The sequence below is a fragment of the Corynebacterium sp. 13CS0277 genome (assembly GCF_002994655.1).
In the GTDB taxonomy this organism is placed as follows: Bacteria; Actinomycetota; Actinomycetes; order Mycobacteriales; family Mycobacteriaceae; genus Corynebacterium.
The window spans coordinates 1-198,463 of the sequence record NZ_PPDL01000001.1 but is presented as its reverse complement, the minus strand read 5'-3'; the positions used below and the strand labels follow the sequence as shown (position 1 = coordinate 198,463).

Genomic DNA, 198,463 nt, shown 5'->3' with positions numbered 1-198,463 from the left:
CTACTCACATTCTATGGGCATCCGCAAGGGCCCTATGAAGTAGGTAACACTTCGGGTCATTCGAACGCGACACGCCGTCCAGACACACATTTTGTCGTTTAACCCGGGATTGCCGCTGTCCCATGGGCCGCCCCACGCCCCACAGCCCTCTCCCCCACTCGCGCCGGTGGACGTCGCACCCGCCGAGTGTGCGCGCACGGGGCGCATGAAAACACCCCGCGCCCGGCCCAGCGAGTTTTGACTCGCCCAGGCAGGGACGCGGGGTGGCACAACCGTGGTGCAGCCTCTGGGCTTAGAGGCTCTGGCGGGAGTTGTTGATGTCGTCGTCGGTGACGGTCACTTCCGCAGCAATCGGCACGATGGTCGGCACGACCATCGGCTTGCGACGCCACTTCTGCTCGACGTAGCGGCCCACCACGCGGCGCAGCTTCTGTGCCATACGGTAGACCTCGTTTTCGCCTTCGGCAGCCAGGTCCATCATGGTGTTGTACACCAGCTCGCGCACCTCCGGCATCATGGCCTTCGCGTCTTCGGAGAAGCCGCGGGCCTGCACGGCCGGGACCTCGAGGACGCGGCCGGTGCGGTTGTCGATGACAGCGGTAACGGAAATGAGGCCGCCCTCGCCCATGGAGGTACGGTCCGCCAGGACCTCGGAGTCGATATCACCCATGGTGACGCCGTCGACGTAGAGGTTACCGACGCTGATCTGGCCGACGACCTGTGCGCGGCCGCCGTCGAGGTCGACGACCACACCGTTCTGCGCGAGCACGACGCGATCACGCTCGACTCCGGTGGAGATCGCCAGTTCCTTGTTGGCGCGCAGGTGGCGCCACTCGCCGTGCACCGGCATGGCGTTGCGCGGGCGGACCGCGTTGTACAGGAACAGCAGCTCGCCGGCGTAGCCGTGGCCGGAGGTGTGCACCTTCGCGTCGCGGCCGGTGACCACGGTGGCGCCGATCTGGGCCAGCATGTTGATAACGCCGAAGACGGCTTCCTCGTTGCCGGGCACCAGGGAGGACGACAGGATGATGAGGTCACCATCGCGGACGGTGATCTGGCGGTGCTCCCGGCGGGCCATACGAGACAGTGCCGCCATCGGCTCGCCCTGGGTACCCGTGGTCACGAGCAGCACCTTGTGCGGGGCCAGCTTCGCAGCCTCGTCCATGGTGATGATAGTGCCGCGGGGTGCCTTGAGGTAGCCGAGACGCTCCGCGATTTCCATGTTGCGGATCATCGAGCGGCCGTTGAAGGCCACCTTGCGCCCGGAGGCCACGGCAGCATCCACGGCGGCCTGCACGCGGTAGACGTTGGAGGCGAAAGACGCGAGGATCACGCGCTGCTTCGCGTCACCAACGAGACGCTTGAGGGTGGGGCCGATCTCCGCCTCGGAACCGGACACGCCCGGGGTGGTGGCGTTCGTCGAGTCGCACAGGAACAGGTCCACGCCCTCGTCGCCGAAGCGGGACAGCGCCGGCAGGTCGGTCGGGCGACCGTCGGTCGGGGTCTGGTCGAGCTTGATATCGCCGGTGTGCACCACGAGACCCGCGCCGGTCTTGATGGCAATGCCGAGGCAGTCGGGGATGGAGTGATTGACGGCGAAGAAGCGGATGTCGAAGGGGCCGCGCTTCTCGTGCGAGTCCTCGTTGACCTCGATGAGCTTCGGGCGCTGGCGGTGCTCCTGGCACTTGGCCGCGATGAGCGCGCACGTGAAACGGGAGGCGATGATCGGGATGTCCGGGCGCAGCTTCAGCAGCCACGGAATCGCACCGATGTGGTCCTCGTGGCCGTGGGTGACGACCAGGGCCTCAATCTTGTCGAGGCGGTCCTCAATGTAGGAGAAATCGGGCAGGATGAGGTCGACGCCCGGTTCGCCGGAGGACGGGAACAGCACACCGCAGTCCACGAGCAGCAGTTTGTTGTGGTACTCGAAGACCGTCATGTTGCGGCCGATTTCGGAAATACCGCCCAGGGCGACAATGCGCAGGCCGTCGCGGGGGGCCTTCGGCGGCTCCGGGAGGCGCTGCGTCAGATCGGCGCCCTGCATGGACTTAATGCGACGACCGTGGCCGCGGCGGTTGTTGCCACCGCCCTGGCCGTTGCCGCCCTTGCCGGAGTTGCGGTTGGTGTTATCGCCGGCCGAGTTCTGGGAGTTGGAGTTGTTCTTGGCGCCGCCGGTGCGGCGGCTGCGACGCTTCGCGCTGGTGTTCTTCTGCTCGTCGCCGGTGCGGCTGTCGCCGCGGCCGCGACGCTGGTCGCGGGAGTCGTTCCCACCGCCGGTGGTCTCGGCCACCGGCTCAGGAGCCTGGAATTCTACGGGCTGCGGTGCCCCCGCGGCGCGGGAGCTTTTGCGGGAACGGGTACGGGGTTCTGTCATCTGTGAAGGACTCCAGCCTTTTCTAAGTCTTGGGTGAGTGCAATATTTTGGGTGTCGTCTGCGGCGATCTGCGGCAGACGGGGCGCACCGACAGGCATTCCCTGCAGCGCGAGTGCGGCTTTCGCCATCGACACGCCACCGAGGCGGGCTTGGGCCTGCCACAGCGGGGCGAGCTGCGCATGAATCGTGCGCGCGTCGGCCAGGTTGCCGGCAGTCACTGCATCGTGCAGTGCGCGCAGCTGCGCGGGCGCGGCATGGCCGATGACGGAGATGAAACCCTTGGCGCCAATCGCCATCCAGGGCAAGTTCAAAGGATCATCACCCGAATACCAATCCAGGCCGGTCTCCTCGATCAGAGGGGCAGCGGCCGCCAAGTCGCCTTTCGCATCCTTGACTGCGGTGATGTTCTCATGGGTGGCCAGACGTCGAATGGTATCAGATTCCAAGGCCACGCCACTACGCCCCGGAATGTCGTAGAGACAAATCTCCAGGTCCGTGGCGTCGGCGACGGCCATAAAGTGACGATAGATACCCTCTTGCGGGGGCTTCGAGTAGTAGGGCACCACGACGAGCAAACCGTCGGCACCGGCGGCCTGGGAGGCGCGGGCCAACTCAAGGGAGGCCGCCGTGTCGTAGGAGCCTGCGCCGGCAATGAGCGTGGCGTCCGTGCCGATTTCTTCCCGCACAGCCTCGAGCAGAGCGATCTTTTCCGCGGTGGTCGTCGTCGGCGACTCGCCCGTCGTTCCCGCAAGCACGAGGGAGTCAACCCCCTGGTCGACCAGATGCCGGGCGAGCCGGCGGCCGGCGGCAAGATCCAGAGCACCACTGGAATCGAACGGGGTGACCATCGCGACCGACACGGTGCCGAAAGTCAGCCCGGTGGACGCGTGCGTGCGGGAAGGGGTCTCACTCATGGTTGTCTACGTTACCGTCTTCACCCGCCGCCGCGCCGCACCCACCTCGTGGTCGTGGCGTAGCAATCTCCCCCACGCGACACCCCGACACACCCCCACCCATCCCACACAGTGAGAGTCGTATGCCACATGCTGGGCGGATGGTGGGGTGTGCGGGCCGGGGCAGCGGGGAGGACACCCCCACACCGCACCACGTGACGCCACACACCCTCCCGGCGCCCACACCACTCACCGGCAGCGCCCACCGAGAGCACAGCGGTGACCTTAGAAGTCCAACACGTACGGCGACGTCGCCATCTCACTGCCATCGGCAAGAGTGGAGATCACAAAGTCCCCAAACACCGCCGGGGCGACCTCCTGCAGCAGCTTCAGGCACTCCACCGCCACGGTGCGGATCTCCACATCGGCGTGCTCCGTGGCACGCATCCCGATGAAGTGCCGCCACGCCCGGTAGTTCCCGGTGACGACGATGCGGGACTCGGTGGCGTTCGGCAGGATCGCCCGGGCCGCCTGACGGGCCTGCTTCCGCCGCAACAGCGCGTTCGGCTCGTCCTCGTACTTGGCCTCGAGCGCGTCCAACAACTCCTGGTACGCAAATCGGGTGTCGTCCACCGCCTGCTCGAACAGTCGCAGCAGCGCCTCATCCTGACGAATCGCCGGCGGGATGACGACGTTCGTGTCCTCCGAATGCACGAAACGCTGCGAGAGCTGACTGAAGCTGAAATGCCGGTGGCGCACCAACTCCTGGGTGGCGGCCCGCGAAATACCCGTGAGGTACATCGTCGCCGAGGCGTGCTCCAGCAGCGCAAGATGACCGACCTCCATGATGTGGTGGATGTAGGCCTCATTGCTCGCGGTGCGGGGGTTCGGCTTGTGGAACGTCTCGTAGCACGCCCGGCCGGCGAACTCGATCAACGCTTGCCCACCGGTGGCATCCGTGCTGAAGTCCACCGTCGGCGGGGTGTGAAACTCCGTGGCCGCCACCAGCTGGACTTGAAGATCAACGTGCTGCGACACGGCTAGATGTCCAGGTAGTGCTCGAGGCCCACCGTGAGTCCCGGGTGGGCGGCCACCTCACGCACGCCGACGAGAACGCCCGGCACGAAGCTGGTGCGGTCGTAGGAGTCCTGCACGATCGTCAGGCTCTGCCCCTGGGCGCCGAAAATGACCTTCTCGTGGGCGACCATGCCGGTCATACGGACCGCGTGCACCGGGATGCCATCGACCGACGCGCCGCGGGCACCGGGCAGGGACTGCTCGGTGGCGTCCGGCTGCTCCCCCAGCCCCGCCGCAGCACGTGCGGCCGCAATCCCCTGCGCGGTGTGGATCGCGGTACCCGAGGGTGCATCCAACTTGTTCGGGTGGTGCAGCTCGATGACCTCGGCGGAGTCAAAGAAGCGGGCGGCTTGGCTGGCGAACACCATCGTCAGCACCGCAGAAATCGCAAAGTTCGGGGCGATGAGCACACCGACCTCGTGGCCCTCCTCACGGGCGGCCTCCACCCACTGCTCGACCTGCGCCAGGCGCTGCTCGTCAAAGCCGGTGGTGCCGACAACGCAGTGGATGCCGTGGGCAATGCAGAACTGCAGGTTGTCCATGACGACGCCGGGCTGCGTGAAATCGACGATGACCTGCGCACCGGTGTCGACGAGCGTCTGCAGGCTGTCGTCGCGATCGATCTGGGCCACCAGCTCCATGCCTTCGGCGGCGCGCACGCCCTCGCACACGGCGGTGCCGACGCGGCCGCCGGCACCGATAACGCCGACCTTGATCTGTTGTGCCATGGTGTGTGAAGTCTCTTTTCTGCCAGACAGCGTAGAAGGGGTGTGAAGAGGGGAAGGATGCGGGCATCGCACCCGCCCCACCTACCCTAGCGAACCGCACCCCACACGACGTGCGCCCCGCAACCCACACTCCACGCACAGGCGGTGGGGTGGGCTGCGGGGCGCACGCACGAAGCAATAGCGGGTGCCTTCGGCTGCGCCTCATTGAGGCGTAGCCAAAGGCCCGATGCGACTTAGTCCTCTTCGGGAACCAGGGAGATCTTGCCGCGGTTGTCGATCTCGGCGATGGTGACGCGGATCTTGTCGCCGACGTTGACGACGTCTTCGACCTTGTTGACCCGCTGGCCGCCACCCAGCTTGGAGATGTGCACCAGGCCGTCACGGCCCGGCAGCAGGGACACGAACGCACCGAAGGCAGTCGTCTTGACGACGGTGCCGAGGAAACGCTCGCCCACCTTCGGCAGCTGCGGGTTCGCAATGGCGTTGATGCGCTCGATCGCGTCCTTGACGGCCACGCCGTTGGTAGAGGCCACGGAGACCACGCCGTCGTCGGCGATGGAGATCTTCGCGCCGGTCTCGTCCTGAATGGCGTTGATGTTCTTGCCCTTCGGGCCGATGACCTCACCGATCTTCGACACCGGGATGGTGACGGTGGTGATCTTCGGCGCGTAGGGGGACTGCTCCTGCGGCACGCAGTTTTCATCCATGTAGTCCAGGATGTGGTGGCGTGCGGCCCGGGCCTGCTTGAGTGCGGCGGCGAGCACGTCGGAGGGGATGCCGTCGAGCTTGGTATCGAGCTGCAGGGCGGTGACGATCTCACGGGTGCCGGCAACCTTGAAGTCCATGTCGCCGAAGGCGTCCTCCGCACCGAGGATGTCGGTGAGGGTGACGTAGCGGGTCTCCCCGTCAACCTCCTGGGACACCAGGCCCATGGCGATACCCGCCACGGGGGCCTTGAGCGGCACACCCGCGTCGTAGAGGCTCAGGGTCGAGGCACACACGGAGCCCATGGAGGTCGAGCCGTTGGAGCCCAGCGCCTCAGACACCTGGCGGATGGTGTACGGGAAGTCTTCCTTGCTCGGCAGCACCGGCACCACGGCACGCTCCGCGAGGGCACCGTGGCCGATCTCGCGGCGCTTCGGGGAGCCCACACGACCGGTCTCGCCGGTGGAGTACGGCGGGAAGTTGTAGTGGTGGATATAGCGCTTGTGGTCGACCGGGGACAGGGAATCGATCTGCTGCTCCATGTCGGGCATGTCCAGGGTGGTCACGCCCAGGATCTGGGTCTCGCCACGCTCGAACAGGGCCGAACCGTGCGCGCGGGGCAGCAGGTGCACCGCCACGTCGAGGCGACGGATCTCATCGACCTTGCGGCCGTCGATGCGGAACCCGTCGGTGACGATGCGGTGGCGCACCACAGCCTTCGCGACCGCGTTGTAGGCGGCGGCGATCTGGCCGGCAGCGGACTCGTCCTCAGCGAACTCGGCCCCCTCCTCGGTGAGAGCTGCCTGCACCTCGGCCTGGTGCGCGGCGATCGCCTCGTCGCGCTCCTGCTTATCGGCGATGGTCATGAGCTTCTCAATGGTGGCCTTCGCCTCATCCTCGACGGCGGCGTAGATCTCATCGCTGTACGCCGGGAAGGTCGGGAACTCCTGAGTCTGCTTGCCGGCCTCCTGCTTGAGCAGGTTCTGGGCCTTGCACAGGGCGGCGATGATCGGCTTCGCGGCCTCCAGACCCTCCGCCACGATCTCCTCGCTCGGCGCCGGGGCGCCATCGGCAACACGGTCGACGACGGACTCCGTCGCGCCGGCCTCCACCATCATGATGGCGACATCTTCGGTCTTCTTGCGGCCCTTCTTCGTCTCCACGAGACGACCGGCGACCACGATCTCGAACAGGGCATCCTTGTGCTGGGTGTGGGTCGGGAACGCCACCCACTGGCCCTTCGGGTGTGCCTCATCGACGACGAGCGCCATGCGCACGCCACCGACAGCACCAGACACCGGCAGGCCGGACAGCTGGGTCGCTGCAGAGGCCGCGTTGATGGCGACCACGTCGTAGTAGTCTTCCGGGTTCATCGACATCACAGTGATGACGACCTGCACCTCGTTGCGCAGACCCTTGACGAAGGTCGGGCGCAGCGGGCGGTCAATGAGGCGGCAGGCGAGAATCGCCTCGGTGGAGGGGCGGCCCTCGCGGCGGAAGAAGGAACCGGGGATCCGGCCGGCGGCGTACATCCGCTCTTCCACGTCCACGGTCAGCGGGAAGAAATCAAAACCTTCACGCGGCTTGGACGATGCGGTCGTCGTTGCCAGCATCATCGTCTCTTCGTCCAGCGCGGCGGTCACAGAACCGTCAGCCTGCTTGGCCAGCAAACCCGTCTCGAAGGTGATGGTCCGCTTGCCGAAGTCACCGTTGTCGATGACCGCAGTGGCCAGGGTGGTCTCGAAGTCCTCGTCGTACTCCACGGCCACGGTGTGTTTCACGTCGCTCATTCGCGCGTTTCTCCTTATGTATTTTTGCTGCGCGTGACGATCATCGGTGTCGTCGGGCGTCTCCTGCCAGCGCAGCACTGCGCCTCACAGTATCACCGCACGCCACCTGGCGCACCCCGCCATCGACCAAGGTCACCGCCAACACACCCTGCGCGGGCACGCACACCACCACCCCAGCACCCACCCGCAGCGCTGCGCCGGGCACCCGCAGCCGCAGCCTCCCCGCCGTGCGGCACACCCTGCCGCCCCGACAGGCGCCGGGCCCTGTGACCTGGGCGCGACGCCGCCTGCCACCACCAGCATCGGATAGCATGACTGCCCATGACTACACCGCACCACGACCAGGCTCTCGCCGCCACACCGGCCCGCGGCCGGGCCGCCCACATCACCAAGCTTGCCGTGCCGATGCTGCTCATAGCGGTCGGATGCACAGTCGCCGGTGGATTCTTCGGCTCCTGGAACCGCTCCCCTGCCTTCGGTTGGGGTGCGGCCGCCCTCTACTTCGACATCGTCATCTGGTGGGCGATTTCCCACATGGATGCCGCAGCGACCCGACGCCACGCCCTCGAAGAACAGCCGCCCCAGTGGCTGCGCGTCGCCTTCATCAACATCGCCACCCTGGCGTCCCTCGTCACCGTTGCGATCCTCATGATCGACGGCAACAAGGCCCACGGCACCGAGCGCGCCCTCATGGCGGTCGCCGCCATGGTCGTCGTGTTCGCCTCGTGGATGCTCATCCACACCGTGTTCACCCTGCGGGTGGCGGCGCTGTACTACTCCCGCACCCCCGCCTCCGGCATCGACTTCAACGAGGACGACGATCCCCGCTACCTCGATTTTGCGTACATGACGTTCTCGGTGGGCATGACCTACCAGGTGGCCGACACGTCGATCACAGCGAAGGATATCCGCGCGACCACCTTCATTCAGTCCTGGTACGCGTTCCTCTTCGGCACGTTCATCACCGCCAGCACCATCAACCTGGCCATGGCACTGCTCTAACGCTCCTCCCCGCCACCACGGGGTGCAGCTCCCAAGGGAGAGCCCCCGGGGAGAGACCCGGCGTTCACCGCGACGCAGCACCCCGCCCCACAGACGACAAACACCGCCTCGCACGTGTGCGAGGCGGTGTTCGTGTCATCACCCCAGCCGTTCCCTCACGGGGAGCAGAACTGGATGGGTGATGGTGCGCTGTGGACGATTGTCCTTAGCGGCGCAGGCCCAGGCGGGCGATGAGGTTACGGTAACGCTCAACGTCGTTCTCGGCGAGGTACTTCAGCAGGCCCTTGCGGCGACCGACGAGCAGCAGCAGACCACGACGGGAGTGGTGGTCGTGCTTGTGGAACTTCAGGTGCTCGGTGAGCTCGCGGATGCGGGTGGTCAGCAGAGCGACCTGAGCCTCCGGGGAGCCGGTGTCACCCTCGTGCAGGCCGTACTCGGCCAGAATCTGCTTCTTCTGCTCAGTAGACAGAGCCATGTGAGTTCTCCTTGAAAGAACGTATTTCAGTCCACATGATGATTCGCCCCGCGGGAAACCCGCGGGTGTGGCGCACTGCTGTGGACCGCAGTGACAACCGCTCAAGAATGCCAAAGGCCCGCGCCGTGTGTCAACCCGTCACGGCGGGGCCGGTGTGGCCTGTGTGATTACTCGCCGGGGGCGTTGTCCGCGTGCGCTACGGGGTGCGGTGCCGGAGTGCCGAGGATCTCCCGGCTGCGGGCAACGTCACGAGCCATGGCCTGCAGCAGGTCATCGACGCCGGTGAACTTCTCCATCCCCCGGAGGCGGGCGACGAATTCGACGGTGACTTCCCTGTCGTAGAGGTCCGCCTCACGGTCCAGGACGAAGGCCTCCACGGAGCGGCGCTCATCGCCGAAGGTGGGGTTCGTGCCCACGGAAACCGCCGTGGGGTACCGCACGCCGGGAATCATGTCGCCGGTCGGTTCCCCGCCCTCCACGGTGAACCAGCCGCAATACACCCCATCGGCGGGGATGGCGACAGCCTCGGGGAAGTACAGGTTGGCCGTCGGGTAGCCCAGCTCCCGGCCACCGCGCCCCGCGCCGCGGCACACGCAGCCGCGCACCGAAAAAGGACGGCCCAAGATGTGGGCCGCGTGGCCCACATCGCCAGCACGCAGGTGGCCGCGCGTCACCGACGAGGACAAGACGGTGCCGTCCTCGGCGAGGAGTTCCACCACATCAACCTCGAAACCGTAAACCTCCCCCAGCTCCCGGAGGGTGGCGGTCGTACCAGCCGCCTTGTGGCCGAAGGTGAAGTTCTCCCCCACCGCCACGGCGCGGGCGTGCAGCACATCCACGAGGATCGCTTGGGCGAACTCTTCCGGGCTCATCGCAGCGAGCTCCGCATCAAAACGCATCGCTACCACCGCATCGATGCCGAGGGCTGCGGCGCGCTCCGCGCGCTCAGCAAACGTCGACAGCATCGGCGGCACCGCCTCGGGGCGCACCACCGACAGCGGGTGCGGCTCGAAGGTCACCATGACGGCCGGCAGGCCGAGCTCACGGGCCCGGGCGATCGCCGTGCGGATCAGTTTTTGGTGCCCACGGTGAATGCCGTCGAACATGCCGATGGTGACCACACTGCCGCCCACGAGGGGGCCGCCGGCGGGGTCACGACGCTGACTGTCTTCGAGGTCTTGCAGGCTGTGCCAAATCTCCACCGCGCTTACTTTACCGCCTAGTGTGAGAGGCATGACTTTTGGCCCGGAGACGCAGCACCAAGCCACCGACACCCCACCCGCCACTGCGGCAGCAGACCCGTGGGCCACCTCCGGGGTGGTGGTCGTCGACAAACCAGCGGGGATGACCAGCCACGACGTCGTCGCCCGCCTGCGGCGCATCTTCCACACCCGCAAGGTCGGTCACGCCGGCACCCTCGACCCCATGGCTACCGGGGTGCTGGTCGCCGGCGTGGAACGGGGCACGAAGTTCCTGGCCCACATGGTTGCCTCCGACAAGACCTACGACACCGTCATCCGCCTCGGCGCGGCAACCACCACCGATGACGCCGAAGGCGTCCCCACCGCGATCCCCGGAGCCACCGGCATCAGCGATGAGGCGATCGCCGCTGAAGTGGCGGCATTGACCGGTGAGATCCTGCAGCGCCCTTCCTCGGTGAGCGCGATCAAGATTGATGGCCGCCGCGCCCACGAACTCGTCCGCGCAGGCGTCGACGTCGACATTCCCGCCCGCCCGGTCACCATCTTCACCTTCGAGGTCTCCGACATCACCCGCCACCGGGTTCCCCGTGACACACTCGGCACCTCCCCGGCGGCGAAGGCCGCCGCCCAGCCGCCGCGGATCAGCAAGAAGGCCCGCAAACAAGCGGCCGCCGACGGGGTCGACCCGCTGACCGCCCACCACGCCCGCATCGCCGCAGAACAGCAGGCCTACGAGGACCTCCTCGGGGCGGACCCGTCCGCACTCGTCGACGTCATCGACATCACCGCCCGGGTGCGGTGCTCCTCCGGCACCTACATCCGCTCCCTGGGGCGCGACATGGGTGACGCACTCGGCACCGGCGGCCACCTCATCGCGCTCCGCCGCGTCACCGTCGGCCCCTACACCATGGACCACGCCCGCACCCTCGAGGACCTGGAGAACAACCCGACATTGAGCCTCAGCCTGGATGAGGCACTGACCACCGGCTTCCCCACGCTCACGGTGACGGCAGCGGAGGCCGCCAGCCTCGCCCAAGGCCAGTGGTTGCCCGCCCGGGGTGTGCGCGGCGTGCACGCCGCCATCGGCCCCGACGGGCGTGCCGTGGCCCTGGTGAAAGAATCCGGCCGCCGGCTGGCCACCACCTTCGTCGCCCGCCCCTCCACCCTGTAGGCCCCACCGCCCGGACCCGGCAGCTGCTACATCTGGCTGTACTCCCCCTCAAGCCATCACCGGCACCCGGCTGCCACCCGGCGCGCCTGGCCAGGCTCTCACGGCGACCACGGGGGTGTCTTAGTCGTGCAGGAGGACCAGGCCGAAGCGTGTGACCGGGACGTCCACGGTGGAGGAGAACGTCACGGCCGCGTCCTCTGGCATGCCGGCGTGGGCGATGCCGACCGCGTCGGCTACGTCGTTGTCGGACTGGTAGACCCACACCGGCCCGCCGGAGTCCCCGTTGTCGCGGATGGCGTGGTGGCGGAAAGCGTAGTCGGCGTGCAGTGAGTCGTAGTCCCCGCAGGACAGTCCACTGCGCCAGCCGAGTCCGCAGACGTAACCGCCGGTGCGGTCGAGTGCGGCCAGTGTTTGGAAGTCGCGCATGGTGATGTGGACTGGCGGATCGTAGGTATCGGGGGCGACGAACATTTCGATCAGTGCCCAGTCTTCGCCGGTGTCATTGTTGTACACGGACTCGACGAATTCGCCGACGACCATTTTCTTTCCTTGGCTGTCGACGATGGTGACTTCCATGCCGGGGGTGCCGCAGTGCCCGGCGGTGAGGTTGAAGATCCGACCGCTGTTGTCTTTGAGCCCGGCGAACCAGCCGAAGGAGCACAGGCTTTTCTCGGTGGCGTATTTCGCTCCGGGGACGATGCGGCCGGTGTCGGTGAGGAAGCGGTAGTCGGAGCTGTTGCGGTAGACGCGTTTGCGTTGCTCAGGCGCGGGGTGTGTGCCGCGGCGGTCGGCGGGGCGTTGCCGGTCGTCGTCGGGCGTGTGCCTGCGGGTGGGTTGCGCGGGCGCTGTGGGGGTGTGCCGCGCGCGGGTGGGGGCGGTCGTCGTGTGGGCGGCTTCTCGCCCGCGGCGTCCGGTGGAGGTGTCCGCGTCGGAGGGCGGTTGGATGGGCCGTTGCGTGGGTGCGGTGCGCGTGGCTGCGGGCGCGCTTGCGTGCTGGTCTTCCAAATCGATGACGCAGCCACTCGCCCCTGCCAGCAGCATGCAGCCCAGTGCGGCCATCAGGCCGCGGGTGGCGCGCCGTGTGCGTCGTGTGTGGATCATCTCCCCGCCTTTTGTCCTCAGTCGTGGGCTGAGTCCGCCGCCCGGGGACCGCGTGTGCCTGGTGGCGACGCCTGCGACCGTCACGTTCATGGCCCCCGAGTGCGGCGACTGGGGTCTATGGCGGCGGTCGCGGGGTCACGCGCTGGGTACGCCCGGTGTGTGGGCACTGCTCCCCCGAGGACGACTCCCCTGTGTACACAGTGTGCGCGCCGCTGTGTGACGGATGCCTTCCGCTGTTGCTCGGCGCGCACGGTGGAAATCTCATCAGCTATCGTAGGCGAACCGAGTCGATGGTGGGGCGTAGTTGGGAGAATTTTTTTCTCCGATTCTCTCCCCTCCACGCCCCGCCCATGAGCCCCTGCGTCAAGCACCGGTACGCGCCGCAGGGCACCCTGCTTCGGGTACCCGGGGCACGGAGTCGCTCGTTGCCGACTGTCGTGTAAAACTCCCCTGGGGTGCTCTCCACAGCGTCTGGCACGCGGCGACGCGGCGGCTGGGGAACCAGCAGCTTTTACGTCACCGCGGTGGTGGCGATGATGTAGCGGTCGTGGATCGTCCACCGGCCCGTGATGAACGGCACCGGGGTCGGCCGGACCAGCAGGTAGCTGATGAAGGTGCCGTCGAGGCGGAGATCCACTTCTGCCTGCTCAAATCCCAGCCAGCGGTGCGTGAGCGGGAACCACGCCTTGTAGGTGGCTTCTTTCGCGCAGAACAGCAATTTGTCGGCGTGCTGGATTCCGGCGTCGGCGAACTCGTCCAACTGCGGCAGTTCACTGTCGCGGGCGATGGAGGAAATCACCCCGGGTGGCAGCGCGTCATCGGGTTCGGCGTCAAGCCCCATGCTGCGCACCAGCAGCCGGGGTGCGGCGACGGCGGCGCGGAACCCTTCCGTGTGGGTGAGTGACCCGGACACGCTGGACGGCCACAGGGGCATGCCGCGCTCCCCGCGCAGGATTGGGGCCCCGCTATCGCGGCCGAGTTCTTTCAGCGCCTGGTGGGCGCACCACCGGGCATCACCAAATTCGGCTTTCCGCACATCGACGGCGTGCGCGACGAGTGCCTGCTCCAGGGGGTGCAGGCCATGGAAGTGGGTGAGATCCACCGGGGCGCCCGGCGGGCGGGTCACACAGTGAAAGCGCGCCGACGGGGGAAACAGGGAGGCATCCAACATCAGCGGCTACTTCCCTTCCTCGGTGAGAACCTTCACCGGCCACGGCTCATCGGTGTAGCGTTCCCACTCCCGCGGGTAGCCCAGTGAGACCTCCGTGTGGGGCACCCCATCGATGATCATCTCCCCACGCATGTGAAGGTGCCCGTAGATCACCCGCTGGGCGTGGTAGCGCTGCGGCCAGGTCCGGGTGTGGCGGGAACCGCACCACAAGGCCAGTTCCTGCAACCGCATCTTCGACACGGGTTCGAAGGCGAGCGGCCAGTGGTTGACCAGAATCGTCGGCCCCTGCACCTTCGACAGGCGCTTGACGCTGTAGGCCAGGCGGTCCCAGCACCAGGCGCGCACATCAACGAAGGGGGCGATGGCGAACTGGTCAGTCATGACGACCTGCCGGTCGTGGGCGACCTGCACGGCCTGTTCCACCGTGAGACCAGCGGGGCGGAAACTGTAGTCGTACAAGGTGAACAGCGGCACAATGGTCACCCCGCCGAACACCGGATAGGGGTCCTCCGGGGTGAGCACCCCAATGTTGCGGCAGCCGCGCACCAGCTCGTCGTACTTCGCGCGCCCGACGTAGCGGTCCCCGCTGCGGCAGAACAGTTCGTGGTTCCCCGGTACCCAGATCACTCGCGCGTAGCGCTCCGCCAGGGTCCGCAGGACGGTGAGCACAGTCTCGGTGCGCTCGGCAACGTCCCCGGCGACAATCAACCAGTCGGCGGGGTGCTGCGGAACGAGACGGGCGATCGGATCGGCGTTTTTCGCCACAGCGGCGTGCAGATCGGACACCGCCCAGAGCGTGCGTGTCATGGGGACATTATGGCCGACGGGACGGCTACGGCGGATATCGGGCACGCGCCCCCACACCGAGCTATCAGCCTGTTGGCAGGAAACGCTGCCTTCGGGTGCGCCCGGCGCGGATCGCGGATGGGGTGCCGCGCACAGCGCCGAGTAGGCTAACGTTTCCCCCTCTCTTGACTTACCCCCACACGGATTGTTGAAGGTGCCCTCGTGTCATCCACACCCCGCAAGTCCTCCGCACGCACCACCGCTGGCCTCTACGTGGCATCGACCGCGTTGTCGACGATGGGTAACGCGATCGCCAACGTGGTGTGGGTGTGGCTGGTGCTGGAGCGCACCGGTGACCCCGCGGCCGCCGGCACCGTGGCGGCGGTCATCTCCATCCCGGCGATCCTGTTCAGTGTGCTTGGCGGCGCGCTCATCGACCGGGTGGGGCGCAAACCCATGTCCGTGATCTCCGATGTCGTGTCCTCGGCGTCGGTGGTGCTGCTGATCCTCATGGATATGAACATGCAGCTGACCCTGACGTGGTTCATCCTCGTCGGAATTCTGGGCGCGGTGGGCGACGTGCCGGGCATGGCGGCCCGACAGGCTCTCGTGGGTGATGTGGCGGCGACGAGCGGCTACGCCCTCGACAAGCTGTCCGGGGTGGTGCAGACAGCCGCGGCGGTGAGTTTCCTCGCGGGTCCTGCTGTCGGCGGCCTGCTGCTGGGGTTGCTGCCCGTGTCCAGCGTGCTGTGGATTACTGCGGCGTGTTCGCTCGCGGCCGCCGTCCTGACGGCCCTGTTGCGGCTCTCGCCTGCGGCTGCGGACGAGGCCACCGCTGGCGGGGATGAGACGGCTGCCGGCCGCCGGCGGGTGCGGCAGTCCCTGAGCCAAGAGTGGGGCGTGTGGCGCAGCATCCTCACCCACCCGCAGGTGCGCCTGCTGGCGATCACCGCGCTCATGGCGTCAATGCTCGTCATGCCGTACCTCATCGTCCTCACGCCGGCGCACTTCCACCGCATCGGCGAGCCCGGCATGTACGGCATCACCATGAGCTCCTACGCGCTCGGCATGATTATCGGCGGGATCATGGTGGCCCGCTGGGGCACCCAGCGGCGGCGCCGCATCTGGCTGGTGGCGTTGTCCCTGGAGGCGGTGTGCTACGCGACGATGGCGTGGCTCGCGGGCGGCTGGGTCCTGATCGCCGGTTTTACCCTCGCGGGGATTGGCGGCGGGTTCTTGAGCCCCCTGACGACCACCATCATCACGGAGAAAACCCCCAGCCAGGTGCGGGGCCGGGCGTTTTCCATGCTGCAGATGCTCAACCTCATCGGGCAGCCGATCGGCCTGTCGATTGTGTCGATGGCGGTCCACCGGGTCGACATCTACGCGGTTGCGGTCGGTATCGCCCTGTGCGCGGTGCCGCTGCTGGTGTATTCCTTCACCAGCGGCTACCGCAACTTCGAAGCACTGGCAGCCCCCACCACCCACGCCGCCGCGACCGACTGAGGCCACTGGCTGCGCCCCGCGCGCCAGCACACCGCTGTTAGTTCTGTGCCCAACGGCCCCGGTGGAACCGCACCGTCACCGCCACCAGGCGCAGCACCATCATCGCCACGAGGCCACACCACACGCCCACAAGGCCACTGTCAGTCACCCACGCCAGCCACACGCCCGGCAGGAAACCCAACAGCACAGACGCCACCGTCGCCGTCCGCAGGAATGCCGCGTCGCTCGCGCCCAACAACACCCCGTCGAGGGCGAACACCACCCCGCCGAGCAGCACCATGACCACGAGCAGCGGCCACACCGCCCGCATGTCCGCCAGGACCGTGTCATCGGTGGTGAAAATCCGGGGAATGAGCTGATACCCCAGTGCCAGCAGTGCCGCGAGACACACTCCCAACCCCGCGGAGAACTTCGTGATCGTCCACCCCGTGCGCTGTGCGGCGCTTGCCGACGCCGCGCCTAATGCAGCGCCCGTCAACGCCTGCGCCGCAATCGCCAGCGAGTCCAGCGACAAGGCCAGGAAGTTCCACAGCTGCAACAGCACCTGGTGGGCGCCCAACGCCGCCGCCCCGAAGCGGCCAGCCACAGCGGCCGCCGACAGCAGTGCCACCTGGAACGACAGGGAACGAATAATCAGGTCCCGGCCCAACACCAACTGGCGGCCCATGATCCGGGTATCGGGCCGCCACGTGCCCTGGTGTTCCCGCGCGAGGCACACAAGGAAACACACGGCGGTGATCGTTTCCCCAACAAGGTTTGCCCACGCGGAGCCCACAATCCCGACGTGGCTAACCAACACCGGCACCAACACGGCCGAGGGCACCACGCCCGCCAGGGTGAAGTACAACGGCAGGCGGGTGTTCTGCACCCCGCGCAGCCACCCGTTGCCGGCCATGGTGCACAAGATCAGGGGGATACCGATGCCCGCGACCCGCAGCCAGGAGCCAGCCAACTGGGCGACGTCGGGGTCGTGCGCCAGCCACAGGGTGAAGCGCCCCGCCCCCAATTCAATGATCGTCATGAGGACGAGGCCGACCCCACAGGCAACGAAGGTGGCCTGCACGCCCTCGGCGACGGCGCCTGGCCGATCGCCGGCACCGTACAGTCGGGAGGCGCGGGCGGTGGTGCCGTAGGACAAAAACGTCAGCTGGGTGGTCACCACACCTTGAATGGTGGTGCCCGCAGCCAAGGCAGCCAAAGCCGCGGCACCCAACCGCCCCACCACCGCAGTGTCGAGCAGCAGATACAGCGGCGCGGCCGCCAGCACCCCCAATGCCGGCAGTGCGAGCGCCAGGATGCTTCGCACGCACACTTCCGGCATCCGCGCCTGGGTGGGCGCGTCAGCGGCAGGATCCGGGGTCGGGGTATCGGGCGACGGTGTGGGGTGCTGGCTCATAACCCCCAGGAGTCTAATGGCCGCCCGCAAGCGCCCAAAAGTAGCGACCCCTGGCTCCCCGGCGCCGCCTACTCGGCCTCGTGCACCGCCGCCAGAAGGCGGCGCTCCGCCGTGGCGAGATCCGCGCGCAGTGTAAAACCTGCGGCCCGCACGTGGCCCCCGCCGCCCAAGGCCACGGCAATGCGGGCCACGTCACGGCCCCGGGAACGCAACGAACCGCTGACCACCCCGGGCTGAGACTCCTTGAGCACGGCGACGATCTCCACCCCGGGGTCGTTGATCCCCCGGGCGAAGTCGATAATGCGCTCCCCCGCCCCGGTCGATGCCTGCGCCAACAGCGTGTACGGCGCCCGCAGCACCGCCACCGGACCGTGGATCTCCACGGTGGCCAACACCTGCCCGATGACGGCCAGGTCGCCGCTGGGGATCGCATCCATGAGGTGGAACACCAAGGCTTCCGCGTCGGCACCGCACTCCACCAGGTCCGCCGCAATATCGCGGGCCTGCGGACGCCCCCAGCGGAAGTTCCCCGTATCGGTGACCACGCCGGCGTACAGCAGTGTCGCCGTCACATCATCCACGGTGACACCCGCGGCGCGGAACCACTCCCACACCAGTGAGCAGGTGGATTCCACCTCAGGGGCGATGATGTTCACCGTGCCGTAGCCCGGGTTGGAGGCGTGGTGGTCGACGACCACAACCGGCCCCTCAAAGGCGCGCACCTGTGCCTCCAGCAGGCCTGTGCGGGCGGCGGAACCGCAGTCGCACACGACGAGCGCATCCACATCCCCTAGGTCGAACTCCTCCCCGGTGTGAACCTCTGCGGGAAGCTGCGCCAGCGCCTCCGGCAGCGGCTCGCTCTGGCCTACCAGGATGCGGGCGCGAGTCCCGCAGGCCTCAGCCAGGCGGGCGACCGCGCCCGCGGAGCCGATGGCATCCCCATCGGGCCGCAGGTGGGTGATCACCGCAATCGAACTCGCGTGGCGCACCACCGCCGTGGCCTCATCCCATGTTCTCACCCTGTGCCTGCCCTTCTGCGTGGACTGTCCTACCGGGGCGCGGAAGGCACCGCGCCTTTAGGGGGAAGTCTACGCAGGCCTTGGCGTGCGGGCCGGTGGGAGGCGCAGCGACGGCGGCGCCCCGCACCCGATCCGGGGACCTCATCTCAAGGTCGCCGAGGGGATGCGAGGCGCCGCCGCTCGTGGTCCACTGTGGGTGGACAGAAGGAGGTTAATCCTCCTCTGCTTCCGTCTTGTAGGGGTTCGCCTCCCCCGCAGGCTTCGCCTGGGCCGCCAGCCGCGCCAGCTCCTCATCGCGGGCACGAGCCTTCGCCAGCAGTTCCTCCATGTGGGTGGCGGACTCCGGCATGCTGTCGTAGGTGAATGCCAGGGTGGGGGTAAAGCGCACGCCGAGCTGGTCGCCGACGATCTTGCGCAGCTGCCCACGGGCACGCTTGAGCGCTTCCGCCCCGGCGGCCACATCGGGCTCGTCATTGATGGTGCGGCCGCGCACCGTGTAGAAAATCGTCGCGTCGTGCAGGTCGCCGGTGACTTTGCAGTCGGTGATGGTGACGTATTCGAGGCGGGCGTCTTTGACCTCGCGCTCAATAGCGGTCGCGACGATAGTTTGGATGCGTTTCGCGAGCCGGGCGGCGCGTGCGTGATCAACCATGAGTGGTGTGTCTCCTGTGTAGTGACGTCAATAGATTCGTTGTGGGGTGCGCGCGGGTCATCATCCGTGCGCATTCTCCTGCGGTAGCCATTGTGCCGCCCCAGGCCCGTGTGCGCCACACGGGCGGCCACGGCCACACGTCACGTCCTGGCACAGGGGCGCACGCGGCGCGGAAACGCCCCCGCCCCCTGCTCCCCACGGGGCACGTGGGAGGCAGGGGGCGGAAGCGTGGGACCGTGTGGCACGGCGGTGGGGTGCGTCGCTTAGTCGCGGGGCACTTCCACCATTTCGTAGGCCTCGATGATGTCGCCGACGGCGATGTCCGGGTAGGACAGCACCATGCCGCACTCGTAACCGGCGGACACTTCGGTGACGTCGTCCTTCTCGCGACGCAGGGAGTCGATGTTGGCCTTCTCGACCACCACGTTGCCGTCGCGCACGAGGCGGACGGAGGCGTTGCGGCGAACCTTGCCGGACTCGACCATGCAGCCGGCGATGAGGCCGACAGCGGAAGCCTTGAACAGGGCGCGGATCTCGGCGCGGCCGATTTCCTTTTCCTCGTAGATGGGCTTCAGCATGCCCTTGAGGGCGGCTTCCATGTCCTCGATCGCGCGGTAGATGACGCTGTAGTAGCGGATCTCCACACCCTCGGCGTTGGCTTCCTCGGTGGCCTTGCCTTCGGCGCGGACGTTGAAGCCAATGATGACGGCGTTGGAGGCCGCAGCCAGGGACACGTTGGTCTGGGTGACGGCACCGACACCACGGTCGATGATGTTGAGCTGCACCTCGTCGTCGACCTCGATCTTGAGCAGGGCTTCTTCCAGCGCCTCGACGGAGCCGGCGTTGTCGCCCTTGAGGATCAGGTTGAGGGTAGAGGTTTCCTTCAGCACCGCATCCAGGTCCTCCAGGGACACGCGCTTGCGGGTCTTGGCCTGGAGGGCGTTGCGCTTGCGGGCGTTGCGACGGTCCGCGATCTGGCGGGCCACGCGATCGTCCTCGACGACGAGGAGGTTGTCGCCGGCGCCGGGCACAGAGTTCAGGCCCTGCACCTGGACGGGGCGGGACGGGCCCGCCTCGTCGACGTCGTGACCGTACTCGTCGACCATGCGGCGCACACGACCGTAGGCGTCGCCGGCGACGATGGAGTCACCGACGCGGAGGGTACCGCGCTGCACGATGACGGTTGCCACCGGGCCGCGGCCGCGGTCAAGGTGCGCCTCAATGGCCACACCCTGGGCGTCCATGTCCGGGTTGGCGCGCAGATCCAGCGACGCATCAGCGGTCAGCAGGACGGCCTCGAGGAGGCCATCGATGTTGGTGCCCTGCTTCGCAGAGATGTCGACGAACATCGTCTCGCCGCCGTACTCCTCGGGGATGAGACCGTACTCGGTGAGCTGACCGCGGATCTTGTCCGGGGACGCGCCCTCCTTATCGATCTTGTTCACCGCCACCACGATCGGCACATCAGCGGCCGTGGCGTGGTTGATAGCCTCCACCGTCTGCGGCATGACGCCGTCGTCGGCGGCGACAACGAGGATCGCGATATCGGTGGACTTGGCACCACGGGCACGCATCGCCGTGAAGGCTTCGTGACCCGGGGTATCCAGGAAGGTCACCAGGCGCTCGCCGCCCTCGAAGTCGACCGGCACCTGGTAGGCGCCGATGCCCTGGGTGATGCCGCCGGCCTCGCCGGAGCCCACGTTGGACTTACGGATGGTGTCCAGCAGGCGGGTCTTACCGTGGTCGACGTGACCCATGACGGTGACCACCGGGGGACGCTTCGCCAGGTCGGACTCGTCGCCTTCGTCCTCACCGAACTGCAGGTCGAAGCTCTCCAGGAGCTCACGGTCCTCGTCCTCAGGGGAGACGACCTGCACCTTGAAGTTCATTTCCTCGCCGAGCAGGGTCAGCGTCTCATCGGAGACCGAGGCGGTCGCGGTGACCATCTCGCCGAGGTTGAACAGTGCCTGCACGAGCGCCGAGGCGTCCGCGCCGATCTTGTCGGCGAAGTCGGACAAGGAGGCACCGCGCGCCAGGCGCAGCGTCTGGCCGCCGCCGTCGGGCAGACGGACGCCGCCGATGACGTTGGGGGCCTGCATTGCCTCGTACTCGTTGCGCTTCTGCCGCTTCGACTTGCGCCCGCGGCGCGGAGCGCCACCGGGACGACCGAAGGCACCAGCGGTACCGCCGCGGCGTCCACCGCCGCCGCCACCGCGAGGGCCGCCACCGGGACGGCCGAAGCCGCCACCGCCGCCGCCGGGGCCGGAGTTCCCGCCGCGGCCGCCGGGGCGACCGCCCGCAGCAGACTTCGACGGCATCGCCGAGGGGTTCGGGTGGCTCGGCATCATCGCCGGGGTGGGACGACGGCCGCCGCCCTGGGCTGCACCGCCCTGGGGACGGGGACCGCCCTGACCCCCCTTGGCACCGCCCTGGGGGCGCGGGCCACCCGGGCGCGGGGAGTTACCGGGACGACCACCGGCAGCGCCGGGCTTCGCGTTGCCCTCGCCCTGGGGGCGGGGACGCGGCGCGGGGCGCGGTGCCGGACGGGTGCCGGTGCTGAACGGGTTGTTGGCTACGCGCTGCTGGGGGCGCGGCTTCGGGCCGGGCTTCGCCATGGGGCGCGGCGCCGGCTTGGCGTCAGCGTCCGCGGGGGTAGCCTTCGCGGCCGGCTGCGCGGGCTTGGCCGCAGCCGGGGTCGCGGCCTGCGCGGGGGCAGGCTTCTCCGCCGCCGGCTTCGGGGCGGGCTTCGCCCCCGGCTTCGGGCCGGGGGTTGCAGCAGCGCCGGGCTTCGCAGCCGGGGTGTCTGCCTTCTTCGCGGCGGGCTTCGCAGCCGGCTTCGCAGCCGGCTTCGCGGCCGGCGCCTCGCCTGCCTGCTCGGCCGGGTTTGCGGCCTTGAGCTTGGCGTAGTGGGCTTCCATCTTTTTCACCACGGGGGATTCCACCGTGGAGGATGCCGTTTTCACGAACTCGCCTTGAGCCTTCAGCTCGGCGAGAAGTTCCTTGCTAGTGATCCCAAGCTTCTTTGCGAGCTCATGGACACGGAGCTTTCCGGGCACTTTTCTCCTAGTTCCTAGAAGTCACAAGGCCCGGAAAAGGCCTTGCGGCTTCTATTGTCGTGTGATGACGTTCATCGCTGATGTTTCATCGTGTGCTCATCAGTGTTTTCAAGTCTTTCTTGTCAACTGGGTGGGCCGCCCGCGACATCGGAGTCGCCGGTGAGCGTGGCGAGGTACTCGCGCACGCGGCCCGTATCCGCCGGGGCGGATACTCTCAGTGCGCGCTCAAACGCGCGGCGCTTGAGCGCCACCTCAAAGGCCTCCATCGTGGGCGTGATCCACGCCCCGCGGCCGGGGAGAACCCGGCGGGGATCCGGCACCACAGCGCCGGAGTCACGATCGATGGTCACGCGCAGCAGGTCGCTGGCCGCCGCCTGATGGCGGGTGGCGATGCATGTCCGCAGCGGAACGTGTGCTGCGCGCGCAACCCCGTCGGGGGTGTGCGGCATCGCCCTGCGCTGTGACATCCAGCTCCACATCGGTCGGTGTTTTCGACTCCGCCGGCACATCCATGTGCGCGGCGGGTTGCGTTACGTGACGCCTCCCGCGGCAGTCGACATCGACCACGCGGGTGAGGTGTGTAAAAGAGTCTCGAAGGGTGCGCGCACGCGACTCCGCCGCGCATTGGCGGTGTGTTGCGTGTGAGCAGCGCCCACAAGACCACCCCCAAACTCTACGCGGGTGGCGGGGAAAAAGATAGTTCACCCGCACGCCCCACACGCGAACCACCCCACGCGCCACACCAGTCTCAGCTGGGGCCTGCGACCCCACACCCCCAGGGGCTCCCCGGGTGTCGCGGCGCCAGCTCCCCCACTGCGGCTCCCCGGAAAACGAGGCGTGCCCCCACCGGGTACAAAGACACGGCGGGGGCACAGAGATGAGCGCTGTGGCTGGCGACGCCTATTCGGCGTCGGAGTGGATGTCGATGCGCCAGCCCGTCAGACGCGCCGCCAGGCGGGCGTTCTGCCCCTCACGGCCAATAGCCAGGGACAGCTGGTAGTCGGGAACCACGACGCGGGCCTGCTGCTTCTCCAGGTCTTCGACCTCGACGGAGACCACCTTGGAGGGGGCCAGGGCGTTGCCGACGAACTTCGCGGGATCCTCATCCCAGTCGATGATGTCGATCTTCTCCCCGCCCAGCTCGTTCATGATGTTGGTGACGCGCTGGCCGCGGGGGCCGATGCAGGCGCCCTTCGCGTTGAGCCCCTTAACGGTGGCGCGGACCGCCACCTTGGAGCGGTGGCCGGCTTCGCGGGCGATGGAGACAATCTCCACCGCACCCTGGGCGACCTCAGGAATCTCCAATTCGAAGAGGTGGCGCACCAGCTCGGGGTGGGTGCGGGAGAGGTTGATCTGGATGTTGCGGGGCGCGCGGTTGACGCCGACGACGTAGCACTTGATGCGCTGGCCGTGGACGAGTTTCTCGCCCGGGATCTGTTCGGCCGGCAGCAGCACCCCGTCGCGGCCATCGGCCTCGGTGCCGAGGTGCACGACCGCGATGCCCTTGTCGTTGGCGTAGACGTCACGCTGCACGACGCCGGACATGACGGTGCCCTCGTACTCGGCGTACTCGTCGAAGGCCTTCTCGGCTTCCTTCTCCCGCAGGCGGCCGACGATGGCGTCGCGCACCGCCTTCGAGCTGAAGCGGGTGAAGTTGATGGGGGTGTCGTCGTATTCGGAGACGATTTCGCCGTCCGCGTCACGCTCGATGGCGATGACGGTGGCGGTGCCCAAGTCAGTGTCGATGTCGATGCGGGCTTCCGCGGCGGCCTTGTCTTCCTTCGCTTCCCGGTACGCACCGAGCAGTGCCTGGGCGATCGTTTCCAAAAGATCCCGGTCGCTCATTCCCGTCTCGGAGGAAATGCGGCGCAAGGCCTCAACATCGATGTTCACTTATTAGTCCTTCCGCTGCGCGATGCAGTCGTCAAACGTGGCGCCCGCGAGGTCGGTTTCTTCGGCGGGCGGTTGGCTGAACTCAATTTCTACCACTGCCTGCCCTACCGTGGAAAACTCGACCGGCACCACGGACAGCTTCTTGCCGTCCCGCACGATGAGGGCGACGGTGTCTTCCGCCTCATTCATCGGGCCGATGCGGCCCTGCAGCTCAGGCGCGCCCTCCCGGGTCACCGTGACGAGGCGGCCGCGATTGCGACGCCAGTGGCGCGGCAACGACAAGGGGTGCGCCACGCCCGGGGTGGTGACCTCCAGGGTGTAGCCGGCACCGAAGTTCAGCTCGCCGCGCTCCTCGGCCGCGTCGAAGACCTCCCCCAGCTCCTGGGAGATGACCTCCAGCTGGTCGAGGTCCGGGTGGGTGTCGGAATCGACGGCGACGACGACGGCCGACTTCGCACCGGCGCGGTGGGCGGTGATTTTTTCCACGTCGACGTGGTACTTCTCGGCGACGGGGGCGATGTATTCAGCAAGGATGTCAACGGTAGGAAAAGCCATAATGCTGCCGTAGTCTACCCCTGCCTGACACCACGGGCGCCCCCAGAGCGGTCGCAACCCCCGCGGGGACGATCCGTCATGGTCGCGGTGCCGTAGACTGTGCCTTTGTGAACACCGTCTCTTCCGCAGTGAACTCCCCGCAGGCGCCTCCTGCAGCCCCCACGACCCGTCCCCGCCGACCCCTGCGGGCATGGGCGGTGGCCGCAGTGGGCGTGGTGGCCGCCACCACGGTGGCGTGTGACATTGCCCCGGAGCGTGCACCGGATACGACGTTGGTCTCGTTGGGTGCCGCAGCACTCGCCGACAGCTCCGCACTGGAGGGCACCCGCCCCGATTTGGCGGCGATCGCCCGCCGCCAGGCGGACGTGTTCTACGGGGAAGCTGCCCGCCTGTGCGGCACGGACGAGCAGGGCACCATCATCGCCTCCTGCGCCCCGACTCGCCCGGACGCGGAGCAGGTGGCACAGCTCGCCGCCGGGGTCAGCGGCAGCCCGGAGGAGATTCTCGGGCAGGCGGCCCGCCGCATCGAGGAATCCTCGGCCGCCCTGGAGAAAGATTCCGTACCGCTTGTCGCGCGCCTCTACGCGGAAAATGTGGTGCTGTCCGGCAGCAGCCCGGAACTCCCAGCTGATGTCACGGTGCAGGATGCCGGCGACGTTGCCGCAGCGAAGCAGGCTTTGGAGTTCACCTACGGCGTCGACTACGGGCTGACTGTTGCGGAGGCGTACTCCGAACTGGGACTTAAGCAGCAGATCGCCGCCGCCGTGGAGCAGCAGCACACCACGGAGGCCTCCCTCGTGCAGCTCCTGGAGACCGCCCCGGGCATGACAACCCTGGATATTCCCTCCCCGGCGGCCGGCTACACCTTCAGCGAGTACCCCACTCCGACCGATACGGGGAGCGCCCTGGCGGCGGCGGAGGCGGCCCACACTAACGCGGTGCTCATGTGGTACGCCGCGGCAGCGAACGCGGATGCCCCCGGCTGGCGGCGCTACGCGCTGGTCTCCGCAGGGCGCGCCGCCCGCGATGCCGGCCCCTTCGTGGATGCCACCGGCACCCGCGTGTGGGAGGCCTCATACCTGCAGTACCCCACCCCGGACGATCCCGTGGACACCAGCACCGCCGACTAAACCACGACCGCCGAGTAAAAACACCGCGCGACGCCACTGCCCGGCAGGGCGTGAGCCCCGCGTGTGCTCACTTAGACCACGCAGCGCCCTGCACAGGATCGACACGAATCCGGTGCAGGGCGCTGATGTGATGATCGCCTTGACGGCTAGATGTTCTGCCAGTCGGGCTTGTGCTCGAAGGCGTAGCGGTAGTACTGCCCGAGCTTCAGTTTGCTTGCGGCCGCCTCATCAACAATGACGGTGGCATGGGGATGCAGCTGCAGGATACTGGCGGGACACACCGCCGCCACGGGGCCTTCCACGGTGTCGGCGATGGCTTGAGCCTTGCCCTCCCCCGTCGCGAGCAGCAACAGGTGGCGGGCGGCACTGATGGTGCCCAGGCCCTGGGTGATGACGTGGATCGGCACGTCAGCCTCCGAATCGAAGAAGCGCGCATTGTCCGCAATCGTTTGCGGGTGCAGCGTCTTCAGACGGGTGCGGGATGCCAGTGAGCTCCCCGGCTCGTTGAAACCGATGTGCCCGTCGGTGCCGATGCCCAACAATTGGAGGTCAATGCCCCCGGCGGCGGCGATGGCCGCATCGTAGGCGGCACCCGCCTCGTCGGGATTGTCGGCCAGCCCGTCGGGAGAAAACACGCGGGCGTCGTCGATGTCGACGTGCTCGGTCAACTCGCGGCGGATGGTGCGGTAGTAGGACTGCTCGTGTTCCCGCGGCAGGCCCACGTACTCGTCAAGGAGGAAGGCCGTGACGTGGCTGAAACTGACCTCGCCTGCCTGGTAACGGCGGATGAGTTCCTGGTAGGTCTGCAGCGGGGTGGAGCCGGTGGCCAGGCCCAGCGTGCAGTCGGGGCGGGTGAGGTAGGTGGTGAACACGTCGGCCGCGGTGCGGGCGACTGCGGCGGCGTCGGCGCAGATGATGACTTCCACGGTGACGCTCCTTTCAGGGAGTGCGGAAAAGCTGTGTGCGTGTGGGGGTTAGGCTGCGCCGTGGACGGCGGTGGCGAACTGCCGGGTCACGAACGACACATCGGTGATGGCGGTGCCGATGATGACGGCGTCCGCGCCGAGGCGCATCGCTTCCGCCGCGAGTTCCGGGGTGTGGTAGCGGCCCTCCGCGGTAAGCAGCGGCTCGCGACCAATAGCTGCGCGGATGTCGGTGACGAGTTCCAGGTCCGGCCCCGGGGTCTTCGCCCGGTGCTCCGTGTATCCCGCCAAGGTGGTGGAGATGATATCCGCGCCAGCCTCATGGGCGGCGACTGCCTCCTCCAGGGTGGCGATGTCGGCCATGATGAGCTTGCCTTCCTCATGGACAGCAGCCACCATGTCGGCGAAGCTGGAACCGTCCGGACGGGGGCGCAGCGTCGCATCTACGGCGACCACGTCTGCACCGGCGCGGGCGACCGCGCGCGCCGAAGCCACCGTCGGGGTGATGTACACGCCCGTATCGCCCTCCTTGGTCAGGCCGATGACGGGCACATCGACTGCACGGGCGACGGCCTCAATGTCGGCGAGCCCGCCGTAGCCGCCGCAGCGGATCGCGGTGGCACCGCCGGCGGCGGCCGCCGCCGCGAGGTGGGCGATGGTGTGGGTGTCCCGCAGGGGGTGCCCGTCGGGGGCCTGCGCGGACACGATCAGCGTGCCCTCGACCTGTGCACGGAAGTCGGTCAGTGTCAGGTTGCCCATGGTGTGTCCTTTCTCCTCCCGCGCCGGCGCGCCGGTGGCGACCACGGCGAAGAAGTACGAAGAAAAATCAAATGAATGAGAACTTATAACGCCGGTGCCACAGCTCCCCTCCCCCAGGCCACAGCGTGAAGGTGGGGGTGTAGCACGACGCAGAAGAAGAAAAACGAGGGGGGTAAGTCCCGTCGCCGGTGACAGCGCTCACGATGCCTCCGCCTCGCGGGATGCTGCGCCGCGAGTCTTTTTGACTTTAGGCGTCAGCGTGGGGTGCGGTGCGGGCCTGCCGCGCGAGGACTGCGGCGCCCACAAGGGGCGCGTTGGTGCCGAGCGTAGCGACCGACAGGGGCAGCTCCGCGTGGTACGGCATGAGGTGGGCGCGCAGCCCTTCCTCCAGGGGGTCCATGATGGCCGCGCCGAGGGTGCCGACCCCGCCGCCGACGACGATGGCGGACACGTCGACTGCGGCGACGAGCCCGGCGAGCCCGCGCCCCACGCAGCGCATCCGTTCGGTGATGATCGTGCGGGCCAGATCCTCGCCGGCGTGGTATCGCTCCATCACCGCCGGCAGGGCCAATGCGTCCTCGGCGAGGCCTGCAGCCCGGCAGTACGCAGCGGACAGCTTCGGCCCGGCACCAACCTCTTCGAGGAAAGAGTAGCTGCCGTCGGGGGCCGGGCAGGGCGCATAGGCGATCTCGCCGCGGCAGTGGTGCGGGGAGTCGGGCACACGACCATCGCTGATAAATGCGCCGCCAATGCCGGTGCCGATGCTGACGAACAGCACGTCCTGCATACCGCGCCCGCCACCATAGGTCGCCTCCCCGAGCCCCATGACGCGCACGTCGTTGTGGATCGCCACGGGTAGGCCGGTGGCCTCCTGGAGGCGCGCGGCCACGGGAGTGCCGCCCCAGCCGGGCATGGTGGGCCCGGCAAAAGCGATGACCCCCTCGGAGGGGTTGACGACGCCGGGGGCACCGACACCCACGGCAGTGACCTCCACCCCGGCGTCTCGTGCGGCCTGCAGGGCCGCCATCACAGCCGCCACCACTTCCGCCATGACGGCCTCCGCCCCCTCCTGCGCGCGCGTCGGCCGCACCGCGCGGGCATGCACGGTCGCAGGCTCCGCATCGGTGACAAGCCCGGTGGCGATCTTCGTGCCACCGATATCGACGGCGACAACGGCGCTGGGGCGTGGCTCAGCTGCGGACGGGGGAAGCGTCATGGCGGTCTCCTGAAAAAAATCTCGGTGGCGACAGAGGCGAGATGGTCACACCCCGGTCGGGGGCCACGGCCGTCGCCGCCCCGCCCGGGGCAACCTGGCTCCCGGTGGGGATGCCAGGTCACTGTGGTGCACGCTACGAGGAAGGGTCGTTGCGTTTACACCATGGTGGCGTCAACGATGGCCTGGATGCGGGCCAGTTCGTCAGCGTTGAGTGGGGTGTGCGGCGGGGCCATGCGACCATCCGGGAACACCCCCAGGTGCACCAGGGCCGCCTTGAAGGCGCCGAGGCCGGCACTGGAGCCGCCCATGCGGGCGCCGTCACCGACGAAGACGATGCGGAACAGCTTGTTCAGCCGCTCCTGCTCCGCGCGGGCGGCGAGGAAGTCGCCGGCCACCGCGTGGCGGGCGAGACGCACGTAGCCGGCGGGATCCACATTGCCGAGGCCCGGCACCACACCATCAGCGCCGAAGAAGTAGTTGACGTCCACGGTGGTCTCCGAGCCGGTGAGCACCTTGAAGTCGTGCAGGCCGCGGGCGTTGCGCGATTCGATGAGGGAACGGGCGGCGGCATCGATGCCGGAGGAATCCTTCACGCCGGACAACACGCCCTCCTCCGCGAGGTCGAGCAGCAGGTGCTCCGGAATGGTGACGTGCACAGACACCGGAATCTGGTAGGCGTACAGCGGCAGCTCGGGGGCCATCGCGTGAATCGCCCGGAAGTGGGTGGCGATCTCGTTGGTGTGGGTGCGCACGTAGAACGGCGCGGTCGCCACGAGGCCGGAGGCCCCGAGCTCCACAGCGTCGGCGACGTGCTCCGCGACGCGGGGGGTGGTGGTGTCGATAACACCCGCGATGACCGGCACGCGGCCGGCCGCGGCGGTCACGACAGTCTCGATGACCTGGCGGCGCTGCTCGCGGGTGAGGAAGACGACCTCAGCGGAGGAGCCGAGGACGAACAAGCCGTCCACGCCGGCGGCGATCATGCGCTCCGCCTGGGCGGCGAGGGTGGCGGTGTCGACGGTGTAGTCAGCGGTAAAGGGAGTGAGAACCGGGGGGATAACGCCGGTGTATGCGGGAGCAGCCATGGTGCTGTGGGTCCTTTCGGTCACAGGGCGTGCAGCGTGTGTGAGTGCTGCGGCACGCGAAGCAACAAGTGGTGGAAATGAGGATTGTGGTTGTCGTGGTGCGCACACGGGTGCTGTGCGCGCACCACGAGTGGACGTGTGTGGTGGGCGGCAGTGCGGGTGTGGGCTCGTGCCGGGGTGGTGCTCGTGATTGTTCACGGCATCCGCCGAGGCTCTGATGTGCGGGGGCATGAACGCGGTGGCCGAGATGCCGCCGGTGTGCACGCACCCGGTGCACCGTCGCGGAGCAGCGGCCCTCGCACCCGGTTGGGGGTTCACCCCACCGGGACACAAGGACAGAGGCCACGGCCCTTTCACCGCCAGCCGCCCATGCGAGCGGGTGCCGGGAGCACCCGCGGGAGACTAGACGGCGGCGTCGGCGTCGTGGGGGCTGTGTGCCGCCAGCGCTCGTACATCCGCGTCGCTGAGGTTCGGCTGGAGCGGGTGGTGGCATGCCACGAGGTGATCCGCGGCGCCGTCCACCCCGAGCAGATCGGGCATGCGCTCCGCGCAGTCGGCGGCAGCCGACCAGCACCGGGTTCTAAACGGGCAGCCGCTCGGCGGATTCACGGCAGAGGGCACGCGGCCCTGCAGCGGAATCGGATCCGCGTCGCGGATGAGCGACGGCGCTGCAGAAAACAGCGCCCGGGTGTACGGGTTGCGCCCGCCCTCCGGGAGCGCGGAGGCAGGAGTACGTTCCAGCACCCGACCCAGGTACATGGTGGCGATGGTGTCGGAGATGCGCTTGACGGTGGAGATGTCGTGGGAGATAAACACCATCGTGAGATCCATCTCCTCCTTCAAATCGAGCAGGAGGTTGAGGATCTGCGCGCGCACCGACACGTCCAGGGCACTGGTCGGTTCGTCGGCGATGAGGATGTCGGGCCGCACGGCGAGCGCGCGGGCGATCGCCACACGCTGCCGCTGGCCGCCGGAGAGCTGTGCCGGCAGCGCACCGGCCGTGCTCCGCGGCAGGCCGACCTTTTCCAGCAGGTCGAGGGCACGCTGTTGGCGCTCCTTCTGGCTGCCCACCTTGTGCACGTCGAGCGGGTCACGGACGATGTCCAGCACCGGCATGCGCCGGTTGAGCGCGGTGGAGGGGTCCTGGAAAATCATCGACACCCGGGAGCCGAGGAAGGTGCGCTTCGCGCGGCCTTTCAGCGCCGTGACATCGGTGCCGTCGATGATGACTTTGCCGTGGGTGGCGTCCTGTAGGCCGACGAGAACCTTGCCGAGCGTGGACTTGCCACAGCCGGACTCCCCCACCACGCCCAGGGTTTCACCCTTGTTGATGCTGAGATTGATGTCCCGGTTGGCGAACAGTTGGCTGGCGGCAAAGCCCTTGCCCTGCACCTTGTGGATGACGTCCATGTGTTCCACGCGGACGAGTTCTTCGCCGCGGGCAACCCGCGCCCCATCCTGGGTGACGTCCCGGGGGGACAATTGAGATGCAGTCATGATGCGTGCGTCCTACCTTTCGCCCGCGGGGGCGTTGCTGGAGGCCAGGGAGTCGTGGCGGGCCGCCACCGGGACGTGTGCCTCCGGGTAGTGGCAGGCCACCTGGTGCTCCTCGGGGCCGGTGGTGGCGGGGAACTGAGCTTGGCAGGTCAGCGTGGCCAGGGGGCAGCGGCCGGCGAAGCGGCAGCCGGCGGGGAATTCGCTCGGCGGGGGCACGGTACCCGGAATCTGGCTGAGGACTTCGGCGTGGTGCTCCACCGACAGCACGGAGGCCAGCAGGCCGCGGCTGTAGTGGTGGCGGGGGTTGCCGATGACTTCGGCGGTCTGGCCGGTCTCGCAGATGCGGCCGCCGTAGAGGACCGCCACCCGGTCGGCGGTGTCCGCCACCAGGGCCAGGTCGTGGGAGACCAGGATGAGCGCGAAGCCGAGCTTCTTCTGCAGGTCGACGAGCAGCTCGATGACCTGAGCCTGCACCGTCACGTCGAGGGCGGTGGTGGGCTCGTCGGCGATGATGAGGGAGGGGTCTCGGGACAGCGCCATCGCGATGACGACGCGCTGCCGCTGGCCGCCGGACAGCTCGTGCGGGTAGGAGTTGAGGATGCGCTCCGGGGGCAGGCCCACCAGGTGCATCAGTTCTTCCTTGCTGCGGGTGCCGTCCCGCTTGATGAGCTGATCCAGCTGGGCGGAGATCTTCATCGAGGGGTTCAGTGCACCGAGGGCGTCCTGGTAGATCATGGCGATCTCCCGGCCGAGGATGCCCTGACGCTGCTTGAGCGTGAGGTCCGTGATGTCACGGCCGTTGAAGATGACCCTTCCTGAGACCTTCGCGGTCGGTGCCTGCAGGCCCATGATCGTCAGCGTCGTCAGCGACTTGCCGGAGCCGGACTCGCCGACCAGGCCGAAGATCTCGCCCCGGCGGACGGAGAAGCTCACGTCGTGGACGACGTTTGTGTCGCCGTAGCGCGCGGGGAACCCGATGGACAGGTGCTGCACATCGATGACGGTGTCGCTGTCTTCGACCACTCGCTGGTTGGCGGCGATGCGGGCGCCTGCGGCCTCCACGCCGGGCACGTCGAAGGTCACGCCCTGCGGGGTGTCGGTGAGCTCGCGGACCTTCGTGTCCGCGACCGAGGCGCTACCGGCCTTGGAGGCACCGGCGGAGGCCCACGCGTCCGAGATTCCCTCGGCGACGATGTTGAGCGCCAGCACCGTCGCGAGGATGAGCATGCCGGGCCAGAAGGTGGCCCACCAGGCGCCAGCAGCGACGAGTTCTTTACCGTCGTTGATGACGGAACCCCAGGAGGGGTTCGGGGGCTGGATGCCCGCCCCCAGGAAGGACAGGGAGGCCTCGAAGACGATCGCGTCGGCGACCATGACGGTGGCGAACACCAGCACCGGGGCGGCAATGTTGCGGGCCACGTGCTTGAGCAGAATGTGCGGCTTCGGTGCGCCGAGCACCCGCTCCGCGGCGACGTAGTCCTCGGAGTACTGGCTCATCACGTTCGCGCGCACGACGCGCGCCACCGACGGGGTGTAGAGGAATGCGATCGTGACGACGATGACGCCGATGGAGTTACCGAAGACGGTGACGAGCACGGCGGCCAGCGCGATGCCGGGGAACGCCATAATGACGTCCAGCACACGCATGATCGTCTCGTCGACGTACTTGTGGCTGGTGCCCGCAATGGAGCCCAGGATGCTGCCGGCAATCAGTGCGAGCGCGGTGGCGCCGAAGCCGATGACCAGCGACCAGCGGGTGCCGACCATGAGCCGGGAGAACACGTCACGGCCCAGGGTGTCACCACCCATGAGCATCTCCCCGTTCGGCGGATTGCCCGGGGCGCCAATGAAGTCCAAAGGATTGTGGGGGGCGAGCAGCGAGCCGAAGAAACCGATGAAGATGATGATCGACACGAAGGTGAAGGCAATCATCGTCGGAATGTTGGGGCGCTTGAAGCTGACCTTCTTCTCGCTCAGTCGAGTAGCAAGATTCTTTCGCATCAGTGACCACTCCTCATGCGGGGGTTCACGACCGCGTACAAAATGTCGACGATCAGGTTGACGACCATAAAGACCAGGGCAATGGTCAACACGGCACCTTGGACCAGGTTGGTGTCACCGGTGGTCACCGCACGCAGGATCACCGAGCCCATGCCCGGGATGGTGAAGATGGCCTCGACGACGACGGTGCCGCCGATCAGCATGCCGATGCGCAGGCCCAACACGGTCAAAGGATTAATCAATGCGTTACGCATCACGTTCTTGGCGACCACCACCGGGTAGGGCACGCCCGACCCGACGGCAGTGCGCACGTAGTCACGGTCCAGTTCCTCCACCACGGAGGTACGGACGATACGCGTCAGGGAGGCCGCCACCACCACGGCGACCGACACGGCCGGCATGATGATGGACTTCGCCCAGGCCTCCGGGTTGACGCTCAGCGGCACGAAGCCGCCGGAGGGGAGCCAGCCGAGGCCCACGGCGAACTCCTGAATCATCAGGATGGCGAGCCAGAAGGTCGGCAGGCTGACGCCGAGAAGGCTCACCAGGCGGATCAGCTGATCCACCCAGCGGTCACGGTACAAGGCAGCAAGGGTGCCGAGGACGACGGACGCGATGACTGCGATGAGCAGGCCCACGCCGGCAATCTGCGCGGTGATGGGCAGGGCGTCCTTGATGACCTCGGCCACGTCCTTCTGCGGCGGCAGGGTGCGGCCAAAGTTCAGCTGGGTGAGGTTTTTCAGCATGGTCACGTAACGCACCACGATAGGGTCGTTGAGACCATTTGCCTCACGGAACGCGTCGAGTTGTTCTTCCGACGCGGCGTCGCCCAGCGCGGAGCGCGCGGGGTCGACGGGAGAAAACTCCATCACGACGAATACGAGAAGCGTGACGCCCAGGAACATGGGCACCATGAGGGCGATTCGCCGCAGGATGAGTTTGATCATCGCTGCCATGGTGACGTTAAACCTTCTTGACGTTGAGGAAGACGAGAGCGTTGGACGGGGAGGGCTTGAAGCCTTCGATCTGCTTCTCGTTCCAGCCGGTGACGTTCTTCACGTGGAAGATCGGGTACAGCGGCACCTGGGTGGCGATGGCGTCGAAGACCTCCTTGTAGAGGGCCTCACGCTTGGAGTCGTCCTGCTCCTGGGATGCCTTGTCGAGGGTGCCCTTGATGAGCAGGAACTCGGGGTCGTCCGAGAAGCGGGCACGGTCGCCCATCCAGGTGTCGGAGGCGTAGTACCAGCGCAGCAGCAGGTCGGCGGAGGAGCCGTAGATGGACGGGTCACCCGAGGCCAGCAGTGCGCGGAACTTCTCGGAGGGAACCTCGGTCTGGTAGACCGCCGAGGAGGCCAGCGGGTTGAGGGTGACGTTGACGCCGATTTCCTTCCAGTTGGACTGGATGATCGGGCCGGCGGCCTTGACGAAGGCCACGTCGGTGGTCACCAGCTCGAAGTCGAGGCTGTCGACGCCGGCTTCCTTGAGCAGTTCGCGTGCCTTGTCCGGGTCGTGGGAGTAGACCGTGGAGGCCTTCTGGTAGCCCGGGTTCTTGTCGTCGAGGTAGCAGGTGGCGGGGGTGGCGTAGCCGTTGGCGGCCACCTTGACGATCTGCTCCATGTCGAGGGCGTAGAACAATGCCTGGCGGACGCGGACGTCGTCGAAGGGCTTCGCCTTGCAGTTGAACATGAGGAACAGCAGGTTGAAGCCCTGCTCGTCGGCGACGGTGGCGGTGGACTTGACGGTGTCCACGTTGAGGAAGGGCACGTTCTGGATGGCGGCGGCGGAGCCGGACTGCAGAGCGGACACGCGGGCGGAGCCCTCGGTGGAGCAGTGCCAGGTGAGCTTGTCGGCGTAGGCCTTCTGGCTGCCGTTGTAGCCGTCAAACTTCTCCATGACGACCAGTGCGGACTCGGCGGAGACGAGCTTGTAGGGGCCGGAGCCGATCGGCTTGGCCTTGAACTCTTCCAGCTTGGCCTCGGTGTCGGTCAGTGCCTTCGGCACGATCTTGACGACGGTGATGAGCTCGAGGAAGTCCGCGTAGGGGTAGTTGAGGTTGAAGCGGATCTTCTTGTCGTCGACGGCCTCGACGTCCTTGAGGAACGCGAGGAACGGGGCGAGCAGGCTCTTGGTGGCCGGGTCGGTGACGCGCTGGAAGGACCAGACGACGTCTTCAGTGGTGACCGGGGAGCCGTCCTGGAAGACGGCACCGTCGCGGAGTTCGGCTTCCCAGGTGACGTCGTCAACCTTGGTCGGCATCTCCTTCGCGAGCGCCGGGTAGGGCTTGCGGTCGGCGGCGGACAGGTCGGTGATGCCCTCCATGATGTGCCACAGGGCGGGCACGCCGACGGCAGAGGATGCCTGGGCGGGGTCGAAGGCGCCGGAGAGGGAGAAGGCGTAGAAGGCGTTGATCTCGCCGCCGCCGGCGGCACCGCCGTCACCGTTGGACGCGGAGGAGGAGTCGGAGGAACCGCCGCCACAGGCGGCGAGCAGGCTGGAGCCTGCACCGACGACGCCAACCGCACCGAGGGCCTTGAGGAAGCTACGGCGCGCCAGCGGGTTGGAGGGGATGATGTTCTCGGTGTTCGACATAGTGTCGACCTCCTTGTGTGTGGACGTTTACTCACAGGCTTTTCTGTCAGACCTCCCGGGAGAGAACACCGGGAGGCGAAAAGCACCCCTGCTGCGGGGGCGGTGGCTTCCACCACATCCACCCCCGTCTGGGGGTGCGAGGCGAGGCCACTTCAGGCCCGTGCCGTGGGAGTGCGTGCTGCAGGAGCACTGTCACCCACTGTGGGGAGGGCGAGCCACCCGCGGGGACTATTCAAAAGCCATGGTCAGGGCGTAGACCCTTCCCAACTGCCAAACGTCTGATGTCTGACCCTTCAAGTGTCCCACACTTCGCGGCACAATTCACATAAAACGGCATATGTGATGCGGTAGACACCACCCGGTTGAGCGCTAATCTCTCACAACAACCCACGCATGCAACTATGGTGAAGGAAAGAGAACGCGACGGGGACCCTGCGTCCATTCCACCCCGCCCCGCCACCGACCCGTTTGACACCCCTTTGTTCCGAAGCGACCGCCATGACTACGAAACACCCCCGCCACCAGCCGCCCAAAACCCGCACCGAGCAGGTGCGCGACGACATCATGGCGTACATCATTTCCCACGGCCTGTCCGCTGGCGACGCCATCCCCACCGAAGCCCAACTGGTCACCATCACCGGGGCCTCGCGCTCCAGCGTGCGTGAGGCCCTGAAAGTCATGGAGACCATGGGCATTGTCTCCATCCGCCGCGGCCACGGCACCTTCGTCGCGGAGACCAGCATGGACGCACTCACCGCCCAGCTGAGCTTCGGCGTCAAACGCGACCTCCCCAACGGCCCCACCGTGCTGTTGGAGACAGTCGAGCTGAGGGAAATCCTCGAACAGGGCCTGGCCCGCCAGCTCTGCCTCACCCCACACCTGGACGTCACCGCCGCGAAGGAAGCGCTGGCGCTCATGAGCGAGGATGCGGAAACCACGGGCGATATCGATGCGGCCCACGATCGACTGTTCCACACGAGCCTCTACGCCCCGCTCGGCAACAGTCTCGTCACTCCCCTGCTGGGCAGTTTCTTCGACGTCTACCAGCAGGTCGAGCTGGGCCCGGCAGGATCAGCACCCGCCACAGAATCGGTGCGCCGACACCAGGACATTCTCGCCGCGATCGAGGCCCGCGATGCTGAAGCTGCAGCGTTCGCTGTCACCCGCCACTTCGACATCATCCGCCGCCGCCTCGCCCACTTCGTGCCCCAGAACCACGCCCTGTAACCATGCACCCCGGGGCATGGTGCCCCTGTATCGGGCACACGCCCGCTTCTCCCCTGCACCACACCGCCGAATTCGGCTGCGCTGCAGGGGTGTTGTCGTCTCCCCACCCACGATGGACAGGGAGGATCATGCGGGGTGGCATGCGGGGGTAGCTCCCCGCCACCATCGCCGGGTGCGCATGTGTACATTGTTCAGCGCGTCGCCCACCGAAGAAACCTCTGATGTTTGCGCGTCACGTGGGGCCTCACGTCCTCGTGGCACTCCGCGCAGCACCCCGGTGGGCGCCTGTTGTCCACACACGTCCACGTCTTTTGTCGAAAGAGCACCACCGTGACCTCCGCACGCCCCACCGTGCCTACCATCAACGCACCCCTCGCGGGGCTGCTGGCCTGCACGATTGCCGCCCCCGCCCTGCTGGTAGCGCCCGCCGCGACAGCCCAGAACTCCGCACCAGAGTCGACTCTGAGCGCACGTCTGCAGGCCGCTGAGACGTCCGTGGCCGAGGTGCTGGCGCACCCCACCACTGACCGCCTCGGGCTGGAGCTGCGCCCCGAACTCCGTGGCGAGGCGGCCCGCGCCGCCGTGCGCGAGGAGGCATATCAGGCAGGTCTCGCAGCACAGGACATCGACCGTGTGCTTGCGGACGCCGAGTACCTCGAGCAACACTCCGCGCAGTTGGCGTCCACGGTGCTGGACCTGTCGGCGCTGGGTGGGCCGAACGCGGACCAGCAGCGCACGCACCAGGACTTCAACTTCGACAACCGGGATCTCACGGGCCTTCTCATCGACCCCGCCAACCCCCAACTGCACACCACCACCGAGGACGGAAAGACGTGGGCGCACCTGCGGGTCTACGTGGATGCCGCCGCCCGGAAGTCTCCTGTGGTGCTCAGCTACCGGCAGACTGGCCGCGTCGACGGCAACTCCTACCGTGACGTGTTCCCCAAGCGCGTGAGCCTGGAGCAGGGTGCCAACGACGTCGCCGTCGATATCACGGGGCTGACGCATCCCGTCGCGCTGTATGTGTCGAACAATTCTCGCCAACCCGCCCGAGTGCGCATCACCGGCACGCAGCTCGCGGGCGCCGTCGACACGTCCGTGGCGGCCTCAGGCCAGCAGCCCTCCGCGGCACCCGTGGCCCTCGGCGGGGAGTTGGGCACCTACCCCACCTACATCTTCGACCCGGCGCGCCCGGAGGCGTTCGCCGACTACCTCGCGTTGCTGCGCACCCAGGAGGCGGGCCGCCCGACGGATCTGCGGTTCGGACAGCAGGACATCTCGGCCCCGGGGGATGCGGTGGCCGCCGCATTCGCTGATGTCAGCGCTGTGGATCCTGCGGCCGCCGCTGCCGCCGCGGAGGTGGCGTTTGCTACGACCGAGGAGCGTCTGGCGACGCTGCGCGCCCTTGATGGTTTCGCCCCGGAGGCTTCCCTGCCCGACCCGCAGGCGGTCAGCCCGCTGCGGGTGGTCATGGTGCTGGATAACGACGTGTGGGCGCCGTCGCCGATGTTTGCGTGGTACGCCTTTTACCACTTCAACGCCCGGGATCTGAGTTTCCTGCGCGGTAATTGGGACTCCATGTACGGCTGGGGCCACACCCACGAGTTGGGTCACATGCTGGACAACCGGCAGGTTGTCGTCAGGGAGGTGACGAACAACCTGTATTCGCTGGCGGGCGCGGTCAAGCGTTACGAGCACCGCCTGGCTGATGGTCGTGAGGGTGGCCAGCTGCAGGATGTGGCGCATCCGGCGGTGCCGCGCGCGCAGCGTGATATTGATGCGTGGCTGCAGGAACGCATCGACAACCCGGGGCGCCGCGGCGCGGATTCGGTGACGAAGGGGGCGTTCAGCGCGAGTAGCAACGTGTTCCACACGACGACGAACCTGTACCCGGCGGTGGCGTTCTTCAACGACTACGACTATTCCGACTACGACTTCTCCTCCTCCCCCTTCACCGAGGACACGGCGGCGGATGTGGCGACCTACGGTGTGTACGGGGCGGCGTTGCGTACCGCTCGTGCTGACAGTGGGTGGCCGTCGCGAATCCACCCCGGTGGTAGCGCGACGGACCGCTATAACCGCTTCATTGTCTTGGCGTCTCGGGGCAGTGGGTTCAACATGTGCGATTACTTCGCGGCCCGCGGCTTCGACGATATTGCGCAGGATACGCGCACCTATTGCGCCCAGTTCCCTGAGATGCCGGTGAAGCTGCAGTACGCCCGGGTGGAGGACGAGTTGGCGCGGGTGCGCGCCCAGTACGATCCGGCGTTTGGCCCGTTTGCTGACTCCACTCGGGTGGAGATCACCTCCGCCCGCTATGACTCTGCGTCCGGTGGGGTGCGGTTGGCGTTTGGGGTCAGTGACCACGCGGACGCGGTGAGCGGCTTTGAGGTGTACCGCGATGGGGTGCTCATTGGCTTCACGCGGAGCGGGGAGTTTGTGGACCGTCACCCGAATCGGGCGATGGATGGCTACGAGGTGGTGGCCTACGATTATCGGCTCACCAGCGTGACGAGTGCGGATGTTGCCCCCGCGCCGCAGCCTGCGCCCAGTGTCACCCCGAAACCGGCGCCGCAGCCCGCCCCGGCACCCACGCCGACCCCCGTGCCGCAGCCCACCCCGTCGAAGGCGCCTGCGCAGCCGACGCCGGCACCCCGGCCGACGGTGACGGCACCGATGACGACGCCCGTCGCCCCGCCGACCACCCCGTCGGTGTCCGCCCGCCCGACGGCCGCACGCCCAAGCGTCTCTGCGGCCCCCACCACCGCGCGCCCGGCGACCTCCACGCCGTCGAGTACCACGGCGCAACCGAAGCCGCCGGCAGCCCAGCCGGAGCCAAGGTTGACGTGGTGGCAGAAGATCCGGCGCGGCTTTGAGCGCCTGTTCACCTCCCCGACGCGCTGGTCCTGGCACTGGTAAATACCAGCTCGGCCAGCCCCGCGGATGATCCCGGCAGGCCGTGGGCTGGCTGGCCTACCCCCGCTCCCCTCGGGTGGGGTTCGTGGCGGCTGCTTCGCTCGTGCCCAGCCCCAGCATGAGACGGTTGGCCCACTGGAAGAACGCGGCGGCACTGACGATGTCCATGACGCCGGCATCGTCGAGGCCCACGGCATGCAGTGCGGCGACGTCACTGCCGTCGAACTGCCGAGTGCTCAACCGTGTGGCGGCACGCACGACCGCCGCCGCAGCCGGGTCACGCACCTCAGCATCCGGCCCAGAGGCCAGCACCGCAGCGACATCGTCGCTGAGGTCAGGGCGGTGGGCGCGGGCGCGCGCTTCGTGCACCGAGGCGCAGTAGGCGCAGCCGTTGACAGTACTCACCGTCACTGCGGCGAGCTCCCGCAATCCCTGGTCGGCACCGCCCTCTGGGGCGCCGAAAATACCGAAGTCCACGAGGGTGCGGGCCCGGAGTGCCTGCGGGTCGCGGGCCAGCATGCGGAAGTAGGGCATCCGCACCCGGGAGGGTTCCACCACGGCGTCGACGTCCACCTCCTCCGGCGGCAGCGGCGGCACCCACGGTTCCCAGGGCAGCTGGCCGCTGCGGAACACGGTGCTGTAGCTGGGCCGGTGGGTGTGCGCCTCACCGGGCTCTGCCGCATGCACCAGGGTGAGGAAGAAGGTGAGGAACGCAACCAATTGGGCGAGGACCACGATCTCCGTGTCCTCCCACCCTGCGGCACGCAACCCCGCCACCTCGTTGTCCGTCAGTCTCGCCGGTTCACGCACCATCACCGTCGCGAAGCGTTCCGCAGCACCCAGCCGGGGGCTCACGAAAGGGTCCTCCTGGGCCAGTTCGGCGAAGAAATCCTCCGCCACGCCGAGAAGACGGGCCACATGGAGGGCCACATGCAGGCGCTCCCCGGAGCTCACCCCGCAGGCGCTGTCCTCCCCGAACACCAGCACCTCCCACGCACGCTGGGTGTACTCCGCCACCTGCGGGCGCAGCCTGCCAGACAGCCCGGGGCTGAGCAGGTCAATCACATCATTCATCACAACATCCTTCATCTCGTGTCGATTGTTTTTCTCTCTGGCACCCGTGTACCCCACGGCTGTGGCCTGCGTCCCTGCCCCCGACCGGGGGCGTGGGCCCGGCTGGGCCCGGGAGGCACCGCCCCACCTGTGGCGGCTACAGGCCGATGTTCAACGAGCCACTGCGGTAATTCGCGCCCGGAATCGCCTCCAGCAACTGACGAGTGAACTCACTGCGCGGGCGCTCAAAGATCTCCTCGGTCGGCCCATAATCGACCTGCACCCCGCGCCGCAGCACCGACACCGTGTCCGAAATCTGCCGCACCACCGCCAGGTCATGGCTGATGAACACATAGGTCACCCCCAACTCCTCCTGCAGGTCACGCAACAGCCGCAGAATCTGCGCCTGCACCGTCACATCCAACGCACTGGTCGCCTCGTCAAGCACCACCAACTGCGGCTGCACAATCAACGCCCGCGCAATCGCCACCCGCTGCCGCTGCCCACCAGACAACTGGCTCGGTCGGCGCGACATCAGCGCCGGATCGAGACTCACCAGTTCAAAAAAGCGCTCCACCTCAGCACGAATCGCCGCCGCACTCCCCCTGCGCAGGTTCTGCAACGGCTCCGCCACCGACTGCCCCACCGTGCGCCGCGGATTCAACGACGCCAAAGGATTCTGGTACACCAACTGCACCCGGGCCGGATCCCGACGGCGCAACTCCTCCCCCGCCACCACGATCCGCCCCGACGTCGGCGCCTGCACTTGGGCAATCGCCCGACCCGTCGTCGTCTTCCCGGAACCCGACTCGCCCACCACGGCATGCGTCGTACCGCGCGCCACCTGGAACGACACCCCATCAACAGCGCGGAAATCACCAAAGACCTGCACCAGGCGATCGACCTCCAGCACAGGATCCGCCGCCACCGGGGCCGACACCACCTGCGGCGTCTGCGCCAAGCCCGGCACATCCGCCAACAACTGCCGCGTATACGGGTGCTCAGGCTGGGCCACAATCGCGGCCGCCACCCCGTGCTCCACCACACGACCCTGCTTCATCACCACCAGATGATCCGCACGATCACCTGCCACCGCCAGATCATGGGTAATGATCACCATCGCGATCCCCCGCTCCCGACGCAGCTGGTCCAGCAGATCCAGCACCTTCTTCTGCACCGTCACATCCAGCGCACTCGTCGGCTCATCAGCGATGATGAGCTCCGGCTCCACCGCAATCGCCGCAGCAATCAACACCCGCTGCTTCATCCCGCCGGATAACTCGTGCGGGTACTGCCGGGCGCGCCGGGCGGGATCGTCGATACCAACCCGTTCCAGCAGCTCGATGATGCGTGCGCGGCGCTCAGTGGCGTTGAGGTCCGTGTGGAGGGTGAGGACTTCGTCGATGGCGGAGCCGACGGTCTTGACCGGGTTGAGAGAGTTGTTGGGGTCTTGGGGAATGAGAGCAATGTGGCGGCCGCGGAGGGCACGCCAGGCTTCCACGCTGAGTCCGGTGAGTTCTTTGGAGGGGCCTTCGCCACCGCGGAACAGTACGGATCCGCCGATGATGGTGGCGCTGTCGGGCAGGAGCCCGAGGGCGGCGTGGGCGGTCGTGGTTTTCCCGGAGCCGGACTCGCCGACAATGGCGGTGACCTGTCCGGGCAGGACCTGAAAGGAGACGTCGTGGGTGGCTGGGGTGCCGTGGTAGGCGACGGTGAGGTCGCGGACGTCGAGGACTGGGGTGGGTGGCATCGGCTTTAGGTTTCCTTCCCGACGGCGGTGGACAGGGAGTGTGCGGAGAGCACGACGGCGACAATGACGGCGCCGGGGAGCACGGTGAGCCACCAGGCGGTGGCGATGTAGTTGCGGGAGTCCGCGATGAGCAGACCCCACTCCGGTGTGGGTGGTGGGGTGCCGTAGCCCAAGAACCCCAGCACGCTGATCTGGAGGATGGCGGTGCCGAACTGGAGGGCAGCCATCGCGGCCACAGGGGTCAGCGAGTTGGGCAGGATGTGCCGCAGCAGCACCTGGGTGCTGCTGCCACCGCTGCCGTAGGCGGCTTCGACGAAGTCGGCTCGGGCGACGCGCCGGACCTCCGTGCGGACCAGCCGGGCGAAGAAGGCGACGCTGGCCAGCCCGACGGCGATCGCGGCGTGGAAGGTGCCGAACCCGAGGACGATGATGATCGACAGGCTGAGCAGCAGGGAGGGGATGGCGAGGAGCACGTCGACGCCACGCATGATGAGGGAATCGATGACGCCGCCGCGGGCGCCGGCGAGAATGCCGAGCAGCGTGCCGACGCTCACCCCGACGCTGACGGCCAGGAGTGCCGCCAGGACCGAGGCGCGGGTGCCGTAGACGACACGGGCGAACAGATCCCGGCCCACGGCATCGGTGCCGAAAATGTGCTCCCGGGAGGGCGGCAGCAGCCCCTCGGCGTGGCCCTCGATCGGTAAGGACGATGTGAACATCTGCGGGACTGCCGCCCACAGCACGACGATGCCGAGGACGAGCAGTGCCGGGAGAAGCGTTCGACGGTGGTTTAGGCGCGCCATGAGGAAGCCTTTCGCAGGCGGGGATCGATGAGCGGCTGGAGTGCATCCACGGCCGCGTTGATGAGGACGTAGACGGTGGCGGCGAGCACCACGATCGCGAGCAACACGGGGGTGTCCCGGGTGGAGACGGCGTCGACGGTCATCTGCCCCAGCCCCGCCCGGCCGAACACGGCCTCCGTGACGACGGCACCACCCACGAGTTCACCGAACGCGAGACCGGCGACAGTGAGTGCGGGCAGAATCGCGGCGGGCAGGATCTGGTGCACTGTCAGCCGCCACGTGGAGGCCCCACGGGCGCGGGACACATCCACGAAGGACTGGGACGAAATCTCGTCGATGCTGCGCAGCAGCACCTGCGCCATGGGCGCGGCAATCGGGATCGCAAGCGTGATCGTCGGCAGGATGAGTTCCTGGGCGGGGCTGGCACCAATGATGGGGACCAGGCCCAGGCGGAACGACACCCACTGGATGAGGATGATGCCGACGAGGAAAGTCGGCACCGAGGACATCAGCGGTGGCAGGGCCCGCGCCCACCGCCCCAGACGCGGGGAGAAACTCACGGCGGCGGCAATCATCGCGGTGAACACCAGCGCGGTGACAAAGGCACTAGCCGCCAGCAGGACCGTGCCGGGCAGGGCGGCAGCGATCATTTCGCGCACCGGGGTGCCCGTCGTCACCGACACCCCAAAGTCGCCGGTGAGGAACCCACCCAGGCTGAGCAGATACTGCGCCAGCAGGGGCTTGTCGGCGCCGAGCTGGGCGCGGATCTCGGCGACCTGCTGCGGGCTCAGCCCTAAGTCGGGATTCGCGTAGCGGGCCTGCACGGCGTCACCGGGCAGGGCGCTCAAAAGGACGAACGCGAGGGTGAAGGCGGCGAGAATCACGCCCAGGATGCGGGCAAGTCGGGCGATCATGGCAGGTCCTCCGCACGGACGAGTTCGTAGAAACTGGGGCGGCCCACAGCTTCTGTCTGGAAGCCTTCGATCCCGTCGGCGACGGCGAAGACTTGGGGTTCTTCGAACAGGGGGATGGTGTAGTGCTTGCGCAGTAGCAGGCGTTGGGCGGCAGCACTCGCCGCCGCCCGCTGCTCAGGACGCGGGGAGCTCGCCACCTGCTGGAGCAACTCCTCCAGCTCCGGATCACCCAGGGAGTCGTCCTGCGGATCGAAGTTGCGCAGGCTGTTGCGGTTGGTGGAGAAGTATTGACTTTTGATGACGTCGAAGTCGGCGCGGCCCACCATGCTGTGGTGCACCTGGATGAGCTCGGGGTCTTTGATGGCGGCGTTCTGCGCGGCCTTGTCCCCGGGGTAGAGGGTGAGGTCCACCCCGATGCGGCGGAATTGCTCCTGCAGCTTGGTGATGAGTTCTTTGCTGCGGGGCTGCACGAGGGCGTGATTGACGGTGAGGTGCAGGCGTTCGCCGTTGTTGACCCGGATGCCATCGGCGCCGGGGTGCCACCCGGCCTCGTCGAGGAGCGCCCGCGCCCGGTCCACGTCGTAGACGAGCCGGTCAGACTGGTCGAGGAAGCCTTGGGCACTGCGGGCGAGTACTCCCGCGGCCACGGGGTAGCTGTCCGAGTAGAGGGTGCGGTTGATGTCCTCCCTGTCGACGGCGAGGCTGAGCGCTTCGCGTACCCGCTCGTCGCCCAGGATCGGGGTGCGGGGGCGCAGGTCGAGGCCGTTGTTCACGCCGTTGGTGCCGTGGGAGACGATGCGAATGCCTGCGTCGCGGAGGTGTTTTTCGCTCGGCGCTGCGATGGTGCGGGCGATATCAGCTTGCCCGGAGACCATCGCCCCCTCGCGGACAGCGTCCTCGCCGGCCAGGGTGATGGTGATCCCGGGGATGCGGGCGGGCCCTTGGTGGGCGCGCGCCGGGGGCGCCCAGGCGTAATCCTCGCGGCGCACCAGGCGCAGCTCGTGGCCGAGGTCCTCGCCGGCGATGACGAAGGGTCCCGAGCCGATGACCTCGGTGGCGTGTCCTGGGGAGAAGGTTTCCGCCGGGGCGTCGAGGGTGGCGTTCGCGAGCAGGCCGGAGTTCATGGTCGACGTGGCCTGGGCGAATCCTGGGCTGGGGGCGGAGAAGAAAAAGCGGATGGTGTGCGCGTCCAGCACTTCGGAGCGGGAGTAGTTATTGATCTGCTCGGAGACCGTCCAGGTGCGGTCCTTGTCGCCCAGCCCGTAGAGGTCGAAGTTTTTCTTCACGTTCCAGGCGTCGAGGGGGCTGCCGTCGGAATAGGTCACTCCTGGGCGCAGGCGGAAGGTGTAGATGGTGCTGTCGGCGTTGACGTCGGGCAGGGATTCGGCGATCCAGGGGGACAACTCCAGGGTGTCGGGGTCCTGGTAGAGCAACCGGTCGGTGATGTTGTTGACCACCCCTCCGTTGGGGTAATAGCCGGCGGTCGGCGGGTAGAGGTTCGTGTAGAACGCCTGCTCCAGGTAGACGAGGTTGCCGCCGGTGTCGTCGGCGGCTGGGCTGGTGCAGCTCGTGGCCGCCGCAGCTGCGGTGAGGATGGCACCGAGTGCCAGTCGAAGCCTTCGCGGTGGGGTGCGCCAGGCGGCCATGATGGGTCCTTTCGTCGGGACGGTGGAACAATGTCAGCCAAAATTAGACTGGCTTGTCTAGGTTGTCAAGACCGACCTGTTCATATTAGGGTTGTCGCAGTTCACACGCAGACAAAGGATCTCCCCATGACCCCCACACCACCCCCGCTCGAGACGCAGCCCGCCACCATCGCCCTGATCGGCATGGGACCCCGCGGCGTGAGCACCCTCGAACGCCTTATTGCCTCCTCCGACGAGTCCACGCCGCTGCACATCCACGTCATCGACCCCTGGCAGATCGGCGCGGGCGAACTGTGGCGCACCGATCAGACGGACCTGATGTGCATGAACACCCTCGCCCACGCGGTCACCCTCTACACCGAGCCCGGGGCCACCATCGCCGGCCCCATCCGCCCCGGCCCCACGATGTACGAATGGGCGGTGGGCGTTCGCACCGGCGTTCTCAGCGCTGACCTGCCGCCCCACCTGGAGGAAGAAACCCACCGCACCCGCCCCGAATCGCACCCCTCCCGGGCGCTCTACGGCGCGTACATCCGCTGGGTATACGAGCACATCCCCCGCCCCACACACGTCACCCTCGTCGAGCACCACGCCACAGCCACTCGCATCACTGCCGACGGCGACGCGGACTTCATCGAGCTCAGCGACGGCACCACGGTGCGCGCCCACGCCACCGTCTACGCCCCCGGGTGGGTGCAGCCACAGCACACCCCTCCCGCGGGGATGACGGGCCGGTGGATCGCGCCCGGCAATCCCATTGACCAGCCCGTCGACACCATCGCCGCCGGCGAGGACGTGCTGCTGCGGGGCCTGGGCATGGGATTCTTTGACGCAGTCACGCTTCTCACCCAGGGACGCGGCGGCAGGCACGACGCCGAGCGCTACCACCCCAGCGGTGCCGAGCCACGCATCCGGGCGACCTCCCGGCGCGGCTACCCCTTCTACCCCAAGAGCGAATACGAATCCTTGCCCCCGCGGCCGCAACTGACCCGCCTGCAGCGGGCGCTCGCGGCACACGCCGACGAGACGACGGTAGATTTCCGCGTCGCCATCGCCCCGGCGGTGCTGCGCGACGCCTACGAGGCCTACTACCGCACTCTGGGGCGCGTGCACCCTGAGCGGTTGGCGCTGCCCCTGGAAGAGATCCTCACGCGGATCGACGCCACCGCCCCAGAGGAGCTCCCCACCCGGCTCGCCGACGCCACAGTGGATGCGACGGACGTGTGGGATCACCGCGCGGAATTCAATCCGCTGGCCGGCGCACCCGACACGCCGGATGAATTCCACCGCTTCCTCCTGCACCGCCTGCGAAGGGATGCGGCCGACTCCGCGCAGGGCGCACTGAGCCCCCGGAAAGCTGCGCTGTGGACCCTGAGCGCGAGCCGCAAGCTGGTCTCCGTCTTCGGCGAGCAGGGCCGCTACACCGCCGACTCCCTGCCTGCCTTCGCCGACTTCATGGCCTTCGGCCAGATGGTCGGCTCCGGACCCCCAGCATTTCGCACGCGGGAACTCATCCGGCTCGTGGAGGCCGGCATCGTCACCTTCATTCATCCTGAGCAGGCGGCACACGCCGCCGCAACGGCCGACGTTGTCCTCGACGCCTTCCTACCGAACCCGGATCTGCGCACCACCGGCGACCCGCTGATGCGCCAGCTGCGCGACACCGGCCGTCTGCAGCCGTTCGCACCCCACGGGGTGGCCACCGCCTCGCCGGCGGTCGACCCCACCACCCGTCTGGTGGCGGGCGATGCGCGCCTGCATCTTCTGGGAATTCCCACCCACGCCCAGTTCGCCGACATGTCGATCTCCCCGATGCCGGGCACCGACCCCACCATGCTGCGGGAGACTGATGCTGCGGCCCGCAGCGCCCTTGCCATCGCGCTCCAGGCAGCCCACGGCGGCTAAGAGGCTGCTGCACCAACTGCGGCACACACGCCTCCGCCCGCGCCACTGCTCACCTGCAGCCGTGAACACACGGCGCGGTGGGCGGGGGCGCGGGCGGAGACAATACCCTGGCATCCCAGGGGCCACGCAGGCGGCTAGTTCATGCGGGCGAGGATCTCGTCGACGGCCGCATCGGCCGGGATCTCGACGGTCTCGCCGCCACGGATCCGCAGCTCCATGGTGCCGTCGGCGAAGCCGCGACCCAGCACGGCGACCAGCGGCATGCCGAGCAGCTCCGCGTCCTTGAACTTCACACCCGGAGACACCTTCGGGCGGTCATCGAGGAGCACCTCCACCCCACGGGCATCGAGCTCTGCGGCCAGCGCCTCCGCCGCAGCGATCGCGGCCTCGTCCTTGTTGGCGCACACCACGTGCACCTGGAACGGGGCGACAGCCAGCGGCCAGTTCAAGCCCTTGTCGTCGCAGCGCTGCTCCGCGATGACGGCCACGAGGCGGGACACACCGATGCCGTAGGAGCCCATCGTCGGCACAGAGCGCTTACCGGACTCGTCGAGGAACTGCACGTCGAAAGCCTCGGTGTACTTCCGGCCCAGCTGGAAGATGTGACCGATTTCGATGCCACGTTCCAGGGTCAGCGTGCCCTGGCCCGCGGGCGCCGGGTCGCCTTCCCGAATCTCGGCGGCCTCGATGAACCCATCCGGGGTGAAGTCGCGGCCCGCGACCAGGCCGACCACGTGCCGCTGCGGGGCATCCGCGCCCGTAATCCAGGAGGAACCCGTGGACACCCGCGGATCGGCAAGCACCTTCACACCATGGGCGGCCAGCGCGCGGGGGCCGACGTAGCCCTTGACGAGGAAGGGATTGTCAACGAAGTCCTTCTCCACCGCCATCTCCACGGTGGCGGGCTCCAGGGATGCCTCGAGGCGCTTGAAGTCGACCTCACGGTCCCCGGGCACCAGCACACCGGCGAGCTCCGGCTCGCCGCCGGGGGCGGTGATCTTCACGATGACGCACTTGAGGGTATCGGCGGCGGTGACCGCACGGCCCTCGACCGTCACGCCTTCCGCGTTCGCCCACTGCACGAGCGCCTCAATGGTCTCGCTCGCAGGGGTGTCGTACTCCTGTGCCTCGGGCAGGCCCTCGATGGGGCGCTCCTCGCCGGGCTGGGTGACGACGGCCTCCACGTTGGCGGCGTAGTCGCCGTCAGTGGCGCGGACGAACGTATCCTCACCGTTGGGGCTGATCGCCAGGAACTCCTCCGAGGCGGAGCCGCCCATCGCACCCGAGGTCGCCGCACAGATGGCGTATTCCACACCCAGACGGTCGAACACGTTCTGGTACGCCTGGCGGTGCAGGGCGTAGGACTCGTCCAGGCCGGCATCATCCATGTTGAAGGAGTAAGAATCCTTCATCACGAACTCGCGGCCGCGCAGGATACCGGCGCGGGGCCGCTCCTCATCGCGGTACTTCGTCTGGATCTGGTACAGGATCGTCGGCAGATCCTTGTAGGAGGAATACATGTCCTTGACCAGGGCGGTGAACATTTCCTCGTGGGTGGGGCCCAGCAGGTAGTCCGCGCCCTTGCGGTCCTTCAGGCGGAACAGGGCGTCGCCGTATTCGGTCCAGCGGCCGGTGACCTCGTAGGGCTCGCGCGGCAGCAGCGCCGGCAGGGAGATCTCCTGGCCACCGATGGCGTTCATTTCCTCACGGACGACGTCCTCCACCTTGCGCAGCACCCGCAGGCCCAGCGGCAGCCACGTGTAGACACCGGGGGCGGCGCGGCGGATGTAGCCGGCGCGAACGAGCAGCTTGTGGCTGGGAACTTCTGCGTCTGCGGGGTCTTCGCGCAGCGTGCGCAAAAACAGGGTCGACATGCGAGTAATCATGGGGCCTGATTCTACCTCCCCCTTCCTGCACACCATGCACCCCGCCCCGCCGCGCGGGCGGCACGGTGATGATGCGCTCCCCCACACCACAGCCGCGCCCGCGTCACCGATAGAGTGGCTGCATGCTCATCGTGCTTGCCCCCTCTGAGACCAAAACCGTCGGCGGCGACGGTCCCGCCCGCGACATCACCAGTGCCGACGGCCTCGCAGGGATGTCCTTCCCCGCGCTCAACCCGGTGCGCGCCGCCATCGCCACCGACCTCGTGCAGCTGTGTGCACAGGACGTGGACGCGGCCTGCGCCGCGTTGAAGGTGGGCCCCGCCAAGCGGGGTGATGTGGAACTCACAGCGCAGCTGCGCACCTCCCCCACCATGCCGGCGATTCTGCGCTACACGGGCGTGCAATATGACGCCCTCGACGCGGGCACGCTCACGCACGCTCAGCAGCAGTGCCTGGCCATCGGCTCCGCCCTGTTCGGTGTGGTCGCCGCAGCCGACCCCATCCCCTTTTACCGGCTGTCTGGTGGTTCGAAGCTCCCCCAGGCTGACGGAGCAACCCCCACCATGAAGGCCCGCTGGGGCAGCGCGATCACGCACGCTTTGACGTCCGTGCAGGACGAGCAGCTTGTCATCGACTTGCGTTCCGGGACCTACCAGCAGCTTGGGGCGGTCAAAGACGCGGTCACCGTCCGGGTGGAATCGGAGTACCCCGACGGCAGCCGCAAGGTGGTCAGCCACTTCAACAAGCATTACAAGGGCTTGCTTGCGCGCGCCCTCGCCGAGGCGAGCACCACCACCGAGTGCCGCGACATCGATGACGTGGCGCAGGTGGCGACCGCCGCAGGGTACCGGATGGAGCGCACCTCCCCCACCCAGCTGACCATGGTCGTCAGCGCGTAGACGCGCCCGTCATCCCCACACCTGCGCTGACGCCCCCGGACCTCAGAGGCTCCGGGGGCGTCCGTCAGCGCCGCCACGGTGGCCGCCACATGGTGCGGGGTTAGCTCGTGATGGGCCTGCGCGTGGCCACCAGCCACGCAAGCACAGCCCCGGTGACCAACCACGCGGCCAAAATGAGGGGTGCGGCCCACTCGGGGAATTGGTAGGTTTCCAGCACGTGGCCCGCTGCCACACCAATATTGTTGACCGGCAGCAGGGACCCGATGAAGGCAAGTGCGGGGGTGTGGGTGTTCACCACGAGAGCCTCAACCAGGTAGAAGTCGGCGATCATCACCATGGAGCCCACCAGGGAGCTCTTCGTCAGCCACGCCAGGAACGCCGAGAGGGTCGGAACGATCAACAAGCGCAGCGCGGGGACAATCAATTCCTGGGGCGAGCTGAGATCCAGGTCGATGCCGCGCGCCGTGAACACGCCGATGCTTCCTGCCATGCCCACGACGACTGAGATGAGGCAGAGGAAGAGCCCCGCTGCGAAGCGAGCGAACATGTCCAGGCTCCGCCTCGGCGTGGCTTGGTAGGTCCACGGCAGCGTCGGCGGGAGCATGAAAAATGCGACAGCGTAGATGATCACCAGCAAAACGACATCGCTCATCATGGCGGCGTCACCCCATGAGGCTTGCTCGAGATTCATCAACAGTGATGCCGGGAGCATCCCCACCACGATGGCGGCCATGAACAGCCACGTCGAACGGGTGGAAGTGAGTGCGTAGAGTTCCGCGCGCAGGGCACGCAGCGGCGTGAGCGGGTGAGCCAACACGCGAGTAGTGCGGGGGCTGGTTGAGGTACCTGTGGTGGTCGTCATGGTGATTGTTCTCCTTCGGGCGGGCTAACTGTGGGCCTGGTAGTCAACGGCGTGGCTGGTGGCGTCAAGGAAGGCGTCCTCCAGGTTGGCCGTCTCTGCGACAAGCATCGTCAGCGCGATGCTGTGCTGCGCCGCGATCTCGCCGACGTCGTGCGGGCTGAGCGCTGTGGTACTCACCCGGTCGCCGGCAACCGTCAGCTCGTGCGCGCCGACCCCGGCCGCCAGCAATGCGTTGGCGAGGTCCTCGATGCGGGCGCTGCGGGCCACGGTGGTGGGCTTCACCCGGGTGGTGAAGTCCTCCACGGAACCTTCGTGCAACAGCCGTCCCTGGCCGATGACCACCAATCGTTCGGCGGTGGCGGCAATCTCGTGCAACAGGTGGGATGAAACGAGGACGCTGCGCCCTTCGCTGGCGAAGGAGGCAAGCATCTCGCGCATCCACCGCACACCTGCCGGGTCTAGGCCGTTGACGGGCTCATCAAGCAGCAGGTGCTGCGGGTCACCCAGAAGTGCGCAGGACAGGCCGAGGCGCTGCTTCATACCGAGGGAGAATGTCCCCACACGGGTGCCGGCGACGTCCGCGAGCCCCACCATGCCCAGCACCTCCTCTGCGCGACGGGCGGAGATTCCCGCAAGCGCCGCCACATACTTCACATGGCTGATGGCGCTTCGCTTCGGGTGGAACCAGTTGCTGTCCAGCATGGCCCCCACCGTGGTCAGCGGCGCGGTCAGGGAGGAAAAGGTACGCCCGTCAAAGGTGGCGGTCCCGCTGGTGGGGTGCTCCATCGCCAGGCACAGCCGCATGGTGGTGGATTTCCCCGCTCCGTTGGGGCCGAGGAAGCCGGTGATAGCCCCATCGGGCACACAAAAGGTCAGGTCGTGGATGCGTTGGTCTTTACACAGGGCGGTGATGTTGAGCATGCCCCCATCATGTTCTGGGGACCGCGGGCTACGCGTCCCCCTGGGGACTGATCTTGGCGATCTCATCCCTAGGGATGAGAGCGCCGCACGCCAGATGCGGCTTAGTCCCCTGTGCCGCGACCGATGCCGTTGCGCAGGGCGAAGAGGACCGCGTGGACGCGGTCGCGTGCCTCAAGCTTGCGCAGGATATGCCGCACGTGGGTTTTCACCGTCGCCATGGAGACGTATTCACAGGCGGCGATTTCTTCGTTGGAGAGCCCCTGCGCCATCAATGCGAGGATGTCGTATTCGCGTGGAGTCAGTGCGTCGCCACTCGGGGTGGCGATGCCTGCTGCGCCGGCGTGGACGCCCGATGGAGCGCCGCCGCTGGGGGCCGGCCGGTGGGAGGCCACAACGGGTTCCGACACCGGCGTGTGCGGGTGGTGCCGTGCGTCGGTGTCAGGGGCACCGTTGAGCAATTGCATGGCTACCGATGCGGACATACTGCTCTGCCCGGCGGCAACTGCCCTGATCGCGGCGGTCAGTTCTGCCGGCTGACTGTCTTTGAGGATGAAGCCGACAGCCCCCGCACGCAGGGCACCGTCGATGAAGTCGTAGGCATCAAAAGTGGTGAGCATGATGATCTTCACCCCCGCCCACCGACTCAGGATCTTCTCTGTCGCTTCGATGCCGTCCATGTGGGGCATTTGCACATCCATGAGGACCACGTCGACTGCGGCACCGGCAGTGGTGAGTTTCTCCATCGTCGCTAACGCCTGGTGGCCATCCCCGGCTTCGAAGGCCACCTCCATGTCCTCCTGGGCGCCCACCAGCAGGGCGAACCCCGCCCGGACCAGGGGTTGGTCGTCAACGATGCCGACGGAAATCATGCGATTCATCCTAATCCCCGACTGTGGTCGACGAGGACGAAAGAGGAATCAGCGCCGTGATCTGAAAACTCATCCCATCGTCATCGATGGTGAGCGTGCCGTTGTGCGCGCGGACTCGCTCCCTCATCCCCACCACCCCCAGGTGCGATCCTTCGCCCGTGGGGCGGGGTTCGCGTTGCTTGTCATTGACAGCAGTCAGGCGCAGCACCGTCCCCCACCCCAGGGGGCCTGGTTCGATCGCTGCTTCGATCACGCCCCGTGCGCCTTCCGAGTATCGCAACATGTTCGTCAACATCTCCTGGATGATCCGGTAGCTGGTCATCAGCACGAGATCATCCGTCATCCGCCCGCCCGAGCCCGTGGCGTCGTCTGGAGTGTCAAAGATGTCGAACCCTGTGGCCACCACGTCGAGGTGGGCTGCGCGGGCGTCAGCCAGCAGCCGATGAACGTCGGGGCGCTGCCGCGGCCGGGCTTCATCATCGCGCAAGGTGGTGACGATGCTGCGCATCTGCTCAATGGAATCACGACCCGCGGCAGAAATCCTCGACAGCGCCGACAACGCCACCGCCCCCTCCCCCGTAGCGAGAGCCCCATCGGCCAAAGAGATGATCCCCTGCAGATTATGCGCTACCACGTCGTGCATGTCGCGGGCGATGCGGGCGCGTTCCGCTGCTGCGGCAAGCTCAGCCTCCAACTGCAGCGCCTGGCGATCACGATCACGACGCGCCGCCAGAAGACCGAGTGCCCACCCAAAGGCAATGACGAGGCACTGCACCAGGAACACGACCGCCGCGTTCATCGGTTCGAGGTAGCCATCCTGGTACACATACCGCCACCACACCCAGATCGAGCCCAGCAGGATCCAGGCCAGCCACAGCGGCTGCCACCTCCTGCTGGTGAGCTGGGAGGTGCGGGCCGCAGCCCAACCCACAAGCACCGCTGCTGGCACGATGACGCTGTCCGCCTCGACGGTGAGAAGACTCAGGCACACGGCGGTGACGAGCAACGCGACGTTGGGGCTGCGCTTGGCCACCAGCAGCGCCACGCTGGCACAGATCAGCAAACCGCTGACAACCCAGGTGGGCACGGCAACACCTCGTCTTTCTTGTCCGGGGAAGCTGACAGCACACAGGGCACAGATGCGGCCCGAGGCCATGCCGTTTTCACCTTAGAGCACAGTGGTTCTGCGCGCGGCGGTTCCCGCAGCCACCACCGGGTGGTTAGAGTGTGTCGCCATGGCAATCGCAACTCTTGAGGAGTACATGGACACCGTGGCGGACGGCATCGCCACCGAGCGTATGACGGAGGTGCTGGACTGGGTCCGCAGCCACTACCCCGACCTAGAGCTGCGCATCGCGTGGAATCAGCCGATGTTCACCCACCACGGCACGTTCATTGTGGGTTTTTCCTCTGCCAGCAAGCACCTATCGATCGCCCCGGAACGGGCCACCATGGTGCATTTTCAGCAGCTTCTTGACGAGCGCGGCGTGGACCGAGGGAAGATGTTCATCCGCCAGCCCTACACCACGGACGTGGATTATGAGCTCCTCGGCCAGCTCATCGACTTCCAGATCGAAGACAAGCGGGACTGCACGACTTTCTGGCGCCCGAAAGAGGACTAAGAATTCATGCCCCTTTTTTCCCAGACACCCAGCCGGGGCCATTGATGGGCAGCGTCCCGTCGATGATGCGTCGCGGGGCGTGCAGGTGGATTATGCGCCTCGCTGCGCGGCAGCTTCCGCGCGTTTGCCCTCAGCAATATCGATCGGGGTAAAACGGATACGCCAGATGGCGATGCCGACGATCGTCAGTGCCAGCGCGCCGCACAGCAGCAGGCTGGTGGTGTAGCCCTGGCCGAGGGCCTGCTGTTCCATCAGGGTGAGGTTGGCTCGGTCAATCAAGGCGGGGTCGCTGCCGAGCGCAGCCCTGGTGGTCGCTTCCGCCACGGCGGTCACCGCGGCCAAGCCAAGGGGCCCACCCAGGGTCTGGCACACAAGCGAGGTCGCGGTGAGCGGTCCAACGTCAGCGGGGCGCACCCCGGCGACGACGGACAAAGTGAGGGGAATGAGGACGATGCCGACGCCCGCGCCGATGATGAGGATCGGCAGCAGCAGGTCGGGCCAGTAGTGGGCGTGCTCGTCGAGGGTGGAGCCGTAGGCGAAGCCTGCGGCGAGAATGAGACCGCCTACGGCGACGATCCACCGGGGGCTGGCGATTTCTGCGGCCCGCGACGCGGCGGCACTACCCGCCCCCAGGGCGAAGGCGAAGGGGATGAACGCCAGGCCTGCCTTGAGAGGGCCGTAGCCGAGGACCTCTTGGACGAAGAGGGCGACCTGGACGGTCATCGCCATGAGGAGCGCGCCGGCGAGCAGCAAGCAGACGAACACGGCGGCACGCGAGCTGTCGCTAAACATCCGCAGCGGCAGCACCGGGTTGGTGGCGCGTCGCTGGGAGGCGAAGAACATCACCAGCAGAGCCACACCGGCGATGAGTGCGCCAACAACTGCCGCGTTCAGCCCGGCACCGCCCTCCGCGAGGCCGAACACCAGGAGGGTGGACGCGCCCGTCGCGAGGACTGCCCCGCGCACGTCGAGGGCCATACGGGTGGTTTCCTCGCGGGCGGTCAACACAGTCCAGCCCACCGCGACGATGACCACACCGATCGGCACGTTGATGAGAAAAATCCACCGCCACGATGCTTCCGTCAACGCTCCACCGATGACCAGTCCGAGCACACTGCCCAACCCCGTCATCATCGCGAAGACACTGAACGCCTGATTACGGGGCTTACCCGGCGCGAACGTCACGACGATGAGCGCCATCGCTGTCGGGCTGGCGACCGCCGCCCCGATGCCTTGGACAACGCGCGCCACGAGCAGCACCGCTGGTGTGGTCGCCAGGCCGCATGCCAGGGAAGCCAGGGTGAACAGGGCCACGCCCGTGAGGAAGACTTTCTTCCGGCCGAAGACGTCACCAATGCGACCGCCCAAAAGCAGCAGTCCACCGTAGGCCAGGGCGTAGGCGGTGACGATGTAGCTGCGGAGTGCGTCGCTCAAGTCCAATTCGACTTGAATGCGCGCCAACGCCAGGTTCACGACCGTGCCGTCGAGGACGACCATCAACTGCAGGGCGGACAATACCGCCAGCGGCCATCCCAGCGCACTGCGGGGCGCGGCCGCATCAACGCGGGAACTCATAGGCTCGCAACCTCACCGATGACGATGACCGCCGGCGGGGCGATCTCTTCCGCCGCGAGGGTGGCGCCGAGGTTGCCCAAGGTGCAGCGCACACTGCGCTGCACCGCGGTGGTGCCTTCTTGAATGATGGCCACCGGGGTGTCGGCCGGTTTGCCGGCGTCAAGGAGTGCTGCGGCGATCTTCGGCCCGTTTTTCACCCCCATGATGATGGAGATCGTGCCACCAACCTTGGCGAGCGCATCGAAGTCCGTCAGCGACTTCGGGTGCCCGGGGGGCACATGCCCGCTGACAACGGTAAAGCTATGCACCACGCCCCGCTGGGTGACAGGCACCCCCGCCGCCGCCGGCACACTGATCGCACTGGTCACCCCGGGGATGACCTCGCAATCGATGCCGGCCTCGGCGAGTGCCTGCAGTTCCTCAAAACCACGGCCGAAGACGTAAGGGTCACCGCCTTTGAGGCGCGCCACCTTCTTGCCCTGGCGAGCGAAGTCCACGAGGTACTGGTTGATCCGCTCTTGGGCGACCTGGCGGCCGTAGGGAAGTTTGGAGGCGTCGATGATCTCCACCGCAGTGGTGTCGACGAGTTTCTCCAGCTCCGCCGTCGGCCCCAGGTGATCCGCCACGATGACGTCGGCCGCCTGCAGTCGCAGCATGCCGCGCACGGTGATGAGGTCCCAGGCACCGGGGCCGCCGCCGATGAGGCTGACTGGGGGAACCCCCACCGGCCAGGAGGGGCGCTCGGAGGGGCGGAGAAGTTGCTCACTCATAACGGCAAAGTCTAGCCGGTGGCCCGAGCCGAAAAACATCAGCGCAGTCCGCCCCGGCGCCTCCCCTGCCGCGTACCGGCGACAGACGTGGCCCGGCAGGTGTGGCGCGTGCGCGGCCCACCCCGCGCACGCCACCATGCGCCACCAGGCTGCTGCTGTAGCGCCTCCACCAGGGGGTGTCGCCGTTGTGTGTTCTCCCGCATCCCCCGCACTGTGGCGGCCGGTGGTCGATACCTATGCCGCCCAAAAGGCGGAGCCACCGTCACCTGCTTCCTGGTGGGTTTTTCTCTCCGAACCACTGATGCCGCCCGGCCCCACGGCGCGGCATAGTGGTAAGCGACAACCCCCACCCTGCGTGCCGTAGGGGTGGTGCGTGTGTGTTGTCGCCTCGAAGTTTTTTCGACGTGTCCCCGTTTGTCTTCCAAGGAGTTCGGCAGCCGCCATGTTTCTTGCGTTGCGCGACCTGAAAGCCGCTAAAGGCAGGTTCGCTCTCATTACCGTCACCGTCGCCATGATGGCGTTGCTCGTCAGCTTCCTTTCCGGCCTGACGGGCGGCCTGGTGCACCAAAACATTTCCTCCCTCGATGTCGTCCGCGGTTCGGGCGCACAGGTCGCGTACGTGGCCGACGAGAATTTGGACCGCTCGACGTTCACGGTGCCGAGCAGTCTGCTCGATGCGCAGCCGGCGACCGCTGTGGGCATCTCCCGCGGGCAGGTCCAGGGCCAAAACTTCGCGGTGCTGGGGGTGCGTGCCGGCGCGCATGGCCCCGCCAGCGATGCCACTCCCCTGCCGGCGGCGGGGCACGTGGTGCTCAGCCAGCCTGTGGCGACCGCCCTGGACGCCCACCAGGGCGACACGCTGACGCTGAACAACAGCTCCGTGGTCGTCGACGCTATTGCTGGCGATGACTGGTACGCCCACCAGGAGGTCATCTGGACACACCTCGCAGACGAGCAACCCGCCACCTTCGTCGTCGCTGACGGCCCGGAGCAGACCATTCCGGGGCTGACCGCGCTCAAGGCGAAGAAGTTGCAGGACACGATCGCCTCCTATAAGGCGGAGTCCACGTCGCTGACAATGATCAACGTCATGCTGCTCATCATCACCGCCCTGGTCACCGGCGCGTTTTTCACCGTGTGGACCATCCAGCGCAAGCCCGACATCGCCACCCTCAAGGCGTTGGGCGCGACAACCTCTGCGCTGGTCGTCGACGCGTTGGGGCAGGCCACTATCATCCTGGCGCTGGGTATTGGTGCGGGGCTGGCCATCACCTTGGGTGCTTCGGCGCTCATCGGTGGGGCGATGCCGTTCGTGGTGTCCCCCGGCACCACGGTCGTCCCGGCTGCCGGGATGTTCGCCCTGGGCCTGCTGGGCGCGGGGCTGTCACTGACGTTCTTGCGGACCGCGTCCGCTCTGTCCGCTCTGGGAGGTAACCGATGACCACCGACACTCACCCCGCATCCCGTCCCATTGCCTTGAGCGTGCGCGATGTCGTGCTGAGTTTCCCCGACGGCGACGACACGGTCACCGCTGTCGACCATGTGTCCTTCGATCTGCACCAGGGCGAGCTGGTGGCGATCACTGGCCCCTCCGGGTCGGGCAAGTCCTCCCTGTTGGCGGTCGCCTCGACGCTCATTGCGCCGAATTCCGGCTCGGTGCTCTTGGGCGACACGGAACTGGCGACACTCACGCCCAAGGAGTCGGCGGCGGTGCGGCGCACCCGCATCGGGATCGTGTTCCAGCAGTCGAACCTGCTGGGTTCCCTCACAGCACTGGACCAGCTGCTGATGACCGATCACCTCGTTGCCCCGTGGTCGCGTTCCCGGGTGAAGGGCGCGGCCGCGAAGCAGGCCTCCCGGGCCCGCGCGGAGGAGCTGCTGGAGCGCCTCGACCTCGGTGCGGCGATGCACCGCTCCACCAGCGCGCTCTCCGGCGGCCAACGTCAGCGGGTCAACATTGCCCGCGCGCTCATGCACTCGCCGGAGCTTCTCGTCGTGGATGAGCCGACCTCAGCATTGGATTCGCAGCGCTCCCAGGCCGTCATGGACTTGCTGCTGGAACTGGTCCGGGAGGAAGGTGTCGGCACCCTGCTGGTCACCCACGACAAGGAGGCCGCCGCCCGCGCCGACCGGGAACTGGTCATGGTCGACGGTGTGCTGCACCCAGCAGACCAGGCGCCCACGCGCTAACCCCTGCTGGGCGAGCACCACACACAGCAGCGCCACCGCATGAACGCGGTGGCGCTGCTTGCTTTTAGGGTGTGCGGTGCCCCCTACTCCCCTCGCTCCTAGGTGCGGGCGGCACGGGTGCGCTGCGCGTAGGCGCGGGCGGCCTGCACGAAGCGCCCCACTGCCTGCGGCACCGACGCCGGGTGCACGTGCAGGTAGGAGGCGTGCACCGTCGGGCTGAGGAAGCCTTCGGCGGCGCGAGTGCCGTTCCAGGTGCGCCAGCCCCACGCCGGGGCGAAGCCGTCGGCCTGCTGGTTCGTCAGCGCCGTGTGGTGAAACTCGTGGCCGGTGACGCGTTCGCCCGCGCGGTAGAGCACCGAGTCGCCCAGGGCGACGGCCTCCCGGTAGCCCAAGGTGAGCCGACGCCCCATCGCCGCGTGAGTATCAATGACCCCGAGCATGGGGTGGGCGTCCAGCGACTGCGTCAACCACAGCAAGCCCGCACACTCCCCGTGCACGGGCGCGCCATCAGCCACCAGGGTCTGGAACGCCGCCGTCAGGTCGCTGCGCGCCGACAAGGCCTCGACATGCTCCTCGGGGAAACCGCCGGGAATGATGAGCCCATCGCACACCGGCAGCGCGTCCAACAGCGGGTCGAAACGCACCACCCGGGCGCCCGCCGCATGCAACAGTTCCTCGTGCTCGGTGTAGGCGAACGTGAAGGCGGGGCCACCCGCCAACGCGATCCGCGGCTGCGGGCCACTCTCCTCACCACCCGGGAGGTACGGGGCCACTTCGGCGGCCGGGTCCCACGCGGGACCTGTGTAACTACACGCCGCCGCCGCGATGACCGCGTCCAGGTCAACGTGTTCCTCCACGAGGTCCGCCATGCGCCCCACCGCCTCCACGGCCTCCCGGCCGTGCTCCGCGGCGGTCACCAGCCCGAGGTGCCGGGAGGGAACCTCCACCCCCGTCATGCGGGGCACGCTGCCCAACACAGGCACGCCGACAGCCTCAACGGCGGCGCGAGCGACCGCAGCGTGGCGTTCCGTGCCGGCCTTGTTGAGGATGACGCCAGCGACCCGCACCCCCTGGTTGCTGGTGGCAAAACCACGCACCAGCGCGCCGGCCGATTGGCTCATGCCGCGCACGTCAACAACGAGGATGACCGGCACCCCCAGCAGGGCTGCGATCTCCGCCGTGGAACCCGGCGCGCACGTGGGGTCCGCGTGCTCGGCGATGCGGCCATCAAACAGCCCCATCACGCCTTCAATGACGCTGATGTCGCAGCCGGCGGAGCCGTGGGCGTACAACGGGCCGATGCGGCCGGATCCGCACATGACGGAGTCGAGGTTGCGGCCCGGCCGGCCGGCAGCAAGGGTGTGGTAGCCGGGGTCGATGTAGTCCGGCCCCACCTTGAAGGGGGCGACCGTCATGCGCCGCGCCAGGGCCGCGATGAGCCCTGTGGCGATCGTTGTTTTTCCCGTCCCGGAGGATGGCGCGGCGATACAGATCGCCGGCGTGGGGGCGGTGGCGTGGGCTACCACTCGATGCCTTTCTGGCCTTTGCGGCCCACATCCATGGGGTGCTTAATTTTGGTCATTTCGGTCACCAGGTCGGCGACCTCCACCAGCTTCTCGGGGGCGTTGCGTCCGGTCATGACGACGTGCTGGGTGCCGGGGCGGGTGGCGAGCGTTTCCACGACGTCGTCGAGGTCAATCCACCCCCACGTCAGCGGGTAGGTGAATTCGTCCAGCACGTAGAAGTCGTGGGTTTCCGCCGCCAGGCGTCGTTTGACTTCCTCCCAGCCGTCGGCGGCATCGCGGGCGTGGTCCTCCTCGGAGCCGGATTTCTTCGCCCAGGACCAGCCCTCGCCCATCTTGTGCCACTCGACAGGTCCGCCGATGCCGCGCTCGTCGTGGAGTTCGCCGAGGGTGCGGAAGACGCTTTCCTCCCCGACTTTCCACTTCGGCGACTTCACGAACTGGAACACGCCGATGCGCATCCCCTGGTTCCAGGCGCGCATCGCCATGCCGAAGGCGGCGGTCGATTTTCCTTTCCCGGGGCCGGTGTGCACGGCGGTAATCGGCAGCAGTCGGCGCTGGCGGGTCGTCAGCCCGTCGTCGGGGATGGACTTCGGGTCGAGTTTTCCTTGGGGCATGGGTTTTAAGATATACGACCGCGCGCCGCGGGGACGCTGTGCTGCACCTGAGTGACGCACACGGCCCCGGCACTGCGACAGCCATCAAGGGTGCGCGGTGCCGGGGCCGGGTGGGGACCCGCCGGGTGGGCTAGTGAGAGGCCGGGGTTTTGCGGCTGCGGAACATCACGCCCGCCACCATGACGACGACGAGGGCGAGGACAACGTAGTTGGAGATTTTCGCGTATGCGCTCAGCAGGTCGACGGCGGGTTCGCCGACGACGTAGCCGAAGACCATGTAGGCCGCCAGCCACACGGTGGCGGCAATGTAGTCGATGAGGAGGAATTTCTTCAGCGGCATGCCGTGGGCGCCCATGAGGACGAACACCACGAGGCGTAGGGGCAGCGGGATGGGAATGTAGGCGGCGAAAATGCCCACCCAACCCATCTTTTTCGCCCAGCGTTCCGCCCGCTCATAGTTGCGGGCGGCGCGGGCCGACTGGTTGGCGGACATTTCGATCATGCCGCGGCCCCACAGGTTGCCGGCCCACCAGTACACCCAGTCGAATTTAATGCGGGTAAGCCCGCCGAGCAGCAGCGGCCACAACAGCGGGACGGCGGTGCCGACGGCGGCCAAGGATCCCAGTGCCGCGCCGCCGACCGAGGAACCTAAGAGGGCGACCAGCCACGGCAGGCGCGATTCGGCGGCCAATAGCCAGGCGCGCAGCGGCAGCAGCATGAGGCTGACGACGCCGACGGCGACGATTGAGCCGAAGCACCACAGGTCGGCTTTGCCGGGCTTGGAGTTCCACGGCATGCCCGGCTGATCCCACCAGGCAGGCTCGGCCGCGGCGTCAGTTGCGGTCGCGGCCGAGTCGGCGGCGTGCGGGGTACTCGGGGAGGCGTCACCGTGGCGTGCTTCCTCCGGGTGCTCGGGGTGCGCCTGCGGCGAGGTGTTGTCGGTCATGAAGGACAGGCTACAGCAGGCCGCCGCAGCAGCCCGGGCGGGGTTAACCCCACGCCACGTCCTGAAGGTCCACGCCTTCGCTAGCAGCCTGGGCTTCCACGAGGTCGCGGAGGTACCCAGCCGCGCCCTGGTAGAACCGTGCGAAGCGCTCATCGTCAACGTACATGCGGGCCAGCAGCACCTGGCGGGCGGCCGTGCACTCGAAGGATGCGCCCACCGCATCCCGGTGTGCGTGCACCAGGCGGGCGGCCTCCGGGGAGCCTGGGGCCACACCTGCGGCGCGGGCGGCCAGGAGTTCGTCGACGAAAGCGCGGTGAGTGGCCAGCAGGTCCGCCCCCGCGGGGCCGGACTGTGCCTGCTGCCATGCGTCAGTGTCGCCCCAGCGGGCGGCGGCTTCCTCCCGATAGGCGTCCCAGGTGTCCTCCCACAGGGCGTCCCCCGGAGTTGAGCACTCCCCGGGGTCCTGGTTGTCGTCGTGCGGTGTCGTGGTCATGGTGTATCCCTTCAGCAGTGTGTCCACTGCGCGCAGTCGCGCGCGCAGGCGCACAGCGTCCTCCTCCAGGCGGCGCCGGTGGCGGCGCAGAATTTCGGCCTGGCGGCGAGGGTGATCCAGCACGTCACCGATATCGCGCAAGGGGACCCCTGCGGCCCGGAAGACGAGGATCTGGCGGGCGCGGGTCATCTCCTCAGGCGTGTAGACCCGGTGATTGTCGCTACTGCGCCACGTCGGCTGCAGCAGGCCAATGTCATCCCAGTGCCGCAGCGTCCGGGCGGTCACCGACAAAGCCTGGGCAGCCTGCCCGATCGTGAGATCGGACCCGGACGAATCGCAAGTGGTCATCAACGGCCATCCCTTCCCTGCCGCTCACTGTGGCAGTGGTGCTCGTGGTGCTGTGTGCATCCTCCACTGTGCGGGGTTGACGCGACGGTAACGCCAAATCCAGGCCCCTGGCGCCGACACGTGGACACGCCCAGCACGTGGTCCTCCTGGGTGTGCGGGGTTAGACCGCGTCGATGATCCCGGACAGGGATTCCGCGTCGAGCTCGTCCAATTTCGCGTAGGCGCCGACGAGCCCCCGGGCGAGTTCCTTCGCCAAGCCCAGGGTGACACGACCGCCGCGCTCACAGTCGACGACGAGGCTGCCGGCGAGGCCCCGGCGGGAGATCTGGGTGGCGGCGCGCCGCACGCCCGCCACCCCCGCAGCAGACGTGTCGCGCCCGTCGGAGAGCACCACCAGCATCGCGCGGCGGCCGGGCTCTTTCCGGTGTTCCCGCTCGATGAGTTCCTCAGCCAGCAGCAGTCCCTGCGCCAGGGGTGTGCGGCCACCAGTGGCGGCGTGCGCCATCCGGCGCACCGCCACCTCGATGCTGCCGGTCGGCGGCAGCAGAATCTCCGGTGCACGACCGCGCACGCTGATGACGGCGACCTTGTCGCGCCGCTGGTAGGCGTCGCGCAGGAGCGACACCACGGCACCGGTGACTGCCGAGAGACGATCCCGGGCAGCCATGGAGCCGGAGGCGTCGACAAGGAACACGATGAGGTTGGATTCCTGCCCGCGGCGGAGGCTGCCGCGCAAGTCGGTGGGCCGGAAGTCGATCATCTCTCCGCGGATCTGGGCCCCACGGTCCGCCGCGGCGAGCACGCTACCGACGACGTTGAGCCCGTGCCCGCCAGCGACCGCGCGCACCGTCGCCCCCTGAGCCGAGTAGGCCTTCGAGCGTCGGCCCGGCACGCCTTCCTCGCCGATGCCGGCGCGGCGCAGCAACCTAGGGGCGAAAGGGGGCGCCGGATGCGGCGCTACCTGCCTTCCCGTCGGTGGTGGGAGTCTCGTCCTGCTGTGGCGGGGTGGCCGGGTCCTCCGAGGCCTGCTCCTGGGGCTCGGTCTCGGGGGCGGGAGCGTCCCCGGACTCAGGGGTGTCCTCCTCGGGGAAGTTTTCTGCAGCGTCCTCGAGTGCCTGCTCCAGCTGCTGCTCGTCCAGGCCAGTGTCGTCGAAAGGATCCCGGCGCTTGCGGTGCGGCAATGCCAGCTTCGCCGCCACCGCAATATCCTCCTCGGCGACCTCCACCGCGCCCCGCAGCGCGGCATGCGCCCGGGCGGTGCGGGCGATGACCAAGTCGGCGCGCATGCCATCGACATCAAACGATGCACACACGTGCGCGATGCGCGCCAGCATGACGTCGCCGAGCTGCACCTGCGGCAACAGCGTGCGGGCGACCTCCAACTGGGCGGCCAGTTCTGATTCCACCGGCGCATACCCGGAGACGAACTCCGCCGGGTCTTCTTCAAAAGCCAAACGCCGGCGCATGATCTCCGCGCGCACCTCCACGTCGCGGGAGGCACGCACCTCGACCGCCAGGCCGAAACGGTCCAGCAGCTGCGGGCGCAGCTCCCCCTCCTCGGGGTTCATGGAACCCACCAGCACGAACCGCGCCGGGGAGGTGTGGGAAATACCGTCGCGCTCGATGGTGACCTGCCCCGTGGCCGCCGCGTCCAGCAAACTGTCGACGAGGTGATCCGGCAGGAGGTTGACCTCGTCGACGTACAGGATGCCGCCGTCCGCCTGCGCGAGCAGGCCCGGCTTGTATTCCGCGCGACCCGTCGTCAGGACGGTCTCCACGTCGAGGGAACCCACAACGCGATCCTCGGTGGCACCAATGGGCAGGTTGACCAGGGGCCCCTGAATGAGGCGGGCAAAGCCGCGGATGGTGGTGGTCTTAGCAGTGCCCTTCTCGCCGCGCACCACCACGCCACCAATGCTGGGGGCAATGGCCGTCAGCATGAGGGCGAGCCGGAGCTCGTCGTGGCCGACGACGGCGGAGAAAGGGAAACCAACCGGTTGCATCTGTTGCGAAGTCACAAAGCACAAGCATAGCGACCAGCAACCCCACTACGGCCACCCGCACCCGCGGGGCACCCCCGTTGCCACCCCATGCGCCGCACGCAGCCCGTCTCGTGTACGCCCCTTGTCGCGGCGGCCGGGTGCGCGGGGCTCGCCGGCGCCAGACACACGTGTGCCCCCGGAGCACCACCAAAGGTGGGCTGCGGGGGCACACGTGGGTGCGCTGCGACTTAGTTGTCGAGCTTGAGCACCTTCTGAGTGTGGCTCCACACTTCGTCGAACATCTTCTGGTCGGTGGCAAGCTTCACGCCGTAGGAGGGGACCATTTCCTTGATCTTCGGGCCCCACTCGACCATCTTCTGGCCGAAGCAGCGCTCGAGGACCTCCAGCAGGGCTGCCGGGGCGATGGACGCGCCCGGGGAGGCACCGAGGAGACCAGCGATGGTGCCCTCAGAGTTGTTGATCAGGGCGGTGCCGAACTCCAGGGAACCGAAGCGGGGGCCGACGATCGGCTTGATGACCTGGACGCGCTGGCCGGCGGTGACCAACTCCCAGTCCTCGGCCTTCGCGGACGGCATGTACTCGCGCAGCGCTTCGACGCGGGCCTCTTCGTCCTTGAGCAGCTCGGTGATGAGGTACTTCGTCAGGCCCATCTCCTGCACACCCACGGCAAGCATGGACATCAGGTTGGTGGGGCGCAGGGACTTCGGCAGGTCGAACCAGGAGCCCTTCTTCAGGAACTTCGGGGTCCAGCCAGCATACGGGCCGAACAGCAGGCCCTTCTTGCCGTCGATGACGCGGGTGTCGAGGTGCGGCACCGACATCGGCGGCGCGCCCACGGAGGCCTTGCCGTACACCTTCGCGCGGTGCTGCTCCACGAGCTCTTCGTTGGTGCAGCGCAGCCACTCGCCGGACACGGGGAAGCCACCGAAGCCACGGATCTCGGGGATGCCGGCCTTCTGCAGCAGCGGCAGCGCCATGCCACCGGCGCCGACGAAGACGAAGTTGGCGCGGACGACAGACTCGTCGCCGGTGTGGACGTTGCGGACCACAACCTTCCACTTCGCACCGTCGCGCTTGATGTCCTTGACCTCGTGGCCGTAGCGGACGGTCGTGCCGCGCTCCTGGCAGCCCTTGATGAACTGCTTCGTCAGCGCACCGTAGTTGATGTCGGTGCCGGCATCGGTCCAGGAGATGGCGACCGGGTTCTCGTCGAAGTTACGCCCCTTGGCCATCAGCGGCAGGAACTCTGCGAAGGTGGCCGGGTCGTCGCTGAACTGCATGTTGGGGAACAGCGGGTGCGGGGCCAGTGCATCGTAGCGGCGCTTGAGGTAGTCAATCTGATCGGCGCCCTGCGCGAAGGACACGTGCGGGACCTGGTTGATGAAGTCGCGGGCGTCGGTGAGGACACCGGCCTCCAGCTGGTGTGCCCAGAACTGGCGGGACACCTGGAACTTTTCGTTGACGCCGATGGCCTTCGCGGTCTGGATCTTGCCGTTGACATCGGGGGTGTAGTTCAGCTCGCAGAGAGCGGAGTGGCCGGTACCTGCGTTGTTCCACGGGGAGGAGGACTCCTCGGCGGGGCCATCCAGACGCTCGAAGATGACCTGGGACCACTCGGGCTCCAGTTCGCTGAGCATGGCACCGAGGGTGGCGGACATGATGCCCGCACCGATCAGGACGACATCAGCTTCATCGGTCACAGGGTTTTTCGTCGTGGATCCGGGAGTGGAATCAGACACTTTGTTTAACTTCCTTACGGATTGCTTCTTCGCTTTGCCCTGGGCGTACGCGCCGCATCATCAGCTGCCGCGCGTAGGACTTGCCCGCGGTGCGGGGTGTGTTCTCCGCGCGCCCACCCAGACGTGGGCGCGAAGAGCCAACCCACATCCGGGCAGCGCCTCCATTGCTCTACCACCCTACTCCCCTGAGCGCGGGGGTAGGGGAATTTTGGTTGAGTTTCCCCCAAAATTCCCCCCTCCCCAACGAACGCCACAGCAACTGACGGGCCAAAACCCCAGTAACGGGGGCACTACTATCGTCACCGGGGGCAGTGCGGCACCCCTATGAACGCGGTACAAAAATTACCCCCGTTCACCGCCCCGAGTACACCCGTGCCCCGCGGCACGGCGTTCCCTCCACCCCGGGGCGTAGCAGATGTGCTTGACCGCGCGTGCGCGAATTGCCAGACAAATCACAGCCCGCCGCACTAGGTTGGGTCCCATGACTTCCAACGCATCAACGCCTGCCCCCTACTCCTCCACTGGCAACTCCTCCTCCCCCGACCTGCCGCCGGCGGCGACGTCGTCGGTAGCCTGGCCGCCCCAGTTCCGTGTGGACACGCTCCAGTGGGAGCCCGACGAGCTGGGCGAGGGTTTCTTCCACGCCACGGTCGACCTGGGCCGCGACCCGGAAGGCGAAACCGACATTGTCGGCACCCTGGTGGAGTACCGCCCGTCGACCCCGCTGCCGGAGCACGCGCCGACGGTGCTGTGGGTGCACGGCATGACGGATTACTTCTTCCAGGCGCACGTCGCCCACCACCTCGCCCAGCGGGGCATCCGCACGATGGGTGTGGATTTGCGCAAGTGCGGCCGCTCGTGGCGGCCAGGTCAGCGCTGGCACCACACCCTTGATCTGGCGTACTACGACATGGAACTCAACGCGGCACTGGCGGCCGCCGGCGCCCACGGGCCGGTGGTGGTGCTGGCGCACTCGACGGGCGGGTTGATTACCCCGCTATGGCTGGACCGGCTGCGGTTGCAGGCCCAGGAGGATCCGGCGGCGGCCGCCCTGTTGGCTCCCCTGGCGGGCGTGGTGCTCAACTCTCCCTGGTTGGGGATGATGATCCCGAACTGGGCGGAGAAAATGTTGCGCCCCGCGGTGCGCACCCTGGGGAAGGCGCGGCCGAACATGCCGATGCGCAGCGGCGGCGACTTGAGCGCCTACGGGCAGTCGATTCACTCTTCCGCGCACGGCGAGTGGGATTTCAACCTCGACTACAAGCCCTTGGAGGGGCAGCCGAAGACGGTGGGCTGGTTGCGGGCCATCATCGTCGGCCAGGACACCATCCACTCCGGGGTGGTGGAATGCCCGGCCCCCACCATGGTGTTGTGTTCTACGAGTTCGTGGCTCAATAAGCCGTATTCTGCGGCGACGGATTGTGCCGACGCGGTCCTCGACGTCAACGACATTGTGTCCTGGTCGCCGAGCCTGGCCGCCACGGGTGATGAGGTGACCATCCACCAGATCCCCGGCGCACGCCACGACGTGTTCCTCTCCCAGCACATCGCCCGGGCCACGGCTTTTGCCCGCCTGGACGATTTCCTCGATTCCCTCGGCCTCTAACACACCTCCTTGGGCGGCGCTTCGCGCAGCCGCCAGTCGCACATCACCCCTTTTTTCGAAAGGTTCCCCTGGTCTCTTATGAGCACGTCCCCCGAGCGCCCCGCGGGCGCCCAGCACTTCGACCTCGTCATCATCGGCACCGGCTCCGGAAACTCGATCCCCGGCCCGGAGTTCGATGACAAGTCCATCGCGATCATCGAAAAAGGTGTGTTCGGCGGCACCTGCCTCAACGTGGGCTGCATTCCGACGAAGATGTACGTCTACGCCGCCGACGTGGCCCGGGAAATCCAGGATGCCGCCCGCTACAACCTGCACGCCACCTATGAGGGTGCCGACTGGCCGGCAATCGTCGAGCGGGTGTTCTCCCGCCGCATCGACCCCATCGCCGCCGGCGGTGAGGCGTACCGTCGCGGCCCGGAGACCCCGAACATCACCGTCTTCGACGGCCACGCCTCCTTCGTCGGCCCCCGCACCATCGCCACCTCCACCGGCGGGGAGGACGTCGTCATCACGGGCGACCAGGTGGTCATCGCCACGGGTGCCCGCCCCGCGGTGCTGCCGGTGTTCGAGTCCTCGGATGTGTCGTACTACACGAACGAAAACATCATGCGGCTGCCGCAGCTGCCGCAGTCGATGATCATCGTCGGTGGTGGGTTCATTGCCGCCGAGTTCGCCCACGTCTTCTCCTCCCTCGGGGTCGACGTCACGCTCGTCAACCGTTCCGAGCGGCTGCTGCGCGCCCTCGACCGGGAAGTATCCGACGCGTTCACCGAGATCGCGGCGACGCAGTGGAACCTCAAGCTGGGCCGCACCGTGTCCGCCGCCCGCGATACGGATACGGGGGTGGAGCTCGTCCTCGACAACGGCGAGACCCTGCAGGCCGAGGTCCTGCTGCTGGCCACGGGCCGCATCCCCAACGGCGACCAGATGAACCTTCAGGCCGCCGGCATCGCCATGGATGGCGACCGTATCAAAGTCGACGAGTTCGGCCGCACCACTGCCGAGGGCGTGTGGGCGCTCGGCGACGTGTCCTCCCCCTACCAGCTCAAGCACGTGGCCAACGCGGAGATGCGGGCAGTGCGCCACAACCTGCTGCACCCGGAGGATCTGCGGCCCATGCCGCACGACCTGGTGCCGTCGGCGATTTTCTCCCACCCGCAGATCGCCACCGTCGGCCTCACCGAGGAGCAGGCCCGGGAGCAGGGTTTCGACATCACCGTGAAGGTGCAGAAGTACGGGGATGTGGCCTACGGCTGGGCGATGGAGGACACCACCAGCTTCGCCAAGCTCATCGCCGACAAGGCCACCGGCCGCCTGCTGGGTGTGCACATCATGGGCCCGCAGGCCTCGACCCTCATCCAGCAGCTGATCACTGTCATGGCGTTCGACCTGGATGCCCGCAAGGTCGCGACCGACCAGTACTGGATTCACCCCGCCTTGCCGGAGCTCATCGAAAACGCCCTGCTGGGTTTGGAGTTCTAAGCACGTATCCCGTGTGATTTCGTGCCACTGCCCCGGGTGCCCAAGTGCGGGCCCCGGGGCAGTGCTGTGTCTCACGCGCGGTGCGATGCCGGGGCCGGTGTGTGGGGGTGGGCGGTGGGTCTACACTCATCATCCATGTCAGCCACGAGCATTTACCGGGCTCCCCTGTGGCCCACCACCGCCGGAATCCTCGTCGCGGTGATCGCCACCGCCTTCGACCAGACGGCGGTCACAGCGGTCATGCCGACGATTACGAGCGCCCTCGGCGGGACGAGCGCCTATTCGCTGACCTTCGTGCTGCCGTTCGCCGCGAGCGTGTTCGGCATGGTCGGCGCGGGTGTGGTGACGGACCGCTACGGGGCCCGCCTGTCGATGCTCGCCGGCTGCCTGGTGCTCCTGGCCGGCCTGGGGTTGGCGATCATCGCCCCCACCATGGCGGTGTTTGTTGCCTCCCGTGTAATTCAGGGCCTCGGCGGCGGGGCACTCATCGTCGCCATCTACTCCGTCATCGGGGTGGCGTATCCCGCGGCGCTGCGCCCCAAGGTCTTCGCCGCGTTTGCGGGCGCGTGGGTGGTGCCCAGCCTCATCGGGCCCGGCGTGGCGGGACTCATCGCCCAGGCCACGAGTTGGCATGGGGTGTTTGTGTTGGTGGCGGCCACGCTGCTGCTGGCGCTGGTGCTGCTGGCACGGGTGCTGCGCACCCTGCCCCGCCCCAAACGCGCCGCGTCGGGCGCCGCTGGGCGTAGCACCCGGGGCGCGCTGCTGGCCGCGACGCTGGTGTCGTTGAGCGTGGCGGTGATGAACTTCTCCTCCCAGGTGGACTTACGCTGGGCGGCGCCGCTGTTTCTCGGCGGGGCGGCGGCAACGGTGTGGGCTTCGCGCCCACTGGTGCCCCGGGGCAATGCGTTGATGTGGACCCGCGCGTTCGCCGACATGTTTTTCGCCGCCGAGATCTACCTGCCGCTGTTGCTCAGCCAGAGCTACCGGTTGGGACCGACGCTCACAGGTCTAGGGCTGACGGTGTCCGGGGTGACGTGGTTCGCCGGGTCCACGGCGCAAGCACGCATCGGTGCCCGGGTGCCGCTGCGCACGGTGGTGCTGGCGAGCTACGGCATGATGACGGCGGGCATGGCGCTGCTCATGGTGGCCGCCGCAATGGAAGTCCACTGGGCGGTCGCTGTCGCCGGATGGGGAATCTCCGCTGCGGGCATGGGGTTCCTCTACCCCCGCCTGTCGAGCGACGCCCTGGAGCGCGCCGGCGCGGACGCCACCGGCTTCCACGGCTCCGCACTCCAGGTCATGGGCATCATCGGCACCACGACGATGGTGTCCCTCGCGGCGATCATCCAAACCTCCGGCGCACGGTTCTTCCCCGACTACAAGTTCACCGTCCTGTTCGCCGTCATCGCGGCCTCCGCGCTGCCGATGTTCGCCTACTGGGGACGCCCGGCCGCACGTAACTACTAGGACTCCGCGCCCACAGAGGCCAGCAGGCCCTCGATGTACTCGGCGACACTCCCCGCGACGACCTCGGTGGCCTGCCGCACCGGCGCCGGCGAATGCGGGAAAGACACCGAATGAGTGGCCCACTCGTGCATCGGCAGGTCGTTGAAATTATCACCCAGGGTATGCGTGGCTGAGGGGGTGCGCCCCCACTCGGCAACCGCGCGCGCAAGACCCGTCGCCTTCGTGCAACCAGAGGGCGCGATATCGAGGAACTCAGCGTTGCGGTGAATATCAACCTCGTCGCCGAGATGCTCCTCAAGAAGCCGCTGGGCGGTCGCAATGTCATAGCCCGCCGGGCGCGGCCGCAGGTCCGATTCCGGCAACCAAATCGGCACCACCGTCACCACATGGTCCGCAACCTTGCCGGCGGAGCCAACAGGCCCAAACAGTTCGAACAATTCGGTGCGGTGGTCGAGCTCCACCTGCCGCAGCAGCACCGCGTCGCGGGTGTCGAGGAAGGTGGCACACACCGCGATATCCGGCCAGCCGGAAACGAAGTCCACAATGTCGTCGACCACCGCGGTGGGAATCTCCTTGACGTAGAAGGGCTCAAACGCCCCGTCGGAAACCACGGCACCGCTACACATGACGGCGTAGTCGATCTCCATCCCGTACTCGACCACCACGTCGCGGGTGAGGTTCAACGAACGGCCCGTCGACAGCGCAAAGGTGCCGCCGGCGCGCCGATAGGCGGCGATCGCCGCCAAGTCACGTTCGGAGACCTTGCCGTCGAAGATAAGAGTCCCATCCATGTCGCTGGCGAGGAAGTGCCCAGCCAGGGGCAGTGGAGCAGAAGAAGTCATGACGCTCCCAAATAAAAGAAAACGGCCGAAAAAACTACACAACAAACACGTCTGCCCGCGGCAGCTGCCGCGCGGCACACATGCCGTCCAGCGTAGTCCTCTCCCCTCCCGGCGCGCCGACCGCGGCTGCTGCGCTACGCGCGGAAAGTACGCACCTCCGCCAGGAAACGATCGAGGTCGACGTGTTCCTCCCAGGCGCGCGCAATCGCATCAAGCTGTGCTTCTCGCGCGGCCGCGAACGAGGTGTTGGGGCTGACGACGAACGTGTCCTGTTTGCCGACGGCCTGGGCGATGGTGCGGAGGAAGTCGCGGCGGAACTCATCGTTTTCCAGCTGGCCGTGGCGGTGGGTACCGAAGGCCACTCCCCGGCGGTTGCCTTCCTCACCGATCCAGGGGGACTCGGTGGTGCGGGCGACCCGCCCGTGGTGCACCTCGTAGGCGCCGTCGGGGTGGCGCACGAGTGTCTTCGTGGGGTGGAACACGATGTCCGTGTCGAACACCCCCAGGCCCGGTACCGTGGCCTCCTCGTCCGCGCCCGCGGCTTCCACGGTGTCGGTAATGCTGGCGCAGAGCATCTGGTAGCCGCCGCAGATCCCCACCACGGGCAGGCCCCGGGAGACTCGGTCCTGGATGACGTCGGCCACACCTGTATCCCGCAACCATTTCAGGTCGCTCACCGTCGCCTTGGAGCCCGGCAGCACCACCAGGTCTGCGGTCGCTACCTGATCGGGGTCGACCGCCCAGCTGACGGTCACGCCCGGTTCGCAGGCGAGCGCCTCAATGTCGGTGGCATTGGATACTCGTGGCAGGCGCACGGCCGCCACGGTCAACCGTGCGGACCCGAGGGCGCTCGTCGGCGGCCCCAACGGCGCACCGACGACCGACTGCAGGGAATCCTCCGCATCGATCCACAGCCCCGGAATGAAGGGGAACACACCGATCGTTGGCACCCCGGTGCGCTGCTCAAGGTCGACAAGCCCCGGGGTGAGGATGCTTTCGTCACCCCGGAACTTGTTGATGATGAAGCCCTTGATGCGCGCTTGATCAGCCGCATCCACGATGTGGTACGTGCCGTAGAGGTGCGCCAACACGCCACCGCGGTCGATATCGCCGATGACGTAGACGGGCAGGTCGGCGGCCTCCGCGAGACCAAAGTTCGCCACATCCGTCGCCCGCAGGTTGATCTCCGCGGGCGAGCCGGCGCCCTCGACGACGACGATGTCGAATTCCTCCTCCAGCGCGTGCAGCGCCCGCGCGGAGACCTGGCGCAGGTGGGCGCGGTGCTCGACGTAGCTGCGGGCACTCACCGACCCCTCGGCGCGGCCCAGCACCACCAGCTGACTGGTGCGATCGGAGCCGGGCTTGAGCAGAATCGGGTTGAACTCCACGCGCGGCTCCAGCCCACAGGCTGCGGCCTGGAGCGCCTGGGCGCGACCAATCTCCCCGCCCGAGGGGCACACGGCCGAGTTGTTCGACATGTTCTGCGCCTTAAACGGCGCCACCTTCCACCCCCGCAGGGCAAGCGCCCGGCACAGGCCTGCGGCGAGGATTGATTTTCCGGCGTCCGAGGTCGTCCCGGCGAGAAGAACAGCTGTCACGGCAATACACCCACGTGCAAACAAGGAGAGATCCGGGGCCGTCTGTTGGCCCCTGGAAGAGGAGGTCGAGAGGGGCCGGCGCCGCGGTCGCGGCACGCCGCCAGGAAGGCCGTGGTGTGGCCTTTCAAGCCCCCGCAGGTTTTAGTCGATGGTCGGCAGCGTGAGGATCTCGTTGCCGTCCTCGGTGATGACGATCGTGTGCTCAAACTGGGCGGTGAACTGCTTGTCGCGGTTCGCCACAGTCCAGCCATCCTCCCAGATGTCGTAGTCCAGGCCACCGAGGTTGATCATCGGCTCAATGGTGAGCGTCATCCCGGGCTGCAGCACGTCGGTGTACATGTCGCTGTCGTAGTGCAGCACCACCAGCCCGTTGTGGAAGGTGGGGCCGACGCCGTGGCCGGTGAAGTCGCGTACCACGTTGTAGCCGAAGCGCTTTGCGTAGACCTCGATGACGCGGCCGATGACGTTGACCTCCCGGCCGGGCTTCGCCGCGCGGATACCCCGCAGGGTAGCTTCCTTCGTGCGCTCCACGAGCAGGCGGTGCTCCTCGGAAACGTTGCCCGCCAGGAAGGTGGCGTTGGTGTCGCCGTGGACGCCGCCGATGTAGGCGGTGACATCAATGTTGACGATGTCTCCGTCCTCGATGACGGTGCTGTCCGGGATGCCGTGGCACACAATCTCGTTGAGGGAGGTGCAGCAGGACTTCGGGAAACCCCGGTAGCCCAGCGTCGAAGGGTAGGCACCGTGATCGCACAGGTAGGTGTGGACCACCTCGTCGAGGTGATCGGTGGTCACCCCGGGGGTGACCTCCTTGCCGGCCAACACCAGCGCGTTGGCAGCCAGCTCGCTGGCGACGCGCATCTTCTCGATGGTTTCGGGGGTTTGGACGAAGGGCTCGCCTTCCGCCTCGTGGACGGTGTCTTTCCACGCGTACTCGGGGCGCTCAATTCCGGCGGGGACGGTACGGATGGGGGTCTGCGTGCCAGGACGCAGGGGTGCACGAGAAGTCATGGTCCCCCATCTTAGTGCCCGCCCCGGCAGACCCAAGCGGCGAGTCATGCTGCGACGGTGGCCGAGCTACGGGGCGGGGGCGTCGAGGGCGCGGAGGAAGTGGTCGGTGATCGCCACGGCGGTCTCCGAACCCCCGCCGAGAACGACGAGGGTGGCGAAAGCGAGGTCGCCGCGGTAGCCGGCGAACCAGGCGTGGGAGCCGCCATTGATTTCGGCCTCACCGGTCTTGCCATAGACCTCGCCCTGGGCTTGCATGCCGCGGGCGGTGCCTGAGGTCACGACCGCGCGCATCATCTGGCGGAGCTGCTCAATGACTTCCGGGGCCGGGGGTTCGACGGCTTCGCTGACCTCGGTGGGATGCCCGCTAATCAGCGTCGGCACCGGGGTGCTGCCGTGCGCGGCGGTCGCCGCGACCAGTGCCATGCCGAAAGGGCTCGCGAGGTCGGTGCCCTGACCGTAGCCTGCATCCGTGCGGTCGATAGCGTCCTGCCCATCCGGAACGGAGCCGGTGAGACTGTTGAGCCCCGGGATGGTGTAGTCGATCCCGAGCCCGAACTGCTTCGCGGTGTGCTGCAACTCCCCCGGCGCCAACTTGGCGGAAATATCGGCGAAGGTGGTGTTGCAGGAGGCAGCGAACGCGGACTGCAGCGGCACGTTGCCCTTGGAAAAACCGTTGTAGTTGGTGACGATGCGGTAGCCGATCTCCATGGACCCGGGGCAGGGGACGATACTGTTCGGCGTGAGCTGCTGGTGCTGCATGCCGGCGGTGGCGGTGATCATCTTGAAGGTGGAGCCCGGCGGGTACTGGCCCATGAGGGCGACATCGCCGTCGGCATCGGCGGCGGGGGTTTGTGCCACCGCCAGGATTTCCCCTGTGGAGGGCTTGATGGCCACCATCATGGCTTTCATCTCCCGGCGCAGGTTCACCGCATCCTGGGCGGCGTTTTGCACCCCGTGGTCGAGGGAGATCCGAATCGCGGGCGCGGGCTGCGGGTCGTGTCGGGTGAGCACCTCGAGCTGCGCGCCGAAGGCATTCGCGGCAACGACTTGCCAGCCTTTCGCCCCGTCCACGTCATCCTGGATGATGTTTTCCACCCGGCTCATGATTTCCGGGGCGAAGGCAGGATCATTGTTGATCATGCCCGCTTCCGGATTGACGACGATGCCGGGAAAGTTCTCGAGTTCCGCTTGGACCGGGGCGTATTGGGATTCGGTGAGGTTCGCCACCGAAATCGCGTGATCGGCGCCTGTGGTCATGGCGAGTAGTTCTTGGGCGTCGACGGCCGGGACGTGTTCGTCGCGGGCGTGGACCTCACCCAAGACTTTCGCGACCTGGGCGCTGGCGGCCCGGGTAGCGGCCGCGCTGCCGGCGGCCTGCGGGTCGACGAGGATGCGGTAGTAGGTGCCCGGGGAGAGGATCGCCGCACCGTCGGAGCTAATCACCCCGGCTTTCGGCGGGGTGATCGCCCGGAGTTCCATGTGCTGGTTTGCCCCCAGCCCGGGGTACAGCACGGAGGGCTGCCAGCGGATCACCCACCCTTTGGGGCTCTTCGACAACGTCATGTCGTTGTCGTAGTCCCAGCTGCGGTCCCGGGGAAACTCCCAGCGCAGGGAGAAGTGGGCGGTGGCGTTGTCACCACTCAAGGAGACGTCGTCGACACTGCCGTCGACGGAGTCAGCCTGCAGCCCGTCGAAGGATGCTGCGATGTCCGCGACTGCGGCATCCTGGGCGTCGGTGAGCGCTGCTGCGGCGGCGAAGTCTTTGTCTTTGAGCGCGGCGAGGAATTCCTCGACGACAGGCTGGGGAAGGTCTGGTTTCGGGGTGCAGGCCACCAGGCTCGTTGCCGCCATGGAGGCAGTAAGCAGGACACTGACCAGACGTTTCATGCGGCTCACTGTAACAGCGCAGCCCACGGCGCTGCGCAAGGCGCACCGGGTGACACCCCACGCCTGGCACGCGGCCGACGACAACACCCCGGCCAGAACCCGCACGCGGGGGCGGTGTTCTGGCCGGGGTGGCGTGTCGGGGCCAGGCGCCAGTGGCTAGCCGGTGACGGTGACCTCCGGGGAACCGGTGGCATCATCGTCCATGGTCTCGGCGATCTTCATCGCCTCCTCAATGAGGGTCTCGACGATCTGGGCCTCGGGCACGGTCTTGATGACCTCACCCTTGACGAAAATCTGCCCCTTGCCGTTACCGGAGGCAACACCAAGGTCAGCGTCGCGGGCCTCGCCGGGGCCGTTGACCACACAGCCCATGACGGCGACGCGCAGCGGCACCTCCATGCCCTCCAGGCCGGCAGTGACCTCCTCGGCGAGGGTGTAGACGTCCACCTGGGCGCGGCCACAGGACGGGCAGGACACGATCTCCAGCTTGCGGGGACGCAGGTTCAACGACTGCAGGATCTGGTCGCCAACCTTGATCTCCTCCACCGGGTCGGCGGACAGCGACACGCGGATGGTGTCGCCGATGCCCTCAGCAAGCAGCGCGCCGAAAGCCACCGAGGACTTGATGGTGCCCTGGAACTTCGGGCCCGCCTCCGTCACACCGAGGTGCAGCGGGTAGTCACACTGCGCAGCCAGCTGACGGTAGGCCTCCACCATGACCACCGGGTCGTTGTGCTTCACGGAGATCGCGATATCACCGAAGCCGTGATCCTCGAACAGGCCGGCCTCCCACAGGGCGGACTCCACGAGAGCCTCCGGGGTGGCCTTGCCGTACTTCTCCATGAGGCGCTTGTCGAGGGAACCCGCGTTGACGCCGATACGAATCGGGATACCCGCATCGCCGGCCGCCTTCGCGACCTCCTTCACGCGCCCGTCGAACTCCTTGATGTTGCCCGGGTTCACACGCACGGCCGCGCAACCCGCGTCGATGGCGGCGAAGATGTACTTCGGCTGGAAGTGAATATCGGCGATCACGGGGATCGGCGACTTCTTCGCAATGATCGGCAGCGCTTCCGCATCCACCGTCTTCGGGCAGGCCACGCGCACAATGTCGCAGCCCGTCGCGGTGAGCTGGGCGATCTGCTGCAGGGTGGCGTTGATATCGTGCGTTTTCGTGGTCGTCATCGACTGCACCGAGATCGGGTGGTCCGAGCCGACGCCAACCTTGCCCACCATCAGCTGGCGGGTCTTGCGCCGCGGAGCCAGGGTCGGCAGCGGGGCTTCAGGCATTCCAAGACCAATAGAGGTGGGGTGAGACACGGTGCGACAACGCTCCTTATAACAGCGGATGTTAAAAAATATCGGGTGCCACCGCCGGCGCACATCAGCCGCGGCCGGCATCACACGGGACGAGGTGACAAAAAAGGGGCTGGGCCTCATCCGTGGCACGCCCCGCAGGAACACAGTGTGGTGCTCGTGACGCGCCTGGGCCGGCACCGTCCACGCTGTGACACAGGTGGCGGTCGGCACCGGGGGCTGCCCGGGGGTGATGGGGGCCGATTCTAGCACCGCCTGGCAGAAAAATAACGCCGAGGCCAGCGTCACCGACCTGCCTCACAGGGCGCTTGTGACGCGCAGTTAGAACAGGCGGATGGGGTTGATGATGTCGGCGGCGATGGTGACAACGCCGAGGACGAGGAGCAGCGCGGTCACCGTGTAGGTCAGCGGCATGAGCTTCATGTAATCTGCCGGCCCCGCAGGGGCGAGCCCCTTGCGGCGGCGCAGTGCGTCACGCAGCTTTTCGTACAGCACCACCGCGATGTGGCCACCATCGAGCGGCGGCAACGGCAGGAGGTTGAACAGCGCCAGGAAGAAATTCAGCGACGCGAGCAACATGACGAAGGTCGGCCACTGGGACTGCTCGGCGAGTTCGCCGCCGATGCGAGTCGCACCAACGACGGACATCGGGCTTTCCTCATCCCGCGGGGCGCCGATGATGGACGCCGCCACCCCGGGGATCTTCCCGGGGAAGGCCGCAAGCCCCTTGACGGTGCCCTCACACATCAGCCCGTAGTACTCGGCTGCGCCACCGAAGGCAGTCAGCGCGTTGTAGTGGGTGAGCTCCAGGGTGGGCGCGCGCCCCACGACACCAGCGGCGCCCACGGTGATTTCCTCACCGTTGCGCAGGCGACGCGTCGCAGACTCCAGGGTCACATGCGCGGTCAATGTGTCGTCACCGCGCGCGACCTCCAGGGCGACCGTCTGCCCGGGCTTGTCCTGCAGCGCTGCGCGGAGCTCTGCGAAGGATTCCACGGGGGTGCCGTCCACGGCGCGGATCAGGTCGCCGGCCTTAATGCCCGCCGCAGCGGCCGGCCCTTCGCCCGTGCACTCGCTCAGGCTGCCGTCCTCCTGCTGGCTGGGTGGCACACAGCCGGTGGATTCAATGACCGGAGGCACCACCGCGTCCCGATTCGGCAGCCCCACGGTGACCGCGACCGAGTAGATCAACACGAATGCCAGCAGCAGGTTCATGAGGATGCCGCCAAGCAGCACAAAAATCCGCTGCCAGGCCGGCTTGTTGTACATCGCCTTGGCCGCGGGCACATCACCCAGGTCGTCATGGATCGTCATCCCAGCGATATCGCAGAAACCGCCCAGGGGGATGGCTTTCAGACCGTATTCAATGCCGCCCCGGTGGAACTTCACCAGGGTGGGGCCGAATCCGATGTAGAAGCGGCGGACCACCATGCCGCAGGCCAGTGCCGCGCGCATGTGGCCGAGCTCATGCAGGCCGATCGTGGCGGCAATGCCGACAGCGAAGATCAGCATGCCGATGAAAAAACCCACGGAAAACACACCTCACAAGTGCCTCGGAAGGCCCCAGCCTTCGACGACGGCGACGAACAACAAACTCACAACACACCGCACTTGGGCGGTCTGCCGTGGTGCAGCCTACTGCACTGCGGTGGGAAAAACCCCGTGGGTCTGCTGTGGATCCTCTGGCAACCGGTGCACGGTGTCCAGCACGAGCCCACTGCTTGCCACTCCCCCGCCGCGTGGTTGCCTGTTTTCGCACCCGCGGACCGAAGCCCGCCCCTGCGCAGGACCCATCCCCCGCAGATCGGCTGCAGGCTGCTAGCTTCGCGACTCTTCGTCAGCGATAGCATCCTCCATGAGTTCCCACGTGCCGTTCCAGTACCAGTCAGGGAATTCCGCTGCGGAGGATGTCCGGATGAATAACTCGCCAGTGCGACGATGGACGCCGACCGGGTGCAAGCCAACGACCATCTGAGGGGAATGCGGGCAGAACACGATGTCATCGTCGTGCCGCATCACGTACTTGGACAACGGGAACCCTGCAAAGAATGGTTCCACCAACGCTGCGGCTTCACGAATGCTCAACATGTCTTGAGTGTAGCCGCGCTTGCGTCGGGGATATCGCATGTGCGCTGGTTGTCCGCTCTCCATGGCATGCCGGTCGCCGCAGCCACAACCGCATCAGGCGGGGCTGCGGGGCTTGACCTGTGCTGCGGCTAGGGTGCGCCCCTCCACCGTCGCCGGCGTGGAGGTGGGGTTAGTTGACGTATCCGCGCAGAACGTCGTGGGCGGCGGCGCGTGCCGCAGCTTCGGTGGCAAGCACCTCATCGACGCTGGCCGGCATGCCAGCGAAGGCATCCGCCCGCTGGAGGACATCCGCCACACAGTCGACGATGCGGGGGAAGGGCAACGCGCCGCGGAGGAACTGCTCAGCAGCTTCCTCGTTGGCGGCGTTGTACACCGCCGGCCAGGTGCCGCCCTTGGTGACGACCTCGGCGGCGAGCTGGACTGCGGGGAATGCCTCATTGTCGACGGGTTCGAAGTCCCACGAGAAGGCATCACGGAAATCCAATGCCGGCTGTGCCCGGTCGACACGGTGCGGGTAGGCCAGCGCGTGCGCGATGGGGAGCTTCATGCTCGGCGGAGAGGCTTGGGCGATGGTCGCACCGTCGTGGAAGGTCACCATCGAGTGGATGATGGACTGCGGGTGCACGACGACGTCGATACGCTCTGCGGGGATCCCGAACAGCAGGGAGGCCTCGATGAACTCCAGCCCCTTGTTGACCAGGGTGGCGGAGTTGAGGGTGTTCATTTGCCCCATCGACCAGGTGGGGTGGGCGGCCGCCTGCTGCGGGGTGACGTCCCACATCTGCTCGCGGGTCCAGCCGCGGAAAGGCCCACCGCTGGCGGTGAGCACCAGCCGGGACACCTCATCTGCCGACCCAGAGCGCAGGCACTGTGCCATGGCCGAGTGCTCCGAGTCGACGGGCACGATCTGGCCAGGCTGGGCCATGCCCATGACCAGCGCACCACCGGCGACGAGGGACTCCTTGTTCGCGAGCGCCAGAGTCATCCCCCGCTGGATGGTCGCCAGCGTTGCCCCGAGTCCCATGGAGCCCACCAGCGCGTTGAGGACCACGTCGGCGTCGATCTCGCGGACGAGTTGTTCAGCGCACTGCGCGCCGCTGCGCACCGTGCCGCCCAGGGCGGTGGAGACCTCCGCGGCTGCCTCCTCGCTAGCCACCGCGACTCGCTCCGGGGGCAGGCCCAACAGACGCGCTTGTTCCACGACCAGCGCGGGGTTGCTGCCACCGGCGGCGATCGCCACGATCTCAAAGGACTCGGGGTTTGCCGTCACGACCTCCACGGCCTGGGTACCGATGGAACCCGTCGACCCCAGCAGCACGATGCGGCGGGGGCCTTCGGGCAGCACCCAGGGGGTGCCGGCGGCGGAATCGGCGGCGGAGGAAACTGAATGAGTCGTCATGGGCTTCATTCTTTCACGCATGCTGCCACCACCGCCGCAGCTGCACTCACCCCCTATCGGGGGCATCCGGATGTACGGATTTTCCCTCGAGAGCCCTCCCGCACGGTCCGCAGAGTGGTTTCCCCTGCGGGGGTGTGCAAAAATAGGAGCCATTGATAACAGCACGCTCACAGGTGGCGACGGCGCACCCGACACTGTCGGGGACACCCCAGCCGGAGCGTGCACGAGTGACCACGCGTAGTCACCGACGGATGTACGCCCGGCGGTGACCTCGACGCACTCGATACCGTCTTTTCACACTCCCCACACATTCAAGCCAAGGAGAACATCGTGGCAGGTTCCCACGCCCCCGTCCCCGAAGTCCACAACGGCGTCAGCACCCTGGACGAGCCGTCGGCAGCCTGGGGTTGGCACGACATTGGGCGCGGCGCAGTCCAGAAGGCCGGCTGGGTGTCGGTCCTGTTCCTCCTGGTCTACAACTTCGGCAACCACCACGGCCACGTCGAGACCATCTGGCTGTTCGCCCTTGCCGCGCTGATCGCTCTTGGTCTGCTGTGGCAGTTGTTTGAGCCGAAGTTCAAGCAGTCTCGCACCGTGACCGCCCACAACAAGCCGGCCGGCCACCAGGAGCCCGACTGGGCGTACGACCAGAAGACCCTGTCTGGTGTGTACGAGGATCTCACCGATTCCCAGCTGCGTTCCCTGAACATCGAGCCCTCCACCGTGCCGGGCCGCAAGGCGATCGCCTAAGGGTTTTCTCCCCCACCGCTTGTCACAAGCCACCCCGAGGACCATCACGTGTCCTCGTTGGGTGGCTTGTGTCGTCTCCCCACCCCAGGCGACACGCTCGCCCCGGCACACACCCGCACCCCGCCCACCTATGCCACTGGCCCGGCCCCGAGGAGTTCCTCCGGGGCCGGGCCAGTGGGTCGATGTGGCGGAGTTAGCGCTCTTCTGCGGCGAGCTGGCCACAGGCGGCGGCGATATCCTGCCCGCGGGTGTCACGCACAGTGCACGGCACGCCCTGGGCGATGACGCGGCGCACGAACTCATCCTGGCGGTCCTTCGGGGAGGCGTCCCACTTGCTGCCCGGGGTCGGGTTCAGCGGAATGAGGTTGACGTGCACCCGGGAGCCCAGTGCCTTGTGCAGCTTCTTGCCGAGCATGTCCGCCCGCCAATCCTGGTCGTTGATGTCGCGGATGAGGGCGTACTCGATGGAGACCCGACGGCCAGTCTTGTCGGCGTAGTAGCGGGCGGCGTCGAGCACTTCGGCGACGGACCAGCGGTTGTTCACCGGCACCAGGGTGTCGCGGAGCTCATCGTCCGGGGTGTGCAAGCTCACCGCGAGGGTGACCGACAGGTCCTCGTCCGCAAGCTTCCGGATGGCGGGTGCCAGGCCCACCGTGGAGACGGTGACGTTGCGCTGGGAAATACCGAAGCCATCAGGGGTGGGATTGGTGATCTGACGGACCGCGGAGACCACCCGCTTGTAGTTCGCCAGCGGCTCCCCCATGCCCATGAAGACAATGTTGGACAGGCGGCCGCCCCGGTCCTGCATTTCGCGGGCGGCGGCCCGCACCTGGTCGACGATCTCACCGGTGGACAGGTTGCGGTCCAGCCCGCCCTGGCCGGTCGCGCAGAAGGGGCATGCCATGCCGCAGCCCGCCTGGGAGGAGATACACAGCGTCGCCCGGTCCGGGTAGCGCATGAGCACCGACTCCAGCAGGGTGCCGTCGTGCAGCCGCCACAGGGTTTTGGTGGTTTCCCCCGCGTCGGCGGAGACTTTCCGCACCGGGTGCATGAGTTCCGGGAACAGGGCGTCGGCCACAGCATCACGGGCGGCAGCCGGCAGGTCCGTCATGGTGCGGGGGTCGGCCTCCAGTCGCCCGTAGTAGTGGCGGGCCAGCTGGTTGGCGCGGAACTTCGGCAGCCCCAGCTCCTGCACCGCCTCCTTGCGCTGCTCGTCGTCGAGGTCGGCGAAGTGCTTCGGGGGCATCCCCTTTTTCGGGGCGGTGAATACAAGCGGAACGGCGGTGGGCTGGGATGTCGTCATAGCCCAACCATCTTGCCACGTCGCGCCCGAAAACCCCGCACCCAGCACCGCTGCCTATAGCGGCGTTCACACCACAGCCAACCCCGCGGAGGCCGTCACGGTGGCGTGTGGTCCCGCCCGAGACCCCGGCGGGGCTCAAGGCGATCGGAGAGGTGTACGGGAAATTGCTTTTTCCTGTCTGCGCCCAGGACAATACGTCCTATGACCACACCTTCGTATTCCCCGAACGACCCCACCCAGGAACCGCTGGAGGAGACCACCATGGACCTCTCCCCCGCCGACACCGCTGCGGTTCCGGCCGCCGTCGAGCCCGCGCCGCAGGCGCCGGCGAAGCGCCCCGTGAAGGGTTCGTTTGCGGGTAGCACCTGGGTCGCCCTCATCGCGGGCCTGCTGCTGCTCATCGGGCTGCTGGTGTTTATTCTGCAGAACCAGCAGAAGGTGGAAATTACCCTGTTCACCTGGACCGGCACTGTGCCCGCCGGCGTGGGTTTCCTCCTGGCCGCCATCCTGGGCGCGCTCATCATGGCGCTCGTGGGTGGCGTCCGCATGCTGGAGCTGCGCCGCCAAGTCAAGCGCGCCGCACGCCGCAACTAACCTCACAGACCGCGGCACGCACGCCCGATACCGTGGCGTTGCGCCTCTGGCCACACAGATAGCCCGCACCCTCTCCACCAGGTGGAGCGAGTGCGGGCTGTCGTATGAGTTGGGGGTTTCGTGGTGCTCCCCCCACACCACTGCCGTGTGGGGGCTCGTGCGTATCTGCGGTGAAGACCGCAGTGGCTCAATGCTTAGGAGCCGATGAAGGACAGAATCAGCCAGGTCACCATGGCCGCCGGCAGCAGGCCGTCCATGCGGTCCATGAGGCCGCCGTGCCCGGGCAATAGGTCGGACATGTCCTTGATGCCGATTTCGCGCTTGAACTGAGACTCCACGAGATCGCCGAGGGTGGCACACACCACGAGCCCGAGGCCCAGGGCAAGCCCCAGCCACCATTCGTCATCCAAGAGGAACACGACGCACAGCACGCCCGTGAGGGAGCCGAGCACCACCGAGCCGGCGAAGCCTTCGAGGGACTTCTTCGGGCTCACCGCCGGGGCCAGCGGGTGGGAACCGAACATTACGCCCGCAGCGTAGCCGCCGACGTCGGAGGCGATGACGCACAGCATGAACGTGACGATGAACAGCCCCGGGGATTTGTCCTGGGTGTGCACCAAGCTGAGCTGGGCGGCGAAGGAACCGAACAGGGGGATCCAGGCGAGCACGAAGACGCCGATGGCGGTGTCCCGCAGGTAGTTCGTGGGGGCGACGAATCGGCCGTTGACGAACAGTCGGGAGAACATCAGCGCGAGCACGCTGGTGACGAAGGCGGCCGCCACTCCCTTCACACCGAAGGGCCACGAGAGCCACACCATGGCCTGGCCGCCGAGGATGAGCGTGGCCCCGGAGATCACACAGGAGGACTCCGACAGGCGGCGCCACACTTCCCAGGTGCCGATCGCGATGGCGACGCTGACGAGCAGATACCAGCCCATGGGTGCGAACGCGATGGCGAGGAGCACCAGCGCGCCGAGGCTGACACCGACAGTAATGGCGGCCTTCAGGTCGCGGCCGGCACCGTTTTTCGGCTTCGGCAGGACGCCATGGCCGGTGGTTTTGCGGTCGGCAGCGGGTGCGGCCGGGGAGTCGTCACTCACGGTGGGGTGCTCCTGACGTCGGTGGCATCGCACCATGCGCGCGGTGGATGCCGGTGGGGTTGCTCATGCGCGTGGGCCGGGGCCCGCTGGCGGCAGCGTGTGCTGCGGCTCGCTGGCTCCCGGCCCACAAGGTGTTCACGAGTGCGGTGTGAGGCCCAGACGCAGCCCCTGAGGGGTGGTCTGGGAAAGGGCCGGTAGACAAAGGGCCCGATTTAGACCTCGAGGAGTTCTTTTTCCTTCTTCGCGACAAGTTCGTCGACCTGGGCGACGTACTTCGCGGTGACCTTGTCGAGTTCTTTTTCTGCGGCGACGACCTCGTCCTCGCCGGCCTCGCCGTCCTTCTGGATGCGCTTGAGCTCATCCATGCCCTTGCGGCGAATGTTGCGGATGGCGATCTTGGCGTCCTCGCCCTTGGACTTGGCGAGCTTGACCATGTCGCGGCGGCGCTCCTCGGTGAGCTGCGGGATGGTCACGCGCAGCACCTGGCCGTCGTTGGTGGGGTTGACACCAAGGTCGGAGTTGCGGATGGCGTTTTCGATCTCGCCCATGACGGACATCTCGTAGGGCTTGATGAGCAGCATGCGCGGCTCCGGCACGGAGATGGTCGCCATCTGAGTAATCGGGGTCATGGTGCCGTAGTACTCAGCCATCACGCCGTTGAACATGGCGGGATTCGCGCGACCCGTGCGGATGGTGGTCAGCTCTTCACGAGCGTGCTCCACGGAGTGGGTCATGCGGTCTTCGGACTCAAGCAGAGTGTCGTCAATCATGGGTGTTTCCTTGTCAAACTTCCGCCCGGGTGGGTAGCCCCCGCGCGGCGAAGTGTAGTGGTGACAGCGTCGTTGCAGCGCCCGCGAGGCCGACCTCGTGCCGGCTGTGGGGCGCGCAAAACATTGCGGGCTAGTTTATCAGGAGCGCACGAGGGTGCCGATGCGTTCGCCGCTGACCGCGCGGGCAATGTTGCCGTCGGTGAGCAGGTTGAACACCAGGATCGGCATGTTGTTGTCCATGCACAGGCTGAACGCGGTGGCGTCGGCGACCTTCAAGCCCTTCGCGATGCACTCGGCGGGGGTGATTTCGCTGAACAGGGTGGCATCGGGGTTGGTGCGCGGGTCGGAGTCGTAGACACCGTCGACAGCCTTCGCCATGAGCAGCACGTCGCAGTCGATTTCGAGGGCGCGCTGGGCGGCGGTGGTGTCGGTGGAAAAGTACGGCATACCCATGCCGGCACCGAAGATGACGACACGGCCCTTCTCCAGGTGGCGCTTGGCGCGCAGCGGCAGGTAGGGCTCAGCAACCTGGGCCATGTTGATGGCGGTCTGAACGCGGCAGTCGATGCCCTGCTGCTCGAGGAAGTCCTGGAGGGCGAGGCAATTCATGACGGTGCCGAGCATGCCCATGTAGTCGGAGCGGTTGCGGTCCATGCCGCGCTGCTGCAGCTGCGCGCCGCGGAAGAAGTTGCCGCCGCCGATGACGACGCTGACTTCGGTGCCTGCCTTGGCGACCTCGGCGATCTGGCGGGCGACGTTTTCGACGACGTCCGGGTCGATGCCGACGTTGCCGCCGCCGAACATTTCACCCCCAAGCTTGAGCATGACTCGTTTGAAGCCTTGGCGTTGGGTTTCGGTCACGGCGTATTCCACTCCTCGGGCAGGCCCTGCCGCACCCCGGTGTGCGCCGGGCGATGCCGGCGGGCGGGTGGAGTGCGTGGGCGTTGGTTTTTTCTCCCGCTATCCTACCGCCCTGGCGCAGGTTTGCCTCCCCGGGCATCCGGTCGGCCGTGTGCGGAGTGTTGGATGCACGACGGCGAAGGAGCACCGCTGGGGTAATCCTTCGCCGTGGTGGGTGCCGCAGGCAATCAGTGCGACGGGTGTTAGAGCATCTTGCCGTGCACGTCCCAGCCGTGGGTCTTGGCCTCACGGATGGCCTGCATGCGGCGGAAGCCGACAGCGTGGTCGACGAGGAAGTTCGACAGCTTCAGCCAGAAGCCGTCCTTGTGGGCGTCGATGGACTTGTAATACTCGTCCATGTTCACCCGGTGCGTGAGGTGCTTGCCGGCGCACAGCAGCACCATGGAGTCGGCGCAATCGGGGGCGTAATAGAGGGCCACCCGGTCGGCGGTGTATTCCTGGGCGCGAGTGACCGAGGGTTCAAGGCGCAGCACCTCCATCACCGGCCGGATCGCGGCCCGCCACAGGGACACGTGGCGGCACTTGATGTGGCCAAGTTCGTGGGCCAGCACGAATCGCATCGCGCCGAAGTCACCGTGGGTGTAGGCGATGTCGACGATGTCGGAGTAGAGCACCACGTAGCCGCGGCGCAGGCGACACTTGGCGGCAAAAGCGTTCATCGAGCCGTTGCCGTTGGCGATGTAGAGGCGAGGCAGCTTCTCCAGGCCCTCCCCGTCCTCACGGAAGCCCATCTCTAGAGCGAGATCCCGGTAGACCTGGTACAGCTCCGGGAATTGGCGTGGCGTGCATTCCACGGCGCTGGAGATGGTGGACCAATAGTGGTAGCGGATGAGGACCGTGGCGACTACTGGGCCGACTACACCGAGCACGACGCCGGCCGCAAACTCGCTCGGGGTCTCTCCCATGATGAGCAGGACGGCCACCAGGGCGAGCACGATGACAGTGAGCACGATGCCGAGGGCCAGCATCGGAATTTCCCAGCGGTGACGCAGCTGGGCGACGGTGGGGGCCGAGGTGTCGAGGGTGCCGGTGGAGGCGAAGCCACCGAGTGGCTTGCCCGGTGCGTGCGGGGTGGGCGGCAGTGCCGCCAGGGACTCGCGGCAGGCGAGGCTAGCGTGCTCAGGTGCGGCACCGATGTTCGGTGCGGCTGCTGCGCCGGGGGTGGCGCTCGGGAGGTGAGTGTCCATAGGGGTCTTTCAGGTGTGCGGAGGTGGGCTGGAGAAGAAGAAAACGCGCCCTGTGCGGTTGATGCACAGCAGCACCCCATAGTGTCATCTTTCCCACCTGCGGCCAACACGCCGTACGTGAAACGAGCGGCTCCACACCCGGGGCGTGGCTTCCACTCCCCTGGGCGCAGATCTTCATCCCACCTCCCAGACGGCAGGCAGTGCCGGCAACCCCATGCCCGGCCGCACCCTGAGTTGGCACTACGTGGCTATTGCCTCGGAGACAGGGTGCGGCTAAAGCCCCACCGCACGCGCGGCCCAGAGGTACAGCCCGGATACACGACGCGCCGTTGCACCCCAGCCGCGTGCAGCGCCAAGGTATGCAAAAAACCGCACCCTCCCGGTGAAGACCCGGGAGGGTGCGGTGATCACGACAGCGCGTGTGGGCGCTAGCGCTTAGTTGTGCTGGCCAACCTCGAAGCGGGCGAAGCCGGTGAGCTTCACGCCAGCCTCGTCCATGACCTGCTTGACGGACTTCTTGGAGTCGGTCACGGAAGCCTGCTCGTTGAGGCAGACATCCTTGAAGAAGCCGTTGAGGCGACCCTCGACGATCTTCGGCAGAGCAGCCTCCGGCTTGCCCTCCTCGCGGGAGGTAGCCTCAGCGATCTCGCGCTCCTTCTCGACGACGTCAGCCGGAACGTCCTCACGGTTGAGGTAACGAGCCTTCATCGCGGCAACCTGCATCGCGGCGGCGTGAGCGGCCTGCTCAGCAGCCTCGCCCTCGCCCTCGTAGGCGACGAGAACGCCCACTGCCGGCGGCAGGTCAGCGGCGCGGTGGTGCAGGTAGACGGCAACCTTGTCGCCCTCGATGGTGGTGGCGCGACGCAGCTCCAGCTTCTCACCGATCTTGGCGGACAGCTCCTGCAGAGCCTCCTCCGCCTTCTTGCCCTCAACCTCAGCGGCCTTGAGCTCTTCGACGGTGTTGGCCTTGACGGCAGCAGCAGCGGCGGCGATCTTGGCGGCGAAGTCCTTGAACTCCTGGTTCTTGGCCACGAAGTCGGTCTCGGAGTTGACCTCGATCATGGTGTTGCCGTCGACGGCGATGAGGCCCTCGGCAGCGGTGCGCTCGGCGCGCTTGCCGACGTCCTTAGCACCCTTGATGCGGAGCAGCTCGATGGCCTTGTCGAAGTCGCCGTCGGTCTCGGCGAGAGCCTTCTTGCAGTCCACCATGCCGGAGCCGGTGATCTCGCGGAGCTTCTTAACGTCTGCAGCGGTAAAGTTCGCCATGTGCGGCGATCCTCCTTGTTGTTGGGGGGTTGTGGTACTCCCCTCACCCGGGGCCACAGTCAACGATCACTGATCGTTGTGGTGCGGTCGGGGTGGGAAAGTCAGGCGGAACCACCCCACAGCACGTGTCGAGAATAATTCGACGACGTGTGGGTGTGGGATGAACCCAGTGTCTCACACTGGCTGTTCCTGTGGTTCACGGTGCGCGTGTCCCCGCCGGGGTTCACGCGTGAAACGCCCCCACCATCACACCGAGCGCGACGCGTCGGCCGTGACTCTTCAAAGCGGTGTCATGCTGGGGGCGAAAATGCATGCCGTAGGCGAGTGTGTTTACTCGGTCTCGGCAGCGGCCTCGGCGGGAGCCTCAACCTTTGCGGCGACCTCAACCTTGGCGGCAACCTCTTCGGTCTTGTTGGCGTCGCCGGCAGCCTCAACAGCGGCAGCCTGCTCGCGGTCAGCGCGGGCCTTCTTGCCCTCGATGACGGCCTCAGAGATCACGCGGGACAGCAGGTAGGTGGAGCGGATGGCGTCGTCGTTGCCCGGGATCGGGTAGTCGACAACATCCGGGTCGCAGTTGGTGTCGAGGATAGCCACAACGGGGATGTTGAGCTTGTGAGCCTCGGCGACGGCGATGTGCTCCTTGTTGGTGTCGACGATCCACAGTGCGGAGGGCACCTTGGACATGTCGGCGATACCGCCCAGGACGCGCTCCAGCTTGGTGCGCTCGCGGGTCAGCATGAGGATTTCCTTCTTGGTGCGGCCCTTGTAGCCGTCCTCAGCGGAATCCATGGCCTGCAGTTCCTTCATGCGGTGCAGGCGCTTGGAGACAGTCTGGAAGTTGGTCAGCATGCCGCCGAGCCAGCGGTGGTTGACGTACGGCATGCCGCAACGCTCAGCCTCGCCCTTGACGGCTTCCTGGGCCTGCTTCTTGGTGCCGACGAAGAGGATGGTGCCACCGTGGGCAACGGTCTCCTTGACGAACTCGAAGGCCTGATCAATGTAGGTCAGGGTCTGCTGCAGGTCGATGATGTAGATGCCGTTGCGGTCGGTGAAGATGAAGCGCTTCATCTTCGGGTTCCAACGGCGGGTCTGGTGACCGAAGTGGACACCAGCGTCGAGAAGCTCGCTCATGGTAACGACTGCCATGGGATGCTCCCTTCCTTAAAAAATTGAGACTTTTGGTTTTCTTTGCACAGGTCATCGTGTGACTGTGCCCTGGCGGAGCGCCCGGCATCTCCGCCCCAACGCACACGAATCCACGTCAGTGGTTCGCGACACGTGGGGACCGGTGGAGTTCCCGGGGGTGATGCGCCTCGCTAAGCATCGACCATTCGTACTGGGTACGAGGTGGTCGCTGCCGCATGGTGAGGTGCGGTCTCCGCGCGAAGTCAGCGGTTCGTTCGGAGCAAAAGAAAAAGGCACAAGACGCTTCCCGTTTTTCTCATCGCACCCCCTGTGGGGAGTGGGTGAGTCAGGGTTGTCTCGTACCGCATGCTCGATCGGACACACTGCTAGCGGCTAAGCATAATGAACTGCCCCCGTTATCCACAAATGCGTTATCGCCCTGGCCTGCAGATTGTCTCCACGCGCCCCAGTGGTCACACCTCTCACAGGGAGTTATCCACAGGCTCGCCCGCGATCCCTCGCATGGTGTGCTGAAACCGTGCAGGCTATGAGCCATGTTGTTCTCTTTCACGTTGTCCCTGAATTCTTCGACCCGCAACCCCGACCGCGGCAGCGCTCCGGCGGTGGTTTGCGCCCAGGCTGCGGCCACGGCGGATGCACACGGCACCGCCCGTCGCACGCGCCCGGCGGTGGGCCGGCACCGCGCGCCGGCGAATCCGAGGCTGCCGCGCGCGGTGAGGTCCGTGCGTGGCCGGCTCGCCACCGTGGCCTCCCGGGTGGCCGCGCGACTGCAGCCGGAGGAGGCCCCGGCCGCCTCCTCCCCCACTGCGCCTTCCGGTCCCGCGCCCGCGGCCTCCTCCACCGCACAGTCGGCGCCGCCGACACGCGACGAGCCGCGCCCGGGGCGTGCTCCGCGCGGCACGGCCGGCTCTCCTGAGGCGGACTCCGCAGGACCCGCACAGGAGGACCTTCCCCTGCTGCAGCGGGCGTGGGCGCGCTGCAGTGGCGCGTCCGTGGTGGACAAGTTCCTATCCGAGGAGGGCAGCGCCGCCACCCCGGGCAGCACGCCCACCGAGGACAACACGTGCTCGACCCATGCCGGCGACATCCCGCCGCCGCGCGACGTCGCCAGCAGTGAGCACGCGGCATCGAGTCGACACAGTGAGGACGCCGCACCCCGAGAAGACAGCACACCGTCGGAGCCTGCTACTCCGGATACGGCTGCCGCCCGGCAGGGGCCTGTGGTGGCCCGCCGGGTGAAGGTGCGCAATCTTTCCGTCCGTGCTTTCGGCTACGCGCTGACGCTGTCGCTCGCGGCCTTCGCCCCCTGGGAGAACCATCTGATTCCCGCCGAGGCGCTGGAGGCACCGGCAGCAGCCTTGTCGTCCCGGTACGGGGTGTTCCTCTCGCCCACGTCGGCGACGCACGCCACGCCTCGGGTGCTGCGCGGTTTCGACAATCCGGACAAGCCGTGGCTGCCCGGCCACCGGGGCGTCGACCTCGAGCTTGCGGTCGGCGCGCCCGTGTTTGCCGCCGGGGAGGGCACCGTCGCCTTCGCCGGGGTGGTTGCCGGGAAGCCCGTGGTGAGCATCGACCATGGGGAGGGCCTGCGCACGACGTACGAGCCGGTGTACGCCCTGGTGTCCCGGGGCGACGTCGTCCAGGCGGGGGTGGTCATTGGCCGGTTGGCGCCGAGCGTTGACGGGTACCCCGGGCTCGGCTGGGGTGCCCGTACCGGGCGGAAGAGCTACATCAATCCGTTGTCACTCCTGCAGCGCCCGGTAATTCGGCTCAAGCCGACCCCGGCACGCTAGAGTCCGCTACCCCCACGGCCTGGCCGCATCGGCACCTGGGGGCTACTGCCCACCATCGCCCTCGGTGCTCTCCGTGAGGTGCGCGCGAGGATGAGCGCCAAAAAATGCGTCGCGCAGGCGCTGGGTGGACACGTGGGTGTAGATCTGCGTGGTGTTGAGGGAAGCATGCCCGAGCACGTGCTGCACCGTGGTGAGGTCCGCGCCGCCGTCCAGCAGGTGGGTGGCGGCGGTGTGCCGCAAGCCGTGGGGGGTCAGCCCCTGGGCGCCGATCTCGTCGGCGAGTCGCGAGACCACGCGGCGCACCTGGCGGGCGTCGATGCGGCGCCCGCGCCGCCCCACGAACAGCGCGGTCTCCCCCGGCTGCGCGAGGATGCTGCGGCCGTCATCGAGCCAGGCTTCCAGGGCGCGCGCCGCGGGTTCACCAAAAGGCACGAAGCGTTGCTTGTTGCCTTTACCGGTGACCAGCGCGGTGCCCTGGGCGAGGTTGAGGTGGGCGATGTCCATGCCGACAAGTTCGGCGACACGCATACCCGCCGCGTAGAGCAGCTCCATCATGGCCTGGTCGCGAAGTGCTTCGGCCCGATCCGCAGGCGCGAGTTCTTGCTGCTCGTCGCCACGGGCACGGCTGCCCGCTGTGGGTTCCCCGGCTGCGGCGAGAAACGTCTCGGCCGCCTGGCTCGACAGCACCGTCGGCAGCGTTTTCGCGGCCTTCGGCGCCACCACGCGGGCGGCCACATCGCGGGCAATGAGCCCATGGCGGGCAGCCCAGGTGCTGAAGGCACGCACGCTCGCGACGCGGCGGGCGATGGTCGATCGTTTCCAGCCGTGTTCCACCCCGAGCGCCAGCCAGGAGCGAATGGTGTCGACGGTGAAGTCGTCGATCTCCCCGAGATGGGTTCCCAGGTCAAGCAAGTCGCGGGTGTAGCCTCGCACCGTCGCGGGACTCCGCCCCTCCACCTTGTCGAGGTGTTCCCCGAAGTCCTCGACGGCGCGGGCAAAGCGTTCTGGCACGGTCATGACACTGCAGTGTAGCCGCCCCAGAGACCGCCCCAGCGAGGCCTGACAATGCACAATGGCGCACCCACCCCTCGCCCCCGCGCCGAAGACAACTTCGGCGTGGGTTTGTGGGGCGGATGCGCCACTGTTGACTCACCCAAAATGTGCAAGTACCCGTTCAGCACACCTGTGAAACACCCGCCGCCACGAAACGTGGCTGCTGATGATTTCCCCGGCGCCGTGAGACTGGCCTGCCCGGATGGGACCACCTGGAAGGAAGGCATACCCGCGAGCAATGTTGGAACATGCAGCGTTCGAGCAGGACCCGACGCCGGGTTGTACGCATGTGCGGTGTAAAACGCAGGTGCCGAGGAATCCAGCCCGAACCCTCGACAGCGTCTTACTTGAGGCTTGCCTGGCCAACTTTAGTTGGCCTATTGCGGTTATGCAAGCCTTTGCTTTAGGCCCTGTGGGTTTCTACCCCCGTTCACCACAGACGCGGCAGGGCCCACAGCCCCTGCGCAAGGGTCACCAACTGCAGTTTCTCCAATTCCAGCAGCACCACTCCGGCCGCGTCCTCCGCTACCCCCGCCCGGCGCGCCACGGTCTCCGTCGGTGCCGGTTCGTGCCCGACAGCGTCGAGCACCGTGAGCTGCAGTCGGCTTAATTGCTGGGCGGCGCGTGCGGGAAACAGTGCTGCTGTTTCCTCTTCGGCGTCGATGGTGCCCAGGGGCGCGCACAGTTCGAGGACTTCGGCGACGGAGGATACCTGGTTGGCGCGGCCTTGGCGGATGGCTTCGAGGCAGCCTCTGCTGGCGGTGGCGTTCACGGGCCCGGGGACCGCCATAGGGACCGTGCCGAGGGCCGCTGCCCAGCTCAGCGTGTTCAGCGCCCCGGAACGCCAGGGAGCTTCGGTGACGATGGTGCCGACCGCGAGGGCTGCGACGAGCCGGTTGCGGGTGAGAAAGCGGTGCCGTCCGGGCGGGATGCCCGCGCAGTATTCGCTGACGACCGCCCCGCCGGCGTCGACGATGTCGTGGAACAGTGCGCGGTGTTTGGCGGGGTAGACCTGGTCGATGCCGCAGGCAAGCACCGCGATCGTGGGCACGCCGTGCTCGAGTGCGGTGCGGTGGGCGATGGCGTCGACGCCGAGGGCACCCCCGGACACGATGGTGTAGCCCTGGGCACAGAGCTCGGTGACGAAGCTGCGGGTGACGTCGTGCCCGTAGCGGTCGAGGGTGCGGGTGCCGACGATGGCCATCGCGCGGCGGGTGAGCTCGGCGAGGTTGCCCCCACGAACCCACAGCCCCAGAGGCAGGCAGGCGGCCGGGTCTTTGGCTTTGGGGTGCTGCTCGCCGACGGCGGAAAGGAACTGGAAGCGCTCGCCCAGCTGCGCGGGCCACTGAGCATCCCCCGGCAGGATGAGCCGGCCGCCGGCGGCCACGCCACGCTCAAAGATGTCGGCCGGATCATGGCTAAGCACATTGCAGTCTTTCAGTGCCGCGTAGCCGCCGAGGCCTTCCCGCCACAGCTCGCCGTCGTGCATGTGATTCCACTGCTCGACGATCTCCTCGGGGGTGTGCCCCTGCGCGATGAGTTCACTGATTCCCCGGTGCGGCCCGCCAAGCTTGGCCTGGAGGAAAGTGACTGCCCACTGCCGGGCGGTGGGGTTCGTGACCCGCCCCAGCGCAGCAGTGCCCACACCTGGGACGTGTCGCGGGGTGTGCTGGGCGCTCATCGAGTCACCGCCTGCGCAGGCCGATGCGTGCGGGCAACGATACGGGGCACGATCGGCACACTGCCGACGGGGATCACCGCGCTGATGCGGGCACCACCCGACGCGCCGGCGCCCTGGCTGTGGGGTGCACGGGTACCAGTGCGGCCGTGCACGAGCGCCTGGCGGCCGGGTTCGACCTGCGGAAGGATGTCGTGGTGCAGCACCACCTCGGCGCGCTGCCCGCGGACGTAGACCACGAGAGCGTCATACGACACCCGCAGGCCGGTGGCAGCCTCGTCGCCGTGCTGCGCCCGCCACTGGGCGAAACTGGCCTTCGCAACAGCCCGCAACCGGGCAGCCTTCGGCGCACTCATAAACGGCCGTCGCCCCAGGGACGTGCCCCGGCGGACGCTCACGTCGACGACAACGAGCGCTCCCACTCCCGGGGGCGCATCCTCACCACCCGGCGGCGGCGTGGACTGCCGCAACGGCAGCTGGGGATCATCGCTCAAGATGCCGGGGGTCATTGCGCAGCCGGGCGGCAAAAAGACCAGCAGGTCGGCGCGACCGTCGTGCACCTTTGGGGAACGCTGCAGAATCTCCCCACCGGCGGCCGTGTAGGCGCGCACGCCGACCTCCACGCCGAAGCGGCTGAGTTGGGCGGCGTCACGGGGTTCCTGATTCCACGTCTCCGCAGGCACAGCTGCGACAGGCACCCCCTCCGGCACCTGCTGCGCCACGCTGCACGCGGGCGCGGCACAGCCACTGACAGCCGTAGGCGACGAAACGCTCGGGATGTGATTGGGAGTCGTCATGGGTCCTCCTCCCCCGCGGGGTGCGGGCACAGCCGGTGCTGCGCACGAGGAGGCGCACTCCCGCGGGGTGCCCACACTGTGCCCGCACCACCCACGGTGCTGCGCGCCGGGTCAGCACACTTGTCCACAGCGGACCCACCATGGCAAGCGTTGTCCACAGATCCCGCGGAGAAGTCACCCCCACACCTCCCCCGATTCACCCCGGCGGGCGGTGAAGTCTCCGGCCGGCACAGGCTTGCGCCACCCCTGCGACCCTGCCCACACGCCCCTGGGAAAGCCCCTCGTGCGCGCACGCACAACGGCAGCCGCCGGGAAGCAGGAGGGGTACTGCTTTCCAACGACTGCCGTTGCGTGGTGTGTGTGAGGTGCTACTGCGGGAAGGTGATTTCCGGCTTGTCGAGTTCCTCGATGTTGACGTCCTTGTAGGTGATCACGCGGACGTAGCGCACGAAACGCGCCGAGCGGTACATGTCCCACACCCAGGCGTCCGACATGCGCAGCTCGTAGTAGACCTCGCCCCCGGCGGAGCGGGGAATCAGCTCCACGGCGTTCGCAAGGTAGAAGCGGCGTTCGGTTTCGACGACGTAGGAGAACTGGCTCACGACGTCGCGGTACTCCCGATACAGGGAGAGTTCGACTTCAGCCTCGTAGTTCTCCAGGTCCTCTGCGCTCATGGTTCTCCAGCTTCGGATGATGTGGTGGGAAAGAAAAAACTCACGGGGTGTCGCCCTCCGTGATTCCGCAGCCGGCGGCGGACTCCTTGCGAGCACGCCAGGCACTGTGGGCTGCGGCAACGTTGGCATAACTATAGCGGTGGATGGGGGTGCCGCCGTGGCGGCGCACCGCATCCATGTGTGCCGCAGTGCCATATCCTTTGTGGCCGCCCAGCCCGTAGCCGGGATACACCTCGTCGAGTTCGCCCATGGCGACGTCGCGGGAGTGCTTGGCAAGCACACTGGCGGCGGCGATACAGCGGACGGTGGCATCACCGCCGATCATCGGCAGGAACGGCTGCCGCAGGCCGCCGACGCTCATCGCGTCGGTGAGCACGTATCCGGGTTCCACGCCGAGCGCGGCCACCGCGCGACGCATGCCGCCGATGTTGGCGTGGGTGAGGCCCAAACGGTCGATTTCCTGGGGGCTGATGAAGACGATTGCGTAGGCCAGCGCGTGATGTTGCACCAGTGGGTACAGGCGGGCCCGGGCGGCAGCAGTCAGCTTCTTGGAGTCGGTGAGCTCCGCCAGCGCGGCTACGGGCTCGGGCGGGAGGATGCACGCGGCGACAGTGAGGGGCCCCGCGCAGGCCCCACGGCCAGCTTCATCCACGCCAGCGACCGGCCCGAGGCCCGCCTTCATCAGCGCAACCTCGTGGGTGCGTAGGTGTTTCAACCGCCGCATGGGCCCTCCTTCACGACACAACGCGAGCCGACACACAAGTGATGTGCCTCATCGTGGCACGTCGCCGCGCCCGAGTCACGAATGACGGCGGGCACCTGAGCGATTCACCATGGGCACAGGGTGGACATGACACAGCCGGTGTCTCCTCCCCTGGGCCCACCCCACACGGGAGAAGGCGAGAAGGGAGAACACACCGGCTCGAGGCGCGCGCCCACCTTAAGAAAACAAGGGATGCACGCACACAGGAGATGCTACTGCTGGGCGGCGTCGAGGTCGACGGAGTGAACCCGACCCATGCGGCCCAGCGGCAACACGATGGCCTGCACCTTGCCGATGATGTTGTCTTCAGGAACGGTGCCCTGGAACTCATCCCCCATGTGGTAGCGGGAGTCCGCCGAATTGGTGCGGTTGTCGCCCATGACGAAGACGTTGCCCTCCGGGACGGTCAGCGGGCCGAAGTAGTCGCCGCCGCAGGCCTCGCTGCCGGTGCGGGGATCGACGGGGTGCGCCGGCGGGGTGAGCGTGTAGGAGGCGTCAATGGTGTGGCCGTCGACGGTGACCCCCTGGTCGCCCTCAAGGCACTGGACGGTCTGCCCACCGGTGGCAATGATGCGCTTGACGAGGTCGTTTTCGTCCGGGGCAACAAACCCGAGGAAGGAGCCGGCATTCTGCACGGCCCGCAGCACCGAGTTCGAGCTCCGGCGCGACACGTAACGGTCGTTCCAGGAGTCGGGCCCCTTGAACACGACAACGTCGCCGGGCTTCGGGTCGGAGAAGTCGTAGGTGATCTTGTCCACGAAGATGCGGTCACCATTGCAGCCGGCACAGCCGTGGAGGGTCGGCTCCATCGACTGGGAGGGGATGACGTACATGCGGCCGATGAAGGTCTGCATGACGAACACCAGCACCACGGTCATCGCGATGACGATCGGGATTTCGATGTACCAGGGCCGCTGCTTGTTCTCGCGGGTGGTGGCCTTGCCGGCCTCCTTGTTCTTCATGCCTGCGATGCCTTTCGAGGTGAACGCTTCAGTGGACGCACTGCCACCGGGCGTGATGCTGGCAGTGGAAATCACGAAGCTGAACTCTACCAGCCATCGGCCGGGCACCACGCCGACAACCATGCGCCCACCCCACGGCCCGCGGCACTCGCGAACCCACTGCCACAACCCCAGAAGCACGCCCGTGACCTGCACGATTGAATCCCGACACGCAGCTTCTCCCCCGCTGCCGGCGCCAGGCCCACGGCGGGGACACGTCGCGTGCAGCCCGGTTTTTCCTCAGCAACTTCGTGCTGTTTTCCCAGACTATGCACCCCCACGGGCTCACCCGACCCCACGGGTGCCCCATCCTGCCGCGCCACCGACGACGCGAGGGACTCCGGTCGACGGGGGCGGACACCACCAAGGGACCACGCCAGGGTGGGATATCCCTCACCCCACCCGCGCTCCCCACACCTCCCTGGGAAGCGCCGCGCAGAGACACAGCCCCCTAGCCCACCCCATGCACGGCGAACAATACCGCCCACCAGGTGGGAAAAATAGCCCGAGAAACAGCCCGCACAGGCTGTAGTTCAAGGCAGGAACGTTGACCAGGGGCACACTGCCGCTGGCACGTATGGGTCAATGGTGCGCCCGCTGCCGGTTTTCACCTCACCCCATCACAACGGTATCTTGTGAGCAGACACACAGTCTTAAAGTCTCGTTGACGGGATCACCGCACGACACCCAACGTGCCGACCCGGCCCCTGCGCACAGGGCCCCGGGGTTCCTGCCGCCGACCCGACCTAAGTTAAAGAACCAGCCATGATCAAGTACCTGCTCAAGAAGACGTTGAGTTGGATCGGCATGATTTTCCTCGCCGTGAACATCACGTACTTCCTGGCATCGTCGTTTCTTGACCCCCGCTCCAATTACGCTGAGCGGCGGCCACCCGTACCCGAGGAACGCGTCGATGCCATCCTGACCCCCCTCAACCTCAATAACAAGGAACCATTGCTTGACCGGTGGTGGACCTGGTTGAGCAACATCATCCTCCACTGGGACTGGGGCAAGTCCCCCCTGGGCGACAGTGTGAACGAACAGATCTCCTACCGTGTGTGGGTCTCCGCCGAGCTCATGCTCATCGCCACGATTCTGTCCGTGGTCATTGGTGTCTCGGTCGGCGTCTACACGGCGTCGCGCCAGTATAAAAAGGGCGACCGGGTGTGGCAGTTCCTGTCGATCATCACGATGAACATCCACATCGTTGTCGCCACCCTCATCGTGGTGTGGGCTGCGATCAAGATCAACAAGTCGGCGGGCAAGAACATCTTCTACGTCACCGGCTCCTCCTCCATCGGGGTGGAGGGCGTGTGGAACACGATCGTGGACACCGCCCAGCACCTGGTGCTGCCGACCGTGTCGCTGGTGGTCATTTCCTACGCGGGCTACCACTTCCTCCAGCGTTCCATCCTGCTGGACAACATTGATGCCGACTACGTGCGCACCGCGCGCGCCAAGGGCCTGACCCGCGCGCAGGCGGTGCGTCGCCACGCGCTGCGCACCTCGATCATTCCGGTGGCCACCACGGTGGCGTTTTCCATCCCGGGCATCTTCACTGGTGCCGTGATGACGGAGACGATCTTTGGCTGGCAGGGCATGGGCCAGTACTTCATCCAGACCATCAACCGCAACGACATTCACGGCGTCGTCGCCGTCGCCGCGTTCGGTGCGGCGATGACGGCGATCGGCGCGATCCTGTCGGACTTCCTGGTGGTCTTCCTCGATCCCCGCGTGAGGGTGAGCTAAATGGCGAAGCCAACGAAGAAGACAAGCGACTACGTGGAGGACCGCCGCGAGCAGGTGGCTCCTTACGCCGCCCCCACCGCGGATCTCACCGCCCAGTCGAACGTGACGAGCCAGAACGCTCCCGCGGGCGCGACGGAGACCGAGGTGGTCGAGCACCTGGAGAATCCTTTGGAGGAGTCCCTCGGCTCGAAGCCGATGAGCAAGCTGACGCTGTATACGAAGCGCCTGCTGCGCAACAAGATGGCCGTGGTCGGGTTGATCATTTTCAGCCTGCTCACGCTGCTGGCGATCTTCGGCAAGTACACCACCCAGTGGGCGTACGACGACCCGGACTTCCTGGCGCTGAGCCAGCCGCCGAGTGCGGAGCACTGGTTCGGCACGTCGAGTTCCGGCAACGACCTCTATGCGATGGTCATTCATGGCCTGGGCCGATCGCTGACGATTGCGGTGCTCGTGTCGTTCGCGACGACGTTGATCTCCGCGTTTGTGGGAACGGCGGCCGCCCTGTGGGGCGGTAAGCCGGAGCGCGCCATCCTGGCGATGATCCACTTCCTCCTGGTGATCCCCTCCTTCCTCATCATCGCGCTGATGGTGTCGGGCTCCGGCGGTGACTGGAAGCTGCTCATCGTGGTGCTCATCGCCTTCGGCTGGATTTACCAGGCGCGTGTGATTTGGTCGATGTCGATTTCGCTGCGGGAGCGGGAGTTCGTCCGCGCGGCCCGCTACATGGGTGTCAGCTCGGGCAAGATTTTGGCCCGCCACATGATTCCGAACATCGGCTCCCTGCTCGTCATCAACCTCACCCTCGGTGTGGTGTCGACCGTGATGAGCGAGACCGGCCTGTCCTTCCTGGGCTTGGGCGTGAAGATTCCGGACGTGTCCCTCGGCACCCTCCTGTCGACGGGCGCGGGCGCTTTGGAGTCGTCCCCGTGGGAGTTTTACTTCCCTGCCACTGTCCTCACGCTGCTGACGGTGTCGATGGCGTTCATCGCCGACGGCCTGCGCGACGCCCTGGATCCGAACTCTTCTGCTGGAGGTAAAGCATGAGCCAGCACCCCGTCCTCTCCGTCCGCGACCTCAACGTCTCCTTCCCCTCGGAGGCGGGTACCGTCAACGCGGTCCGCGGCGTGAATTTCGACCTGTACCCGGGCAAGACGCTCGGCATTGTGGGCGAGTCGGGTTCGGGCAAGTCGGTAACGTCCATGGCGATCATGGGCCTGTTGCCGACCTACGCGAACATCACCGGCAGCGTGGAGTTGTCCGGCCGGGAGATTTTGGGCCTGTCGGACGAGAAGATGTCGAAGATCCGCGGCAACGAGATCGGCATGATCTTCCAGGACCCGCTGTCCTCCCTGACCCCGGTGTTCGACGTAGGCTCCCAGATTGTGGAGGCGATCCAGTGTCACCGAAAGGTCAGCCGCAAGCAGGCCTGGGATGAAGCGGTGGAGCTGCTGGATCTTGTCGGCATTCCGGATCCGGCGCGGCGGGCCAAGGCCTTCCCGCACGAGTTTTCCGGCGGCATGCGCCAACGCGTCGTCATTGCAATCGCGATTGCGAACAAGCCGAAGGTGCTCATCGCCGACGAGCCGACCACCGCGCTGGATGTGACGATTCAGGCGCAGATCCTCGACCTCATTAAGGTCGCGCAGCAGGAAACCAACGCGGCGACGATCATGATCACCCACGACATGGGTGTGGTCGCCGGCACGGCCGACGATGTCATGGTGATGTACGCTGGCCGCCCCGTCGAGCAGGCGGAGGTCGGCACCCTGTTCCGCGAGCCGCGGATGCCGTACACGGTGGGCTTGTTGGGTTCGATCCCGAACGTGACCACCAAGGAGAAGACGGCGCTGACCACGATTGAGGGCAACCCGCCGATCGTGGTGAATCTGCCCGACGAGTGCACCTTCGCACCCCGCTGCCCGATCGCTACGGCCGCCTGCCGGGCGACGGAGCCCAGCCTGGTGGAGTTGTCGCCCGGGCACGCGGCCGCGTGCGTGCGCGCCCCGGAGATCGCTGACCGGATGCTGGGTGGGGTGCCGATCTTCCCCACCCCGGAGCTGCCGGAGCAACCCTTGGCGGACGTGCCGCGCGAGGAGCGTTCCACGGTGCTCGACGTGAAGAACCTGACGAAGACGTTCCCGTTGATGAAGGGCGCGCTGCTCAAGCGCCGGGTCGGGTCGGTGTACGCCGTCAACGGCCTCACCTTCGACATTCGGGAAGGCGAATGCTTCGCTATCGTCGGCGAGTCCGGCTGCGGCAAGACCACCACCCTGCTGGAGATCATGGACCTCGCCCCGGAGGCGGAGACCACCATCGTTCTTAACGGCACCGACGCGTCCACCCTCAACCGGACAACGCGACGCCTGGCCCGCAAAGACATCCAGATCGTGTTCCAGGACCCCATGGGGGCGCTGGACCCGCGTATGACGGTGGCGGAGATCCTCCGGGAGCCGCTCGACGCGCTGGACTACCAGGGCGATAAGACGGCCCGCATCCACGAGATCATGGGGCTGGTGGGCCTGAACCCGGCGCACATTGACCGCTTCCCCGGGCACTTTTCCGGCGGACAGCGGCAGCGCATCTGCGTCGCGCGCGCCCTGGCGGCCAACCCGAAGCTCATCGTGCTCGACGAGCCGGTCTCCGCGCTAGACGTGTCGATCCAGGCGGGCCTGCTCAACCTGTTGGATGAGCTCAAGGCGAAGCTGAACTTGAGTTACCTCATCGTCGCCCACGACCTGTCGGTGATCCGCCACATCTCCGACCGGACGGCCGTGATGTATTTGGGCCGCTTCGTCGAGCAGGGCGACACGGACGAGCTCTTCGACAACCCGCAGCACCCCTACACGCAGGCGCTGTTGTCGGCGATCCCCGTCGCCGACCCCGAGGTGGAGCGCCACCGTGAGCGCATCGTGTTGAAGGACTCGCTGCCCTCCCCGACGAAGAAGGTCACCGGCTGCGCGTTCCGGGGCCGCTGCCCCCTCTACGCGGAGCTGGACGGCGAGGCCCGCCGCCTTTGCGAGGAGGTCGCTCCGACGCCGCACCAGGTCGACCACGCGGACCACGAGGTCGTCTGCCACCACCGCTAGCTCGCCGCTGAGGCAGTAGTACAACGCCCCGGTTCTCCCCCGCCTGTGGGGAGGCCGGGGCGTTGCGTATGCCGGGGGCGCACACACCTGCCGGGCACGCCCGGGGGTGTGCGGTGCCCAGACACAGCCCGTGCCGCGCACGACCCGACGGCGCCGGCAAGCACCCGCCACGCCCCTCACACCACCCCCGTCATCTACCCCCGATTCATCAGACAAGCTTCAGTCTGTCCTCGCGCGGGCATCCAATTTTATGCGAGAGGCGACGGTGCCACGGCGGGACATCTAACTGCCGACATGTCCCCCACGCCCGGACCCCAAAGGACAACCGCAAGCTGAGGACGACTGCACATGCGCTACCTGCGCGACGGCGCGAAGAACCCACCACCCACCAAAGGGCGCCCGCATACTTTGCACCACACACAATGACACAGGGGTGGCCGCGCAAGTAGCACCCTGCAGGGATGCGGTAGACCGCACGGTCTTGTATGCTTCGCATCACACGCGTTCGCGAGTGGGTGCAGCCTCACGCCGGAACCACACACCGGCCAGAAGCGCCCCGCCCCGCGAACACCACGACCACCCCCAGGAGGCCCTATGTCTAGCAACCGCTCCTTCGCGGTGAAGATGACGAGCATCATCGCCGCATCCACACTGTTCCTCGCCGGCTGCGCCAGCGACGGCGAGAACTCGGGCGACAAGAGCAGCTCGTCCGCCCAGACCGTCGACGCCCTGAAGTTCACCTACAACAAGGTCGCCTACGAGGACCTCAAAGACGGCGGCGAAATCGTCACCGCCCTCGCCGAACTCAGTGAGCAGCAGAACCGCTTCCACGCCGACGGCACGAGCTACACCACGGACATCTGGCGCTGGTACAACCCGCAGATGATCTACTTCACCCCCGAAGGCGAGCCGGTTGCTAACCCCGAGTACATCGAATCGATGGACTCCGAGCTGGTCGACGGCAACACCGTCGTCACCTACAAGCTCAACAAGAAGGCCAAGTTCAACGACGACACCCCGATCGACGTCACCGCCTTCCAGACCACCTGGGAGATCAACCGCGCCGACACCGAGGACTACACCCCGAACGCGACCGACGGCTACGAACTCATCACCTCCGTCGAACCCGGTGCCGACAACTACGAGGTCAAGGTCACCTTCGACGGCCCCTACCTGTACTGGCCCGGCCTGTTCAACGAGATCGCCCACCCGGCGCTCAAGGACCCGGAGAACTACAACGGCTACCTCAAGCAGCTGCACCCCGAGTGGGGCGCAGGCCCGTACACCGTCGACTTCGTCGACTTCAACAAGGGCGAGGTGGGCTTCAAGCGCAACGACAAGTGGTGGGGCCGCCCCGGCAAGCTCGACCGCCGCATCTACCGCTTCATGGAGGCCAAGGCCGCCGTCAACGCCTTCAAGAACGGCGAGATCGACGGCGTCGGCGCAGGTACCAAGGACTCCTACGCGGCCATCCAGGGCATGGACAACATCTACATCTCCGAGGGTCCGGACGTCGCCAACAACATCCTCACCCTCAACGCGAAGTCCGAGAACCTGCAGGACATCAAGGTCCGCGAAGCCGTGGTGCGCGCCATCAACCGCGACACCATCGTCGACATCGCCTTCAACACCCTCCCGCTGAAGGGCGAGCCCTCCGGCTCCCTGTTCAACTTCCCCTTCCAGGAGGGCTACCACGACAACTTCACCAAGGTCGGCGGCTTCGACGCGGAGAAGTCCAAGAAGCTCCTCGAGGAGGCCGGCTGGGTTGAGGGTGCCGACGGCATCCGCGAGAAGGACGGCAAGAAGCTCACCCTGAACTACATCGTGTTCTCCGACTCGGAAGTCATCCGCGCGATGGCGTCCGCCGTGCAGAAGATGCTCAAGGACGTCGGCATCGACGCCCAGATCGACTCCCGCCCCGGCTCCGACTTCTCCGGTACCCTGAGCCGCCGCGACTTCGACCTGCTGCCCATGGGCTGGAGCGCCACCGACCCCTACGGTGTCGCCTACTTCGGCCAGTCCTACCTGTCTGACTCCGAGTTCAACAAGTCCGGCACCGGCACCCCGGAGCTCGACGCGAAGATCCGCGAGATGCAGGCCATGACCGACCCGGAGGCGCAGAACAAGCGCGCCAACGAGCTCGAGGAAGAAGCCTTCGCGCAGTACGGCATCATGCCCTACTACAACCGTGTGGTCATCTCCGCCCAGAAGGAAGGCCTGGCCAACATGGGCGCCACCGGCTTCGCCTCCTTCCCGAAGGAAGAACTCGGCTGGGCCAAGTAACGCCCCGTCTGCGGCGCCTGCAGTTCACACACTGGGCACCGCACACAGATCCTTTCCCGACACCCCCGCAGCGGCTGCGCTGCGGGGGTGTCGGCGTCTGGCACCACGACAGCGCCCCGCGCCACCGCCCACCGACCTCACCCCAGCGAGTGAACCCCACACCCGATGCAGGTCACCTCACACCTGGATGCACAATGTGGGCTGACTGACAGTCAGCTTGTAAGATGTGATGCGATTGCAGCCACACGTGGGCCCACCCGCGCCCACACTCACCTTGTCGTGGACTGCACGGCAGACCCCCGTCGGCCCACCCGCCGACGCCCTGCCTTTCGTGATCTCAGGAGGACAACCCCACCATGACACAACGTTCCCTCGGCACCCGCGTGACCGCCGCCCTGGCAGTGACTGCCCTCGCGCTCACCGGCTGCGCATCGGATGGTGGCGACTCGGGCGCTGACAAGAAGACCGTCCACGCCAACAAGGACTTCAACTTCCTGTCCGCCAGCTACGACGAGCTCCGCGACGGCGGCGACTACGTCACCGGCCTCAGCGAACTCAGCGAACAGCAAAACCGCTTCCACGCTGACTCCACTCGCTACACCACGGACCTGTGGCGCTGGTACAACCCGCACCTCATCTACTTCACCCCCGAAGGTGAGCCGGTCGCCAACGAGGCCTACATCGAGTCCATGAACGAGGAGATGGTGGACGGCAATACCGTCGTCACCTTCAAGCTCAACAAGGACGCCAAGTTCAACGACGGCACTCCGATCGATGTCACCGCCTTCCAGACCTACTGGGAGATCAACCGCGGCGACAACGACGCCTACGCCCCGAAGTCCACCGACGGTTTCGAGCAGATCACCTCCGTCGAGCCCGGTGCCGATAACTTTGAGGTCAAGGTCACCTTCGACGGCCCCTACCTGTACTGGCCCGGCCTGTTCACCGACATGGCGCACCCGGCGTTGAAGGACCCGGCGAACTACAACAGCTACCTCAAGCAGCTGCACCCCGAGTGGGGTGCCGGCCCCTACACGGTGGAAAACGTCGACTTCAACAAGGGCGAGGTTGTCTTCGTCCGCAACGACAAGTGGTGGGGCAAGCCCGGCAAGCTCGACCGCCGCATCTTCCGCTACATGGAGGACAAGGCTGCGATCAACGCCTTCAAGAACGGTGAGATCGACTCCCTGGCGCTCAACGCGAAGGAGTCCTACCAGTCCGTGAAGGATATGCCGGGCATCGCGATCAACGATGCACCGGATACCCGCACCACCCTGACCGTGCTGAACTCCAACAGTGAGGTGCTCAAGGACGTTCACGTGCGTGAGGCCGTCACCCGCGGCATCAACCGCAGCACCATCACCGACATCGTCTTCAACGGCATGCCCTACGAGGGTGAGCCGGTCGGCTCTCTCATCATGTTCCCCTTCCAGCCGGGCTACAGCGATAACTTCGACAAGGTCGGTGGCTTCGACCCGGAGAAGTCCGCACAGATCCTCGACGAGGCGGGGTGGACTGTGGGGGCCGATGGCTTCCGCGAGAAGGACGGCCAGAAGCTGTCCCTGACCTACGTCCTCTTCGGTGACCTTGAGGTCTCCAAGGCGATGGCGACCGCCACCCAGAAGATGCTCAAGGACGTCGGCGTCGATGTCGTCATCGACAACCGCCCGGGTTCCGAATTCTCCAAGACGCTGCGCAACCGCGACTTCGACATCCTGCCGATGGCGTGGGGTGCCACCGACCCCTACGGTATTGCCTACATGGGCCAGATGTTCTTCGCCGATTCCGAGCTGAACAAGTCCGACACCGGCTCCGCCGAGATCGACGAAAAGATCCGTCAGCTGCAGCAGATGGACAACGCCGAGGAGCAGATCAAGTTCGCCAACGAGATCGAGGAGGACGTTTTCGCCCTGTTCGGTCTGATCCCGAACTACAACCCGGCCCGCGTCGTCGCCACGAAGGAAGGCATCGCCAACGTCGGTGCGACCGGCTTCGCCGTGTTCCCGGCAGAGCTCATCGGCTGGAAGAAGTAACCCCCTTCTCCCCCAGCATGCGGCGGCGCCTCGCGCCCCTCATGACTTCTGGGGGAATGGCAAGGATCCAGCCGACGCCTTCAACACTTCACTCACCGCCCGTGGCGGGAGGCACCAGCTTCCCACCACGGGCGGTGCGCATTGTGGCACGTCCCCCTGGGCCACCACGCCCGGGGCAGCACCCGTTCCTTACCCCATAGGCACCAGAGCGGCGTCTGACAGCTCCCCGAGCAACAGGAAACCCCCGCGACCTCGTCCACACGTGGATAAGGTCCGGGGGTTGAGCTGTGGCACACCCAGCAGTGGGGTGTGCCGGCAGGGAAGCTTAGCGCTTCTCCTTGATCTTGGCTGCCTTGCCGCGCAGGTTGCGCAGGTAGTACAGCTTCGCACGACGGACGTCACCGCGGGAGACGACCTCGATGTGATCGATGTTCGGGGAGTGCACCGGGAAGGTACGCTCCACACCGATGCCGAAGGAGACCTTGCGGACGGTGAAAGTCTCACGGATGCCACCGTTCTGGCGGCGGATGACAACACCCTTGAAGACCTGGATACGGGACTTGTCGCCCTCGATAACCTTGACGTGGACGTTCAGGGTGTCACCGGGACGGAAGTCCGGGATGTCGTCGCGCAGCTGCGCGGCATCGACCTTGTCGAGAATGTTCATGTAAGCAATCCTTCACAGATGCATAAGGACAGAGGAACCTAGCGGCTCTTCCCTCAACTGGGCGCTCGGCCGGTTCGTATCCGAGACAATTAAGCAGCCTGTGGGGCAGACCTTAGCCATCTTCCTGCCGCACCTGCGGCTCCCGCACGAGGCGGCGATGAGCGCGAGGTATAGGGCATGACGGAAGAGAGTCTGCACCAAGACAACCGGTTCATTATGGCATGGGGGGCCACACGCAGCAACTTTGTCACAGTGGCCCCACCGGTCACGGTGCGTCGGCGGCTAACGCAGGCCCGCGTCGCGCAGCGCCTGCGCGAGCGCACCACCGGCAGCCTCGGAACCACCCTGGGCACCGCGGCCACCGCGGCGCCGGTCGCCCCGGGGGCGTCCCTGCGCCCCACCACGGGAGCCGCCGCCGCGGCGCTCCCCACCGGTGGACGAGCCCTCGCCGCGGGCCTTGCCTCGGCCACCGCGCGGCTTGCTGCCGCGGGCACTGCCCTCCGCCTCGTCGTCGAGCAGCAAGCTCAGTCCGATGCGGCGGCGGTCGACGTCGACGTCGATGACTTTGACCTTGACGACGTCGCCGGAGCGGACAATCGTGTGCGGGTCTTGGACGAACTGGCGGCTCATGTGGGAGACGTGCACGAGGCCGTCCTGGTGGACTCCGATGTCGACGAACGCGCCGAAGGCCGCGACGTTGGTGACGGTGCCTTCGAGGATCATGCCGGGGGTGACATCAGCAACCTCGTGCACACCCTCCGCGAAGGTTGCGGTGGCGAATTCGGGGCGCGGGTCACGGCCGGGCTTGTCGAGCTCCGCCAAAATGTCCGTCACGGTCGGCACACCGAACTGCTCGTCGGCGAAGTCGGCGGGGTTGAGGCGGTGCAACTGCCGGGTATTACCGATCAGGTCGCCCACTCCGAGCCCGGTGGCGGCGGCGATGCGGCGCACCACGTCGTAGGCCTCGGGGTGGACGGCAGAGCTATCCAGCGGGTCCTCGCCGCCCATGATGCGGAGGAAGCCGGCGGACTGCTCAAAGGCCTTCGGCCCGAGGCGGGGCACCTTCTGGAGTTCTTTGCGGGTGCGAAATGCGCCGTTGTCGTCACGGTAGGCGACGATGTTTCCGGCGAGGGTGGCAGAGATGCCGGCCACGCGGCTGAGCAGCGCGACGGAGGCGGTGTTGACGTCAACGCCGACGGCGTTGACGGCGTCCTCCACCACGGCATCGAGGGTGCGGGCCAGGTGGGTTTGATTCACGTCGTGCTGGTACTGGCCGACGCCGATGGACTTCGGGTCGATCTTGACGAGTTCGGCCAGCGGATCCTGGAGGCGGCGGGCGATGGACACCGCACCGCGCAGCGAGACGTCCATATCGGGGAATTCTTCGGCGGCAATCTTGGAGGCCGAGTACACGCTGGCCCCGGATTCGCTCACCGTCACCGGGGTGGGCTTCTCGCCGCCGGCGGCGACGATGAGTTCGGCGACTTCCTGCGCGAGCGTCATCGTTTCGCGGGAGGCCGTGCCGTTGCCGACGGCAAGCAGCTGCACGCCGTGCTTCGCGGCGAGCATCGCCAGCTCCTTGGCAGCCTGGTCCCACTGCTTTTGCGGCTGGTGGGGGTAGACGATGGTGGTGTCGAGCACCTTGCCGGTGGCATCCACGACGGCCACCTTGACGCCGTTGCGGTAGCCCGGGTCCAGGCCCATGGTGGCCCGCTGCCCGGCCGGCGCCGCCAGCAGCACGTCACGCAGGTTGGTGGCGAAGACTTTCAGGGCGCCTTCTTCGGCAGCTTCCTTGAGCCGCATACGGGTGTCCAGGCCTGCGGACACCGACAGTTTGGTGCGCCACGCCCAGTTCACCGCGTCCGCCAGCCACGGGCTCTCGCCGACTGCGAGGTCGGCACGGCGGGCGATAAGCCCGGGGAAGTCGAGTTCGTCGCCGGCCGCGAAGTTCAGGCGCAACACGCCGTCTTTTTCGCCGCGCAGCAGCGCGAGAATGCGGTGGCTGGGCAGCTTGGTGAAGGGTTCGTCGTAATGGAAGTAGTCGGCGAACTTCTCGCCTTCCTTCTCCTTGCCATCGATGACCTGCGCGGAGACGTGGCCGGTGGCGAAGAACGTATCACGCACCTCGCCGACGACGTCGGCGTCGGTGGCGACCCGGTCCACGAGGATGTTGCGTGCGCCTTCCAGGACGGCGGCCGCGTCGGCGAAGTCTTTGGTGATGAAGCGCGCGGCGAGGTCTTCCGGGGTGGCCTGCGGCTGGTTGATGAGTTCGTCAACGAGCGGCTCGATGCCAGCCTCGCGGGCGATATCAGCCTTAGTGCGGCGACGCTTTTTAAACGGCAGGTACAGGTCCTCGAGGCGGGCCTTGGTGGTGGTTTCCTCGATCTGGCGGCGCAGCTTCGCCGTCAGCTTGCCCTGTTCCTCGATGGCTGCGAGCACCGTTTCCTTGCGGTGGTGCAAGTCGCGCAGGTATTCAGCGCGTTCCTCGATGAAACGCAGCTGCGTGTCGTCCAGGCCGCCGGTCTTTTCCTTGCGGTAGCGGGCGATGAAGGGGACGGTGTTTCCCTCCGCGAGCAGCTCGAGGGCTGCGCGCACACCGTCGGCGTTCAGTGCCGCTTCGGCGGCAATCGCCGCTGCGACATCAAAGTTTCGTGACGCGGTCGTGGTTTCGGTCATTTCAGCAATCCTACCCACCGCCCCGCACCCCGCCCACACCCCACCCACGCGGCAGCGCGGCAGCAGCCGCTGTCCCCCGGTGTGGGTGCTCCCCCGCCCCAGGCAGGTAGATCCCCGGGGCAGGCCCGGCAGCACAGGCGCTTCCTGGCAGGGGCCGTGGCCACTACAAGCGCACGTTGCAGGCAGCCCCGCTGCCCGGCTCGGCCCGCCCGGCCCGGGTGGTGCCGTACCAGGTGGCATCTGCCGGCAGGCAGTCGACGACTGCCCGGGTCATGTCCGCATCCGCTAGTGCTGTGCGGGCATTGACGATGACCCGGTGGAGGGTCTGCGTAATCGGCGGGGTACCGTGCCGCATTTCGTATTCGGTGACGAGCATGTTGTCGGGTTCGCAGCCCAGGGACAGCGGCTCGACGAAGATCTCAGGATCGTGCAGGCCGGCGGCCGCGAGGCGTTGCGCCCAACGCGACTGCGCGGCGGTGAGCTCACGAGCGTTGGCGAGCACCTGCAGATCGGCGCATTTCTGCGCCTCCTCGGCGTGCGACGACGCGGCGGTCAAGGGGGTGTGGGGCGTGGGAGTGCTCATGGGTTCTCCGGGGTGGGGTTGTGGGGTGCGGGAGCCGACACGATGGTCGCGTCGCGGACGCCACCGGCGCGCAGCACTGTGAGCAGCGCCGCGTCGTCGAGGGTCGTTCGCACGCTGATGATGGACGCCTCACCCGCAGCCTCCGCCGCTGGTGGTTCCTCCACCGGGCGTGCGCGGACGTCGCCGATGGCGGGGTTGTCTTTGAGTCGGCGGCGCACCGCCTTGGCGCGCTTGCCAGTGGCGGGCAATCCTGGGGCGTACACGTCGACATCACGCCCCGCGAGAATCAGGTGATCAGCCGCGCTGAGCTGCACCTCGGCGAGCAGATCCGGCCGGCGGCTGGCCGTGAGCCGCAGGGATTGTTCGTGCCGCCAGGCGGCAATCGCGTCGTGGTTGCCGCTGCGGAGCACGGCCGGCACCTCAAGCCCGCGCCACTGCACGGGTTTGGTGTAACTGGGGCCTTCGAGCAACCCGTCGGAGAAACTGTCGTCCTCGTGGCTCTCGGCGTTGCCGAGCACCCCGGGAATGAGTCGGCAGACGGCCTCTGCGATGACAAGGGTGGCGACCTCCCCACCGATGAGGACGTAGTCGCCGATGGAGACTTCCCGCACCCGGTAGCGCTGCTGCGCGTCGACGACGACGCGGCTATCGATGCCCTCGTAGCGCCCGCAGGCGAACACGAGGTGGTCTTCCCGGGACCAGGCGCGGGCATGCGCCTGAGTGAAAGGAACACCCGCCGGGGTGGGCACGATGAGCACCGGCAGGCTGGGATCCTCCCCCGGCTGGGCACTGGGGTCCGCATCCCCGTAGGCCTCCGCCCGGCGCCCCCGCACAGCATCGTGGGTGGGTTGGGCTTTGTGCGGCTGCGCGGAGTCCACCGCCGCCCCGGCAGCAGGGCCGGTGCCGGCCGCCACGTCGTCGAGGGCGGGCCCCCAGACCTGAGGCATCATGACCATGCCGGGACCCCCGCCATAAGGGGTGTCGTCGACCGCGCGGTGCACCCCGCGCGCCCACTGGCGGAGATCATGCACGCCGACGCTCAGGAGGCCGTCTTCAATGGCGCGGCCCAGCAGGGCGTGGCGCAGCGGCTCCAAGTATTCGGGAAAGATGGTGACGACGTCGAGGCGCACGGGCGGGACACACTCCAGCGGTGGGGACTTTGAGAGCGACAGGCGGGGATGGGGGGCCGCACCGACGGTGTCGGGTGCGGCGGCACGTGTGGGGCGCTAGATGCTGTCGAGGTCCAGCAACCCCTCGGGCGGGGTGATGGTCAGCGTTCCGGACTCAAGATCAACCTCCGGGACGATGGCGTGCACGAAGGGCACGAGTGCGTCCCCGCCCCGGGTCAGCGCAACGCTGAGAAGGGTGCCGGCAGGGCCGTGGCTGACGGAGTCGACCGCGCCGATGTCCTCGCCGTCGTGGATGACGCGCAGGCCTTCCAGCTCGTGATCGTAGAAGCCCTCCTCATCGTCATCATCGTCGAGCGGAGGCGCGAAGAATTGGGTACCGCGCAGGGATTCTGCGGCCGTACGGTCGGCAATCTCCTCGAAAGTCACCAGCAGGCGGCCCTGGTGGGGGCGGGACTTCGCCACGGTCAGCGTGTGCTCCTTGCCGGACTGCGTGCCGTGGAGAACCTGGCCGACAGCGAAGCGGATGTCCGGCTCGTCGGTGGTGGGCTCGACGGCCACTTCGCCGCGGATGCCGTGGGCCTTGATCACTCGGCCAATGAGGAGTTCAACGTCGCTTGTCATGGGCTACAACTCTACCGCCTCCCACGGGCTACCACCCCACACGGTGGGAGCCGCGCCTCGTGCGGACTAGTCGCCGGTGTGCATGATGAGCCACAGCACGCCGCCGTCCGCGCCGTCGGCGACGGCAACTTCGTGCGGAATGTACGCATCGAGGTGCATCATCATCCCGCCGCTTAAGACCACAGGGTCCTGCCCGGCGACGGTGAACAGCAGCGCGCCCTCCGGCGCGGAGACGGTGATCGGGTGCGCGGCTTTATGCTGGCGCAGCTGTTGGCCGGGTTGGAAGCGGAAGAGGATGTGGTTGGCGCGGGGGCCGGTGTGGATGCGGGCCACGGCCGGGCGGGCCCCCTTCTGTGCGGCAGGCGCAAGTGCCAGCACGTCGCCGTGAAACACGGCCCCTGTAGTGTCGGCGTCACCGAAGGTCTCCGGGCGGTGGATGGGCAGCGAGGTGGCCCCTTCTTGAGGTTGTGGGGCTTGGGTTGTCATGGGAACAATGCTCCTTGTCTGTCGCGGCGGGGGCCGGGCCTTAGTCGACCTTGGTGTAGACGCGGCCAATGGCACCGAGGTTGTGGGCGTGGCGGCGGAAGGCGGCGCGCATCCCGAAGACCGCCGCGCGAAGTTTGCTGTCGCGCAGCACGGTGAAGATGATGCGGGGCACCCGCCAGCCCTCGTCGGCGAGCACGCGGCGGGGTTCCAGCAGACTCATCGTGGTGGTGTAGGTGTCGACGACAGCCAGCCCTTGGGCGGCGGCCAGGCCCGCCCATTCGCTGATGGTCAGCGGTCGGGCATTGACGTGGATCGCGCGGGCGATGTCGCGTCGAATGTTGGTTTTTGTCTCCTCGGCGAGGTCGTCAGGGCGCAGAAGCAGCTCGTGGCTGAGCAGCACTCCACCGGGGCGCAGGATGCGGGCGGCTTCGGCGAGAATCTCTGCCTTGTGGGTGTCGGTGTGCATGCTGAGCATGGCTTCGGCGACGACGACGTCGGCGCAGGCATCGGGCAGCCCGGTGGCGTTGGCCTCTCCTTCACGCAGGGTGCCGCGGCTACCGATGGCGGCGCGGGCGGTGGCCACGGCGGCGGCGTCGCGGTCGATGCCGGTGTAGCTGCGGGGATTGCGGGCGAGGATCTCCTTGGCGGTGAGCCCCAGCCCGGGGGCGAATTCGACGACGTCCTTGTCGCGCAGGTCCACCTGGTCGAGCAGCCAGTGGGTGGTTTCTTTGCCACCGGGGCGCAGGACTTTCTTCCCTGCGCGGGCGAGCACCCAGTGTCCGGGGGCGTGGGCGGGGTCGCGGTCGGCGGCGGGCAGCGGTGCGGCGGACATGCTCAATTCCTTCGGGTCTCAGGGGCGCAGGCGGTGGAGGTCACCGGAGGGATAAGTAGTGGAGGATTCCCTCAACAGCCCTTAAATATGCATCCAGCATACCTCTTTTAGGGCGGTGGGTATCACCTCCTCCCCCAGGCCCGCGCAGTCATACCTCTCCCCCACCCCACACGACGCGAAAAAGCTCCCCACCGCCCATGCGGTGGGGAGCTTGTTCAGCACACGCCCCCACCCCGGTGACCGGGGACAGTGACGTGAAAAAAGAGGTGTGGCTTACTCAGCCTCGGCAGCAGCCTCAGCCTCTTCGACGGCTTCCTCAGCAGCCTCAGCAGCGGCAGCGGCCTCTGCTTCCTTGGCAGCCTCTTCAGCAGCCTTCTTCTCAGCCTCAGCCTTGGCCTTGCGCTTCTTCTCGGTGATGGCCTCAGCGGTCGGGCCGTTGTTCGCCTCGGCGAGAGCCTCGTTGAACAGCTCCAGCTTGGACTTCTTCGGCTCAGCAACCTGCAGGCGGCCCTCGGCGCCCGGCAGGCCCTTGAACTTCTGCCAGTCACCGGTGATCTTCAGCAGGGCGAGGACCGGCTCGGTCGGCTGAGCACCGACGGACAGCCAGTACTGAGCGCGCTCGGAGTCAACCTCGATGACGGAGGGGTTGTTCTTCGGCTGGTAGATGCCGAGGTTCTCGATCACCTTGCCGGAACGGCGGGTGCGGGCGTCAGCAACGACGATGCGGTACTCGGGGGTGCGGATCTTGCCGCGACGCTGCAGCTTAATCTTGACGGCCATGGAAGGCTCCTTCTGTGTGGTCACTGGGCAGTACAGACACCCGGGGGTTCCCGGGCCGGTTCAACCCTTTAACTTTTTACCTGCGGGTGACCACCGGTCGACCGGGGTCGATGACGGTGTACCGCAGGATGAGGTCATGCGGCGTGCGCGCGGGGCGCACACAACCTCGGCAACGTTAGCACACCACCCACCGCAACCCCACATCCGCATCCCTACCGTGCGCGGCAGGTCACAGGCACTGAGGCTGGTGTGACAGGTGTCGATACGCGTGACCGCCACACCCCACTGCAAGTGGGCGCGGCGGTCACACACCATCACCGTGTGGCGTGGCGGCAGCGCTACTTCTTCGGAGCCCCGCCCAGGTCCCCCAGATCGAAGCCCGGGGGCATCTTCGGCATGCCGGGGATCTTGCCGAGCTTGCCCAGCCCACCGAGGCCGGGCATGCCGCCACCCATCTGTTCCTGCAGCTTCTGCAGTTCCTCCATGGACGGCATCCCGCCACCCATGCCCGGCATCCCCGGCATCCCGGGCATGCCCTGCGGCATCTTCGGACGGGTCGGCCCCTTCTTCGCAGGCTTACGCTTGCCGTTCTTGCCCTTGCGACCCTTCGGCTTCTTCTTCGTCGCCGACCGTCCGCCGCCCATGCCGAACTGGCCAGCCATCTGGCCCATCATCTTCTTCGCTTCGAAGAAACGCTCCACGAGCTGGTTGACGTCGGCGACACTCACACCGGAACCCTGCGCGATGCGCTTACGGCGGGAGGCGTTGAGGATCTTCGGGTTGGCCCGCTCCTCCGGGGTCATGCCGCGGATGATGGCCTGGATGCGGTCGAGCTGCTTCTCGTCGACCATGTCAGCCATCTGGCTCATCTGCTTGCCGCCGGGCAGCATCTTCAGCAGGTTGCCGATGGGACCCATGCGGCGCACCATGAGCATCTGGTTGAGGAAGTCCTCCAGCGTCAGCTCGCCGGAGACGAGCTTCGTGGCGGTCGTCATCGCGTCTTCCTGATCGATGACGCTCTCCGCCTGCTCAATCAGGGTGAGCACGTCACCCATACCGAGGATGCGGCTGGCCATGCGCTCCGGGTGGAACACATCGAAGTCTTCGAGCTTCTCGCCGGTGGAGGCGAACAGGATCGGCTTGCCGGTGACTTCACGAATCGACAGGGCGGCACCACCACGGGCGTCGCCGTCGAGCTTGGTGAGCACCACGCCGGTGAAGTCCACGCCATCGCGGAAGGCCTGGGCGGTCTGGACGGCGTCCTGACCGATCATGGCGTCGATGACGAAGAGCACTTCGTCGGGGTTGACGGCGTCGCGGATGTTGCGCGCCTGGTTCATGAGTTCCTCGTCGATACCGAGGCGGCCGGCGGTATCCACGATGACGATGTCGTGGTTGGTGCGCTTGGCTTCCTCGATGCCGGCGGTAGCGACTGCCACGGGGTCGCCGTGGGAGGTGCCCATCTCGTGGTCGAGGGTGTCGATCGCGGTGCCCGGGTCGGGGGCGAAGCAGTCGACGCCGGCACGCTCAGCGACGATCTGCAGCTGCTGCACAGCGCCGGGGCGCTGCAGGTCGCAGGCCACGAGCATCGGGGCGTGCCCCTTGCCCGCCAGGTGCTTGGCCAGCTTGCCCGCCAGGGTGGTCTTACCCGCACCCTGCAGGCCGGCGAGCATGATGACGGTCGGCGGATTTTTCGCCAGGGTGATGCGGCGGGTTTCACCGCCGAGGATCTCGATGAGTTCCTCGTTGACGATCTTGACGACCTGCTGGGCCGGGTTCAGCGCGGCGGAGACATCGGCGCCGGTGGCGCGCTCCTTGATGCGTTTAATGAAGCCGCGGACGACCGGCAGTGACACGTCGGCGTCGAGCAACGCCAACCGGATTTCGCGGGCGGTGGCGTTGATATCAGCCTCGGACAGCTTGCCTTTGCCTTTGAGGCCGGTCAGCGCGCTTGTCAGGCGGTCGGACAAGGACTCGAACACGGTGTTGTTCTCCCCTTCGCGGTAATGATGAGGTGCACCAGCGCCCTGGCAGCCGCCCACGGATGTTTCTCCGGGGTAGGCGGCGACGGGCGCATCATCTGCGGGTGCACGGTGATTCGGGTTATCTTAGCGACCCCGGTACCCCGGGCGCATTCTTGGGTGGCTTAGCCGCGCCGCCCAGCGGGTCGTGCGCCCGTGGCGAGCGTGCTGATGTCTTTCTCAATCCGGGCGCGCGCCGCAGCACCGGTCACGCAGGTCCCCAGGTCGGCGGTTGCCCGGATGGTGGAGCCGTAGCTTCGCATCGTCAGCCACCGGAAATCGGGCAGCAGCCCAATGAGTGCCCCCAGCACGCCGCGGCGGTCCTCGGCGCGGACTTCCACGATGGTGCCGTGCCACACGGTATTCACGGCGATGGGGTCCACGGGCGGCAGGAGGGTGAACACGCCGGAGTTATAGGCCTGGCGGAATTCCTCCGGGTCGATCGCTCCGACCGCACCACGGACCACGAACTCGGCGGCGCACACCCCGCCGTCGTCGTCGCCGTCGAAGACCATCTGGGCGTCGACGATACTCAGCCCTTTCGCGGCCAGCAGCGCCAGCACTCGCACCGACTCGCGCGGGTAGCGGCCCGTCCACTGCACCCGGTAGCCGGAATCGGTGGCGGAAATGTCGACGGCTCTGCCGGGTGCGACGAAGGGGCGTGCGGGTGGCGGTGTGGTGATGTGCTGCGCCATCTGGCGGCGGGCGTTGTGGCAGAGGGTGTAGACGTGGCGGGCCAACCTGTGGGTCCACACCGTCGGCCCGGTGGCCTGCGCGTCGGCCTCGGCGAGCGCCTCCAGCAGGTCGAGCACGAGCGGGTCGTAGTGCACCGCGTCGAGCACCAGGTCCACGGTGGCGGGATCTGTGGGATCGTGCCGCGCCGCGGTGGCTGCCAGCAGGGTGTGTTCGGCGACGAGGGTTTGCACGACCATGATGTCGCGGTGGTCGAGTCCCATGCGGGCGGCCATACGGGCGACCTGTTCGGCACCGACCTGCTCGTGGGGGCGGTCGTAGCCTTTGCCGATGTCGTGGTACAGCGCCGCGAGGAGCAGCAGGTCTGGGCGGGCCACCTCGACGGTGTTGTGCCCAAGCCGGGCCAAGGTGTCGAGGGTGTGGTGGTCGATGGTGTGGATGTGGCTGGCTTCCCGGGGCATGCGCCCGCGAATGTGGGGCCATTCGGGGACGATGGCTTCCCACAGGCCGTGGTCGTCGAGGGCGCGGACAACGTTGTGGGTGTTTTCGGGGCTGGACAGCACCGCGATGAAATCGGCGACGGCGGCCTTCGGCCAGGGGGTGGGCAGCGGCGGGCAGTGCGCGAGGGCCGCGAGCGTGGAGGCGGCCACCGGGAGTCCGGTGCGTGCGCTGGCGGCGGCGACGCGTAGCACGAGGCTGGGGTCGTCCAGGCGGGGATTGCGGGACAGGGTGATGATGTCGCCGGCGTCGACGACGTCGGTGTCGAGGGGGCGGCGGGGAGCCTGGCGGGGGCCGGTGCGGCGCAGCATGGCGCGGGCCTGCGCCAGCGCGCTCGTCACGGCGGCATCAATGGTGCGCCCCGCGGCAGCCAGCGCCCGCGAGAGCTCATAGCGGGAGGGATAGTCGAGGGCGAGCGCAATATCGGCGGCGTATTCGGGGTCAAGCCCGTCACGCCGGCGTCGGGTGGCGTGGTGCAGCAAGGTCCGGATGTCGAGCAGGAGGCGGTGCTCGGAGTCCAGGGGCGGGATGTCGCACACGTTGCCCAGCGCGAGGGCCCGAATGAGCGCCAAATCCCGCAACCCACCGCGCCCGTTTTTCACATCGGGGCGTGTCATCGCGACGACGGAGCCGCTACGCCGCCAGCGGGCGATTGCGGAGCTGGTGACGTCGTCGAAGACGCGGGGCAGCATCTGCCGCCAGGTGGCCAGGATGCGGGCCCGGGTGCGCTCCACGAGGGCGATATCACCGGCGATGGGGACGATCTCCAGCAGCGCGAGAGCCGCAGTGATGTCCTCCGCCATGATCGCCGTGCACTGTTGCGGGGTCCGCACCGCATGATCGATCCTCCAGGGGGAATCCCACAGGGGGTAGACGATGCGCTCCACGCACCGGGCCACCTGCTCGTCGTCCTCCCCCGGCAAGTCCTCGCCGTCCGGCAGCAGGATGAGTAGGTCAACGTCGGAGTATTCGGTCATCTCCCCACGCGCCAGCGACCCCGTGGCCGCGAGCGCCCACCCCTGGGGCAGGGGTAGCTGCTGGAGTGCCTCCCGGGCACGGGCCACAGTGTCGGCCCGCACCGCTTCCGCGCGGGCCGCGCCCTCCGGGGCGTCTCCTGAACTGCCCGCTGCTGCGGCTGCTAATGCTGCTGCGCCTGTGTCCGGAGTCTGTGGCATGGGGTGTCGGCGGCCTTTCGTACAACAACACGGTGGTGGGCGGGCGCGCCACACCTGGCGTGGCGGGGTGCGGCAGGCCCGAGGTGCACCCCGCAGGGCACAGTCGACGGGCCAGGGCGCTGGGCGCCACAGCCTGCCAGCGGTGCGGCAGGTCAGCGGGTGGGCGTGTTAAAGGGCCTGGTCGTCGCGTTCACCGGTGCGAACGCGGATCAGCTGCTCGACGGGGGTCACCCACAGCTTGCCGTCGCCAATCTTGCCCGTCCGCGCGGCCTCCACGATGGCGTCGACGACCTCGTCGACGTCCTCGTCGTCAACGACAACCTCCAGCTTGATCTTCGGCACGAAATCCACCGCGTATTCGGCACCCCGGTAGACCTCGGTGTGGCCTTTTTGCTGACCGAATCCTTGGGATTCGGTGACAGTCATGCCTCGGATGCCGAGCTGCTCGAGGGCGTCCTGGACTTCGCCGAGGGTAAAGGGCTTGATGATGGCGGTGATGAGTTTCACGGCTGGGCTTCTTTCACGTCAGCAGGTGCAACGGGCAGTGGGGCTCGGTGGGTGCCGAAGGGGTGGGCACGGCGCAGGGCGCGGGGTGAGTCTCGCGGCGGCCGCACCATCACCGCCTGTGGGGCGGGTGCGTCGGTGGCAGCTGCCGCGAGGTGTCTGGGGCCAGTGTATCGTTAGCGCCCCCGCCCCAGGGTGGGAACAGTGGTGTCGTAGGCGGACTCACCGTGGATGTGGGTGTCGATGCCGCCGAGTTCGACGTCGCGATCGACGCGCCAGCCCATGGTGCGGCGGATCGTCAGCCCGAGGACTGCGGTCACCACCCCAGCCAGGGCCATGGCCGCCAGCGCAATGAGCGCCTGCACTACCAGGAGTTCGCAGCCTCCGCGCAGCCCGCCGCCGGTCAACAGGCCCCGTCCGGTGGCGCAGAATCCGACGGCCACGGTGCCCCACACAGCCCCGACGAGGTGCACGCCAACAACGTCGAGGGTGTCGTCGAAACCGAAGCGGTATTTCAGTCCCACGCCCATGGCTGCCAGCGCGCCGCCAGTCACCCCCAGCAGCAGCGCCCACAGGGGCATGACGTCACCGGCGGCGGGCGTGATGGTCACCAGACCCGCCACCACCCCGGAGGCAGCCCCCAGGCTGGTGGCGTGGCCGTCGCGGATGCGCTCCACGCACAGCCACCCCAGCAATCCGGCGGCGGCTGCGGCGGTGGTGTTCAACCACGCCAGGCCCGCCAAGCTCTGATCGCCCAGTGCGGAGCCGGCGTTGAATCCGAGCCAGCCGAACCACAGCAGGGCGGCACCGAGCATGACCAGCGGCAGGTTGTGGGGGCGGTGCACGTGGTGGGGGAAGCCGCGCCGGTTGCCGATGATGAGCACCAGCACGAGGGCTGCCGTGCCCGCTGAGATGTGGACGACGGTGCCGCCCGCAAAGTCGATGGGGGCGATGCGGGCGTGTTCCCCGGCGGTGCCGAACAGCCAGGCACTCACCCCGTGGGCGTCCTCGCCGAGGATGCCGCCGCCCCACACTTGATGGGCCAAGGGGTAGTAGACCAGGGTGACCCAGCACGCGGAGAACAGCAGCCAGGCGGAGTACTTCACGCGTTCCGCGATCGCGCCGGAGATCAGCGCGACGCTGATGATGGCGAAGGTGAGCTGGAAGCAGACGTCGATGATGCGGGCGTAGCCGTTGTCACCGACAGCAAAGACTGGGGTGCCGTGATCACTGGCGGTGATGACTCCCCGCAGTCCTAGGTAGTCCAGCGGGCTGGCAATGACCCCTGCGAGGCTCGTTGGGCCATAAGACATGGAGTAGCCGTAGGCGATGGAGGTGACCGTGACGACGCCCATCGCCCCGAAACTCATCATCATCATGTTGAGCACGGACTTCTGCCGGCTCATGCCTCCGTAGAACAGGGCCAGGGCGGGTGTCATGAGGAGCACGAGCGAGGCGGCTACCAACACCCACAGCCCGCCGGTGGCGGTGGATTCCCCGACTGCCGGTTGTGGGTGAGCGGCGCCGGCAAGGAGGGTGGTCACGGGAATGTGGGCCGCGTCGGCTGCGGCACCGAGGGGCGGGGGAACAAGGGACATCTGCGACCTTCCGATTAGGGACCGTCACCTGCACCACCTCACGGGTTCAGGCCTGCGCATGGTGGGTGTGGTGCGGGTGGCGTGTGGAACACCAGGAATTCTACCTATAGACCAACAGGTTTTCGCATGATGCAGAGGGAACCACGCATTGAGCCGAACCACACCACCGCACTCCTCCCCCATGCCACCCCGCTGACCCACCACACACCGCGCCGAACGATCCCCCACACGCACAACACCCGCCCATCCCGTCCACGAGCACTTCGGCACGCAACGGAATTGGGCGGGTGTCACAACCAGCCAGAGGCGGTTTAGCTCGTGCCCCCCAGCAGAGCATCGACGAAGGAATCAACCTCGAAGGGGGCGAGATCATCCGCGCCCTCGCCGAGACCCACCAGCTTCACCGGCACACCCAGCTCTTCCTGAACCTGGAAAACGATGCCACCCTTGGCGGTGCCGTCGAGCTTGGTGAGCACCACACCGGTGATGTCGACGACATCCCGGAAGGTGCGGGCCTGCATGAGACCGTTCTGGCCGATCGTCGCGTCCAGCACGAGCAGCACCTCGTCGACCTGAGCCTTCTTCTCCACGACGCGCTTGACCTTGCCCAGCTGGTCCATGAGGCCCACGGAGGTGTGGAGGCGGCCGGCGGTATCCACCAGCACCACATCCACCCCGTCGGCCACGCCGGTGGCCACCGCATCGAAGGCCACGGAGGCCGGGTCGGCCCCCTCAGCGCCGCGCACGGTCGCTGCACCCACGCGACGACCCCAGGTCTCCAGCTGATCGGCGGCTGCGGCGCGGAAGGTATCCGCCGCACCCAGGAGCACCGTGTGCCCCATCGACACGAGCACGCGAGCCAGCTTGCCGGTGGTGGTGGTCTTGCCAGTGCCGTTGACGCCGACGACGAGGACCACGGCAGGCTTGCCGTCGTAGGGCATGGCCTTGATGGAGCGATCCAGCTCCGGCTTGCAGGCCTCGATGAGGGTTTCCCGCAGCATGGCACGGGCTTCAGCCTCACTCGACACGCCACGGGCGGCGATCTTCTCGCGCAGAGCCTCGACGACGGCGACCGTCGTCGCGGTGCCCAGATCAGCCATGAGAAGAGTGTCTTCAATTTCCTCCCAGGCGTCCTCATCCAGGTCGCCGGCGCTCAGGATGCCGAGCACGCCCTGACCGATGACGTTCTGGGAGCGCGAGAGGCGGCCGCGCAGGCGGCCCAGACGACCTTCAGCGGGTGCGATGTCGTCCTGGGGTGCGGCGGGCACTGCCGGCGTCGCGTCCGCGGCAGGCGCGGGCGTGTCCTCACGGGCTGCACTGGCGGCAGCCTCCACACTCTCGGCGGCGAGGGCGGCCTCCACGGCCTCCTCCTGCGCGGCCGCGTCGTCCGCCGCAGGTTCTGCGGCTTCAGCCGCAGCATCGACAGTCTCGGCGGGAGCTTCCTCCACTACGGGGGCAGCGTCAGGCGCCGGAGCCTCCGCGCGAGTTTCCTGCGGGGCAGACTCCTCCGGGGCGGCAGCCGGCTCTGCGGGAGCCGCATCGGCGGCCTCTGCCGCTTCCGCCTGCGCGGCGGCGGCCTCAGCGTCGGCCAAGCCCGGGATCTCTTGCGCGAGGTTCACGGGCTGCTCGGGCGCGATATCGCCGGCATCTTCCACCGGCGCAGCGGGAGCATCCTCCTGTGCGGTGGCCTTGGCCTCAGCTGCAGCATCCAGCAGGTCGCGATCCTCGTCGGCCTGAGTCATGCCGACAGTGCCGACGAGGTTATCGCGCAGATCCTCAGCCGCATCCTCCGCCTGCACCGCGGCGGAGGCGTCCTCGGTGACAACATCCTCGGCGTCCGTGCGCGCGGCGGTGGCGGCAGCAATGCCACCGACTGCGGCATCGACAACCTCTTCCGGGGTGTGGACTGCGGCGTCAGTCGCCGCGTCCTCCACGACAGTGTCCTGCTCGACGGGCTGCTGGGCGACCTCGGCATCAAGGACGTCCGCATCCTTGGGCAGATCTGTCGGCTCCTTGGCGGGCGTGGCGGAGGCATGCTGCTGGAGCTGCTCGTTGACGGCTGCGGTCATCGCAGCTGCGGCCGCGGCAGCACCGCCGGCGGCGGCCGCACCACGAGCGTTGTCCACCGGCTGCTTCGGCTTCGCAGGGGCGAAGTTGAAGTTGCTCTTGGCCTGGTAGTTTCCAGACTTTTCTTCCTGGGTCAGCTCCTTCGGCTCTTCCTTCTCAGTGAAGGAAACCGTCTTGGAGGCTTTGCGTTTGAGCCCCACGATGACGATGAGGGCGACCAGGAGCGCCAGGACGACGACAACGGCCGCACCGATCATGAGGGGGGACACGGTAGATAAATCCATGCTCTCTATAGTTGCAGGTTTTCCCGGGGGAGGGTACAAGCACCCCCATACTAGACAGGCCAGTCTATGAGCTTTAGACTGCACGGTACTTTAGATTCTTTGAAGCCGCTCACCCCGTTCCGCCTCACCGCCGGGGCAGCACTTCCTCCCCACGGAAAGCACCCCACAGCCATGTCCCCCAAACCCCACCTGCAACCCCCACCGCGACCACTCCGCCGCCGCACCGTCCTCGCCGGACTGGCCGCCCTGCCGGCCGCCGGCCTCCTCGGCACCCATCTGAGCAGGTCACGCAGCCCGCACGCGCAAGCAGCAACCATGCCCATCACCATCGGATACATCCCCATCGCCTGCGCAACGTCGCTCATCCTCGCCGATGCTCTCGGCACCTTCGCCGCCGGTGGCCTCAACGTTCGCCTGCGGAAATTCGTCGGCTGGTCGGAACTCTGGTCCGCCTACGTCACCGGCGATATTGACGTCGCCCACATGCTCTCCCCGATGCCGATCGCCATCGATGCCGGGGCCGCCGGCGGTGCCCGCCCCACCCGCATCGCTGCCACCCTCAACACCAACGGCCAGGCTTTCGTCCTCGCAGCCCACCACCACGCCCGCGTCCGCGACATCAGCGACCTCCGCGGCTTCACCCTGGGCATCCCCTTCGAGTACTCCGTCCACGCCTTGCTGCTGCGGGACCAGCTGGCGGCGGCCGGTGTGGACCCGGACCTCGACGTCTCCCTGCGGCTGCTGCGCCCAGCCGACATGGTCGCCCAGCTCGCCACCGGCACCATCGATGGCTTCGTCGGACCCGAACCACTGACAGAACGAGCCCTCCAACAGGGCTACGGCCGCGCCTTCGCGCTGACGAAACAGTGGTGGGACAACCACCCGTGCTGCTGCGTCGCCGTCGCCAAGGACTTCGCGGATGCGCACCCCGGCATCGACGACGCCCTCCAACAGTCCCTCTTCGCGGCCGCGCGCACCACCAACGACGCGGCACGCACCGCCGAGATTGCCGCGCAGGAAAACTACCTCAACCAGCCGGCGGCATTCGTCGCCGGCGCACTTTCAGGCACCTACACCGCCTGGGACGACCGGGTCGTCACCGATCTGGAGCGCATGCGTTTCGACTCCCCCACCGATGGCGCGGCCGTGACCTGGATGGCCGCCCAGCTGGCCCGCTGGAATCTGGGGATTCCCGCCACCACAGCCGCGGTCACCGCCGCGGCGGAAGCGGTCCTCCCTGCAGGCACACCGACCAGCCCAGCGCTGGAGATCTCCGGCACCACGTTCCGCCCCACCGCCCCACTCGCTGGCTACGGCACCGGGCCCAACTAAGTCGCCCCCACACACCACCTTCTCGCAACGACACACTGAAAGTGTTCTCTCATGACCACCCCCATCCTCAACCCCACCCGCCCGAGCACGCCCACCACTGCTGAAGACTCTGCACGTGCGGCCGCGCCGCGCAGGCGAGCATGGCCCACCCCACCGGGCAGCCCACCAGATGCCCGCGCGACGGCACGGGCCGCCGCCTTCAGCCTCACCGGCATCACCGTGTTCCTCGCCGCCTGGCACCTGGCCGCCCAGCAGGGGTGGCTCTCCCCCATCGCCCCCACTCCCAACGGAGTGTGGACCCGCGCCGTCGATCTCGTCGGCGACCCCTTCTACCGCACCGGCCCCGCCAGCGTCGGCATGTTCTGGCATTTGCTGGCGAGCCTGCAGCGAGTCCTTGTCGGTTTCGCAATCGCCACCGCCGTGGCCGTCCCGCTGGGCCTGCTCACGGGATTACACCCGACGCTCCGGCGGGCGACGGAGCCCGTCGTGCAGGTGCTACGCCCTGTCTCCCCCTTGGCGTGGCTGCCGCTGGGGTTGGCGCTGCTCCGCGACGCGGAGCACACCGCCATCTTCGTCATCGTCTTCACCGCTGTGTGGCCCACCCTGCTGGCCACCGCGGAGGCTGTCCGCACCATCCCGCCGACCTACCTCCACCTGGCGGCAACGCTGGGCACCTCCCGGTTGAGCACCCTGGTGCACGTCATCATCCCCGCCACCCTGCCGGGCATCGCCACCGGCCTGCGGTTGAGTTTGTCGACCTCCTGGCTGGTGATCATCGCCGCCGAAATGCTGGTCGGCGGGCGCGGCATGGGGTTCTTCCTGTGGAACATGTGGAACCGCCTCGACACCGACGCCATCGTCGTCGCCATCCTCATCATCGGTGCCACCGGCTTCGCCCTCGATACCGTGGTGAACCGCCTGACGAAAGTGATCCGCTATGCCTAAGCCGAACCCCACACCAGCGACCACTCCCCGCACGCCCGAAGAGACACGCGAATTTCCCGCCATCGAGCTGCGCGACGTCAGCCAGTCCTATGGCAGCACCCGCATTGTTGCGCCCACGACACTGCGGGTGGCCCCGGGCGAATTCGTTGCCCTCGTCGGCCCCTCCGGGTGCGGCAAATCCACCCTCCTCAACGTCATCGCAGGCCTCAAGCAACCGAGTGGCGGCCGCGTCGCCTGCTTCGGCGCCCCCATCACTGGCCCCGGCCCCGACCGAGCGGTGGTGTTCCAGCACCATGCCCTGCTGCCGTGGAAAACAGCACTGGGCAACATCGAGTTCGGGTTGCGCTCCGCGCGGCCGGAACTCACCCGACAGCAGCGGCGGGAGCTGGCCTGGGACATGCTCGCGGCCGTGGGCCTAGAACACGCTGCCCGACGGCTCCCGGGCCAGCTCAGCGGCGGCATGCAGCAGCGCGTCGGCATCGCCCGGGCGCTCAGCCTCAAAGCCAACATTGTGCTCCTCGACGAGCCTTTCGGCGCTCTGGATGCCCTGACCCGTGCCGATCTGCAGCAGCTACTCAAGCAACTCTGCCGCGACCACGCCACCACCGCGGTGCTTGTCACCCACGACGTGGAGGAGGCGGTGTTGCTCGCCGACCGAATTGTCGTGATGTCGGCCAGCCCCGAAGCACACATCGTCGCTGACCTCACCGTCGCCGAGCATGAGCCTCAGGAGTTGACCCACCATGTACTGCACCTGCTGGGGCACGCCCCGGCGGGCACCACCCCCGCAGCCCCTGTGCACTGAGGCCACGACCACCCCCTGCCCGATAGGCACAACCGCCGGCGCGCATCCCCACCCATGCAGGCTCACTGTGTGCGAGCTGAAAGGAGGGCGGCGCGCCGGCGGTCGGTATCAGGCCCCAGGATGGAACACGGGGGCGGGTTAGTCGGTGAGCTCCGGGTGGAGCACCGACAGCACCATCGCCTCTGCGGCGATGAGGTCGCCGGTGACGAGGTCCGGCACCAGCTCAGCGAGCTTCGCCCACCCCTGGGTGGCGGCCGCCAGCACCTTCGACTTCCCCATGATGCCGTGGGCATGCATGCGGGCGGACAGGGCGAACACGATGGAGATCACCGGGGCGAGCGCCCAGCGGGCGTCCGGGGAATCCGTATCGACCCCGTCGAGCTTGTCAAAGCGGATGCGCGCCACGGAGAACAGGTGGCGGTTCGCGCCACGCATCGCGCGCAGCAGGCTCACGGCCGACTGGATGAGTTCACTATCGCCCAGCAGCGCGGAGACCGCCTCCCGCTGGTTGAAGGCCTCGAATACCGCCAGCAGGCGGGCGGAGTCGTCCATGATGGGGCCGGGCACGATGTGCGACTGGCTGAAGAACATCTCCAGCACCGCGGCCTGCTGCTCCGGGGGCATTTTCGCGATCGCGACAGTGGAGGCGTCGATGCAGGCGCTTTCCAGGGTGGCGTCGCGGCCCGTGCGAATGGTCTCCACGAGACGATCGCCGGCCACTGCGGCGACCTGCGCGAGAGCAGCACGCACCTGCTTCGGGTCCAGCGCCCACGGCTCGGCTGCCGCCTCGGCTGCATCCCCGTCTTCCACGCCGAGGGCGGCGGCCACCGCATCGGCGACAGCATCCTCCTCGGTGCTCGGGGCGGCATCCTCCGCAGCCGGTGCCGGCGGGGTGACCAGGGCCGGCAGGTCGGCGAGCTGCTCCAGGGCCGCGATCCAGGCGGTGCGGTGCATGGACTCCCCCGCCCCGTCACCCGCGGCGCGGGCAAAGTCGGCGGTGACCAGGCCGGTGCGGATGAGCTGGCCGGGCTGCTGGTCGGCGGGAACCTCACTGGCGGACAGGCCCGTGAGTGCACCCCGCGGATTCGCGGCCAGCGCCCCGATCGCCAGGGTGGCGGTCTGGCCGGCGGCCTCGTGCCCGGTGACGAAGTCCCACAGCAGCGGCCACAGGGCCTTATCGTCCGGCACGGTGTCCGTCAGTCCCGCGAAAAACTCCGCCAAGTGACTCTTCGCCGGGTCGGCGTCACCGTAGAACCCATCCTGGGCCACGAGGAAACTACCGGGACCGGGCACCAGCGGCGCACGCATGGAACTGAACGGGTCCGCCGTGTGCAGCTGGACACTGATGTCGCCGGCGCCGCGGAGGTTCTCCGGCAGGTCGATAACGCCGCCCACCACCGGCACCCGCACGCCGGGAGCCCAGGGTGCGGTCAACGGCCACAGCCACGCCCCCAGGGCACGGTCCTCAGCGACATCCTCCAGCAGGATCTGAGTGCCATCCGCGCTGAGTGCGGCACCCGTGGCGGCGGGCACGTTGGTGATCGTCGCCAGGTTCACCGACACACGCTTATCGGCGCGCGTATCGGTCCACTCCACGTCCAGCCGGCCGGACACCATCGACCCCATCGCCTGTGCGAGGGAGGCGAAGGGGGCGACCATCGTCACCGGATCTTCGGCGGTCATCTTCACGGTGCGCAGCGGGGTGCCGTGATGGTTGCGCACGCTGATCTGCGCCTGCTTCAGGGCACCCGGCTTGCCGACGACGCGCACGCGCACCATACCCTCCGGGTCGAAGGAGCGGGTGGAGGTCACCATGCGGGTGGTGCGCCAACGAGTCGGCTGCCCCAGCAGCGGAATGTCGAAGCGCAGCCGCGGCGGCTTGAACCAGATCGGCATCTGGTCGCCTTCTTCGGTGGCGACGGTAAATTCCGCGCCCGGGGCGTCGCCCACCACGACCACGTTTTTCGGGGTGACATGGAAGGGCTTGTCCCCGGAGCGCACTTTAAGCACCGCCTCCGACAGCCCACCTTGGGCGGGGATGCGGAAGCTGGTGGACAGCCCGGCCGTCTCGTAGGAGGCGTCGAGGCCTTCGACGATGGCGTACTCGTGGCGGAAGGATTCGTTGCGGGGGCCGCGCAGGCGCACAAGGTATTCGCCCACCCAGGGCGCGTCGTAGAGCCCCGGGTCGAAGATGTCGAACACACCACCCTCCGCGGGCACGAGCAGCGGCTCCGCGGGCGCGACCTCCTCGCCGGAGTTTCCGGCACCGGCGAAGGAGGAGATGGTGAGGAACCAGGTTTCCTCCTCCCCGGTCACCGTCGGGGGGAACTCCGCAATGAGCGACGCGGAGTGCAACGGCAGGCGGGTGACCGACCGCAGCCCATCGATCGGGGAGCCCGGGTCGACGAAGCGCACCCGGCGGCGGGCGTCAACGCTGCGCACCGGGTTCGCCAGGCTCGGCTTACCCTGCGGCGGCACCACCTGGAGGCTCACGGCCTCCTCGCAGTCGACGGTGAGAGCCTCCCAGCCATCCCAGCCGCCGACGGCGGCACGTTCAAAGGTGTCGAGCTCGGTGCCGTGGACAACGTCCCACACAGTCGAGCCCGCGGGTGCGACGACCCGCACGCGGCCGTGGTGCAGGGAACGCTTGTCGCTCAAGTTCTGGCCCTTGACGCTGAAGATCATGGCCGGGTCGTCGTGGTCGGCGACGACCGGCACGACCCATTGGCTGCCGGTGTCAGCGTCGACGACGGTGACTTCGCGGACCTGGCGGGCAATCGGCACGTCAATGGCCTGGCTGAGCAGGTTGACCTCGCCCCAGGGCTTGCCGGTGCGGTACACGGTCGTGGTGCCGTCGACACGCACCCGCCAGGAGCGCTGCTCTGCGGCGCTGCGCAGCGGCAGTTCCGGCAGGCGCAGGCACACCTTGGAGCGCACCTCGTCGAAGATGATGCGGGGTGCGATTTCGCGGGTGGCGGTGCCCACGGCGAAACGGCGTCCGGGGGTGCCGGCGGGGCGTTCCTTCAGCTCGGCGGCGGCCGCGTAGGCCACCGTCGGCGGCAGGGCCGCCATCGCATCGTCCGCACCGCGCAGCGGCTCGTCCGGGTGCGCCAGCGAGAAGCCGTACACCTCCGCCAGCGGCAGCAGCAGGCCGCGCATGCGCTCCGGGTTGGCGGCCGCACACGCCACTGCCACCGTCAGGGGGCGCGCCAGCCGCTCCTCGTGGTCCTCCCCAAACACCCCAGCAGCATCCCCGCCGAGCAGCACCTCCAAGGCCTTCTCGGCGCGGTCATCAGCGGTGTGCTCCCCCGGGGTGAGCAGGTCGAACAGTTCCACCACGTCCGGCACATCGCAGTCGATGAGGCCCGCGTGCTCCCCCAGCAGGGCGACCTGCCAGGGCAGCACCTCCGGGTCCGGCTCCGGCGCGAATTCCGCCACGAGGCCAGCCGACGCCAACAGCTCTGGCGCGAGCTCCACGACCTGCTGCTCCGCCTCCGCCCCCGCGGCCTCGGCAGACACGCCCAGGCCCGCGAGCACTTCCGCGCCGAACTGGTGGGGGTCCACCAGACGGCCCGCACGGTAGGTCAGCACCGCGGAAAACAGTGCCGGCACCAGCCGCAGCAGCGCGCTGAAGTCGCCGCCGGCGGCCAACTGGCGGGAGACAAAAATCCCGAGGAAGCGTTCGTAGAGCTCACAGGTGTCGTTCGCGAGTCGGGCGTCAGACACATAGGACACCCCGGCGAAGGTCTGCTGGAGTGCGATTTCCGTGTTGGACGCCCACCCGAGCAGTGAGTCCGTCGGGTCAGCGATGGGCGAAGTGTCGCCAGGGTTCACAGGTTCAAGCTCCCTTGATGTGTGCCGTCTGCGCGCCGCGCCGCGAAACAACGGGGCCGCACGCGAGGAATGAAAATTGAGGTGAGATGCGAGGAAAAAAGGGGTGGTGGTCGGGGGTGTGAGAAGAAGAATCGTAGCAGTTGTCCCGCCCCACACACCACCACCGACAATCACTACCAGCGGCGCATTCGTGCAGCGTGTGCGCCGCGCCGCAGGTGCCGCCCGCGGTGCGGTGCGGGACAGGGATCACACGTCCCCGTCGCCTGCAGCGGGGGCGTTGGTGTCGGAGGCGATGACGGGATTCATGCGCTGCGAGATCACCCGGGTCACGCCGTCGCCGCGCATGGTGACGCCGTAGAGCACGTTGGCGACATCCATCGTGGGTTTTTGGTGCGTGATGACGATGAGCTGGCTGGAGGCCCGCAGTTCCTCGAAGAGGTTGATCAGGCGCCGCAGGTTGACGTCGTCGAGGGCGGCTTCGACCTCGTCCATGACGTAGAAGGGGCTGGGCCGGGCTTTGAAGATCGCCACCAGTAGCGCGAGCGCCGTCAGCGACTTCTCCCCGCCGGACAGCAGCGACAGGCGGGTGACACGCTTGCCCGGTGGGCGGGCATGCACCTCAATGCCGGTGGTGAGCATGTCGTCTGGGTCGGTGAGCTCGAGGCGGCCTTCGCCCCCGGGGAACAGGGTGGCAAACACCTGCGGGAAGGCGCGCTCCACGTCGACCCAGGCGTCGGTGAACAGCTGCAGGATTTTCGCGTCAACGTCGACGATGACCTGCTGCAGATCCCGCCGCGCCTGCTCGACGTCCGCGAGCTGGGTGGCGAGGAAGTCGTAGCGCTCCTGCAGCGCCTTGTACTCCTCCAGCGCCAGGGGGTTGACCTTGCCGAGGGCAGCCAGGTCTTTTTCGGCCTTCTTCGCCGCCGCCTGGGTGGCGGCCCGGTCGAAAGTGTCGTCCGGGGCGTGCTCGGCGACGATCGTGTCGACGGGCAGGCCGAGCTGTTCGGCGACGGTCGTCTCCGCCTGCTCGAGGCGCACCTCCGCCTGCGACAGTGCGATCTCGGCCTCGTGGGTGGCCTGGGCGAGCCGGTTGGCTTCCTGGGTGGCGCTGCTGGCCTGGTCTTTGGCCCGCGCCAGCTCCGTGGCGAGTTCGCGGCGCTGCTCGTCGATGTCATCGCGGCGCTGCTGCGCCTGGGCGACGGCGATGGCGGCGCGGGCACCGATGTCTTCGCAGAGGTCGGCGACGACCCGCGCCAGGCGGGCTGCGGCGGCGCGGCGGGCGACCTGTTCGCGGTGCCGGGCGGCGGCCTGCGCTTCGTGCTGCGCCTGCCGTCCGAGGCCCGCGGCATGCTGGCGGGCGTGCTCCGCACGGTCCTCGGCGGTGCGGACCGCGAGCCGGGCCTCGACCTCCATGGCTTTCAGCTGCGCCAGGGTGTCGTGGGCGGCGTCTCGCTCGGCGGTGGTCGGCTCATCGGGCTCGTCCGTGTCCTCCACGCGGGCCAGCCGGTCGCGGGTGGCGTGCAGCTGCTGTTCCGCTGCGGCGAGCGCCTCGGTGGCCTGGGCGAGTTTGTCTTCCGCCCGGGCGCGCTGGCGCTGCGCGAGCTCGAGCTCGCTGCGGATGCGCTTGTCTTCGGCGACGGCCGCCGACTGGGCGAGGTCGTGCTCGTGGAGCTGTGCTTGTGCTGCCGCGAGGCGTACCTGCACGTCCTCGGCGGCGCTCGTCGCACCGGCAAGCGTACCGGCATGGTCCCGCAGGCTGCGGGAGACGACCTCAAGTTCGGCGCGGGCGGCGTGAATGCTGCCGGCCACGTCAACAGGAGTCGGCGCGGACTGGCCGACGGTGGCCCAGCCGGCGCCCACCACTGTGCCCGTGCGGGTGACTGCGCGCAGGCGTTCGTCGGCGGCGACGGCGGCGCGCGCGGCGGCGGGAGTGTCGGCGAGCACCACGTCCGCCAGCAGGCGGGCCACCGGCCGGGCGCCGGCGGTGACGGTGACGTGCTCGTGGAGCCACTGGCAGCCCGCCGGCAGCGTGGCGTCGATGTTCCACGTCGCGACCTGGTCAGTAGTGCCCGCATCGCCGTCGATGAGCACGGTGCGTTCCATCTCCGTGTGCTCGAGTTCGTCGACGAGCTCCTCGCCCAGCGGGCCGACGAGGCCCGTGGCTGCCGCGCCCAGGGCGGCGGCCACCGCGGGGGCGATGTCCGGGTCGAATTCCAGCGCCTCACTCAACGCCCGGAAACCCTCGCCAAGCACTTCCTGCGCGTCAGTTTTCGGCATCTGGGCCTGCAGGGTGTCTATGCGGGATTCCAGGCGGGAGACTGTGCGTTCGGCCTCACGTTCCAGGCTGCGGATGTCCTCCAGGCGGGCCTGCGCGGCCCGCACCTCCGACTGGCGGGCCTCGACCGCGTCCTGCAGGGGTGCGCGGGCTTCCGCGGCGCGGGCAACGGCGGCCTCGGCGGCACCAAGGCTGTCGCTGAGGGCGGCGACCCGGCTGACGATGTCGGCGACCTCCTGCTCCACCTGGGTGCGCTGCTGGGTGGCCTGCTGCACGCGGGCGGTGAGGGATTCTTCCTCGGCAACGAGGCGGACGACGCCTTCACGGCGGTCGGCGATCGCCCGGAGTTGGGCGAGGTGTTCCCTGTCGGCGGCGTCCGCGGCGTCCTGGGCGACCTCGACTTCGTCCTGGATGGCTTCCAGGCGGGAGGCCGCGACCTCCACCTCAGCGCTCGCGTGCTCGGCCTCGGCGGCGGCGCGTTCCGCGCGCGCTTTCAACGCCTCGGGGTCCGGCCCGTGGTAGGCGTCGGACTCCTGGTGGTGGGTGGCGCGCTCGGCGGCCACCCGGCCGGTGGCGGCCACCCGCTCCGCCAGGGCGGAGGCGTGGAAGAAGGCCTGCTGGGCGCGCTCCGCCTCCGGGTGCAGGGCCTGGGCTTCCGCGTCGAGTGCGTCGCGGGCATCGACGAGTTCCTGGGCACGCACCTGGGCGGTCTCCGCGCGGGCGGCGGTGTCTTCGTGGGTGCGGGCGGCGGTGGCGTGAGCGGCGCGCAGCCGCACCACCTTATCCGCCCCGAGCGCCAGGCGGGCGGCGCGCAGCTCCGCCTGCACGGTGGCGGCCTTGCTGGCGGCTTCTGCCTGCCGGGCCAGCGGCTTGAGCTGCTTGCCCAACTCGTCGGTGAGGTCCTGCAGGCGATCCAGGTTGGTCTGCATGCCGGCGAGTTTGCGCTGCGCTTTTTCTTTCCGCCGCCGGTGCTTGAGCACCCCGGCTGCTTCCTCGATGAAGGCGCGGCGGTCCTCCGGCCTGGCCTCCAGGATGGATGCGAGCCGCCCCTGGCCGACGATGACGTGCATTTCACGGCCGATGCCCGAGTCGCTGAGCAACTCCTGGATGTCCATGAGGCGGGCTTTCGCCCCGTTGATTTCGTACTCGCTGGCCCCATCGCGGAACATGCGCCGCGTGACGGAGACTTCCGTGTAATCGATCGGCAACGCCCCATCGGTGTTGTCGATCGTGAGGGTGACTTCCGCCCGCCCCAGCGGTTTGCGATCGCCGGCACCGGCGAAGATGACGTCTTCCATCTTGCCGCCGCGGAGCGTTTTCGCCCCCTGCTCCCCCATGACCCACGCCAACGCATCGACGACGTTGGATTTGCCCGACCCGTTGGGCCCCACCACGGCACAGATTCCAGGCTCGAATTTCAGGGTCGTTGCCGACGCGAAGGACTTGAAGCCTTTGAGGGTCAGCGATTTCAGATGCACGGGCGATAAGTCTAGTAGATGGCCCGACGACCACCGCCCGCACGCGGCACCCGGCTTAGCGCATGTCGAAGCCCTGCACGCCCCGCGGAGCACCCCATTGCTCCACGACGGTGCGCACGGTACCCGGGCGCCCGCAGCGGCTGGGCTGTTCCTGCAGGCGGCCGAGCATTTCCCGCACCGCGAAATCCCCACCCTCGACGACGACACACACCCGCCTGTCGGGCAGGTTCGTCGCGGAACCCGCAAGCCCCAACTCCAGCGCCTGGGAGCGGGTCCACCAGCGGAACCCCACCCCTTGGACCTGGCCGTGGACGAAGGCCGTCATCCGCCGCGGGGTATCCGGGTGCACAGAGTCGTGGGTGCCGTTCGGGCTCATGGTGCTCCTTGAAAGACAAAGACGGGTGGCTGTGGTGTCGTTGTCATTCTACGGGCCACTCCCCCGTGGCGGCGGCCGCAGGCGGATCCCGGGACCGCCCGTACAGACACCACCGCCCCGGCGGCGCGGGCGCACTTCAGGGTGCGTGTGCCGTCGGGGCGGGATGGAGGCCACGGGGTGCACACCCGGGTATCCCCGGATGGCCCGCGCGAGGAAGGACACCTAGGACGCGGTGGTGTCCTTGGTGCGGTCGGCCAGGAACTCGGCGCGGGCCTGGGCCAGCACCGGCTCGTATTCGGGCGTGGTGTGGGTCAGCGGGTCGGAGCCATCCCAGCACTCCATGCCGTCCCAGCCGCGCAGGCCGGGGACGTCCTCGCGGCGGAAGATGGGGTTGAGGCCCGCGACGCGCTGCACGGTGAAGTTCTTCAGCACCGCAACCGCCACGCCACACAGGGGCACGATGGCCAGCAGGTTGACGAAGACCATGAGCGCACTGAACACGTCGGCCAGGGACCACACGAGCGGCACGGTGCCCAGGGCGCCGCCGAAGACGCAGAGGACGACGAGGGCACGCACACCCCACAGCACCGTCTTGCTGCCGGTGAGGAACTCGATATTGGCTTCGCCGTAGTAGTAGTTGCCGATGATGGAGGAGAACGCCAGGAACAGGATCACCATCGTGAGGAAGTGGATACCCCACGTGCCCACAGAGTCGGCCAGCGCGTTCTGGGTGACGGCGATGCCGTCGGAGTCGGTGACCGACGGATCGGCCAGCAGGATGATGAAGGAGGTGATCGAGCAGACGACGATGGTGTCGAAGTACACGCCGAGCGTCTGGATGAGGCCCTGCTTGGCGGGGTGCGACACGGAGGCGGTGGCGGCCGCGTTCGGCACGGAGCCCATGCCGGCCTCGTTGGAGAACAGCCCGCGCTTCACGCCGGTCATGATGACATACCCGAGTGTGGCGCCACCGAACTGGCGGATGCCGAAGGCGTTTTCCACAATGTGGGCGATCATGGAGGGCACCTCAGTGATGTTGAGGGCCACCACGATGAGACCGACGATGATGTACAGCACCGCCATGACGGGGACGATGATCTGGGTGACGGAGGCGATGCGCTGCACACCGCCGAAGATGACCGCCGCAGTCAGGGCGGCGATCACGCCGCCGACGACGAGGTGCACGGTGTGCGGGTCGAGGGAGTCGAAGGAGGTCGCCACGGAGCCGGCGATGGAGTTCGACTGCACCGCATTAAACACGAAGCCGTAGGTGATGGTGATGAGCACGGCGAAGATCGTTGCCAGCCACTTCCACCCCAACGCCTTGGTGATGTAGTAGGCGGGGCCGCCCCGGTAGGAGTCGGTATCGCGCACCTTGTACACCTGCGCCAGGGTGGACTCCACGAAGGAGGTGGCACCGCCGATGGTGGCGAGCGCCCACATCCAGAACACGGCACCTGGGCCGCCGGCGGTGACCGCGATGGCCACGCCGGCGACGTTGCCGGTGCCGACGCGGCTGGCGGCGGAGATGGTGAAGGCCTTGAAGGCCGAAATGCCGTCCTTGCCCGATTCGGCCTGGGAGGGCTTTTCCGTGATGGCGCTGAACATCGCGGGAATGTAGCGCAGCTGCACCACGATGGTGCGGACGCAGAAGTACAGGCCCGCCGCGACGAGCACGTAGGCCAGCACCCGCCACAGGCCGTTGGAGGTGCTATCCACCAAATTTTGCAAGGTTTCCATGCCGGTTACTTTAAGGGAAACCGGGGGTGTGTCGTGAATACTGCCCAGCAGCATCACTTGTGCTGGTTCACACCGCGATGCCAGGATTTTCACAGCATAGGGGCCCGCCGACCGCTCTCACAGAGCACATCTGCAGGTGATTCATCTCTCAGGCGCCCGGGCGATCGCCGCGGCGGGACACCGGGGATGCCTACCGCGCCCGCTGGCAGGTGGGGCAGAACGTCGCGGAGCGGCCCCGGAACATGATTTTGCGCAGCGGGGTGCCGCAGCGCCCACAGGGAGTATCGGCCTGCCCGTAGGCGTTGAGCGAGCGATCGAAGTATCCGGACTGGCCGTTGACGTTGACGTAGAGGTCATCGAAGCTGGTGCCGCCCTGGGCGATCGCGTCGCGCAGTACCTCCTGCCCGGCAGTGAGGAGTTCCTCCAGCGCCCCGAGGGAGAGCCGGGTGGGATTTTGTTTCGGGTTGATCCGCGCCCGCCACAGCATCTCATCGGCGTAGATGTTGCCAATACCGCTGACGATCGTCTGGTCGAGCAGCTGCACTTTCACCGGCACCCGCTTCGCTTTCATCTTCCGCGCGAGGGCCGCGACGTCGGTGGCGTCCTCAAGGAGATCGGGGGCGATGTGGCTGAGGCTCGCCGGGATGCCGCCGTCAAGGTCATCGGTGCGCCAGTAGCCGAAGGTGCGCTGGTCGACGAACCACAAGGCGTTGCCGTCGCTGAGTTGGGCGCGCGCCCGCAGGTGCTTGTGATTCGGGTCGGAGACTCCTGCGCGGGAGTCTTTGATGAGCATCTGCCCACTCATGCCCAGGTGCACCACGAGGCACAGGGCGCCGTCCGTGACGCCGTCGTTGAAGGTGAACCACACAAACTTGCCGCGCCGCTGCACTCCGGTGACTTTCTGCCCCTCGAGCAGGCCGGCGAGCTCCGCGCGGCCGCCCTCGGTGTGGCGAGCGGTGCGATCGTGGTGGACGGTGACGAAGTCGAAGGTTCGCCCCACGACATGCTCGGCGAGTCCTCGGCGGACGGTTTCAACTTCGGGCAATTCAGGCACGCGGAAGCTCCTTAGCAACACTGTCGTCCACCCCATCCCGCAGCGCAGCGGAGGAATGGGGTGGGCACACAAACACACAATCTCAAAGAAGGCAACAGGCAGCACGATACCTCCCACAGATCCGCACCACCTCGCGGTGGGCAATCAGAGGGGGCTGTGGCCACAACAAACCCCAGGGCACCGCGGTCGACGGGGTGCCCTGGGGCGGAGCCGAAGGCGCCCGCTTAACGCAGCTGCGGCGGGCAGCTGTCGCTGGCGAGCGCCGACCAGGCCTTGTGGGCGGCTTCCTGCTCCGCGCGCTTCTTGTTGGGCCCCTGGCCGACACCCAGCTCGACGTCGTCGACGGTGACGGTGGCGGTAAACCAGCGGTCATGGTCGGGACCGGTGAAGGTGGAGGTGTAGACCGGCATCGCGAGCTTGCGTTCCGCGAGCCGCTCCTGCAGGGAGGTTTTCCAGTCCTGGGTGAAGCTGGAGGCGGAGGCGTTGGAGATCTTCTCGGCGAAGAGCCTCAGGATGACTTCCCGCGCGGTTTCGAACCCGTACTGGGAGTAGATCGCACCGAACAGGGCCTCGGTGGTGTCCGCGAGGATGGAGTCTTTACTCTGCCCGTCGGATTGGCGCTCCCCCTTGCCCAGCAGGATGTGGGGGCCGAGCCCGAGTTCGCGGGCGATGTCGGCGAGCCCGTAGCGGGAGACCATGCCGGCACGCATCTTGGAGATTGCGGACTCGTCGCGGTCGGGGTGCAGGTCGAACAGGCGGGAGGCAATCGACAGGCCGAGCACCGCGTCGCCGAGGAATTCCAGGCGTTCGTTGTTCGGCAGCATGCCGTTTTCGTTGGCGAAGCTGCGGTGGGTGAGCGCCAGGCGCAAAAGGTCGTCGCGGATGTCGACCCCCAGGGCGTCGAGCAGCGGCTGGTGGTCGGTCGCCCGGTAGGCGCGGTCGAGTTTGTCGTTCGCGCTCAGCTTCTTCTTGTCGCTCACTTGAACTTCTCCAGACCTGCCCAACGGGGGTCGATCAGATTCTTTTCGTCTTTGCCGGATTCCCCGTCCGGGGCGGGCACGTCGTCGGTGTCGCACTCGCGGCCGTAGTCGGCGCACACGGGGCTGAACGGCCAGGTGAGGCCTGCTTCGTCGATGAGCGCCTGGGTGAGGTCGACGACGGTGCCTTCGAAGACCTCCACACCTTCGTCCGCGTCCTCATCCTCGGCCTCCTCCCCCTGCACGAGGTTCGGGTCGGCGGTGTAGACGCGGTTAATCTCGACGCTGTCGTCGTGGGTGAAGGTTGCCAGGCAGCGCGCGCACTGCACGGTCTGCGGGCCACTGACGGTGGCGAAGGCGTTGACGGTTTCCCCACCGAGCGGGGTGAAGTGCGCGGTGACGTCCAAGGGGGCACCTTCCTCGAAGGCGACCATGTTCAGCCCGATGCGGGCGGGTGCGGGGCCGGAGGAGTCAAGCGTGGCGGAGTTCGCCCCGCGCAGGATGTCGGTGACGTCGAAGTTCAAAGGTGAAGTCATGGCGGGGTTTAGCCTACCTCCCCCACGCGCCCTGCGGCTAGCGCTGAAAGCCGCGCGCGCCCCGCTGTCCGCGTGCGCCACCATCACCCCTGCCACGCTGCGGTGGCACACCCCCACAACGACCACGCCCCGCCGCGGGTGGTCGCGTGCACGGCCGCGCACACGCACCCACGGCGGGCCGCCAGTCGCTTAGCCCTCGTAGTCGATGTCGTAGGTGTCGTCCTCGACCGGCTGCTGGTAGGACGCCCCACCGGCGACGCCGGCGCCACGGCGCAGGGCGCTGCGGTCGCGTTCGATGCGGCGGAGCGTCTCGGACAGGGTAACTTCGAGCTCCTCGAGCTTGCCGTCGACGAAGTCGTCGCAGTCGCGGCGCAGCGCAAAGCTTTCGGAGTGCGCGCGGTCGACGATGCGGCTGGCTTCTTCCTCGGCGCGGCGCACGACCTCCGCGTCGGAGACCATGAAGGCCTGCTGGTCGCTGGCCTCCTGCAGGATGCGGTCGTATTCACTCTTGGCGTTTTCGAGGAGTTTGTCGCGCTTAAACGTGGCGTCCGCCAGCAGCCCGTCGGCGTCGCGGCGGGCATCTTCAAGGGTGCGGGCGGCGCGCTCGGAGGCGTCGGCCAGGTCGCGTTCTGCTTTACGTTTCGCGCTCTCGCGGGCGGCATCTGCCTCGGCTTTGGCGTCGGCAACGATGGCGTTGGCTTCGGCGTCGGCGTCGGCGACGATCTGGTCGGCGTCGGCGTTGGCCTGGTCGATGATCTGCTGCTCGCGCGCGAGCACCTCGGAGGCGGCCTCCATCTCATCGGGGAGATCGCTGCGGATTTCCTCCAGCAGGTTCAGCACGGCGACGCGGGGCACCATGCAGTTCTGGGAGAGCGGCACCTGGTGCGCGGTCTCGACCAGATCGATGAGGTCGGTGAGGTTCTTCAGCGCGGTAAACATGCCCGCATCGTACCGCCCGTGACAGGTGTGACTGGTGATAACACGCAGGACACGCCGAGCAGGGGCGCAGGATTTTTCTCCCCCACCCACCATCGATACGCCACAACCTCCCCGCCCAGCACCTCCACCCCGATCCACCGCCCGCACAATCGGCACCCTCCACCACCCCACAGCGACTCACAGCACCACTGTTGCCCCACTGGCCGACGTGCGCCCCAAGCACCGTCTCTGCGCGACGTGAGGCACGCGGCACAGAGACGACTGCGCCCGCCTCCTCTGAACTGGTGGGGTGGCGGGCGCACGGTCACACGCGCTGCCCGGAGTACTCGGGCGCGGCGTGGGGGTGTCGAGTTAGATGATGCCCTGGGCAATCATCGCGTCGGCGACCTTTTTGAAGCCGGCGATGTTAGCGCCGACGACGTAGTCACCTTCGTGGCCGTATTCCTTGGCGGTCTCGGCACAGTTGTTGAAGATGTTGGTCATGATGTCGTGGAGGCGCTGGTCGGTCTCCTCGAAGGTCCAGGAGGTGCGGCAGGCGTTCTGCTGCATCTCCAGCTGGGAGGTGGCCACGCCACCGGCGTTGGCAGCCTTACCGGGGCCGAAGTGGATGCCGCGCTCGCGGTAGACCTCGATGGCGTCGGCGGTCGAGGGCATGTTGGCACCCTCGGCGACAAACCGGCAGCCGTTGTCGGCCAGCTTCTTGGCGTGCTCGCCGTTGAGCTCGTTCTGGGTAGCGCAGGGCAGCGCGATGTCGCAGGCCAGGTCCCAGATGGAGCCGTCGGTGTGGTACTCAGCGCCCTCGACCTCGTCGGCGTAGACGGAGACGCGCTCGCGGCGAACTTCCTTGAGCTCCTTGAGCTTCTCGACGTCGACACCGCCCGGGGTGTGGACCCAGCCGCTGGAGTCGGAGAAAGCGATGACGGTCGCGCCGAGCTCCTGCGCCTTCTCGATGGCGTAGATGGCGACGTTGCCGGAACCGGAGACGATAACCTTCGCGCCGGAGAAGGACGCGCCGTGGGCAGCCAGCATCTCCTTGGTGAAGTAGACCAGGCCGTAGCCGGTGGCCTCGGTGCGGACCAGGGAGCCGCCCCAGGTCAGGCCCTTGCCGGTGAGGACGCCGGAGTCGTGGGCGTTGCGCATGCGGCGGTACTGGCCGAAGAGGTAGCCGATCTCGCGGCCACCGACGCCGATGTCACCGGCGGGGACGTCGACGTTCTCGCCGATGTGGCGGCTGAGCTCCGTCATGAAGGACTGGCAGAAGCGCATGATCTCCGCGTCGGACTTGCCCTTGGGGTCGAAGTCGGAGCCGCCCTTGCCGCCGCCAATGGGCAGGCCGGTCAGGGAGTTCTTAAAGATCTGCTCAAAGCCGAGGAACTTGATGATGCCCAAGTTCACCGAGGGGTGGAAGCGCAGGCCGCCCTTGTAGGGGCCGATGGCGGAGTTGAACTGGACGCGGAAACCGCGGTTGATCTGGACGTTGCCCTCGTCGTCAACCCACGGGACGCGGAACATGATCTGGCGCTCCGGCTCGCAGAGGCGCTCAATGAGGCCGTTCTCGGCGTAGTGGGGGTCCTTCTCGAGGACGATGCGCAGGGAGTCGAGAACCTCGGCGACAGCCTGGTGGAACTCGGGCTCGCCAGCGTTGCGCTTGAGGAGCTTGTCGTAGATTGCGGAGACCTGCTGTTCAACGGTCATGTGCCTACTCCTTGGGAAGTATCGGTGAGTGTTCTGCGCCTGCGGCGGCGGCCGGGCTCAACTCTGCCGGCGGGTGCCGGTGGTCTGGGGGCCGCACCTGGTGCCTGGCGGGGCAGTGCACGTCGGTGTGTCGAAATACCATTCTGCCGTTCGATAGAAATTGGCGCAAGTTGCTCAGCCCAGCCGATAGCGCACAGCCTCCACCGGAGTCGGCAGCACGCCCAGTTTCCGCAGGTTATCCACCACCGAGATCAACGGAATCACATGGCCCGGCACCACGGGGCTGCACCCCAGCTGCCCCGCCGCAGCCAACTGCCGCACTCGCGCCACCGCAGGGTCCTCCCCCACACGTTCTTGGTGCCCCACGGGATGATCCACGACCTGCCGCAGCAGCGTGCGCACGATCGTCCGCGTCGCCGGGTTGTAGGGCAGGTACATGTGACCGCCAAAGTCCAGGTCACACACATCCTGCAGCCACAGGTGGGTCCCCGGGTGCGCCAGCAGTGGCTGGTTGGTGCGCTCCGGCATCATCTCGTCGAAGCGGGTGCCCACCGTAAACGCCCGGGTGCCGGGCTGCAGGTCATGCTCGTCCGCCAATCCCGTCAGCAGCGGGCTGCCCGCCACCAGTTCCCGCAGCGCCGGCGAGGCCACCTCATCGGCAACCACCTGCGGCAGCACATCTAGCAGCCCCGCCGCACCGTAGAAGGTGCCACCCCGCGACGGGGCCGCCAGCCCGATGTAGGCGGCAACCTCCCCGGGGCGGGCAAACCTGTCCATCCACACCCGCGCCAGAGTCGCCCCTTGACTAAACCCGACGAGCGCCACCTGCTGCCCGCCGCTGGTGGCCTGCGCGGCACGCACGGTCTCCTCCACCTGTCCGGCACTGAGTTCCATCGACTGCCAGCCGAACCCATCCTTCGGCTCCGGCCCCTGCCCGTAGTCGACGCCAAACACGCACCAGCCCTCATCCACGAGCGCCGGCGCCAGAGCGGAGTAGTCCTGGTAGAACGACGCGGCCGTGCCGTGCAGCATGACCACCGGCCAGGGGTGGGCGGCATCCACCCGGCAGGCGGGATCGTTCGTGCCGCGGGGTTTCAGCGGCTGCTGCCTGCTGGTGAAGGTGATCCACTTGGCCTCCGCCAGGTGGGCGGCAGCCGGGCCCTCCACCCCGGTGGTCTCCACCGCGGGCACCTGGGCTTCCGGAGCCGCGGGTGCGGCAACGGCTGCTGCTGTGCCCGGCGCGCCGACGGCGCACAGCACAGCGGCGGCCAGGAGACACACCACCCGGCGGGTGTGGTGCCGCAGCTGTCGGGGCGCGGGTGTCCGCGGGGCTGTTGTCGCTGTCGTCATCTGTGGTCCTCCCGGGGTTGATCCTCACCTCGTTCATCGGTACCGGGGCTGCTGGCGCTACGCCGAGCGCGGGGTGTGCCCCGCCGGTGATCCGATGTCCGCCCCGCAGTGCCTGGCACCCCATGCAGTCATCCTGTGTGTGGGTGTGACGCGGCAATCATGGCGGTGGTGTGCGGGGGTCGCGGTGTCCGTGGGGTCATTGTTCCACCGCTTCGTCTGCGGGTGTGTGCTCATTACCTTCCGCGGCGCGCGCTGTCAGGCCCCGGCGGTGGTGTGTCGGGCGGCCACTGGGGTGCACCGCTGCCGCACCGACACCCCAGTGGTGGGGCGGGTGCGCCAGGTAGGGTGAGATGCGCACTGCCCCAATGCCCAACGGAAAGACTGTGTCTCACGCTATGACCTCCCCCAGCTTGCCCATCATGTTTGCCCTCGAGTCGTGTGGCGCACGGACAACCCCGGAGCTTCTGGCCGCCGTGGATGCCACGATGGCCGCCTATCCGGACGTTGACTACGGTGCCTGCTCGTACCGGCTGTTGGACAACATGCTGGGGGAGACGATCACCTGCCCGACGGTGACGGCCGATGGGCGCCTGACGGAGGCGTCGTATCTGCTGGCGTCGTTCGGCCCGGAGGAGTCCGCTGACGGACAGGTGGCGGGCACCGCCACCGAGTTGCAGGCGGTTATTGATTGCGCGCCGCTGACCGAACAGGCCGATGGCGACACCTACGGGGTGGGTGTGCTCATCGCGGATGCGTTGAGCCGGGGCGCGACGACGATCGCGTTGCTCACCGAGGGGGTGCGCACCCACGATGGTGGCACTGGCATCCTCGTGGCCTTGGGCGCGCAGTTCTACACCGCGGACGGGCATGTGGTGCCCCGGGGGCGGGTGGATCAGGTCGCCAGCATTGATGCCGCCCAGTTCAACATGCAGGCGCTGGGCGCGCACTTCCTGGTGCTCGGGGGCGAGGATAGCCTGCTGCCCGCCGAGCAATCGCTGCACCGCCTCGCAGACGTCCTCGGGGTGGATCCCGCGCAGCCGGGCATGGGGGCGGGCGGCGGCCTGCCCTTGGCGACGGCGTGGATGCGCCCGGATGCCACCCACACGATTGCCCCGCAGGCGCTGTATGTCGCGAATCTGGCCGGGCACCTCCACCCGGATGTGGTGGCGGTCGTCGTCACCGACGAGATGACTGCCGAGTCGGTGCAGAATCCCGCCACCGCCATTGGTGCGTTGACGGCCGCCCAGGTGCCGATGATTGTGGTGGCGCGTAGTGTGCCGGCTGCCTTCGGCAAGACGGGCATCATCCCGAACATGCCGGTGCCGACGCTGGTGGTCGAGGACGACACCATCGAGGCCCTCGAGGACGGCCTGGGGCAGGCGGTTAAGTACTTCCTCAGCGCGCACGCCGCCACCGAGGAGGCGCTGACGGGGCTGGCTGCTGAGGATGCCGGCAGCGCTGCGGTCGCGGACGAGGACGAGAACTCCTAACACCCCGCTTCCCCTGGGCCCCTCCCCCGCCCACGCCCACTCCCCCGCCCACGCCTTCAAGGTGGCGGCAGGAGTGGGCGAAACCCCCGTGGCGGGGGGACGGACAGCTAGGGGTGGACCTGCACCATCCAGGGGTAGGTGTCAGCCACCTCGAAGAGCTCATCATTTTCCCGCAGCGCGGCCTCGGCAGGCAGCGTGGCCGGCGGGGTCAGCAGTCGGGCGAACCACATGGCGAGCTCGTTGATGCTGCCGGTGTAGTCATGGGGCGTGACCTCAATGTCGACGACCTCCGCGTCCTCCATGTCCATCTCGTCGTGCTGCATCCGGTAGGTTTCCCGCAGCTGCGCGTCCACGGGACCGCCTGCGGCCGGGGAGTCCACCATGGTGATGCCAGCACTGCTGAAGGTGCCACGGGCAGCCATGGCGTCCGCGAGGTTGGTGAATTGGTCGAGCAGTCCCGCACGTTCAGCGGTGGGGACCAGGGCGGTGAAACGAAGAACAGCCATGGGCACGAGCCTAGCCGAGGGCAGCCTCACCGCGCCCGGCGCTGGGGTGCCTGCGGTGGCGCAGTGCCACCGGTGGGGCCGTGGGCAGGGGTTAGACTGACAGACATTATGACGTCTTCGCTTCACGCTCGGCGCAGCCCCATGCAGATCATGGCGGATGGCACCATCAAACAGGTCAATCCTTTCTCCGGCACCGAAGTGTGGACGGTGCCCGGCCGCGGCAACCGCCCCCTGGCGTCCACCCTGCCGGACCCCTACCCCCTGCCCGCGGATGCGAACGCGGACACGTGCGCCTTCTGCACGGATCGCCTGCTGGAAACCCCGCCGGAGAAAGCCCGGCTGGTCGCCACCGGCAGCGGCGGCTACGACATCCTCACCCATGTGCTCCCCGAGGAGCTGCACGACTCGCAAGCCCTGTTCCGCCGGGTGCCGAACCTGTTTGAGATCGTCTCCTACGAGTACTGGGAGAAAAACTACGGCCGCACGCTCACCCCCGCCCAGCAGGAGTGGATGGACACCTACCTCGCCGCCCCCGGCGGGTGGGCGCATGTGCGCTCCATCGTGGAGACGAAACTGCGGGCCGCGGGCCGCACGGATGCTGAGATCGCCGCACTGGGCCGCGAGGACATTGTGCGGGCGGCGCTGCCGTTCTTCGGCGGCGGGCACGACATCATCATTGGCCGCCGCCACTTTGTGGATGGTGCCACCACGTCCTCCGAACTCGCCTCCTCCGGCACCCTCAGCGTGGACGAGCACCGGGAGTTCATCCGCTTTACCATCGCCGCCGCGGAAGACTTGTACGCCTCCAACCGTTACGCCCCGTATGTGGCGATCTTCCAGAACTGGCTCAAGCCCGCCGGCGCCAGCTTCGACCACCTGCACAAGCAGCTCGTCGCCATCGATGAGCGGGGTGGTACCGCGGAGGAAGAAATCGCCCGCCTGCGCGCCAACCCCAACATGTACAACGAGTGGGCTGTCGACTACGCCGGCTACCACAACCTCATCATCGCCGAGAACGCCCACGCGATCGTCTTCGCCGGGTTCGGGCACCGCTACCCCGCACTCGAAGTGTTCTCCAAGTCCGCCACCCCGGAACCGTGGAAGCAAACGCCGGAAGAAGTCGCCGCCATGAGTGACCTCATTCACGCCTGCCACGCCGCCGCCGGCCCGCACGTGCCCTGCAACGAGGAATGGCACCACAAGCCCATCGACCTGGATCTACCGATGCCGTGGCGGGTCGTCATCAAGTGGCGAGTCTCCACCCTGGCGGGCTTCGAGGGCGGCACGAAGGTGTATCTCAACACCATCTCCCCGCAGGACGCCCGCGACCGGATGGTGTCCGCCATGTACCGGCTGCGCGACGAAGGCACGATTGCCCCGGATATTCGGATCGCCACCGAGTGCTCCATGGAGCGCAACTGCCTCAAGTACAACCCGCTGCTGCAGCACTAGCCGCCCGCATACTTCTCAGCCACAGCACTGACCCGCACCCGCGTCGCATGCGCCGGTGCGGGCGCACCGGCAGCACTTCTTCGCTATCTTCTGTGTCATCGCCGCACGCCGCCGCGCACGGGTGGCGTGACCGCCTGTTGTTCCCACCGCGACCCGAAAGCCCACCCCGCCATGACTGCGACACCTTCGTCCCCCACGCCTACCGGCTCCACCCCGGCTGCGATCGCCGACCTGCTGCACAACCACGGCGTCGACCTGTCCTGGCAGCGCCCCCTCTACGAACACCTCCACGCCCACCCGGAGCTCTCGCTCGAGGAAGAACAGACGGCCGCCACCATCGCCACAGAGCTCCAACGCTTCGACTGCGAGGTCATGACCGGCATCGGCGGCCACGGCCTCGTCGGTATTTTACGCAACGGCGACGGCCCCGTCGTGCTGCTGCGCGCCGACTTCGACGGCCTGCCCGTGACGGAGACCTCCGGGCTGCCGTTTGCCTCCACACGCACCGTCACCCGCCCGGACGGCAGCACCACCGGCGTCATGCACGCCTGCGGCCACGACATGCACGTCACCGGCCTGCTGGGGGCCTGTGCCCTCCTCGACGCCCACCGGGACACCTGGTCCGGCACCCTCGTCGCCCTGTTCCAGCCGGCAGAAGAAATCAGCGCCGGCGCCAGCAACATGGTGGACGACGGCCTGGCCGACCTCATCCCAACCCCCGACGTGTGCCTCGGCCAGCACATCGTCCCCGGCCCCGCAGGACAGGTCATGAGCATGCCGGGCCCCGCCCTGGCCGCCTGCGACACGATCACCATCACCCTCTACGGGCGCAGTGCCCACGGCTCCATGCCGCACCTCTCCATCGACCCGACCTACCTCGCCGCGCTCATCGTGGTGCGCCTCCAAGGCATCGTCGCCCGGGAAGTCTCCCCCTTCGACTTCGCGGTCGTCTCCGTCGGCACCCTGCGCGCCGGCAACACCAACAACACCATCCCCAATGAGGCGACCCTGGTGCTCAACTGCCGCTTCTACTCGGAGTCGGTGCGCGACAAGGTCTACGCCGCCATTGAGCGCGTCGTCCGCGCCGAGGCGCAGGCCTCCGGCTGCGAGAAGGAACCCACCTTCGCCTGGTCCTGCCACGGGGAACTCACCGACAACACCCCCGGTGCGTTCGCGCAGGTGCGCCCCGTCTTCGACGCCGTGTTTGGCCAGGAGTCGGTGGACGCCACCCCCTGGACGGCGAGCGAAGACTTCTCCAACATTCCCCGCCACTTCGGCTGCCCCTACCTGTTCTGGACGGTCGGGGTGACACCGCGGCAGCTGTGGGAGCGCGCCGTGGCCGAGGACCGCGTCGTCGAACTCGTGCCGGGCAACCACACCAGCACGTTCGTGCCCGATATTGAGCCGACCATGGCGGCCACCACCCAGGCGGCCGCCGCCGCGGCACTGGCGTACCTCGCCCGCTAACCCCCGCGCGCACCACCGCCACGGGGGGCGCGCAAAAAACACACAGGCACCGGTGCCCATGAGTGTTCTCATGGCACCGGTGCCTGACTGCGTGGTCGAAGGGTGGCCGCAGCGCGCTGCGGTCGCGGGAGGGACGCTCAAGGATCATGTCCCCGTTCCCAACCCTCGTTTCCCCGGATGCTGGTTGTGAAATGTGATGTGTTCTTTGTGGCGTATGTGAGGTGTTCTGGGCATTCGCTGTCTACCGTGAGAATCGAACTCACTCGCCCGGCCCACCGGGCGGCCTGCAAAGGTCCTCGACCACTTCATCCCCGTCGAGGTGGGGTTGCATCCCGCTGGAAACTACCGACGTTCTTAAGAGCCCTCCCGCCGAGCGGCTGGCGACGCGGCACACCCACGGACCACGATCAGTGGAGATTAGTCCTCGGGCATGTCGGTGGTCCAATTCTTCTGCTGCAGCTGCACGTCGAGTTCCCGGTAGCGGCGGGCGGCCTCGTCGGCGCGGGCGCGGATCTCAGAGACGGGCACCGTGGTGACGTACTTGATCTCAGAGCGAGAGTAGCGGTCCTGCCGCACCGAGGCCGCCTCCTCCAGGGCGAGGAAAAAGCGGTGATCCTTCTTCGCCTGATCCCGGCGCGCCAACGCATCGGCGATGGTGGAGGTGTCGTCGAACGCGGTGGTGGCGTTGACCTGGGAGATCCGGGCGATCAGGGCGCAGAGCTCAGCGCTCGTGCGGGTGTACTCCGCGATCAACGCCCGGGGGTCTTCCTCCGGCTCGTCGCCTTCCTGGATCCGCATGACCTGCACACTGCGGCGCTGCAGGTGCTCCAGGCGGGTCTGCAGGTCGGCGCGCAGTGCGAGAGCTTCGGCGAGTTTCATGGGGGTCGTGCTCCTCCTTCCCCACGGGTCGGCCCTGTGGTGCCCACAGGGGTGTGGTGTGATGGTTCACAGGGTAGACGCTTTTCCACCCCGCGCGCAGCGAATCCGCGCCCGGAGGCTATCGCACGCGTGCGGCGGGGCGCGCCCCTTGTGGTGGTGGTCGTCACTGCGGCGCGGGTGCCCTGCGACACCGTAGATGTGTGGGGCCGCATCCGTTGGTGTGACTTTTGGCAAAGATGGGGCGGAAAAGGGGCATCCCGGGCGGTGTTTTGCCCACCCCACTACTAGGCTGGAGTGCTGTGACGCTGCACGCGTCCCCCGCCGGGCACACAGCCCCACACCCCGCCGGCACCCTGCGTGCCGGGGCGGTCGGCCGAGAACACACCCGCCCACCCAAGGGTGTGTGACGAGATGCGTGCAACGTGCGCGCCCCAGCGCCCCGTCGATATGTACTCGACCAGGTGCGGCTCGGGGCGCAGCGAATCCCCTACTCCATACGAAGCCCGCACTCTTTTTCTTCCTCGCGGGTGCCCACGGCAGGTGCCGCGGTGCCCGCTTGTGGCTTCGGTATTCACGGAAAGATTTTTCCCATATGACTGACACTTCTGCGCGGCCGCTTTCTGCCGACACTGTTGGCGGCTACGTGCGCTCCTACTCCGGCACCACCCCGCCGGATGCGTCGAACCGCAAGTTCTGGTTCGGTCTGTCTGCCTCCGTCATGGAGCGGATCGCCGACAACTGGGAGGCCACCACCCGCGCCTACCAGGCGACCCGCCAGCAGCACTACTTCTCCGCCGAGTTCCTCATGGGCCGCGCCCTGCTGAACAACCTCACCAACCTGGACCTGGTGGATGAGGCCGCAGCCGCGGTGAAGGCAAACGGCCACGAACTGGCCGACGTGCTGGAGGCCGAGAACGACGCCGCCCTCGGCAACGGTGGCCTGGGCCGCCTGGCGGCCTGCTTCCTCGACTCCTGCGCCACCCAGGACCTTCCGGTCACGGGCTACGGCATCCTCTACCGCTACGGCCTGTTCAAGCAGAGCATTGAGGACGGCTACCAGGCGGAGCAGCCGGACGCGTGGATGGAGGACGGCTACCCCTTCGCTATCCGCCGTGAGGAACAGAAGCGCTTCGTCACCTTCGACGACATGGTCGTCCGCGCCGTGCCCTACGACATGCCGATCACCGGCTACGGCACCGACAACGTCGGCACCCTGCGCCTGTGGAAGGCGGAGCCGCTGCGCGAATTCGACTACGACGCCTTCAACTCCCAGCGCTTCACCGACGCCATCGTCGACCGGGAGCGCGTCGCCGACCTGTGCCGTGTGCTCTACCCGAACGACACCACCTACGCCGGTAAGGTGCTGCGCGTCCGCCAGCAGTACTTCTTCGTCTCCGCGTCCCTGCAGGCCATGATTGATGCCTACATTGCGGAGCACGGCGAGGATCTCAGCGACTTCGCGAAGTACAACTGCATTCAGCTCAACGACACCCACCCGGTGCTCGCCATCCCGGAGCTCATGCGCCTGCTCATGGACGAGCACGGCCTCGGCTGGGATGAGGCGTGGGGCATCGTGCAGAAGACCTTCGCCTACACCAACCACACGGTGCTTGCCGAAGCGCTGGAGCAGTGGGAGGTGTCCATCTTCCAGCAGCTGTTCTACCGCGTGTGGGAGATCGTGCAGGAAATCGACCGCCGCTTCCGCGAAGAGCTCCACGCCGCCGGCGTCGACGAGGGCACCATCCACTACCTGTCCCCGGTGCACGACGGCAACGTCTACATGGCGTGGATCGCCTGCTACGCCGCCTACAGCATCAACGGTGTCGCCGCCCTCCACACGGAGATCATCAAGGCGGAGACGCTGAAGCAGTGGCACGACATGTGGCCGGAGAAGTTCAACAACAAGACCAACGGTGTCACGCCGCGCCGCTGGCTGGCGATGTGCAACCCGCGCCTGTCGGCGCTGCTCACCCGGGAGCTGGGCAGTGACGCCTGGGTGACCAACCTGGATGAGCTGACCACCCTCGTCGATCGCGTCAACGACGACAAGCTCATGGACGAGCTCATGGAAATCAAGGCGGCGAACAAGGCTGACTTCGCCACCTGGATTGAGCACCGCCAGGGCGATGTCGTCGACCCGGCATCGATCTTCGACGTGCAGATCAAGCGCCTGCACGAGTACAAGCGCCAGCTGATGAACGCCCTGTACATCCTGGACCTGTACTTCCGCATCAAGGACGGTCAGGTGGCCGCCTCCGAGGTGCCGCCCCGCACCTTCATCTTCGGTGCGAAGGCCGCCCCCGGCTACGTGCGGGCGAAGGCCATCATCAAGCTGATCAACGAGATCGGCCGCCTCGTCAACAACGACCCGGAGGTCTCCAAGGTCCTCCACGTCGTGTTCGTGGAGAACTACAACGTCTCCCCCGCCGAGCACATCATCCCCGCCGCGGACGTCTCCGAGCAGATCTCCACCGCCGGTAAGGAAGCCTCCGGCACCTCCAACATGAAGTTCATGATGAACGGTGCGCTCACCCTGGGCACCCTCGACGGCGCGAACGTGGAAATCGTCGACGCCGTCGGCGAGGACAACGCCTACATCTTCGGCGCGAAGGTGGAGGAGCTCCCGGAGCTCAAGGCCACCTACAACCCGTACGCCACCTACGAGACCACCCCCGGCCTCAAGCGGGTCCTCGATGCCCTCGTCGACGGCACCCTGAGCGACGACAACTCTGGTGCGTTCCACGACCTGCGCGGCTCGCTGCTCGACGGCAACGGCTGGGAGACCCCGGACGTGTACTACGTGCTCGGTGACTTCGCGTCCTACCGTGAGGCCCGCGACCGTATGGCCGCCGACTACGTCGCCGATCCGCGCGCCTGGGCCCGGAAGTGCTGGATCAACATCTGCGAGTCGGGCCGGTTCTCCTCCGACCGTACGATCAGCGACTACGCCCGCGAAGTGTGGAAGCTGGAGCCGACCCCGATCCACGGCTCCAAGTAGCCCACCTCCGCCTTTATCTCTTCTCCACCGCCGCCGCGGCGGCGGTGCCGGAGACAACCCGCAGGCTTTTCTTCACCCTGTGATGTCTCGCCGGTGCCGCCGCCGCGGCGCAGTCATGCGGTGGGTGACACGCCGGCCCCTCACGGCCCCGGTGGCCGCACGGTGGACGCCGGCGGGCACCCCCGAACCGGGGAGCATGCGCCGCAGGATTGCTACTGTGGGCCGCAGTGCCCCACCGTAAAACCCGGCGCCCACGCGTCGGGGACACTTAAGAAGTTTTTTCGTCTCTCCCCTCCCCCTTTTCCCCCGCCCTGTCAAGGATCCCCCTGTGATGCTTCCCTCTCCGCTGTCCCGCCGCCGCGTGCGGGCGCTGTGCTGCGCCCCGCTCCTGGCCACTGCTCTGCTCACTGCCCCTGCGGCGGGTGCCGCACCGGCCCCCGTCACCGGGGTGGAGACCACCGTCGACCAGGATCAGCTGGTCGCCGTCGGGGTCGAGTACGACCTGTCGCTGGCCCGCACCCGCGGGCTGGAGGCGATCAAGGAGGTCCGCCGCCACATGTGGACCACCAACCCCGCCTTCGGCAATACCTCGCAGGCTACCAACACCACGACGCTGCGGGATGTGGCGAAGGCCTATGGGATCACCACCCTGGAGCAGTACCTCGACATCGCGATCGATGAGGATCTCACCATCATCGCGCTTCAGCGAGCGGTGGAGCATGCGCACAAGCACGGCGGGTATGCGCACAGCCGGCCCGGCGGGGCGAGTTTCGCCACCGCCGCCTTAGGCGAGGTGTCCTCGGAGGCGGAGAATCTCGCCACCTCCTCCCATGAGGTGCCGATCGAGGACATGATTACCCGCATCTGGGGCGGCTATGCGGAGCAGAAGTCCCTCTGGGAGACCAAGGGTGTGTGGGATGCGGCCAATGCGCACCTGTACAACATGCTCCACCCGAGTAACCGCACCTTTGGGGTGGCGGTCGCCCGCACCCTGGACCAGGATCACGCCTACACCTACGCGATGGAGGCTACCGGCGAGGCCGCAGGCACCACCCCGCAGTCGCCGGCGGTGCTGCGCACCGAGTGGCTGTACCGTGCCCCCTTTGCAGGGGAGAAGCCGACGGGGCGGCGCACGGGCACGCCGACGTTCCCGCCGGCGGAGCCTTTCGACTGGTCGACCACCCACCGCCCGTTGAAGACGTTCACCCCGCCCACCCCGGGGGCAACCACCCCGTCGTCAACGACTCCGCCGACAGCGCAGCCGTCGCAGGGCTCCTCCCCCAGCGCCAAGCCGAGCACGAGTGCGCGCCCCACGGCAGAGCCCACTCCTGCTCGCCCGACGGCGTCCACGCCTTCGACCACCCGCCCGGAGGGCACCACCACGCCGTCCTCCTCGCCTGTGACCCGCCCGCCGCGCCCGCAGGGGGATGCGTCGAGTAGTTCCGCGTGGCCGTTGCTCGCGGTGGTGCTCGCAGTCGTCGGCGCCCTGGCGGCCGCGTGGCCGCACCTGCAGCACCTGCTGCCCGCCCCGCGCTAACCCACCTCCCCGGCGCGGCCTGCGGCACCGCGGGGTGGCGCGCAGACAGACGCCCCCGGGGGCTACCCTCACGCTCTCTCGCGTGGGGTGTGCCCGCCGGGGGCGTTTCTCGTGGCAGCGCACACGCTGACAGCGGCCGCCACGGCAGGAGGTGCCGCCGCAACGAGGTCCGGCCCCGCATGCTGCTGCATGGGGGCCGGACTCGGGGCCATCACCGGGATCACCCGGTGGTGGCGAAGAGGGGGGAAGAATTACTTCTTCTTGTCCTTCTTCTTACCCTTGTTCTTCTTGTCAGCCTTCTTCTCGGCCTTCGGCTCGTCGACCTTAGCGGTGGTGGACGGCTTCGGGGCCGGCTTGTCGGCCTGCTCGCCCAGGTTGTGGACCTGGATCATGTTGGTGTTGCCGGAGACTCCGGGCGGGGTGCCGGCGACGACAACCATCATGTCGTCGCGCTTGTACTCCGGCATGGCCAGCAGCTGGGAGTCGACCTGACGCATCATCTCGTCGGTGTCGGCCACCTCAGGGGTGAGGAAGGTCTGGGCACCCCAGGTCAGCGCCAGCTGGGAGCGGACGGCCTGGTTGGGGGTGAACACCAGCAGCGGCAGGTGGGAGTGCAGGCGGGACAGGCGCTTGGCGGTGTCACCAGAGGTGGTGAAGGCCACCAGGGCCTTGGCGTTGAGGCGCTCGGCGATGTCGCGGGCGGCGTAGGAGATCACGCCGCGCTTGGTGCGGGGCATGTGGGACAGCGGGGGAACCTCGCCGTCGGTCTCTGCGGCCTTGACGATGCGGGCCATGGTGCGCACCACGTTCTGCGGGTCGACACCGACGGAGGTTTCGCCGGAGAGCATCACGGCGTCGGCACCGTCGAGGACTGCGTTGGCGACGTCGGAGGCCTCTGCGCGGGTCGGGCGGGAGTTCTCGATCATGGAGTCGAGCATCTGGGTGGCCACGATGACCGGCTTGGCGTTCTCGCGGGCGATCTGGATGGCACGCTTCTGGACGAGCGGCACGTCCTCCAGGGGGCACTCGACGCCGAGGTCGCCGCGGGCGATCATGATGGCGTCGAAGGCGAGGATGATGGACTCGAGGGCGTCGACGGCCTCGGGCTTTTCCAGCTTGGCGATGACGGGGACGCGGCGGCCCTCTTCATCCATGATGGCGTGCACGAGTTCGACGTCCGCGGGGGAGCGGACGAAGGACAGTGCGATGAAGTCGACGCCGAGCTTCAGGGCGAAGCGCAGGTCGGCGATGTCCTTCTCGGACAGGGCCGGGACGGAGATGTCCATGCCCGGCAGGGACACGCCCTTGTTGTTGGAGACGGGGCCGCCTTCGACGACCTCGCACACCACGTCGTTGCCTTCGACGGTGACGCACACGAGGCCGACCTTGCCGTCGTCGACGAGGAGGCGGTCGCCCGGCTTGGCGTCCTTCGCCAGGTTCTTGTAGGTGGTGGACACGCGATCGTGGGTGCCGGCGACATCGTCGACGGTGATGCGGACGGTCTCACCGGTCTCCCAGTAGGTGGAGCCTTCGGTGAAACGGCCGAGGCGGATCTTCGGGCCCTGGAGGTCAGCCAGGATACCGATGGCGCGGCCGGTCTCATCGTTGGCCTCACGGACCCACTGGTAGTTCTTCTCGTGGTCCGCGTGGTCGCCGTGCGACATGTTCAGTCGCGCGACATCCATGCCTGCCTTCGCCAGGCCGAGGATGCCTTCCTTGCTGGCGACGGCGGGGCCGAGGGTACATACAATCTTGGTTCGTCTTTCCACGTCCCCCACACTAGTGACGGGCAGGCGCGCGCCGCCACGTTCCGCCACCATCTGCGCCGCTGGTTATGCCCACCCCGGGTACCCCGCAGGGCGATGTCCGTGTCATCAAAGTGTGGGCCCCTCACCAGCTTTTCCCACATAAACGGGCACATTCCAACATTGTCCGGGCATGGTCGGGCCGGTTTTTTCCGTCTCCCAGCACGCTCCACAGCCCGTGTTTGAACTTCATCACACCCGCGCCTGACGGGGCTTTTCCGCCGCGTGGTGGGCACCCCGCGGTCGTTTTTCCGGTTGCTTTTCTCCTCCCCACGCCCCACCCACAGGCTCTCCCCCACAGCCCGCTGGGACACGCGCCCACCGCCACCGTTCTCAGTGCCCTGCGCGCACCGCTCGCTCTGGTCACTCTTCCGCGAGCGACACACATCCGGCGTGAACAACGGTCGGTGTTACGCCACCCCGAACGCGACGAGCGCCATGTACGCCCCCGTACCCACCACCAGGGAGAGCATCATGGAACGCCGCCACCACTGCACCGCGATGGTCAGCGCCAGCGCCAGCACTGCGGCCACGGGCGAACCCATCGACAGGGAACTGCGGAACGCCAGCACACTCATCAACCCGACGGGCAGCACCACGGAGGCCCGCGCCAACAGGGCGGAGTCCTTCCACGCGCCGGCCGCGACGTAGGGCACGGCCCGCAGGCCGACCGTGATCGCACCGATGATGGCCAGCAGGGCCACCGTGTGGGAGAAGTCCACCCCGTCCGGCAGCCCGAAGCGCCCGGGGTGCGCGTCCGCCGCCAGCAGAAACGCGCGGGCGGACGAATGCGGGGAAAGAAGCGACTGCATCATGGTCGGGCTACGCCTCCTTCGGCGCATGGTCGACGACGATGACGGGCTCCGGCTGGCGTACGCCCATGGTGCCCGGGATGAGCGCCACAAGTGCGTACACACTGAGCGCAAGGATCAGCGCGTAGGCCGGCACCAGCCAGCTCGCAAGCGCGGTGGCCGCCAGCGCCAGCACCACCATCCGCGGGGTGCCGCTGGCACGGTAGGCCTCCGTCGCCAGGGAAGCGAACAGCGCCGGCATGACGAAGTCAATGCCGGTGAGATCCGCAGGCAGCGCCGAACCCACCAGGGCGCCGATGATGCCGGGGATGACCCACGCCGCCTGGCACAACAGGTGACTGATGGCGACGACCCGTTCGGAGACATTCTCCTTCGCGGCGAGTGCCGCATAGGTCTCGTCGGTCAGCGAGTACACCGTGTACAGACCCGCCCAGCCATGCACGCGCGGGTGGGTGAGCCCATAAAAGATGTGCCGGAAGTTGACCACCACGGCCGTGACCGCGCCCGTCACCAGACCGGTGCCGGCAGTAATGAGCCCGAGGGCGACGAATTCCATGGAGCCGGCGTAAATCACCGTCGACAAAACAGGCGCCCAGTACCAGGCGAAACCACTTTGGGTCACGAGCACCCCAAAGGCCAGTCCGAGGGGCACCAGACCCAGCATCATCGGCCCGATCATCCGGGCGCTCGTGCGCAGGTCCTCCCCCAGGCGCCCCGGGGCGGGGGCGGCGACGCACAAGGCCGGTCCCTGGTCGTGCTCGCCGGGTGGCGAGGGTGGGGTCTGCGGCATGGGGCGTCGAACCTGTCCTTCCCTGTGATCGATGAGCCAACGAACAATGGCAAACGGTGACAACAAAAAAGCCGGGGTGTAGCACCCCGGGGTGTTGTCGAGTGCCACCACACACTACTACGCGCCGACAGAAAGGCTCACCTGCGCACCTGCGCACCTGGGCGAACACCCACGCCCTAGGTGCCAGACCCCGGCCACCCCAGCGTGTTTCCTCCCTTCGGGGGAGGCGAATCGCTCACCCCAGGCGCCTCACCCCGGAGACACGCACGCACCCACCGGTGCCGCAGCACACGTCGCTGCCGGTGGGTGCGTGTCATCCCCGCCCCACTCAAGCAGGGACGGGAGCGGGTCACTAGGGTGCCGGGTGGGTGTCCTGCGCCCGGGGTGCGTCCGCGGCGTCGGCTACCTGAAGCGCACCTGCAGTGCCGGCGGTGTTGGCTGCGGCGGTGGGCGCATCTGCCCCGCTGGGGGCAGGCTGCCCACCGCGCACCTCCTCCGGGGTCTCCCGGGTGCGGCGCATGCACACGAGGATGATGAGGGCGACAAGCAGAAGGATGCCGTAGAGGACGTTGTTGATGCGCAGGCCGAAGATGTGATTCGCAGTGTCGGTGCGCATGAACTCCACGACGCTGCGGCCCAGGGAATACAGGACGATGTAGGAGACGAACACCGACCCGTGCCCCATACGGAAGCGCTTATCCATCCACAACAGGATGCCGCAGACGATCACGGTCCAGATGAGCTCGTAGAGGAACGTGGGGTGCACCACCGCGATGACCGTGCCGTCGGAGCGGCCGGTGAGCTGCGCGAGGTTGCCCTGGGCGTCGACACGGCGGTAGATCTCCAGCCCCCACGGCAGATCGGTCGGCCCACCGTAGAGCTCCTGGTTGAAGTAGTTGCCTAGGCGACCAATGCCCTGCGCGAGCACCAGGCCGGGAGCGATCGCGTCGGCCAGCGGCCCCAGCGGCAGGCCCCGGCGGCGCATGAGGAGCCACACGCCCAGCACGCCGAGGGCCACCGCACCCATGATGCCAAGACCACCATTGGTGATTTTGAAGGCATCCCAGGGGTTACAGTCGGCGCAGAAATATTGCTGGTAGCTCGTGGCCACGTGGTATAGGCGGCCGCCGATGAGCCCGCAGATCACCACGACGATGGCAGCCTCGTCGACGATGTCCGCGCTGCCGCCGCGGGCGACGTAGCGGCGCTTCGACATCCACAAGGCGACGATGATGCCGGTGATGATGCACAGCGCGTAGGCGCGGATCGGGATCGGGCCGAGGTACCACACGCCTTGGGGCGGGGAGGGAATGAGTGCGAGATGATGCAGGGTCACAGCAGTCTAGTGTGCCCTATCTGACGCCGTGGTGCGCCCCATCGAGGTGAAACCCCCCACGGGCGGGGGTATCCCACGCCCCTGAGGCAGGCCACACGGCCCCCACGGCGGCAGGCGCCGGGGCAGGTGGGGGTGGCTCAGGGGTACACCATGAGGTGGTGCTAGGAGTCGCTGGGGCAGGCAGGATGCTTGCCGGCCGCCACCAACTGGCGGCACAGCTGGGTGGGTTCCGCCGAGGTGACCAGACCTTCGCCGATGACGACTGCGTCCGCGCCGGCACCGGCATACGCCATGAGGTCGCTGGTGGTGCGCACCCCCGACAGGGCGATTTTGATGACGTCGCGGGGCAGCCCCGGGGCGATGGCGGCAAAGGCCTGCCGGTCGAGGGTGAGGGTGCGCAGATTGCGGGCGTTGACGCCGATGACGCGGGCCCCGGCGGCGACCGCCCGGGAGGCTTCCTCCGGGGTGTGGACCTCCACGAGGGCGGTCATGTTGAGCGAGTGCACCCGGTCCAGCAGCGCCTCCAGGTGGGCCTGGGGCAGCGCCGCCACGAGCAGCGGCACCATGTCCGCCCCGAATACGCGGGCTTCGTGGATTTGGTACGGGTCAACGATGAAGTCTTTGCACATCACCGGCACACTCACCGCGGCCTTGACCGCGGCGAGGTCCGTGAGGGAGCCGTGGAAGCGGCGGGATTCCGTGTGGCACGACACCATGGCGGCCCCGCCACGCTCGAAGGCGCGGGCCAGCGCCGCAGGCTTGCGAATCGGGGCAATGTCGCCCTTGACGGGGGTGGCGCGCTTGAGTTCGGCGATGACCGCACAGCCGGGCATCCGGAGGCTAGCCAGCGCATCCCGGGCGGGCGCTGCGTCGCGGGAGAGAGCCTTGATGTCCTGGAAAGGCACCCGAGCTTCACGGGCGGCGACGTCTTCGCGCACGCCCGCGATGATGAGGTCGAAGACGGTCGTTGTTCCAGTCACGGCACATCCCCCTTTCCTCCAGGTGGCGGTCGGCGCAGCGCACTCCCCCGCCGCCGGTGCCACCGGGCGACGTTGTCGGGGCGGGGCCGTGACTACGGCGTGCCCACCGGGGTGTGGTGGGCGGGGAATCCTCCACCGCCACCACGCGAGTGTTAACTAGAACACTATCGACTGGGGACGTGAAATAGGAAATTGGCTGCGCATACGTCCTGCTCCCGGGGCCCACTGAGCATCCCGCATCACCCGACTGTGCCGCAGCACCCCGCGCGTGCACACGCTCCGTCAAGCACGTACTGCCACGGCCGTGGAGGCGGTGTGTGCGTTAGCGCTGGGTGGGGTCAATATCAGCGTCCAGCGCGTCCCACATCACCCGCGGCGCATCGTCCGCGCCCTCCGGGGAGTCCGCCACGCGCTCCAGGTCGCTGGCGAGGCGCTGCCTCCGGGCGGCCGCGGTGTCGTAGGCGGAGCGTTTCGCACTATCCGCCCCGGGGCGCAGCGCCAGCACGATCCCGCCCATGAGTGCCAGCGCGCAGCCAGCGAACGCCAGCCACACCCCGGCCGGCTGGACGGTGATGGTCTCCACCGTCGCCCACGCAGTGATCCGGGCCTGCCCGGACTGCCCCACCGTGGTGCCTGCCGTGAGCAGCGCGTGGGCGCGGGCGGCCTGAGGTTCCCCGGCGATCACTGCCAGGGGCGCGTAGCTGGCCGCCACGGCGCCCACTGCGGCGACGAGTCCCGCCACCCTCCGCCCCAGGCGCCGCAGCGCGAATCCGGCGATGGCGGCAACGAGGACGACGAACGCGACGGCGGCGATTTCCGTCGACCAGGTCGAGCCGCTGATGGTGTGGGTGGCGGCACCGGACTTGTCGTCGAAGATCTCCACCTGCAGCCAGGGCATGCGGCCTGCAGCCCACATCACCCCGCCGCCGGCGGCCATCGCGAGGGCTGCCAGGCGGGCGGTACGCCGCGCGGCGGGCTGGGATGCCGCAGCCGGTGCGGCAGCAACAGTGGGGTCAGTACTCATGCTCACTCACTTCAACGCGTGATTCTCGGGGCTGCGGGAGGGGTGCCCCCTCGCCGGAGCGTGGGGATGGACACCCTGCGGTCTAGTCGGCGTGGTCTGCGCCGATGAGGGATCGCTCCCGACTTGGCTCATCCTAGTGCACAGTTCAACCACCCCGTGATCCACACCACCAGCAAGGATTGTTGGTTAGGAAAGGCATCGACGGTAACAACAAATTTTGCTCCTGAAGGCCCTAAAAAGTCGTAATCAACTGGCATTTTCCACTCATCCAAGACGCACTCTTCAGGTCGTGGCGCACCGCCGGACCGGGCGGCACGACGCCCCCTGAACGTCTCGGAGCCGGTTGCGAAGTGGACACTGATTAACGCTTCTATCAGGAATCCTCCGTGAAGCTGCTTTATCGTACTGAGTGGAGAGACAGCGAGGGCAAGGCGAGGCCGCATGCAGCCCAGTACTTTGCCTCGCACGTTGTGACGCCTCGGACAAAGGATTGGCAGCGGGGTTGGTCGAGGACACTCTCTTGAAGATAGGCGCCGGTCAGCGAGGCAATCTTCCAGCCATAAACGGCACGGCCCAAGAGGGATCGAGCTCCGAAGAGGCCATACGCAGGGGCTGTGAGCCAGAAGAGATTCCTTGCATCCCGTGGGCTGAAGGCCGTTTGCCTTGCGCCCGTAAAACGGACGGCACACGCCTGCCGATTGGCCAGAGTCAAAGTCAAATCTTCGCGTCCTAGTAGCCCAATTTGAGCGCGCCCTAGTGCACACTTTTAAACTTTTCGAATCCCATTCGAGCTGGTCAGAGCGTCAACATGAGATTAGTCACCTGGCGGTGAGCCAAGTCGGGGCCCACATCACCCCGCCGCCGGCGGCCATCGCGAGGGCTGCCAGGCGGGCGGTACGCCGCGCGGCGGGCTGGGATGCCGCAGCCGGTGCGGCAGCAACAGTGGGGTCAGTACTCATGCTCACTCACTTCAACGCGTGATTCTCGGGGCTGCGGGAGGGGTGCCCCCTCGCCGGAGCGTGGGGATGGACACCCTGCGGTCTAGTCGGCGTGGTCTGCGCCGATGAGGGATCGCTCATCGAAGCAGGTGCGGGAGCCGGTGTGGCAGGCCGCACCGGTTTGCTCCACGGTCATGAGCACCGTGTCGCCATCACAATCGAGGGCCACATCGACAACATGCTGCACGTGCCCACTGGTCAGGCCTTTGATCCAATACTCTGCGCGGCTGCGGGAGTAGTAGGTGCCTTGGCGGGTGGCCAAGGTGTACGCCAGGGCGTGGGCGTCCTGCCAGGCGAGCATGAGCACTTCCCCACTGGTAGCCTGCACGACGGCGGGGACGAGCCCCTGGTCGTTGAACCGCACCTGGGCGGCGATGTCGGCGGGCAGCTCGAAATCTGCCGGATTGTCGCTACTGGTGGCCCCGGTGGAGTACTGCACGCTCATCGGCGCACCTCGTAGCCCGCATCGGCGAGTGCGTCCTTGCATTCGCTGATGCTCACCTGCTGGAAGTGGAAGATCGTCGCGGCGAGTGCCGCGTCCGCCCCGGCGGCCACCGCCGGCGGGAAATCGGCGGCGGTGCCGGCCCCACCGGAGGCGATGACGGGGATGCTCACACGCTCACGCACGAGCCGGATCAGCTCGGTGTCGAAGCCGTCGGTGGTGCCGTCGCCGTCCATGGAGTTCAGCAGAATCTCCCCCACACCGAGTTCCTCCCCGCGGGCGGCCCACTCCACGGCGTCAATGCCCGCAGAGCGGGTGCCGCCGTGGGTGGTGACCTCGAAGCCACTGGGCTGTGGGGTGCCTCCCGGGGGCACGCGGCGGGCATCCACGCTGAGCACGATGCACTGGGCGCCGAAACGCTGTGAGAGTTCCGTGAGCAGTTCGGGGCGGGCGATGGCCGCCGTGTTGACGCTCACCTTGTCGGCGCCGGCCCGGAGCAGCTGGTCGACGTCGTCGACGGAGCGCACCCCGCCGCCGACGGTCAAGGGGATGAACACGCAGTCGGCGGTGCGGCGCACGACCTCCAGCATGGTGCCCCGGCCCGCCTTGGAGGCGGAGACGTCGAGGAAGGTCAACTCGTCGGCGCCTTCGGCGTCGTAGCGGCGCGCGAGCTCCACGGGGTCGCCCGCGTCGCGCAGGTTGTCAAAGTTCACGCCCTTGACGACGCGACCTTCGTCCACGTCGAGGCACGGGATGATGCGCACGGCAACGCCCACGGCGTCCACACTCCTTCTACACACTGGATGTTTGTGCTGAGTTCTCGCACGAATCCCCAGCCGCCGCGGCGGCGGGGGCGAGGATCGTCTGGAGGAAGTCTATCGGTCCACCACCACCGCATCATCCACCGGCTCCCCGGGGTGTACCCCCGCGCCCCGCGTGGGGAGCCGTTGCCCCAGGGTGTCTAGGCGCTGGAGGAATCGTCTGTAGCGCCCGCGGCGCTCAGGGCACGGATGTGGTCCACGATGGTGGCGTGCACGTCATCGCGGCCGGCGACGATACCCATGCCGCAGTCCGCCCGCCACGGGGCCCCTTCCAGGTCGGTGGCGGTTTTGCCTGCCGCCTGCACGAGGAGGACGCCTGCGGCGTTATCCCACGGGTGGGGGCTAAACGTCACCGCCGCATCGAACACCCCCAGGGCGGTCAGGGCCAGGTCCACGCCAACGCTGCCGGTGATCCGCAGGCGCGGGTACGTCACCGACAGGTCGCCGAGGAGTCGGTGCCGCAGCACCGTCGGGAAGCGGGAATCCGCCGGGGACACGATCGAACCGAAGCCTACGAGTGTGGCGTCCGCCCACGCGGCGGGCACGGCGGGTTCCTCCGCCAACGCCCCCAGCAGTGGCTTGGTGCCCGCGTGGGTGCCCAGCCCCTCATTCCACACCCCGGGACGGCCCGCCACCGCCGACAGCATGGTGCCGAGCAGCGGCATCGCGGTGCACGCCACGACGGGGACACCATCGGAAATCAGCGCGATGAGGATGGCGCAGTGGGGGCTACCGGTGGCGTAGTTGGTGGTGCCGTCGATGGGGTCGACGATCCAGTAGGTGGCGGCTCCCTCCCCGCCGAGTTCCTCCCCGCACACGGGGATCCCGGTAGGTTCCAGCAGGCTGCGCAGGTGGCGTTCGATCGCCAGGTCGGCGCCGGTGGCGAAGCCGCCGTCGGCTTTTGTGACCTCGATGGTGCAGCTGGCGCGGGCGGAGATGAACGTCTCCGCTGCGGTGCGCGCCGCAGCACAGGCGGCCTGGCGGAGGTCCTCCAGCTGGGTTGCGCTGAGCGCGTCCTGCGGGGGTGAAGCGGAAGGGGCCATGGCCGGGGTTCACGTCACTTTCGAGTCTCGAGGTGCCCACCGCGCATCCCCGGGCCTGCGGCCCGGCTCCGCACCACGTGGTCGGCGGGAATGGTCCTCGGCGTGGCAGTCGTGGGTGCGAGGGGCGCACGGTGCCGGGCAGGCACAGGGCGGCGATGCCTGATTGTTCACAGACTACTCCCGCACGCCCCTGCCGTGCGGGGGCTGGTAGCGGCTACGCCTGCTGGGCGGCGACGGCGTCGAGGGCTTCGCGGAGAGTGAAGCGGTGCTCGTAGAGGGCCTTGCCGATGATGACGGAGTCGATGCCCTCCTGCCGGTACTGGGCGACAGCCAGCACGTCCTGAAGGGAAGAAATCCCCCCGGAGGCGACGACCGGGGCGTCGGTGGCGGCCGCCACGTCGCGCAGCAGGTCAATGTTCGGCCCGCTCAGGGTGCCGTCCTTCGACACATCGGTGACCACGAAGCGGGCGCAGCCGGCGGCGTCGAGGCGTTCGACGACCTCCCACAGGTCGCCCCCGTCGCTCACCCACCCGTTGCCCTTGGTGCGCCACTCGCCATCCTCGAGCCGGACGGCAATGTCGACGGCAATCTTGTCGCCGTAGGTGGCGATCGCCTGGGCGATCCACTCGGGCTTCTCCAGGGCGGCGGTGCCGATGTTGACGCGCTGCGCCCCGGTGGCCAGGGCCCGCTCCAGGGAGGCGTCGTCGCGGATGCCGCCGGTGAGTTCCACCGCGATGTCGAGTGCGCCGGTGATCTCCGCCATGAGCTCGTGGTTGGAGCCCCGGTTGAATGCGGCGTCGAGGTCGACGAAGTGGAGCCACTGCGCGCCCTGCGCCTGCCACTCCAGCGCCATCTCCAGAGGAGAGCCGTAAACCTTTTCGCTACCGGCTTCGCCCTGGTTGAGGCGGACGGCCTGCCCGCCCACGACGTCGACGGCGGGCAGCAGGGTGAAAGAGGAGGTGTTCATCGTCGAAGAAAAACCTTAAAAGATACGAAGGAAACCGAGACAGTGGATGACAGGAAAGACACGCGCCGGCGGGGTTCTGCGGCCCCGCCCGCCGCATCAGCTACAGGGTGTCGAGCCAGTTGCGCAGCAACTGGGCGCCAGCATCGCCGGACTTCTCCGGGTGGAACTGGGTCGCCCACAGGGGGCCGTTTTCGACGGCGGCAACGAAGCGGCAATCCTCGTGGGTAGCCCACGTCACCGCCGGCGGGGTGGTGAGCCCGTCGTCGACGAACTCCCAATTCATCACCCCGTAGGAGTGCACGAAGTAGAACCGTTCCTCGGGGCTCAACCCTGCAAACATCTGCGAGCCGGCCGGGGGCTCGACGGTGTTCCACCCCATGTGCGGCAATACGTGGGCGCGGAGCTTTTCGACCGTGCCGGGCCATTCGCCACAGCCGGCGGCGTCGACGCCGTGCTCGACGCCGTGCTCGAAGAGGATCTGCATGCCGACGCAGATGCCCATGACGGGCCGGGAGCCGGCGAGCCGTTCACCAATCATGCGGTCGCCATGGACGGCTTTCAGCCCCTCCATGCAGGCCCCGAAGGCACCCACGCCGGGGACGAGGAGCCCGTCGGCGGCGAGCACGATGCCGGGATCGCGGGTGACGGTGACGTCTGCGCCGGCGCGTTCAAGGGCGCGCTGTGCGGAGCGGATGTTGCCGGAACCGTAGTCAAGGAGGGCCACTGTTTTTGCCATGGTTCACCATGCTAGTGGCAGCGCGCCCGTGGGGGCACATCCACCCGGCACCCCACCGCACCCACCCGGGGTGTACTCCCCCACCCGGGGTGCGCGGCCTGCGGGGGTGGGGTTAGTCCTGCGCCCCGGGCTCGGTGGCGCGGCGCGCGGTCCGCCGGCCAGGGGTGGCGGTGCGGGCCACATCCACCCCGATCTTCGGGGCGCGTTTCCCGGCCTTCGACACCGCTTTCGCCGCCGACTGGGAGGCAAACAGCCCGGCTTTGCCCATGGCCTTGGCCCGGCGGGCAGCACTGCGGGTGCCGCGCACGGCGGCACGGGCGGCGGGCACGCGGCGCAGCTGGGCGCGGGTGTTGTTGTGCTCAGCGATGCGGTGGCGGCCCACCACCTTGTCGGCGATGGCCAGCAGCAGCGCGAAGACGACGAGCAGGGTGGCGGTGGTGTAGGCGCCGGTGTAGGCCAGGTGGCCGGCGACGACGCCCAGCACGGCGGAGCCCAGCCCGGTGCCCGAGTCGAAGGAGATGTTCCACAGTGCGGAGGCGTCCGAGACGCGGCTGCGCGGCAGGCGGGCGAACATCAACAACAGCACCTCGTTCTGCCCGGCACCGAAGCCGATGCCGAAGAGCAGGGCGGCAACGAGCATGAGCCAGGGGCTGAGCCCCAGCGCCAGCACAATGGCGATCATGCCCAGGCCTGCGGCGATAAGGACCTGGGAGCCGATGAGCATGGTGCCGGCCTCCGCGCGGCGGTCCGCGATCACACCCGCGGTGTAGCGGGACAGCATCTGGGCGCCGCCGACGACGGAGAGCACCAGGCCGCCGACGACCGCACCGGTGGCGGGGTCCTGCTCCTTGACTGCGGCGGCGAGGAAGGAGGAGATCGCACCGAAGCCCATCGCCGCCGTGCACATCGCCACCGCGGGCACGGTGACGAGCTTCCAGGTGGCAGCCGCCGGCACCGCCGACGCCGACTCTTCGGGCGCAGTCTCAGCCGCCTTGATCCGGGGCAGGAACGCGCACATCACGCCCGCGACGAGACCAATCAAGCTGCCGGTGACATAGACGACGGAGAAGCTGAAGGTGTTCGCGAGGTAAATGCCCAGCGGCATGAAGGCCATCTCTACGAGGCCGATGGTCAGCCCCAGCATGCCGGAGGCCTTGCCGAGGAAGCGCATCGGCACCAGCTCCGCGATGAGCGCGGACTCGGCGACGGTGAGTGCACCGAACCCCACGCCACGGATCCCGGAGATGAGCAGCACCGGCACCGGAGCGATGGAGAAGGCATACAGGGCACTCGGCACCCCGAGCAGCAGCGCGGAGATAACCATGACCGGCACGTAGCCGAAGCGGCGCAGCAGCTGCGGGGTGGCGATCTGGGTAAGCACCGTGCACAGCATGAAAATGCCGGTCGTCGCACCCGCCAGGGCGTCGCTTCCCCCCTGCCCCAGCACGTGCAGCGGCACCACCGGCAACAGCATCGACCAGGAGCCGAACGCACTGGCCACAGCGACGAGCGTGGCAATAAACCCGGGGCTCTTCCACATGCTGTCCAGCTGCTCGAGTTGGTCACGGGTCAGAGCCCTCGTTGCCACTAGTTCATCGCTCCCATCATCCACAACACTCCGGCGGCGCCGGCAAGGGCCGCCAGGAAACCTGACACAAACACCAGGAGTTTGTTTCCTGCCTGGTAGGCCGCCCACGCCCCGCCGACACAAAGGCCGGAAAGCGCGAACAGCAGATACACCCCGGCGCTCACACTGGGCCCGGGGGCGTGTGTGGCTGAGGGTGTCATAACTGCCCCGGCGGCTTCAAATCGGGCCCCACCCCCGCCCACCACATCGAGCGAAGCCCAAGGAATGCGCTCCAGCATCACAGTGCGCCCTTGGTGGAGGGAATGCCCGTGACTCGGGGGTCGGGTTCGCAGGCGTGCCGCAGGGCGCGCGCGACCGCCTTGTACTCGGCTTCGGTGATGTGGTGCGGGTCGCGCCCGTAGTGGCACAGCACGTGCAGCGCGATGCGGGCGTTCATCGCGAGAGTTTCGAAGAAGTGCTCGTTGATGACGGTGGCATAGTGGCCGCCAATGACGGCGTGGAGCATCTGCTCCGGCTCGCCCTTCATGACGAAGTAGGGCCGCCCGGAGACATCAACGATCGCCTCGCAGAGGGTCTCGTCCATGGGCAGCTGCTGGGATCCGAAGCGGCGAATGCCGGCCTTCGTGCCGAGTGCTTGCGCGAAAGCGCTGCCGAGGACGATGGCGGTGTCCTCCACCGTGTGGTGGGCGTCGATGTGCGTGTCGCCGGTGGCTTTCACCGTGAGGTCGAAGCTGCCGTGGGCGCCGAAGGCGGTGAGCATGTGGTCAAAGAACGGCACCCCGGTGGAAATATCGGTCACCCCAGAGCCATCGAGGTTGAGCTCGACGGTGATGGAGGATTCACTGGTGGTGCGCTCCACGCGGGCGCGCCGCGGGGCGTCAGGATGAGTCACAGCAGTCATGAGTGTGCGGGGTTCTTTCGCGTCTGTGCCCTCACACACGCCGGCGCGGGCGTGCGTGACAGGCGGGGATGTCGGGGAATGTGGCACCTGCGCGTGCGCAGTGCGTGCCACGCAGGTGGCGTGTTCCCTAGGAGGTGGTGGCCTCGCGGGCGAGGCGTTCCGCCACCGCGAGGAAGGCGTCGTTTTCTTCCGGCAGGCCGATGGTGGTGCGCAGGTAGCCGGGGGTGCCGACGTCGCGGATGAGCACGCCATCGTCGAGGAAGCGCTGCCAGGTGGCGTGCGTGTCGGCGAAGTGCCCGAAGAAGATGAAATTGGACTTGGAGTCGATGACGGCGTAGCCGAGTTCTGCCAGGCGGGCGGCGACCCGCTCGCGCTCAGAAACGAGGGTCGCGACGGTGGCCAAGGTGTCGTCACTGTGCTGCAGGGCCACCGTCGCCGCCAACTGGCTCAGCGAGGACAGGTGGTACGGCAGCCGCACCAGCAGCACCGCCTCCACAAAGGCGGGTGCGGCAACGAAGTACCCGAGGCGGCCGCCGGCGAAGTCGAAGGCCTTGCTCATGGTGCGGGACACCACCAGGCGGGTGGGGTACTTCTCCAGCAGGGTCACCGCGGAGGGGCTGTCGTCGAACTCGGCGTAGGCCTCGTCGACGATGACGATGCCGGGGGCAGCGGCGAGGATGGCCTCAATATCCGCCAGAGGGGTGGCCCCACCGGTGGGGTTATTCGGCGTCGTGAGGAACACCACGTCGGGCTGCAGCGAGGCGATGGCCTTAAGCGCGGCATCGACGTCGATAGCGAAGCCACGCGCCGCATCCCGCGGCACCTCGTGGAACGTCGTGTGTGTAGAACTCGACAGGATCGGGTGCATCGAATAGCTGGGGGTAAAACCCAGCGCGCTGCGCCCGGGGCCACCGAAGGCCTGCAGTAGCTGCTGCAGCACCTCGTTGGAGCCGTTGGCGGCCCACACGTTGTCGAGGGTGACGGGCACCCCGGTGTGGGTGGTGATGTAGTCCGCCAGCGCCCGGCGCAGGTCCTCGGCGTCGCGCTCCGGGTAGCGGTTGAGCCCCCGCATTTCCTCGCGCACCCGATCCACGAAGTCCTCGATGATGGCCTCGGAGGGGGCGTAAGGGTTTTCGTTGGTGTTCAGCCGCACCTGCACATCGAGCTGGGGTGCGCCGTAGGCGTGCTCGCCGCGCAGTTCCTCGCGCAGCGGCAGCTCGGCCAGCGTCGTGGCGTGCGCCAGGGGCCGGGGAGCCGGGCTGGTGGGCTGGGTGGTCTGGTCGGACAACTCGGGGTCCACGCTTTCTTCAGTGGGGCACCCGCCGCCCACGCGGTACGCGCGCGGCGGTACGGGCAAGGGATGGTGCGGGCTTCAAAAGGGGCTAGAGGGTCTCAAAGCGGGCGCGGATCGCCTCGCCGTGGGCGGGCAGCTGCTCCGCGTCGGCGAGGGTGACCACGGTGTCCGCGATGTCTTTCAGTGCGGCCTCGTCGTAGGAGATCATGTGCACCGCCTTGAGGAAGGTGTGCGTGGACAGCCCGGAGCTGTAGCGCGCCGAGCCGCTGGTGGGCAGCACGTGGTTGGAGCCCGCCGCGTAGTCGCCGAGCGGCACCGGCGAGTAGTGGCCGATGAAGATCGCGCCGGCGTTGGTGATGCGCTCCGCGACGGCCTCGGCATCGGCGGTGTGGATTTCGAGGTGCTCGGCGGCGTAGGCGTCGACGACGCGGATGCCGGCCTCGAGGTCGTCGACGAGCACGATGCCGCTCTGGGAGCCGGTAAGTGCCTCAGCGACCCGGTCGGCGTTGAGGGTCACCTGGTAGCGCTGCGCGACCTCCGCCTGGACTGCGTGGGCCAGGTCCTCGGAGTCGGTGACCAGCACGCTGGCGGCGAGCACGTCGTGCTCCGCCTGGCTGATGAGGTCGTAGGCCACGCACACCGGGTCGGCGGTGTTGTCGGCGAGGATCGCGATCTCCGTCGGCCCGGCTTCCGAGTCAATGCCCACCACGGAGCGGCACAGCCGCTTGGCGGCGGTGACGAAAATGTTGCCGGGGCCGGTGATCATGTCGACGGGCACGAGGTGCTCCTCCGGGGCGCCGGTCTCGTCGCCGTAGGCCATGAGCGCCACCGCCTGGGCGCCACCGACGGCCCACACTTCCTCCACCCCGAGCAGTTTCGCCGCGGCGAGGATGGTGGGGTGCGGCCAGCCGCCGTGGTCGGCCTGCGGCGGGGAGGCGACGACGAGGGAACCGACGCCGGCTTCCTGGGCGGGGACGACGTTCATGATGACCGAGGAGGGGTACACGGCGTTGCCGCCCGGCACGTACAGGCCGACCCGGGAGATGGGAATGAACTTCTCCCGTACCACGCCGCCGTCGCTCACGGTCACGCTGGTGTCGGTGGGTTTGGTGGCACTGTGCACGGCGCGCACCCGACGGATCGCCTCCTCCAGGGCGGCGATGACCTCCGGATTGAGGGTGTCGAGGGCGGCGTCGATGACATCGGCGGGCACCCGCACCGCGGCGGGGCGGACCCGGTCGAATTTCTCGCAGTAGTCCAGTGCTGCTGCAACGCCCCGCTGCTTGACGTCCTCGACGACGGGGGCGACCACGGGCAGCACCGAGTCGATGTCGGTGCCGCCGCGCGGCAGGGCGCGCCGCAGCTGGCTCACGGTGGGGGTGGTACCTCGCAGGTCAGTGATGGCGAGCGTGGCAAGCGGAGTCTCAGACATGGCGGACGTGTTTAGCCTCTTCCTCGGGTGGAGCCGCGCACGGGGGTGCCGGCGGGGAGCAACTGCGGGTGGGGTGCGCACAGACTTCTGTGTGGCGACCATGATCGTGCCACGCGGCACCAGGCTGTCCTACTTGCTGCCCCTGGATGGGGGCAGCGGGGGTGCGCGGCACCGAATTCTGCGCGACGAATAGTATGCAGTCTAGCGGGTAGCGGCACCACCTCCACCCCGGCCCCACTACTCCCCCGCGCCACCGGCGGCACTGCACCCCCGACCATGGCCCCGTGAGAAGGAATCTACGTCTGCGCGTTAAGGTCCTCGTCGGTGCCGACCTGGATGTAGCGCAGCGCCAAGTAGATCCACATCGACAGGCACGCCATCGCCGGCGCAAAAGCATAAGCCATCCCCGGGTTGACGAAGAGCAGCGCGGAGATCTCACCGGCACCGTCCTCCGGCGTCGGGTAGCGCCACAGCGCCACCTGCTCCCCCGCCAACCAGGCGACCGCCGTGCAACCGAACGTGTAGGCCCCCATGAGGAACACGCTCACGGGATTGGTGGCGAACGCGGGGCGGGTGCCGACGGCCACACCGCTGATGATGCCCACCAGGCCCGTGGCGATGACGAAGGCGAACCAGGCGTCCACGTCCGGCCACCCGGTGTCCGGGTAGGCCACGAAGGTGCCGTCACTGTGGAGGGAGGGCACCAGGGCACCCCACACCCCGCCCACGCCAAGGTATGCCAGCATCAGCACCAGGCCGACGCGCAGCAGTTCGCGGGCGAGCTGGCGGCGCGCGTGGTCGGCGCGGGGGCGGCGGCCGCGGGGCGCTGCGGGGGCTACAGGGGTTGCGGGGCTCATGGTTGGAAATCTTAAACCCTGTTCCACTTCTCGGCTCACCGCCCGTGCGCCGCCCGATGCTTCAGAACGCAGCGCACCCCGCCGGCGACTGAAGCCGCGCAGCGGGGTGAGAGTACGAGTAGCGACGGGCGCGCGCCCGGGGCTAGGCGGCCTAGGGCTAGCGTTGCCCGAGGTAGGTGGAGTCCACCTGCCCGTGGCGGGAGCACACCGCATCCCAGCCGTCGGGGCGGACCTGGACGACCATGCGGCGGCCGCACAGCTGGCAGAAGCGGGGCGCTTCGAGTCCTGCGCGGGCGGACGGGGAGAGTTTAATCTCCACACCGTCGGCGATCTGTTGCCCCGTGTTGGGGTGGTAGACGGGCGGTTCGCCGGTCACCATGGCGACCAGGAGTTCGTCACTGTCGGGGATTTTCATGGAGGTCTTCTTCACACACGGTCAACGAAAACAACAAGAAGGGCAGCGCACACCCCGGCACGCGGGGCACCGGGGGCGTGCGGTGTCGTTAGACGGTGGCGTTCAGTGCCTTGATGGGCAGGCGCAGCTTGCCCATCATCTCCAGGTCCTGCTCCTGGGGGCGGCCGAGGGTGGTGAGGTAGTTGCCGACGATAATGGCGTTGATGCCGCCCAACAGGCCCTGCTCGGCGCCGAGGTCGCCGAGGGTGAGCTCGCGGCCGCCGGCGAAACGCAGGATGGTCTTCGGCAGTGCGAGGCGGAAGGCGCCGATGGCGCGCAGCGCGTCGGCGGTCTCCATGACCTCGTAGTCGGCGAAGGGGGTGCCGGGGCGGGGGTCGAGGAAGTTCATCGGCACCTCGTCCGGCTCCAGGGCGGCCAGGTCGGCGGCGAACTCGGCGCGCTGCTCGAGGGTCTCACCCATGCCGAGGATGCCGCCGGAGCACACCTCCATGCCGGCTTCCTTGACCATGCGGAGGGTTTCGCGGCGCGTCTCCCAGGTGTGGGTGGTGACGACGTTGGGGAAGAAGGAGCGCGCGGTTTCCAGGTTGTGGTTGTAGCGGTGCACGCCGGCGGCGGCCAGCCGGTCGACCTGCTCCTGGGTGAGGATGCCGATGGAGGCCGCGACCTGGATATCAACTTCGGCCTTGATGGCGGCGACGGCCTGCTCCAGCTGGCTCATGAGGTTCTCGTCGGGCCCCTTGACGGCGGCGACGATGCAGAATTCGGTGGCGCCGGTCTTGGCGGTCTGCTTGGCGGCCTCGACGAGGGCAGGGATGTCCAGCCACGCGGAGCGCACGGGGGATTCGAACAGGCCGGACTGGGAGCAGAAGTGGCAGTCCTCGGGGCAGCCGCCGGTCTTCAGGGAGATGATGCCCTCGACCTCGACTTCTTCGCCACACCACTTGAGGCGGACTTCGTGGGCGAGGCCGAGCAGCTCCTCGAGGCGGTCGTCGCCGAGCTGCAGGACCCGCAGGGTTTCCTCCTGGTTGAGGCCCTGGCCGGTGCCAAGCACCTTCTCGCGGGCGAGGTCGAGGATGTCGCGGTCGTGGGTGTCGAGTGCGGTGGCGTGCTGGGCTGCGGTCACGTCTAACCTTCTTTGTGTGTGTTTCGGCGTCGACACCCCACGCCGGGTACCTGCGGGCGCACGGTGGCGGCGCGGGTGGGCGTGGTGGAGTCGGGTGTACTGCGCTACCCAACCTACCGACCGACTAAACAGGGTTCAACCACTTGTGGGGGTAATTGCCCCCACCCCCGCCCCGTCAACTGGGCTTTTCCGGACAGTGTCCCACACCCCATCTACCCCCACCGCCCGAATGGGACGCAGCCCCGCTCCCTGCGCCATGAGCGAAGGAGGGCACTCCCCTGCTGCCCCTGCATCTCAACCACCCCTTGAATGCGCCAGTGCCCGGCGGCGCAAGACCCACGAGGAAAGGACTCGTCGGTCGCGCCGCCGGGCAGCCGGCTACGTACCGGACGCGGATCACGCGCCGGTGGGGTGCGTTAGTCGCAGAGCTTCCACTGGCCACCCTCGCGGGCGAAGCGGACGGTGCCGGTGCGGGTCTCGCCACCGGTGACGGTGGAGACCTGGGCGGACATTTCGTCGCCCTCGACCATGACGTCGGTGATCTCACCGATGGAGCTCGGCTGGTAGTTCGGCAGCATGGTGACCGGAACATCGGGGATCTCGGTGAGGTCCAGCTGGCCGTCCTGGCCGTTGGCCTGGAGGACGCGGGTACAGGTGTTGTTCTGCAGGCTGCGGAACACCTCGTGGGTGGTCTTACCGGAGTTCAGCGCCTCCATGATGCCGCGCACCTGGGCGACGTCCGCCTCGGAGCCGGGCTGGCCGCCAGCGATCGGCTCGACGACGGGGATGTTGTTGACGTCGATGCCGCCGGGCACCGGCACCGGGGCAGCTTCCTGCTGCTCAGGCGCGGGAGCCGGGGCCGGGGTCTCCTCGGCGGGCTTGTCTTCAGTCGGGGCGGCCTCCGTGGTGGGGGCTTCCTCAGAAGTCGGAGCCTCGGTGGTGGGGGCCACGGTGGCGGTGGTGGTCGTGGTGCTGGTCGCCGGGGCGGTGGAAGACGCAGCCGCCTCGTCGTCCTTGCTGCCGCAAGCGGTCAGGGCCACCGGGGCGAGCATCACGGTCGCGAGAGCGGTCGCGCGGACGAAAGTCTGTCGAGAGGTCAAGTCTGTTATCTCCTAAATCCGGACGAATCGTTTCCAAAACACGGAAGACGTCGAGGGGTCATGATCTGGGCGACAGGGGCCCGCAGGCGTTCTGCGGCCGTTGTTCCTGTCACACAACACGTCCCCACCCTAGCACCGCCCCGTTACTAATCCCAGGTCCCCCACCCCACTCCACAAGGACTTTTGCGGCCACGCACAGCCAGCACCCAGCTGCCACTATGGCGCGCTCCACAGCCGCATCACACGGTGGGGGTAGCCCCATCACCACCCCAGCCCGCGCGGCGAACGCGCCCTGCGCGCGGCTGCTCGCACACCGCCGCCCCGGGATACGGCGACCGGCTCCCGCAGCGCGGTCGCCCACCCCGGTATGCTGGTCGGCGTGCAACTGACCCGCCCCACCATCCTCACCGCCGCGATTGCCATTCTCGACGAATATGGCCTGGCGGATACGACTATGCGGCGCATCGCCAAGCAGCTGAGCGTCGCCCCCGGCGCCCTGTATTGGCATTTCCCGAATAAGCAGGCACTGCTCGCCGGCATCGCCGTGGAGTTGCTGCGCCCGCTCATCGGCGCGGCCCCTTTGCGTTTCCTCGTCAATGACGGGGCGCAGGCGGCCGGCACGCAGACCGATCGTCTCGCGATGCCGGATGAGGAGACCATGATCGTGGTCGACACGGACGGCATGGACTGGCAGGAGGCACTGCGCACCCGCGCGATGTGCCTGCGCACCTGCATGCTGACGGTGACGGATGGCTCCGATGTGGTGGCCACCGCCTTGGCAAACGAGGAGCTGCACTCCCGCGTGCTGGAGGCCTGCGCCCTGCCGCTGCAAGATGTCGTGCCGGACGAGAAGGCCCGCCGGATTGCGGCGTCCACGGTGGTGGACTTCGTGGTGGGCTCCACGGTGGGCGAGCAGTCCCGGCAGCGGCTGGCGCAGTTCACGACGAAGCCGGCCCCCACGCAGGAGCAGGCGGATGCGGCCTACCGCGCCGCGTTCGAGGCAGCCGTCCAGTCGGTCTCCAACGGGGTGGACCTCATCATCGCCGGCATCGCGGCGCGCGCCCAGTAGCCGCCGGCCACGCGCCGCGGGCGCCCTTGGCAGATCTCCTCCCCCGCGCCCCACGTGCCTGCCAGCAACGGCACATCGCCCACACTGGTGGCAGGCGAAACCACGCGCATGTGACGTTTTTCATCGGCGGCGACTCCCCCACATCCACACCACTCATGCGCACGGATGCACCTATTCCACCCGATAGGACGAACCGGGAGCGGGCCACACACCGCGAGCACACAGCCAGGAGTTTTCCCCCACACAGCCGTCCACATCGTGAGATGACGGGGGTGGGGCGGGGTGCGGGATGACGTCCCCGCGGGGTCGGGGACGGCAGTCGACACGGGTGGGCCCGGGCCCACCACTGGCGCCGAGTAAACGTAGGATGAGGGGTTATGACAGTCGACAAGTCGCACAACTACCAAGTTTGGCCCGGCGAGGCCTACCCCTTGGGGTCTACCTACGACGGCGCCGGCACGAATTTCGCGCTGTTTTCTAACGTTGCCGAGGCCGTGGAGCTGTGCCTCATTGACAGCGATGGGGTGGAGACCCGCATCCCCATCGACGAAGTCGACGCCCATACGTGGCACTGTTACCTGCCCGGGGTGGGCCCCGGGCAGCGCTACGGCTACCGCGTGCACGGCCCCTACAACCCGCAGGAGGGCCTGCGCTGCGACCCCTCGAAGCTCCTTGTCGACCCCTACGCGAAGGCCTTCGACGGCGAATTCGACGGGCACCCCTCCCTGTTCTCCTACGACATCACCAACCCGGAGGACCCCAACGGGCGCAACACGGAGGATTCCCTCGGGCACACGATGTTGTCGGTGGTCATCAACCCCTTCTTCGACTGGGGCAACGACCGCCAGCCGCGCACCCCCTACCACGAGACTGTCATCTACGAGGCCCACGTCAAGGGCATGACGATGACGCACCCGGACGTGCCGGAGGAGCTCCGCGGCACCTACGAGGGGCTCGCCCACCCGGCGATTATCTCCTATCTCAAAGACTTAGGCGTGACCGCCATTGAGCTCATGCCGGTGCACCAGTTCCTGCAGGACGACCGCCTCCGCGAACTGGGCCTGCGCAACTACTGGGGCTACAACACCTTCGGCTTCCTCGCACCCCACCACGACTACGCCGCCTCCACCACCCCGGGTGGTGCCGTCAGCGAGTTCAAGAAGATGGTGCGCTCCTTCCACGAGGAAGGCATCGAGGTGATCCTCGACGTGGTGTACAACCACACCGCCGAAGGTAACCGCCTGGGCCCCACAATCGCGTTCCGCGGCATCGACAACGCCGCCTACTACCGCCTCGTCGACGGCGACAAGCAGTACTACATGGACTACACGGGCACCGGCAACTCCCTCAACGTCCGGCACCCGCACACCCTGCAGCTCATCATGGACTCGCTGCGCTACTGGGTGACCGAGATGCACGTCGACGGCTTCCGCTTCGACCTGGCCTCCACCCTGGCGCGCGAACTGCACGACGTCGATAAGCTCTCCGCATTCTTCGACCTCGTGCAGCAGGACCCGGTCGTCAGCCAGGTCAAGCTCATCGCCGAGCCCTGGGACGTCGGCGAGGGCGGCTACCAGGTGGGCAACTTCCCGCCGCTGTGGACCGAGTGGAACGGCAAGTACCGCGACACCGTGCGTGACTTCTGGCGCGGCGAGCCCGCCACCCTCGGCGAGTTCGCCTCCCGCATCACCGGGTCCTCGGACCTCTACGCCAACAACGGGCGCCGCCCCACGGCGTCGATTAACTTCGTCACCGCCCACGACGGCTTCACCCTCAACGACCTGGTGAGCTACAACAACAAGCACAACGACGCCAACGGGGAGGGCGGCCGCGACGGCGAAAGCCACAACCGCTCCTGGAACTGCGGCGTCGAGGGCCCCACCGACGACCCGGACATCGTCAAGCTGCGCGCGCAGCAGCGCCGCAACTTCCTCACCACCCTGCTGCTCAGCCAGGGCACCCCGATGATTGCCCACGGCGACGAGATGGGCCGCACCCAGCTCGGCAACAACAACGTCTACTGCCAGGACTCCACCCTGTCGTGGATGGACTGGCGGCAGGCCGAATCCAACGCCAGCCTCGTGGCGTTCACCAAGCGGCTGCTGCGCATCCGCGCCAACCACCCGGTGTTCCGCCGGCGCCGCTTCCTCGCCGGCGGCCCCCTGGGCGACGACGAGCACTCGAACCGCGATATTGCGTGGCTGGTGCCCTCCGGCAAGCTGATGACCCAGTCCGACTGGGACTTCACCTTCGGCAAGTCGCTCATGGTGTACCTCAACGGCGACGCCATCGTGGAGACCGACTCCCGTGGTGAGCGCATCACCGACGACAGTTTTATCCTGTGTTTCAACGCCCACTACGAGGCGCTGGAGTTCACACTGCCGTCGAAGCGTTTCGGCCAAAGCTGGAAGATGATCGTCGACACCACCGAGGAGACCGGTTACCCCCTGCAGGACACGGTTGTCGATGCCGGCGGGCGTATCGTCGTACCGGCCCGCTCCACGGTGATTTTGAAGCAGCTGGAGCCGCCCGTGTTTGAGGCGAGCACCGACCTGGAGGAAGACGTCGTCGACACCGCCCCGCCGGAGTCGGCCGCCCAGCAGGTCACGACCATCGACATGTCGGAGGATCAGGCCGCCGTCATGCGGGAGAAGATGGCCTCGGATGCCGCCCAGGCGCACACCCCTGCGCCCCGGCCCGCCCGTCCGGCCGGCGAGGCCGTCAGCCCAGTGGAGCTGGCGGACGACGAGTATCTCCGCGACGATAGCGCCTACTAGAGCGCTCCCGGCTCCCCTCGCCATCACACCGCACCACGCCGCACACGGGCTGGGGTGCGGTGTGCGCCGTCAGGGGCCGATTCGGGGCAGGCGCTAAACTAACCGGCATGTCTGTTTCCGCCCACGGCAGCACCATCTCTGTCACCCGTAGTGACAACACCTTGCACCTGGTGCCCTCCCCGCTGCAATCCAGCCTGGGGGCCACCACCCAGCGGGTCCCCTTGAGCGATATCACGGGGGTGCGCCTGCACCCGCCGACCGCGCTCGTCAGCGGCACCGTGCACCTTGACGGTGCAGACGTGGACATCGTCTTCGCGCCGGGGCGCGCCACCCAGGCAGCCCAGGTCGCCGAGGAGCTGCAGCAGCTGCTCGACGGAGGCTCCGCCCCGCTGCTGGTCGACAGTGATGTGCTGTCCACGGGGCCGAAGATCCCGGGGCTGGATTTCGTCGCCCTCGACGTGGAGACCGCGAACGCCGACAACGGCTCCATCTGCCAGGTGGGTCTCGCCCGCGTCGTCGACGGCCGGGTGACGGAAACCGCCAGCTGGCTGTGCCAGCCCCCGGCCCACCTCGATGTGTTCGAGGAAGGCAACATCGCCATCCACGGCATCCGCCCCGAGGACGTGGCGGACGCTGCCACCTTCGCCGAGGTGTGGGAGCAGGCGCGCGCGTTCATCGGCGAAGACATTGTGGTGAGCCACTACGTACAGTTCGATGGCACCGCCGTGCAGCGCGCCGCCGAGGCCGCGGGCATCGATCTGGTGCCCTTCCGTACCGCCTGCACGGTGGCTCTCGCGAAGGCCACCAACGTCGGGCAGGTTCGCAATGGGCTCAAGCCCATGACCGAAGCCCTCGGGATTGATCTGGCGCACCACCACGATGCGGAGGCCGACGCGATCGCCTGCGCCGAAATCTTCATCCGGCTGGCACGCCGCGAAGACTTCACGGGGAGCGCGGTGGACTACTTCCACACCCGGGGTTTCACCCTCGGAGAAGTCACCGCCGAGCACGTCACTCACGTGCAGGCGGCCGCCAGTGGGGCGGACATTCCCGCGCAGCGCGCAGCCCTCGGGCTGGCACCGCTCGCGGGAGCTGCGGCCGCAAGTCAGGAGACATCCGCAGCTCCCCGCACGTCCACCCGCCGGCGGGCACCCCAGTGGCGCAAGGCCCGCACGCCGGACGTCATTCCGGAGCCGAACCCGACCCCGCCGGAAGGCTCCCCCTTCGTCGGCCACGTGGTGGTGTTCTCTGGGGACTTCGGCGAGCACGACAAGGGCCAGCTGTGGGCGCAGGTGGCAGCCCTGGGCGGGCAGGTCGCCAAAAACGTCACGAAGAAAACCACCATGCTGGTCCTCGGCACCTGGGAGGGCATCACCACGAAGCAGAAGCGCGCCGAGGAGCTCATCGCCAAGGGACAGGAGATCCACTTGCTGTCCGCAGACGAGCTGCTGGGTACTCTAGCGCAGTTCCCCGAGGCTGCTGCCGCGCTGGCGGCAACACCTGCCCTGGAGGATTCCGGTTTTACCCCGGAGGACCTGACCCCTCCGTTCTAATGCACGGCCTCCCCCAGTGCGGCCGCCCCTCCCGCACCCCGCCGGCCGGGACCACCAGGTGCTTCATGGGGTGCCCTGAGCTGGCGGCTGCCCAGGGTGGTCAGTGGTAGCGCTCCTCCACACGGCGGGAGGCCTGGCGGCCCGGGTGCACCGGCGCGGTGGCGGGGTGCCCCATGGCCAGCACCAAACCAACGCCGCGATCCGCGCGGCCGCCCACACCGATGAGCTCCTTGACCTGCTCCTCATCCCAGCCCGTGGTGGGGCTCGTGGCTAGCCCTTCGGCGCTGGCGGCGACCAGGGCGAAACCGGCGGCAAGCATCGCGTCTGTCATCGCTTGCTCCCTCAAGACCTGCCGCGGCAGGCCGGACTTCGTTGTCTCCACGCGGGCAAGGTAGTCGGCGGGCAGGATCTCGTGTGCATCCTCCGGCAGGGCTTCGATGCGGGCGACGAACACCAACACCGTGTCGGCGGCGGCGAACTGCGGCTGCCCCGACGACTGCGTCAGTGCCTGCTTCGTGGCGGGATCGCGAACCACCACCACGTCGCGCAGCTGCAAATTAAAAGCGCTGGGCGCTTCCAGCGCGGCAGAAACCACCCGATCGATGACCGCATCGGCGATGGGCTCGTCGGTGTAGTCGCGCGATGCGCGACGGCGGGCAATTGCGTCATAGACGTTCATGACGTGTTCTCCTTGATTGTTTGATTGTCATTGCTTCATCCAATCCACCCATAGCCCCACCTATTCTCCCGGGCGCATCGACCGCGCGTTGTTAAGGCGTGGGGCCTCACCAACGCGCCCCTGTATGGGGTCGTCCCGTCACGGATCGAGGTGTTGTGCGTGATGCACCGGCCCAACTGACTCTTGCGCGATGGTCGTGTCGTGCCAACCATCACCTGGAACCTGGCGGGGGTTTGGCCGTGAGTCAGTTCCGCCGCCGTGGGCCGGGAAGCTGGCCTGCCACCAACGCCGTCAACGCGGCAACAAAACCCACCAGCTGAAGCGGCGTCAGCGACTCACCCGCGATCAACACACCCAACAGCGCCGCAGTCAGCGGCGACAACAGACCCAGCAGCGCCGTCGGGGTGACAGGCAACCGGCGGATCCCTGCAAACCAGATCGTGTACGTCAGCAGCGCGCCGACAAGCCCCAGCCAGGCGTACCCCGCCCAGCCGCGCGCATCGATTGTCGGGGGCACACCGTCGAACACCAGCGCTGGCACGAGGAGGACCACGCCCGCCGCAGTTAGCTGCCAGCCTGCCAGGCCCAGAGGGCTGACATTGTCGGGTTTGCCCCACTTCTTAGTGAGAACAACACCCGCCCCCATGGACACCGCCCCCGCAAGGCCCGCGACAATGCCGATGGGATCAAGGGCCGCATCAGGGCCCACAACCACCATGCCCACACCTATCATCCCGACCGCACCCCACAGCAGTCGCCACAAAGAGAGCTTGTCGTGAAGGACCACGACCGCCAGGACCGCTACCACCATCGGCTGAATGGCACCGAGGGTTGCGGCAACACCGCCGGGAAGTTTTTGTGCCGCCACAAACAGCAGAGGAAAAAACGCCGCCATGTTCAGCGTGCCCAGCACCAAGCTTTTCAGCCACCACTGCCCCCGTGGTAGCTGGCGGGACAGGGCCACCGCAATGAGCCCCGGCGGCAGCGTCCGCATCAACGCCGCAAACAGGGGATGCCCTGGGGGAAGCAGGTGGGTTGTGACGATATAGGTCGTTCCCCACACGATGGGCACCAGTGCGGTGACCAGGATCCACCCCACCTGGGGCGCATCACTCGTCCCCAAGGTTGGCCGGTTCGACGGTGGTGTCGTTGTTGTCATGATGACCATCCTGCGCGTACAAGCAGCATGAGTCCAACACATATTTGTCATCACAGTCATGAGCAAGAATCATGGGTGTATGGATTTGCAGCACATGCGGTATGCCATCGCCGTCGCGGAAGAACACAGCTTCACCCGGGCCGCCGCCCGCTGCTTCGTCGTGCAATCCGCCCTCAGCCACAGCATTAAAGACCTCGAACAGGAACTCGGCGTCAAGCTCTTTGCCCGTACACCCCGCCGCGTAGAACTCACCCCGGCAGGCGAGGCCTTCATCGCAGGGGCCCGCGCCAGCCTGGATGCCGCCGAGCGCGCCAGAGTCGACGCGGCGGCCGCGCAAGGGCTCGTGCGCGGCACGCTCACCATCGGGGTCATCCCCACCCCCACCGCAGTCGACATCCCGCACCTGCTGACCCGGTTTCACGCTGCCTATCCGGACGTGCAGGTATGTCTGCGTGATGGCGGGAGCGAGGAGTTGGTGGCCGCAGTCAAGCAAGGCGTCGTTGATGTGGCCTTTGTGGGGCTGGCAGAAAACTCCCCACCCCGCGGCGTGGCCGCGCGTGAACTCAACCGCGAAGACCTCGCCCTAGTCCTGCCCGCCCACCACCGCCTCGCGGGCAGGCAACGCATCACCCTGGCCGATTTGAGCGAAGAAACCTTCGTCGACTTCCCCGCCGGCAGCGCCGGCCGCGCCCAAACCGACCACGCATTCCACGCAGCGGGCCTTCACCGCACGGTCGCCTTCGAAGCCACCACCACCGACCTGTTCCTCGGGCTCATCCGCCACGGGCTCGCCATCGGATTTTTGTCAGAAAAAGTGGTGCCCCACGGCACGCAACTGATCCTTCAATCCGTCATCAACGGCCCACGGCGCGTGGAGTACCTCGCCTGGAATGATTTCAACCCCACCCCCGCCTGCACCGCCTTGCTCACCGTCGCTGACACCCACTAGCACCCCGGCGCACCGCCCCTGCCACCCTGCACCGAAGGTTCAGCGCCATGCCCTCAAGTATCGATGGCTGTGATCCTTTCCAGTCGTGTACATCCAGCAATGCGCTGAGTGCACGCCTGAGTGCGCAGGCAACTGGCCACCGTGCGTGCCTGTGAACACCGTAGAATGGGCAACCGTACCCACTCACTGTCGCTTCGAGACGGGCAAAGCATCATGGTCGCACTAGTTGCGCGCCTGCGCGCACGATTCCCCCTAGGCCACAGGGGAAGCGAATCGGTGACATCGTTCACCCTCTTCATGATCGCCGCGTTAATCGTCGGCATCGTCACCGGCGGACTAGCCATGGCCTTCAAACTGTCTTTGCAATGGGTCGACCGCCACCGCGACGCGGCGCTGGCCTGGCAAGACACGCACGGCATTGTGGGGATGCTGGCCATCATCGCGGCTAGCGCGGCAATGACCGCAACGGCCGCCTGGTTGGTTCGGCGCGTCGAACCCACAGCAGAAGGCAGCGGCATCCCCCGCGTGGAAGCGGTGGTGGCCAAGCAAGGCACCCTTGGGCATTTCCGCCTCTTGCCGGTGAAGTTTGTCGGCGGTGTGCTGTCGATCGGCTCTGGTCTGGCGCTGGGCCGCGAAGGCCCCAGCGTGCAAATGGGCGGCAGCATCGCCATGATGGTTTCCCGTGCGCTGCGCCGCAACGACACAGACATGCGCACCCTCATTGCCTCTGGGGCTGCGGCGGGACTGGCGGCAACCTTCAACGCCCCCATCGCCGGCGGGGTCTTCGTACTGGAAGAACTCCTCAAACGTTTCGACGCCCGCACCACCCTGGCCACACTGATGGCCAGTGCCTCCGCCTTCGGGGTGGCACAGTTTTTCCTCCACGGCGACGAATTCCACGTCCCAGAACTCATGACACCCTCCTTGCGGCACGTTCCCGCCTACGCCCTGATCGGTGTCATCGTCGGGCTACTGGGGGCGTTCTACAACACATCGATCATGAAAGCCTTGAGGATGGTCGACGCCTCGACGCTTCCCGCCGAAGCACGGGCCGGAATCATCGGCGCTGCCATCGCCTGCGTGGCTGTCATCTCCCCGCACCTGGTCGGCGGCGGTGACCCGCTCACGCAAGCCGCCCTCAGTGGCGAGGCAACAGTGAGGGCACTCCTGATCATCGTGGCGGTGCGTTTCGTCCTCGGAGTGGTCTCCTATGCGGCGTGCACACCGGGCGGGTTGTTCGCCCCCATGCTGGTGATGGGCTCCAGCGTGGGCCTGCTAGTGGGCATCATCGGCCAACAACTGCTGCCCCAAGCCTTCCCCGAACCCCAAGCCCTAGCGCTGGTGGGCATGGCGGCGTTTTTCGCGGCGACGGTCCGCGCACCACTGACCGGGATCATTCTCGCCACCGAGATGACCGGGTCGGTCACCGTCCTGCCACCGATGCTCGGCGCGTGCGCCGTGGCAGTCTTCGTGGCGATGGTGCTGCGCAGCGCCCCCATTTACGATGCGCTGGCGGAGCGCTCAGAGCGGGCGCAGGCGCAGCACTCCGAAACCCCCGGCGGCCCTCTGGTGGGGTGCCCCACCGCGCCCACCGTATAGCCCCAGAGCGCGGCTCAACCAACGAAGGGACAATCTTCCCCTCCCCCAGCAGTGAGAACACCCACGGTGCCCCACACCCTGTCACCACGTCACCGCAACGTCGACAGATCTTGAAAGACCGGAACACCCCTGTCGTGTGAGAGGGGTATTGCTTCACGTGAGAGCGGGGCGGGATGAGGGCCGACGCCTGCTGCGGCATTCCAGCATCCACCCGATGTGACCATGACCCCCGGTGTGTAGGCCCCTCAATCCGGTTCTTCATTTCTTGTGGCCCCGGGGCGACCTCATCGGATCCCCACACGACACCCCAACACTCATCCCCCGGTCACGCCGCCGCACCCACGCCCCAGGTGCGGCGGTGGGTGAGCTATAGCGCCCGCACGGAACTCCCCACCCTCTTTCGGGCAGCGGCGGTGCGGGGGTAAGGGGCAGAAATTTTTTTTCCACCGCTGAGCAGCACAGATATACCCCTGCCCGGGTGTGCTTGCCGGATCTGCCACCCCCGGTGGCACCACATGGACACCGGCGCGTGTCATGGCAAGCTGCCGGGAAGCTCTTCCCTCCCCCGGGGCGGAAGTTTCCCGGCGTTGTGACCATTGTGTGTGCCCCACAGCACCCCACTGTGCCCACGTGTCACCATCGCGTGCATCCCGCCTGTCGTCGTGATGGTGGCACAGGGGGCTGTGATGTGTGGGGCGCGGTGTTTCCCAGGAGTTCGCCTGCCATGTCGATGACGTTTCTCAACCACAGCCACAGCCACACCACCGGCCTGCTGCCGCAGCTGGTGGTCCGCCCCCGCGAGGATCTCGCGGGCGAGGATGCGCCCACAGCCCGCCCGCCGCACCGGGCGCAGCTACCATCCCGGCGCTCGCCGGTGGTGCTGGCGCTCAGCGCCACCCTCGGCACGTCCTTCGTCACGCAGAACGGAGCCGTGTCCTGGGAGCAGCTGTACCAGCTCCCCGGGTCAACGGTGACATGGTGGAACCGCGCTGCGGAAAACGTGCTCGCCGCGATCAACCATCCCCAGGCCCAGCTGCAGTTTCTTCCCCGCGGCCCTCGAAGCGGTCCGAGAATCCCCCGGGTGGGCCCCTGCGGGGCGCGGGATCTCCGCGCTGCGGGTATCGCCCTCCCGGCGGCACCCGGCCCGCAGCCGCAGGTCGGTATTAGCGCAGACGCGTTGGCTACCGCACAGGTGCCGGGCATGGTGCTGGAGGTCCGCGTCCCCGGCAAGGCCGCCGCAAAGGATTGGTTGGCACACCCCTGCCTGTTCAGCATCCTGCACGATTCGGCGTGCCGGCTCATGGACGCTGAGGTCGAATACCTGGCCTTCGCTGACGGGAGGTTGCTCCTCGCCGCCAGCATGGGGGTCGAGGAGCTCATGGTGTCGGCGGAGACCGCCACCGCGGAGGCGTTGGTGTCCTCCCCCATCGTCTACTCTGCCGGCTATCCGGCGGCCACCGGTGTCGACCAGATCCCCGCGACGACGGCGCCGCACCCGATGCTCATGACACCCTTCCGCAGCCTCACGCGCGTCGCCTGAGCCCGACTGTGCCGCCCTGCGCGGTCCCCACGCCCGCCAATTCCCACGTCTGAGGCCCCCGCTTCCTCCAAGGACTGCTATGCCGAGCGCTCCCCACCCCCACCCGCGCCCCCGGGGCGCAGTACCGCCACAGCGCACGTGGCGTCCACTGCTGGTGCTGTCATGCCCGTCGCCGCCCGCCGGCCCCGGCTGCCTTTGCGTGCGCCGGTGGTGCCGTGTGCCGGGCGGCAGGGGCCGGACTATGCTGGGGTGTCGATTATGCCGCACAAACGCACGAGCGCCTTGAAGGCCAGCTACAACGAATTCCGCCGCGCGAACCCGCTCGCGGCGGAAGATTTCATCGACGCCATCGAAGAGTTGTTGGCGGATGCCGGAGTGAACTACGACCGGGTGACCGCCCGGGTGAAGCAGTGGCGTTCGCTCAAGATGAAGGCGATGAAGAAGAACCCGGACGGCAGTTTCCTCTACGCCGACCCGTGGAACGAGATCGTCGACGTCGTCGGGGTGCGCATCACCACCTTCCATTCGACCGCGATCCCGGACGTCATCGGGGTGCTCAAGAAGTCGTTCCTCGTGCGCAAGCAGGTGGATAAGGCCGCGCAGACCCGCATTTCGGGCGGGTTCGGCTACGGCTCCCACCACCTCATCCTGCAGGTCACCGAATCCTGTGAGGATCTGCACGACTACGTGGGTCTCGTCTTCGAGGTGCAGGTGCGCACCGTCCTGCAGCACGCGTGGGCGGAGTTCGAGCACGACATCCGCTACAAGGGTGCCGGCGGGGAGCTCGACCCCCGGGTGGATCGGGCGTTTACCTTGGCGGCAGGTCTCATTGAGTTGGCGGACCAGCAGTTCGACCAGATTGCGGCCATCCAGGAGGAAGTGCCGGCGGGCGCGAAGGACGTGGAGATTTCCGCCGATACGCTGCCGGGTATTTTGACGATGCTCACCGGTACCCGCTTCCCGCGGGCGAAGACGGAGTACTACCCGTGGATGGAGGACCTGCTCAGCCGCAACGGGGTGACCACCGTGGCGGAGTTGAAGCGGCTGCTCAACGAGGCGGATATCTCCGCGGTGGAGGCCTCGATGAAGTACCGTTTCCCGCCGAGCCAGCTGCGCATCATTGATGATTTGTTGTTGTTGAAGTTCGGCGACGATCACATTGAGCGGACGAAGGATTCCGGCAACCGCGCCTCGCAGCGCGAGGGCCGGTTGAAGAAGCGGCGGAAGATCATGCAGGCCGCCGGCATCTGCGACACGTAAACGCGAGTCCATAGTCGCGCCCGCATGGGTTGTGGGTGGTGGGGTGACCTGCGGCGGCTGCGCAGTGCTGGTTCGGCGCGTAGGCTGGGAGGTCACGCGCGCACGCATGTGGTGCGCGCAGCCCCGTCCCCGACATCCCCCGAAGTGTGTTTTAGGAGAACCCCTCATGAGTTCTTTGCAGGATTTCCCCCAGCTGGCCGATTTTCTCCACGTCTGGGGTTTGGCGATCGCCGATTTCTTCCGTGGGATGAACATTGACTTCCCGCCCGCCCAGTGGGGCACCTTCGGCAGCAGCAACTAAGCGCCCGCCCCACACCGACAACGCCCCACCGTCGACATCCCCCTTATTCTCCCCTGCCTGCGCACAGCATGTGCGCGGAGGCCTGTGGTGGAGGACGGAGGAACCAAGACGGTGGGGCGTTGTGTGCTGTTAGCGACTGTCGCGGCCGCGCAGCCGATCGATCTCGCGGCGTTCCCGCTTCGTCGGCCGCCCGGCACCCCGATCCCGGGTGGGGATCGACAGCAGGATCTCTTTCGGCGGGGGCGGCGGGCTGTGGTCGATATAGCAGGTGCGGGCGATCGCCGCGCCGACGCGGCGGGTGATGATCTGGGTGACTTCGACGTCGTATTCGCGGTGGTCGACCCAGACCCGCACCCGGTCGCCGACGACGACCTGCTGGGAGGGTTTCACGGCCGCGCCGTTGAGTTTCACGTGCCCCGCCTTACAGGCGGCGGCAGCCATGGTGCGAGTTTTCGTCAGGCGCACGGCCCACACCCAGGCGTCGATGCGTGCAGAGGCACTCATGGGGGTGCGGTTACTGGGGGTCGCGGTAGTTGACGATGTCCTTGACGCGCTTGTAGTTCAGCCCGCCGCCGACGACGGCGACGACCAAGCCGATAACCAGCCAGGTGGCGCTTCCGGCGATGAGCGCGAGTGCGATGCCACCGACGATGCCCGTACCGGCGTAGATGGCACCGCGCTGGGTGTATTTGCGCACGGCCTGCTTGCGGCGCTCGATCGGATTGGACTGGTGGGGGAACTGCTGCATCGTCATAGTGCACTCATTCTAGCCACCGCACATGAAAAACCCCGCAGCGCAGCCACCCATCGAAGCGGGTGCGTGCCGCCGTCGCCGCTCCCGGGGCGTGCCCGGGCCTAGAGTGGACAGCATGAGTGATGCTGCCTCCCCTGCCCCCGCCACTGCTGCGACGCCGCCTCGTGCGCGCACCGTCTTCGCCGGCCGTTTCAGCGGCCTGCAGGCCCGGGTGGAGCTCGCCGCCCTGCGGCGGGTGCGGCGGCTGAGGAACACGAAGACGAAGCCGCAGGTGGTGTTCATCCACGGTGGCGGGTTCATCGAGGGATTCGATGACAATCACCAGCGCATGGTGTGGGCACTCGACAAGCTGGTCGGCACGAATGTGCTGTGTGTGGAGTACCCGGTGGGCGGCACCGCGGAGGAGATCCGCCCCGTGGTGGCCGCCGCGGTCCGGCAGGCGGCTGCCGTCCACGGGCCCGTCATCCTCGTCGGCGATTCGGCGGGAGCGAACCTGGCGGCCGCCGCCGCGGCCCAGCACCCGGAGGCCGTGCGCGGGGTGGTGCTCATCTGCCCGTGGCTGGATCTCACCTTGAGTGAGGTGCCAGCGGGGGCGACAGATCTGCTTCTCGATGTGAAGGTGTTGCGCCGCGCAGCCTCCGGCTTCGCCGGCGGGCGGGATCTCAACGACCCGGATGTCTCCCCCCTGTGGGATTCCCGCCCGCTTCCGCCGACGCTGGTGATCTCCGGGGGCAGGGATATTCTCGCCCCGGATGCGGCACGGCTCGCCACCCGCCCGGAGGTCACCCACCTGCATGTGGGGTCCGGGTTCCACGATTTTCCCGCCGCGGCGGTCTCCCCGAGTGGACTGGTGGCGTGGCGGGCGGTGCGGGACTTCGTCTCGCACCTGGGCGCCCCTGCAGCCGATGGCGCGGCGGGTGCCCCAGGCGCGCAGGGCCTGTTCCACGACTAAACCGGCAGGAGCGTGCCCCCGTGTGACGCCCCGCCAGCGGCGTCACACGGGGTATTCCACCCAGCGGGTGCCGGCTTCTTTCGGGGCCGCCGCCCCGGAGGTCAGCCCGGCAACAATGCCGGCGAGCGCCTCGCCCTCCCCGGGGTTGCAGGCGATGTGGAGTTCGACGCCTGCCCCGTAGACGGTGTCGACGATGGCGTATCCCCTCCCCCGCAAGTCGGCCTCGATGCGGCCGGCGTCCGTGTGGGGCAGCTCCAGGGTGAAGATGTCTTGGCGGCTGCGCCGCACCGGCACCACCTGCGGCAGGCCTGCTGCGACGGCGTCGGAGTAGGCCCGCACGAGTCCGCCGGTGCCGAGTTTGATGCCACCGAAGTAGCGCACCACCACCGCCGCAATGTTGCTCAGCCCGGAGCCGCGCAGCGTGTCCAACATGGGCATGCCGGCGGTGCCGGAGGGCTCCCCGTCATCGGAGGAGCGCTCCACGGGGTTGGCATCGTCGACAGCGTAGATGAAGGCACTGCAGTGATGGCGGGCGTCGGGGTAGGTGTGTTTGATCTCCGCGATGAACTCCCGCGCCGCCGCCTCGTCGTCGACCCGTGTGAGGTAGGTGATGAAGCGGGAGCGTTTGATGGCGAGCTCGCAGGTGACGAGCGTACCGGGGGTGGGCACGAGGAAAGTGTCCTGCATTAGCGGATGTTCCTCCACACCGCGGCGAGCACGGCGGCGCCGATGAGCGCTGCGGCCCCGCAGGCGACAACCACACCAGTGGAAAACGCCAGATCAATCTCGGCGAGCTGGGCGGCGTCGTGGGCGAGCTCGTGGGCGGTGGCGATCGATTCTTTCGCCGCCGCCGGCAGCGCCGGCTCGCTGGGCAGCAGGCGGGCGTAGACGCTCATGACGATGGAGCCGAGGATGGCGGTGCCGAACGCGCCGCCGAGTTCGTAGCCGGTTTCGCTCATGCCGGCGGCGGAGCCGGCACGCTCCGGGGGCGCGGCCTGCAGGATGAAGGCGTTGCTCACGGGGTCGATCATGCCCAGGGAGCAGTTGAGCAGCACGAAGGCCAGGGCGATGGCGAGGCCGGACTCGATCCATGCGCCCGCGCCCATGAGCAGGCAGCCGACGATGGCGCCGATGAGCGCGATGATGAGCAGCAGGCGGATCGGCACCTTCGTCATGATCCGTCCCGTGATGAGCGTGGACACCACGACGAGCGCCAGGCCGGGGAACATCAGCCAGGCGGCCTGGGACACCGAGTACCCGGAGACGACCTGGAGGTACTGCGCGAGGAAGAACATCACCCCGAGGTAGAGGAACATGCTCATGCCGTTGACGAGCACGATGGTGGCGAAGGTGGGGTCGCGCAGCAGCACGACGTCGATGACGGGGTTGGTGGCCCGGCGGAGGTGGCGGGCCAACACCACGCCGGCGGCCACGCACACCACCGCGACGAGGAGGACGGCACGGGTGGGCCCCTCGTGGGGCAGCAGCTTGATGACGTAGACCAGGCTGAGCAGCACCACCACCGACAGCAGCGCGCCCTTGACGTCGAGGGCCGGCGGGTTATCGGCCCGCGACTTCGGCAGCACCATGAGACCGCCGACGATGACGACGGCGCACAGGGGCACGTTGATGAAGAAGATCGCACCCCAGTGGAAGTGGTTGAGGATGAACCCGCCGATGAGGGGGCCTGCGGCGGCACCGACGGAGTACACCGCGATCCAGATGCTCACCGCGCGGGCGCGTTCCGCGGGGTCTTTAAACATGGCGCTGATGAGCGACAGCGTCGACGGCATGAGGCAGGCGCCGGCGATACCCTGCACGAAGCGGGCAACGATGAGAATCTGCGGGGTGTGCGCCAGGCCTGCGGCCGCGGAGGCGAGCGCGAAGAACAGGGTGCCCCACAGCAGCACGTTGCGGCGGCCGAAGCGGTCGCCAACGTTGCCCATCGTCACCAGCAGTGCGGCGAGTGCAAATGCGTAGATGTCGACGATCCACAGCATTTGCGGTGCGGTCGGTGCGATGTCTTCGGTGATCGCCGGGATGGCGAAGTTCAGCACGGTGGCGTCCACCGCGAGGACCGCCAGCGCGAACGTGAGGACCACGACACCCCACCAGCGGTGCGGCCACGACTCCGCCCGCGCCTGGGCGGCGGCTGCGTCCGGATCGGTGGTGCTGGTCTGGGGTTCGGGTTGAGTGCTCACCCGACAACTCTAAACCGTGGGCCGCCCACCCCACCTAGCGGGGCAGCACCCGAGCTACACATCTCACGCCCCCGGGCGTGGTGCCAGATGCGCCACAGCCGACGCCCGCGCGGTGCGCGGGCATCGGCGAGGAACGATGCGGGCGCACAACGCCGCCCAAGCGTCGGCTGGATGCTCCGCGGCATCGGTGCCGCGCAGCGCAGGTTAGGTGAGGAACTCGTATTCGGGGGTACCGGGCTGGAGCTGCTGGCAGGCGATCGGGGAGGCCGCCATGCGCTCGAGGAGGGGCTCCAAGTCGCTGGCCGCCCCCAGCTGCAGGCCGACGAGCGCGGTGCCGGTTTCGCGGTTGTTGCGCTTCAAGTACTCGAAGAGGGTGATGTCGTCGTTGGGGCCGAGGATTTCAGAGAGGAACAGGCGCAGCTGGCCGGGTTCCTGGGGGAAGTTGACGAGGAAGTAGTGCTTGAGGCCGCGGTGCACGAGGGAGCGCTCCACGATCTCGTTGTAGCGCAGCACATCGTTGTTGCCGCCGGAGATGATGCAGACGACGACTTCGCCGGCTCGGTTGTGCAGCTGTGTGAGCCCCGCGACCGAGAGGGCACCGGCGGGCTCGGCGACGATGCCTTCGTTTTGGTACAGGCCCAGCATCTCGGTGCACACGGCCCCCTCGGACACGCTCATCATGTGCACCCGGGAACGGTTGCGGTCGATGACCTCGTAGTTGTGGTCGCCGATGCGTTTGACGGCGGCACCGTCGACGAAGGGGTCGATGGTGTCCAGGGTGACGGGGCCGTCGTTGTCGAGGGCGGCCTGCATGGAGGCCGCGCTGGCGGGTTCCACGCCGACGATGGCGGTGTGGGGTGCCATGTCCGACAGGTAGGAGGCGACACCGGCGATGAGCCCGCCGCCGCCGACGGGGACGATGACCTTGTCGGCCTGCTTGCCCATGGCGGTGAGCTGGGCGAGGATCTCGGCGGCGACGGTGCCCTGGCCGATGATGGTGTTGCGGGCGTCGAAGGGTTCGACCATGGTCGCGCCCTGCTGCTCGGCGTAGGTGTGCGCGGCGGCGGAGGCCTCGTCGAAGGAGTCGCCGGTGACGACGACCTCGACCCAGTCGCCGCCGTGCACCATGATGCGGTCCCGCTTCTGCTTCGGGGTCTGGTTCGGCACGTAGATGCGGCCCTTGATTTTCAGGGTGCGGCAGGCGTAGGCCACGCCTTGGGCGTGGTTGCCTGCGGAGGCGGCCACGATGCCGGCGGTGCGCTCCTCGTCGGTGAGCTGGCTGATGTTGTTGTAGGCGCCGCGGATCTTGTAGGAGCGGACGTCCTGGAGGTCTTCGCGCTTGAGGTACACCTCGGCACCGGTTTCCTCCGACAGGCGGGGGCAGTATTGCAGCGGCGTCGGGGCAATCACGGCAGAAATGCGGGCCTGGGCGAGCTGGATGTCTGCGGCGTGGATGGCGTCCGAGGGTGCGTGCGAAGTCATGCGGAAAAGTATAGCCCGCAGCGTGCAGCAGGAATGCATCAGGTGGACGCCTCCCCTCGCGCGCTTCTTCCCCCATCCTGCAGCCCACCCCTGAGCCAGTATGCAGGCCCCTTACGGCCCCCAACGACCCCCACTGCCGCCCGAGCGCAGCGGAATATATCCCCTGCATAGAAGCACTTTTCGCGATCTCTCGCACGTCACCAGACCCCAGTTACTTGCGCGCGCAAGTAATCGGCGCTATAGTTCGTGACATGACAACGAAATGGGACACGTGGAAAGGCTTCCTCCACACCACCAGCACCCTCATCGGTGGCCTTGAAGCCACCGTGAGGAAGGACTCCGGACTCAGCCTCAGCGAGTTCGACATCCTCGCCACCATCTACCACTCCCCCACCCCGCCGACCATCAACTGCCTCGGCGCGGAACTCGTCCTCACCACCTCCGGGCTCTCCCGGGCGGTGACCCGACTCGTGAGCAAAGGGCTCATCACGAAGACCCCCAGCCCCGAAGACAAACGCGCCTCCATCGTCGCCCTCACCGACGAGGGCCGCCGCACCTTCGAAGCAGTCGGCACCACCCACGACGCCTGGGTCTACGAGCACTTCTTCCACCGTCTGAGCGAGCAACAGCTCGACACCCTCGGCAGCCTCATCGACGCCCTCACGGCAAGCCCCAGCCAAGGCCCCGACGCCGCCGACCGGCACGCCCCCAGCTAGCGCCCGGCGCGCCACGCCCCCGCCCCGGTGGCTCGTCCACCGTCCCTGTCCCCTCTTCTTCTCTTCCCCTTCTTCACCCCTTCAACCAAAGAACTCCCAGGCCACGCCTGGCACACAGAAAAGAGCACACATCATGCAAATCGGCGTTTTCTCCGTCTCCGACATCACCCGCAACCCGGTCACCGGCACCACCCCGACCGAGCACGAGCGGATCCGCGACATCGTCACCATCGCCCGCGCCGCCGAGGACGCCGGCCTGGACGTCTTCGGGCTCGGCGAACACCACAACCCACCGTTCTTCTCCTCGTCACCGACAACCACCCTGGGCTACATCGCGGCGCAGACCTCCACCCTGGAGCTCACCACCGCTACCACGTTGATCACCACCAATGACCCGGTGAAGATCGCCGAGGACTACGCGATGCTGCAGCACCTGTCCGACGGCCGCCTCGACCTGACGTTGGGCCGCGGGAACACCGGCCCCGTCTACCCGTGGTTCGGCAAGGACATCCGCGACGGCATCGAACTCGCGGTGGAGAACTACGATCTCCTGCACCGCCTGTGGCGGGAGGATGTCGTGAACTTCAGCGGCAAGCACCGCACCCCGCTGCAGCGTTTCACCTCCACGCCGCGCCCCATGGATGGTGTTGCCCCCTTCGTGTGGCACGGCAGCATCCGCTCCCCGCAGATCGCTGAGCAGGCCGCCTACTATGGCGACGGCTTCTTCCACAACAACATTTTCTGGAAGCCGGAGCACACCAAGGAAATGATCGACCTGTACCGCGCCCGCTACGCCCACTACGGGCACGGCACTGCGGAGCAAGCCATCGTCGGTATCGGCGCCCACGCCTTCATGGCGCCCAAGAGCCAGGACGCGATCGACACGTTCCGCCCCTACTACAACGAGGCACCTGTCTACGGGCACGGGGCCCCGCTGGAGGACTTCATGGCGCACACCCCGCTGACGGTGGGGTCCCCGCAGCAGGTCATCGACCGCTACGCCGCCATGCGGGAGGACTACGGCAACGTCCAGCGCATCATGTTCCTCATCGACCACGCCGGCCTGCCGACCGCCGAGGTGCTCAACCAGATTGAGATCCTCGGTTCTGAGGTCGCCCCCGCCCTGCGGAAGGAGTACGACGACAACCGCCCGGCGGACGTGCCGGACGCGCCGACGCACGCCTCCTTGGTGGCGGCCCGCGACGCGCAGCTCGCCGCCGCAGGTGAGGAATACCGGGACGACTACCGCTTCCACACCGGCGACAACTGGACCGGCCTGCGCGCCGAGGACAAGCGCTAAGCTTCCCCCGCAGCCGCGGCGCCCACCACCGGGGAGTCCCCCTCCCCGGTGGGGATTCGTCCACGCGAATCCGTTGTCTCCTTCTCTTCTGCACCCCTCTCTTCTTCACCCCCTTTTATTCTCATAGCTTTGATTTTTCCCTCGTTATCCCGCGCCTGCAGGCGGACACCGCCTGGTGCTGGCGCACCCCACCACCGCAAATTGTCAAGGAGCACACCATGACCACCACCCCGTCCTCCCCCGCATCCGCTAAGAAGCCCACCACTCGGAGTATCCCGGGGCTGCACCGGCCGCTGCGGATCACCACGGTGAGCGCGGGCCTCTCGACGCCCTCGTCGACCGACTTGTTAGCCCGTTCCCTCAACGAGGCTGTCACCAGCATCGCCGCCCACAACGGCGCCGCAGTGGAGATCACGCACATCGATGTGAAAAGCCTCGCGTACCGCATGATGGACGTGCTCGTCACCGGGCTGCCGAACGATGATGTGGATGCCGCCCTGGCGGCGATGGAGAACGCCGACGGCATCGCCTTGGTCACCCCGATTTATGCCGGCAGCTACTCGGGCCTGTTTAAGACCTTCATGGATCTGGTGGGCACCGACCGGATTCGCCGCACCCCGATCCTGCTGGCCGCGACGGGCGGCTCGGCGCGGCACAGCCTGGCGCTAGACCACGCGCTCCGCCCGCTGGCCGGCGCCTTGCGGGCACACCCCATCCCGACGGGCGTGTTTGCCGCAACCGCCGACTTCGGTGAGGCTGGCACCGACCTGGATGCCCGCATCCAGCGCGCCGCCGCCGAGCTCGTGCAGCACACCCTGGCGCACGTGCTCAGCCCCCGCCTGGAGATGCCCGCCCACACCGATGGCGCTGCCCCCGCGGCGCCTCCCGCGGCCACACCCACCACCCAGGAGGTGGGGGCCCCGGGGCGAGGCGCGCAGGCACCGGCACTCAACGCCGATGGGACGAAAGGCACCTTGAGTCCTACCCTCAGCGACTTCGTTCCCATGGAGGACTACTTCTCCGCACACCGCCCCCAGTAGGCGCAATACCTGCCCACGCCCACGGCGGGTGGGCCCCCTATCCCCTTCCATACGACGATGGCCCCTGGCTGGCGACACACTGTCGCACGCCAGGGGCCACACGCATCGTGCAGAGACGACCGTCGCCACCCTGCGGGAAACCTCGGGGTCTAACCCATGGCCTCCGTGAGACCAAAGAGGTGGAACACCGCCAACAGGATCAAACCACCGTAGGTGAGCAGCACATTGTTGACGAGGTGCATGAGCGCCGGCACCCACACGTTGCGGGTCCACAGGTACATGAGGTTCATCAGCAGGCCGGCGAACATGTACGGGATCGTCTGCACGATATCGCCGCCGAAGTTGTAGTAGTGGATCGCGCCAAACACCATCGAGTTGAGCACCACCGCGACAGCCAACAACACCGGGTGGGACCACACGGGCAGCCGCTGCAGGAACGTGTAGCGGAACACGACCTCCTCAATGAAGACGGTGACAACCGGGCTGATGAGCAGCACCGCCTGCAGCGCCAAGCTCCCCCAGGTGACCGCCTGCTGGGCAGAATCACCACTGTCAGCACCAGGCGTGGGCGTGGGAATCACCAGCCGCCCCAGCGCGATCGCCACCTGCAGCCCAATCGCGCCAGCGATCACGATGCCCGTCGTAGCCCACGGGGCCCGCTTCAACGCAGCCCAGTTGTGGGCAAACATCTGCCGGTAGGCGACCACCAACGCCACGCAGAGAGCCACACGCACGACCACGTCCACGAGGCCGAGCCGCACACCGAACGCCTCCCCCGGGCGACCATCCGTGAGGTGCATGCCAACGATGCCGACGAAGAAAATCACCGGGATCGCGGCAGCAGCCACGAGATCCCGCCACGTCAATGGCGCCGGTGTGGTGGTGGGTTCCTCCGCCCAAATGCTGCGGGGGAAGCGCACCCGGGCGGCCGCGTGCGAAGCGTCAGAGGTGACGGGGATCGGAGTCTCGTTCAATGCCATAGCGAAAAATCCTATGCCCACCTCCCCCGACAGAGCGAAACGGCGAAGGCCACGACCAGGGATACCTACACTGCGAACACCGACGGCACGAAGCACCGACAAGTCCGACACCTCGCAGATCGAACACACGTCCAGGGCCTCGTTCCGGCCTTCGCCAATAGGATTACGCCTCATGAAGAAGCTCGCATTACATGACACCGCCGTCGCGGTCATAGCCCTGGTTACTGCCAGTACTAGGGCCATCCCCGGGCTCCCTCCAGCCGTTGGCAGGAGCACCCCCTGGATGGCCGAAACATCCAGGAACCATCCCCACCCCACCAACTAAGATCGTCCAACATGAAGAATCTTGCAGAGAACGCCCCCACCATCACGGTGATTCTCTTCCTCACCGCCGTCACTGTCGCACAACTCGGATTTCCTCCGGTGATCGGCGGCTCCCTGGTGCTTGCCGGCGGCATCACCGCAACTATAGGGCTGGCTTATGACATCGGACGGCACCCGCTGTGGCGCAAGTAGTCCCCCGCATCATCGACGCCACCACAGGCGAGGAACTGTGGCGCGCTACCGACTGCGCCTCCCATTGCGGCATCACGCCCGCGACATGGCGCTTCTACGTCACGAAGCATGCCCCGCAACCTACGGCTTACCTCGACAAGCGCACACCCCTGTGGAACGCCGCCGAGGTACAGCAGTGGCATGCCAACCGACCCGGCCGAGGAAATCCAGCCAATCACACAAACACCTGACGGGGCAGAACTCCCCGCGCGGTCGACTGTGTCCGTCGCTCCAGGGATTACAAGGGCAGCGCTTAATCGGAGCGGCAGACAGCCATCTCAGCCCTCTCCTGCAGAAACCCTCCGGTCAGGCGCATGCAGTGTCCCTTCAGGCGGCTCAGTTTCTCCCCGAGCTCCTGCTGAGCAGAATCACCCAGTTCCTAGTCTGCAACGCCGGCGTTCGCTTCCCCAATATCCGCCTTGGAGCTGGCATCCGCGTCGACGGTATCTTCCTTAGCCCGTGTCGCGCCGCCCGCATCAGCAGTCCCCGTAGCGGGGCATTCTCCTCCCCGTACCCGCCACCGGCCTGGCCGGTGTTCTTAGCGACGAGGTGCACCACGAAGGGGTTGTCTCTTAAAGGCTTCATGTTGTGTTCGTCCTTTTCCAGGACTGTTGATTTCTTGGCACCGTTGCGGGACGCGTGTTTTCAGGTACGACAAAACCCCACACACCAGCGCTTCAGCCCTCGGAAAACGGGGCTGTGGGGGGTGTATGGGGTTGTTGTCTTGTAGCCACGCCAGGACTCGAACCTAGCGGAGAAGCCCAACGGTGCTTACGCGGTGTCAAGCGCCATGTAATTGTGCACGCTCAGCGCCACCAAAAATGCACGCACTAACCCCACAGATCACGCGCCATCACGACACGCGACTGCCCGGCCGGCCGTACTAATCGTCCACGGCACCCACCCCCTTCTCAGCCTCAGCTCCGTTGCGCTGCTGATACTGCAGCTGCCGCACCGAACGGCCCGACGTCCGAAGA

The 198,463-nt window shown here is 67.5% G+C and carries 162 protein-coding genes; 44 read left to right on the top strand and 118 right to left on the bottom strand.

The window, feature by feature from the left end; genetic code table 11:
* Positions 1 to 292: 292 nt before the first annotated feature.
* The 5 genes from C1Y63_RS00810 to C1Y63_RS00790 form a co-directional block, all read right to left on the bottom strand.
* A complete protein-coding gene (locus C1Y63_RS00810) occupies positions 293 to 2,374 on the bottom strand; it encodes a ribonuclease J (RefSeq protein ID WP_106014557.1) in 2,082 nt (693 codons plus the stop codon).
* Entirely contained in the window at positions 2,371 to 3,288 is a 918-nt protein-coding gene (gene dapA, locus C1Y63_RS00805; protein WP_106014556.1) for a 4-hydroxy-tetrahydrodipicolinate synthase, read from the bottom strand. The genes C1Y63_RS00810 and dapA overlap by 4 nt, the downstream gene beginning before the upstream one ends.
* Positions 3,289 to 3,552: 264 nt before the next feature.
* Positions 3,553 to 4,305 carry an FAD-dependent thymidylate synthase gene (thyX, locus tag C1Y63_RS00800; protein ID WP_106014555.1) on the bottom strand — a complete coding sequence of 251 codons (753 nt, stop codon included), beginning with the start codon at positions 4,303 to 4,305 and terminating at the stop codon, positions 3,553 to 3,555.
* Positions 4,306 to 4,307: 2 nt separating this feature from the next.
* On the bottom strand, positions 4,308 to 5,072 hold the full coding sequence (gene dapB / locus C1Y63_RS00795) for a 4-hydroxy-tetrahydrodipicolinate reductase (RefSeq protein ID WP_106014554.1): 765 nt from the start codon (positions 5,070 to 5,072) through the stop codon (positions 4,308 to 4,310).
* A 233-nt stretch (positions 5,073 to 5,305) separates the two neighbouring features.
* The gene (locus C1Y63_RS00790; RefSeq protein WP_106014553.1) at positions 5,306 to 7,567 is read right to left on the bottom strand and encodes a polyribonucleotide nucleotidyltransferase; all 2,262 of its coding nucleotides are present in this window, start codon (positions 7,565 to 7,567) and stop codon (positions 5,306 to 5,308) included.
* A gap of 321 nt (positions 7,568 to 7,888) precedes the next feature.
* On the opposite strand from C1Y63_RS00790, the gene C1Y63_RS00785 reads away from it, so the two are divergent.
* The gene (locus C1Y63_RS00785) at positions 7,889 to 8,569 is read left to right on the top strand and encodes a DUF1345 domain-containing protein (protein ID WP_106014552.1); all 681 of its coding nucleotides are present in this window, start codon (positions 7,889 to 7,891) and stop codon (positions 8,567 to 8,569) included.
* A gap of 205 nt (positions 8,570 to 8,774) precedes the next feature.
* Here the strand turns inward: C1Y63_RS00785 and rpsO are convergent, their stop codons facing one another.
* Positions 8,775 to 9,044, bottom strand: coding sequence for a 30S ribosomal protein S15 (gene rpsO, locus C1Y63_RS00780; protein WP_106014551.1), 270 nt, complete (start codon positions 9,042 to 9,044; stop codon positions 8,775 to 8,777).
* A gap of 167 nt (positions 9,045 to 9,211) precedes the next feature.
* Positions 9,212 to 10,279: a bifunctional riboflavin kinase/FAD synthetase gene (locus tag C1Y63_RS00775; RefSeq protein WP_106014550.1), complete on the bottom strand. Its 1,068-nt coding sequence runs from the start codon at positions 10,277 to 10,279 to the stop codon at positions 9,212 to 9,214.
* 109 nt (positions 10,280 to 10,388) lie between these two features.
* On the opposite strand from C1Y63_RS00775, the gene C1Y63_RS12905 reads away from it, so the two are divergent.
* Positions 10,389 to 11,417: a tRNA pseudouridine(55) synthase TruB gene (locus C1Y63_RS12905; protein ID WP_233195510.1), complete on the top strand. Its 1,029-nt coding sequence runs from the start codon at positions 10,389 to 10,391 to the stop codon at positions 11,415 to 11,417.
* Positions 11,418 to 11,537: 120 nt separating this feature from the next.
* Here C1Y63_RS12905 and C1Y63_RS00760 read toward each other — a convergent pair whose 3' ends face one another.
* From C1Y63_RS00760 to C1Y63_RS00750, 3 genes are all read right to left on the bottom strand, one after another.
* Positions 11,538 to 12,518, bottom strand: a complete 981-nt coding sequence (locus C1Y63_RS00760; RefSeq protein WP_106014549.1) for a hypothetical protein — start codon at positions 12,516 to 12,518, stop codon at positions 11,538 to 11,540.
* A gap of 511 nt (positions 12,519 to 13,029) precedes the next feature.
* A complete protein-coding gene (locus C1Y63_RS00755; RefSeq protein WP_106014548.1) occupies positions 13,030 to 13,689 on the bottom strand; it encodes a 4'-phosphopantetheinyl transferase in 660 nt (219 codons plus the stop codon).
* A gap of 6 nt (positions 13,690 to 13,695) precedes the next feature.
* Complete coding sequence (locus C1Y63_RS00750) at positions 13,696 to 14,496, bottom strand: metallophosphoesterase (protein ID WP_106014547.1); 801 nt, start codon at positions 14,494 to 14,496, stop codon at positions 13,696 to 13,698.
* Positions 14,497 to 14,697: 201 nt separating this feature from the next.
* Here C1Y63_RS00750 and C1Y63_RS00745 point away from each other — a divergent pair, with 201 nt between their 5' ends.
* Entirely contained in the window at positions 14,698 to 15,981 is a 1,284-nt protein-coding gene (locus C1Y63_RS00745; RefSeq protein ID WP_106014546.1) for an MFS transporter, read from the top strand.
* Positions 15,982 to 16,018: 37 nt separating this feature from the next.
* On the opposite strand, the gene C1Y63_RS00740 is transcribed toward C1Y63_RS00745, so the two are convergent.
* The 7 genes from C1Y63_RS00740 to rimP form a co-directional block, all read right to left on the bottom strand.
* Positions 16,019 to 17,302: an MATE family efflux transporter gene (locus tag C1Y63_RS00740; protein WP_106014545.1), complete on the bottom strand. Its 1,284-nt coding sequence runs from the start codon at positions 17,300 to 17,302 to the stop codon at positions 16,019 to 16,021.
* A 143-nt stretch (positions 17,303 to 17,445) separates the two neighbouring features.
* A complete protein-coding gene (locus C1Y63_RS00735) occupies positions 17,446 to 18,396 on the bottom strand; it encodes a bifunctional oligoribonuclease/PAP phosphatase NrnA (protein WP_106014544.1) in 951 nt (316 codons plus the stop codon).
* Positions 18,397 to 18,607: 211 nt separating this feature from the next.
* Positions 18,608 to 19,048, bottom strand: coding sequence for a 30S ribosome-binding factor RbfA (gene rbfA / locus C1Y63_RS00730; protein WP_106014543.1), 441 nt, complete (start codon positions 19,046 to 19,048; stop codon positions 18,608 to 18,610).
* 263 nt (positions 19,049 to 19,311) lie between these two features.
* Positions 19,312 to 22,104: a translation initiation factor IF-2 gene (gene infB, locus C1Y63_RS00725; RefSeq protein WP_106014542.1), complete on the bottom strand. Its 2,793-nt coding sequence runs from the start codon at positions 22,102 to 22,104 to the stop codon at positions 19,312 to 19,314.
* Between the two features lie 122 nt (positions 22,105 to 22,226).
* Positions 22,227 to 22,553, bottom strand: a complete 327-nt coding sequence (locus C1Y63_RS00720; RefSeq protein WP_106014541.1) for a YlxR family protein — start codon at positions 22,551 to 22,553, stop codon at positions 22,227 to 22,229.
* 451 nt (positions 22,554 to 23,004) lie between these two features.
* Entirely contained in the window at positions 23,005 to 23,997 is a 993-nt protein-coding gene (nusA, locus tag C1Y63_RS00715) for a transcription termination factor NusA (protein ID WP_106014540.1), read from the bottom strand.
* 3 nt (positions 23,998 to 24,000) lie between these two features.
* Complete coding sequence (gene rimP / locus C1Y63_RS00710) at positions 24,001 to 24,552, bottom strand: ribosome maturation factor RimP (protein ID WP_106014539.1); 552 nt, start codon at positions 24,550 to 24,552, stop codon at positions 24,001 to 24,003.
* 107 nt (positions 24,553 to 24,659) lie between these two features.
* On the opposite strand from rimP, the gene C1Y63_RS00705 reads away from it, so the two are divergent.
* The gene (locus C1Y63_RS00705; protein WP_146128814.1) at positions 24,660 to 25,682 is read left to right on the top strand and encodes a hypothetical protein; all 1,023 of its coding nucleotides are present in this window, start codon (positions 24,660 to 24,662) and stop codon (positions 25,680 to 25,682) included.
* Between the two features lie 146 nt (positions 25,683 to 25,828).
* On the opposite strand, the gene nagB is transcribed toward C1Y63_RS00705, so the two are convergent.
* The 8 genes from nagB to C1Y63_RS00665 form a co-directional block, all read right to left on the bottom strand.
* Complete coding sequence (gene nagB, locus C1Y63_RS00700) at positions 25,829 to 26,608, bottom strand: glucosamine-6-phosphate deaminase (RefSeq protein WP_106014537.1); 780 nt, start codon at positions 26,606 to 26,608, stop codon at positions 25,829 to 25,831.
* A gap of 48 nt (positions 26,609 to 26,656) precedes the next feature.
* A complete protein-coding gene (locus C1Y63_RS00695; RefSeq protein WP_106014536.1) occupies positions 26,657 to 27,364 on the bottom strand; it encodes a putative N-acetylmannosamine-6-phosphate 2-epimerase in 708 nt (235 codons plus the stop codon).
* Positions 27,365 to 27,611: 247 nt separating this feature from the next.
* On the bottom strand, positions 27,612 to 28,580 hold the full coding sequence (locus C1Y63_RS00690) for an ROK family protein (protein WP_106014535.1): 969 nt from the start codon (positions 28,578 to 28,580) through the stop codon (positions 27,612 to 27,614).
* Positions 28,581 to 28,735: 155 nt separating this feature from the next.
* A complete protein-coding gene (locus C1Y63_RS00685; RefSeq protein WP_106014534.1) occupies positions 28,736 to 29,665 on the bottom strand; it encodes a dihydrodipicolinate synthase family protein in 930 nt (309 codons plus the stop codon).
* A 402-nt stretch (positions 29,666 to 30,067) separates the two neighbouring features.
* Entirely contained in the window at positions 30,068 to 31,162 is a 1,095-nt protein-coding gene (locus C1Y63_RS00680; protein ID WP_199189041.1) for an ABC transporter ATP-binding protein, read from the bottom strand.
* Between the two features lie 12 nt (positions 31,163 to 31,174).
* Positions 31,175 to 33,163, bottom strand: coding sequence for a dipeptide/oligopeptide/nickel ABC transporter permease/ATP-binding protein (locus tag C1Y63_RS00675; RefSeq protein ID WP_106014533.1), 1,989 nt, complete (start codon positions 33,161 to 33,163; stop codon positions 31,175 to 31,177).
* Entirely contained in the window at positions 33,163 to 34,119 is a 957-nt protein-coding gene (locus C1Y63_RS00670) for an ABC transporter permease (RefSeq protein WP_106014532.1), read from the bottom strand. The genes C1Y63_RS00675 and C1Y63_RS00670 overlap by 1 nt, the downstream gene beginning before the upstream one ends.
* Positions 34,120 to 34,126: 7 nt before the next feature.
* Positions 34,127 to 35,752: an ABC transporter substrate-binding protein gene (locus C1Y63_RS00665; protein ID WP_106014531.1), complete on the bottom strand. Its 1,626-nt coding sequence runs from the start codon at positions 35,750 to 35,752 to the stop codon at positions 34,127 to 34,129.
* 498 nt (positions 35,753 to 36,250) lie between these two features.
* Between C1Y63_RS00665 and C1Y63_RS00660 the strand changes: the two genes are divergently transcribed.
* Both C1Y63_RS00660 and C1Y63_RS00655 read left to right on the top strand, forming a co-directional pair.
* Positions 36,251 to 36,979 (top strand): FadR/GntR family transcriptional regulator, encoded by a 729-nt coding sequence (locus C1Y63_RS00660; protein WP_106014530.1) that lies wholly within the window; start codon positions 36,251 to 36,253, stop codon positions 36,977 to 36,979.
* Positions 36,980 to 37,309: 330 nt separating this feature from the next.
* Positions 37,310 to 39,898: a M60 family metallopeptidase gene (locus C1Y63_RS00655; protein ID WP_106014529.1), complete on the top strand. Its 2,589-nt coding sequence runs from the start codon at positions 37,310 to 37,312 to the stop codon at positions 39,896 to 39,898.
* Between the two features lie 54 nt (positions 39,899 to 39,952).
* Here the strand turns inward: C1Y63_RS00655 and C1Y63_RS00650 are convergent, their stop codons facing one another.
* The 5 genes from C1Y63_RS00650 to C1Y63_RS00630 form a co-directional block, all read right to left on the bottom strand.
* Entirely contained in the window at positions 39,953 to 40,969 is a 1,017-nt protein-coding gene (locus C1Y63_RS00650; RefSeq protein ID WP_158256044.1) for a peroxidase-related enzyme, read from the bottom strand.
* 136 nt (positions 40,970 to 41,105) lie between these two features.
* The gene (locus C1Y63_RS00645; protein WP_106014527.1) at positions 41,106 to 42,698 is read right to left on the bottom strand and encodes an ABC transporter ATP-binding protein; all 1,593 of its coding nucleotides are present in this window, start codon (positions 42,696 to 42,698) and stop codon (positions 41,106 to 41,108) included.
* A gap of 5 nt (positions 42,699 to 42,703) precedes the next feature.
* Complete coding sequence (locus C1Y63_RS00640; RefSeq protein WP_106014526.1) at positions 42,704 to 43,501, bottom strand: ABC transporter permease; 798 nt, start codon at positions 43,499 to 43,501, stop codon at positions 42,704 to 42,706.
* Positions 43,489 to 44,415 (bottom strand): ABC transporter permease, encoded by a 927-nt coding sequence (locus C1Y63_RS00635; RefSeq protein WP_106014525.1) that lies wholly within the window; start codon positions 44,413 to 44,415, stop codon positions 43,489 to 43,491. The genes C1Y63_RS00640 and C1Y63_RS00635 overlap by 13 nt, the downstream gene beginning before the upstream one ends.
* Positions 44,412 to 46,061: a TIGR04028 family ABC transporter substrate-binding protein gene (locus tag C1Y63_RS00630; protein WP_106014524.1), complete on the bottom strand. Its 1,650-nt coding sequence runs from the start codon at positions 46,059 to 46,061 to the stop codon at positions 44,412 to 44,414. Before C1Y63_RS00630 ends, C1Y63_RS00635 begins: the two co-directional genes overlap by 4 nt.
* A 126-nt stretch (positions 46,062 to 46,187) precedes the next feature.
* Here C1Y63_RS00630 and C1Y63_RS00625 point away from each other — a divergent pair, with 126 nt between their 5' ends.
* Complete coding sequence (locus C1Y63_RS00625) at positions 46,188 to 47,966, top strand: FAD/NAD(P)-binding domain-containing protein (protein ID WP_106014523.1); 1,779 nt, start codon at positions 46,188 to 46,190, stop codon at positions 47,964 to 47,966.
* A gap of 134 nt (positions 47,967 to 48,100) precedes the next feature.
* On the opposite strand, the gene C1Y63_RS00620 is transcribed toward C1Y63_RS00625, so the two are convergent.
* Entirely contained in the window at positions 48,101 to 49,852 is a 1,752-nt protein-coding gene (locus tag C1Y63_RS00620; RefSeq protein ID WP_106014522.1) for a proline--tRNA ligase, read from the bottom strand.
* Positions 49,853 to 49,974: 122 nt separating this feature from the next.
* Here C1Y63_RS00620 and yaaA point away from each other — a divergent pair, with 122 nt between their 5' ends.
* Complete coding sequence (yaaA, locus tag C1Y63_RS00615) at positions 49,975 to 50,751, top strand: peroxide stress protein YaaA (protein WP_106014521.1); 777 nt, start codon at positions 49,975 to 49,977, stop codon at positions 50,749 to 50,751.
* A 100-nt stretch (positions 50,752 to 50,851) separates the two neighbouring features.
* On the opposite strand, the gene C1Y63_RS00610 is transcribed toward yaaA, so the two are convergent.
* The 4 genes from C1Y63_RS00610 to C1Y63_RS00595 form a co-directional block, all read right to left on the bottom strand.
* Complete coding sequence (locus C1Y63_RS00610; protein WP_106014520.1) at positions 50,852 to 51,613, bottom strand: hypothetical protein; 762 nt, start codon at positions 51,611 to 51,613, stop codon at positions 50,852 to 50,854.
* 24 nt (positions 51,614 to 51,637) lie between these two features.
* Complete coding sequence (locus tag C1Y63_RS00605; protein WP_106014519.1) at positions 51,638 to 52,534, bottom strand: ATP-binding cassette domain-containing protein; 897 nt, start codon at positions 52,532 to 52,534, stop codon at positions 51,638 to 51,640.
* A gap of 101 nt (positions 52,535 to 52,635) precedes the next feature.
* A complete protein-coding gene (locus tag C1Y63_RS00600; RefSeq protein ID WP_106014518.1) occupies positions 52,636 to 53,403 on the bottom strand; it encodes a response regulator transcription factor in 768 nt (255 codons plus the stop codon).
* Between the two features lie 10 nt (positions 53,404 to 53,413).
* A complete protein-coding gene (locus tag C1Y63_RS00595; RefSeq protein ID WP_158256043.1) occupies positions 53,414 to 54,490 on the bottom strand; it encodes a sensor histidine kinase in 1,077 nt (358 codons plus the stop codon).
* Positions 54,491 to 54,638: 148 nt separating this feature from the next.
* Here C1Y63_RS00595 and C1Y63_RS00590 point away from each other — a divergent pair, with 148 nt between their 5' ends.
* The gene (locus C1Y63_RS00590) at positions 54,639 to 55,025 is read left to right on the top strand and encodes an iron chaperone (protein ID WP_106014516.1); all 387 of its coding nucleotides are present in this window, start codon (positions 54,639 to 54,641) and stop codon (positions 55,023 to 55,025) included.
* A gap of 90 nt (positions 55,026 to 55,115) precedes the next feature.
* Here the strand turns inward: C1Y63_RS00590 and C1Y63_RS00585 are convergent, their stop codons facing one another.
* Positions 55,116 to 56,600 (bottom strand): MFS transporter, encoded by a 1,485-nt coding sequence (locus tag C1Y63_RS00585; protein WP_106014515.1) that lies wholly within the window; start codon positions 56,598 to 56,600, stop codon positions 55,116 to 55,118.
* The gene (gene cobA, locus C1Y63_RS00580; RefSeq protein WP_106014568.1) at positions 56,597 to 57,370 is read right to left on the bottom strand and encodes a uroporphyrinogen-III C-methyltransferase; all 774 of its coding nucleotides are present in this window, start codon (positions 57,368 to 57,370) and stop codon (positions 56,597 to 56,599) included. Before cobA ends, C1Y63_RS00585 begins: the two co-directional genes overlap by 4 nt.
* Before the next feature lie 442 nt (positions 57,371 to 57,812).
* Between cobA and C1Y63_RS00575 the strand changes: the two genes are divergently transcribed.
* Together C1Y63_RS00575 and C1Y63_RS00570 are read left to right on the top strand one after the other, a co-directional pair.
* On the top strand, positions 57,813 to 58,811 hold the full coding sequence (locus tag C1Y63_RS00575; protein WP_106014514.1) for an FtsX-like permease family protein: 999 nt from the start codon (positions 57,813 to 57,815) through the stop codon (positions 58,809 to 58,811).
* The gene (locus C1Y63_RS00570; RefSeq protein ID WP_106014513.1) at positions 58,808 to 59,560 is read left to right on the top strand and encodes an ABC transporter ATP-binding protein; all 753 of its coding nucleotides are present in this window, start codon (positions 58,808 to 58,810) and stop codon (positions 59,558 to 59,560) included. Before C1Y63_RS00575 ends, C1Y63_RS00570 begins: the two co-directional genes overlap by 4 nt.
* Positions 59,561 to 59,658: 98 nt before the next feature.
* Here C1Y63_RS00570 and C1Y63_RS00565 read toward each other — a convergent pair whose 3' ends face one another.
* From C1Y63_RS00565 to mqo, 7 genes are all read right to left on the bottom strand, one after another.
* Complete coding sequence (locus C1Y63_RS00565) at positions 59,659 to 61,086, bottom strand: cobyrinate a,c-diamide synthase (protein WP_233195503.1); 1,428 nt, start codon at positions 61,084 to 61,086, stop codon at positions 59,659 to 59,661.
* Positions 61,080 to 61,700, bottom strand: a complete 621-nt coding sequence (gene cobO, locus C1Y63_RS00560; protein WP_106014512.1) for a cob(I)yrinic acid a,c-diamide adenosyltransferase — start codon at positions 61,698 to 61,700, stop codon at positions 61,080 to 61,082. The genes C1Y63_RS00565 and cobO overlap by 7 nt, the downstream gene beginning before the upstream one ends.
* Positions 61,701 to 61,830: 130 nt before the next feature.
* Positions 61,831 to 62,646, bottom strand: a complete 816-nt coding sequence (locus C1Y63_RS00555; protein WP_146128813.1) for a DedA family protein — start codon at positions 62,644 to 62,646, stop codon at positions 61,831 to 61,833.
* A 43-nt stretch (positions 62,647 to 62,689) separates the two neighbouring features.
* Positions 62,690 to 63,487 carry a MerR family transcriptional regulator gene (locus C1Y63_RS00550; RefSeq protein ID WP_106014511.1) on the bottom strand — a complete coding sequence of 266 codons (798 nt, stop codon included), beginning with the start codon at positions 63,485 to 63,487 and terminating at the stop codon, positions 62,690 to 62,692.
* A gap of 160 nt (positions 63,488 to 63,647) precedes the next feature.
* Positions 63,648 to 64,412: a VWA domain-containing protein gene (locus tag C1Y63_RS00545; protein WP_233195502.1), complete on the bottom strand. Its 765-nt coding sequence runs from the start codon at positions 64,410 to 64,412 to the stop codon at positions 63,648 to 63,650.
* Between the two features lies 1 nt (position 64,413).
* Positions 64,414 to 65,490 carry an ATP-binding protein gene (locus tag C1Y63_RS12900; RefSeq protein WP_106014510.1) on the bottom strand — a complete coding sequence of 359 codons (1,077 nt, stop codon included), beginning with the start codon at positions 65,488 to 65,490 and terminating at the stop codon, positions 64,414 to 64,416.
* A gap of 227 nt (positions 65,491 to 65,717) precedes the next feature.
* Positions 65,718 to 67,229, bottom strand: coding sequence for a malate dehydrogenase (quinone) (gene mqo / locus C1Y63_RS00535; RefSeq protein WP_106014509.1), 1,512 nt, complete (start codon positions 67,227 to 67,229; stop codon positions 65,718 to 65,720).
* A 481-nt stretch (positions 67,230 to 67,710) separates the two neighbouring features.
* On the opposite strand from mqo, the gene C1Y63_RS00530 reads away from it, so the two are divergent.
* From C1Y63_RS00530 to C1Y63_RS00520, 3 genes are all read left to right on the top strand, one after another.
* Positions 67,711 to 68,835: an alpha/beta hydrolase gene (locus C1Y63_RS00530; RefSeq protein ID WP_106014508.1), complete on the top strand. Its 1,125-nt coding sequence runs from the start codon at positions 67,711 to 67,713 to the stop codon at positions 68,833 to 68,835.
* Between the two features lie 78 nt (positions 68,836 to 68,913).
* Positions 68,914 to 70,317 carry a mycothione reductase gene (mtr, locus tag C1Y63_RS00525; protein ID WP_106014507.1) on the top strand — a complete coding sequence of 468 codons (1,404 nt, stop codon included), beginning with the start codon at positions 68,914 to 68,916 and terminating at the stop codon, positions 70,315 to 70,317.
* A gap of 135 nt (positions 70,318 to 70,452) precedes the next feature.
* Complete coding sequence (locus tag C1Y63_RS00520) at positions 70,453 to 71,784, top strand: MFS transporter (RefSeq protein WP_106014506.1); 1,332 nt, start codon at positions 70,453 to 70,455, stop codon at positions 71,782 to 71,784.
* On the opposite strand, the gene C1Y63_RS00515 is transcribed toward C1Y63_RS00520, so the two are convergent.
* From C1Y63_RS00515 to dxr, 8 genes are all read right to left on the bottom strand, one after another.
* A complete protein-coding gene (locus C1Y63_RS00515; protein WP_106014505.1) occupies positions 71,781 to 72,626 on the bottom strand; it encodes an HAD family hydrolase in 846 nt (281 codons plus the stop codon). The genes C1Y63_RS00520 and C1Y63_RS00515 overlap by 4 nt on opposite strands.
* Before the next feature lie 134 nt (positions 72,627 to 72,760).
* Positions 72,761 to 74,224, bottom strand: coding sequence for a cobyric acid synthase (locus C1Y63_RS00510; RefSeq protein WP_106014504.1), 1,464 nt, complete (start codon positions 74,222 to 74,224; stop codon positions 72,761 to 72,763).
* A 141-nt stretch (positions 74,225 to 74,365) separates the two neighbouring features.
* Positions 74,366 to 75,235 (bottom strand): type I methionyl aminopeptidase, encoded by an 870-nt coding sequence (map, locus tag C1Y63_RS00505; protein WP_106014503.1) that lies wholly within the window; start codon positions 75,233 to 75,235, stop codon positions 74,366 to 74,368.
* Positions 75,236 to 75,301: 66 nt separating this feature from the next.
* The gene (locus tag C1Y63_RS00500; protein ID WP_106014502.1) at positions 75,302 to 77,122 is read right to left on the bottom strand and encodes a penicillin-binding transpeptidase domain-containing protein; all 1,821 of its coding nucleotides are present in this window, start codon (positions 77,120 to 77,122) and stop codon (positions 75,302 to 75,304) included.
* Positions 77,123 to 77,278: 156 nt separating this feature from the next.
* Positions 77,279 to 78,412: a flavodoxin-dependent (E)-4-hydroxy-3-methylbut-2-enyl-diphosphate synthase gene (gene ispG / locus C1Y63_RS00495; RefSeq protein ID WP_106014501.1), complete on the bottom strand. Its 1,134-nt coding sequence runs from the start codon at positions 78,410 to 78,412 to the stop codon at positions 77,279 to 77,281.
* 348 nt (positions 78,413 to 78,760) lie between these two features.
* Positions 78,761 to 79,951, bottom strand: a complete 1,191-nt coding sequence (locus C1Y63_RS00490; protein ID WP_106014565.1) for an RIP metalloprotease — start codon at positions 79,949 to 79,951, stop codon at positions 78,761 to 78,763.
* Between the two features lie 306 nt (positions 79,952 to 80,257).
* Complete coding sequence (locus C1Y63_RS00485) at positions 80,258 to 80,527, bottom strand: hypothetical protein (protein WP_146128812.1); 270 nt, start codon at positions 80,525 to 80,527, stop codon at positions 80,258 to 80,260.
* A gap of 169 nt (positions 80,528 to 80,696) precedes the next feature.
* Entirely contained in the window at positions 80,697 to 81,926 is a 1,230-nt protein-coding gene (gene dxr / locus C1Y63_RS00480; RefSeq protein WP_106014499.1) for a 1-deoxy-D-xylulose-5-phosphate reductoisomerase, read from the bottom strand.
* Between the two features lie 327 nt (positions 81,927 to 82,253).
* Here dxr and C1Y63_RS00475 point away from each other — a divergent pair, with 327 nt between their 5' ends.
* Positions 82,254 to 82,676 carry a DUF2631 domain-containing protein gene (locus tag C1Y63_RS00475; RefSeq protein WP_369831002.1) on the top strand — a complete coding sequence of 141 codons (423 nt, stop codon included), beginning with the start codon at positions 82,254 to 82,256 and terminating at the stop codon, positions 82,674 to 82,676.
* Positions 82,677 to 82,869: 193 nt separating this feature from the next.
* On the opposite strand, the gene rlmN is transcribed toward C1Y63_RS00475, so the two are convergent.
* The gene (gene rlmN / locus C1Y63_RS00470) at positions 82,870 to 83,979 is read right to left on the bottom strand and encodes a 23S rRNA (adenine(2503)-C(2))-methyltransferase RlmN (protein WP_106014497.1); all 1,110 of its coding nucleotides are present in this window, start codon (positions 83,977 to 83,979) and stop codon (positions 82,870 to 82,872) included.
* A gap of 201 nt (positions 83,980 to 84,180) precedes the next feature.
* On the opposite strand from rlmN, the gene C1Y63_RS00465 reads away from it, so the two are divergent.
* On the top strand, positions 84,181 to 84,573 hold the full coding sequence (locus C1Y63_RS00465; RefSeq protein WP_106014496.1) for a lipopolysaccharide assembly LapA domain-containing protein: 393 nt from the start codon (positions 84,181 to 84,183) through the stop codon (positions 84,571 to 84,573).
* Positions 84,574 to 84,767: 194 nt separating this feature from the next.
* Here C1Y63_RS00465 and C1Y63_RS00460 read toward each other — a convergent pair whose 3' ends face one another.
* The 4 genes from C1Y63_RS00460 to C1Y63_RS00445 all read right to left on the bottom strand — a co-directional run bounded on the left by C1Y63_RS00460 (position 84,768) and on the right by C1Y63_RS00445 (position 88,551).
* Complete coding sequence (locus C1Y63_RS00460) at positions 84,768 to 85,673, bottom strand: phosphatidate cytidylyltransferase (protein WP_369831000.1); 906 nt, start codon at positions 85,671 to 85,673, stop codon at positions 84,768 to 84,770.
* A 212-nt stretch (positions 85,674 to 85,885) separates the two neighbouring features.
* Positions 85,886 to 86,443, bottom strand: coding sequence for a ribosome recycling factor (gene frr / locus C1Y63_RS00455; protein WP_106014494.1), 558 nt, complete (start codon positions 86,441 to 86,443; stop codon positions 85,886 to 85,888).
* 138 nt (positions 86,444 to 86,581) lie between these two features.
* Positions 86,582 to 87,268: a UMP kinase gene (pyrH, locus tag C1Y63_RS00450; protein ID WP_106014564.1), complete on the bottom strand. Its 687-nt coding sequence runs from the start codon at positions 87,266 to 87,268 to the stop codon at positions 86,582 to 86,584.
* A gap of 278 nt (positions 87,269 to 87,546) precedes the next feature.
* On the bottom strand, positions 87,547 to 88,551 hold the full coding sequence (locus tag C1Y63_RS00445) for a M48 family metallopeptidase (protein ID WP_233195501.1): 1,005 nt from the start codon (positions 88,549 to 88,551) through the stop codon (positions 87,547 to 87,549).
* A 145-nt stretch (positions 88,552 to 88,696) separates the two neighbouring features.
* Here C1Y63_RS00445 and C1Y63_RS13140 point away from each other — a divergent pair, with 145 nt between their 5' ends.
* Positions 88,697 to 88,828 (top strand): hypothetical protein, encoded by a 132-nt coding sequence (locus C1Y63_RS13140; RefSeq protein ID WP_255414014.1) that lies wholly within the window; start codon positions 88,697 to 88,699, stop codon positions 88,826 to 88,828.
* A 158-nt stretch (positions 88,829 to 88,986) separates the two neighbouring features.
* On the opposite strand, the gene tsf is transcribed toward C1Y63_RS13140, so the two are convergent.
* Positions 88,987 to 89,817: a translation elongation factor Ts gene (gene tsf, locus C1Y63_RS00440; protein ID WP_106014493.1), complete on the bottom strand. Its 831-nt coding sequence runs from the start codon at positions 89,815 to 89,817 to the stop codon at positions 88,987 to 88,989.
* A gap of 330 nt (positions 89,818 to 90,147) precedes the next feature.
* Complete coding sequence (rpsB, locus tag C1Y63_RS00435; RefSeq protein ID WP_106014492.1) at positions 90,148 to 90,963, bottom strand: 30S ribosomal protein S2; 816 nt, start codon at positions 90,961 to 90,963, stop codon at positions 90,148 to 90,150.
* 533 nt (positions 90,964 to 91,496) lie between these two features.
* Between rpsB and C1Y63_RS13255 the strand changes: the two genes are divergently transcribed.
* Positions 91,497 to 92,756 carry a peptidoglycan DD-metalloendopeptidase family protein gene (locus tag C1Y63_RS13255; RefSeq protein WP_106014491.1) on the top strand — a complete coding sequence of 420 codons (1,260 nt, stop codon included), beginning with the start codon at positions 91,497 to 91,499 and terminating at the stop codon, positions 92,754 to 92,756.
* A gap of 42 nt (positions 92,757 to 92,798) precedes the next feature.
* Here C1Y63_RS13255 and C1Y63_RS00425 read toward each other — a convergent pair whose 3' ends face one another.
* The 6 genes from C1Y63_RS00425 to lepB form a co-directional block, all read right to left on the bottom strand.
* The gene (locus C1Y63_RS00425; RefSeq protein ID WP_106014490.1) at positions 92,799 to 93,773 is read right to left on the bottom strand and encodes a tyrosine recombinase XerC; all 975 of its coding nucleotides are present in this window, start codon (positions 93,771 to 93,773) and stop codon (positions 92,799 to 92,801) included.
* Positions 93,774 to 94,239: 466 nt separating this feature from the next.
* Complete coding sequence (dprA, locus tag C1Y63_RS00420; RefSeq protein ID WP_106014489.1) at positions 94,240 to 95,490, bottom strand: DNA-processing protein DprA; 1,251 nt, start codon at positions 95,488 to 95,490, stop codon at positions 94,240 to 94,242.
* Positions 95,487 to 96,284, bottom strand: a complete 798-nt coding sequence (locus C1Y63_RS00415) for a hypothetical protein (protein ID WP_146128811.1) — start codon at positions 96,282 to 96,284, stop codon at positions 95,487 to 95,489. The genes dprA and C1Y63_RS00415 overlap by 4 nt, the downstream gene beginning before the upstream one ends.
* A gap of 368 nt (positions 96,285 to 96,652) precedes the next feature.
* Positions 96,653 to 96,958: a DUF2469 domain-containing protein gene (locus tag C1Y63_RS00410; RefSeq protein WP_106014487.1), complete on the bottom strand. Its 306-nt coding sequence runs from the start codon at positions 96,956 to 96,958 to the stop codon at positions 96,653 to 96,655.
* A gap of 40 nt (positions 96,959 to 96,998) precedes the next feature.
* Positions 96,999 to 97,682, bottom strand: coding sequence for a ribonuclease HII (locus C1Y63_RS00405; protein WP_106014486.1), 684 nt, complete (start codon positions 97,680 to 97,682; stop codon positions 96,999 to 97,001).
* Positions 97,683 to 97,933: 251 nt separating this feature from the next.
* The gene (gene lepB / locus C1Y63_RS00400; protein WP_106014562.1) at positions 97,934 to 98,683 is read right to left on the bottom strand and encodes a signal peptidase I; all 750 of its coding nucleotides are present in this window, start codon (positions 98,681 to 98,683) and stop codon (positions 97,934 to 97,936) included.
* Positions 98,684 to 99,487: 804 nt separating this feature from the next.
* Here lepB and C1Y63_RS00395 point away from each other — a divergent pair.
* The 5 genes from C1Y63_RS00395 to C1Y63_RS00375 all read left to right on the top strand — a co-directional run bounded on the left by C1Y63_RS00395 (position 99,488) and on the right by C1Y63_RS00375 (position 107,876).
* The gene (locus tag C1Y63_RS00395; RefSeq protein WP_106014485.1) at positions 99,488 to 100,471 is read left to right on the top strand and encodes an ABC transporter permease; all 984 of its coding nucleotides are present in this window, start codon (positions 99,488 to 99,490) and stop codon (positions 100,469 to 100,471) included.
* Complete coding sequence (locus tag C1Y63_RS00390) at positions 100,472 to 101,518, top strand: ABC transporter permease (protein ID WP_106014484.1); 1,047 nt, start codon at positions 100,472 to 100,474, stop codon at positions 101,516 to 101,518.
* On the top strand, positions 101,515 to 103,560 hold the full coding sequence (locus C1Y63_RS00385) for an ABC transporter ATP-binding protein (protein WP_106014483.1): 2,046 nt from the start codon (positions 101,515 to 101,517) through the stop codon (positions 103,558 to 103,560). Before C1Y63_RS00390 ends, C1Y63_RS00385 begins: the two co-directional genes overlap by 4 nt.
* Positions 103,561 to 104,154: 594 nt before the next feature.
* Positions 104,155 to 105,843 carry an ABC transporter family substrate-binding protein gene (locus C1Y63_RS00380; protein WP_106014482.1) on the top strand — a complete coding sequence of 563 codons (1,689 nt, stop codon included), beginning with the start codon at positions 104,155 to 104,157 and terminating at the stop codon, positions 105,841 to 105,843.
* A 356-nt stretch (positions 105,844 to 106,199) separates the two neighbouring features.
* The gene (locus tag C1Y63_RS00375) at positions 106,200 to 107,876 is read left to right on the top strand and encodes an ABC transporter family substrate-binding protein (protein WP_106014481.1); all 1,677 of its coding nucleotides are present in this window, start codon (positions 106,200 to 106,202) and stop codon (positions 107,874 to 107,876) included.
* A gap of 325 nt (positions 107,877 to 108,201) precedes the next feature.
* On the opposite strand, the gene rplS is transcribed toward C1Y63_RS00375, so the two are convergent.
* From rplS to ftsY, 13 genes are all read right to left on the bottom strand, one after another.
* Positions 108,202 to 108,543 (bottom strand): 50S ribosomal protein L19, encoded by a 342-nt coding sequence (gene rplS, locus C1Y63_RS00370; protein ID WP_106014480.1) that lies wholly within the window; start codon positions 108,541 to 108,543, stop codon positions 108,202 to 108,204.
* A 282-nt stretch (positions 108,544 to 108,825) separates the two neighbouring features.
* A complete protein-coding gene (locus C1Y63_RS00365) occupies positions 108,826 to 111,219 on the bottom strand; it encodes a Tex family protein (RefSeq protein WP_106014479.1) in 2,394 nt (797 codons plus the stop codon).
* A 163-nt stretch (positions 111,220 to 111,382) separates the two neighbouring features.
* Positions 111,383 to 111,802, bottom strand: coding sequence for a hypothetical protein (locus C1Y63_RS00360; protein ID WP_106014478.1), 420 nt, complete (start codon positions 111,800 to 111,802; stop codon positions 111,383 to 111,385).
* Positions 111,799 to 112,932 carry a tRNA (guanosine(37)-N1)-methyltransferase TrmD gene (gene trmD / locus C1Y63_RS00355; RefSeq protein WP_106014477.1) on the bottom strand — a complete coding sequence of 378 codons (1,134 nt, stop codon included), beginning with the start codon at positions 112,930 to 112,932 and terminating at the stop codon, positions 111,799 to 111,801. The genes C1Y63_RS00360 and trmD overlap by 4 nt, the downstream gene beginning before the upstream one ends.
* A gap of 96 nt (positions 112,933 to 113,028) precedes the next feature.
* Complete coding sequence (rimM, locus tag C1Y63_RS00350) at positions 113,029 to 113,553, bottom strand: ribosome maturation factor RimM (RefSeq protein ID WP_106014476.1); 525 nt, start codon at positions 113,551 to 113,553, stop codon at positions 113,029 to 113,031.
* Between the two features lie 66 nt (positions 113,554 to 113,619).
* Positions 113,620 to 114,039: a LuxR family transcriptional regulator gene (locus C1Y63_RS00345; RefSeq protein ID WP_106014475.1), complete on the bottom strand. Its 420-nt coding sequence runs from the start codon at positions 114,037 to 114,039 to the stop codon at positions 113,620 to 113,622.
* Between the two features lie 40 nt (positions 114,040 to 114,079).
* Complete coding sequence (locus C1Y63_RS00340; RefSeq protein WP_106014474.1) at positions 114,080 to 114,871, bottom strand: methyltransferase domain-containing protein; 792 nt, start codon at positions 114,869 to 114,871, stop codon at positions 114,080 to 114,082.
* Positions 114,872 to 115,144: 273 nt separating this feature from the next.
* Complete coding sequence (gene rpsP / locus C1Y63_RS00335) at positions 115,145 to 115,651, bottom strand: 30S ribosomal protein S16 (protein WP_106014473.1); 507 nt, start codon at positions 115,649 to 115,651, stop codon at positions 115,145 to 115,147.
* A 338-nt stretch (positions 115,652 to 115,989) separates the two neighbouring features.
* On the bottom strand, positions 115,990 to 117,633 hold the full coding sequence (ffh, locus tag C1Y63_RS00330; protein WP_106014472.1) for a signal recognition particle protein: 1,644 nt from the start codon (positions 117,631 to 117,633) through the stop codon (positions 115,990 to 115,992).
* Positions 117,634 to 117,797: 164 nt separating this feature from the next.
* Positions 117,798 to 120,038, bottom strand: coding sequence for a [protein-PII] uridylyltransferase (locus tag C1Y63_RS00325; protein ID WP_106014471.1), 2,241 nt, complete (start codon positions 120,036 to 120,038; stop codon positions 117,798 to 117,800).
* 168 nt (positions 120,039 to 120,206) lie between these two features.
* Positions 120,207 to 120,545, bottom strand: coding sequence for a P-II family nitrogen regulator (locus C1Y63_RS00320; RefSeq protein ID WP_106014470.1), 339 nt, complete (start codon positions 120,543 to 120,545; stop codon positions 120,207 to 120,209).
* 173 nt (positions 120,546 to 120,718) lie between these two features.
* The gene (locus C1Y63_RS00315; protein ID WP_106014469.1) at positions 120,719 to 122,140 is read right to left on the bottom strand and encodes an ammonium transporter; all 1,422 of its coding nucleotides are present in this window, start codon (positions 122,138 to 122,140) and stop codon (positions 120,719 to 120,721) included.
* 311 nt (positions 122,141 to 122,451) lie between these two features.
* Positions 122,452 to 124,491, bottom strand: coding sequence for a signal recognition particle-docking protein FtsY (ftsY, locus tag C1Y63_RS00310; RefSeq protein ID WP_106014468.1), 2,040 nt, complete (start codon positions 124,489 to 124,491; stop codon positions 122,452 to 122,454).
* A 315-nt stretch (positions 124,492 to 124,806) separates the two neighbouring features.
* Between ftsY and C1Y63_RS00305 the strand changes: the two genes are divergently transcribed.
* From C1Y63_RS00305 to C1Y63_RS00295, 3 genes are read left to right on the top strand one after another with little or no spacing between them, the layout of a single operon-like run.
* A complete protein-coding gene (locus C1Y63_RS00305) occupies positions 124,807 to 125,823 on the top strand; it encodes an ABC transporter substrate-binding protein (protein WP_233195500.1) in 1,017 nt (338 codons plus the stop codon).
* Positions 125,824 to 125,874: 51 nt separating this feature from the next.
* Entirely contained in the window at positions 125,875 to 126,768 is an 894-nt protein-coding gene (locus C1Y63_RS00300) for an ABC transporter permease (protein ID WP_106014466.1), read from the top strand.
* On the top strand, positions 126,761 to 127,573 hold the full coding sequence (locus C1Y63_RS00295; RefSeq protein WP_106014465.1) for an ABC transporter ATP-binding protein: 813 nt from the start codon (positions 126,761 to 126,763) through the stop codon (positions 127,571 to 127,573). Before C1Y63_RS00300 ends, C1Y63_RS00295 begins: the two co-directional genes overlap by 8 nt.
* 138 nt (positions 127,574 to 127,711) lie before the next feature.
* Here C1Y63_RS00295 and C1Y63_RS13205 read toward each other — a convergent pair whose 3' ends face one another.
* From C1Y63_RS13205 to C1Y63_RS00245, 10 genes are all read right to left on the bottom strand, one after another.
* On the bottom strand, positions 127,712 to 131,407 hold the full coding sequence (locus C1Y63_RS13205; RefSeq protein ID WP_106014464.1) for a hypothetical protein: 3,696 nt from the start codon (positions 131,405 to 131,407) through the stop codon (positions 127,712 to 127,714).
* 246 nt (positions 131,408 to 131,653) lie between these two features.
* The gene (gene smc, locus C1Y63_RS00285) at positions 131,654 to 135,160 is read right to left on the bottom strand and encodes a chromosome segregation protein SMC (RefSeq protein ID WP_106014463.1); all 3,507 of its coding nucleotides are present in this window, start codon (positions 135,158 to 135,160) and stop codon (positions 131,654 to 131,656) included.
* A gap of 55 nt (positions 135,161 to 135,215) precedes the next feature.
* Entirely contained in the window at positions 135,216 to 135,536 is a 321-nt protein-coding gene (locus C1Y63_RS00280; protein ID WP_106014462.1) for an acylphosphatase, read from the bottom strand.
* 222 nt (positions 135,537 to 135,758) lie between these two features.
* Positions 135,759 to 137,276 carry a sodium:alanine symporter family protein gene (locus C1Y63_RS00275; RefSeq protein ID WP_106014461.1) on the bottom strand — a complete coding sequence of 506 codons (1,518 nt, stop codon included), beginning with the start codon at positions 137,274 to 137,276 and terminating at the stop codon, positions 135,759 to 135,761.
* 190 nt (positions 137,277 to 137,466) lie between these two features.
* The gene (gene mutM / locus C1Y63_RS00270; RefSeq protein ID WP_106014460.1) at positions 137,467 to 138,330 is read right to left on the bottom strand and encodes a bifunctional DNA-formamidopyrimidine glycosylase/DNA-(apurinic or apyrimidinic site) lyase; all 864 of its coding nucleotides are present in this window, start codon (positions 138,328 to 138,330) and stop codon (positions 137,467 to 137,469) included.
* Between the two features lie 224 nt (positions 138,331 to 138,554).
* Positions 138,555 to 139,310: a ribonuclease III gene (gene rnc / locus C1Y63_RS00265; protein ID WP_106014459.1), complete on the bottom strand. Its 756-nt coding sequence runs from the start codon at positions 139,308 to 139,310 to the stop codon at positions 138,555 to 138,557.
* Complete coding sequence (locus tag C1Y63_RS00260) at positions 139,307 to 139,843, bottom strand: DUF177 domain-containing protein (protein ID WP_158256042.1); 537 nt, start codon at positions 139,841 to 139,843, stop codon at positions 139,307 to 139,309. The genes rnc and C1Y63_RS00260 overlap by 4 nt, the downstream gene beginning before the upstream one ends.
* A 189-nt stretch (positions 139,844 to 140,032) precedes the next feature.
* Positions 140,033 to 140,782: a DivIVA domain-containing protein gene (locus tag C1Y63_RS00255; protein ID WP_106014457.1), complete on the bottom strand. Its 750-nt coding sequence runs from the start codon at positions 140,780 to 140,782 to the stop codon at positions 140,033 to 140,035.
* A 351-nt stretch (positions 140,783 to 141,133) separates the two neighbouring features.
* On the bottom strand, positions 141,134 to 142,477 hold the full coding sequence (gene gdhA, locus C1Y63_RS00250) for an NADP-specific glutamate dehydrogenase (protein WP_106014456.1): 1,344 nt from the start codon (positions 142,475 to 142,477) through the stop codon (positions 141,134 to 141,136).
* Positions 142,478 to 142,651: 174 nt separating this feature from the next.
* Complete coding sequence (locus tag C1Y63_RS00245; protein WP_106014455.1) at positions 142,652 to 143,827, bottom strand: triacylglycerol lipase; 1,176 nt, start codon at positions 143,825 to 143,827, stop codon at positions 142,652 to 142,654.
* Positions 143,828 to 144,222: 395 nt separating this feature from the next.
* Between C1Y63_RS00245 and C1Y63_RS00240 the strand changes: the two genes are divergently transcribed.
* Positions 144,223 to 145,317, top strand: coding sequence for a glycerate kinase (locus C1Y63_RS00240; RefSeq protein WP_158256041.1), 1,095 nt, complete (start codon positions 144,223 to 144,225; stop codon positions 145,315 to 145,317).
* 107 nt (positions 145,318 to 145,424) lie between these two features.
* Here C1Y63_RS00240 and C1Y63_RS00235 read toward each other — a convergent pair whose 3' ends face one another.
* Positions 145,425 to 145,823 (bottom strand): hypothetical protein, encoded by a 399-nt coding sequence (locus tag C1Y63_RS00235; protein WP_106014453.1) that lies wholly within the window; start codon positions 145,821 to 145,823, stop codon positions 145,425 to 145,427.
* A gap of 108 nt (positions 145,824 to 145,931) precedes the next feature.
* Between C1Y63_RS00235 and C1Y63_RS00230 the strand changes: the two genes are divergently transcribed.
* Both C1Y63_RS00230 and C1Y63_RS00225 read left to right on the top strand, forming a co-directional pair.
* Positions 145,932 to 147,275 (top strand): DUF4921 family protein, encoded by a 1,344-nt coding sequence (locus tag C1Y63_RS00230; RefSeq protein ID WP_106014452.1) that lies wholly within the window; start codon positions 145,932 to 145,934, stop codon positions 147,273 to 147,275.
* A gap of 171 nt (positions 147,276 to 147,446) precedes the next feature.
* The gene (locus C1Y63_RS00225) at positions 147,447 to 148,742 is read left to right on the top strand and encodes an amidohydrolase (RefSeq protein ID WP_106014451.1); all 1,296 of its coding nucleotides are present in this window, start codon (positions 147,447 to 147,449) and stop codon (positions 148,740 to 148,742) included.
* A gap of 417 nt (positions 148,743 to 149,159) precedes the next feature.
* Here the strand turns inward: C1Y63_RS00225 and C1Y63_RS00220 are convergent, their stop codons facing one another.
* Positions 149,160 to 149,621, bottom strand: coding sequence for a DIP1984 family protein (locus C1Y63_RS00220; RefSeq protein ID WP_106014450.1), 462 nt, complete (start codon positions 149,619 to 149,621; stop codon positions 149,160 to 149,162).
* Between the two features lie 592 nt (positions 149,622 to 150,213).
* Between C1Y63_RS00220 and C1Y63_RS00215 the strand changes: the two genes are divergently transcribed.
* Positions 150,214 to 152,619 carry a glycogen/starch/alpha-glucan phosphorylase gene (locus C1Y63_RS00215; protein WP_106014449.1) on the top strand — a complete coding sequence of 802 codons (2,406 nt, stop codon included), beginning with the start codon at positions 150,214 to 150,216 and terminating at the stop codon, positions 152,617 to 152,619.
* Between the two features lie 328 nt (positions 152,620 to 152,947).
* Positions 152,948 to 154,156, top strand: a complete 1,209-nt coding sequence (locus C1Y63_RS00210; protein ID WP_146128809.1) for a hypothetical protein — start codon at positions 152,948 to 152,950, stop codon at positions 154,154 to 154,156.
* A gap of 251 nt (positions 154,157 to 154,407) precedes the next feature.
* Here C1Y63_RS00210 and pyk read toward each other — a convergent pair whose 3' ends face one another.
* The 20 genes from pyk to C1Y63_RS00110 form a co-directional block, all read right to left on the bottom strand.
* Entirely contained in the window at positions 154,408 to 155,925 is a 1,518-nt protein-coding gene (pyk, locus tag C1Y63_RS00205) for a pyruvate kinase (protein WP_106014561.1), read from the bottom strand.
* 446 nt (positions 155,926 to 156,371) lie between these two features.
* The gene (locus C1Y63_RS00200) at positions 156,372 to 156,776 is read right to left on the bottom strand and encodes an AzlD domain-containing protein (protein WP_158256040.1); all 405 of its coding nucleotides are present in this window, start codon (positions 156,774 to 156,776) and stop codon (positions 156,372 to 156,374) included.
* A gap of 7 nt (positions 156,777 to 156,783) precedes the next feature.
* Positions 156,784 to 157,563 (bottom strand): AzlC family ABC transporter permease, encoded by a 780-nt coding sequence (locus C1Y63_RS00195; RefSeq protein ID WP_233195499.1) that lies wholly within the window; start codon positions 157,561 to 157,563, stop codon positions 156,784 to 156,786.
* A gap of 352 nt (positions 157,564 to 157,915) precedes the next feature.
* On the bottom strand, positions 157,916 to 158,899 hold the full coding sequence (gene lgt, locus C1Y63_RS00190) for a prolipoprotein diacylglyceryl transferase (RefSeq protein ID WP_106014446.1): 984 nt from the start codon (positions 158,897 to 158,899) through the stop codon (positions 157,916 to 157,918).
* A 161-nt stretch (positions 158,900 to 159,060) separates the two neighbouring features.
* Positions 159,061 to 159,879: an indole-3-glycerol phosphate synthase TrpC gene (trpC, locus tag C1Y63_RS00185; RefSeq protein ID WP_106014445.1), complete on the bottom strand. Its 819-nt coding sequence runs from the start codon at positions 159,877 to 159,879 to the stop codon at positions 159,061 to 159,063.
* A gap of 322 nt (positions 159,880 to 160,201) precedes the next feature.
* Complete coding sequence (locus C1Y63_RS00180) at positions 160,202 to 160,903, bottom strand: TIGR02234 family membrane protein (RefSeq protein WP_106014444.1); 702 nt, start codon at positions 160,901 to 160,903, stop codon at positions 160,202 to 160,204.
* Between the two features lie 818 nt (positions 160,904 to 161,721).
* Positions 161,722 to 161,862: a hypothetical protein gene (locus C1Y63_RS12620; RefSeq protein WP_158256039.1), complete on the bottom strand. Its 141-nt coding sequence runs from the start codon at positions 161,860 to 161,862 to the stop codon at positions 161,722 to 161,724.
* An 82-nt stretch (positions 161,863 to 161,944) separates the two neighbouring features.
* Positions 161,945 to 162,346, bottom strand: a complete 402-nt coding sequence (gene hisI / locus C1Y63_RS00175) for a phosphoribosyl-AMP cyclohydrolase (RefSeq protein WP_106014443.1) — start codon at positions 162,344 to 162,346, stop codon at positions 161,945 to 161,947.
* The gene (gene hisF, locus C1Y63_RS00170; RefSeq protein WP_106014442.1) at positions 162,343 to 163,119 is read right to left on the bottom strand and encodes an imidazole glycerol phosphate synthase subunit HisF; all 777 of its coding nucleotides are present in this window, start codon (positions 163,117 to 163,119) and stop codon (positions 162,343 to 162,345) included. The genes hisI and hisF overlap by 4 nt, the downstream gene beginning before the upstream one ends.
* A 185-nt stretch (positions 163,120 to 163,304) precedes the next feature.
* Positions 163,305 to 164,207 (bottom strand): inositol monophosphatase family protein, encoded by a 903-nt coding sequence (locus tag C1Y63_RS00165; RefSeq protein ID WP_106014441.1) that lies wholly within the window; start codon positions 164,205 to 164,207, stop codon positions 163,305 to 163,307.
* Between the two features lie 214 nt (positions 164,208 to 164,421).
* The gene (gene priA, locus C1Y63_RS00160) at positions 164,422 to 165,174 is read right to left on the bottom strand and encodes a bifunctional 1-(5-phosphoribosyl)-5-((5-phosphoribosylamino)methylideneamino)imidazole-4-carboxamide isomerase/phosphoribosylanthranilate isomerase PriA (RefSeq protein ID WP_106014440.1); all 753 of its coding nucleotides are present in this window, start codon (positions 165,172 to 165,174) and stop codon (positions 164,422 to 164,424) included.
* 100 nt (positions 165,175 to 165,274) lie between these two features.
* Complete coding sequence (gene hisH / locus C1Y63_RS00155; protein ID WP_106014439.1) at positions 165,275 to 165,910, bottom strand: imidazole glycerol phosphate synthase subunit HisH; 636 nt, start codon at positions 165,908 to 165,910, stop codon at positions 165,275 to 165,277.
* A 112-nt stretch (positions 165,911 to 166,022) separates the two neighbouring features.
* A complete protein-coding gene (locus tag C1Y63_RS00150) occupies positions 166,023 to 167,498 on the bottom strand; it encodes an MFS transporter (protein ID WP_106014438.1) in 1,476 nt (491 codons plus the stop codon).
* A gap of 277 nt (positions 167,499 to 167,775) precedes the next feature.
* Complete coding sequence (gene hisB, locus C1Y63_RS00140; protein ID WP_106014437.1) at positions 167,776 to 168,399, bottom strand: imidazoleglycerol-phosphate dehydratase HisB; 624 nt, start codon at positions 168,397 to 168,399, stop codon at positions 167,776 to 167,778.
* 127 nt (positions 168,400 to 168,526) lie between these two features.
* Positions 168,527 to 169,642: a histidinol-phosphate transaminase gene (locus tag C1Y63_RS00135; protein WP_233195504.1), complete on the bottom strand. Its 1,116-nt coding sequence runs from the start codon at positions 169,640 to 169,642 to the stop codon at positions 168,527 to 168,529.
* Positions 169,643 to 169,781: 139 nt separating this feature from the next.
* Positions 169,782 to 171,125, bottom strand: coding sequence for a histidinol dehydrogenase (gene hisD / locus C1Y63_RS00130; protein ID WP_106014436.1), 1,344 nt, complete (start codon positions 171,123 to 171,125; stop codon positions 169,782 to 169,784).
* 296 nt (positions 171,126 to 171,421) lie between these two features.
* Entirely contained in the window at positions 171,422 to 171,982 is a 561-nt protein-coding gene (locus C1Y63_RS00125) for a hypothetical protein (protein ID WP_106014435.1), read from the bottom strand.
* Positions 171,983 to 172,139: 157 nt separating this feature from the next.
* Positions 172,140 to 172,397 carry a hypothetical protein gene (locus tag C1Y63_RS00120; RefSeq protein ID WP_106014434.1) on the bottom strand — a complete coding sequence of 86 codons (258 nt, stop codon included), beginning with the start codon at positions 172,395 to 172,397 and terminating at the stop codon, positions 172,140 to 172,142.
* 88 nt (positions 172,398 to 172,485) lie between these two features.
* Complete coding sequence (gene bioB, locus C1Y63_RS00115; protein ID WP_106014433.1) at positions 172,486 to 173,520, bottom strand: biotin synthase BioB; 1,035 nt, start codon at positions 173,518 to 173,520, stop codon at positions 172,486 to 172,488.
* Positions 173,521 to 173,936: 416 nt separating this feature from the next.
* A complete protein-coding gene (locus tag C1Y63_RS00110; RefSeq protein WP_106014432.1) occupies positions 173,937 to 174,620 on the bottom strand; it encodes a hypothetical protein in 684 nt (227 codons plus the stop codon).
* A 379-nt stretch (positions 174,621 to 174,999) separates the two neighbouring features.
* On the opposite strand from C1Y63_RS00110, the gene C1Y63_RS00105 reads away from it, so the two are divergent.
* From C1Y63_RS00105 to C1Y63_RS00095, 3 genes are all read left to right on the top strand, one after another.
* A complete protein-coding gene (locus C1Y63_RS00105) occupies positions 175,000 to 175,689 on the top strand; it encodes a TetR/AcrR family transcriptional regulator (RefSeq protein ID WP_146128808.1) in 690 nt (229 codons plus the stop codon).
* A 377-nt stretch (positions 175,690 to 176,066) separates the two neighbouring features.
* A complete protein-coding gene (gene glgX, locus C1Y63_RS00100) occupies positions 176,067 to 178,466 on the top strand; it encodes a glycogen debranching protein GlgX (RefSeq protein WP_106014430.1) in 2,400 nt (799 codons plus the stop codon).
* Positions 178,467 to 178,573: 107 nt separating this feature from the next.
* The gene (locus C1Y63_RS00095; RefSeq protein ID WP_106014429.1) at positions 178,574 to 180,019 is read left to right on the top strand and encodes an exonuclease domain-containing protein; all 1,446 of its coding nucleotides are present in this window, start codon (positions 178,574 to 178,576) and stop codon (positions 180,017 to 180,019) included.
* Between the two features lie 100 nt (positions 180,020 to 180,119).
* Here C1Y63_RS00095 and C1Y63_RS00090 read toward each other — a convergent pair whose 3' ends face one another.
* Both C1Y63_RS00090 and C1Y63_RS00085 read right to left on the bottom strand, forming a co-directional pair.
* Complete coding sequence (locus tag C1Y63_RS00090) at positions 180,120 to 180,698, bottom strand: nitroreductase family protein (protein WP_106014428.1); 579 nt, start codon at positions 180,696 to 180,698, stop codon at positions 180,120 to 180,122.
* Between the two features lie 244 nt (positions 180,699 to 180,942).
* Positions 180,943 to 181,857: an EamA family transporter gene (locus tag C1Y63_RS00085; protein WP_106014427.1), complete on the bottom strand. Its 915-nt coding sequence runs from the start codon at positions 181,855 to 181,857 to the stop codon at positions 180,943 to 180,945.
* 79 nt (positions 181,858 to 181,936) lie between these two features.
* Here C1Y63_RS00085 and C1Y63_RS00080 point away from each other — a divergent pair, with 79 nt between their 5' ends.
* From C1Y63_RS00080 to C1Y63_RS13135, 5 genes are all read left to right on the top strand, one after another.
* Positions 181,937 to 182,806, top strand: coding sequence for a LysR family transcriptional regulator (locus C1Y63_RS00080; RefSeq protein WP_106014426.1), 870 nt, complete (start codon positions 181,937 to 181,939; stop codon positions 182,804 to 182,806).
* A gap of 165 nt (positions 182,807 to 182,971) precedes the next feature.
* Positions 182,972 to 184,405 carry a H(+)/Cl(-) exchange transporter ClcA gene (gene clcA / locus C1Y63_RS00075; RefSeq protein WP_233195498.1) on the top strand — a complete coding sequence of 478 codons (1,434 nt, stop codon included), beginning with the start codon at positions 182,972 to 182,974 and terminating at the stop codon, positions 184,403 to 184,405.
* Between the two features lie 724 nt (positions 184,406 to 185,129).
* Entirely contained in the window at positions 185,130 to 185,945 is an 816-nt protein-coding gene (locus C1Y63_RS00070) for a hypothetical protein (RefSeq protein ID WP_106014424.1), read from the top strand.
* Between the two features lie 258 nt (positions 185,946 to 186,203).
* Positions 186,204 to 187,205 (top strand): GTP pyrophosphokinase family protein, encoded by a 1,002-nt coding sequence (locus tag C1Y63_RS00065; RefSeq protein WP_106014423.1) that lies wholly within the window; start codon positions 186,204 to 186,206, stop codon positions 187,203 to 187,205.
* A gap of 166 nt (positions 187,206 to 187,371) precedes the next feature.
* Entirely contained in the window at positions 187,372 to 187,506 is a 135-nt protein-coding gene (locus C1Y63_RS13135; RefSeq protein WP_255414012.1) for a hypothetical protein, read from the top strand.
* 129 nt (positions 187,507 to 187,635) lie between these two features.
* On the opposite strand, the gene C1Y63_RS00060 is transcribed toward C1Y63_RS13135, so the two are convergent.
* Both C1Y63_RS00060 and C1Y63_RS00055 read right to left on the bottom strand, forming a co-directional pair.
* On the bottom strand, positions 187,636 to 188,010 hold the full coding sequence (locus tag C1Y63_RS00060; protein ID WP_106014422.1) for an RNA-binding S4 domain-containing protein: 375 nt from the start codon (positions 188,008 to 188,010) through the stop codon (positions 187,636 to 187,638).
* A 10-nt stretch (positions 188,011 to 188,020) separates the two neighbouring features.
* A complete protein-coding gene (locus C1Y63_RS00055; RefSeq protein ID WP_106014421.1) occupies positions 188,021 to 188,260 on the bottom strand; it encodes a hypothetical protein in 240 nt (79 codons plus the stop codon).
* A 115-nt stretch (positions 188,261 to 188,375) separates the two neighbouring features.
* On the opposite strand from C1Y63_RS00055, the gene C1Y63_RS00050 reads away from it, so the two are divergent.
* Entirely contained in the window at positions 188,376 to 189,212 is an 837-nt protein-coding gene (locus C1Y63_RS00050) for an alpha/beta fold hydrolase (protein WP_158256038.1), read from the top strand.
* Between the two features lie 42 nt (positions 189,213 to 189,254).
* Here C1Y63_RS00050 and C1Y63_RS00045 read toward each other — a convergent pair whose 3' ends face one another.
* The 3 genes from C1Y63_RS00045 to ilvA all read right to left on the bottom strand — a co-directional run bounded on the left by C1Y63_RS00045 (position 189,255) and on the right by ilvA (position 192,895).
* A complete protein-coding gene (locus tag C1Y63_RS00045) occupies positions 189,255 to 189,899 on the bottom strand; it encodes a YigZ family protein (protein WP_106014419.1) in 645 nt (214 codons plus the stop codon).
* Positions 189,899 to 191,413 (bottom strand): MFS transporter, encoded by a 1,515-nt coding sequence (locus C1Y63_RS00040; RefSeq protein ID WP_106014418.1) that lies wholly within the window; start codon positions 191,411 to 191,413, stop codon positions 189,899 to 189,901. The genes C1Y63_RS00045 and C1Y63_RS00040 overlap by 1 nt, the downstream gene beginning before the upstream one ends.
* A 204-nt stretch (positions 191,414 to 191,617) precedes the next feature.
* Entirely contained in the window at positions 191,618 to 192,895 is a 1,278-nt protein-coding gene (ilvA, locus tag C1Y63_RS00035; RefSeq protein ID WP_106014417.1) for a threonine ammonia-lyase IlvA, read from the bottom strand.
* 251 nt (positions 192,896 to 193,146) lie between these two features.
* On the opposite strand from ilvA, the gene C1Y63_RS00030 reads away from it, so the two are divergent.
* The 3 genes from C1Y63_RS00030 to C1Y63_RS00020 all read left to right on the top strand — a co-directional run bounded on the left by C1Y63_RS00030 (position 193,147) and on the right by C1Y63_RS00020 (position 195,951).
* Positions 193,147 to 193,611 carry a MarR family winged helix-turn-helix transcriptional regulator gene (locus tag C1Y63_RS00030; protein ID WP_106014416.1) on the top strand — a complete coding sequence of 155 codons (465 nt, stop codon included), beginning with the start codon at positions 193,147 to 193,149 and terminating at the stop codon, positions 193,609 to 193,611.
* Positions 193,612 to 193,744: 133 nt separating this feature from the next.
* Entirely contained in the window at positions 193,745 to 194,911 is a 1,167-nt protein-coding gene (locus C1Y63_RS00025) for a CE1758 family FMN-dependent luciferase-like monooxygenase (RefSeq protein WP_106014415.1), read from the top strand.
* Between the two features lie 218 nt (positions 194,912 to 195,129).
* Positions 195,130 to 195,951 (top strand): CE1759 family FMN reductase, encoded by an 822-nt coding sequence (locus C1Y63_RS00020; RefSeq protein ID WP_106014414.1) that lies wholly within the window; start codon positions 195,130 to 195,132, stop codon positions 195,949 to 195,951.
* A gap of 149 nt (positions 195,952 to 196,100) precedes the next feature.
* Here the strand turns inward: C1Y63_RS00020 and C1Y63_RS00015 are convergent, their stop codons facing one another.
* Complete coding sequence (locus C1Y63_RS00015) at positions 196,101 to 196,931, bottom strand: CPBP family intramembrane glutamic endopeptidase (protein WP_158256037.1); 831 nt, start codon at positions 196,929 to 196,931, stop codon at positions 196,101 to 196,103.
* Between the two features lie 336 nt (positions 196,932 to 197,267).
* On the opposite strand from C1Y63_RS00015, the gene C1Y63_RS00010 reads away from it, so the two are divergent.
* Positions 197,268 to 197,447, top strand: coding sequence for a hypothetical protein (locus C1Y63_RS00010; RefSeq protein ID WP_106014412.1), 180 nt, complete (start codon positions 197,268 to 197,270; stop codon positions 197,445 to 197,447).
* Positions 197,448 to 198,463: the final 1,016 nt, after the last annotated feature.

Coding starts and splice junctions, on each gene's coding strand:
- C1Y63_RS00810 (WP_106014557.1), bottom strand. CDS start 2,374: ATGACAGAACCCCGTACCCGTTCCCGCAAAAGCTCCCGCGCCGCGGGG.
- dapA (WP_106014556.1), bottom strand. CDS start 3,288: ATGAGTGAGACCCCTTCCCGCACGCACGCGTCCACCGGGCTGACTTTC.
- dapB (WP_106014554.1), bottom strand. CDS start 5,072: ATGGCACAACAGATCAAGGTCGGCGTTATCGGTGCCGGCGGCCGCGTC.
- C1Y63_RS00790 (WP_106014553.1), bottom strand. CDS start 7,567: ATGAGCGACGTGAAACACACCGTGGCCGTGGAGTACGACGAGGACTTC.
- C1Y63_RS00785 (WP_106014552.1), top strand. CDS start 7,889: ATGACTACACCGCACCACGACCAGGCTCTCGCCGCCACACCGGCCCGC.
- rpsO (WP_106014551.1), bottom strand. CDS start 9,044: ATGGCTCTGTCTACTGAGCAGAAGAAGCAGATTCTGGCCGAGTACGGC.
- C1Y63_RS00775 (WP_106014550.1), bottom strand. CDS start 10,279: ATGCCTCTCACACTAGGCGGTAAAGTAAGCGCGGTGGAGATTTGGCAC.
- C1Y63_RS12905 (WP_233195510.1), top strand. CDS start 10,389: ATGACCAGCCACGACGTCGTCGCCCGCCTGCGGCGCATCTTCCACACC.
- C1Y63_RS00760 (WP_106014549.1), bottom strand. CDS start 12,518: ATGATCCACACACGACGCACACGGCGCGCCACCCGCGGCCTGATGGCC.
- C1Y63_RS00755 (WP_106014548.1), bottom strand. CDS start 13,689: ATGTTGGATGCCTCCCTGTTTCCCCCGTCGGCGCGCTTTCACTGTGTG.
- C1Y63_RS00750 (WP_106014547.1), bottom strand. CDS start 14,496: ATGACACGCACGCTCTGGGCGGTGTCCGATCTGCACGCCGCTGTGGCG.
- C1Y63_RS00740 (WP_106014545.1), bottom strand. CDS start 17,302: ATGCCGGAAGTGTGCGTGCGAAGCATCCTGGCGCTCGCACTGCCGGCA.
- rbfA (WP_106014543.1), bottom strand. CDS start 19,048: ATGGTTGATCACGCACGCGCCGCCCGGCTCGCGAAACGCATCCAAACT.
- C1Y63_RS00720 (WP_106014541.1), bottom strand. CDS start 22,553: ATGCCGCACACCCCCGACGGGGTTGCGCGCGCAGCACACGTTCCGCTG.
- rimP (WP_106014539.1), bottom strand. CDS start 24,552: ATGGCTTTTCCTACCGTTGACATCCTTGCTGAATACATCGCCCCCGTC.
- C1Y63_RS00695 (WP_106014536.1), bottom strand. CDS start 27,364: ATGGGCAACCTGACACTGACCGACTTCCGTGCACAGGTCGAGGGCACG.
- C1Y63_RS00690 (WP_106014535.1), bottom strand. CDS start 28,580: ATGACGCTTCCCCCGTCCGCAGCTGAGCCACGCCCCAGCGCCGTTGTC.
- C1Y63_RS00685 (WP_106014534.1), bottom strand. CDS start 29,665: ATGGCTGCTCCCGCATACACCGGCGTTATCCCCCCGGTTCTCACTCCC.
- C1Y63_RS00680 (WP_199189041.1), bottom strand. CDS start 31,162: ATGACTGCATCTCAATTGTCCCCCCGGGACGTCACCCAGGATGGGGCG.
- C1Y63_RS00675 (WP_106014533.1), bottom strand. CDS start 33,163: ATGCGAAAGAATCTTGCTACTCGACTGAGCGAGAAGAAGGTCAGCTTC.
- C1Y63_RS00670 (WP_106014532.1), bottom strand. CDS start 34,119: ATGGCAGCGATGATCAAACTCATCCTGCGGCGAATCGCCCTCATGGTG.
- C1Y63_RS00665 (WP_106014531.1), bottom strand. CDS start 35,752: ATGTCGAACACCGAGAACATCATCCCCTCCAACCCGCTGGCGCGCCGT.
- C1Y63_RS00660 (WP_106014530.1), top strand. CDS start 36,251: ATGACTACGAAACACCCCCGCCACCAGCCGCCCAAAACCCGCACCGAG.
- C1Y63_RS00650 (WP_158256044.1), bottom strand. CDS start 40,969: ATGAATGATGTGATTGACCTGCTCAGCCCCGGGCTGTCTGGCAGGCTG.
- C1Y63_RS00645 (WP_106014527.1), bottom strand. CDS start 42,698: ATGCCACCCACCCCAGTCCTCGACGTCCGCGACCTCACCGTCGCCTAC.
- C1Y63_RS00640 (WP_106014526.1), bottom strand. CDS start 43,501: ATGGCGCGCCTAAACCACCGTCGAACGCTTCTCCCGGCACTGCTCGTC.
- C1Y63_RS00635 (WP_106014525.1), bottom strand. CDS start 44,415: ATGATCGCCCGACTTGCCCGCATCCTGGGCGTGATTCTCGCCGCCTTC.
- C1Y63_RS00630 (WP_106014524.1), bottom strand. CDS start 46,061: ATGGCCGCCTGGCGCACCCCACCGCGAAGGCTTCGACTGGCACTCGGT.
- C1Y63_RS00625 (WP_106014523.1), top strand. CDS start 46,188: ATGACCCCCACACCACCCCCGCTCGAGACGCAGCCCGCCACCATCGCC.
- C1Y63_RS00620 (WP_106014522.1), bottom strand. CDS start 49,852: ATGATTACTCGCATGTCGACCCTGTTTTTGCGCACGCTGCGCGAAGAC.
- yaaA (WP_106014521.1), top strand. CDS start 49,975: ATGCTCATCGTGCTTGCCCCCTCTGAGACCAAAACCGTCGGCGGCGAC.
- C1Y63_RS00610 (WP_106014520.1), bottom strand. CDS start 51,613: ATGACGACCACCACAGGTACCTCAACCAGCCCCCGCACTACTCGCGTG.
- C1Y63_RS00605 (WP_106014519.1), bottom strand. CDS start 52,534: ATGCTCAACATCACCGCCCTGTGTAAAGACCAACGCATCCACGACCTG.
- C1Y63_RS00600 (WP_106014518.1), bottom strand. CDS start 53,403: ATGATTTCCGTCGGCATCGTTGACGACCAACCCCTGGTCCGGGCGGGG.
- C1Y63_RS00590 (WP_106014516.1), top strand. CDS start 54,639: ATGGCAATCGCAACTCTTGAGGAGTACATGGACACCGTGGCGGACGGC.
- C1Y63_RS00585 (WP_106014515.1), bottom strand. CDS start 56,600: ATGAGTTCCCGCGTTGATGCGGCCGCGCCCCGCAGTGCGCTGGGATGG.
- cobA (WP_106014568.1), bottom strand. CDS start 57,370: ATGAGTGAGCAACTTCTCCGCCCCTCCGAGCGCCCCTCCTGGCCGGTG.
- C1Y63_RS00575 (WP_106014514.1), top strand. CDS start 57,813: ATGTTTCTTGCGTTGCGCGACCTGAAAGCCGCTAAAGGCAGGTTCGCT.
- C1Y63_RS00570 (WP_106014513.1), top strand. CDS start 58,808: ATGACCACCGACACTCACCCCGCATCCCGTCCCATTGCCTTGAGCGTG.
- cobO (WP_106014512.1), bottom strand. CDS start 61,700: ATGCCCCAAGGAAAACTCGACCCGAAGTCCATCCCCGACGACGGGCTG.
- C1Y63_RS00555 (WP_146128813.1), bottom strand. CDS start 62,646: ATGACCGACAACACCTCGCCGCAGGCGCACCCCGAGCACCCGGAGGAA.
- C1Y63_RS00550 (WP_106014511.1), bottom strand. CDS start 63,487: ATGACCACTTGCGATTCGTCCGGGTCCGATCTCACGATCGGGCAGGCT.
- C1Y63_RS12900 (WP_106014510.1), bottom strand. CDS start 65,490: ATGCAACCGGTTGGTTTCCCTTTCTCCGCCGTCGTCGGCCACGACGAG.
- C1Y63_RS00530 (WP_106014508.1), top strand. CDS start 67,711: ATGACTTCCAACGCATCAACGCCTGCCCCCTACTCCTCCACTGGCAAC.
- mtr (WP_106014507.1), top strand. CDS start 68,914: ATGAGCACGTCCCCCGAGCGCCCCGCGGGCGCCCAGCACTTCGACCTC.
- C1Y63_RS00520 (WP_106014506.1), top strand. CDS start 70,453: ATGTCAGCCACGAGCATTTACCGGGCTCCCCTGTGGCCCACCACCGCC.
- C1Y63_RS00515 (WP_106014505.1), bottom strand. CDS start 72,626: ATGACTTCTTCTGCTCCACTGCCCCTGGCTGGGCACTTCCTCGCCAGC.
- map (WP_106014503.1), bottom strand. CDS start 75,235: ATGACTTCTCGTGCACCCCTGCGTCCTGGCACGCAGACCCCCATCCGT.
- C1Y63_RS00500 (WP_106014502.1), bottom strand. CDS start 77,122: ATGAAACGTCTGGTCAGTGTCCTGCTTACTGCCTCCATGGCGGCAACG.
- ispG (WP_106014501.1), bottom strand. CDS start 78,412: ATGCCTGAAGCCCCGCTGCCGACCCTGGCTCCGCGGCGCAAGACCCGC.
- C1Y63_RS00490 (WP_106014565.1), bottom strand. CDS start 79,951: ATGCTGATCTTCGCTGTCGGCATTGCCGCCACGATCGGCCTGCATGAG.
- C1Y63_RS00485 (WP_146128812.1), bottom strand. CDS start 80,527: ATGTTGAGCATTCGTGAAGCCGCAGCGTTGGTGGAACCATTCTTTGCA.
- dxr (WP_106014499.1), bottom strand. CDS start 81,926: ATGACGACTCATTCAGTTTCCTCCGCCGCCGATTCCGCCGCCGGCACC.
- rlmN (WP_106014497.1), bottom strand. CDS start 83,979: ATGACGACATCCCAGCCCACCGCCGTTCCGCTTGTATTCACCGCCCCG.
- C1Y63_RS00465 (WP_106014496.1), top strand. CDS start 84,181: ATGACCACACCTTCGTATTCCCCGAACGACCCCACCCAGGAACCGCTG.
- frr (WP_106014494.1), bottom strand. CDS start 86,443: ATGATTGACGACACTCTGCTTGAGTCCGAAGACCGCATGACCCACTCC.
- pyrH (WP_106014564.1), bottom strand. CDS start 87,268: ATGCTCAAGCTTGGGGGTGAAATGTTCGGCGGCGGCAACGTCGGCATC.
- C1Y63_RS00445 (WP_233195501.1), bottom strand. CDS start 88,551: ATGGACACTCACCTCCCGAGCGCCACCCCCGGCGCAGCAGCCGCACCG.
- tsf (WP_106014493.1), bottom strand. CDS start 89,817: ATGGCGAACTTTACCGCTGCAGACGTTAAGAAGCTCCGCGAGATCACC.
- rpsB (WP_106014492.1), bottom strand. CDS start 90,963: ATGGCAGTCGTTACCATGAGCGAGCTTCTCGACGCTGGTGTCCACTTC.
- C1Y63_RS13255 (WP_106014491.1), top strand. CDS start 91,497: ATGTTGTTCTCTTTCACGTTGTCCCTGAATTCTTCGACCCGCAACCCC.
- C1Y63_RS00425 (WP_106014490.1), bottom strand. CDS start 93,773: ATGACCGTGCCAGAACGCTTTGCCCGCGCCGTCGAGGACTTCGGGGAA.
- dprA (WP_106014489.1), bottom strand. CDS start 95,490: ATGAGCGCCCAGCACACCCCGCGACACGTCCCAGGTGTGGGCACTGCT.
- C1Y63_RS00415 (WP_146128811.1), bottom strand. CDS start 96,284: ATGACGACTCCCAATCACATCCCGAGCGTTTCGTCGCCTACGGCTGTC.
- C1Y63_RS00410 (WP_106014487.1), bottom strand. CDS start 96,958: ATGAGCGCAGAGGACCTGGAGAACTACGAGGCTGAAGTCGAACTCTCC.
- C1Y63_RS00405 (WP_106014486.1), bottom strand. CDS start 97,682: ATGCGGCGGTTGAAACACCTACGCACCCACGAGGTTGCGCTGATGAAG.
- lepB (WP_106014562.1), bottom strand. CDS start 98,683: ATGAAGAACAAGGAGGCCGGCAAGGCCACCACCCGCGAGAACAAGCAG.
- C1Y63_RS00395 (WP_106014485.1), top strand. CDS start 99,488: ATGATCAAGTACCTGCTCAAGAAGACGTTGAGTTGGATCGGCATGATT.
- C1Y63_RS00390 (WP_106014484.1), top strand. CDS start 100,472: ATGGCGAAGCCAACGAAGAAGACAAGCGACTACGTGGAGGACCGCCGC.
- C1Y63_RS00385 (WP_106014483.1), top strand. CDS start 101,515: ATGAGCCAGCACCCCGTCCTCTCCGTCCGCGACCTCAACGTCTCCTTC.
- C1Y63_RS00380 (WP_106014482.1), top strand. CDS start 104,155: ATGTCTAGCAACCGCTCCTTCGCGGTGAAGATGACGAGCATCATCGCC.
- C1Y63_RS00375 (WP_106014481.1), top strand. CDS start 106,200: ATGACACAACGTTCCCTCGGCACCCGCGTGACCGCCGCCCTGGCAGTG.
- rplS (WP_106014480.1), bottom strand. CDS start 108,543: ATGAACATTCTCGACAAGGTCGATGCCGCGCAGCTGCGCGACGACATC.
- C1Y63_RS00365 (WP_106014479.1), bottom strand. CDS start 111,219: ATGACCGAAACCACGACCGCGTCACGAAACTTTGATGTCGCAGCGGCG.
- C1Y63_RS00360 (WP_106014478.1), bottom strand. CDS start 111,802: ATGAGCACTCCCACGCCCCACACCCCCTTGACCGCCGCGTCGTCGCAC.
- rimM (WP_106014476.1), bottom strand. CDS start 113,553: ATGACAAGCGACGTTGAACTCCTCATTGGCCGAGTGATCAAGGCCCAC.
- C1Y63_RS00345 (WP_106014475.1), bottom strand. CDS start 114,039: ATGACAACCCAAGCCCCACAACCTCAAGAAGGGGCCACCTCGCTGCCC.
- C1Y63_RS00340 (WP_106014474.1), bottom strand. CDS start 114,871: ATGTCCGCCGCACCGCTGCCCGCCGCCGACCGCGACCCCGCCCACGCC.
- rpsP (WP_106014473.1), bottom strand. CDS start 115,651: ATGGCCGTCAAGATTAAGCTGCAGCGTCGCGGCAAGATCCGCACCCCC.
- C1Y63_RS00325 (WP_106014471.1), bottom strand. CDS start 120,038: ATGCCACAGACTCCGGACACAGGCGCAGCAGCATTAGCAGCCGCAGCA.
- C1Y63_RS00315 (WP_106014469.1), bottom strand. CDS start 122,140: ATGTCCCTTGTTCCCCCGCCCCTCGGTGCCGCAGCCGACGCGGCCCAC.
- ftsY (WP_106014468.1), bottom strand. CDS start 124,491: ATGGATTTATCTACCGTGTCCCCCCTCATGATCGGTGCGGCCGTTGTC.
- C1Y63_RS00305 (WP_233195500.1), top strand. CDS start 124,807: ATGCCCATCACCATCGGATACATCCCCATCGCCTGCGCAACGTCGCTC.
- C1Y63_RS00300 (WP_106014466.1), top strand. CDS start 125,875: ATGACCACCCCCATCCTCAACCCCACCCGCCCGAGCACGCCCACCACT.
- C1Y63_RS00295 (WP_106014465.1), top strand. CDS start 126,761: ATGCCTAAGCCGAACCCCACACCAGCGACCACTCCCCGCACGCCCGAA.
- C1Y63_RS00280 (WP_106014462.1), bottom strand. CDS start 135,536: ATGAGCCCGAACGGCACCCACGACTCTGTGCACCCGGATACCCCGCGG.
- C1Y63_RS00275 (WP_106014461.1), bottom strand. CDS start 137,276: ATGGAAACCTTGCAAAATTTGGTGGATAGCACCTCCAACGGCCTGTGG.
- C1Y63_RS00260 (WP_158256042.1), bottom strand. CDS start 139,843: ATGACTTCACCTTTGAACTTCGACGTCACCGACATCCTGCGCGGGGCG.
- C1Y63_RS00255 (WP_106014457.1), bottom strand. CDS start 140,782: ATGTTTACCGCGCTGAAGAACCTCACCGACCTCATCGATCTGGTCGAG.
- gdhA (WP_106014456.1), bottom strand. CDS start 142,477: ATGACCGTTGAACAGCAGGTCTCCGCAATCTACGACAAGCTCCTCAAG.
- C1Y63_RS00245 (WP_106014455.1), bottom strand. CDS start 143,827: ATGACGACAGCGACAACAGCCCCGCGGACACCCGCGCCCCGACAGCTG.
- C1Y63_RS00240 (WP_158256041.1), top strand. CDS start 144,223: ATGACCTCCCCCAGCTTGCCCATCATGTTTGCCCTCGAGTCGTGTGGC.
- C1Y63_RS00235 (WP_106014453.1), bottom strand. CDS start 145,823: ATGGCTGTTCTTCGTTTCACCGCCCTGGTCCCCACCGCTGAACGTGCG.
- C1Y63_RS00230 (WP_106014452.1), top strand. CDS start 145,932: ATGACGTCTTCGCTTCACGCTCGGCGCAGCCCCATGCAGATCATGGCG.
- C1Y63_RS00225 (WP_106014451.1), top strand. CDS start 147,447: ATGACTGCGACACCTTCGTCCCCCACGCCTACCGGCTCCACCCCGGCT.
- C1Y63_RS00220 (WP_106014450.1), bottom strand. CDS start 149,621: ATGAAACTCGCCGAAGCTCTCGCACTGCGCGCCGACCTGCAGACCCGC.
- C1Y63_RS00215 (WP_106014449.1), top strand. CDS start 150,214: ATGACTGACACTTCTGCGCGGCCGCTTTCTGCCGACACTGTTGGCGGC.
- C1Y63_RS00200 (WP_158256040.1), bottom strand. CDS start 156,776: ATGATGCAGTCGCTTCTTTCCCCGCATTCGTCCGCCCGCGCGTTTCTG.
- C1Y63_RS00195 (WP_233195499.1), bottom strand. CDS start 157,563: ATGCCGCAGACCCCACCCTCGCCACCCGGCGAGCACGACCAGGGACCG.
- C1Y63_RS00180 (WP_106014444.1), bottom strand. CDS start 160,903: ATGAGTACTGACCCCACTGTTGCTGCCGCACCGGCTGCGGCATCCCAG.
- C1Y63_RS12620 (WP_158256039.1), bottom strand. CDS start 161,862: ATGAGTACTGACCCCACTGTTGCTGCCGCACCGGCTGCGGCATCCCAG.
- hisI (WP_106014443.1), bottom strand. CDS start 162,346: ATGAGCGTGCAGTACTCCACCGGGGCCACCAGTAGCGACAATCCGGCA.
- C1Y63_RS00165 (WP_106014441.1), bottom strand. CDS start 164,207: ATGGCCCCTTCCGCTTCACCCCCGCAGGACGCGCTCAGCGCAACCCAG.
- priA (WP_106014440.1), bottom strand. CDS start 165,174: ATGAACACCTCCTCTTTCACCCTGCTGCCCGCCGTCGACGTCGTGGGC.
- hisH (WP_106014439.1), bottom strand. CDS start 165,910: ATGGCAAAAACAGTGGCCCTCCTTGACTACGGTTCCGGCAACATCCGC.
- hisB (WP_106014437.1), bottom strand. CDS start 168,399: ATGACTGCTGTGACTCATCCTGACGCCCCGCGGCGCGCCCGCGTGGAG.
- hisD (WP_106014436.1), bottom strand. CDS start 171,125: ATGTCTGAGACTCCGCTTGCCACGCTCGCCATCACTGACCTGCGAGGT.
- C1Y63_RS00125 (WP_106014435.1), bottom strand. CDS start 171,982: ATGAGCCCCGCAACCCCTGTAGCCCCCGCAGCGCCCCGCGGCCGCCGC.
- C1Y63_RS00120 (WP_106014434.1), bottom strand. CDS start 172,397: ATGAAAATCCCCGACAGTGACGAACTCCTGGTCGCCATGGTGACCGGC.
- glgX (WP_106014430.1), top strand. CDS start 176,067: ATGACAGTCGACAAGTCGCACAACTACCAAGTTTGGCCCGGCGAGGCC.
- C1Y63_RS00095 (WP_106014429.1), top strand. CDS start 178,574: ATGTCTGTTTCCGCCCACGGCAGCACCATCTCTGTCACCCGTAGTGAC.
- C1Y63_RS00090 (WP_106014428.1), bottom strand. CDS start 180,698: ATGAACGTCTATGACGCAATTGCCCGCCGTCGCGCATCGCGCGACTAC.
- C1Y63_RS00085 (WP_106014427.1), bottom strand. CDS start 181,857: ATGACAACAACGACACCACCGTCGAACCGGCCAACCTTGGGGACGAGT.
- C1Y63_RS00080 (WP_106014426.1), top strand. CDS start 181,937: ATGGATTTGCAGCACATGCGGTATGCCATCGCCGTCGCGGAAGAACAC.
- clcA (WP_233195498.1), top strand. CDS start 182,972: ATGGGCAACCGTACCCACTCACTGTCGCTTCGAGACGGGCAAAGCATC.
- C1Y63_RS00070 (WP_106014424.1), top strand. CDS start 185,130: ATGTCGATGACGTTTCTCAACCACAGCCACAGCCACACCACCGGCCTG.
- C1Y63_RS00065 (WP_106014423.1), top strand. CDS start 186,204: ATGCCGCACAAACGCACGAGCGCCTTGAAGGCCAGCTACAACGAATTC.
- C1Y63_RS13135 (WP_255414012.1), top strand. CDS start 187,372: ATGAGTTCTTTGCAGGATTTCCCCCAGCTGGCCGATTTTCTCCACGTC.
- C1Y63_RS00060 (WP_106014422.1), bottom strand. CDS start 188,010: ATGAGTGCCTCTGCACGCATCGACGCCTGGGTGTGGGCCGTGCGCCTG.
- C1Y63_RS00055 (WP_106014421.1), bottom strand. CDS start 188,260: ATGACGATGCAGCAGTTCCCCCACCAGTCCAATCCGATCGAGCGCCGC.
- C1Y63_RS00050 (WP_158256038.1), top strand. CDS start 188,376: ATGAGTGATGCTGCCTCCCCTGCCCCCGCCACTGCTGCGACGCCGCCT.
- C1Y63_RS00045 (WP_106014419.1), bottom strand. CDS start 189,899: ATGCAGGACACTTTCCTCGTGCCCACCCCCGGTACGCTCGTCACCTGC.
- ilvA (WP_106014417.1), bottom strand. CDS start 192,895: ATGACTTCGCACGCACCCTCGGACGCCATCCACGCCGCAGACATCCAG.
- C1Y63_RS00030 (WP_106014416.1), top strand. CDS start 193,147: ATGACAACGAAATGGGACACGTGGAAAGGCTTCCTCCACACCACCAGC.
- C1Y63_RS00025 (WP_106014415.1), top strand. CDS start 193,745: ATGCAAATCGGCGTTTTCTCCGTCTCCGACATCACCCGCAACCCGGTC.
- C1Y63_RS00020 (WP_106014414.1), top strand. CDS start 195,130: ATGACCACCACCCCGTCCTCCCCCGCATCCGCTAAGAAGCCCACCACT.
- C1Y63_RS00015 (WP_158256037.1), bottom strand. CDS start 196,931: ATGGCATTGAACGAGACTCCGATCCCCGTCACCTCTGACGCTTCGCAC.
- C1Y63_RS00010 (WP_106014412.1), top strand. CDS start 197,268: ATGAAGAATCTTGCAGAGAACGCCCCCACCATCACGGTGATTCTCTTC.